General features: G+C 65.0%; 189 protein-coding genes and 5 tRNA genes (1 of these 194 cut by a window edge). 89 read left to right on the top strand and 105 right to left on the bottom strand.

Annotated elements, in window-relative coordinates:
• The 4 genes from lepB to AQZ49_RS00965 form a co-directional block, all read left to right on the top strand.
• Positions 1-325: the 3' portion of a signal peptidase I gene (lepB, locus tag AQZ49_RS00980; protein ID WP_067612524.1), read on the top strand. It extends 545 nt beyond the left edge of the window; the window shows 325 of its 870 coding nt (coding positions 546-870); its start codon lies beyond the left edge, outside the window; its stop codon occupies positions 323-325.
• Positions 280-999 carry a ribonuclease III gene (gene rnc / locus AQZ49_RS00975; protein WP_231738641.1) on the top strand — a complete coding sequence of 240 codons (720 nt, stop codon included), beginning with the start codon at positions 280-282 and terminating at the stop codon, positions 997-999. The genes lepB and rnc overlap by 46 nt, the downstream gene beginning before the upstream one ends.
• A gap of 8 nt (positions 1,000-1,007) precedes the next feature.
• Positions 1,008-1,955: a GTPase Era gene (era, locus tag AQZ49_RS00970; protein WP_067611502.1), complete on the top strand. Its 948-nt coding sequence runs from the start codon at positions 1,008-1,010 to the stop codon at positions 1,953-1,955.
• A gap of 225 nt (positions 1,956-2,180) precedes the next feature.
• Positions 2,181-3,713: a glycosyltransferase family 39 protein gene (locus AQZ49_RS00965; RefSeq protein ID WP_231738567.1), complete on the top strand. Its 1,533-nt coding sequence runs from the start codon at positions 2,181-2,183 to the stop codon at positions 3,711-3,713.
• A gap of 79 nt (positions 3,714-3,792) precedes the next feature.
• Here the strand turns inward: AQZ49_RS00965 and ahpF are convergent, their stop codons facing one another.
• Both ahpF and ahpC read right to left on the bottom strand, forming a co-directional pair.
• The gene (gene ahpF / locus AQZ49_RS00960; protein WP_067611500.1) at positions 3,793-5,349 is read right to left on the bottom strand and encodes an alkyl hydroperoxide reductase subunit F; all 1,557 of its coding nucleotides are present in this window, start codon (positions 5,347-5,349) and stop codon (positions 3,793-3,795) included.
• A 203-nt stretch (positions 5,350-5,552) separates the two neighbouring features.
• On the bottom strand, positions 5,553-6,116 hold the full coding sequence (gene ahpC, locus AQZ49_RS00955) for an alkyl hydroperoxide reductase subunit C (protein ID WP_067611497.1): 564 nt from the start codon (positions 6,114-6,116) through the stop codon (positions 5,553-5,555).
• 327 nt (positions 6,117-6,443) lie between these two features.
• Here ahpC and AQZ49_RS00950 point away from each other — a divergent pair, with 327 nt between their 5' ends.
• The 6 genes from AQZ49_RS00950 (at position 6,444) to AQZ49_RS00920 (ending at position 15,463) form a co-directional block, all read left to right on the top strand.
• On the top strand, positions 6,444-7,571 hold the full coding sequence (locus tag AQZ49_RS00950) for an HlyD family secretion protein (protein ID WP_067611495.1): 1,128 nt from the start codon (positions 6,444-6,446) through the stop codon (positions 7,569-7,571).
• Complete coding sequence (locus AQZ49_RS00945; protein ID WP_067611493.1) at positions 7,568-9,130, top strand: MDR family MFS transporter; 1,563 nt, start codon at positions 7,568-7,570, stop codon at positions 9,128-9,130. Before AQZ49_RS00950 ends, AQZ49_RS00945 begins: the two co-directional genes overlap by 4 nt.
• Positions 9,130-10,578 carry an efflux transporter outer membrane subunit gene (locus AQZ49_RS00940; RefSeq protein ID WP_082701243.1) on the top strand — a complete coding sequence of 483 codons (1,449 nt, stop codon included), beginning with the start codon at positions 9,130-9,132 and terminating at the stop codon, positions 10,576-10,578. Before AQZ49_RS00945 ends, AQZ49_RS00940 begins: the two co-directional genes overlap by 1 nt.
• Before the next feature lie 273 nt (positions 10,579-10,851).
• Positions 10,852-11,580: a TetR/AcrR family transcriptional regulator gene (locus AQZ49_RS00930; protein ID WP_082701242.1), complete on the top strand. Its 729-nt coding sequence runs from the start codon at positions 10,852-10,854 to the stop codon at positions 11,578-11,580.
• A 159-nt stretch (positions 11,581-11,739) separates the two neighbouring features.
• On the top strand, positions 11,740-13,947 hold the full coding sequence (locus tag AQZ49_RS00925) for an RNA degradosome polyphosphate kinase (protein WP_082701241.1): 2,208 nt from the start codon (positions 11,740-11,742) through the stop codon (positions 13,945-13,947).
• A 40-nt stretch (positions 13,948-13,987) separates the two neighbouring features.
• Complete coding sequence (locus tag AQZ49_RS00920; RefSeq protein WP_067611491.1) at positions 13,988-15,463, top strand: Ppx/GppA family phosphatase; 1,476 nt, start codon at positions 13,988-13,990, stop codon at positions 15,461-15,463.
• Here AQZ49_RS00920 and AQZ49_RS00915 read toward each other — a convergent pair.
• On the bottom strand, positions 15,460-16,743 hold the full coding sequence (locus AQZ49_RS00915) for a dipeptidase (RefSeq protein WP_067612506.1): 1,284 nt from the start codon (positions 16,741-16,743) through the stop codon (positions 15,460-15,462). The genes AQZ49_RS00920 and AQZ49_RS00915 overlap by 4 nt on opposite strands.
• Before the next feature lie 169 nt (positions 16,744-16,912).
• Between AQZ49_RS00915 and AQZ49_RS00910 the strand changes: the two genes are divergently transcribed.
• Both AQZ49_RS00910 and AQZ49_RS00905 read left to right on the top strand, forming a co-directional pair.
• Complete coding sequence (locus tag AQZ49_RS00910; protein ID WP_369819048.1) at positions 16,913-17,224, top strand: PilZ domain-containing protein; 312 nt, start codon at positions 16,913-16,915, stop codon at positions 17,222-17,224.
• 40 nt (positions 17,225-17,264) lie between these two features.
• Positions 17,265-18,896 carry an NAD(P)/FAD-dependent oxidoreductase gene (locus tag AQZ49_RS00905; protein ID WP_067611488.1) on the top strand — a complete coding sequence of 544 codons (1,632 nt, stop codon included), beginning with the start codon at positions 17,265-17,267 and terminating at the stop codon, positions 18,894-18,896.
• A gap of 246 nt (positions 18,897-19,142) precedes the next feature.
• Here AQZ49_RS00905 and AQZ49_RS00900 read toward each other — a convergent pair whose 3' ends face one another.
• Both AQZ49_RS00900 and AQZ49_RS21650 read right to left on the bottom strand, forming a co-directional pair.
• On the bottom strand, positions 19,143-20,393 hold the full coding sequence (locus AQZ49_RS00900; RefSeq protein ID WP_231738563.1) for an HD-GYP domain-containing protein: 1,251 nt from the start codon (positions 20,391-20,393) through the stop codon (positions 19,143-19,145).
• 105 nt (positions 20,394-20,498) lie between these two features.
• Positions 20,499-21,230, bottom strand: a complete 732-nt coding sequence (locus AQZ49_RS21650) for an IclR family transcriptional regulator (RefSeq protein ID WP_231738561.1) — start codon at positions 21,228-21,230, stop codon at positions 20,499-20,501.
• 115 nt (positions 21,231-21,345) lie between these two features.
• Between AQZ49_RS21650 and AQZ49_RS00890 the strand changes: the two genes are divergently transcribed.
• From AQZ49_RS00890 to AQZ49_RS00865, 6 genes are read left to right on the top strand one after another with little or no spacing between them, the layout of a single operon-like run.
• Positions 21,346-22,263, top strand: a complete 918-nt coding sequence (locus tag AQZ49_RS00890; RefSeq protein WP_067611479.1) for an SDR family NAD(P)-dependent oxidoreductase — start codon at positions 21,346-21,348, stop codon at positions 22,261-22,263.
• Positions 22,264-22,276: 13 nt separating this feature from the next.
• Complete coding sequence (locus AQZ49_RS00885; RefSeq protein ID WP_067611475.1) at positions 22,277-23,452, top strand: acyl-CoA dehydrogenase family protein; 1,176 nt, start codon at positions 22,277-22,279, stop codon at positions 23,450-23,452.
• Between the two features lies 1 nt (position 23,453).
• Positions 23,454-24,653 (top strand): CoA transferase, encoded by a 1,200-nt coding sequence (locus AQZ49_RS00880; protein WP_067611472.1) that lies wholly within the window; start codon positions 23,454-23,456, stop codon positions 24,651-24,653.
• Positions 24,650-25,882: an acetyl-CoA C-acetyltransferase gene (locus AQZ49_RS00875; protein WP_067611469.1), complete on the top strand. Its 1,233-nt coding sequence runs from the start codon at positions 24,650-24,652 to the stop codon at positions 25,880-25,882. Before AQZ49_RS00880 ends, AQZ49_RS00875 begins: the two co-directional genes overlap by 4 nt.
• A complete protein-coding gene (locus AQZ49_RS00870) occupies positions 25,879-27,465 on the top strand; it encodes an acyl-CoA dehydrogenase family protein (protein WP_067611466.1) in 1,587 nt (528 codons plus the stop codon). The genes AQZ49_RS00875 and AQZ49_RS00870 overlap by 4 nt, the downstream gene beginning before the upstream one ends.
• Complete coding sequence (locus tag AQZ49_RS00865) at positions 27,465-28,352, top strand: HTD2 family dehydratase (RefSeq protein WP_067611464.1); 888 nt, start codon at positions 27,465-27,467, stop codon at positions 28,350-28,352. The genes AQZ49_RS00870 and AQZ49_RS00865 overlap by 1 nt, the downstream gene beginning before the upstream one ends.
• On the opposite strand, the gene AQZ49_RS00860 is transcribed toward AQZ49_RS00865, so the two are convergent.
• On the bottom strand, positions 28,313-29,224 hold the full coding sequence (locus AQZ49_RS00860; RefSeq protein ID WP_067611462.1) for a LysR family transcriptional regulator: 912 nt from the start codon (positions 29,222-29,224) through the stop codon (positions 28,313-28,315). The genes AQZ49_RS00865 and AQZ49_RS00860 overlap by 40 nt on opposite strands.
• Positions 29,225-29,403: 179 nt before the next feature.
• Here AQZ49_RS00860 and AQZ49_RS00855 point away from each other — a divergent pair, with 179 nt between their 5' ends.
• Together AQZ49_RS00855 and AQZ49_RS00850 are read left to right on the top strand one after the other, a co-directional pair.
• Positions 29,404-29,742, top strand: a complete 339-nt coding sequence (locus AQZ49_RS00855) for a hypothetical protein (protein ID WP_067611459.1) — start codon at positions 29,404-29,406, stop codon at positions 29,740-29,742.
• Between the two features lie 119 nt (positions 29,743-29,861).
• Complete coding sequence (locus tag AQZ49_RS00850; protein WP_067611456.1) at positions 29,862-30,266, top strand: PilZ domain-containing protein; 405 nt, start codon at positions 29,862-29,864, stop codon at positions 30,264-30,266.
• A gap of 9 nt (positions 30,267-30,275) precedes the next feature.
• Here the strand turns inward: AQZ49_RS00850 and AQZ49_RS00845 are convergent, their stop codons facing one another.
• The 9 genes from AQZ49_RS00845 to AQZ49_RS00805 form a co-directional block, all read right to left on the bottom strand.
• On the bottom strand, positions 30,276-31,571 hold the full coding sequence (locus AQZ49_RS00845; protein WP_231738559.1) for a spinster family MFS transporter: 1,296 nt from the start codon (positions 31,569-31,571) through the stop codon (positions 30,276-30,278).
• A 139-nt stretch (positions 31,572-31,710) separates the two neighbouring features.
• The gene (locus AQZ49_RS00840; RefSeq protein ID WP_067611450.1) at positions 31,711-32,178 is read right to left on the bottom strand and encodes a sarcosine oxidase subunit gamma family protein; all 468 of its coding nucleotides are present in this window, start codon (positions 32,176-32,178) and stop codon (positions 31,711-31,713) included.
• A 1-nt stretch (position 32,179) separates the two neighbouring features.
• The gene (locus AQZ49_RS00835; protein ID WP_067611447.1) at positions 32,180-35,026 is read right to left on the bottom strand and encodes a 2Fe-2S iron-sulfur cluster-binding protein; all 2,847 of its coding nucleotides are present in this window, start codon (positions 35,024-35,026) and stop codon (positions 32,180-32,182) included.
• A complete protein-coding gene (locus AQZ49_RS00830; RefSeq protein WP_067611444.1) occupies positions 35,026-35,265 on the bottom strand; it encodes a sarcosine oxidase subunit delta in 240 nt (79 codons plus the stop codon). Before AQZ49_RS00830 ends, AQZ49_RS00835 begins: the two co-directional genes overlap by 1 nt.
• Before the next feature lie 5 nt (positions 35,266-35,270).
• The gene (locus AQZ49_RS00825; RefSeq protein ID WP_067611442.1) at positions 35,271-36,533 is read right to left on the bottom strand and encodes a sarcosine oxidase subunit beta family protein; all 1,263 of its coding nucleotides are present in this window, start codon (positions 36,531-36,533) and stop codon (positions 35,271-35,273) included.
• A 1-nt stretch (position 36,534) separates the two neighbouring features.
• A complete protein-coding gene (locus AQZ49_RS00820) occupies positions 36,535-37,671 on the bottom strand; it encodes an NAD(P)/FAD-dependent oxidoreductase (protein ID WP_067611439.1) in 1,137 nt (378 codons plus the stop codon).
• Positions 37,668-39,215 (bottom strand): FAD-dependent oxidoreductase, encoded by a 1,548-nt coding sequence (locus AQZ49_RS00815; RefSeq protein WP_067611437.1) that lies wholly within the window; start codon positions 39,213-39,215, stop codon positions 37,668-37,670. The genes AQZ49_RS00820 and AQZ49_RS00815 overlap by 4 nt, the downstream gene beginning before the upstream one ends.
• Positions 39,212-40,471 (bottom strand): cystathionine gamma-synthase family protein, encoded by a 1,260-nt coding sequence (locus AQZ49_RS00810; RefSeq protein ID WP_067611436.1) that lies wholly within the window; start codon positions 40,469-40,471, stop codon positions 39,212-39,214. The genes AQZ49_RS00815 and AQZ49_RS00810 overlap by 4 nt, the downstream gene beginning before the upstream one ends.
• On the bottom strand, positions 40,461-41,690 hold the full coding sequence (locus tag AQZ49_RS00805; protein ID WP_082701238.1) for an aromatic ring-hydroxylating oxygenase subunit alpha: 1,230 nt from the start codon (positions 41,688-41,690) through the stop codon (positions 40,461-40,463). The genes AQZ49_RS00810 and AQZ49_RS00805 overlap by 11 nt, the downstream gene beginning before the upstream one ends.
• Before the next feature lie 199 nt (positions 41,691-41,889).
• Here AQZ49_RS00805 and AQZ49_RS00800 point away from each other — a divergent pair, with 199 nt between their 5' ends.
• Entirely contained in the window at positions 41,890-42,903 is a 1,014-nt protein-coding gene (locus AQZ49_RS00800) for a LysR family transcriptional regulator (protein WP_231738551.1), read from the top strand.
• 4 nt (positions 42,904-42,907) lie between these two features.
• Here AQZ49_RS00800 and AQZ49_RS22030 read toward each other — a convergent pair whose 3' ends face one another.
• The 5 genes from AQZ49_RS22030 to AQZ49_RS00775 form a co-directional block, all read right to left on the bottom strand.
• Positions 42,908-43,618: a hypothetical protein gene (locus AQZ49_RS22030; protein ID WP_156428056.1), complete on the bottom strand. Its 711-nt coding sequence runs from the start codon at positions 43,616-43,618 to the stop codon at positions 42,908-42,910.
• Positions 43,619-43,723: 105 nt separating this feature from the next.
• Entirely contained in the window at positions 43,724-44,230 is a 507-nt protein-coding gene (locus AQZ49_RS00790) for a tetratricopeptide repeat protein (RefSeq protein ID WP_231738550.1), read from the bottom strand.
• Between the two features lie 77 nt (positions 44,231-44,307).
• Positions 44,308-45,489 carry an RsmB/NOP family class I SAM-dependent RNA methyltransferase gene (locus AQZ49_RS00785; protein ID WP_067611428.1) on the bottom strand — a complete coding sequence of 394 codons (1,182 nt, stop codon included), beginning with the start codon at positions 45,487-45,489 and terminating at the stop codon, positions 44,308-44,310.
• A gap of 9 nt (positions 45,490-45,498) precedes the next feature.
• Positions 45,499-46,956 (bottom strand): IMP dehydrogenase, encoded by a 1,458-nt coding sequence (gene guaB, locus AQZ49_RS00780; protein ID WP_067612498.1) that lies wholly within the window; start codon positions 46,954-46,956, stop codon positions 45,499-45,501.
• A 136-nt stretch (positions 46,957-47,092) separates the two neighbouring features.
• On the bottom strand, positions 47,093-48,685 hold the full coding sequence (locus AQZ49_RS00775; RefSeq protein ID WP_231738548.1) for a M28 family metallopeptidase: 1,593 nt from the start codon (positions 48,683-48,685) through the stop codon (positions 47,093-47,095).
• 267 nt (positions 48,686-48,952) lie between these two features.
• On the opposite strand from AQZ49_RS00775, the gene AQZ49_RS00770 reads away from it, so the two are divergent.
• Positions 48,953-50,056 (top strand): hypothetical protein, encoded by a 1,104-nt coding sequence (locus tag AQZ49_RS00770; protein ID WP_067611426.1) that lies wholly within the window; start codon positions 48,953-48,955, stop codon positions 50,054-50,056.
• Positions 50,057-50,099: 43 nt separating this feature from the next.
• Here AQZ49_RS00770 and AQZ49_RS00765 read toward each other — a convergent pair whose 3' ends face one another.
• Entirely contained in the window at positions 50,100-50,807 is a 708-nt protein-coding gene (locus AQZ49_RS00765) for a response regulator transcription factor (RefSeq protein ID WP_197410867.1), read from the bottom strand.
• 254 nt (positions 50,808-51,061) lie between these two features.
• On the opposite strand from AQZ49_RS00765, the gene AQZ49_RS00760 reads away from it, so the two are divergent.
• On the top strand, positions 51,062-51,595 hold the full coding sequence (locus AQZ49_RS00760) for a hypothetical protein (RefSeq protein WP_231738547.1): 534 nt from the start codon (positions 51,062-51,064) through the stop codon (positions 51,593-51,595).
• A gap of 116 nt (positions 51,596-51,711) precedes the next feature.
• On the opposite strand, the gene AQZ49_RS00755 is transcribed toward AQZ49_RS00760, so the two are convergent.
• From AQZ49_RS00755 to sdhC, 4 genes are all read right to left on the bottom strand, one after another.
• Positions 51,712-52,017, bottom strand: a complete 306-nt coding sequence (locus AQZ49_RS00755; protein ID WP_067612490.1) for an alkylphosphonate utilization protein — start codon at positions 52,015-52,017, stop codon at positions 51,712-51,714.
• Between the two features lie 139 nt (positions 52,018-52,156).
• Entirely contained in the window at positions 52,157-53,962 is a 1,806-nt protein-coding gene (gene sdhA / locus AQZ49_RS00750) for a succinate dehydrogenase flavoprotein subunit (protein ID WP_067611419.1), read from the bottom strand.
• A gap of 3 nt (positions 53,963-53,965) precedes the next feature.
• Positions 53,966-54,349 carry a succinate dehydrogenase, hydrophobic membrane anchor protein gene (gene sdhD, locus AQZ49_RS00745; RefSeq protein ID WP_067611416.1) on the bottom strand — a complete coding sequence of 128 codons (384 nt, stop codon included), beginning with the start codon at positions 54,347-54,349 and terminating at the stop codon, positions 53,966-53,968.
• A gap of 21 nt (positions 54,350-54,370) precedes the next feature.
• Positions 54,371-54,799, bottom strand: coding sequence for a succinate dehydrogenase, cytochrome b556 subunit (sdhC, locus tag AQZ49_RS00740; protein ID WP_067611413.1), 429 nt, complete (start codon positions 54,797-54,799; stop codon positions 54,371-54,373).
• Positions 54,800-54,974: 175 nt separating this feature from the next.
• Between sdhC and AQZ49_RS00735 the strand changes: the two genes are divergently transcribed.
• Positions 54,975-55,694 carry an SDR family NAD(P)-dependent oxidoreductase gene (locus AQZ49_RS00735; protein ID WP_067611411.1) on the top strand — a complete coding sequence of 240 codons (720 nt, stop codon included), beginning with the start codon at positions 54,975-54,977 and terminating at the stop codon, positions 55,692-55,694.
• On the top strand, positions 55,684-56,679 hold the full coding sequence (locus AQZ49_RS00730; protein WP_197410866.1) for a 50S ribosomal protein L11 methyltransferase: 996 nt from the start codon (positions 55,684-55,686) through the stop codon (positions 56,677-56,679). Before AQZ49_RS00735 ends, AQZ49_RS00730 begins: the two co-directional genes overlap by 11 nt.
• Before the next feature lie 37 nt (positions 56,680-56,716).
• On the opposite strand, the gene AQZ49_RS00725 is transcribed toward AQZ49_RS00730, so the two are convergent.
• From AQZ49_RS00725 to recN, 5 genes are read right to left on the bottom strand one after another with little or no spacing between them, the layout of a single operon-like run.
• Positions 56,717-57,208: a CinA family protein gene (locus tag AQZ49_RS00725; RefSeq protein ID WP_197410865.1), complete on the bottom strand. Its 492-nt coding sequence runs from the start codon at positions 57,206-57,208 to the stop codon at positions 56,717-56,719.
• Positions 57,205-57,834, bottom strand: coding sequence for a LysE family translocator (locus tag AQZ49_RS00720; protein WP_067611407.1), 630 nt, complete (start codon positions 57,832-57,834; stop codon positions 57,205-57,207). The genes AQZ49_RS00725 and AQZ49_RS00720 overlap by 4 nt, the downstream gene beginning before the upstream one ends.
• 7 nt (positions 57,835-57,841) lie before the next feature.
• Entirely contained in the window at positions 57,842-59,890 is a 2,049-nt protein-coding gene (gene ligA / locus AQZ49_RS00715; RefSeq protein ID WP_067611405.1) for an NAD-dependent DNA ligase LigA, read from the bottom strand.
• Positions 59,887-60,576 carry a GNAT family N-acetyltransferase gene (locus AQZ49_RS00710; protein WP_231738545.1) on the bottom strand — a complete coding sequence of 230 codons (690 nt, stop codon included), beginning with the start codon at positions 60,574-60,576 and terminating at the stop codon, positions 59,887-59,889. The genes ligA and AQZ49_RS00710 overlap by 4 nt, the downstream gene beginning before the upstream one ends.
• 3 nt (positions 60,577-60,579) lie before the next feature.
• Entirely contained in the window at positions 60,580-62,244 is a 1,665-nt protein-coding gene (recN, locus tag AQZ49_RS00705) for a DNA repair protein RecN (protein WP_067611403.1), read from the bottom strand.
• A gap of 213 nt (positions 62,245-62,457) precedes the next feature.
• Here recN and AQZ49_RS00700 point away from each other — a divergent pair, with 213 nt between their 5' ends.
• Positions 62,458-63,321 carry a UDP-2,3-diacylglucosamine diphosphatase gene (locus tag AQZ49_RS00700; RefSeq protein WP_067611396.1) on the top strand — a complete coding sequence of 288 codons (864 nt, stop codon included), beginning with the start codon at positions 62,458-62,460 and terminating at the stop codon, positions 63,319-63,321.
• A complete protein-coding gene (locus tag AQZ49_RS00695; RefSeq protein WP_067611394.1) occupies positions 63,318-64,388 on the top strand; it encodes a glycosyltransferase family 4 protein in 1,071 nt (356 codons plus the stop codon). Before AQZ49_RS00700 ends, AQZ49_RS00695 begins: the two co-directional genes overlap by 4 nt.
• Positions 64,389-64,442: 54 nt before the next feature.
• On the opposite strand, the gene AQZ49_RS00690 is transcribed toward AQZ49_RS00695, so the two are convergent.
• From AQZ49_RS00690 to plsY, 7 genes are all read right to left on the bottom strand, one after another.
• Entirely contained in the window at positions 64,443-65,249 is an 807-nt protein-coding gene (locus AQZ49_RS00690) for an outer membrane protein assembly factor BamD (RefSeq protein WP_067612479.1), read from the bottom strand.
• Between the two features lie 64 nt (positions 65,250-65,313).
• Positions 65,314-65,766 carry an RrF2 family transcriptional regulator gene (locus AQZ49_RS00685; RefSeq protein WP_067611390.1) on the bottom strand — a complete coding sequence of 151 codons (453 nt, stop codon included), beginning with the start codon at positions 65,764-65,766 and terminating at the stop codon, positions 65,314-65,316.
• Positions 65,767-65,825: 59 nt separating this feature from the next.
• Positions 65,826-67,127, bottom strand: coding sequence for a sugar MFS transporter (locus tag AQZ49_RS00680; protein WP_067611387.1), 1,302 nt, complete (start codon positions 67,125-67,127; stop codon positions 65,826-65,828).
• Between the two features lie 117 nt (positions 67,128-67,244).
• Positions 67,245-68,702 carry a helicase HerA domain-containing protein gene (locus AQZ49_RS00675; RefSeq protein ID WP_067611385.1) on the bottom strand — a complete coding sequence of 486 codons (1,458 nt, stop codon included), beginning with the start codon at positions 68,700-68,702 and terminating at the stop codon, positions 67,245-67,247.
• A 63-nt stretch (positions 68,703-68,765) separates the two neighbouring features.
• A complete protein-coding gene (gene topA, locus AQZ49_RS00670; protein WP_067611382.1) occupies positions 68,766-71,378 on the bottom strand; it encodes a type I DNA topoisomerase in 2,613 nt (870 codons plus the stop codon).
• Between the two features lie 72 nt (positions 71,379-71,450).
• Positions 71,451-72,560, bottom strand: coding sequence for a DNA-processing protein DprA (dprA, locus tag AQZ49_RS00665; RefSeq protein WP_067611379.1), 1,110 nt, complete (start codon positions 72,558-72,560; stop codon positions 71,451-71,453).
• Positions 72,557-73,156: a glycerol-3-phosphate 1-O-acyltransferase PlsY gene (gene plsY / locus AQZ49_RS00660; protein WP_067611376.1), complete on the bottom strand. Its 600-nt coding sequence runs from the start codon at positions 73,154-73,156 to the stop codon at positions 72,557-72,559. The genes dprA and plsY overlap by 4 nt, the downstream gene beginning before the upstream one ends.
• A gap of 237 nt (positions 73,157-73,393) precedes the next feature.
• Between plsY and murI the strand changes: the two genes are divergently transcribed.
• The 4 genes from murI to AQZ49_RS00640 all read left to right on the top strand — a co-directional run bounded on the left by murI (position 73,394) and on the right by AQZ49_RS00640 (position 79,708).
• Positions 73,394-74,194, top strand: coding sequence for a glutamate racemase (murI, locus tag AQZ49_RS00655; protein ID WP_067611373.1), 801 nt, complete (start codon positions 73,394-73,396; stop codon positions 74,192-74,194).
• Between the two features lie 166 nt (positions 74,195-74,360).
• Positions 74,361-75,581 (top strand): 5-aminolevulinate synthase, encoded by a 1,221-nt coding sequence (gene hemA, locus AQZ49_RS00650; protein WP_067611370.1) that lies wholly within the window; start codon positions 74,361-74,363, stop codon positions 75,579-75,581.
• A 281-nt stretch (positions 75,582-75,862) separates the two neighbouring features.
• Entirely contained in the window at positions 75,863-78,937 is a 3,075-nt protein-coding gene (locus AQZ49_RS00645; protein WP_067612475.1) for a TonB-dependent receptor domain-containing protein, read from the top strand.
• Positions 78,938-79,015: 78 nt separating this feature from the next.
• Positions 79,016-79,708, top strand: a complete 693-nt coding sequence (locus AQZ49_RS00640; protein ID WP_067611367.1) for a nitroreductase — start codon at positions 79,016-79,018, stop codon at positions 79,706-79,708.
• Between the two features lie 60 nt (positions 79,709-79,768).
• Here the strand turns inward: AQZ49_RS00640 and katG are convergent, their stop codons facing one another.
• From katG to AQZ49_RS00615, 5 genes are all read right to left on the bottom strand, one after another.
• Entirely contained in the window at positions 79,769-82,003 is a 2,235-nt protein-coding gene (katG, locus tag AQZ49_RS00635) for a catalase/peroxidase HPI (RefSeq protein ID WP_067611363.1), read from the bottom strand.
• 284 nt (positions 82,004-82,287) lie between these two features.
• A complete protein-coding gene (locus tag AQZ49_RS00630) occupies positions 82,288-83,499 on the bottom strand; it encodes a type III PLP-dependent enzyme (protein ID WP_067611360.1) in 1,212 nt (403 codons plus the stop codon).
• A 158-nt stretch (positions 83,500-83,657) separates the two neighbouring features.
• Positions 83,658-84,878, bottom strand: coding sequence for a serine hydrolase domain-containing protein (locus tag AQZ49_RS00625; protein ID WP_067611356.1), 1,221 nt, complete (start codon positions 84,876-84,878; stop codon positions 83,658-83,660).
• 57 nt (positions 84,879-84,935) lie between these two features.
• The gene (locus tag AQZ49_RS00620) at positions 84,936-86,111 is read right to left on the bottom strand and encodes a carboxynorspermidine decarboxylase (protein ID WP_067611353.1); all 1,176 of its coding nucleotides are present in this window, start codon (positions 86,109-86,111) and stop codon (positions 84,936-84,938) included.
• 16 nt (positions 86,112-86,127) lie between these two features.
• Positions 86,128-87,333 carry a saccharopine dehydrogenase family protein gene (locus AQZ49_RS00615; protein ID WP_067611349.1) on the bottom strand — a complete coding sequence of 402 codons (1,206 nt, stop codon included), beginning with the start codon at positions 87,331-87,333 and terminating at the stop codon, positions 86,128-86,130.
• An 81-nt stretch (positions 87,334-87,414) separates the two neighbouring features.
• On the opposite strand from AQZ49_RS00615, the gene AQZ49_RS00610 reads away from it, so the two are divergent.
• From AQZ49_RS00610 to AQZ49_RS00595, 4 genes are all read left to right on the top strand, one after another.
• Positions 87,415-88,416, top strand: a complete 1,002-nt coding sequence (locus tag AQZ49_RS00610; protein ID WP_067611346.1) for a threonine ammonia-lyase — start codon at positions 87,415-87,417, stop codon at positions 88,414-88,416.
• Between the two features lie 80 nt (positions 88,417-88,496).
• Positions 88,497-89,747 (top strand): BtaA family protein, encoded by a 1,251-nt coding sequence (locus AQZ49_RS00605; RefSeq protein ID WP_067611345.1) that lies wholly within the window; start codon positions 88,497-88,499, stop codon positions 89,745-89,747.
• Entirely contained in the window at positions 89,744-90,379 is a 636-nt protein-coding gene (locus AQZ49_RS00600; protein WP_067611342.1) for a class I SAM-dependent methyltransferase, read from the top strand. The genes AQZ49_RS00605 and AQZ49_RS00600 overlap by 4 nt, the downstream gene beginning before the upstream one ends.
• 54 nt (positions 90,380-90,433) lie before the next feature.
• A complete protein-coding gene (locus AQZ49_RS00595; RefSeq protein ID WP_067611339.1) occupies positions 90,434-90,868 on the top strand; it encodes an MAPEG family protein in 435 nt (144 codons plus the stop codon).
• Here AQZ49_RS00595 and AQZ49_RS00590 read toward each other — a convergent pair.
• The 6 genes from AQZ49_RS00590 to AQZ49_RS00565 form a co-directional block, all read right to left on the bottom strand.
• Positions 90,853-92,070, bottom strand: coding sequence for a class I SAM-dependent RNA methyltransferase (locus AQZ49_RS00590; protein WP_067611337.1), 1,218 nt, complete (start codon positions 92,068-92,070; stop codon positions 90,853-90,855). The two genes, AQZ49_RS00595 and AQZ49_RS00590, sit on opposite strands and share 16 nt — an antisense overlap.
• The gene (locus AQZ49_RS00585; RefSeq protein WP_067611334.1) at positions 92,067-93,482 is read right to left on the bottom strand and encodes a bifunctional ADP-dependent NAD(P)H-hydrate dehydratase/NAD(P)H-hydrate epimerase; all 1,416 of its coding nucleotides are present in this window, start codon (positions 93,480-93,482) and stop codon (positions 92,067-92,069) included. The genes AQZ49_RS00590 and AQZ49_RS00585 overlap by 4 nt, the downstream gene beginning before the upstream one ends.
• 38 nt (positions 93,483-93,520) lie before the next feature.
• Positions 93,521-95,377: a dihydroxy-acid dehydratase gene (gene ilvD, locus AQZ49_RS00580; protein WP_067611332.1), complete on the bottom strand. Its 1,857-nt coding sequence runs from the start codon at positions 95,375-95,377 to the stop codon at positions 93,521-93,523.
• A 93-nt stretch (positions 95,378-95,470) separates the two neighbouring features.
• A complete protein-coding gene (locus tag AQZ49_RS00575; protein WP_067611330.1) occupies positions 95,471-96,199 on the bottom strand; it encodes an N-formylglutamate amidohydrolase in 729 nt (242 codons plus the stop codon).
• Positions 96,196-97,047, bottom strand: coding sequence for a 4-(cytidine 5'-diphospho)-2-C-methyl-D-erythritol kinase (locus AQZ49_RS00570; protein ID WP_082701271.1), 852 nt, complete (start codon positions 97,045-97,047; stop codon positions 96,196-96,198). The genes AQZ49_RS00575 and AQZ49_RS00570 overlap by 4 nt, the downstream gene beginning before the upstream one ends.
• Before the next feature lie 82 nt (positions 97,048-97,129).
• Positions 97,130-98,776 carry an electron transfer flavoprotein-ubiquinone oxidoreductase gene (locus AQZ49_RS00565; protein ID WP_067611327.1) on the bottom strand — a complete coding sequence of 549 codons (1,647 nt, stop codon included), beginning with the start codon at positions 98,774-98,776 and terminating at the stop codon, positions 97,130-97,132.
• A 109-nt stretch (positions 98,777-98,885) separates the two neighbouring features.
• Between AQZ49_RS00565 and AQZ49_RS00560 the strand changes: the two genes are divergently transcribed.
• The 5 genes from AQZ49_RS00560 (at position 98,886) to AQZ49_RS00540 (ending at position 103,648) form a co-directional block, all read left to right on the top strand.
• On the top strand, positions 98,886-99,659 hold the full coding sequence (locus AQZ49_RS00560; protein WP_067611321.1) for a uracil-DNA glycosylase family protein: 774 nt from the start codon (positions 98,886-98,888) through the stop codon (positions 99,657-99,659).
• Between the two features lie 110 nt (positions 99,660-99,769).
• Positions 99,770-101,521, top strand: a complete 1,752-nt coding sequence (locus AQZ49_RS00555) for a lytic transglycosylase domain-containing protein (protein WP_082701235.1) — start codon at positions 99,770-99,772, stop codon at positions 101,519-101,521.
• Positions 101,511-102,038: a molybdenum cofactor biosynthesis protein B gene (moaB, locus tag AQZ49_RS00550; protein WP_067611314.1), complete on the top strand. Its 528-nt coding sequence runs from the start codon at positions 101,511-101,513 to the stop codon at positions 102,036-102,038. Before AQZ49_RS00555 ends, moaB begins: the two co-directional genes overlap by 11 nt.
• A gap of 167 nt (positions 102,039-102,205) precedes the next feature.
• Entirely contained in the window at positions 102,206-102,529 is a 324-nt protein-coding gene (locus AQZ49_RS00545) for a ribonuclease E inhibitor RraB (RefSeq protein ID WP_067611311.1), read from the top strand.
• 48 nt (positions 102,530-102,577) lie between these two features.
• Positions 102,578-103,648 carry a PA0069 family radical SAM protein gene (locus AQZ49_RS00540; protein ID WP_067611308.1) on the top strand — a complete coding sequence of 357 codons (1,071 nt, stop codon included), beginning with the start codon at positions 102,578-102,580 and terminating at the stop codon, positions 103,646-103,648.
• 96 nt (positions 103,649-103,744) lie between these two features.
• Here the strand turns inward: AQZ49_RS00540 and AQZ49_RS00535 are convergent, their stop codons facing one another.
• The 10 genes from AQZ49_RS00535 to radA form a co-directional block, all read right to left on the bottom strand.
• Positions 103,745-105,346, bottom strand: coding sequence for a long-chain fatty acid--CoA ligase (locus tag AQZ49_RS00535; protein ID WP_197410887.1), 1,602 nt, complete (start codon positions 105,344-105,346; stop codon positions 103,745-103,747).
• A 23-nt stretch (positions 105,347-105,369) separates the two neighbouring features.
• A complete protein-coding gene (gene dnaE, locus AQZ49_RS00530; protein ID WP_067612470.1) occupies positions 105,370-108,957 on the bottom strand; it encodes a DNA polymerase III subunit alpha in 3,588 nt (1,195 codons plus the stop codon).
• 93 nt (positions 108,958-109,050) lie between these two features.
• Positions 109,051-111,372, bottom strand: a complete 2,322-nt coding sequence (locus tag AQZ49_RS00525; protein ID WP_082701234.1) for a ribonuclease R family protein — start codon at positions 111,370-111,372, stop codon at positions 109,051-109,053.
• A gap of 137 nt (positions 111,373-111,509) precedes the next feature.
• Positions 111,510-112,802: a M28 family peptidase gene (locus AQZ49_RS00520; protein WP_067611306.1), complete on the bottom strand. Its 1,293-nt coding sequence runs from the start codon at positions 112,800-112,802 to the stop codon at positions 111,510-111,512.
• A 51-nt stretch (positions 112,803-112,853) separates the two neighbouring features.
• Complete coding sequence (locus AQZ49_RS00515) at positions 112,854-114,407, bottom strand: aminoacyl--tRNA ligase-related protein (RefSeq protein WP_067611305.1); 1,554 nt, start codon at positions 114,405-114,407, stop codon at positions 112,854-112,856.
• A 48-nt stretch (positions 114,408-114,455) separates the two neighbouring features.
• Complete coding sequence (gene phaR, locus AQZ49_RS00510; protein ID WP_067611303.1) at positions 114,456-115,013, bottom strand: polyhydroxyalkanoate synthesis repressor PhaR; 558 nt, start codon at positions 115,011-115,013, stop codon at positions 114,456-114,458.
• Between the two features lie 85 nt (positions 115,014-115,098).
• Positions 115,099-116,196, bottom strand: a complete 1,098-nt coding sequence (locus AQZ49_RS00505; RefSeq protein ID WP_067611300.1) for an alanine racemase — start codon at positions 116,194-116,196, stop codon at positions 115,099-115,101.
• Complete coding sequence (locus AQZ49_RS00500; protein WP_197410864.1) at positions 116,159-116,593, bottom strand: iron-sulfur cluster assembly scaffold protein; 435 nt, start codon at positions 116,591-116,593, stop codon at positions 116,159-116,161. Before AQZ49_RS00500 ends, AQZ49_RS00505 begins: the two co-directional genes overlap by 38 nt.
• A complete protein-coding gene (locus AQZ49_RS00495; RefSeq protein ID WP_067611297.1) occupies positions 116,590-117,222 on the bottom strand; it encodes a CvpA family protein in 633 nt (210 codons plus the stop codon). Before AQZ49_RS00495 ends, AQZ49_RS00500 begins: the two co-directional genes overlap by 4 nt.
• Before the next feature lie 9 nt (positions 117,223-117,231).
• Positions 117,232-118,596 carry a DNA repair protein RadA gene (gene radA / locus AQZ49_RS00490; RefSeq protein WP_067611295.1) on the bottom strand — a complete coding sequence of 455 codons (1,365 nt, stop codon included), beginning with the start codon at positions 118,594-118,596 and terminating at the stop codon, positions 117,232-117,234.
• A gap of 691 nt (positions 118,597-119,287) precedes the next feature.
• Between radA and AQZ49_RS00485 the strand changes: the two genes are divergently transcribed.
• The 5 genes from AQZ49_RS00485 (at position 119,288) to phnX (ending at position 129,444) form a co-directional block, all read left to right on the top strand.
• Positions 119,288-122,020, top strand: a complete 2,733-nt coding sequence (locus AQZ49_RS00485; protein ID WP_067611293.1) for a TonB-dependent receptor — start codon at positions 119,288-119,290, stop codon at positions 122,018-122,020.
• Between the two features lie 129 nt (positions 122,021-122,149).
• Positions 122,150-124,201, top strand: a complete 2,052-nt coding sequence (locus tag AQZ49_RS00480) for a tetratricopeptide repeat-containing sulfotransferase family protein (RefSeq protein ID WP_067611290.1) — start codon at positions 122,150-122,152, stop codon at positions 124,199-124,201.
• 494 nt (positions 124,202-124,695) lie between these two features.
• Positions 124,696-127,407: a TonB-dependent receptor gene (locus AQZ49_RS00475; protein ID WP_067611287.1), complete on the top strand. Its 2,712-nt coding sequence runs from the start codon at positions 124,696-124,698 to the stop codon at positions 127,405-127,407.
• 94 nt (positions 127,408-127,501) lie between these two features.
• Positions 127,502-128,629, top strand: a complete 1,128-nt coding sequence (locus tag AQZ49_RS00470) for a TIGR03364 family FAD-dependent oxidoreductase (RefSeq protein ID WP_067611284.1) — start codon at positions 127,502-127,504, stop codon at positions 128,627-128,629.
• Positions 128,626-129,444 (top strand): phosphonoacetaldehyde hydrolase, encoded by an 819-nt coding sequence (phnX, locus tag AQZ49_RS00465; RefSeq protein WP_067611281.1) that lies wholly within the window; start codon positions 128,626-128,628, stop codon positions 129,442-129,444. Before AQZ49_RS00470 ends, phnX begins: the two co-directional genes overlap by 4 nt.
• On the opposite strand, the gene msrA is transcribed toward phnX, so the two are convergent.
• The 5 genes from msrA to efp form a co-directional block, all read right to left on the bottom strand.
• A complete protein-coding gene (gene msrA / locus AQZ49_RS00460; RefSeq protein WP_067611277.1) occupies positions 129,445-130,098 on the bottom strand; it encodes a peptide-methionine (S)-S-oxide reductase MsrA in 654 nt (217 codons plus the stop codon).
• A complete protein-coding gene (gene msrB / locus AQZ49_RS00455) occupies positions 130,098-130,580 on the bottom strand; it encodes a peptide-methionine (R)-S-oxide reductase MsrB (protein ID WP_067611274.1) in 483 nt (160 codons plus the stop codon). The genes msrA and msrB overlap by 1 nt, the downstream gene beginning before the upstream one ends.
• A gap of 106 nt (positions 130,581-130,686) precedes the next feature.
• Positions 130,687-130,770 (bottom strand) — tRNA-Leu (locus AQZ49_RS00450).
• 38 nt (positions 130,771-130,808) lie between these two features.
• Positions 130,809-131,633: an inositol monophosphatase family protein gene (locus AQZ49_RS00445; RefSeq protein ID WP_067611271.1), complete on the bottom strand. Its 825-nt coding sequence runs from the start codon at positions 131,631-131,633 to the stop codon at positions 130,809-130,811.
• A 4-nt stretch (positions 131,634-131,637) separates the two neighbouring features.
• A complete protein-coding gene (efp, locus tag AQZ49_RS00440; protein WP_067611268.1) occupies positions 131,638-132,201 on the bottom strand; it encodes an elongation factor P in 564 nt (187 codons plus the stop codon).
• Between the two features lie 128 nt (positions 132,202-132,329).
• On the opposite strand from efp, the gene AQZ49_RS00435 reads away from it, so the two are divergent.
• On the top strand, positions 132,330-132,719 hold the full coding sequence (locus AQZ49_RS00435) for a hypothetical protein (protein WP_067612459.1): 390 nt from the start codon (positions 132,330-132,332) through the stop codon (positions 132,717-132,719).
• Positions 132,720-132,724: 5 nt separating this feature from the next.
• Here AQZ49_RS00435 and thiE read toward each other — a convergent pair whose 3' ends face one another.
• Positions 132,725-133,378 (bottom strand): thiamine phosphate synthase, encoded by a 654-nt coding sequence (thiE, locus tag AQZ49_RS00430; RefSeq protein WP_067611265.1) that lies wholly within the window; start codon positions 133,376-133,378, stop codon positions 132,725-132,727.
• A 120-nt stretch (positions 133,379-133,498) separates the two neighbouring features.
• Complete coding sequence (locus tag AQZ49_RS00425; RefSeq protein ID WP_067611261.1) at positions 133,499-134,407, bottom strand: fructose bisphosphate aldolase; 909 nt, start codon at positions 134,405-134,407, stop codon at positions 133,499-133,501.
• Positions 134,408-134,669: 262 nt separating this feature from the next.
• Between AQZ49_RS00425 and AQZ49_RS00420 the strand changes: the two genes are divergently transcribed.
• On the top strand, positions 134,670-135,227 hold the full coding sequence (locus AQZ49_RS00420; RefSeq protein WP_067612454.1) for a TlpA family protein disulfide reductase: 558 nt from the start codon (positions 134,670-134,672) through the stop codon (positions 135,225-135,227).
• Here the strand turns inward: AQZ49_RS00420 and pgk are convergent.
• The 3 genes from pgk to tkt form a co-directional block, all read right to left on the bottom strand.
• A complete protein-coding gene (pgk, locus tag AQZ49_RS00415) occupies positions 135,217-136,413 on the bottom strand; it encodes a phosphoglycerate kinase (protein ID WP_067612451.1) in 1,197 nt (398 codons plus the stop codon). The genes AQZ49_RS00420 and pgk overlap by 11 nt on opposite strands.
• Positions 136,414-136,630: 217 nt before the next feature.
• Entirely contained in the window at positions 136,631-137,638 is a 1,008-nt protein-coding gene (gene gap / locus AQZ49_RS00410; protein WP_067611258.1) for a type I glyceraldehyde-3-phosphate dehydrogenase, read from the bottom strand.
• A gap of 75 nt (positions 137,639-137,713) precedes the next feature.
• Positions 137,714-139,684 (bottom strand): transketolase, encoded by a 1,971-nt coding sequence (gene tkt, locus AQZ49_RS00405; RefSeq protein ID WP_067611255.1) that lies wholly within the window; start codon positions 139,682-139,684, stop codon positions 137,714-137,716.
• Between the two features lie 273 nt (positions 139,685-139,957).
• Between tkt and AQZ49_RS00400 the strand changes: the two genes are divergently transcribed.
• From AQZ49_RS00400 to AQZ49_RS00385, 4 genes are all read left to right on the top strand, one after another.
• Positions 139,958-140,158 (top strand): hypothetical protein, encoded by a 201-nt coding sequence (locus tag AQZ49_RS00400; RefSeq protein WP_067611252.1) that lies wholly within the window; start codon positions 139,958-139,960, stop codon positions 140,156-140,158.
• A complete protein-coding gene (locus AQZ49_RS00395; protein WP_067611249.1) occupies positions 140,155-140,523 on the top strand; it encodes a cell division protein ZapA in 369 nt (122 codons plus the stop codon). The genes AQZ49_RS00400 and AQZ49_RS00395 overlap by 4 nt, the downstream gene beginning before the upstream one ends.
• Before the next feature lie 207 nt (positions 140,524-140,730).
• Entirely contained in the window at positions 140,731-141,336 is a 606-nt protein-coding gene (locus AQZ49_RS00390) for a 5-formyltetrahydrofolate cyclo-ligase (protein ID WP_067611246.1), read from the top strand.
• A complete protein-coding gene (locus AQZ49_RS00385) occupies positions 141,333-141,566 on the top strand; it encodes a DUF2842 domain-containing protein (protein WP_231738534.1) in 234 nt (77 codons plus the stop codon). The genes AQZ49_RS00390 and AQZ49_RS00385 overlap by 4 nt, the downstream gene beginning before the upstream one ends.
• A gap of 30 nt (positions 141,567-141,596) precedes the next feature.
• Here AQZ49_RS00385 and AQZ49_RS00380 read toward each other — a convergent pair.
• A tRNA-Asp gene (locus tag AQZ49_RS00380) sits at positions 141,597-141,673 on the bottom strand.
• 31 nt (positions 141,674-141,704) lie between these two features.
• A tRNA-Asp gene (locus AQZ49_RS00375) sits at positions 141,705-141,781 on the bottom strand.
• A 175-nt stretch (positions 141,782-141,956) separates the two neighbouring features.
• Here AQZ49_RS00375 and AQZ49_RS00370 point away from each other — a divergent pair.
• Complete coding sequence (locus AQZ49_RS00370) at positions 141,957-142,451, top strand: hypothetical protein (RefSeq protein ID WP_067612448.1); 495 nt, start codon at positions 141,957-141,959, stop codon at positions 142,449-142,451.
• A 369-nt stretch (positions 142,452-142,820) separates the two neighbouring features.
• On the opposite strand, the gene AQZ49_RS00365 is transcribed toward AQZ49_RS00370, so the two are convergent.
• From AQZ49_RS00365 to thyA, 4 genes are all read right to left on the bottom strand, one after another.
• The gene (locus AQZ49_RS00365) at positions 142,821-144,074 is read right to left on the bottom strand and encodes a dihydrolipoamide acetyltransferase family protein (RefSeq protein WP_067611243.1); all 1,254 of its coding nucleotides are present in this window, start codon (positions 144,072-144,074) and stop codon (positions 142,821-142,823) included.
• 28 nt (positions 144,075-144,102) lie between these two features.
• Entirely contained in the window at positions 144,103-145,107 is a 1,005-nt protein-coding gene (locus tag AQZ49_RS00360) for an alpha-ketoacid dehydrogenase subunit beta (protein ID WP_067612446.1), read from the bottom strand.
• Between the two features lie 29 nt (positions 145,108-145,136).
• Entirely contained in the window at positions 145,137-146,429 is a 1,293-nt protein-coding gene (locus AQZ49_RS00355; RefSeq protein ID WP_067611239.1) for a 3-methyl-2-oxobutanoate dehydrogenase (2-methylpropanoyl-transferring) subunit alpha, read from the bottom strand.
• A gap of 105 nt (positions 146,430-146,534) precedes the next feature.
• Positions 146,535-147,464: a thymidylate synthase gene (gene thyA / locus AQZ49_RS00350; protein WP_067611235.1), complete on the bottom strand. Its 930-nt coding sequence runs from the start codon at positions 147,462-147,464 to the stop codon at positions 146,535-146,537.
• 191 nt (positions 147,465-147,655) lie between these two features.
• Here thyA and AQZ49_RS00345 point away from each other — a divergent pair.
• Positions 147,656-147,732 (top strand) — tRNA-Pro (locus AQZ49_RS00345).
• A gap of 8 nt (positions 147,733-147,740) precedes the next feature.
• Here the strand turns inward: AQZ49_RS00345 and mug are convergent.
• Both mug and AQZ49_RS00335 read right to left on the bottom strand, forming a co-directional pair.
• Positions 147,741-148,310, bottom strand: a complete 570-nt coding sequence (mug, locus tag AQZ49_RS00340) for a G/U mismatch-specific DNA glycosylase (protein ID WP_231738532.1) — start codon at positions 148,308-148,310, stop codon at positions 147,741-147,743.
• A complete protein-coding gene (locus AQZ49_RS00335; protein WP_231738530.1) occupies positions 148,307-148,906 on the bottom strand; it encodes a TetR/AcrR family transcriptional regulator in 600 nt (199 codons plus the stop codon). The genes mug and AQZ49_RS00335 overlap by 4 nt, the downstream gene beginning before the upstream one ends.
• A gap of 188 nt (positions 148,907-149,094) precedes the next feature.
• On the opposite strand from AQZ49_RS00335, the gene AQZ49_RS00330 reads away from it, so the two are divergent.
• Genes AQZ49_RS00330 through AQZ49_RS00315 form a run of 4 tightly spaced genes read left to right on the top strand, consistent with a single transcriptional unit; the run spans position 149,095 to position 154,101 of the window.
• A complete protein-coding gene (locus AQZ49_RS00330) occupies positions 149,095-150,180 on the top strand; it encodes an HlyD family secretion protein (RefSeq protein ID WP_156428101.1) in 1,086 nt (361 codons plus the stop codon).
• Positions 150,177-151,670 (top strand): DHA2 family efflux MFS transporter permease subunit, encoded by a 1,494-nt coding sequence (locus AQZ49_RS00325; RefSeq protein ID WP_067611229.1) that lies wholly within the window; start codon positions 150,177-150,179, stop codon positions 151,668-151,670. Before AQZ49_RS00330 ends, AQZ49_RS00325 begins: the two co-directional genes overlap by 4 nt.
• A gap of 14 nt (positions 151,671-151,684) precedes the next feature.
• A complete protein-coding gene (locus AQZ49_RS00320; RefSeq protein ID WP_067612441.1) occupies positions 151,685-153,118 on the top strand; it encodes an efflux transporter outer membrane subunit in 1,434 nt (477 codons plus the stop codon).
• A 41-nt stretch (positions 153,119-153,159) separates the two neighbouring features.
• Positions 153,160-154,101, top strand: coding sequence for an aldo/keto reductase (locus AQZ49_RS00315; protein WP_067611224.1), 942 nt, complete (start codon positions 153,160-153,162; stop codon positions 154,099-154,101).
• A gap of 3 nt (positions 154,102-154,104) precedes the next feature.
• On the opposite strand, the gene AQZ49_RS00310 is transcribed toward AQZ49_RS00315, so the two are convergent.
• Positions 154,105-155,007, bottom strand: coding sequence for a LysR family transcriptional regulator (locus AQZ49_RS00310; RefSeq protein ID WP_067611220.1), 903 nt, complete (start codon positions 155,005-155,007; stop codon positions 154,105-154,107).
• Between the two features lie 252 nt (positions 155,008-155,259).
• Between AQZ49_RS00310 and AQZ49_RS00305 the strand changes: the two genes are divergently transcribed.
• The 5 genes from AQZ49_RS00305 to AQZ49_RS00285 are packed head-to-tail and all read left to right on the top strand — an operon-like array spanning position 155,260 to position 160,329.
• Positions 155,260-155,664: a hypothetical protein gene (locus AQZ49_RS00305; protein ID WP_067611217.1), complete on the top strand. Its 405-nt coding sequence runs from the start codon at positions 155,260-155,262 to the stop codon at positions 155,662-155,664.
• Positions 155,664-156,140 (top strand): MarR family winged helix-turn-helix transcriptional regulator, encoded by a 477-nt coding sequence (locus AQZ49_RS00300; protein ID WP_067611215.1) that lies wholly within the window; start codon positions 155,664-155,666, stop codon positions 156,138-156,140. The genes AQZ49_RS00305 and AQZ49_RS00300 overlap by 1 nt, the downstream gene beginning before the upstream one ends.
• Complete coding sequence (locus AQZ49_RS00295; protein ID WP_067611211.1) at positions 156,141-157,574, top strand: efflux transporter outer membrane subunit; 1,434 nt, start codon at positions 156,141-156,143, stop codon at positions 157,572-157,574.
• Positions 157,571-158,791 carry an HlyD/EmrA/EmrK family protein gene (locus AQZ49_RS00290; protein WP_082701233.1) on the top strand — a complete coding sequence of 407 codons (1,221 nt, stop codon included), beginning with the start codon at positions 157,571-157,573 and terminating at the stop codon, positions 158,789-158,791. Before AQZ49_RS00295 ends, AQZ49_RS00290 begins: the two co-directional genes overlap by 4 nt.
• Entirely contained in the window at positions 158,788-160,329 is a 1,542-nt protein-coding gene (locus AQZ49_RS00285; RefSeq protein WP_067611209.1) for a DHA2 family efflux MFS transporter permease subunit, read from the top strand. The genes AQZ49_RS00290 and AQZ49_RS00285 overlap by 4 nt, the downstream gene beginning before the upstream one ends.
• Positions 160,330-160,389: 60 nt before the next feature.
• On the opposite strand, the gene AQZ49_RS00280 is transcribed toward AQZ49_RS00285, so the two are convergent.
• The 3 genes from AQZ49_RS00280 to AQZ49_RS00270 all read right to left on the bottom strand — a co-directional run bounded on the left by AQZ49_RS00280 (position 160,390) and on the right by AQZ49_RS00270 (position 163,304).
• Complete coding sequence (locus tag AQZ49_RS00280; RefSeq protein ID WP_082701232.1) at positions 160,390-162,543, bottom strand: malate synthase G; 2,154 nt, start codon at positions 162,541-162,543, stop codon at positions 160,390-160,392.
• 4 nt (positions 162,544-162,547) lie between these two features.
• Positions 162,548-162,976, bottom strand: coding sequence for a GlcG/HbpS family heme-binding protein (locus AQZ49_RS00275; protein WP_067611206.1), 429 nt, complete (start codon positions 162,974-162,976; stop codon positions 162,548-162,550).
• A gap of 64 nt (positions 162,977-163,040) precedes the next feature.
• Positions 163,041-163,304: a hypothetical protein gene (locus AQZ49_RS00270; RefSeq protein ID WP_231738528.1), complete on the bottom strand. Its 264-nt coding sequence runs from the start codon at positions 163,302-163,304 to the stop codon at positions 163,041-163,043.
• Positions 163,305-163,423: 119 nt separating this feature from the next.
• Here AQZ49_RS00270 and AQZ49_RS00265 point away from each other — a divergent pair, with 119 nt between their 5' ends.
• Entirely contained in the window at positions 163,424-164,317 is an 894-nt protein-coding gene (locus AQZ49_RS00265) for a LysR family transcriptional regulator (protein WP_067611200.1), read from the top strand.
• A gap of 3 nt (positions 164,318-164,320) precedes the next feature.
• Here AQZ49_RS00265 and AQZ49_RS00260 read toward each other — a convergent pair whose 3' ends face one another.
• Together AQZ49_RS00260 and AQZ49_RS00255 are read right to left on the bottom strand one after the other, a co-directional pair.
• Positions 164,321-166,693: a putative bifunctional diguanylate cyclase/phosphodiesterase gene (locus AQZ49_RS00260; protein ID WP_067611197.1), complete on the bottom strand. Its 2,373-nt coding sequence runs from the start codon at positions 166,691-166,693 to the stop codon at positions 164,321-164,323.
• A 1-nt stretch (position 166,694) separates the two neighbouring features.
• Positions 166,695-167,315, bottom strand: coding sequence for a carboxypeptidase regulatory-like domain-containing protein (locus AQZ49_RS00255; RefSeq protein WP_067611195.1), 621 nt, complete (start codon positions 167,313-167,315; stop codon positions 166,695-166,697).
• Between the two features lie 167 nt (positions 167,316-167,482).
• Here AQZ49_RS00255 and AQZ49_RS00250 point away from each other — a divergent pair, with 167 nt between their 5' ends.
• Together AQZ49_RS00250 and AQZ49_RS00245 are read left to right on the top strand one after the other, a co-directional pair.
• Entirely contained in the window at positions 167,483-168,400 is a 918-nt protein-coding gene (locus tag AQZ49_RS00250) for a DUF3034 family protein (protein WP_231738526.1), read from the top strand.
• 11 nt (positions 168,401-168,411) lie between these two features.
• Entirely contained in the window at positions 168,412-168,954 is a 543-nt protein-coding gene (locus AQZ49_RS00245) for a group I truncated hemoglobin (RefSeq protein ID WP_082701267.1), read from the top strand.
• On the opposite strand, the gene AQZ49_RS00240 is transcribed toward AQZ49_RS00245, so the two are convergent.
• Positions 168,944-169,378 (bottom strand): DUF3429 domain-containing protein, encoded by a 435-nt coding sequence (locus AQZ49_RS00240; RefSeq protein WP_067611193.1) that lies wholly within the window; start codon positions 169,376-169,378, stop codon positions 168,944-168,946. The two genes, AQZ49_RS00245 and AQZ49_RS00240, sit on opposite strands and share 11 nt — an antisense overlap.
• Before the next feature lie 51 nt (positions 169,379-169,429).
• Positions 169,430-171,487: an ATP-dependent DNA helicase RecG gene (gene recG, locus AQZ49_RS00235; protein ID WP_067611190.1), complete on the bottom strand. Its 2,058-nt coding sequence runs from the start codon at positions 171,485-171,487 to the stop codon at positions 169,430-169,432.
• Between the two features lie 134 nt (positions 171,488-171,621).
• Here recG and AQZ49_RS00230 point away from each other — a divergent pair, with 134 nt between their 5' ends.
• Genes AQZ49_RS00230 through mfd form a run of 3 tightly spaced genes read left to right on the top strand, consistent with a single transcriptional unit; the run spans position 171,622 to position 175,811 of the window.
• A complete protein-coding gene (locus AQZ49_RS00230) occupies positions 171,622-171,993 on the top strand; it encodes a baeRF12 domain-containing protein (RefSeq protein WP_067611187.1) in 372 nt (123 codons plus the stop codon).
• 42 nt (positions 171,994-172,035) lie between these two features.
• A complete protein-coding gene (locus tag AQZ49_RS00225; protein WP_067611185.1) occupies positions 172,036-172,302 on the top strand; it encodes an FAD assembly factor SdhE in 267 nt (88 codons plus the stop codon).
• Between the two features lie 20 nt (positions 172,303-172,322).
• Positions 172,323-175,811, top strand: coding sequence for a transcription-repair coupling factor (gene mfd / locus AQZ49_RS00220; protein ID WP_067611182.1), 3,489 nt, complete (start codon positions 172,323-172,325; stop codon positions 175,809-175,811).
• 1,427 nt (positions 175,812-177,238) lie between these two features.
• Here mfd and AQZ49_RS00205 read toward each other — a convergent pair.
• On the bottom strand, positions 177,239-178,564 hold the full coding sequence (locus tag AQZ49_RS00205) for a bifunctional diguanylate cyclase/phosphodiesterase (RefSeq protein WP_231738524.1): 1,326 nt from the start codon (positions 178,562-178,564) through the stop codon (positions 177,239-177,241).
• Positions 178,565-178,668: 104 nt separating this feature from the next.
• Here AQZ49_RS00205 and AQZ49_RS00200 point away from each other — a divergent pair, with 104 nt between their 5' ends.
• From AQZ49_RS00200 to AQZ49_RS00175, 6 genes are all read left to right on the top strand, one after another.
• A complete protein-coding gene (locus AQZ49_RS00200) occupies positions 178,669-179,451 on the top strand; it encodes an NAD kinase (RefSeq protein WP_067611173.1) in 783 nt (260 codons plus the stop codon).
• A gap of 87 nt (positions 179,452-179,538) precedes the next feature.
• Positions 179,539-179,613, top strand: a tRNA-Asn gene (locus AQZ49_RS00195).
• Positions 179,614-180,084: 471 nt separating this feature from the next.
• A complete protein-coding gene (locus AQZ49_RS00190; protein ID WP_082701230.1) occupies positions 180,085-181,368 on the top strand; it encodes an efflux RND transporter periplasmic adaptor subunit in 1,284 nt (427 codons plus the stop codon).
• Positions 181,365-184,538, top strand: a complete 3,174-nt coding sequence (locus AQZ49_RS00185; protein ID WP_067611170.1) for an efflux RND transporter permease subunit — start codon at positions 181,365-181,367, stop codon at positions 184,536-184,538. Before AQZ49_RS00190 ends, AQZ49_RS00185 begins: the two co-directional genes overlap by 4 nt.
• A complete protein-coding gene (locus AQZ49_RS00180) occupies positions 184,535-187,864 on the top strand; it encodes an efflux RND transporter permease subunit (RefSeq protein WP_067611167.1) in 3,330 nt (1,109 codons plus the stop codon). The genes AQZ49_RS00185 and AQZ49_RS00180 overlap by 4 nt, the downstream gene beginning before the upstream one ends.
• A gap of 11 nt (positions 187,865-187,875) precedes the next feature.
• Complete coding sequence (locus tag AQZ49_RS00175; RefSeq protein WP_197410862.1) at positions 187,876-189,339, top strand: efflux transporter outer membrane subunit; 1,464 nt, start codon at positions 187,876-187,878, stop codon at positions 189,337-189,339.
• A gap of 38 nt (positions 189,340-189,377) precedes the next feature.
• Here the strand turns inward: AQZ49_RS00175 and secA are convergent, their stop codons facing one another.
• Both secA and AQZ49_RS00165 read right to left on the bottom strand, forming a co-directional pair.
• Positions 189,378-192,122 (bottom strand): preprotein translocase subunit SecA, encoded by a 2,745-nt coding sequence (secA, locus tag AQZ49_RS00170; RefSeq protein ID WP_067611161.1) that lies wholly within the window; start codon positions 192,120-192,122, stop codon positions 189,378-189,380.
• A 110-nt stretch (positions 192,123-192,232) separates the two neighbouring features.
• Complete coding sequence (locus AQZ49_RS00165) at positions 192,233-192,493, bottom strand: hypothetical protein (protein WP_067611159.1); 261 nt, start codon at positions 192,491-192,493, stop codon at positions 192,233-192,235.
• Positions 192,494-192,623: 130 nt separating this feature from the next.
• On the opposite strand from AQZ49_RS00165, the gene argJ reads away from it, so the two are divergent.
• From argJ to AQZ49_RS00150, 3 genes are read left to right on the top strand one after another with little or no spacing between them, the layout of a single operon-like run.
• On the top strand, positions 192,624-193,850 hold the full coding sequence (gene argJ / locus AQZ49_RS00160; protein ID WP_067611156.1) for a bifunctional glutamate N-acetyltransferase/amino-acid acetyltransferase ArgJ: 1,227 nt from the start codon (positions 192,624-192,626) through the stop codon (positions 193,848-193,850).
• Positions 193,847-194,464 (top strand): glutathione S-transferase family protein, encoded by a 618-nt coding sequence (locus tag AQZ49_RS00155; protein WP_067611153.1) that lies wholly within the window; start codon positions 193,847-193,849, stop codon positions 194,462-194,464. Before argJ ends, AQZ49_RS00155 begins: the two co-directional genes overlap by 4 nt.
• A gap of 7 nt (positions 194,465-194,471) precedes the next feature.
• A complete protein-coding gene (locus AQZ49_RS00150) occupies positions 194,472-195,275 on the top strand; it encodes an inositol monophosphatase family protein (protein WP_067611152.1) in 804 nt (267 codons plus the stop codon).
• A gap of 28 nt (positions 195,276-195,303) precedes the next feature.
• Here the strand turns inward: AQZ49_RS00150 and trxA are convergent, their stop codons facing one another.
• From trxA to ahcY, 8 genes are all read right to left on the bottom strand, one after another.
• The gene (trxA, locus tag AQZ49_RS00145; RefSeq protein ID WP_067611149.1) at positions 195,304-195,624 is read right to left on the bottom strand and encodes a thioredoxin; all 321 of its coding nucleotides are present in this window, start codon (positions 195,622-195,624) and stop codon (positions 195,304-195,306) included.
• Positions 195,625-195,692: 68 nt separating this feature from the next.
• Positions 195,693-199,169 carry a double-strand break repair helicase AddA gene (gene addA, locus AQZ49_RS00140; protein WP_067612427.1) on the bottom strand — a complete coding sequence of 1,159 codons (3,477 nt, stop codon included), beginning with the start codon at positions 199,167-199,169 and terminating at the stop codon, positions 195,693-195,695.
• Positions 199,166-202,162 carry a double-strand break repair protein AddB gene (addB, locus tag AQZ49_RS00135; RefSeq protein ID WP_067611146.1) on the bottom strand — a complete coding sequence of 999 codons (2,997 nt, stop codon included), beginning with the start codon at positions 202,160-202,162 and terminating at the stop codon, positions 199,166-199,168. The genes addA and addB overlap by 4 nt, the downstream gene beginning before the upstream one ends.
• A 4-nt stretch (positions 202,163-202,166) precedes the next feature.
• Entirely contained in the window at positions 202,167-202,916 is a 750-nt protein-coding gene (locus AQZ49_RS00130) for a nucleotidyltransferase family protein (protein ID WP_067611143.1), read from the bottom strand.
• Positions 202,913-203,929, bottom strand: coding sequence for an aminoglycoside phosphotransferase family protein (locus AQZ49_RS00125; RefSeq protein WP_067611140.1), 1,017 nt, complete (start codon positions 203,927-203,929; stop codon positions 202,913-202,915). The genes AQZ49_RS00130 and AQZ49_RS00125 overlap by 4 nt, the downstream gene beginning before the upstream one ends.
• Entirely contained in the window at positions 203,920-204,372 is a 453-nt protein-coding gene (gene tsaE, locus AQZ49_RS00120) for a tRNA (adenosine(37)-N6)-threonylcarbamoyltransferase complex ATPase subunit type 1 TsaE (RefSeq protein WP_067611137.1), read from the bottom strand. Before tsaE ends, AQZ49_RS00125 begins: the two co-directional genes overlap by 10 nt.
• Positions 204,369-206,726: a sensor histidine kinase gene (locus AQZ49_RS00115; RefSeq protein ID WP_067611134.1), complete on the bottom strand. Its 2,358-nt coding sequence runs from the start codon at positions 206,724-206,726 to the stop codon at positions 204,369-204,371. The genes tsaE and AQZ49_RS00115 overlap by 4 nt, the downstream gene beginning before the upstream one ends.
• 86 nt (positions 206,727-206,812) lie before the next feature.
• Positions 206,813-208,213 (bottom strand): adenosylhomocysteinase, encoded by a 1,401-nt coding sequence (gene ahcY, locus AQZ49_RS00110; RefSeq protein ID WP_067611131.1) that lies wholly within the window; start codon positions 208,211-208,213, stop codon positions 206,813-206,815.
• 214 nt (positions 208,214-208,427) lie between these two features.
• Here ahcY and AQZ49_RS00105 point away from each other — a divergent pair, with 214 nt between their 5' ends.
• A complete protein-coding gene (locus AQZ49_RS00105; RefSeq protein ID WP_067611128.1) occupies positions 208,428-208,907 on the top strand; it encodes a peroxiredoxin in 480 nt (159 codons plus the stop codon).
• A 128-nt stretch (positions 208,908-209,035) separates the two neighbouring features.
• Here AQZ49_RS00105 and folE read toward each other — a convergent pair whose 3' ends face one another.
• Both folE and AQZ49_RS00095 read right to left on the bottom strand, forming a co-directional pair.
• Positions 209,036-209,656, bottom strand: a complete 621-nt coding sequence (folE, locus tag AQZ49_RS00100) for a GTP cyclohydrolase I FolE (protein WP_067611125.1) — start codon at positions 209,654-209,656, stop codon at positions 209,036-209,038.
• Positions 209,657-209,771: 115 nt separating this feature from the next.
• Positions 209,772-210,083: an FtsB family cell division protein gene (locus tag AQZ49_RS00095; RefSeq protein WP_067611122.1), complete on the bottom strand. Its 312-nt coding sequence runs from the start codon at positions 210,081-210,083 to the stop codon at positions 209,772-209,774.
• Positions 210,084-210,706: 623 nt separating this feature from the next.
• Here AQZ49_RS00095 and AQZ49_RS00090 point away from each other — a divergent pair.
• Entirely contained in the window at positions 210,707-211,543 is an 837-nt protein-coding gene (locus AQZ49_RS00090) for an NADPH-dependent oxidoreductase (protein ID WP_067611120.1), read from the top strand.
• 6 nt (positions 211,544-211,549) lie between these two features.
• On the opposite strand, the gene AQZ49_RS00085 is transcribed toward AQZ49_RS00090, so the two are convergent.
• Complete coding sequence (locus AQZ49_RS00085; RefSeq protein WP_067611117.1) at positions 211,550-212,488, bottom strand: P1 family peptidase; 939 nt, start codon at positions 212,486-212,488, stop codon at positions 211,550-211,552.
• A 139-nt stretch (positions 212,489-212,627) separates the two neighbouring features.
• On the opposite strand from AQZ49_RS00085, the gene AQZ49_RS00080 reads away from it, so the two are divergent.
• Positions 212,628-213,539 (top strand): LysR substrate-binding domain-containing protein, encoded by a 912-nt coding sequence (locus AQZ49_RS00080; RefSeq protein ID WP_067611114.1) that lies wholly within the window; start codon positions 212,628-212,630, stop codon positions 213,537-213,539.
• A gap of 144 nt (positions 213,540-213,683) precedes the next feature.
• Positions 213,684-214,268, top strand: coding sequence for an outer membrane protein (locus AQZ49_RS00075; RefSeq protein ID WP_082701229.1), 585 nt, complete (start codon positions 213,684-213,686; stop codon positions 214,266-214,268).
• Between the two features lie 62 nt (positions 214,269-214,330).
• Here AQZ49_RS00075 and AQZ49_RS00070 read toward each other — a convergent pair whose 3' ends face one another.
• From AQZ49_RS00070 to AQZ49_RS22905, 3 genes are all read right to left on the bottom strand, one after another.
• Positions 214,331-215,854 carry a hypothetical protein gene (locus AQZ49_RS00070; protein WP_156428055.1) on the bottom strand — a complete coding sequence of 508 codons (1,524 nt, stop codon included), beginning with the start codon at positions 215,852-215,854 and terminating at the stop codon, positions 214,331-214,333.
• Positions 215,851-216,321: a GtrA family protein gene (locus tag AQZ49_RS00065; RefSeq protein ID WP_231738522.1), complete on the bottom strand. Its 471-nt coding sequence runs from the start codon at positions 216,319-216,321 to the stop codon at positions 215,851-215,853. Before AQZ49_RS00065 ends, AQZ49_RS00070 begins: the two co-directional genes overlap by 4 nt.
• Before the next feature lie 76 nt (positions 216,322-216,397).
• Complete coding sequence (locus AQZ49_RS22905) at positions 216,398-216,520, bottom strand: hypothetical protein (protein WP_255355381.1); 123 nt, start codon at positions 216,518-216,520, stop codon at positions 216,398-216,400.
• Positions 216,521-216,553: 33 nt separating this feature from the next.
• Here AQZ49_RS22905 and AQZ49_RS00060 point away from each other — a divergent pair, with 33 nt between their 5' ends.
• Entirely contained in the window at positions 216,554-217,645 is a 1,092-nt protein-coding gene (locus AQZ49_RS00060) for a nucleoside hydrolase (RefSeq protein WP_067611105.1), read from the top strand.
• A gap of 141 nt (positions 217,646-217,786) precedes the next feature.
• On the opposite strand, the gene AQZ49_RS00055 is transcribed toward AQZ49_RS00060, so the two are convergent.
• Positions 217,787-220,162, bottom strand: a complete 2,376-nt coding sequence (locus tag AQZ49_RS00055) for a TonB-dependent receptor (RefSeq protein ID WP_067611101.1) — start codon at positions 220,160-220,162, stop codon at positions 217,787-217,789.
• A 287-nt stretch (positions 220,163-220,449) separates the two neighbouring features.
• Between AQZ49_RS00055 and AQZ49_RS00050 the strand changes: the two genes are divergently transcribed.
• The 3 genes from AQZ49_RS00050 to AQZ49_RS00040 all read left to right on the top strand — a co-directional run bounded on the left by AQZ49_RS00050 (position 220,450) and on the right by AQZ49_RS00040 (position 223,479).
• Positions 220,450-221,784 (top strand): alpha/beta hydrolase family protein, encoded by a 1,335-nt coding sequence (locus tag AQZ49_RS00050; RefSeq protein ID WP_197410861.1) that lies wholly within the window; start codon positions 220,450-220,452, stop codon positions 221,782-221,784.
• Positions 221,785-221,872: 88 nt separating this feature from the next.
• Positions 221,873-222,067, top strand: coding sequence for a hypothetical protein (locus tag AQZ49_RS00045; protein ID WP_067611095.1), 195 nt, complete (start codon positions 221,873-221,875; stop codon positions 222,065-222,067).
• Between the two features lie 80 nt (positions 222,068-222,147).
• Positions 222,148-223,479 (top strand): metallophosphoesterase, encoded by a 1,332-nt coding sequence (locus tag AQZ49_RS00040; RefSeq protein WP_067611090.1) that lies wholly within the window; start codon positions 222,148-222,150, stop codon positions 223,477-223,479.
• A 39-nt stretch (positions 223,480-223,518) separates the two neighbouring features.
• Here AQZ49_RS00040 and AQZ49_RS00035 read toward each other — a convergent pair whose 3' ends face one another.
• Positions 223,519-225,648, bottom strand: coding sequence for a TonB-dependent receptor plug domain-containing protein (locus AQZ49_RS00035; protein WP_067611087.1), 2,130 nt, complete (start codon positions 225,646-225,648; stop codon positions 223,519-223,521).
• Between the two features lie 85 nt (positions 225,649-225,733).
• Here AQZ49_RS00035 and AQZ49_RS00030 point away from each other — a divergent pair, with 85 nt between their 5' ends.
• Together AQZ49_RS00030 and AQZ49_RS00025 are read left to right on the top strand one after the other, a co-directional pair.
• Positions 225,734-226,258 (top strand): hypothetical protein, encoded by a 525-nt coding sequence (locus AQZ49_RS00030; protein ID WP_067611084.1) that lies wholly within the window; start codon positions 225,734-225,736, stop codon positions 226,256-226,258.
• A gap of 38 nt (positions 226,259-226,296) precedes the next feature.
• The gene (locus tag AQZ49_RS00025; protein ID WP_156428053.1) at positions 226,297-227,244 is read left to right on the top strand and encodes a cytochrome-c peroxidase; all 948 of its coding nucleotides are present in this window, start codon (positions 226,297-226,299) and stop codon (positions 227,242-227,244) included.
• 4 nt (positions 227,245-227,248) lie between these two features.
• On the opposite strand, the gene AQZ49_RS00020 is transcribed toward AQZ49_RS00025, so the two are convergent.
• On the bottom strand, positions 227,249-227,971 hold the full coding sequence (locus AQZ49_RS00020) for an outer membrane protein (protein ID WP_067611078.1): 723 nt from the start codon (positions 227,969-227,971) through the stop codon (positions 227,249-227,251).
• Between the two features lie 189 nt (positions 227,972-228,160).
• Positions 228,161-228,838, bottom strand: coding sequence for a hypothetical protein (locus AQZ49_RS22025; RefSeq protein WP_156428052.1), 678 nt, complete (start codon positions 228,836-228,838; stop codon positions 228,161-228,163).
• A 65-nt stretch (positions 228,839-228,903) separates the two neighbouring features.
• Here AQZ49_RS22025 and AQZ49_RS00015 point away from each other — a divergent pair, with 65 nt between their 5' ends.
• Together AQZ49_RS00015 and AQZ49_RS21645 are read left to right on the top strand one after the other, a co-directional pair.
• Positions 228,904-229,611 carry a transposase gene (locus AQZ49_RS00015; protein WP_067611076.1) on the top strand — a complete coding sequence of 236 codons (708 nt, stop codon included), beginning with the start codon at positions 228,904-228,906 and terminating at the stop codon, positions 229,609-229,611.
• 254 nt (positions 229,612-229,865) lie between these two features.
• Positions 229,866-230,630, top strand: coding sequence for a methyltransferase domain-containing protein (locus AQZ49_RS21645; protein WP_197410860.1), 765 nt, complete (start codon positions 229,866-229,868; stop codon positions 230,628-230,630).
• The last annotated feature ends 56 nt before the right edge of the window (positions 230,631-230,686 follow it).

The raw sequence follows: 230,686 nt of genomic DNA, 5'->3' as shown, positions 1-230,686 counted from the left end.
AAGTTGCCACTATCCGATGTACAAGGAAACGCTGCCCGAGGGCAAAAGCTACAACGTGCTCGACCTCGGCTACCGCCCGCAGGACGACACCCCGGCGGTGACGATCCCGGCGGATCGCATGTTCCTGATGGGCGACAACCGCGACAATTCGATGGACAGCCGCTTCCCCGCGATGGAAGGCGGCGGGATCGGGCTGGTGCCGCAGGAAAATCTGGTCGGCCGGGCGACCATCGTGATGTGGTCGACCGATGGCGGGGCCAACTGGTTCCTGCCGTGGACCTGGTTCACCGCGGCCCGCTGGAACCGTATCGGGGGCACGTTCTGAGCGCCGATCTCGACCCGGCCGCCCTGGCCTTTCTGGCGGCGCTGACCGGCGCCGCACCTGCCCGTCACGACCTTTGGCACGATGCCCTGACCCACGGATCGATGGGCGAGGCGCGCGATTACCAGCGGCTGGAATTTCTCGGCGATCGTGTGCTCGGGCTGGCGATAGCCGAACTGTTGTTCGGCGAAGCAGGCGCCAGCGAAGGCAAACTGTCGCAACGGCTCAACGTGCTGGTCAGCCGCGAGACTTGCGCCGAAGTCGCGCGCACATTGGGCGTGCCTGCGCATATCCGGTTGGGCAAGCAGGCGCGCGACGACGGCGGGGCCGACAGCGACAACATCCTGGGCGATGTGATGGAGGCGCTGATCGGCGCGCTGTTCCTCGAACGCGGGTTTGTCGCGGCGCGCGATTTCGTGCGCAAGGCATGGGCCCCTGTGGTGGCCACCGGCGCCGGGCAGCGCAAGCATCCCAAGGCGGCCTTGCAGGAGTGGGCGGCGGGCAACCGCCGCAAACCCCCGGTCTATACCCTGGTGGCCCGCGAAGGCCCCGATCATGCAGCCACGTTCACCGTTTCAGTCGCGGTCAAGGGCGTTGGCGAAGCGACCGCGCGCGGATCGAGCAAGCAGGACGCCGAAACCGCCGCCGCGCGCGAATTCATGCAGAATTTTGGATAGAACAGATCATGTCGCAAACCCCACCTCCTCCCGCCGAAACGCCTGCCGTGTCGCCATCAGCCCCGCCCCGGCACTGCGGCCTTGTTGCGGTGATCGGCGCGCCCAACGCGGGCAAATCGACGCTGGTCAACGCGCTTGTCGGGCAAAAAGTCGCCATCGTGTCGAACAAGGCGCAGACCACGCGCGCGCGGCTGATGGGCATTGCGATCGAAGGCGCAGCGCAGATCATGCTGGTCGACACTCCTGGCCTGTTCGAACCGCGCCGTCGGCTCGACCGGGCAATGGTGCACGCCGCATGGGAAGGCGCGCAGGCCGCCGATGCCATCGTGCTGGTGGTCGATGCGCGAAAAAAGCGCCGCGACTATCTCGAACCGATCCTGGCTTCGCTCGCCACCCGGCCAGAACGGCGCATCCTGGTGCTGAACAAAGTCGATTCCACGCCCAAGGAACCCTTGCTGGTTGCCGCGCAGGAATTGAGCGCGGCAGGCGGGTTCGATGAAGTGTTCTTTGTCTCCGCGCTCACAGGCGACGGTGTGGCGGAGCTCAAGACCCGGCTGGCGCAGGCAATGCCCGCCGGGCCCTGGCACTATCCCGAAGACCAGGTGTCCGATGCATCCGAACGCCTGCTCGCCACCGAGATCACCCGCGAACAGCTCTATCGCCAGTTGCATGACGAATTGCCCTATGACAGCGCGGTGCGCCCCGAAAGCTATCAGACGCGCAAGGACGGTTCGATCGAGATCCATCAGCAGATCGTGATTGCGCGCGACAGCCAGCGGCCGATCGTGCTGGGCAAAGGCGGCGCGCGGCTCAAGGCGATCGGCGAAGCGGCGCGCCACGAGCTGGCCAGTTTGCTGGGAACACGCGTCCATTTGTTCCTTCACGTCAAGGTTGAGGAAAACTGGGCCGAGAGTCGTGAACTTTATGACGAGATCGGACTTGACTGGGTGCAGTGAAAGGCCTTGACAGCAATTGACCGGGCTGGCTCACACCGAATGTCAGGAAATCCGCGGGGGGCGCGGTGATGGCAATCGGTCGTTCATGTGCGGGCAATACAAGTCGCGGATATGAGCGACCGATACAATTCGTGACCGGTTGAAATTTGAAACGTGCGGCAATTTTCGCAAGGGAACGATCCAGCCGGGGCGTTGTGGGCCGGTGGATCTGGAGCAAGCTCTAAAATGCAGGAACTGGCGGGCGCGACATTTGTACCGGCGGCAACGGGGCTGCCGGCGCGCGTGCGTATCGGTTCTTTCGCAATTTCCGGCGCCTGGCTGACGCTGTTCCAATATGCGGCCATCACGCTGGCGTTCCGGCTGTTGCTGTTCGGCAATCCGCTCGTCCATGTCGATGAAGAATTTTACCTGCTGACCGCCGACCGGTGGGCGCAGGGCGCACTGCCGTTTGTCGATATCTGGGACCGCAAGCCGGTCGGCCTGTTCCTGCTCTATCGCCTGTTCCTGTCGATACCGGGCGACCCGGTGCAGGTTTACCAGTTGATCGGCGTGCTGGCCACGGCCACCACCGCGCTGCTGGTGCAGCGCATGGCACGCGAAATTGCCCGGCCGTCGTCGGCGTGGCTGGCAGGCGTCGTCTATATCTTTGCGATGCCCGCGTTCTCCTGTTCGTTCGGACAGGCGCCGGTGTTCTACAACCTGTTGATGGCCTATGCCGCGCTGCTGCTGGTCGAAGTGTGGAAACGGCCCGAGGCACCGCATCTGATAACCCGTGGCATCGGGATCATGGCGCTGGTCGGGCTGGCGCTGCAGATCAAGTATTCGGTGCTGTTTGAAGGCGTGGCGTTCGGCCTGATGTTGCTGGCGCGCGGGTGGGCCGATGTCTGGCCGTGGCGGCGGCTGGGTCTGGCCGGGCTGATCTGGGCGGGTGTTGCGCTGGCGCCGACTGTCATCGCCTATGCCGCCTATGCGGCAATCGGCCACGGGCAGGATTTCCTCCAGGCCAATTTCATCTCGATCCTGCAACGCCTGCCCGATGGCGATGCCTCGTGGTTTCGTCTGTTCACCCAGATGGTCGCGCTGACGCCGTTCTGGCTGGCCGTGCTGGTGGCCCCGCGCATGATGGCGATGCCGCGCCCGCGCCATCCGGTGGTGCCCGCCGTGTTGCGCACCTGGGCCGTGGCGGCGGTGATCGGGTATCTGGTGTTCGGCACCTGGTATGATCATTATGTCGCGCCGATGCTGACCCCGCTGGCAGTGCTGTCAGCGCCGGTGCTGGCGCGCGCGATCCCCGCCGAACGCTGGTTTGGCCGCCTGCTGCTGGTGGCGAGCGCGGTCGGCGGGCTGGCGGTGATGGGCATCCAGTTCAAGAACCACGGCACCACCGCGCAGTTCGAAGCGATGACGCGGCTAATCCGCAGCGAAATGCACGGCGGCTGTTTCTATCAGTTCGATGGCGAACCGGGCCTCTATCGCAGCGTCAACGCCTGCATTCCAACCCGCTATGCCTTTTCGACCCATCTCAACACCTGGACCGAGGCCCCGGCGATCGGCGTTGATACCGGGCGCGAAGTGGCGCGGATCATGATGTCGCACCCCGATGTGGTGCTGGTGGGCGAATGGAAGGCGGTCTATCTGCCCAATCATGTCACCCGTGCGGTGGTCGCCGACTTTCTGGCGCACGATTATGAACGCTACAGCGGGTTCGTGCTCGGCACGCACCATTTCGGGCTCTACCGGCTGAAACACCCGCGCTGAACCGCCCTTACCAGACGAATGCGGCCCCCAAGCGGCGATATGTCGATGGGGGCCGAACACTCTTGCCAGTTTGTTGCGATCAGTGGCGGATCAGATAGTCGAACGCCGACAGCGCCGCCTTGCTGCCTTCACCCATCGCGATCACGATCTGCTTGTAGGGGACGGTGGTCACATCGCCCGCGGCAAACACGCCGTGAAGGCTTGTTTCACCACGCGCATCGATTTCGATCTCGCCCCGGTTGCTCAGCGCGATCGAGCCCTTGAGCCATTCGGTGTTGGGCACCAGCCCGATCTGCACAAAGATCCCTTCGAGATGGATCGTGTGATCGTCCCCGGTGGTGCGATCGCGATAGACCAGCCCGGTCACCTTGTGGCCATCGCCAAGCACTTCGGTGCTGAGCGCCGACACCAGGATGGTGACATTGGGCAGGCTTCGCAGCTTGTCCTGCAGCACTGCATCGGCACGCAGCACACCGTCGTATTCGATCAGCGTGACATGGGCGACGATCCCGGCCAGATCGATGGCAGCCTCGACCCCCGAATTGCCGCCGCCAATCACCGCGACCCGCTTGCCCTTGTACAGTGGACCATCGCAATGCGGGCAATAGGCCACGCCCTTGTTGCGGTATTCGTCTTCACCGGGCACGCCCATCTGCCGCCAGCGCGCGCCGGTTGACAGGATCACGGTCTTGGCGCGCACGCTCGCGCCGTTTTCCAGTTCGATGGTTGCCAATCCGTCACCATTGGCGGGTTTGAGCGCGACCGCCTTTTGCAGGTTCATCACGTCGACATCGTAATCCTTGACGTGCTGTTCCAGATGCGCGGCCAGCTTTGGCCCTTCGGTGTGCGACACCGAGATGAAATTTTCGATGCCCATCGTGTCCAGCACTTGTCCGCCAAAGCGTTCGGCCACCACGCCGGTGCGGATGCCCTTGCGCGCGGCATAGATCGCTGCCGCCGCGCCGGCGGGGCCGCCACCGACCACCAGCACGTCGAACGGGTCCTTCGCGGCGATCTTTTCCGCCGCGCGGGCGATCGAGCCGGTGTCGAGCTTCGCAACGATCTGGGCCAGATCCATGCGGCCCTGGCCGAACGGTTCGCCGTTGAGGAACACCGTCGGCACGGCCATGATCTTGCGCCGTTCGACTTCATCCTGGAACAGCGCACCGTCGATCGCGACATGGCTGACATTGGGATTGAACGCCGACAGGATGTTGAGCGCCTGCACCACGTCGGGGCAGTTCTGGCAGGTCAGCGAAAAGAACGTTTCAAAATGCAGCGGGCCATCGAGAGCACGCGCCTGATCGAGCAGGTCGGCGTCTTCCTTGGGCGGATGACCGCCGACATGGAGCAGTGCCAGGATCAGCGAGGTGAATTCGTGGCCCAGCGGCAGCCCGGCAAACACCACGCGGGCCGGACCGGCATCGGCGCGGATGGCAAAGCTGGGGCGACGGGCATCGGTGCCGTCAAGGCGGGCAGAGACTTTGTCGGACAGCGCGGCGATCTCTTCGACCAGCGCACGCGTATCGGCCGACTTGGCATCGTCTCCAAGGCTGGCGACCAGTTCGATCGGCCGCCGCAGATTGACGAGCAGACCCTTGAGTTGGGTAGTAGTGGCAGCGTCGAGAATGGACATGGCGATCACTCTTGGTTGTGGGGTGTGGGCATGGAAAAGCCCCCGCCGATGCACAAGGCACACGGCGAATATCGGTATTCACGGATCATTTGGGAAGACGGTGTCGGGTGATGCCCCAAAAGGAAGGGGCACCACCCGACTGAACCGGCGCGTCCGCGCAAAGGGGCGGCGTGGACGCTGCCGGCAACAGCAATCAGGACAAATCAGATCTTGCCGACGAGATCGATCGACGGAGCAAGCGTTTCATCGCCTTCTTCCCACTTGGCCGGGCAAACCTGGCCGGGGTGTTCGCGCCAGTACTTCGCGGCCTTGATCTTGCGCACGAGTTCTTCGGCATTGCGGCCCACGCCTTCGGGGGTGATTTCGACAAGCTGCACCGTGCCGTCGGGATCGACCACGAACGTGCCACGGTCGGCCAGACCGACGCCTTCGCGAAGGATGTTGAAGTTGTTCGACAGCGTGTGGTTCTGGTCACCGACCAGGTAATAGTTGATCTTGCCGATCGCCGGGCTGCTGTCGTGCCAGGCCTTGTGGCTGAAATGGGTGTCGGTCGAAACACCGTAGACTTCGACGCCCAGCGTCTGCAGTTCGGCATACTTGTCGGCCAGGTCTTCCAGTTCGGTCGGGCAGACAAAGGTGAAATCGGCCGGGTAGAAGAAGAACACCGCCCATTTGCCGGCAACGTCCGCTTCGGTCAGGTCGACAAACTTGCCCTGATGATAGGCGGTGTTCGCGAACGGTTTGATCTTGGATCCAACGATCGACATGTTTGACAGGTCCCTTGAATGCGCCCCCTGTGGGGCATGGTGGAGTAATTCCGACACCAGAGGTAGGCGCTTGCATCGCGCATTTCCAATGATCAATTCTGGGCAGATAGATTGACGTTCTCGATCAATCGACACCTGCTTGAGCGGTGTTTGCGCAAAAACGCCGTTCATACGTCCGGGATGGCACTTTCCCCATCGAGTTTGTGCGGTTTTTGCAAGCGTTGGTGAGTAAGTTGCACTTGAAAGCCAGCGCGACACGTCCCAATTGGCAAAAAAGAACGAATTCGTTCCATTAATTTTCCGCACCCAATCGCTTCAGGATCCCCCATGAGCACCGAGCCCGAAACTTTGCCGACAACGGAAAATTCCACCAGACGGCGCCTGCTGGGCCGTGTTGCGATCGTTGCTGCGGTGATCGGTGGGGCGATCGGCGTCTATGCCTATGTGGGGTACCTCAACCACGGGCAATATGTGCAATCGACCGATGACGCCTACGTCAAGGCGGATTCCATCACGGTCAGTTCCAAGCTGTCAGGCTATGTGCGCGCGGTCAAAGTGGCCGACAACCAGCCGGTCAAGGCGGGCGATCTGCTGGTCGAAGTCGATCCCACCGACTATCGCATCAAGCTCAGCCAGGCCAGCGCGCAGGAAAACCTTGCTCGCGCCGGTGAAGCGCTGAACCGCGCCGGGATTGTCGAGGCCGAAGCCGGTGTGGCGCAGGCCAAGGCCGCGCTGACGACCGCCGCGCGCGATCTTGCCTATTACAACGGCGAAGTCGCGCGCTATCGCCCGCTCGTCGCGTCCGGATCGGAACCGAAGCAGACGCTCGACCAGATGGCCAGCAGCCGCGACAAGGCCGCCGCCACGGTCGCCGCGCAACAGGCCTCGCTCGCCGCCGCCAATGGCAAGCTCGAAGCGGCGAAGGCCCAACTGGGCCAGGCCGGGGCACAGATCGAGGCCGCCCGCGCCCAGGCGGATTCCGCGCGCACTGATCTTGCCACCACACGGCTGATCGCGCCGGTGCCGGGAACTGTGGCATCCTCGTCTGTACGGGTGGGCCAGTTCGTCCAGCCCGGCCAGCGCCTGCTGTCGATCGTTCCGGTCCAGGCGATCTATGTCGAGGCCAATTTCAAGGAAACCCAGATCGGCCTGATGCGCCCCGGACAGCCCGCGACGATCGAGGTTGACGCCTTGCCCGGCGTGTCGTTCCACGGTCGTGTCGAAAGCGTGACCCCCGGCACCGGCGCGACCTTTTCGCTGATCCCGCCGCAGAACGCGACGGGCAACTTCACCAAGATCGTGCAGCGGGTGCCGGTGCGCATCCGCATCGATGCCGGCCCCGAAGCACGCCGCGTGCTGGTGCCCGGCCTGTCGCTGACGGTCGATGTGGATACTGTCGGCGCGCGCGGCGCGATCCACCAGATCCGCCGCGAGGAAACGCGGACCGCCCGATGAGTGCGGCCCGGCCCCCTGCCCCGCAAGGCGCGCAAAATGCCGATATCACCGCGTGGCTGGCGGTGGTGGCGGGCGCGATCGGCGCGCTGATGGCGACGCTCGACATTTCGATCGTCAATTCCTCGTTGCCGACCATCCAGGGCGAAATCGGTGCATCGTCGACCGAGGGCACCTGGATCGCGACATCCTATCTGGTGTCGGAAATCGTCATCATCCCGTTGACTGCGTGGCTTGAACGGGTGTTCGGGCTGCGGCGGTTCCTGTTGATCATGGCGTCGCTGTTCATGGGCTTTTCGATGGCCTGTGGGTTTTCATCGAACCTGACCGAGATGATCATCGGCCGGGTTGGCCAGGGTTTCACCGGCGGCGCGATGATCCCTACCGGGATGACCATCATTGCCACCCGCCTGCCCCGCCACCAGCAACCGATCGGCACCGCGTTGTTTGGCTCGACCCTGATCATGGGCCCGGTGTTCGGGCCGCTGCTCGGTGGCTGGCTGACCGAGAACTATAGCTGGCACTATGCCTTTTTCATCAACCTGCCGATCTGCGCAGTGCTGATGACGTTCCTGGTGGTCGGGCTGAAGCATCAGTCGATGAAACTCGATGAGCTGAAAGAGGCCGACTGGCTGGGCATCGTGGGCATGGCCGCGGGCCTTGGCGGGCTGACCGTGGTGCTCGAAGAGGGCAACCGGGAACAGTGGTTTGATTCCACGCTGATCTGGCGCCTGACCGGGGTGACCATCGTGGGCTTTGTGCTGATCGGGCTGGGACAGATCTATGCCAAGCGCCCGGTGGTCAAACTGGCGCTGTTGCGCAACCGGGCATTTGCGGCTGTGTTCGTGCTGGGTTTGCTGATCGGCGCGGTGCTCTATGGCACATCCTATGTCATCCCGCAGTTTCTGGCCGCCATTGCAGGGTACAATGCCCAGCAATCGGGCGGCGTGGTGTTCCTGTCAGGGATACCCGCGGCGATGATGATGCCGCTGTTTCCGTTGCTGGTGACGCGGATCGACCTGCGAGTGGCGGTCATGGGCGGCATGCTGCTGATGGCGGCCTGTTGCTGGTTCGATTCCGATCTGACCATCCAGTCGACCGGGTCGGCGTTTGTGGCTTCGCAACTGATGCGTGGCCTCGGCCAGGTGTTCGCGATGCTGTTTCTCAACCAGGCAGCGATCGCCAGCGTCAAGCAGAACGAGGCGGGCGATGCCTCGGGCCTGTTCAACGCCGCGCGCAACCTTGGCGGATCGATCGCGCTGGCGCTACTGGCAACCTTGCAGGAACGTCGCGAGGATTTTCATCACTGGACGCTGTTTAGCGCAATTCCGGCCAATGGCACCGATGTCCAGGCCTGGGTTGCCAGTCAGACGCAGGGCGTGGGCAACGATGCCACGCTCGGCGCGTTGCAATCGATCAACGGCATTGTCGAACAACAGGCGATGGTGATGGGTTTCAACGATCAATTCGTCGCGCTGGCGGTTTCCATCACTGTCGTGATCCCGCTTGTCCTGCTCCTGCGCCCGCTGCCCAAGGGCCACCACAAAATGGCGATGCACTGATGCCCGCGTTCCCGATCCCGACCCGCCCACGCCTGCTGGTTTTCCCGCTGGCAACTGCCCTGCTGGCCGGTTGTGCCGCCGTGGGGCCCAATTGGCACGGCGCACCGGCGGCCGCGCCCGATGCCGCCGCGCGCGGGCATTTTGTGCGCGCCGACGAAGCGGTAACCCCTGCCCCGCCGGTGGCACAATGGTGGCAGGCGCTGGGCGACCCGGTGCTCGATGATCTGGAACGGCGCGCGCTGGCCGGATCGCCCGACCTGGCCGCCGCACGGGCCCGCATCGACAGCGCACGTGCAGCCCTGTCGGTGGCCAAGGCCGCCCAATTGCCCACCGTCGGCGTCAGCGCGGTGGCCGGTGATGTCTCGCTGCCCGGCGCGCTGCTGTCGCGCAACGGCCGGTTATCCGAACAGGTTTACGGCGACGATTTCCAGGCCTCGTGGGAAGTCGACTTGTTCGGCGCCAACCGCCGCCGCACCGAATCCGCGCGCGACCGGGCGGCAGCCGCCGATGCCTCGGCCGCCGATGTCGCGGTGTCGCTGTCGGCCGAAGTGGCGCGTGTCTATGTCGAACTGCGCGCCGAACAGGCCAGCGCGGCGGTGCTCGACCGGCAGGTGGCCTGCGATGAAGACGTGTTGCGCCACGCGCGCGACCGCTTTGCCGGGGGCACCGTGGCCGATCAGTCGGTCGACAGCGCGCGTTCGACGCTGGCCCAGAGCAAGAGCGATCTGTCGGATTCGCGCGCACGGATTGCCGCCGATGCCGACCAGTTGGCCGTGCTGATCGGGCAGGAACCGGGTGCGCTCGATTCGCTGATCGCGACACCCGCCCCTGTGCCGAACGTGCCCGCCACGGTTGCGGTGGGCGACCCTGCGCGCCTGTTACGCCACCGGCCCGATATTCGCGCTGCCGAAAACCAGTTGGCGGCGGCCAATGCCGATCTTGGCGCGCGCATCGCCGACCGCCTTCCCACGATCAGCTTTACCGGCATCCTCGGTCTGGGCGGCACCAGTGTGGGTGATGCATTCAGCCCCTCGACGCTGATCGGGCTGATCGCGCCGCAGATCAAATGGAACGCATTCGACGGCGGGCGCGGCGCTGCACAAGTGCGCGCGGCACGCGGCGCGCTGGCCGAGGCGGACGCCACTTATCGGTCCAAGGTGTTGTCGGCGCTCGACGATGCCGAAGGCGCACTGACGCGGTTTGGCGCCGCACGCCGGGCCTATGGCCATGCGGTCGAGCAACGCGAAGCGGCCGAGCATCTCGCCGGGCTGCAGGCGGGCCGCGCTGCGGGAGGCACGCTGGCACGCGCCGATGTGCTGACGGCGGACCGTCAGGCGTTGCGCGCACAACTGGGCACCGTGTCGGCACAGGCGCAATTGACCACCGATTTCATCGCGGTTGAAAAGGCGCTGGGCCTTGGCTGGGACAACGCGCAACCGCAGAAATGAGCCGTTTGCGTTCCATTTATTGGACTTGACCATGTCAAATTTTCAGGCAGACTTTGTTCCCATAAAGCCAACAAGGCATGAAGGTGGGACGGATGAGCTGGGTATCGACAATGGGTCGCCGCTTTTTGCAGGCGTATTCCGAAGGGCTGGTGATGACTTGCCCGTTGCATCGCGCAGGCGACACCGACACGGCGCAGGGCGCGATGCCGGCAGCAATCGACCGGTCGCAGGATAATGTCCGTGCGACCCTCCGCCCCGAATTCGCCGCGTCCTATGAAGGACAGGCCTTCAGTTCCGTTCGCCACTGACAATTTCGCGACGGTTCCAGACGCGGGCGCCGATCAGGCGGGTATCGAAGACCACGCGCTTGACGCAGTAGCCGCGCGGCGCGGGCGGCCCTCGATTGCCGAGGCAGAGGCGCTGTCCGGGCGCATTCTCGACGCCAGTTGGGACATCCTGCTTTCCGGCGGGTTTGAAAACTTTACCTTCGACCGCGTGGCGCGTCATGCCCATATCGGCAAGGCGACGATCTATTCGCGGTTTCCCGGCAAAGCAGACCTGATGCGCGCGCTGCTGTTGCGGCGGATCGAACAGCGCACCGCCCAGATCAGGCAGGAAGGGTCCGACCTGCCGACCGCGACGGCCTTCCTGCTGCGTGCGACCAACACCATGAAAATGCTGTTTTCGCCCGATGGCGTGCTCACCGAACGGCTGATCGACTGGCTCGATCAGGAAAGCGGCGAAGGCCTGACGATGCGTGCCGAGGCCTATCGCAATGCCATTGAATCGATCGCCCAGGCGCTTGTCCGTGGTCCCGACGCCGCCGATCACCGGGTGCCCGATGTCGAATTGGCGGCACGTCTGTGGCTTGAAGGCTTGCTGGGCCACGCCCGCCTCGCCTATACCGAAGGGGCCTCATCGCCTGCGGAAATCGAGCGTTGGGCGACGAACTATACACGGTTCTTCTTTGCCGGCCTGCGCGCCATGCAGCCGGGGGCATGACGACCGGCCGCGATGAATAACCGTAGCCCTGAATAACCGAGCCCTGAATAACCGTGGCCGTGAATAACTGTGACAATGCACCCGACCGGCTTGCCATCACCGAGCCGACGCGTGCAAAGACGCCAGGCACCGACGCAAAGGAGTCATGAAAACGCAATCATGGTGGAATCCAGCCACGCAGCTTCGCATCTGGCCAAGTCGAAATCGGCGCCGACAGGCGATTCGGATATCGCCCATGATTCGTCCGCCCTGCCCGCCGACCGATTTTTCAACCGCGAACTGAGCTGGTTGCAATTCAACCGGCGCGTGCTCGCCGAGGCGAAAAATCCCAATTACCCTTTGCTCGAACGCCTGCGGTTCCTGTCGATTTCGGGCAGCAATCTCGACGAATTCATGATGGTGCGCGTCGCCGGGCTGGCCGCGCAAGTGCGCCGCCAGATCGATGAAGTGTCGATCGACGGGCTGTCTGCCGGCCAGCAATTGCAGGCAATTCATGCCGCGATCAGCGAACTGGTCGGCGCGCAATACGACATCTTCACCGATCTGGTCGCCGCGCTGGACCGGCAGGGCATCAGGTTGATCACCAACCGGCGGCTGGAAAAGTCCGAAGCGGATTTCCTGAGCGAATATTTCCTGGCCCGCGTGCAACCCGCGCTGACCCCGCAGGCGATCGATCCCGCGCACCCGTTCCCGTTCATCGCCAACCAGGGCAGCGGTATCCTGTTTTCGCTGGTGCGGGTGGCCGATGGCGCCCCGGTCAACGAAATGGTGCTGATCCCCCCGGCCCTGCCGCGCTATGTGCGCCTGCCCGGTCAACCGGCGACGTGGATCGGCATCGAAGAGCTGATCCGGCGCAAGGCAGCGCGCCTATTTCCCGGCTTCCGCATCCTCAGCAGCGGCATTTTCCGGGTCCTGCGCGACAGCGACATGGAAATCGAGGAAGATGCCGAAGATCTGGTACGCTATTTCCGCACCGCGATCCAGCGCCGCCGGCGCGGGCGGGTCATCCTGCTGACCATCGAGGACAGGTTCGATCCCGCAGCCGAGGCCATGTTGCGTGACAAGTTGCGGCTGGGCCCCGATCAGGTGATCAAGGCGCGCGGGCCGCTGTCGATGGTCGGCCTGTCGGCGCTGGTCGACGAAGAACGCCCCGATCTGAAATTCGAACCCTACAGCCCGCGCTATCCCGAGCGCGTTCTCGAACATGATGGCGACTGCTTCGCGGCGATCCGCGAAAAGGATATCGTCATCCAGCATCCGTTCGAAAGCTTTGACGTGGTGGTTGATTTTCTCCACCAGGCCGCCGCCGATCCCGATGTCGTGGCGATCAAACAGACGCTCTATCGCGCGGGCAAGCAATCGGCGGTGATCGCCGCGCTGATCGCAGCGGCCGAAGCGGGCAAATCGGTGACCGCCGTGGTCGAACTGAAAGCGCGCTTCGACGAGGAACAGAACCTGCACTGGGCCAGCCAGCTCGAAAATGCCGGGGTCCAGGTGATCTATGGCTTTGTCGACTGGAAGACCCACGCCAAAGTGTCGATGGTGGTGCGCCGCGAAGGCGATGGCTATCGCACCTACTGCCACTTTGGTACCGGCAACTATCATCCGTTGACAGCGCGGGTCTACACCGACCTGTCGTTCTTTACCGCCGATCCACGCTTTTGCCGCGATGCCGGGCTGCTGTTCAATTTCATCACCGGCTATATCGAGCCCAAGGGCACCGAAATGCTGGCGATCTCGCCCGGTGGCGTGCGCGCCAAGCTGTATGAATGCATCGACCGCGAAACCGCCTATGCGCGGGCGGGCAAACCGGCGGCGATCTGGGCCAAGCTGAACGCGTTGACCGATCCCGACCTGATCGACCGGCTCTATCTGGCCAGTCGCGCGGGCGTGCAGATTGCGCTGGTGGTGCGCGGCATCTGCTGCCTGAAACCGGGGATTGCCGGACTGTCGGATACCATCACGGTCAAATCGGTGATCGGGCGGTTTCTCGAACACAGCCGTATCTGGGCGTTCGGCAACGGGGCGGCGCTGCCCAATCGGCGCGCGCGCGTGTTCATTTCCTCGGCCGACGGGATGAGCCGCAACCTCGATCGCCGGGTCGAGGTCCTGGTGCCGATCCGCAACAGCACGGTGCATGACCAGGTGCTCGATCAGGTCATGCTGGCCAACCTGCTCGACACCGAACAAAGCTGGCAACTGGACGGCACCGGGCAGTACCATCGCGTAGAGCCGGGAATACAGCCCTTCAACGTGCATCGCTATTTCATGACCAACCCGTCGTTGTCGGGCCGTGGCGCGGCCTTGACCAAAGGCCGCAAAGTGCCAAAGCTGGCCTTGCGTCGCGGCGGCGCGGCAACGGCCTGAGCACACCTGAGCACACCTGAGCACTAGGGCGGACACAAACATGACCACGTCTGACCGCCGCACGGCACGCGGGCCCATGCGCGCCATTGTCGATATCGGTTCAAACACCGTGCGGCTTGTCATCTACGGCGGGCCATTGCGCGCACCCGCCGTGCTGCACAACGAAAAAGTCACCGCCCGGCTGGGCAAGGGCGTGGCTGAAAACGGCCTGCTGGGCACGCGCGCCACCACCAGCGTGCTGGCCGCGCTGGCGCGCTATCGCGTGCTGTTGCAATTGAAGGGCGTCGAACGCGTCGATGTCGTGGCGACGGCGGCGGTGCGTGATGCCATCAACGGCGGCGCCTTTCTCGAACGCGTGGCGGCGATGGGGTTTTCCCCGCGCCTGTTGAGCGGCGAACAGGAAGCGGTGACCAGCGCGCACGGCGTGCTGGGCGCGTTCCCCGGCGCCAGCGGCGTGGTCGGCGATCTGGGCGGCGGCAGCCTGGAACTGGTCGATATCGATGGCGACACCTGTCGCCATGGCGTATCGATGCCGCTGGGCACGTTGCGGCTGGGGCGGTTGCGCGCCGCTGGTGACCGCGCCTTTGGTCAGCAAGTGGCCAAGGCGCTGAAAAAGGCCGACTGGGCCGCCGAACCGGGCAGCACACTCTATCTGGTGGGCGGATCGCTGCGCGCGTTTGCGCGGTTTGCCATGGCCCGGCTGGAATGGCCGATCGACGATCCGCACGGATTTGTGCTCGACCCTGCCGATGGCTTGCGCATCGCGCGCGCGCTGGCGCGGCGCAAACCCGAAACCTTGCGTCCCCTGCCGGGCATTTCCACCGCGCGGATGAACAGCCTGCCCGACACGGCGGCCTTGCTGGCCGTACTGATCCGGCGGCTGCAACCGGGAAAACTGGTGTTTTCGGCTTGGGGCCTGCGCGAAGGCCTGCTCTATGAGGACATGCCTGCCGGCATTCGCGGGCAGGACCCGCTGGTGGCCGGCATGTCGGCATTTGTCCAGGAACACGGCATTCCGGCGCAGATCGGCGCGATGGTGGCAGGATGGACCGTGGCCGCCGCGCCGCCTTCGGGGGTTGAACGGCGCGAGCGATTGCGCCTGGCCGCGACGATGCTGTGCCTCGCCTCGGCAGTGGTGGAGCCCAACTTGCGCGGCGATATCGCGCGCGACTGGGCCTTGCGCAAACGCTGGATCGGCGCAACGACCACCGAACGGGTGATGCTGGCGGTGGCAATGCTGGGCCATGCCGGGCGGCTCGATGTGCCCCCCGCGCTGGCCGCGCTGATCACGCCCGCCGCGCTGCGCGAAGCGCAGACCTGGGGCCTGGCGACACGGCTATGCCGCCGGTTCAGCACGTGCGCGCCGCAAAGCCTGACCGACAGCCAGTTGACCGTCGAAGGCACGCGCCTGGTGCTGAGCGTGCAGCCTGCGCTGGCCGCGCTGGTCAACGAAGGCGTCGAGCGTGATTTGCGCGCACTCGCCACACACCTGGGGCTCAAGGCCGAAGTGCGTTAACCGACTTTGTCGCCCGGCGCCGCTGCCTCACGCGCGGCCTCGGCTTGCGCGGCGGCCAGCACGCGCAGCACATTGCCCGACCAGATCTTGGCAATATCCTCGCGCGTATAGCCCGCCTTGAGCAGCGCTTGGGTAATCTTGGGCAGACTGGCCACATCTTCCAGCCCGACCACGCCGCCACCGCCATCCCAATCGGCGCCGATGCCGACATGATCGACCCCGGCAACCTTGATTGCGTGCAGCAAGTTGGCCATCACGTCGTCGAATGTCGGGGCATCGATCAGCGGATAGCGCGCCTCGATCGCGTGCCGCTCGGCGATGAAGGCGGCGTGTTCGTCGGCCGACAGCGCGCGGCTTTCGGGATATTTCGCCTCCAGCGCCTTGAACGCCGCGGCGGCCGCAGGATCGCGCTTTTCGGCTTTTACATAGACGGTGTTGATCTGAATCACGCCGCCTTGTGCCGACAGCAATTGCAGATGGGCATCGTCGATGTTGCGCGGATGATCAAACACCGCCCGGCACCCCGAATGAGTCAGGATGACCGGCGCCTTCGACAGCGTCAGCGCATCGTCGAGCGCCTTGTCCGAACTGTGCGACAGATCGGGCACCACGCCGATCCGGTTCATTTCGGCCAGCAACGCCTTGCCCGCCGGGCTCAGCCCGCCCCATTTTTCGGTATCGGTGGCGCTGTCGGCGAACTGGTTGTTGCGGAAATGTGCAAAGCCCGAAATCCGCACACCCAGCCGATAGAACGTGTCGATCAGCGTGACGTCATCGCCCAGCGGCCAGGCGTTTTCGATCGACAGATAGACAACGATGCGGCCCGATGCCGCGATCGGCGCCGCATCCGCCGCCTTGTCGGCCAGGGCAAACACCTGCGGGTGGGCGGCGACCATTTCGCGGATCTTGACGCCACGCATGATCGCCGCATCGCGTGCGGCCCGCGTCGCCTCGGGCGTCAACGGGCCCTGCGGCGTATAGATCGCCCAGAACCCGCCATCGAGATGCCCCTCTTTCATGCGCGGCACATCGACCGTGCTGAAATCGCGTTTGGCATCATGGCGATCCATGATCGACCAACCGGGAATTTCCAGAAGCATCGGCGTGTCGAGATGGGTGTCGAGCGTCAGCAGCGACCGATGCACGCGCAAGGCCTCGGGCGAAACCTGGGCAACGGCCGGCGCATGCGGTTTGACCGGACGCGCGACCAACGGGGCGGCGCCAAGCGCGCAAACCAGCGCAAAACCGGAACAGGCGGCAATTCGGATCGATCGGATCATCGTCATTCCCTTGACCCGGACCGCGCACCGATCCGGCCTATCATCACCCGACTATGCCGTTGCGATCGGCCCGGCGCAAATCCCAAACAGCGAACACTTCCTAACGCGACTTTAAGGAATGGATCTTATTGCTTGAAAAGATAGGTATTGAGTCGTTTCGACAGGCACCATGATGATCGCGACCGAGCAATCCTCCACGCGCCCCCTCGTCCCGCGGCGTTCAGAGCGCCGGGGTATCAGCGCGAAAGTGCAATACCGCCGCTCGACGGTGCGTATGGCAGGGGTGACGCTTGACTTGTCGTGCCATGGCGTGCGGCTGGCCGCGATGGAACGCCTTCGCATCGGTGAAACGCTGTGGATCACGTTGCCCGGCCTGCCGCCCCGTCGCGCCACGGTCAAATGGGTCGATCGCTTCGAAATCGGCTGCGAATTCGACGAAGCGCTGCATCCCGCCGTGCTCGATCGCATCATCACCGGTTAGGGCAGTTTCGCTCGCGCCCCGGCTTGTGTAGAGGGGCGCGATGTTGCGCCTTACCGAACTCAAACTGCCGCTCGACCATAACGCCGACGATCTCGAAGCCGCGATCTGCGATCGGCTCGACGTGCCACGCGCAGATCTGGTGCGCTATACGATTGCCAAGCGCGGCAACGATGCGCGCCGCAAATCGGCGATTCAACTGGTCTATGCGGTCGATGTCGCATTGCGCGACGAATCCGGGGTGCTGGAACGCCAGGCCGGGGCCCGCGATCTGCGCCCCAGCCCCGACACCACCTATCGCTTTCCGGTCATGGCCTCGCCGGGCTGGTCGGGGCCGCGCCCGGTGGTGATCGGCGCGGGGCCATGCGGGCTGATGGCGGCGCTGGTGCTGGCGCAGATGGGGCTGCGGCCGATCATCATCGAACGCGGCAAAGCCGTACGCGAACGCACCAAGGACACCTGGGCGCTGTGGCGCCGGTCGGTGCTGACCCCTGAATCCAATGTGCAATTCGGCGAAGGCGGCGCGGGAACGTTTTCCGACGGCAAACTCTACAGCCGGATCAAGGACCCGCGCCATCTCGGGCGCAAAGTGCTGGTCGAATTCGTCAAGGCCGGGGCGCCCGCCGATATCCTGACCGAGGCGCATCCCCATATTGGCACGTTCCGGCTGGTGACGATGGTGATGAGCATTCGCGAAACGATCGAGGCGCTGGGCGGCGAATACCGCTTTGGCACGCGGGTCGATGATTTCGAGATCGAAGCTAACGTGCAAGGGGCGCGGCAGATCACCGCGCTGCATTTGTCCGACGGCACCGTGCTGCGTGCCAGCCACGTGATCGTCGCGGTGGGGCATTCGGCGCGCGACACGTTCCAGGTGCTGCACGATCGCGGCGTGCATGCCGAGGCCAAGCCGTTTGCGATCGGCGTGCGTATCGAACATCCCCAGGGCTGGATCGACCGCGCACGCTATGGCAGCTTTGCCGGCAATCCGATCCTGGGCCCGGCGGCCTATGCGGCCTCGCATCAGGCGCGCAACGGGCGCACCGTCTACAGTTTCTGCATGTGCCCGGGCGGCCGCGTGGTGGCCGCCACCAGCGAGGAAGGGCGCGTCGTCACCAATGGCATGAGCCAGTATTCGCGCGCCGAATTCAATGCCAATTCGGGCCTGGTGGTCGATATCGACCCGACCCGCGACTATCCCGGCGGGCCGCTGGCGGGCATCGCGTTTCAGCGCCACTGGGAAAGCCTGGCGTTCACCGCAGGGGGCAGCGATTACAAGGCGCCGGGCCAGAAAGTCGGCGATCTGCTGGCCGGCCGCGCCTCTTCGGGTGAATTCGGTACGGTCGTGCCCTCGTATCAGCCCGGTGTGCGACTGACCGATCTGGCACAGTGCCTGCCGCCTTATGTGATCGAGGCCATCCGCGAGGCTCTGCCGGTGTTCGGCCGCCAGATCCCCGGCTATGACCACCCCGACGTGATCATGACCGGGGTGGAAACGCGCACGTCCTCACCAGTGCGGTTCCGACGCGGGGCCGATCTGCAGAGCATCAACACCAAAGGCCTGTACCCGGCGGGTGAAGGTGCAGGCTATGCCGGGGGCATCCTGTCGGCGGCAGTTGATGGCATCAGAGCTGCCGAAGCGCTGGCGCAAGATGTGTTGAGCGCATACGAATAAGGGAGCCAATCCGGCTTGCCCCAAAGGGCAAGCGCCTTTCGGCTTCGCCAGATATTTTGTGCCAAATCAAATAATTGGACCGGTCGATCAACACCATCGCGGTGGCCATTGCATTTTTTGCACTGCACTGGACAGCTTTTCGCACTTGCACAACAGGCGTGTGCAACCCATCTTGATCCTGCCTTTCAGGCATCCTCTCCCAAAACTTTCAAAGCCGATCGGGCAACCGGTCGGCTTTTTTTCGCCTCATGCCCGGTTCGCCGCGCGCAACGCCCCTGCCATCAACTCTTCCCGCAACCTGTCGAGCGGTGGCAGGCGCAATTCGGCCGCATCGGCAATGCCTGCGATGGCGTCTTCGCCATAACACTGGCCCAGTGCGAGGGTGGCTTGGCGGCAGGGCACCATCGCGCCCCCGGCCACGTCGATGCTGGCGAATATGCGCACGGTCGGCAGCGCGACATCGGCTTCATCCTGATCGACCACCATCGCCAGTCGGCCCGAGCGCAGGCGCACAAATGACCCGATCGGATAGACCCCGACCGCCTCGACCAATCGCGCGGCAATCATTGCATCAAACAGGTGAGGCTGCGCGGCGATCACACCGAGCGCACGTGCGGGATCGAGCGCGGGGGTGTCGGGCGTGCCGGTGACCAGTTGATCATAGCTGTCGCACACCGCGGCCATGCGTCCGAACAGACCGATCGTGGCGCCTGACAGACCGTTTGGATAGCCACTGCCGTCGAGCCGTTCGTGATGGTGCAGGCATCCAGTCTGAACGTCGGGCGGGATATCGCCCGCCGCGCGCATCAGCGTCTGGCCAAACAGCACGTGCCCTTTGGCCACGGCCGGCGGCAGATCGCGATAGTCGGCTACGCCCACTTCTGCCGACAGTTGCGCCAGCGCAATATCCATCATCATCCCGACCATCCCCGCCGCGCGTGTCGCCGCCGGGGCCAGGCCCAGGCGCTGGGCCAGTGCAACCATCAAGGCCGCCACCGCCAGTGCATGGCGATAGAGGTGCACCTGGTCGCTTTGGCACTGCAACAGGCCGTTGAAGGCATAGATGTTGCGCTGGATCGACAGATAGATCTCGTCGACCACGGGCGCGACATCGCTTGCGGCGACCAGTTTGCCCAACCGCGCTTCCAAAAACAGCCGATTGACCGCCTTGCCCGCCTGTCGCGCCAGCCGTTCGGCGCGCAACATTTCCTGCGACAGATCCACTGCGCGGCGCCCCGCCATCGCCGCCCCGGCAATCGCGCGCGACAGCTTTGGCGATCCGGCGACGGGGGTCCGGTCGTTGGCCGCCATTTCGACATCACGCCCCTGCGTGGGGTCGATCAGCACCCATTCGACCGCGCTGTCGCGCAAGGCGCGCAGGCGTGCCGGATCGTCGAGCACAAACCGCGCCTTCCAGAACGGATGGCGAAACCAGTTGCCCTCCAGCCGGTGAATATACATCCCCAGCTCCACCTGATCGGTGCGAATACGTCTCACTTGTGCCACCAACCCTGTCTCGGATCGGCAGATTGGCATGGGGCCATTCAACAGCACGGTTGCGGCACCCTCCGCAAAGTCCCCTAACCGGCACGAGGCACGAATTCAGCTTTCGTGGAATGCGCTCTCGGTGGTCAGCGCGAGCAGCGCCTCACCCAGCGCCTCGATCTCGCGCTCGCTGCGCGATCCTGCAAAAACCGAGGCGGACAGGCACAGCCGGGGACTGCGCGTGCCGGGCACGACCAGTCCGATCGACACCACGCCGGGGTGGGCATAGCCATCGTCGATGCCGAACCCGGTCTGGCGTGTGCGCGCGACTTGTTCCGCCCACGCAGCAAAGGCCAATGGCCTGCGCCAGCGCAAGGCGCCAAACCGCCGGTGCAGTTCGTCCGGGTCGGGCGCTTCGGTGGCGATCACCGCGCGTCCGACCGACCCGGCGCCAACCGGCTGGCGCTGACCGATCGCCATATGAATGCGCGTGGTCGCCTCGCTTTCGCCCAGCGCCACCAGCGTCAGCCGGTCGGACCCGATCTGTTGCCACAGCCCGCACGCCGTGTCGTGACCTTGCGCAAAGCGCGTGAGCAATGGCTGTGCCTGCGCGATACGCTGCGCCATGCGCGCGCCGCTCAACAAGTCGGCGCCCTGCCAGGCCGGGGTCAGCCGATAGCGCCGCGCATCGCCGGCGCGTTCGAGCGCCCCTTCGCCGACCAGCGTGCGCAGCAGGTTGAGCGCGCTCGACGGGCTGAGCCCGGTGTCGCGACACACTTGTGTCAAAGTCAGCGCACCCTCGCTCGCCAACAGGCGCAAAATGGCAAACGCCTGCGAGACGGAACGCACCGGGCCGGTCATCGCGCCGCTATATTTTTCACAAGTGTGAAAATCAATTCCTGATGTTGAATAGATGTCCTGGCATCGATACCCCGGCCCGGCAAGACGAAAGGACCAGAGTCGCATGCCGGGCATTCTCGAAGGCAAAGTCGTGGCCATTACCGGCGCCGGGCGCGGGATCGGCCGCGAAGTGGCGCTGCTGTGCGCGCGCGAGGGCGCGGCGGTGGTGGTCAACGATCCGGGCGTGGCGCAGGCGGGCGATGGCGGCGACACCGGCCCTGCCGATGCGACGGTTGCCGATATCCGCGCCGCCGGGGGCCGCGCCTGGGCCAATCTGGCCAGCGTTGCCGATCCGCTGGGCGCGGCCAGCATCATCGAGGATGCGGTGCAGCGGTTTGGCCGGATCGATGCGGTGGTCAACAACGCCGGGATCTTGCGCGACACGATCTGGCACAAGATGAGCCATGCCGACTGGCAGGCGGTGATTGATGTCAACCTGACCGGGCCGTTCAACGTGTCAAAGGCGGCAACACCCTATTTTCGCGAACAAGGCTCTGGCAGCTTCATCCATTTCACCTCGACCAGCGGGCTGATCGGCAATGTCGGTCAGGCCAATTATTCCGCCGCCAAGCTGGGTCTGGTCGCGCTGTCGCAGTCGATCGCGCTCGACATGGCGCGCTTTGGCGTGCGTTCGAACTGCATTGCGCCGTTTGCGTGGAGCCGGATGACTGCGTCGATCCCCGCCGAAACCCCCGAACAGAAATTGCGCGTCGAGCGCATACAGTCGATGAGCGCGGACAAGATCGCGCCGCTGGTGGCCTTCCTCGCCTCCGACCGCGCGGCCGAGGTCAACAACCAGATCTTTGCCGTGCGCCGCAACGAAATCGTGCTGTTCAACAAACCGCGCCCGGTGCGGTCGATGACCAAAGTCGAAGGGTGGACCGCGCAGGCCATCGCCGATGAACTGGTACCCGCGTTCCGCCCCAATTTTGCCCGTGCCGATGAAGTTTCGGCGCATGTCTTCCCCTATGACCCGATCTGAGGGCCCCGCGACCATGAGCACCAACCCCGGCATGGACCCTGATGTCTTTGCGCAGTTTCACCAACAGCTCGAACGCTATGTGCGCGAACGACTGGTGCCCGCCGAGGCCGAGGTGATCGCCAACGACGGCATTCCCGACGCGCTGAAGGCCGAAATGGTCGACATGGGCCTGTTTGGCCTGACCATGCCCGAAGAATACGGCGGCGCGGGGATGAACGTGCAGCAATATATCGAAACGATCCACACACTGTCCTACGCCATGCCGGCCTATCGTTCGATCATCTCGATCAACATCGGCATGGTCTGTTCGGCGATCAAAAATTCCGGCACGCCCGAACAGAAGGCGCAGTGGCTGCCGCGCCTGGCCGCCGGCGAAGTCGCCGCGTTCGGCCTGACCGAGCCGGGTTCGGGATCGGATTCGGCCGGGTTGCAGACCAGCGCGGTGCGCAGCGGCAATGGCTATGTGATCAACGGCACCAAGCGGTACATCACCAACGCGCCTTATGCCAAACTCGGCCTGATCATGGCGCGCACGTCGAAGGAAAACCTGCCCAAAAATGCCCATGTCTCGGCCTTTCTGGTGCCGCTCGACACCCCCGGCGTATCGCGCGGCAAATCCGACCGGAAGATGGGCCAGCCCGGCAGCCATATCGGCGACCTGATCTTCGACAATGTATTCGTGCCAGGCGACGCCCTGCTCGGCGGCGAGGAAGGCAAAGGCTTTGCCACCGCGATGCAGAGCCTCGACAACGGGCGGCTGTCGGTCGGCGCGGCCAGCACCGGCTATGCCCGGCGCATTCTCGACACCGCCACCCGCTATGCCACCGAGCGCAAGGCGTTTGGCGAACCGATCGCCAATTTCCAGTTGATCCAGGCCATGCTGGCCGACAGCTATGCCGAAATCTATGCCGCGCAATGCATGATGCGCGACGCCATTGCCAAAGCCGACAGTGGCGCGAAAATCCTGAAGGAAGCCGCCGCGTTCAAGATGTTCGCCAGCGAAATGTGCGGCCGCGTGGCCGACCGTTGCGTGCAAATCCACGGCGGTGCAGGCTATCTGTCGGAATATGAGGCCGAACGGTTTTTCCGCGATGTGCGGATCTATCGCATTTACGAAGGCACTACGCAGATCATGCAACTGGTCATCGCCAAGCAGATGTTGCGCGATTTCGCCGCGGGCGCGGCCTGACATGTATCCGCTGCTCAACGGGCTGTCGGTGATCGAGGCGTCGTCGTTCGTCGCCTCGCCCACCTGCGGGCTCTATCTGGCGCAAATGGGCGCCGAGGTGATCCGCGTCGACCAGATCGGCGGCGGGCCCGATTATCACCGCTGGCCGGTCACCGCCGACAATGCCTCGCTCTATTGGGAAAACCTCAATCGCGCCAAACGGTCGGTCGCGCTCGATCTGGCCCACCCCGAAGGACGCGAACTGTTGCAGGCGCTGGTGCGCGCGACCGGGCAATTCGTCACCAATTTCCCGGCCAAGGGCTTTCTGGCGCATGATGCGCTGGCGCAAGGGTGCCCAGGCCTGATCACCGTTCGCGTGATGGGCTGGGCCGATGGCAGCCCGGCGCTCGACTATACCGTCAACAACGCGGTCGGCTATCCACTGCTGACCGGCGCGGGCCCCGATCCGGTCAACCATGTGCTGCCCGCGTGGGATTTGCTGACCGGGGCCTATGCCGCGTTTGCGCTATTGGCCGCGCTGCGCCGCCGCGATGCCACCGGCCAGGGCGGTGAAGTGCGCCTGCCGCTGTCTGACGTGGCGATCGGCACGGTGGCCAATCTGGGCAGTCTGGCCGAAGTGGTCACCACCGGCGCCGACCGGCCACGGCTGGGCAACACGGTGTTCGGGCTGTTCGGGCGCGATTTCGTCACTGCCGATGGCGTGCGCACGATGATCGTGGTGGTGACCCACCGGCAATGGGCCAATCTGGTTACAGCGCTCGGGCTGGGCGACGCGATCGCGCAGATCGAGCATGCGCGCGGTGTGGCCTTCGCCGCCGATGACGGGCTGCGCTATACCCACCGCGATGCGCTGTTTCCGCTGTTCGAGGCAGCGATCGGCACGTGCCGCCATGCCGACCTGGCCGCCGCGTTCGATGCGGGCGGGATCGTCCATTCGGCCTATCGCACAATGCACGAGGCCGCCGCCGATCCCGCGCTGGTGGCCGACAATCCGATTTTCGGGACCGCCGCCAACCCCAGCGGCGCGGTCTATCCCGCCGCCGGCGCCTTTGCCACGTTGCCCGACACCCCGCGCGAACCGCCGCGCCCGGCCCCGCGCAATGGCGAACACAGCGAACAAGTGCTGGCCGAACGGCTTGGGCTACCTTCGGGCGAAGTGGCCCGCTTGATTGACTCTGGAATTGTAGGAACCGCGACATGACCAAACTGCGCCGTGCTGCCATCGTCTCTCCGCTGCGCACCGCCGTCGGCAAATTCGGCGGCGCGCTTGCCCCGCTGACCGCAGGCGATCTGGGCGCGGTGATCCTCAAGGCGCTGATCGCGCGCAGCGGGATCGATCCCGCGCGGGTCGATGACGTGGTGTTTGCGCAAGGCTATGGCAGCGGCGAAGCCCCAGCCATCGGGCATTGGTCATGGCTGGCGGCGGGATTGCCGCTGGAGGTGCCGGGCTATCAGGTCGACCGGCGCTGCGGGTCCGGGCTGCAGGCGGTGATCAACGCGGCGATGATGGTGCAAACCGGCGCCGCCGACGTGGTGGTCGCAGGCGGCGTCGAATCGATGTCGAACGTCGAACATTATACCACCGACATCCGCAAGGGCGTGCGCGCGGGCAATCTGGTGCTGCACGACCGGCTGACTCGCGGGCGGCTGATGTCGCAACCGGTCGAACGCTTCGGGGTGATTTCGGGCATGATCGAAACCGCCGAAAACCTCGCGCGCGACTATGGCATTTCACGCGAAGAGGCCGATGCCTATGCCGTGCAAAGCCACCAGCGCGCCACCGCCGCCTGGGCCAAGGGGCTGTTTGCCGACGAACTCGTGCCCGTGCCGGTGCCGCAGAAAAAGGGCGATCCGGTGGTGTTCGATCACGATGAAGGCTATCGCCCCGATGCCACCGTGGAATCGCTGGGCAAGCTGCGCGCGATCGAGGCCAGGACCATTCCCGGCGCGGTGGTCACCGCCGGCAATGCCAGCCAGCAGAACGATGCCGCCGCCGCCTGCCTGATCGTCGCCGAAGACGCGCTGGATGAACTCGGCCTCGAACCGATCGCCTGGTTCCATTCGTGGGCGGCAGCGGGCTGCGACCCGGCGCGCATGGGCATCGGCCCGGTTCCGGCGGTCGAGCGCCTGTTTGCGCGCAGCGGCTTGAGCTGGGACCAGATCGATCTGGTCGAACTGAACGAAGCGTTCGCTCCGCAAGTGCTGGCCGTGCTGAAAGGCTGGGGCTGGAGCAAGGATGACAGCCGCAAGGCGCTGCTCAATGTCAACGGCTCGGGGATTTCGCTGGGCCATCCGATCGGCGCCACCGGTGGCCGCATTCTTGCCAACCTGACGCGCGAACTGGTGCGCCGCGATGGGCGCTATGGCCTGGAAACGATGTGCATCGGCGGCGGCCAGGGGATTGCCGCCGTGTTCGAGCGCGCCCGATGACCGCCAGCGCGCTCGCAGCCGCGCGCGCCTATCTGGCCGAGGCACGGGCAGCACTGGCCGACCGGCTGACTCACCGCAGCCTCGATCAGGAACAGCGCGTCGCGCACGGGTTCGCCTGGATCGCCACCAGCGTTGCCGCGCTGGAGGCACTGGCCGACTGGCATGCGCGCAACGGCGATGCCAATCCGGTCGACGCGCTGGTGGTCCGGCTGGCCTTTGCCGAAACGCTGGCGCAACTGGTCGGCGGATTGCCGATGGGGCAGAACGAGATCGTGCGGCCCGCCGATTTCGGGCTGGGCCATGCCGCACGCCGTCTGGCCGATGCGGTTGCGACGCTGATCGAGGCCGATCTGGCCCCCGAGCGCGCGGCGCTGGCCGCCCTGCTGGCCGAAGGGCGCTGGCCGAGCGAGCAGTTCGACGATGGCGAACTCGATACCATCCGCGACCAGTTCCGCCGCTTTACCGATGCGCAGATCATTCCTCATGCGCATGGCTGGCACCTGGCCAACGCGCTGATCCCCGATGAAACGGTGGCGGCAATGGCCGATCTGGGCACGTTCGGGGTGTGCATCCCTGAACAATATGGCGGCCTGGGGCTCGACAAGCTGGTGATGTGCGTGATCACCGAGGAACTGTCGCGCGGCTGGATCGGCGCGGGATCGCTGGGCACAAGGTCGGAAATAGCGGGCGAACTGATCGTGCTGGGCGGCACCGAGGCGCAAAAGGCGCAGTGGTTGCCGCGCATCGCCAGCGGCGAAGTGCTGCCCACCGCCGTGTTCACCGAGCCCGACACCGGATCGGACCTGGGTTCGCTACAGACGCGCGCGCGGCTGATCGATGGCCAATGGGTGATCGATGGCGCCAAGACCTGGATCACCCATGCCAGCCGATCGGATCTGATGACGCTGCTGGCGCGCACGCTGCCCGATGAAAAGGGCTATGCCGGGCTGTCGATGCTGCTGGTGCCCAAATCGCGCGGCACCCACGACGATGCCTTTCCCCTGCCCGGCCTGACCGGCAGCGAGATCGAAGTGCTGGGCTATCGCGGGATGCGCGAATATGCGCTGCAATTCGATGGCGTGACCGCGCCGGCCGACGCCTTGCTGGGTGGCGAACAGGGCCAGGGGTTCAAGCAATTGATGCGCACATTTGAAGGCGCGCGCATCCAGACCGCGGCGCGCGCCGTCGGCGTGGCGCGCCGGGCGCTCGAACTCGGGCTCGCCTATGCCACCACGCGCAAGCAATTTGGCCAGGCGATCGTGCACTTTCCGCGTGTGGCCGACAAACTGGTGATGAGCCTGGTCGATTGGGTCATGGCGCGCGAACTGACATATGCCGCCGCGCGTGCCAAAGTGACCGGCAAGAGGTGTGACATCGAGGCCGGTATGGCCAAACTGCACGCCGCGCGCACCGCGTGGAGCAATGCCGATGCCGCGCTGCAGATCCATGGTGGCAATGGCTATGCGCTGGAATACGAGATCAGCCGCGTCTTGTGCGATGCGCGTATCCTCAACATTTTCGAAGGCGCGGCGGAAATTCAGGCGCAGGTGATCGCGCGCGGTTTGCTGGCGGCACGCAACTGATGGGGGAATGGGACGCCTGGATCGGCCGCAGCGAAACCCGCACCGACCGGTTGGACAGCGGGCTGGTCGCGCGCTGGTGCGCCACGTTCGACCGCGATGCACCGCGCGACGGCACCGCACCGCAAGGGCTGCACTGGTGCCTGGGTCTGCCCGACGCGCCGACCGCCACGCTGGGCCCCGATGGTCACCCACGCCGCGACGAAACGGCGCCGGGTTTCCTGCCCCCGATAGCGCTGCCGCGGCGGATGTGGGCGGCCAGCGCACTCGACTTCCACGCGCCGCTGCGGGTGGATGCTCCGATCACGCGCACCACGCATATTGCCGCGATCACCGCCAAACAGGGTGGCAGCGGCACGCTGGTGTTTGTCGAACTGACGCATGAAACCCGGTGCGACCAGGCGCTGGCGGTGTCCGAAACGCAGACTGTGGTCTATCGCGAGGCCGCACCCGTCGATGCCGCGCCAGCACCGCCTCTGCCGGGCCCCGACCGGTTCGATGCCGCTGCATGGACTTTGGCACGGACAATCGCGCCGTCGCCGCCTTTGCTGTTCCGCTATTCGGCGCTGACTTTCAACAGCCATCGCATTCACTATGATCTGCCTTATGCGACCGGGCAGGAAGGCTATCGCGGGCTGGTCGTGCATGGTCCGCTGACCGCCAGCCTGCTGCTCGATCTGGCGCGGCGCTATCTGGGCGACAACCGCCTGACCGCGTTCCGGTTTCGCGGCACTTCGCCTGCGGTCGCGGACGAGCCGCTGCATCTGGCCTTGCGCGCGCACGACGCCGGGCTGAGGCTGGGCGCCTATGCCGAGGATGGGCGCCAGATCATGGAGGCAACGGCATCGTTTCAGGGCCAGTCGTCGGATTTCCCCAGTTCGACAAACTGATCGCGCAGCCACGCCGCCGCCGGGCCGGGCGGGCAATCGCGGCGCCAGATCGCCGACAGGCCATAACGCCCGCCGCTGTGATCGGGCAGGTTCAACCGGACCAGCGCGCCCGAGGCCAGATCACCCGCCACCATCGGCAGCGGCATATTGCCCCAGCCAACCCCTTCGCGCAGCAGCGCGTGTTTGGCCGACAGGTCGGCCAAACGCCAGGTCTTGCGGCTGATCACCGCGAAATCGCGCCCTTCGGTCAGGCGCGAACGGTCTGACAGCACCAGTTGGATATGATCGCGCGCCGCGCCAGGCGGGATTGTCGCCATCTGCCCCAGCGGGTGACCGGGCGACGCCACCGGCACCATCAGCGTGGACCCGGCCGCCTCCGAATTGAGCATTTCCGCCTCGAGCGCGAGCGGCCCCGAAATGCCGATGCTGGCGGTGCCGTCGCTCACCAGCGCGGTGATCGCCCCCAGCGCCTCGACATGCAGGCGCAATTGCACGGTAGGAAACACGTGCGCAAAGGCGCGCAGGACCTGGCCCAGCCGTTCAGACGACACCATCACATCGACCGCCAGATCAACTTCGGCCTCCAGCCCGTCGAGCAGGCCTTTGACCCGCGCGCGCAAACCATCGACCCCCGCCGCGATCGCGCGGGTTTCGGTCAGCAGGGCGCGCCCGGCCACGGTCAATTGCGGTTTGCGCGTGCCTTCGCGTTCAAACAACACAAGGCCGAGCTGCGCCTCCAGATTGGCAATGCCATAGCTGATCACCGACACCGCGCGCCCCAGCCTTCGACCGGCGGCTGCGAAACTGCCGGTATCGACAATCGCCAGGAAAATCCGCAACTGGTCGAATGTCGGCGTCCCCGGATTGTTCATGCACGCGGCCCTTTTCACCAAGCGTCGATGGTCCCCGGTGCACACCCTATCGCGCAATCGGCCCGACAGCTATTCAGGAAAATGAAACAATGGCCATGATCTTATAGGGATGTTGTCCGAGTGCCATTCGGCGCATTGGACATATCCGTCGTCCCAGCCAAAGTTGCCGAGTCAAACCCATGCGATCCCAGCACCAGTCCGCACTTGCCCCCGTCCCCGCGCTTTCGACCGGCGAATGGCGCGCGGTGCAAAACGCGTTGCGCGCGGTGCATGGCAGTTCGTGCAACGGTGGTGAACATCCTGGCCCGTTGCAGCGCGGTCTTGCGCGCATCGGCCGGATCATGCCCGTGCTGCGCCCTCGCCCAGCGCACGCAGTTGCTCCCGAACACGAACCCTTGCGCGATTTCCTGTGCGAAAGCGCGCGCCACGGCCCGGCGGTTGATGATCTGGCCCAGGCGCTGAAGCGGCAGGGCTATTCCCAGGCGCAGATCGCGGCGCTGACCCTGATCGCCGGCTGATCGAAAAATTGCCCGTCGGTAAACGGAGTGTTTACCGACGGACCATAGAATCCCCGTGAAGACCAGGTGACGGCCAGGCGGGGCCGGCCACGGGCGCAATGGTCACGGGAAAACCTGCAATGTCGTTCATGGACCGGGAGCAACTTTCCGGGGCAGCGCTGCGTGAAGAACGCCGGGCACGGCTGGTGCGTGGCACTTTGCGCCTGCCAAGCGGAACAGTCATCGCGGCGCTGGTGCGCAATTTGTCCGATCGCGGACTGGGCATGACCACCAAGAGCAGGCCACCGGCGCGCGGCGATGCGGTGGTGGTGACGTTGCCCGGCTCACCCGATCTCGATGGCGTTGTCCGCTGGGTGCGCGAACACGATTTTGGCGTCGAACTGGGCGGTTCGGTCGATACCGATCAGCTTGCCACGGCAATCCGCACCGAAATCGCGCGGATGAAAGACGCCGGCGAATGGCAGGTCAGCTCGCTCCACCGCGTCCACACGCCACCGGCGGCCAAGCCGCGCCGACCGGTCTGATTCTGCCTGTCAGAACTGCGCGGTGCGCACCCGCGCGACTTCCTCATCAATCTTCTTGGTTGCCGCCCAGAAATGGTATGCCGCCCAGAATCCGGTCGGCGCCAGCAGCAACAGCGCAAACCGCAGCGATTGCGCGTCCGCCCCGTGTGGCCCGGCCACATAGTCCGATACCAGCCCGACAAACTGCGGCGCGATCACCAGATTGGCGATGTTCGCCATCAGCAGCGTCACCGCCGCCGTCATCGCACGCAATTGCGGTGGCACGACATTGTTGAGCAGGCCATAGGACGGCCCGATATAGAAATACATCGCCGGCACGAGAATCCACAGGCAGGCTTTGGCCACCGCCAGATCGTGCGTGTAGAAGATGAAAAACGACGGCACGGTAACGCCCGCGACAACCAGCGCCATCAGCCACAACACGCGTTTGGGATCAGCCATCCAGCGCGTGGCCATCAGCAGGCCGGTGCCGATCGTCGCCGCGCTGCCCGCGATCAGGTGCATTGGCCCGAGAATCTGCCCCGCTTCGCCCGCGCTCATGTGATAGGCGCGTTGCAGATACGTCGGGGTCCACCACATCAGGCCCCAGCCCCACAGCGCGACCACCGCGCCGCCCATCATCAGGTGGATCGTCGCGCGCTGTGATATGATCGTTTTCAGCGCCTTGAACACCGGCACTTTGACCCGCGCCTTGGCAATCGCGGCGCGCGCCGCCTCGGCATCGATGCCGTCCATGGCGCCGCGCACAGGCTCGCGGATGGTCGTGAAGATCAGGATGCCCATCACCAGCCCCGGCACGCCCATCGCATAGAACGCCGCGCGCCAGCCATAGGCATCGGCCACCCGCCCTGCCACGTCGGCACCGATCCACGCGCCCAGCGAGGCGCCCAGCGCCCACCCGGTCAACGCAAACGTGCGCTGATGCGGCCGAAACCAGTCGGCCAGCATCGATGTCGACGGCGGAGTCCCGCCGCTTTCGCCAACGCCCACGCCGATCCGCGCAAAGATCATCTGGGTGAACGAACGCGACAGGCCGGTGAACACCGTCAGCGCTGACCAGATCACCAGCGCGGCGGACAGAATGTTGCGACGATTGTAGCGATCGGCCAGCGCCGAAATGGGGATGCCGGCGCTGACATAGAACAGCGCCAGCGACGTTCCGGTCAGCAAGGCCACCGCGCTGTCGGTCAGGTGCAGATCCTGCTTGATCGATTCCATCACCGTGCTGATGACATAGCGGTCGGCGATGTTGATCGCATAGACCAGCGACAGCACCAGCAGCACATACCATTGGCGCGCGGTCATTTCCCCGATCCCCGACCCGGCAAACCAACCACCCGATGCCGCGGGACCCTTGTCGTGCGCCATTCCTGATTTTCCCCGAAAGCCCGGCGTTACCCAGCCGGATCTTTTTGTACCAAACGCTTTGCCGGTCAGCCTACCATCACGCCACCGCTTTCGCACCCATCGCGCGCCAGGCCGAGAGACAATGGTCGGCATAGCTGGCGGGCACAAACACGTCGCACTGCGTTGCCGCGCGCACATGCACCACACAGCGCGCATGGCTCAATGGTGTCACCGCAACCGTACCCGGACCAAACCCCGCATCTTCGGCATCGATCAGACCGCTTTGCATGATCAGATCGCGCCACCCCACGCCCGACAATTGCACATGCACCCACCCGCCTGCAACCGCGCTGACCACACCGGTCCCATTCAACGCCGCAGCAAGGCCAGCCCGGTCAAAATTCGTGCCAACCAGCCACCAGCGGCGCGGTCCGATACGCAGCACCGCGCCTTCGGCCTGCCCTGGTCCAGGCAGTGCCACACCCAGTGCGCTGGCCACAGTGGCGGCATCATCGGCATTCCACAGATCGAGCGCGAGCAGTTCCCCCACCGGGCCGACAGTCATTTCAGTCACGATAGCGCGCCCCTTGTGCATCGTAGAACAGCGGTGGACCCACCCGCACCGGCACCGTGCTGCGCCGGGTGGGAGACCAGGCGAGCATGATCTGACCATGGCGCGTTGCGCCATCGGTCAACAGGCCCAGCGCAATCGCGCCGTCCTGCGCCACGCGCGGGGCCGCGGTGGTTACATGGCCCAGCGGCGGCTCGCCCTCGCGCATGACCAGCATCGCGCCTTCGGCAATCGGGGTGTGATCAACCGAGGTCAGCCCGACCAGATGGCGGCGCCCGACCGGTCCGACCAGCGCGGGACGTTGCAGCGCCTGCCACCCGACATAGCCGCCCGTCTTGCGCAACACACCGCCCAGCCCGAGATCGGCGGGCGTTACACGCCCGTCGGCTTCGGCGCCGATCACCACGTGGCCCTTTTCAACGCGCAGATGGTCCATCGCATCCAGGCCATAGACCCCGCCGCCAAGCCCCCGCGCCGCGCCCACCAGCGCATCGAACACGGCGCGCGCCAGATGACCCGGCACATGCACTTCGAACGCGCGCTCGCCGCTATAGCTGGCGGCCAGCACCCGCACCGGCACCCCGGCAATCACCGCGTCGCCCAGCCCCATGTGCGCCGGGGCCTCCGCGCCGGTCAGCCCCGACAGCACCGCCGCTGCCTGCGGCCCGGCCAGGGCCAGCCCGGCCCAGTGTTCGCCCACATCGACCACCGCCGCACGCGGGTGGCCCAGCAGCACATCGGCAACATATGTCAGGTGCCGCGCCATGCGTGCCGCACCGCCGGTCGAACTGGTGATCAGCCAGCGGTCTTCGGCCAATCGCCACAGCGTGCCGTCATCCATCACCATGCCATCTTCGCGCAGCATGACGGTATAGCGCCCACGCCCGATCGCCAGTTTGGCCACCGGCGTCGCGCAGACGGCGGCCACCAGATCGACCGCATCGGGCCCGGCAATCTCGAACTTGGCCAGGCTCGACACATCGACCACGCCCACGCTGGCGCGCACCATGCGCGCCTCGCGCAAGCTGGCCTGCGCGACCGTTTCGTCCGGCGCAAGATAGGCGCGCGGACGCATCCACGCCCCCGCCGGAACCCACAAGGCGCCCAGCGCATCGTGCGCCGCCGCCAGGGGCAGGCGCCGGATCGGCGCGGCGTGATCGCCCTTCATCGGCCCGGCAAAAGCGCCCATCGTCACCGGGGTATAAGGCGGGCGAAACGTCGTCAGCCCGGCATCGGGCAGCGGAACCCCGCGCAGATCGGCAATCTGGGCCAGCGCGACCATCGCCCCGGTCTTGCCCTGATCGGTGCCCATGCCCAGCGTGGTATAGCGCTTGGTGTGTTCGACCGAGACATAGCCCTCGCGCTGCGCCAGCGCGAGATCGAGCGTGGTCACATCGTTCTGGAAATCGACAAAGGCCTTGCCCGGCGCCTCGTCATGCCACAGCGGCCCCGGCGCGGGCGGCGATCCCGGCCCCAGGGGATCGACCACGCGTGCCAGCGTCAGGATCGCCGACAGGTCGTGTTCGCCTGCCGCCGCGCCGATGCTGACATGGCGTTGGCGCCCCGCACCGGGCAGAAACCCGCCGCGTGCGGCGTCATATTCAAGCGCGCCGCCGGCCTGGCGATGAAGATGCAGCACCGGACTGGCGCCCCCCGACATGGCCAGACAGTCGGCCAGCAGGCGACGCTTGGCCCCATCGATCAGCGCATCAACCCCGGCCAGCCCAATGCCCCGGCGGATCGCGCGCAACGGGCGCGCGCCGGCATGCACGACAAACCGCGCCCGTGCCGCCTCGACCAGGGGGCCGCTGGCCTGCGTCCGGCTGTCGAGAATGGCGACGATCTCCACCCCCAGATCAGCGAGCGCAAAGGCCGTGCGATAGGCTTCGTCATGGCTGGTGGCGATCACCGCGCGGCGCCCCGGCGCAACCCCATGGCGCAGCGCCAGCGCACGGGCGGCGCCGGCCATCATGACGCCGGGCAGATCGTTGTTGGCAAATACCAGCGGACGCTCGATCGTGCCCGTCGCCAGCACGACTTCGCCCGCACGCACGCGCCACAACACTTGCGCATCGCCCTCGGCAGGCTGACCCGGTTCGACCCGGCGTTCGACCGCTGTCAGGAAATTGTCGTCCCAATAGCCGCTGACCGTGGTGCGCAGCAGCACCCGGCCACCGCCCGCGCGAATGCGATCGGCCACGTTTGCGGCCCATACCACGCCCGGTTCGCCATCGATTGTCACCCGTTCGCGCAACAGGCTGCCGCCCGGCGCGGCATCCTGTTCGATCAGGATCACCCGCTTGCCCGCATCGACCGCCGTCAGCGCAGCGGCCAGCCCGGCCGGGCCCGCGCCGACCACCAGCACATCGCAAAATGCGCTGCGATGGCCATAGTGATCGGGATCGGGCGCCTGTGGTGGCTTGCCCAGCCCGGCGGCGCGACGGATGAACCGTTCATAGAGCATCCAGCGCGACGGCGGGCCGAAGAAAGTCTTGTAATAGAACCCGGCGGGGATCAGCGCGGCGGCCAGCGAATTGACCGCGCCCACGTCAAACGCCAGCGAGGGCCAGGCGTTCTGGCTGCGCGCGACGAGGCCGGGATAGAGGAACACATCGGTCGCGCGCGCATTGGGCTCTGCCCGCGCGCCTTCGCCCACGGTCACCAGCGCCGACGGTTCCTCGACGCCCGCGCCCATGATCCCGCGCGGCCGGTGCAGCTTGAAACTGCGCGCGACCAGCCTGACGCCATTGGCGATCAGCGCGGCGGCAAGGGTGTCGCCGGGTTGCCCGGCATAGGCCTTGCCGTCGAAGGTGAAGGGTATCGATCCTGCAGCATCGCGCATCACAGCGGCTCCACGCTGTGGATCGCGTGGCTGATGCGGTCGCGCGTCAGGCGCAGCCACTGGCCGCACGTGTGGCTCCATATCTCGTGTTCCTGCCCACGCGGGTTGGCGCGCGCATAGAGCGTGGCAATCGCCAGTTCGGGCGCATCGTTCAGCCGCACCACGCTGTCGAGCGTGCGCTCATAGGCGAATTCTTCCTGATTGCGGGGGCCGCAATGCGGGCATGGGATCAACAGCATGGGGATCAGCGACTTTGCGGCATGGGGCCAGAGCCCACTTCATCAATCGTACGACCGTCGGCAAACCGGTTCAGATAGAACGGTGCGGCCAAGGGATGGCTTTGCCCGGTGGCCAGCAGATGGGCATAGACACTGCCCGAACCGGGCGTGGCCTTGAACCCGCCATAACACCAGCCGCCGTTGAGATAGAGCCCGTCGAGCGGCAGTTCGTCGATGATCGGCGATCCGTCAAAGCTCATGTCGGTCACCCCGGCCCAACTGCGCACCATGCGCAGGCGCGACAGCGCGGGCGCCAGCGCGATCGACTGGGCAATCGAATCCTCCAGCCGGATCGGCGCGCCGCGCTGGGCATAGCTGGGGAAGAAATCGGGATCGCCGCCGCCGACCATGCCGCCCTTGTCGCTCTGGCTGAAATAGCAGTGCAGCGTCTGCGACATCACCACGGTGTCGATCATCGGCTTGACCGGTTCGGTCACCCACGCCTGCAAGGTGTGGCTTTCGATCGGCAGTTTGATGCCCGCAAGGCCCGCGACATGCCCGCTGTTGCCCGCCACGCAGATGCCGGTGCGCCCGGCGGCGATATCGCCGCGCGTCGTGCGCACGCCGGTCACGCGGTTGCCTTCGCGCAGAAACCCGGTCACTTCGCAATTCTCGATGATATCGACGCCCAGACTGTCGGCGGCGCGGGCAAAGCCCCAGGCCACCGCATCGTGCCGCGCCGTGCCGCCCCGCCGCTGGATCAGCCCGCCCTCGATCGGCCAGCGCGCGTCGGGGCTCATGTCGAGCAAGGGCACCAGCCGCGCCACTTCGTCGCGCCCGATCAGATCGGCATCGAGCCCGTTGGCAATCATCGCATCGCCGCGTTCGGCCAGCCGCGCCATATCGGCATCGCTATGGCCCAGAAACAGCGCGCCACGCGGGCTGAACATCACGTTGTAGTTCAGTTCGTCCGACAGGCCGTGCCACAGCTTCAGCGAATATTCGAACAGGCTCTGCAACGGTGCCTGGCGATAGTTCGAGCGCACGATGGTGGTGTTGCGCCCGGTGTTGCCCCCGCCGATATAGCCTTTTTCGACCACCGCGACGCGGCGGATGCCGTGCACTTTGGCCAGATAATAGGCCGTCGACAGCCCGTGCCCGCCGCCGCCGATGATGATTACATCATAGGGCCCGCGCGGTTCCGCCGCGCGCCAGGCACGGCCCCAGTGGCGATGCCCGGTGATCGCCCCGCGCAACAGCGCCAGGGCATTGTAGCGTCCCGCGCCCATGTTACGCCGCCGCCAGCGGCAGCCAGCCCGCCGTTTCGCGCCAATCGGGGGCAAGACCGGCAAACCGCGCCAGCGACAGCTTGGCAATATCGGTAAAGCTGCAGGTGCCATCGACCACCAGATCGCGCACCGCGTGCCCCGTGGCCGGGGACAGGCCGAACCCGACGCCCGACATCGTGGCGATCACCAGATTGTCCAGCCGATCGAGAATGGGCCGCCCGTCGGGGGTGCTTTCGACAATCCCGGCCCACGACCGGATGACATTGAGATGGGCCGCGCGCGGGAACATTTCTGCCACCCGCCGCGCCAGACTGCGCGACAATGGCGTGGTCGGCCGTGCGCGCGGGCCTTCGGGTTGCGTATCGATCCATTCGTGCGGGCCGCCGCCAAAGGCCAGATTGCCGCGCATCGTCTGGCGACCATAAAGCCCGTTGCCATCGACCCCGCCCAGCCGCATCAACGGCGCAGGCTCGGTCACGATCATTTCGGCACGTCCCGCCATCAGCGGCACTTCGATACCCAGCGGCGCCAGCAGCCCGGCAATCTGCGGCCCGGCCGCGACCACCAGCGCGCCGCAGGTAAACCGCCCGCGCGGCGTGGTGACCGCGCTGACCTGCCCGCCGACCGTTTCGATGCCGATCACCGGGCAATGCTGGATCACCCGTCCGCCCAGATCCTGCAACGCCCAGGCATAGGCCTGCACCGTGCGTTGCGGATTGGCGTGGCCGCCAAAACGCAAGTGAATTCCGCCCAGGCAATTGTCGCCCGCGATCGGCACCATCGCGCGTGCGGTGTCGCCGTCGATCTTGTCGGCGGGCCAGCCCATCGCGGTGCACATGTCGGCGATATAGTTGTAATGGTCGAATTCGCGCTGGTTGACCGAGATGATCACGCGTTCGCGCTGATGCTCGGTGGGATAGCCCAGCAAGTCATCCATCATCGGCCACAGCCGCTGTTCTTCGGCGAACAGCGGGCTCTGGTAATGGCTGGCACCGCCGCCGTTGCGGCTTGACGCTTCAGCCCCGACCACGCCTTTGTCGAGCACCAGCACGCTGCGCCCGTCGCGCGCCAGCCACCATGCCGAAGACAGCCCGGTGACCCCCGCACCGATCACGATGACGTCGTAATGTTCGCTCACAGGTGCATGTTCCCGCCCAGTTCCGCCATGTGCCGCGCCTCTTCAGGCGTGCCGATATCGCGATAGGGGATCCATTGCGTATCGATCCCGAACCACACGTCCCAGCCTTCGTCCATCGCCGCCGCGTGGTCGCGATCGGCCATCACCGCCAGGGGTAGCGGCCGCACCGGCACGCGCCAGTTGCCGCGCGGTGCCGACTTGGGCGGCAGATTGGCGGCCATTGCCAGCAGCAGGGAAACCTGTTCGCGGCAACGGCGCCCCTGGCACACCCCCATGCCCGCCCGCGTCAGGCGCTTGACCTGCTCGGCATCGGGCGGACCGTCTTCGAGCAAAGTGCCCAGCGAACGTGCGCACAACCGTTCGGGCCGCGGCAGATAGCCCGGCGGCTGCACGCCGATCAGATCGGCCCGGCTTACCTCTTCGCACTGGCAAACCATCGTGGTGTCGGGGCTGGTTGCCACCAGCGCGCGCAACCAGTCGGCGCGATAGGCCATGCGGTCGAACGGCTGATCGAGCGGGGCAACCTCGCCCACCTGCCCCAGCGCCTGCGCCATCACCGCGCGCGCCTGCGCCTCGGCCAGTGCGCGCGATCCGATCAGGCCGGTGGCTGCGCCGACCAGCCATACGCCGGGCAGCACTTCGCCCGCGCCGACCGGCGTCACCGCGCCGCCACGCTGCGGGTCGGTGATCACCGCGCTTCCCCCGACTTCGGCCAGTTCGATCGCCGGAACCGCATCGATCGCCAGGATCACGGTGTCGCAGGCGATCGTGCTTTCGGCGCCATCGGGCGAGGCCACGACCACGCGTTCGACCCCATCGATGCCGCCTTCGGCGCGCAACAGGCGATGCCCGGTCAACACCGCGATGTCGGGGTGATGCGCCGCATCGCCCTGCACGGTGGCCCGCACTTCGATCACGGCGGCCACGGCAATGCCGCGCGATCGCGCCAGCGCAGCGGTTTCCAGCGCCAGATCGCCCGATCCCAGGATCACCACGCGCGTGCCGGCAAAGGCATCATAGCGCGCCACCAGCGTGTGAAACGCCAGCGCGCCCATCACCCCGGGCTGATCCCATCCGGCAAAGTGCAGGGCACAGTCGCGCGCACCGGTGGCCAGCACCAGCGTGCGATACCCGGCCGTCCACGAACGTTGCCCGTCGGCCAGGCCCAGCATCGCCTCGGGCAAAGCTGCCGATCCGTCACGGTTGCGCCACAGGCCCCATGCCGTCACGCCCAGCCGCACATCGATCCCGGCCTCGAACGCTTCGGCAATCAGCGGTTCGGTTTCGACCAGCGTTTCGATCAGGCGTTCGGGCGCCTGCAACGCAGCGGTGGCACGTCCGCCAAACCACAGCGGCACATCGCTGCCCGCCAGCGCCGCGGCCACCGGATGTTCGTCGATCAACAGCACTTGCCGCCCGGCCCTGGCCGCTTCGAGTGCGGCGGTCAGCCCGGCGGGGCCGGCGCCGACGACGATCACATCATGCGCTTCGTCGGGCGCGGCAATCTTGCCGTCAATCGCGTGGGAATCGTGCTTGCGCGTCATACTTGCTCCAGCGCCCGGGCGAAGTCGGCGATCAGGTCGTCGGGATGTTCGATCCCCACCGACAGCCGGATCGTGCCTTCGGTAATCCCGCCGGCGGCGCGCGCTTCGGCGGGAACGTTGTAATGCGTGGTGGTCGCCGAATGACAGGCGAGCGTTTCCGACCCGCCCAGACTGACCGCCAGCTTGACCAGCCGCAGTGCATCGAGCAGGCGAAACGCTTCGGCCTCGCCACCGTGGAGGTGGAACGAGAACGTCGATCCGGCGCCGTGACACTGGCGATCGAACACCGCGCGCTGCACACTGCCCTCGGGCAGAAAGCCCAGGAATGTCACGCCTGCGACTTTGGGATGATCGCGCAGGAATGTCGCCACCAGCACCGCATTGGCCATCGCGCATTCGGACCGCACCGCCACGCTTTCCAGACTGCGCAGCACCAGCCAGCAGGTGAACGGATCGCAATGGCTACCCAGCGTCGTGCGCAATTGCAGCAACGGCTCGATCACTTCGGCGCGCCCGCTTACCCCACCAGCCAGCAGATCGCTGTGCCCGCCGCAATATTTGGTGAGCGAGGTCATCGACAGATCGACCCCCAGCGCAATCGGGCGCTGCGCAAACGGCGCCAGAAAGGTGTTGTCGCACACCACCAGCGGGCGGCGCCCGGTGCGCGCGCCAATCTCGTCGGCGATCGCCACCACCAGCGCGATATCGGTGATCGCTGCAGTGGGATTGGCCGGGGTCTCGATCACGATCAGCGCGAGCGGGCCCTGTGCCAGCGCCAGATCGGCCTGCGCGCGGATATGATCGCCATCGCACCCGTCGAGGATATGCACCGGATGCACGCCAAATTGCGGCATGAACTGGTTGTACAGCCCGTCGGTGCCGCCATAAATCGGCCGGCTGTGCAGCACGCTGTCGCCGGGGCGCACATATTGCAGCGCGATCGCGCTTTGCGCCGCCATGCCCGAGGCAAACACCGCCGCGCGTTCAGCCCCGTCGATCGCCGCCAGCCGGGTTTCGAGCATCGCCAGATTGGGATGCGACAGGCGCGAATAGATATAGGCCGGTTGCCCCGCCATCGGCCCGCTGCCGCGAAAATAGGCCTCGTGAATGTCGCGCGCCTGGGCCGCGCTTTCATAGACAAAGGTAGAGGTCAGATAGACCGGCGGCTTGGCCGCGCCGCTGGCGCTGGCCGGGTCATAGCCGCTGGTGATCGCCAGAGTTTCGGGCCTGAATTGCACCCCGGCGTCATGCGGCATCCACAAGACCCTTCGCAAGCTGTTCATCAAGGTATTCTTCGGCGCGCGCGCAATACCAGTCGACAAACCGCAGCACCAGCACTTCGGCCTCTTCGGAATAGGGCCCCGGCGTATAGCCCGGACTGTCGACCCCGGCCTGGTTGTTTTCGGCCAGATCACGGTCCTGCAGATTGGTGGTGTGCCAAGGTTCGGCAATCGTCGTGCTGTCGTAATCGACCCCGTCGACCGCATCCTTGTGCACCAGCCACTTGGCGGTCACCAGCGTTTCGCGCGGCCCGGTCGGCATCGCACTGAAACAGAACACCAGTTCGCCGGTCGCGTGGGCAAACTGGTGCGGTTCGAGCGCCCAGCGCAGCGATCCGATGTCGCCGTCACCCGTCTTGCACATCAGCTTTTTCGACGCGGGCGTGCCATCGACGGTCATCGAGATCATGCCGGGGTTGAGCGGAAAGCGCGTCGCCTGCCACCAGTCTTCGCCCACCGGGCCGCTGGGCAGGCCGATTTCGGCCATGCGTGCCTCGAACTTGGCGGCATGATCGGCGCCGCCAAAGTCGAAATAGGCCTTCATGTCGGCGGGAAAGGTCTTGGCCAGTTCGGGGTGCGAACCCTGGCAATGATAGCATTCGCGCCCGTTTTCGAGCACCAGCTTCCAGTTGGCCTTTTCAACCAGCGTTTCCTGGTGCGCGATCTTGGCATTTTCCAGATCGTGCGGGCCAAGCACTTTTTCCATCTCGGCACGAAACTGTCCGAACGCCGGGGGGTTGTCGGCCAGGCAGATATAGATCACGCCCGCCACCACTTCGCAGTGCACCGGGCGCAAGCCGTGGTCACTGGTGTCGAAATCATCGGGCATGCGCGCCGCGCTCATCAGGCTGCCGTCGAGATTGTACGTCCAGCGGTGATAGGGGCACACGATGCGGGGGGACCGGCCCAGCCCTTCCTTGCACAGGACAGCGCCGCGATGGCGGCACGAATTGTGGAACGCGCGGATCTGGCCATCCCGGCCGCGCACGATCAGCACTGGCCACGGCCCGATCAGAATCGAGCTGTAGCTGCCGGGGGTGGGCAATTCGCAGGTAAACCCGGCCAGCAGCCAGCTACGCCCATAGGCAGCGTGAAGATCGAATTCGAACATCGCCGGATCATTGTACAGCGCCTGCGGCAGGCTGTGGCCGGGCCGGCGGCTGGCAAACGCCGCTTTGATCTGGGCAAGATCCACCTGAGGTATCCCCTTTGGGTTGTGGCAAGACGATTGATCGAAAACGCTGGTGCCGGACAGTTGCCCGCCCGGATTGCTTGCGCAGCAGATGACACGCGCCTGCCCCCCGCAGCGAATCCCAATATGTCATGGCTCCATTCGATTTTTCGTGAGGGGAAATATCGCGAACCTGGAGGATAGTCGCTATTCACAAAGGCAATTGACCTGGATCAATGACAGGCGCACCGCACGCATTGGCCGCACGGGAGGCGATACAATCGCAAGCAATCATCAGATCAACCGCCGCTGGCTGCCGCTGAACGCGTTGCGCGCGTTTGAGGCGGTCGGGCGCCATTTGAGCTTTACCGCCGGGGCGCAGGCGCTGACCGTGTCGCAATCGGCGATGAGCCGCCACGTGTCCAGCCTGGAAGACCTGATCGGCAAGCCGCTGTTCGAACGCTCGGCCAGCGGGCTGCGGCTGACACCGGCGGGCGAAGTGCTGTTGCCGGTGGTGGCCAAATGCCTCGACCGGCTGGAAGAAACCATCAACACGGTGCGCAACCGCGATAGCGAAAGCCGCCCGCTGCGGCTGCATATCCCGCCTTCGCTGCTCTATCAGACAGCGCTGCCGTTGCTCCACGGGTTCCGCCAGGAACATCCCGAAGTGCGCATCGATGTCACCACCTCGAACGTGACGGGCACGCCGCAAGGCAATGTCGACATGGCAATCGTGTTCGACCGGCCCAATGTCGATGACCGCGTGACCGACCTGTTGTGGATGGTGCGGGTCGCGCCGCTGTGTTCGCCCGCGACCTGGGCGGTGCATCAGGGCAAGACCCTCGAAGCGTTTCTGGCCGATGCCGAACTGTTGCACGTCAAACTCGACAACGAACCGCGCGGGCTGTTGTGGAGCACCTATGCCGACCAGCAGCGGCTTGCCATCGATACCGGCGGCGGGCTGGCGTTCGACACCGCGTTTTCGGCGGTGCGCTATGCGATGGCGGCAACCGGCGTCGTGCTGGCCGATATCGACATGTTTGCCGACGAGATCGCCGCGGGCAATCTGGTCATGCCGTTTTCGTGCGTTGGCGCCGATGGCTATGCCTATTATCTGAAGACCCACGCCGAAGACCTGTCGGACCCGACGATCTTTCTGTTGCGCGACTGGATCATCCGCCATTTTGCCAAAGGCAACAGCGGCACGGACGCGCTGCGGATCGCGCCGGGCGGGTGAAACCCTAGACCAGCAACGACATGAGGTTCTGCTGGCTTTGGGTATAGGCCCCGGCCAGCGCACTCATGATGGCCTGTTGCTGGGTGCTGGTGGTGCCGGTGGACGTCGACGATGTGGACGACGTGTCCGCCTTCGCGCTTGCGGCACTGCTGCTCGCGGTTTCGTTGGGACTGGCCAGTTCGTTCAGCAAACTGCTGAACCCGCCCGAACTGCTGGCGGCCGAGGTCTGCCCGGTGGTCGTGCCGAGCAGACTGGCCGCATCGGCAGACGAAGCACTGCCGGCGGTCTGCCCGGTCACATCGCTGAGCAGGCTGGAGGCGCTGGTGCTGCTGCTGGCGGCGGATGTCTGCCCGTCGATCGCGGCGATCAGGCCGCCTGCGGTGGCCGCGCTGCCGCTGTCCAGCGCCGCAGACAACAGGCCGGCGGCGCTGCTTGCCGACGTGCTTGTCCCGGTGCTGTCGGTGCTGTTGGCCAGGCTGAGCAGCGTCGACAATGTGCTGGCCGTGCCTGTCGCCGACGACGATCCGGTTCCCAGCAACGTGCCCAGCGACGAACTGGTGGAATTGTCCTCGACCAGATTGATTACCGCGCTCGCCAACGGGGCCACGCCCGACGATGTGCCGGTGCTGCCGGCGGAGGTAGACCCCGCGCTTTGCGACTGATAGTAATCGGTCAGTGCCGAAATTGCGCCGGTTGCGCCTGAAATCGTGCTCATTGCCAAATGTCCAAGAGGCCTGACTGGGCAATTGGACCATGGCACACGCGGGCTTGGCACCCCGTCAACGCGGGCTACGCACCAATACCTATCAGTTGGGCCCCATCAATTGGACTGGGCAACCGGCTGCGGCTTGACCGCCTCGGCCGACACCACTTTGGCGGTGGGGCCCTTGGCAATCGCCTCGGTCAGGACGCGGGTTTCCGCGCAGCCCTTGCCGCACAGCCCTTCCAGCCGGACCAGATTGGCGCGCGCCTTGTCGAGCGCGCCCTTTTCGGCCATCGCGCTGCCTTCGCCCGCAATCGCGGTCACATCGTTGGGATCGCGTTCGAGCGCGACGCGGTAATAGTGGATCGCTTTGCCCTGCAGCCCGGCCTTGCGCGCGGCGTCGCCCAGCGCAACCAGCGTCCCGGCATAGCCCGGATCGACCGTCAGCGCGGATTCAAACGCATCGGTTGCCGCCTCGACATCCCCATGCGCCAGTTCGGCCCGCCCGCTGTCCAGCAATTCGGCAGCGCGCGGATCGACCGGATCGAGCATCCGCGCCTGCCCCATGCTGCCGGTCACTGCCAATGCGAGCGAAAGGGCAAAGGCAGCGGGGAAATAGCGCATCAGCAACTCCTGTACCGGGGAACCCGCCAACGAACCCTTATTCCTGGCTTGCCCGGCTTGCATAAGACCATCGATTATCATGACCAAACCAGGTTTGCGAAGAAAAACCCGTCGGTCCCGTCATGCCCCGGGGTGAAACGCCAGCCCCGACCCCGCGCACGGCCGATCGGCGAAGCCACGGGCGCCGCATGCCAGTCGCGCTTGCGCGCCAGAAAGGCCTCGACCCCGGCGGCCCCTTCGGCATCGAGCAGCGAACAGGTGATGAAAGTGATCCGCCCGCCGGGCCGCACCAGCGAGGCGGCCAAATCGAGCACATGGGCCTGCGTGGCGGCATAGCGCGCCACCGCCGCCGGGCTCAGACGCCAGCGCGCCTCGGGATTGCGTCGCCAGGTTCCGGTGCCCGAACAGGGCGCATCGACCAGCACCGCATCGACCATACCGACCAGATCGCGCAAGGCATCGCGCTCGCGCCCGCCATCGAGCAGGCGGCATTCGACATGTGCACCTGCCCGCTGCGCACGGTCGGGCAGGCGTGACAGGCGCGCACGATCGATATCGCACGCGATCAGCCGCCCGGTTCCCGCCATCGCGGCCGCCAGCGCCAGCGTCTTGCCGCCGCCACCCGCGCACAGATCGACCACCACTTCTCCCGGTTGCGCGGCCAGCGCCGCGCAGGCCAACTGGCTGCCCGCATCCTGCACTTCGAACAGCCCATCGGCAAAGGCGGGCCAGGTTTCGACCGCCGTGCCTGCGGGCAGCCGCAGGCTGTCGGGCGCGGGGCCCGGTTCGGCGGGCACCGGCAGACGCGCAGCCAGATCATCGCGCGTGATGCGCAGGCGATTGGCGCGGATATCGAGCGGCGCGCGCTGCAACAGCGCCGCCTGTTCGTCGGCATCAAGCCCGCTGGCGCCCAATGCATCGCTCAGCCAGCGCGGGGCGACACCGCCCTCGGCAGGGCTGTCATCGGGCGCAACCGGTGCCGGGCCATAGCGCGATCCGTCGAACCGCGCGGCCAGCGCCGGATCGCCCTGCGCCAGGCGCAGCATCGCGGCCCGGCCCGAAACGGGGATATCGCCGCACACACGGATCGCGTCCCAAACCAGATCGCGGACCGCGCGACGGTCTTTCGATCCGACGAAGCGGCGCGCGCGAAACCAGTCGGCGGCAATGCGATCGGCCGAGGCGCCCTGCCCCCGCGCCGCCGCGATCACCGCATCGAGCACGTCGATCGCCGCCTGGACACGCGCCGCCGGGTTCACGCGCGTGGATCAGCGCGTGGGATAGTTGGGCGCCTCGCGCGTGATCGTCACGTCGTGGACGTGGCTTTCGCGCAAGCCCGCATTGGTGATCCGCACGAATTGCGCGCGTTCTTTCAGATCGGCGATCGTCGCGCTGCCGGTATAGCCCATCGCCGCCTTGATCCCGCCGACCAACTGATGGATGACATCCTTGGCCGGGCCCTTGAACGGCACCTGCCCCTCGATGCCTTCGGGAACCAGCTTCATCTGGTCCTTGATATCCTGCTGGAAATAGCGGTCGGCCGATCCGCGCGCCATCGCCCCCACCGAGCCCATGCCGCGATAGGATTTATAGGCACGGCCCTGATAGAGGAAGGTTTCGCCCGGCGCTTCCTCGGTGCCCGCCAACAGCGATCCGATCATGATCGTGCTCGCGCCCGCCGCCAGCGCCTTGGCCGCATCGCCCGATGTGCGCAGGCCGCCATCGGCAATCACCGGAACGCCCGATTTTTCGGCTTCTTCGGCGCATTCCATCACGGCGGTCAATTGCGGCACACCGACGCCTGCGACAATGCGCGTGGTGCAGATCGATCCCGGCCCGATCCCCACTTTCACGCCATCGGCCCCGGCATCGATCAGCGCGCGGGTGGCTTCGGCAGTGGCAACATTGCCCGCGATCACCTGCACGTCGTTCGACAGCTTTTTCGCCAGTTCGACCGCGCGCGCGACATCGGCATTGTGGCCATGCGCGGTGTCGATCACGATCACGTCGCATTCGGCCTCGATCAGCGCGCGGGTGCGTTCCAGCCCCTTTTCGCCCACCGTGGTTGCCGCCGCCACGCGCAGGCGCCCGGCGGCATCCTTGGTCGCGTTGGGGTAATTGACCGCCTTTTCGATATCCTTGACCGTGATCAGCCCGATGCAGCGGTATTGCTCGTCAACCACCAGCAGCTTTTCGATCCGGCGCTGGTGCAGCAGGCGGCGCGCCTCGTCGCCATTGGTGCCCAGCCGCACGGTCGCCAGATTCTCCTGGGTCATCAGTTCGCGCACCGGCTGCAGCGGGTTGTCGGCAAAGCGCACATCGCGGTTGGTCAGGATGCCGACCAGCCGGCCCGAACTTTCCACCACCGGAATGCCGCTGATGCGGTGATGGCGCATCAGGCTCTGCGCCTCGCCCAGCGTGGCATCGGGGGCGATCGTGATCGGATTGACCACCATGCCGCTTTCAAACCGCTTTACCGCGCGCACGGCGGCGGATTGTTCCTCGACCGTCAGATTGCGGTGCAGCACGCCGATTCCGCCAAGCTGAGCCATGACAATCGCCATGTCGGCCTCGGTCACGGTGTCCATCGCCGAAGATAGCACCGGAATATTGAGCGGGATCGACCGGGTCAGCCGGGTGCGGGTATCGGCCTGGCTGGGCAGCAGGTCGGACGCCCCCGGGCGCAACAGCACATCGTCATAGGTAAGGCCAAGGGGGATATCGATCACGGCTGCCACTTTCTGTCCGGGGGGAATCGTGGCGGCCCATGTAATCAAGCCGGGCGCATTACGCTACCCGTCATTTTGCTTTCGGTTCACGCGTCCCATCGTTGGGCCGGGAGGAATATCGACACGGCCGATATCAGCGCACCGGGCCATCCTGACGCGGCACGGGCGGACCGGCAAAGCGGTGCACATCGGCAAAATAGCGCGCCAGTTCCACCTGCAAGGCGACATCTTCGACCATACCGCCATATTCCACGTGCGATGCCACATCGGTCGGGCGGTGATACCGCTCGTCCATGAATTTTTCCAGCCGCGCCGGGTCCGAATAGGCGCTCGACACCATCACGGCGGGGACATCGTGCTGAATGAACGCCCAGCCGTCCTGGCGGCGGACAAAGGCATTGGCGGCGGTGCCCGCGACCTGGCGCCGGTGCATCGCCCTGAGCACGACCGCGATACTGTCGTCGAGATCGGTCATCCCCGCGCCGATCACACTGACCGGCAGCCCAGGCCCGACCAGCCCGGTCGAATCGACATTGAGCACCGCCATGATCGAATCGAGCGGCAAAGGCGGGTTTTCGGCAAACGCCTGCGCGCCCAGCAGGCCCAGTTCCTCGCCCGTGGTGGCCAGGAAATAGATATCGCGATCGAGCGGGCGACCGCTCGACAGCGCGCGCGCGGCCTCGGTGATCACGGCCAGGCCGCTGGCATTGTCGACCGCGCCGTTGCAGATCAGGTGTTCGGCAGGCGGATCGGCACAACGCCCGAAATGGTCCCAATGCGCCACCAGCAGCACCGCGCCCAGATCGTGCCGCCGACCCGGCAGCTTGCCGATCAGGTTGTGGGTGTGGATGCGCGTTTCAGTGGTCGTCGCCTCCAGCGTCCCGGTCAGGCCGATCGGACGCGGAGCAAAGCCCGCCGCGTCGCTCGCCTGACGCAACGATGCCAGTTTGCCCACTCCGGCTGCTTCGAACAAGGTTTCGGCGACAGCGGGAGAGACATAGGCCTGCAGATCACCACCCAGTTTCTGCCCGACCAGCGCATAACCGGGCCGCCGCCGCCGCGCCGCAACATCGTCGAGCGTGCGGGTACCGTCGAGCACGGTGATCACCGCCGCCGCCCCGGCATCGAGCAGGCGCCCGGCCCGATCGTCGCCCGGCAGGCCCTGGACGCCGGTCTGGCTGTCGAAAATCACCGCGATCCGCCCGGCCAGTTCGATGCGCGCGGCCTCGGGCACGGTATCGCGCCCGACTAGCACCAGCGGCGCATCCTCGATCAGGCTGCGCAACCCCGAGGTGATTACGAACACGCCATCGGCCTCGATCGCGACATGATGCCGCCCATGCTGAAACGCCGCGCGGCTGCCCTGCGGCGTGCGTTCGACCACTTCGACCGGTGCGAACCAGGCATTGCCGGGATCGTTGGTGCCGCTGACCATGCCGATGTCGAACCATTGCCGCGCAAGATAGCGCAAGGTCATGGTTTCACCGTCAGTGCCCGGTTCACGCCCGGCAAATTCGTCGCTGGCCAGCGTTTCGATATGATGGCGCAGGGCCGTCTCGATCGCATTGTCGCGCGGCGCGGACACTGCCGCCGGTGCGGGCCGTGCGGCCTGCACCGGGCCCGGCCCGCCCCCCGCCAGGATCAGCGTGGCGACCAGCGCAAATGCCGGGCGCACCCACGACCCGATGGCCGCGCGCGCTTGTGCCCCCATTTGCCCAAAAACCATTGCCCGGTCCCGTCGCCCGACCGCAACCGTTTTGCGTCGTGTATCCTGCCTGACAAATGGCACGGACTGACGCAAGCTTCCTTTTGGCTTCAGCCGCCGATCAGGACCAAACGGTTGCTGCCGGGTTAACGCCGCACATCGCAATTTGCCAACGGTTACGCGGTTTCTAACGCCCGCCAACGGAATGAACCGGCTGGCCCTTTACCACAACCCTTAACCACGCGTGGGCCAACCAGCGAACGTGGAGAAACTTGCTGGAGTTGAGCGATGACACGCAATGTAAGGCGGCACCTGCGCGGGCGTACGCTGGCCGCGCTGATGGTGTGGGGTGCGTTGGCACCCGGCCTCGCCAATGCCCGGCCGAACGACGATCCCGGCGCGCAGAGCATCGCCCGGATCGACAGTCGCCCGGGGCTGATGGCGGCAAGCTGGACCGTGCAGGACAATGGGCAACTGGCCGCCGTGGGTGCGGGCAATGGCGAACCCGGCGTTTTTGCCGGCATGCAGTGCGATCCGTTCGATCCGGCATCGCATCGCCTGATCTTTGGCGCCGCGCACACGCCGCGCAATGCCGAGCTTGTCGCGCTGTTCCGCAACCCCGGTGCCAAACTGATGATCAGCACCCATGCGCCGACGCTGTCGGCGCAATTCGACATCTATCCCGAAGATCGCGGCCACAGCACGTTTCACGGCCAGGCCGAGTTTGCCGCCGCCTATCTGAGCGAAAAACAGTTCGACGTGCTCAATACCGCGCAAAGCTTTGTCATCCGCGCCGGAACGCACAGTTACAGCTTTACCGGAGCGGGATCGACGCGCGCGATCGGTGCCATGACGTGCCGTGCGGTGCCACATCACGTGGCCACCCGCCTGATCGAAAGCCGCCGCGATGACGCCGCCGCGCAGGAACTGAAACCCTGGCGACTGGCATTCCATGCGGGTCTTTCGGCCTATGTCAAAGGCCGCGCCGAAGCCTATACCAGCACCACCAATCACCCCGCCAATGCCGCCGCCAGCTTTCGCATCGGCGTTTCGTGCGCCGACCGTCAACTCTATGCGCATCTCGACGTGGGGATAAACCCTGCCGCGACCGACGATGCGACGCTGACCCGTACCAATGCCTTTATCCGCGACTTTGAACGCCACGGCAAACTGGTCGAAATCTATCGCGCGGGGCAGCGTCTGGCGGCATTCATGGTCGACAGCGACGATGCACCGGGCCGGGGCCATGTGCTGTCGGCCCACGATCTGGCCAGCCTGATGGAAGCCGATGCGCTGGCGGTAGTCGGCGACAACAAGGTGATCGAATTTTCAACCGCCAACGCCGCCGCCAGCCTGAACGGTCTGGCCAAATTCTGCGGCAAGACCGGTTAATCACACCATTGCGGACCCCGCCTGTGCAGCGGGGTCCGCCAGGTCATGCCGCCAGATTGGCGGCGCACCAGATCTTCACCGCCTGTGCGGGCGACCGCGCGCCAAGCTTGCCCATCAATTTCATGCGGTGGATTTCCACGGTGCGCGGGCTAAGCCCCAGCACGCGGGCCATGCCCTTGTTGCTTTCGCCCTCGACCAGCAATTCCAGCACCTGACGTTCGCGCGGCGAAAGATGCGCGATCATCTTGCCGCACGTGGCGACTTTGGCGAGGAACGACCGCTTCTGTTCGCCTTCGTGATAGGCTGCGGCGATCGCATCGGCCAGCGTCGCGTCGTTGACATCGAGCGGCAGGTAATTGACGGCGCGCGCGCGCATCGCGGCGACCACCCCGGCAATCGTCGGTTTGTCGCAAAAGGCGATGATCGGCAGCCCGGTACCGACCGCATCGAGTTCGCTGATCATGCCGATCAAACCGCCCGAATGATTGGCGTCGTCGATCAGCACGATCCCGTCGCTCGGTGCAAATTCGGCGAATTCGCGTGTGCCGGTATAGATTTCGGCATGGAACCCCAGACCGAACAGGCGGCGGGCGATATTGGCCCGCAGGCCGACATCCTGCTCGATCAGATGGACCACGATGACATTCGCGCTGGTGCGCAGACAATCGAACGCGGTCGCGCCCGACAAGACCCCGGTATCGCCCCCGCTGTCAGCATGATCGGTGCCTTCGCGCCGTCCGAAGCGCAGCATGTCCGCGCCATTTGCCAACCCCCAATTCATAACCCGTTCCTTTCGACAACTGTCTGTGGAAGCTGGATTGTTACGCATCGTGGTTAATTACCGAGGGATTCGACCTAGCGCCGGAAACTGAGGAATATTACTGAGCGTATAATCCCTTAGCCTCGGTTGCACGGGCCAGCCAGGCGGGTTTCGCGTGTTTTGAGTCAGACACTTACAGCACGTTTTCTATCGGACGATTGGCGCCAGCCATGGTATGTTGCGCCATGCCGTTGCAAATCCACCCTTTCGCCCAGGCCCTTGTCGGCACGATCCTCGTCTTAGCCGGACCAGGCCAGCTATCGGCCCAGACTGCGGCAGCGCCACAGACCGTAACGGCGGGCGATATTGCGGCCAAGCCGGCCGACGATCTCAACTTGCGCAAGGACAAGGACAAAGTGGCCCCGGTGCTCGAGGCGGCGCAGGCCCATCCTTACACTATTCCGGGCAAGGGCCTGTGCAGCAGCCTGAACCTGGCGGTGGCCGATCTGAATGCCGTGCTGGGGCCGGACATCGATGAACGCACATTGCCCAGTGCCGAGCAAAAGCGCGACCGTGCCGTTGGCGGCACCGCGCGATCGGTCGTTGGCAGCCTGATCCCGTTCGATGGCGTCATTCGCGAGATCAGCGGCGCCAACGCCGCCGAGGCACACCGCGCGCTCTATCTTTATGCCGGCAGTGTCCGCCGCGCCTATCTCAAAGGCTATGCCAAAGCGCGCGGCTGCCGCATCCGGCCCTATGTCGCGCCCGCCAAAAACTGAGCGAGCGAATTGATTAGAGCATCGTGCAAAAAAGTGGGTACCGGTTTTTTGCAATAAACGATGCGAAAACAAAGACTCCTAAAGCATGATGCGTCTCAGATTAAACGCATTGTGCTTTAGGTCCGCTTTTTCACAAATTCGGCACGCAGCACCAGACCCTTGATCCCGTCGAAACGGCAGTCGATTTCCTGCGAGTCACCGGTCAGTCGGATCGATTTGATCAGCGTGCCGCGCTTGAGCGTCTGTCCGGCGCCCTTGACCTCAAGATCCTTGATCAGCGTGACCTGGTCGCCATCGGTCAGCAGGTTGCCCACCGCATCGCGCACGTCCACACGATCGGCCGCCGCGTTGCGCGCGGCCAAATCGGATGCTGCCATCCATTCGCCGGTTTCTTCGTCATAGACATAATCGTCGTCGGCCATGAACCACTCCAACCCCGCGCCAACAACCGGGCGCCCCCATCCAATGGCCAACCGCATCGGCGCTTTACGCGCCCGCGACAAGCAAAAAGGGCCGGGGTGTCACCACCCCGGCCCCGGAATGCATCACCTGAACCGCCGATCAGTACACGCGCGCCTTTGGCTTGATGTACGTCGCGTCGTCGGTCAGCGTATATTCGTGCACCGGGCGATAATCGATGCGGATCTCGCCGCCCTGCCCGCCCCAGCCGTTGAACCAGGTTGCGGTGTGCTTCATCCAGTTGGCGTCGTCGCGGGTGGGGAAATCCTCGTGCGCGTGGGCGCCGCGGCTTTCCTTGCGGTTGAACGCGCTGTGCATGGTCACAGCGGCCTGGCTGATCAGGTTGTCGAGTTCCAGCGTTTCGATCAGGTCCGAGTTCCAGATCAGCGAACGATCGGACACGCCGATATCCTGCATCCGCTCATACGTCGCGGCAAGTTTGACTTTGCCTTCGGCCATCAGCTCGTCGGTGCGGAACACGGCGGCGTGCTGGCTCATCGTACGCTGCATTTCGGTGCGGATCTGCGCGGTGGGCGAACCGCCCTTGGCGTTGCGGAAATGGTCGAGCCGGGTCAGCGCGAGATCGGCGCTGTCCTGGGGCAGCGCTGCGTGGTTGGAACCGGGCTTGATCAGTTCCTTCAGGCGCAGGCCGGTGGCGCGGCCAAACACCACCAGATCGATCAGCGAGTTGGAGCCCAGACGGTTGGCGCCGTGCACCGACACGCAGGCCGCCTCACCCACGGCGAACAGACCCGGCACAATCGTTTCCGGGTTGCCGTCGGCACCAATGGTGACGACTTCGCCGTGATAATTGGTCGGGATGCCGCCCATGTTGTAATGCACCGTCGGCACCACCGGCAAAGGCTGGCGCGTCAGATCGACCCCGGCAAAGATCTTGCCGCTTTCGGTGATGCCCGGCAGACGCTCGGCCAGCACTTTGGGATCGATATGGTCGAGGTGCAGATAAATGTGGTCCTTGTGCGGACCCACGCCGCGCCCTTCGCGGATTTCCAGCGCCATCGATCGCGACACGACATCGCGGCTGGCCAGATCCTTGGCCGAAGGGGCATAGCGTTCCATGAACCGCTCGCCTTCGGAATTGGTCAGATAGCCGCCTTCGCCGCGCGCGCCTTCGGTAATCAGCACGCCCGCGCCATAGATGCCGGTGGGATGGAACTGCACGAATTCCATGTCCTGCAGCGGCAGCCCGGCGCGCAGCACCATGCCGCCGCCGTCGCCGGTGCAGGTATGCGCCGATGTCGCGGTGAAATAGCTGCGGCCATAGCCGCCGGTGGCCAGCACCACCGAATGCGAACGGAAGCGATGGATCGAACCATCATCCATGCACAGCGCGACCACGCCCCGGCACACGCCGTTTTCCATGATCAGGTCGATGGCGAAATATTCGATGAAGAAGTCCGCGTCGTATTTCAGCGATTGCTGATAGAGCGCGTGCAACATGGCATGGCCGGTACGGTCGGCGGCGGCACACGTGCGCTGCACCGGCGGGCCTTCGCCCATGTTCTGCATATGGCCGCCAAACGGGCGTTGATAGATCGTGCCGTCGGCGTTGCGGCTGAACGGAACGCCGGCGTGTTCCAACTCGTAGACCGCCGCAGGTGCTTCGCGCACCATATATTCGATCGCGTCCTGGTCGCCCAGCCAGTCCGACCCCTTGACGGTGTCGTACATGTGCCATTGCCAGTGATCGGGGGTGTTGTTGCACAGCGATGCGGCAATCCCGCCCTGTGCGGCGACAGTGTGCGACCGGGTCGGGAACACTTTGGTGATGCAGGCGGTGCGCAATCCGGCCTGGGCCGCGCCCATCGTCGCGCGCAGGCCCGAACCGCCGGCCCCCACCACCACCACGTCATACGTATGGTCAATGATCTTGTATGCGGCAGTCATGGCTCAAGCGCCTCCCAGGGCAATGCGGATGACCGAAATCACACCGAACGCGGCACCCGCGAAGGGCACGAAATTGACGAAGACCCAGGCAAGCAGCTTGCCCGGCGCTTCGTGCACATAGTCTTCCAGCATCACCTGCACGCCGAGGCGTGCGTGATAGAACGTGTTGATGAAAGTCAGGATCAGCGCGGTGGCGGCGACCGGCTGGGCCGCCCAGCCATGGACCGACGCAAAGTCATAGCTCGGCAAAAGCAGCAGGCTGATCAGCAGATACGGCAGCAGGATCAGATTGCCGACCGCCGTCAGACGCGACGCAAGCCAGTGATGCGTACCCTGATGACTGGAACCCAGCCCCCGGACACGGCCGATGGAAGTACCATTACCCATAAAAACCTCTTGTCCGCAGGATCAGTGTGACGTCAGCACGAAGGCCCAGAACAGGGCCGTGGCGAGCACGGAGAACACCAGCGTCAGCACCGACCAGCGCGCGTTGGCATGCAATTCATATCCGGCCCCGATATCCAGCACGAAATGGCGCAGGCCGGTGGCCAGATGCTGAAAGAAGGCCCAGGTCAGGCCGATCAGCACCAGCTTGCCCAAGATCGCGGTCCACGACGACAGCCACGGACCGGTGCCAGTCCAGACATATTGGGTGAACGTCAGATAGCTCTGTTCGCCGCCCGCGATGGCACCGACCCACCACAGCAGCAGGCCCAGCCCGGCAAAGGCCAGCCCGTTGCCGGTAACCCGGTGCAGGATCGAGACCAGCATGGCGGGGCCCCAGCGCCAGATCTGAAGATGCGGCGAAATGGGCCGGTTGCTGCGTGCCTGCGCCATGAAAACTCCTCAAAAGCCGAACGGTTGTCGCGGCCAAACCCATTCAGCCGGGACATCAAGCGCGATTCGTATTAGTCGAAATGCCGCATCGCGCAACCTGTGCTGCAGTGTAACATGCATAGGTATGACAGGCTGCACGGTTGCGGGTGGTCAGCGGCGGGACTAAGGCGCCGGGATGAACGAGACAATCCCCATTGTGCTGGTGACCGGATCGACACGCGGGATCGGTGCGGCGATCGCCACGGCCTTGCGCCAACGCGGTGCCATGGTGATCGGCCATGGACGCACGGCCGGGCCCGACACGATCGGCGCCGATCTGGGCGACCCCGGCGCGGCGCACGCCTTGTGGGACGCCGCACTGGCCCAGGCGGGCGGGCGGATCGACGTGCTGATCAACAACGCCGGGCTGTTTGCCGACAATCCGATCACTGCGTCCGACTTTGCCTGGCTTGACGCATGGGAAGAAAGCTTGCGCATCAACCTGACAGCAGCGGCGCAATTGTCGCGGCTGGCGGTGCGCCACTGGCAGGCGGGCGCACGCGGCGGGCGGATCGTCCATATCGCCAGCCGCGCGGCGCATCGTGGCGACAGCCCCGACCATTGGCACTATGCCGCAGCCAAGGGCGGCATGGTTGCGCTGCACAAGACACTGGCGCGCAGCTATGCCCATCAGGGCATTTTGAGCTATGCCGTCTCGCCCGGCTTTGTCGCCACCGACATGGCGGCAGACTATCTGGCCGCCAACGATCCCGCCGCGCTGGCCGCGCAGATCCCGCTGGGCCGCGTGGCCAGTCCCGAAGAAATTGCGCGTATCGCCGCGTTCTGCGCGCTCGACGCCCCGGCCAGCATGACCGGCGCGGTGATCGACGCCAATGGAGCAAGCCATGTCCGATAATGCAGACCCAGTCGAATCCGGGTCGGAAGAGGCCTGGAAGGTAACCTTCCTGGCCCCGCGCGAAACCATCCAGGCCGCGCTGCTGGCGCATGAAGACGCCTACGACTGGGACCCGGAGATCATTCTGGCCGGCAGCGAAATTGCCCCCGATCGCCCCGACGACTGGCAATTGGAGGCATGGCTGTCGCACAAGCCCGCGCGGCGCGATCTGGCGGCAATGCGCGCGCTGTTTGGCGATCAGGCGCCCAAACCGGTGATCGAGCATCTACCGCCGACCGACTGGGTGACGCTCAGCCAGTCGGGCATCGAGCCGATCCGCGAAGGGCCGTTCCATGTCCACACCCCCGACCATGCGCCGCTGGGCCAGCCGGGCATTCGCGATTTCGAAATTCCCGCCAGCCAGGCGTTCGGCACCGGCCAGCATGCCACCACGGCAGGGTGCCTGGCCATGCTGGCAACGATGAAGCGATGCGGCGTGGTGGTGCGCAATCTGGCCGATATCGGCACCGGCACCGGGCTGCTGACGTTTGCCGCACTGCATCTGTGGCCGCGCGCGCGCGCGATCGCCAGCGATATCGATGCGGTGTGCGGCCCGGTGGTCGCGCGCAATGCCGATGCCAATGGCGTGCGGCTGGGCGATGGCCCGGGCCGCATGGCGATGGTCATCGCCGCCGGCATGGACCACCCGCTGCTGTCGGCGAGTGCGCCCTATGACTTGCTGATCGCCAATATCCTGGCCGGGCCACTGGTCGAACTGGCCCCGGCCTTTGCCACCGCCGTCGCGCCGGGTGGCAGCGTGCTGCTGTCGGGCCTGCTGACCACGCAAGAACCCGCCGTGCGCGCCGCCTATGCGCGGGCCGGTCTACGACTGGCCGCGCGGATGACGCGCGGCGACTGGTCCGTGCTGTGGCTGCGCCGCCGCCGGTTCGGCGTCGTGCACGCAACCCGCGTCGGCACCCTGCCCGACTGGTCCAAACGCTGGTAAAGCGCAAATCCTCCCCGGCACGGGGAGGATTTGCACATCAGGCCAGGGTGTCTGCCAGCAACAGTAGCGCCGCGCGCGCAAAGGCCTGCATGTTGGCCAGCCGGTCTTCGCTGCCGGTTTCGACGGTGATCGCGGCGGTAAAACCGTCCGGCCCGGCCAGGCCAATCGCGCTGGTGCCCGATGCCACGCCCAGCGGATGCTTGCCCGGCCCGGCGGCGCCGGTTTCGGCCAAACCCCAGTCGGCGCCGTAGCGCGCGCGGATCAGGTCAGCCTGGGCCAGGGCATAGGCTTGTGTGGCCGACGTCAGCCCACGCAAGCTGCCCGGTTCGTGCCCTAGCACGATCCGGCGTCCTTTCAGTGTATAGATGATCCCGCCGCCCCGATAGAACGCCGAAGCACCGGGCATGGCCAGCAATCCCGCCGAAATCAGTCCGCCGGTGGCACCATCGACCACCGCCACGCTCTGCCCCCGCGCGATCAGCGACGCCCCGGCGCGCGCGCCGATCTGCGCCAGATCGATCAGGCTCACGCCCGCGTTCCGGCGATCGCCAGCCCGAACACCACAAACACGCCGCCGGTCACCCGGTTGAACAGCCGCCGCCGCGCCGGGCTGCGCAACCACCCCGCCAGCCCGCGCCCACCCAGCGCATACGTGAAATACCACGAGAATTCGATCACGCCGAACGTGGCGATCATCACCGCGAACTGGCCGATCTGCGGCCGCGTGGGATCGAGAAACAGCGGCAGGAACGCGGCGGCAAACACCAGCGCCTTGGGATTGCTGATGCTGACCGAAAAGGCATTGCGAAACAGCCGCCAGCGCGAAGGCCCCGGCCCGGCCACCACCGCATCGCCATCATCGTGGTCCGCCACCGGAGCAATCCACGCCTTGTACCCCAGCCAGATCAGATAGGCCGCGCCCGCCAGTTTCAGCACCGCAAAGGCTGCCGGGATCGCCACCAACAGCGCGGTCAGCCCCGCCGCCGAAGCCGCCAAGAGGCAGACCACGGCCGAAAAACAGCCCAGCATCGCCCAGATCGTCGGCGCCAGGCCATGTTCGATGCTGCGCGTCATGACGTGGAGCATGTTGGGGCCGGGCGATGCCGAAATGAAGAAGACGGTGGCCGCAAACAGCCACCAGGTATGCCATGCCATGATCGTCCTATCCTGCGTTGCGCACGATGTCGGCCCATTGTGCCTCATCGATCACGGGAATGCCAAGTGTTGCGGCCTGTTTCAGCTTTGACCCCGCGCCGGGCCCTGCCACCACCAGATCGGTCCTGGCCGAAACCGACCCGGCCGACCGCGCGCCCAGCGCTTCGGCCTGCGCCTTGGCTTCGTCGCGGCTCATCGTTTCCAGCTTGCCGGTGAACACCACGGTCTTGCCGGCGACTTCGCTGGCGCGGGTTTCCACCACATAGGGCGGCGGGCTGACTTCGTTCAGCAAATCGTCCCATACCGCGCAATTGTGCGCTTCGTGAAAAAACTCGCCCAGCGCCTCGACCACCACCGGGCCAACCCCGTCGATCGCCAGCAGTTCGGCCCGCGCCGCTTCGTCGCCGTCATGCGCGCGGGTCGCCAGATCGCGCACGGTCGGCAACGTGGCAAACCGCTTCATCAGGTCGCGTGCAGTCACTTGCCCGACGTGGCGGATGCCCAGCGCAAACAGCAGCCGCGCGGCATCGGGCGACCGGCGCGCCTCGATCGCGGTCAGCAGGTTTTCGACCGATTTTTCCTTCCACCCCTCGCGGCCCAGAATATCGGCCCGCCGCGCCTTCAGGCGAAAGATGTCGGCCGGGCTTTCCAGCCAGCCCAGCGCAAAGAATTCGGCGATGGTCTTTTCGCCCAGTCCTTCGATATCGAGCGCGGCCCGGCTGACGAAATGGCGCAAGCGTTCGGTACGCTGCGCCGGGCAGATCAGGCCGCCGGTGCACCGCACGTCGACCTCGCCCTCTTCGGCCACCGCTTCCGATCCGCATTCGGGGCAATGGTCGGGAAATGCGAAAGGCGCGCCGGGTGCTTCGCGGGTCAGGTTCTCGACCACCTGGGGAATCACATCGCCCGCGCGTTGCAACACCACCCGGTCGCCCACCCGCACGCCCAGCCGCGCGATCTCGTCGCGGTTGTGCAGCGTCACGTTGGTCACCGTCACCCCGCCCACCAGCACCGGCGCCAGGCGCCCGACCGGGGTCAGCTTGCCGGTGCGACCGACCTGGATATCGATCGCCTCGACCACGGTTTCGGCGCGCTCTGCGGGAAACTTGTGCGCCATGCCCCAGCGCGGCGCCTTGGCGACGAAGCCCAGCCGATCCTGCCAGTCGAGCCGATCGACTTTGTAGACCACACCGTCGATATCATAGCCAAGGCTCGGTCGCCGTGCCTGGATATCGCGGTAATGCGCGATCATCGCCTCGGTCGTGGCACAGCACACCAGTAGCGGCGACACCGGCACACCCCAGCCGGCAATCGCCTGCATCACCGCAAACTGCGTGTCGGCGGGCAAGCCGCTGTGCGCGCCCCAGCCATGCGCCAGAAAGCGCAACGGGCGGCTGGCGGTCACGCTGGCATCCTTTTGCCGCAGCGACCCGGCGGCGGCATTGCGCGGATTGGCAAACAGCTTGTCACCGGCCGCCTCTTGCGCCGCGTTGAGCGCGGCAAAGTCGGCGCGGCTCATATAGACCTCGCCGCGAATCTCGAACACGTCGGGCACCTCGCCCGCCAGTATTTGCGGGATATCGGCGATATAGGCGACGTTGGCGGTGACATCTTCGCCCACCTGGCCATCGCCGCGCGTGGCGGCGCGCACCAGCCGGCCCTGCTCGTACCGCAGCGAGCATGACAGGCCATCGATCTTGTCTTCGGCGGTCATCACCAGCTCTGCCTCAGGCGGCAAAGCCAGAAACCGCCGCACGCGCGCGACGAATTCGGCCACTTCCTCGTCGGTAAAGGCGTTGTCGAGGCTCATCATACGCACATCGTGGCGCACTTTGGACAAGGGCGTTGCCGAAATGTCGTGGCCGACCTTGCGGCTGGGGCTGTCGGCCCGGATCAGATGCGGGAACGCCGCCTCGATCTCGGCATTGCGCCGCACTAGCGCGTCGTATTCGGCATCGCTGAGTTCGGGCGCGTCGAGCGTGTGGTAAAGGTGATCGTGATGCGCGATCTGTTTGGCCAGACGCATCAGTTCGTTGGCAGCTTCCGCCTCTGTCATCGGGCCTTTCCCAGAATGGTAACCACGCGCTGTCCGCGCATTTCGAAACCCAGCGACCGGTATAGCGCAATCGCCCCGGCGTTGTCGGCATAGGAATGCAGGAACGAGGCCTGCCCGCGCGCGCGATGCCCGGCCATGACATGGCGGATCAACCGCCCGGCCAGCCCCTGCCCGCGCCACGCCGGATCGGTGCACACCCCACTGACTTCGACCACACCCGCCGCCGGCCGCATCCGTTCACCCGCCATCGCGATCAGGCGCCCCCCGCGTCGCACACCGTAAAACGGGCCATAGCGCCAGGTCGACGGCCCCCATGGACCGGGCCGTGTAGCCAGCGCCAGCTCGGTCATGGCGGGCACATCGGCCTGCCCCAGTGCGACGAATTCATCATCGGCCCCGGCATCGACAGGCCCGGTTGCCAGCATTTGCGCCAGATGCGCCACCTTGCTCACCACTGTGCCCGGCGGCGCAGTGATGGCGTGGCCTTCGACCAGCCAAAGTTCATCGTCGGCATTGGCCAGCAATCCGGCCAGCGCGGCCTCTTGCCCCGGCGCGGCGGCGGCAAACGGGCCATAGCCGGGATCGATCCGCCACGCCGACGGACCACCCAGCGCCAGCGCCGCCTGCGGCCCGGTCAGCGCCGCCCAGACCGGGCGGTCCAGCGCATCATCCCATTGATCACGCACCGGTCAGGCCTGTTCGAGCAAGCGGTCGGCCTGCGCACGCGCTTCGGGGGTGATTTCCGCGCCCGACAACATGCGCGCAATCTCTTCCTGGCGTCCCGCCGTGTCGAGCAGCATGACCGAGGTGCGCGTCACCGTGCCTTCGCTCGATTTGGCGATCAGGTAATGCATCGCGCCGCGCGCCGCGACTTGCGGACTGTGCGTTACCGCCAGCAATTGCCCGCCGTGCGCCAGCCGTGCCAGCCGCTCGCCGATCGCGCTGGCCACCGCGCCGCCAACCCCGCGATCGATCTCGTCGAAAATCACCGTTGCGGCGCCGCCCTGTTCAGCCAGTGCCACCTTGAGCGCCAGGATAAACCGCGACAGTTCGCCGCCCGAGGCGATCTTGCCCAGCGGCGCAAACGGCGCGCCGGGGTTGGTCGCGATCAGGAATTCGACCGCATCGACCCCCTGCGGGCCCCAGCGATCTTCGGGCAGGCGCACCACCGCGGTGCGAAACCGCGCGGAATCAAGTTTCAGCGGGGCCAGTTCGGCCGCCACGGCAACGTCGAGCCGCCGCGCCGCTTCGGCCCGGACCACCGACAGCGCCTCGGCCTTGGCCTGAAAATCGAGCCCGGCTTCCTGCTCGATGCGTTCGAGCGCGGCCAGTTGCGCATCGCCGCTTTCGATCGCTTCAAGCTGCGCGCGCATCTCGGCCAGCTTGTGCGGCAAATCGTCGGCGGTGCAACCATGCTTGCGCGCGGCCGCGCGCAGTTCGAACAATCGCGTCTCGATCCGGTCAAGCAAGTTCGGATCATGCGCCAGCGCATCGATCGCGGCGGCAATACGGTCTTCGGCCTCTCCCGCCTCGATCACCGCGCGGTCGAGCGAGGCCAGCGCTTCGCCCAGCAGCGGGTGTTCGGCGGCAATCCGGTCGAGCCGCCGCGCCGCGCTGCGCAGCACCGCCAGCGCCGAATCCGACCCTTCCCAAAGGTTCTGCAGCGCGGCCAGATCGCCCGACAGGCGCTCGCCCTTTTGCATCGCCGCGCGCTGTTCGGCCAGTTCAGCCTCTTCACCCACCAGCGGGGCCAGCGCGGCCAGTTCGGCCAGCCAGCCGCTCAGCAGGTCTTCATCGTTGCGCGCGGCGGCAACCCGCGCGCGCGCCTCGGCCAGATCGCGCCCGGCACGGCTCCAGCGTTGCCACGCCTCGGTCACCGCGCCGACATCGGCATGGGCATAGCGATCGAGCAGGGCGCGATGGCCGCGTGCGTTGACCAGACCGCGATCGTCATGCTGCCCGTGCAATTCGACCAGCGAACGCGACAGATCGCGCAACAGCGCAACCCCGACCGGCTGATCGTTGATAAACGCGCGGCTGCCGCCATCGGCACGCAGGCGGCGCTTGATGATCAAGGGCTCGCCCGGTTCGACATCGATTTCAGCCCCGGACAACAGTGCGCGAATGGTCTCGGGCAGCGAATCGAATTCGAATGTCGCGGTCACGCTGGCCTGATCGGTGCCCGCACGCACCAGCCCGGTATCGGCACGATCGCCCAGCACCAGCCCCAGCGAATCAAGCAGGATCGACTTGCCCGCCCCGGTTTCACCGGTCAGCACGCCCAGCCCGGCGTGAAACGCCAGATCAAGCGCCTCGATCAGCACAACATTACGGATAGCTAGCGCGGTGAGCATCGTCGGGTTCCATATCGCGGGCAGGCCCCGGCGTCACCAACTCTTGGGGGCCACAGCGGGCCCGTCCGCGTATTTCAACCATGTGACACAGTGCCATGTGAACGAAACGTGATTGTGACAATGATTCGATGCAACCCCGACAAACCACACAAAGGGACGCCGATGGCACAGCGCGCGCTTCAGAAGGGCTCCAGGCACAGTCTTCCTTCGGCCATGGACCTTGCGACTTCGATCCCGGCCTGGCTTGATCTGCCCGAGCCACGCGGCTTTCGCCCCAAGCGCAAAGTGCGCACGGTGTGGATTTCCGATCTTCATCTTGGCACGCGCGGTTGCAATGCCGCGATGCTGCTCGACTTTCTTGCCTCGATCGAATGCGAAACGCTGTATCTGGTGGGCGATATCGTCGATGGCTGGCGCCTGTCGCGCGGCTGGTACTGGCCCGATGCGCACAATGAAGTGGTGCGCCGCATTCTCAAGATGGCGCATCGCGGCACCCGCGTGGTGCTGATCGCGGGCAACCATGACGAAATGCTGCGGCCCTATGCCGGGATGAGCTTTGGCGGGGTCGAACTGGCGCTCGACGCGATCCACGAAACCGCCGATGGCCGCCGCCTGCTGGTCACCCACGGCGACGGGTTTGACGGGGTGGTGCTCTATGCCCGCTGGCTGGCGTTTCTGGGCGATCAGGCCTACGAAATTTTGCTCAAGACCAATCGCTGGGTCAACATGGTGCGCCGCCAGTTCCGCCTGCCGTACTGGTCGTTGTCGTCGTACATGAAAAAGCGCGTCAAGAACGCGGTGCAGTTCATCTGCGACTTCGAGGAAGCGGTGGCGCATGCCGCGCGCGACATGGGCGTCGATGGCGTGGTCTGCGGCCATATCCATTGCGCCGAAATCCGCCAGATCGGCGATGTGACGTATTACAACGACGGCGACTGGGTCGAAAGCTGCACCGCGCTGATCGAAGATGCCGTCGGCGCGATCAGCATTGTCGACTGGGCCGCCGAAACCGCACGGGCCGCGGCAGCCAATGCCGCCGCCTCCGACAAGACCGCACGCGCCAAGGCCCCGGCATGAGGCTGGCGATCTGCACCGATGCGTGGCACCCGCAAGTCAACGGCGTGGTGCGCACGCTGTCGACCACGGTCGACCGGCTGACCCGGCGCGGGCACGAAGTCGAACTGGTGACTCCGTCGCAGTTTTTCACGTTTGCCCTGCCCGGTTACAGCGAGATCCGGCTGGCCATGGCGCCCCGGTTCGGCACGCGCCGCACGTTGCGCGCGTTTCAGCCCGATATCGTCCACATCGCGACCGAAGGCCCGATCGGATGGAGCGCGCGCGGCTGGTGCAAGGACAACGGTGTGCCGTTCACCAGCGCCTTTCACACCCGTTTTCCCGACTATGCCGCCGTGCGCACCGGGCTGTCCCCGTCGCATTTCTGGCCGCTGATGCGCCGTTTCCACAACGCCAGCGAGGCAGTGCTGGTATCGACCCCGACCCTGGCGGCGGAACTGGCCGAACACGGCATGGCCCACACCCGGCTGTGGTCGCGCGGGATCGACAACACGCTGTTTCACCCCGGCCATGCCGCACATCCCGCATTGCGCGACCTGCCCCGCCCGATCATGATCAATGTCGGGCGCGTCGCGGTGGAAAAGAACCTGGCCGCGTTTCTCGATGCGCCGGTGCCGGGCACCAAAGTGGTGGTGGGCGACGGACCCGATCTAGCCACTTTGCGCGCGCGCTATCCCGAGGTGGTGTTCACTGGCGCGCTGTCGGGCGAGACACTGGCCAGCACCTATGGCGCGGCGGATGTGTTCGTGTTTCCCAGCCGCACCGACACGTTCGGGCTGGTGATGATCGAGGCGCTGGCCTGCGGCGTGCCAGTGGCAGCCTATCCGGTGCCGGGGCCCATCGATATCATCGGGCCGCACGGGCGCGGGGCGCACGACGCGCTGCCGATGACGGTGGGCGCGCTCGATCATGATCTGTCGCTGGCGATTGCGCGCGCCTTGCGCTGCGACCGGCTGGGTGCGGCGGTCTATGGCGCCAGCTATTCCTGGGACAACGCCACCGACCAGTTCATCGGCGCGATCAGCGAAGCCTTTGCACGGCGCAAGGCCCGGCAATTGGAACCAGCGTAAAACGAAACACGCGCGCGGATCGCCAACCACGGCCGATCCGCGCCGCGCTGTCGTTTAGATCGCCTTGGTGCCCGGCGCCTTGGCGTTCATCAGCTTATAGGCGCGCTGATACCATTCGCTGCCCGGATAGTTGGCACCAAGCACGGCCGCCGACTTTTGCGCTTCGGCCGGGATGCCCAGCGCGAGATAGCTTTCAACCAGACGATACAGCGCCTCGGGCACATGGCTGGTGGTTTGATACTTGTCGATCACGGTGCGGAAACGGATCGTCCCGGCCAGCCACTTGCCGCTGTGTTCATAGAACCGGCCAACTTCCATTTCCTTGCCCGCAAGGTGGTCGTTGACAAGGTCGATCTTCAGCTTGGCATCGGTGGCATACGTCGTGCTGGGATAGCGACGGATCACTTCGGTCAGCGCATCGAGCGCCTGGCGCGTGTCCTTCTGGTCACGGCGCACATCGCTGATCTGTTCATAATAGCACAAGGCGACCAGGTAATAGGCGTACGGCGCATCCTTGTTGCCGGGGTGTACCGACAAAAAGCGCTGCGCCGCCTGGACCGATTTGGCATAGTCGCGCGCCACGTAATAGCTGAACGCGCTCATCAACTGGGCGCGGCGAGCCCACGGCGAATAGGGATGCTGGCGCTCGACTTCGTCAAACAGCGCGGCGGCCTGCTTGGCTTCGCCCTGATCGAGCCGTTGACGCGCGGCAATATACAGCGTGTCGACATCGCGCGCCACATAAGCGACGTCCTTGTTCGGCTTGTTGCCGCCCCCGCAACCGGCAAGGCCGATCGACAAAGCGGAGAGGGCAAGGATCGGAAGGCGCAAGCGAGAGCGGCCAAGGGCTTTAAGCGTCATGGCGCCCGTATAACCAGCGACCCCGCTGTCGCCAAGCGCGTTCTCGATCCTGCGACCATTTCGATCAGGGGTGCGCAGCGCCTTCGGCCAGCGCAAACGGAGGCTCTACCTCGATATGATCGGCAAGCGTCAGCCGATCGAGGATGGCGGCGGATTCATCGCGCAATTTCAGCATCAACCCGCGCAACCGGCATTCCGCTTCGGGCAGGCAATTGGCACATGTCTCATAGGCATTGCGCGCCGCGCAGGGCACCAGTGCCAGGCTGCCGCGCGACAGGCGGATGATATCGCCATAACGGATGTCCACTGGCGGCAATGCCAGTTCGTACCCGCCGTCGCGCCCGCGTTGCGAAACCACCACCCCTTCGCGCGCCATTTCCGAAAGGATCACGGTCAGAAACTTGCGCGGGATGTTCTGCGCCTCGGCAATGGCATCGAGCCGCACCGGGCCCTGCCCGAACCGGTCGGCAAGGTGTTGCAAGGCACGGATGGTATAACGCGTTTTTTGCGAAAGCATCGCGGGACTGTGGCCAGAGCGCGTGCGTATGTCAACGCAGGCGCGCCCTGTCGCAGCATTTACACCGTCTGGCGCGTGGCCGGATGCGTCCGCGCAAACCAGCCGAACCCGGCTATCACCGCATAGCACAGCGCCGGCAACAGCAGCGCCAGTTCCAGGCTGCCGGTCAGGTCGGCCAGGCCCCCGGTCAAAGGCGGGATCACCGCACCACCGACAATCGCCACACAGATTACCCCCGACCCATCCGCCGCGCGTTCGTCAAGGCCATCGCAGGCCAGCGTGAAAATGGTCGGGAACATGATCGAATTGAACAGGCCGATCGCCAGCAGGCTGCCCGCCGCCAGATGCCCGGTGGTCAGTGTGGTGATCGCGATCAACGCCAGCGCGCCGATCGCGTTGAACACCAGCACTTTGGCCGGATCGACCAGCCGCATCACTGCCGATCCCATAAACCGGCCAACCAGCGCGCCAAACCAGTAAAGCGGAATAAGCGCGCCCGCCGCCAGTTCGTCGAGCCCCAGCACATGCGGCTGGCGCATGTAGTTGACGATCAGCGAGCCGATCGAGACTTCGGCGCCGACATAGAGAAAGATGCACAGCGCGCCGAATCCGAATCGCGGGCGCAACAGCAGGTCAAAGCTCTTGAGCACCGAACTGTGGTCGTGGTGTTCGCCGTGCAGGCGGTTGCGGTTGGCAAACACCACCGCGGCCACCACCGCCAGCGCCAGTGCAATGCCCAGATAGGAATGAACCACCGCCTGCGTCGCCGCCACGCGATAGGCATCGAGCGCGGCACCCGACAGGTCGCTGGCCTTTTCCTTGGCCAGCTTGCCCAGCATCAGGATCGATCCGGCGATAGGAAAGATCGTCGTGCCCAGCGAATTGAACGCCTGTGCAAACGTCAGCCGGCTGCCCGCAGTGCGCGCGGGACCGAGCAGCGAGATCAGCGGGTTGGCAACGACCTGCACGATCGTCACCCCGCTTGCCAGCACGAACAGCGCGGCCAGAAACAACCCGAAAGTCGCGCTGGCCGAGGCCGGGATGAACAGGATGCACCCGGCCATCATCGTCAACAGCCCGATCGCCGCGCCCCGCATATAGCCGACCCGCTTGACAATCGCCGCACCGGGAATGCCGATGATCGCATAGGCGGCAAAGAACGCCGTCTGCACCAGCATCGCCTGTGTATAATTGAGCGTGAACAGCTCTTTCAGCTTGGGAATGATCACGTCGTTGAGCGAGGTGATCCCGCCAAAGATGAAGAACAGCGCGATCACGAACACCCGCAACTCGGGCGCATCGATATGCCCGCCGTCGTGGTCGGGCGATGCAGTGCTGGTTGCAGCGGGGGCAAGTGCCATCGGGTTCCTCTCGAATTATGGTCGGTCTTTGCCGGTCCTGCCCCTGCATGCGGAAGCGTTCACACATTGTCCAATTGCATACGTATCGTCCGAATGCATACGTATCGACAGGATAGTTCAGACCGGCTGGGTCAGCACCCCGAGCGCCGGAATACCCACCGACCGCCGCCCGCCATAATCGGTGCGCACCACGATCAACCCCTGCCGTTCAAGATGTTCGAGCAGTCGGCGGATGCGCCCCGCCGAGCGCGTGCCATAGACCGTGGCCAGCCGATCGTCATCGGGACAGACCGCGCCCTCGCTGGCCGCCACTGCCAGCACCAGGAACGGTGCCAGCAGATCGTCGGGCACATCGCGCGCCAGCCCCACCACCTGGCGCCATTCGGGCGCCGCGTCATCGGGTATCCCCGCCACCGCCATCGCAAAACGGCGGCGGAAAGCGGGCAGATCGATGGTGCCCGGCGCGATCCGCGCCATCCGGCAGCGCACCGTGAAATCCTGATAGAGCTGCGCCGGGGCCTGAAACGTGCAATCGGGCTCTGCGGCCATTTCGGCCAGGATTGCGGCGATTGCGGCGGCATCTTCCTCGGCCGCGAACAGGCTGGGTTCAACCGGCGGATCGACTTGTTCGGACAGCGGCTGGCTGTCGGATATCTGTTCGATCAGCGTGGCGGCGGCAATCGGAGCAGGCTCTTCGAACATCAGGCGCGGCGCCGGTTCGATGGTTTCGGTCAGCACCAGATCGTCCATCGCCCCGCCCGCCATGTCGGGCAACGGCATCAGACCCTGGATCACGTTGCGCGCGCGGGTTTCAACATCGGCAATGCGCACCGACACCGGGCGGCGCGCAATGGCCGGGCCCAGCCCGAGGAAGTGCCCGCGTTCAAGATCGCGGATGGTTTCGGCCTGGCGCCGCTCCATACCGAGCAGATCGGCCGCGCGCGCCATGTCGATATCGAGGAACGTGCGCCCCATCAGGAAATTCGACGCCTCGGCGGCGACGTTCTTGGCCAGCTTGGCCAGCCGCTGCGTGGCGATCACCCCGGCCAGACCCCGCTTGCGCCCCCGGCACATCAGATTGGTCATCGCGCCCAGCGACAGGCGGCGCACTTCATCGCTGACATCGCCCGCAGCGGCGGGGGCGAACATCTGCGCTTCGTCCACCACCACCAGCGCGGGATACCATTCGTCGCGCGGCGCATCGAACAGCGTGTTGAGAAACACCGCCGCACAGCGCATCTGCGCCTCCAGATCGAGCCCGTCGAGCGCCAGCACGACCGAGGCGCGATGGGTGCGGATGCGCGCGGCCAGGCGCACGATTTCGGCCGGATCATAGGCCGCGCCATCGACGACGACATGGCCATAACGATCGGACAGCGTGACAAAATCGCCTTCGGGATCGATCACCACCTGCTGCACCAGACAGGCGCTCTGTTCGAGCAACCGCCGCAACAGGTGCGACTTGCCGGACCCGGAATTGCCCTGCACCAGCAGGCGGGTCGCCAGAAGTTCCTCGATATCGATCCGCACCGGGGCGCCGGACCGGTCGGCCCCGATGACAATGGCTGCGCTCACAACCAGCAGGCTTTAGCCGCCGGGGACGAGGCGACAAGCCCCCTGCCCCCGGCTATCCACGACCTATTCTGCAGCGGCTGTCTTTTTGGCGGCGGGCTTCTTCGCCTTGGCCGGGGCGGCCTTTTTGGTTGCCGTTTTCTTGGCGCCATCCTTGGGCGCCGCCTTCTTGGCCGGGGCCTTTTTGGCGGGCGCTTTCTTGCGTCCCTTGGCCGGAGCGGCGGCGGCCCGCGCGTCGATCAGCGCAATCGCCTCTTCCAGCGTCAGCGCCTCGGTCGGCTTGTCCTTGGGCAACGTGGCATTGGTGGTGCCATCGGTGACATAGGCGCCATAGCGGCCTGCCAGCAGGCGGATTTCGCCACCCGATACCGGATGCGGGCCAAACACTTTCAAGGGTTCGGCAGCCTGGCGTCCACCGCGTGCGCCGGCCCCGGCGGCAGCCTCGGCCAGCTTGACCACCGCCGCGTTCATCCCGGTTTCGAACACTTCGGCGGTCGAGCGCAACCGGCCATATTTGCCATCGTGCGCCAGATAGGGCCCATAGCGACCGATCGACGCAGTGATCGGCTTGCCCGTTTCGGGATGCACGCCGATTTCGCGCGGCAACGACAACAGTTTCAGCGCCCAGTCGAGATCGAGTTCGGGAATGTCCTTGGGGATCGAGGCGCGCTTGGCCTCCTTGCCATCGCCCAGTTGAACATAAGGACCGAACCGCCCGGTGCGGCGCACCACTTCCAGACCCGATACCGGATCGGTGCCCAGCACCGCGTCGTCGGCGGCGCCACCGTCGCCACTGTCGGCACCTTGCGCAAATTTGCGGGTAAACTTGCATTCGGGATAGTTCGAGCACGCCACGAATGCACCATAACGCCCGCCGCGCAGCGACAGGCGGCCCGCTCCGCATTTGGGGCACAGGCGCGGGTCAGACCCGTCGGGACGCGGCGGAAACAGATAATCGGCCAGGAAAGTATCAAGCTCGGCGGTCACCTCGCTGGGCTTGCGTTCCATCACCTCATCGGATTTCGGTTTGAAATCGCGCCAGAACTTGGCCAGCAGGTCTTTCCACGCGCCGCGCCCGCCGGACACGTCGTCAAGCTCTTCCTCCATCCCGGCGGTGAATTCATAGGCGACATAGCGGTCGAAAAAGCGTTCGAGAAACGCGGTCAGCAACCGGCCAGATTCTTCGGCAAAGAACCGGTTCTTTTCGACCCGCACATAGTTGCGATCCTTGATCACCTGGATCGTCGCGGCATACGTCGAAGGGCGCCCGATGCCCAGTTCTTCCAGCCGCTTGACCAGCGACGCCTCGGAATAGCGCGGCGGCGGCTGGGTGAAATGCTGGGTCGCCTCGACCCCGCGCTTGACCGGCTGATCACCGGTGCGCATCGCCGGCAGCAGGCCGCTTTCATCGTCTTCGGCATCGGCCTTCTGGTCGCGACCTTCTTCATAGACCGCCAGAAACCCGGCAAAGCGCACGACTTGCCCGGTGGCGCGCAGTTCGTGTTTGCCGGTGCCTTCGCGCAAGGTGACGGTGGTGCGTTCGATATTGGCGCTGGCCATCTGGCTGGCCAGCGCGCGCTTCCAAATCAGATCATAGAGCCGCGCCTCGTCGCCCGAACCATGGGTGTTGCGGGTAAACTCGGTCGGCCGGATCGCCTCGTGGGCTTCCTGCGCGTTTTTCGCCTTGGTTTCGTAATGGCGCGGCTTTTCTGGCAGGTAATGCCCGTCATAACGGTCGGAAATCACTTTGCGCGCGGCGGAAATGGCCGATGAGTCCATCTGTACGCCATCGGTCCGCATATAGGTGATCGCGCCCGCCTCATACAGCGTCTGCGCCACGCGCATCGTGTGGCTGGTCGAAAAGCCCAGCTTGCGCGCGGCTTCCTGTTGCAGCGTCGAGGTAGTGAACGGCGGTTGCGGATGGCGCCGGGTCGGGCGGGTGTCGACATCTTCCACGCGGAAGGTCGCTGCCTCCACCGTGGCCTTGGCGCGCTGGGCGATGCCTTCATCGCCAAGCGACAGGCGATCGAGCTTTTCGCCGTCGAATTTGACCAGCCGGGCGGTGAACGGGGTGCCCCCCTGTTCGAGCGTGGCCGCCACCGACCAATATTCCTGCGACCGGAACGCCTCGATCTCGCGCTCGCGCTCGACAATCAGGCGCAGGGCGACCGATTGCACCCGGCCCGCCGATTTGGCGCCGGGCAGCTTGCGCCACAACACCGGCGACAGCGTAAAGCCGAACAGATAGTCGAGCGCGCGCCGCGCCAGATAGGCATCGATCAGATCCTGATCGAGCGCGCGCGGCGCGGCCATCGCCGCCAGCACGGTCGCCTTGGTAATCGCATTGAAGGTGACCCGCTGCACATCCTTGGGCAGCGCGCGCCGCTTCGACAGCAATTCGCGCACGTGCCACGAAATGGCCTCTCCCTCGCGATCAGGGTCGGTCGCCAGGATCAGACGATCGGCGCCCTTGGCCGCATCGGTGATCGCCTTTACGCGCGCGGCCTTGTCGCCATAGAGTTCCCAATCCATGGCAAAGTCTTCGTCGGGCCGCACCGAGCCGTCCTTGACCGGCAGATCGCGGACATGGCCGTACGAGGCCAGCACCTTGAAGCCGGGGCCCAGATACTTTTCGATGGTTTTGGCCTTGGCCGGGGATTCTACGATGACCAATTGCATGAACTTACGGACTGCCTTCTCGTGTACGTACGCGCGATGGTGGGCAATGGCGCCCCGATGCGTCAAGCCTTTCTACACCAGACTGACCCTGCCCCCGGCATGGCGCACCAGCCGGCCGGCCAGTTCCAGATCGAGCAGGGCATCAAGCACCGTGCCGGGCGCAGCGCCGCTCTGCCGGATCACTTCATCGACACTGACCGGCGCCATGCCGAGCAGGCCCGCGATCGCGTCGACCCTCGCGCCACCGGGTTCAAGGTCGGTGGCCGCGCGGTCATAGCCGGCAAAGCCGCCATCGCGGAACGTCGAGCGCGCCGTGCCCTCAAACGTCTGCACCAGTTCGGCAATGTCGTCGGCGCTCTGCACCAGGATGGCGCCTTCGCGGATCAACTGGTTGCACCCGTGCGCGCGGGCATCGAGCGGCGATCCGGGCACCGCCATCACTTCGCGCCCGCATTCGGCGGCCAGCCGCGCGGTGATCAGCGATCCCGATTTGAGCGCCGCCTCGACCACCACGGTGCCCGCCGCCAGCCCGGCAATGATACGGTTGCGCGATGGGAAATGGCGCGCCTGTGGCTCTGTACCGGGGGGCATTTCGGCCACCAGCAGGCCTTGTTCGGCAATCTGGTCCTGCAACTGGGCGTGTTCGGGCGGGTAGACCACGTCGATCCCGCCCGCGATCACCGCAATCGTGCCGCCATCGCCATGCGTCGCCCCCAGCGCGCCGCGATGCGCCGCCGCGTCGATCCCGCGCGCCAGCCCCGAAATCACCGCAAACCCGCGTCCCGCCAGCCCGTGGGCAAAATCGCGGGCCAGCCGCACCGCGCCTGCCGAGGCATTGCGCGCGCCGACAATCGCCACACCGGGCTGATCGAACAAGGCCGGATTGCCGCGCACCGTGATCACCGGCGGCGGGGTTTCGACGGTCAGCAAGGTCAACGGATAATCGGCATCGTCGTGGAACAGATAGCGCGCGCCGGCGGCCAGTTCCGCCTCGATCCGCTCGGCCGGGGCCAGCCGATAGGCCGCCCCGCCCCGCGCCGCCAGATCGGGCAGCGCGGGCAAGGCCGCGCGCGCCGAACCGAACCGCCGCAGCAGCTGGTAATAGGTAACCGGCCCGACATTGGGCGAGCGCAACAGCCGGATGCGGGCAAACCGTTCGGCGGCGTCGGGGCCCTGGGTCATGTGCCCTTGCCGACGCGCGGCTCGGTTCCGGCGCGCAGCCGGGCGATATTGGCCTTGTGCAACCACAGCACCAGCGCGGCCAGCGGCGCCAGCACTTGCGCATAGGCCAGATCGCCCAGCGCCAGCGCGGCAATCGGCGCCGCCACCGCTGCGCTCATGCCCGACAGCGACGATATCCGCGAAAAATACAGCATGCCCAGCCACACCACCGCATAAGTCAGCCCGATCGGCCAGGCGAGCGCGAGCGACACGCCCATCAGCGTCGCCACACCCTTGCCACCATGAAAACGCAGCCACGCCGGATAGCAATGCCCGATCACCGCGCCCGCCGCAGCCGCGGTTTCCGATCCTGGCCATAGTGCACGGGCCAGCAGCACCGCGCCCGCGCCCTTGGCCAGATCGAGCAGCAGGGTCGCCGCCGCCAGCCCCTTGCGCCCGGTGCGCAGCACATTGGTCGCGCCGATATTGCCCGATCCCACCGCGCGCAGATCGCCCGCCCCGCCAAGCCGCGCCAGAATCAGGCCGAACGGCACCGATCCTAACAGATAGCCAAGGGCCGCAGCATAGAGCGCCAGGCGCAAGGGTTCGCCGATCATGCAAGAAACCTTTCAGAACATGCGGGGCGGACCACTAGATGTTTTTGACGCAAGTCGCCATAGCATGATCGATCATGGCCGGACCGTTCGCCTTTCGCCCCGAAAACCACTCCCCTCTGGGAAGGGGTTGGGGTGGGGTATTTGAAGCCCGCACGGCCGCGCATGCCGCGGCCGTGATACACCCTCACCCAACCCTGCCCCTGAGGGGGAGGGCAAAATGGCGATTGCACGATATTGATGCCCATTGATCCCGCAGCCCCGATCCTGATGTTCGATTCCGGCGTAGGCGGTCTGTCGGTGCTGGCCGCGCTGCGCCGCGTGCTGCCGCAGGCGCCGGTGATCTATGTCGCCGACAACGCCGGGCTGCCTTATGGCCAGAAGACCGAGGCTGAAGTGGCCGCGCGCGTGTCGGGGCTACTTGGGCGGATGACCGAGCGGCTACGCCCGCGCCTGGTGTGCATCGCCTGCAACACCGCCTCGACAATTGCGCTGGCGGCGGTGCGCGATGTGCTCGAAGTGCCGATCGTCGGCACCGTGCCCGCGATCAAGCCCGCCGCCGCACTGACTCAAACCGGGGTGATCGGCCTGCTCGGCACCGAGGCGACCATCCGCCAGGGCTATGTCGACCGGCTGGAAGCCGAATTCGCCGCAGACAAGGTATTGCTGCGCCATGGCGCACCCGATCTGGTGACAGCCGCCGAAGCGCAATTGCGCGGACACCCGGTCGATCAGGCGGCGATCGACCGCGCGGTGGCCGCGTTGCGCGCCATGCCGCACGGCGATCGCATCGATACGGTGGTGCTGGCCTGCACCCATTTTCCGTTGATTGCAGAGGCACTGGGGGCCGCGTTTGGGCCCGGCGTAAGGCTGATCGATGGTGCCGACGGGATCGCACGGCGCATCGCCTGGCTGACGCGCGACCAGCACTTTGAACGGCGCGCGCCCGATCTGGCGCTGTTTACCCGCGACGAGGCGGGCCTTGGCGAACTTTCTTCTGCGCTCGCTGCATCCGGTCTGGGCCGGTCCGACGTATTTTGACCCATGTCACAACGGGCAGAGCGTTCATCGACTATACCTTAAATCAGGTTGGCATTTGCCCCCGAACACAGGTAGAGCGATGGCAAATCCGGCACGATGGGTAAAAAATCGGGCAACACAGACCGCCGGGGGCTGGCAAGGCCTCCCGAAGCAAAAGGAGCGGCGGGTGAATTACGAGCAGGTTTTCGATTCCGCGATTGATCGGCTGCATTCCGAGGGACGCTACCGGGTCTTCATCGATATCCTGCGCAACAAGGGCGCGTTTCCCAACGCGCGCTGCTTTGCCGGCCACAACGGGCCAAAGCCGATCACCGTGTGGTGCTCTAACGACTATCTGGCGATGGGCCAGCATCCCAAAGTGATCGCCGCGATGGAAGAGGCGCTGCACGATGTCGGCGCCGGATCGGGCGGCACCCGCAATATCGGCGGCAACACTCATTACCACATCGATCTGGAACACGAACTGGCCGACCTGCATGGTAAGGAAGGCGCGCTGCTGTTCACTTCGGGCTATGTCTCCAACGATGCCACGCTGTCGACGCTGGCGCGCATCCTGCCCGGTTGCGTGATCTTTTCCGACGAATTGAACCACGCTTCGATGATCGCGGGCATCCGCAATTCGGGCGCGGAAAAGCGCGTGTTCCGCCACAACGATGTCGAACACCTCGAACAACTGCTCGCCGAAACCGATCCCGACCTGCCCAAACTGATCGCGTTTGAAAGCGTCTATTCGATGGATGCCGACATCGCACCGATCCACGCCATCTGCGACCTTGCCGAAAAATACAATGCGCTGACTTATATCGACGAAGTGCATGCCGTGGGCATGTATGGCGCGCGCGGCGGCGGCATTTCCGAACGCGACGAGGCCGCACACCGCATCGACATCATCGAGGGCACGCTGGGCAAGGCGTTCGGCGTGATGGGCGGCTATATCGCCGCCGATCGCCGCATCATCGACGTGATCCGGTCTTATGCCCCGGGGTTCATCTTCACCACCTCGCTGTCACCGGTGCTGGTGGCGGGCGTGCTGGCCGCCGTGCGGCACCTGAAGGCATCGAGCGTGGAGCGCGACGGGCAGGCCGCCGCCGCCGCCATGCTGAAGACACTGTTCGCCGAGGCCGGTCTGCCGGTGATGCCATCGACCACCCATATCGTGCCGCTGATGGTCGGCGATCCGGTGCGCGCCAAAAAGGTCAGCGACATCCTGCTGGCCGAATATGGCGTCTATGTGCAACCAATCAATTTCCCCACCGTCCCGCGCGGCACCGAACGCCTGCGCTTCACCCCCGGCCCGCAGCACACCCCCGCAATGATGGCCGAACTGACCGCCGCGCTGGTCGAAATCTGGCAAAGGCTCGAACTGGAACGCCGCAAGGCCGCCTGACAACAATTTCCGGTACAGAACCCGCGCGCCGAATCACACTGATTTGGCGCGCTTTTTCTTGGTGTTGGTGAACGCAGCCTTTACCACGCACTTTCTGTTGCAGATCTGTCACAGGCCGTTGGCTCAATCGTCGGACCGCAAACGATGGTGAACGGCACAAGCACAGGAAAAACGGCGATTCGCCTGACCTATTGGGCAAACCCGTTTCATATTTAACTATTGCGCACTGCCCAAAAGGCATGTTTGTGTTGGGAATCTCAAAAAAAGGGGGGTCCTTTTTGATGCATACCAAGACAGCAGCGCGCAGGAATCTGTGCCTCGGCTCGACCGCACTTGCCATCACACTGGCGATCGTCTCGCCCGCGTTGGCGGACACTGCGTCCGATGCCGCCGCCAATATCAAGAAGCCCTGCGAACTCGACCCGACCGCACCTTGCGCGGATACCATCATCGTCACCGGTACACGCGTTTCGCAAAAGGTGTCTGACCAGCCGGTGCAGACGATCACTGGCCAGGTGATCAACGACATGGGCTATACCAATATCGGCCAAGCGCTGACTTCGCTGCCGGTATTCGGCGTACCGGGCAACAGCCCGGTCGGCGCCCAAGGCTCGTTTGGCGCGGGCCAGACCTTTATCAATCTCTACAACCTCGGCTCGCAGCGCACGCTGACGCTGGTCAATGGCAACCGCTTTGTCGGCGCAGCCACGTCTTCGCTGTTTGGCGCCTCGGTCGGCACCCCGGTAGATCTGGGCACAATCGCGCCCGGCCTGGTTCAATCCATCGATATCGTGTCGGTTGGCGGCGCGCCGATTTACGGTGCCGACGCGATTGCCGGTACTGTCAACGTGATCCTGAAGCACGATTATCAGGGCATCGAACTGACCAGCTCTGACGGGATTTCCGAAAAAGGCGACGGGCACGACTATAATTTCTCGCTGCTCGCGGGCAAGAATTTCGCCGGCGGGCGCGGCAATATCACGCTGAACGTCTATTACGATCACCAGGATGGCCTGACCACCGCCCAGCGCGATGTGACCGGCGCCAATGCCAATTTCTACGATCTGCCGCTCAATAATTCGCCGTACCAGAACATCGCCTACACTGGAGGCCTGCGTTACAACGGGTTCCCCAACACCGGCATCCCGCTCGCGGCCGACAGCATTCCCTTTTACTTCGGCCCGACCGGCGCCGGCGTAACCAACGCGGCCGGCCAGACGCTCTATTTCAACAACCAGGGCAAACTCGTTCCCTTTGTCAACGGCACGCCGACCGGCACCGGCTATACCGAGGGCGGCGGCAGCGGCTTTCCGATCGGAAATTTCGGCAACCTGCTGACCAACAGCAACCGCATCCAGGGCACGTTGCTCGGGCATTTTGACGTCAGCGATCATCTGCGGGTGCATGGTGAATTGTGGTGGGGCCGCAACACCGCCACCAATGTCGAGGCCCAACCTTATTACAGCACCGACTTGTTCGGCCCGGCGGGCACGGTCAACGGCAACCTTGCGCTCAGCACTGCCAACCCATTCCTGAGTGCGGCCGATCGCGCCACGCTGCAGGCCGCGATCGGCACGCCCGGTCAGGATGGAACGTTCTATCTGGCGCGTGCGAATACCGACCTTGCCACGGGGGCTTTCACCTCGACGTCGTATCTGTTCCGCTCTGTTGGCGGCATCGATGGCGATTTCATGCTCGGCACCCATTCGCTGCGATGGGATGTGACGCTGAACTATGGTCAGTCGACCACGACGACCAGACAAACCCAGTTGGTCACGCAAAATTTCTACAACGCGATTGGCGAAACGGTCAACGGCGGTGTCGCGTCGGGTACCATGCCTTGCGCCGCCGGCTATACCAGCGCCGCCATCGCCACGTTGAGCAGCACGTGCGCCCCGCTCGACATCTTCGGGTTAAACAATGCGAGCCAGGCCGCGATCGATTACGTGACGGCCATCGCCACAACCCACCAGATCGACACGCAGTTTGACTTTGTTGCCGACCTCAAGGGCGATCTGGTTCACCTGCCCGCAGGCGACGTAAAATTTGCCGTGGGTGTGGAAGCGCGGCGCGAAAGCCAGAATTTCGATCCAGGCGCGTTCTTCCGCGGGCAATTGCAATCAGACGGCACCTATACGCAATATGGCAATTCGATCCCGATTACCCCGGTGACCGGATCGTACCACACGCATGAAGCGTTTGGCGAATTGACCGTGCCGTTGATCGGCGCCGACCAGCACATCCCGTTGGTGCACGAACTGACGTTCCATGGCGCTGGGCGTTATACCGACAACAGCCTGAACGGCGGCTTCTTCTCCTACACCGCTGGCGGTAACTATGCTCCCGTGGCCGGGATCACGTTCCGGGGCAACTATACCCGGTCGTTCCGCGAACCTGCAGTCACCGAAGCGTTTGCCCCAACCGGTTCGGTGTTTGAAGGCGCAGTCAGCACGACCGACCCGTGCGACAAGACCAACGTGACAAGCGGCCCCAACCCGGCGACCCGCGCGGCAAATTGCGCCGCCGCCGGGATCAACACCGCCACGTTCATTTCGAACATCGATCACCTCACGATCGAGGGCAGTTCGGGCGGCAACACCCATTTGAACAACGAACTTTCGAAGAGCTGGACCTTTGGCGTTCAGGCCAATCCCGGATTCATCAGGGGGCTCAAGCTCACGGCCGACTATGTCAGCATCACGATCACCAATGAAATCACCGAACCTGGTATCGCCGCTGAATTGCAAGGCTGCTACGATTCGAGCAACTATCCCAACAATCCCTATTGCAGCACATTTACCCGTGATGCGTCGGGCCAGATCAGCAACTTCACTGACAATTTCACCAATATCGGCGTTGAAGCATTCCGCGCGTTGCAGATGGGTCTCGATTACAGCCTGCCGCTTTCGCGCGTCGGTCTGCCTGCATCCGCCGGGGCATTCAACATTTCCGCGACATATCTGCACACCTATCGTCACTACACCAAGCTGGGAACGCAGGATCAGCAGCTTGTACTGGGTGATCGCGGCGATCCTGTCGACGCGATCAACGGCAACTTCCACTGGATGACCAAGACGTTCGACTGGTTGTGGACGGTGGTTTATTATGGCCCGACCGAGGTCGATCCCAATGCCGGAGCCAATACCTATGAATATCCGCGCATCAGCCCGTACTGGATGGTCAACACTTCTGTTGGCCTGCGGGTGAACGAACACTTTGACCTGCGTCTGCAAGTGAACAACGTGTTCAATCTGGGTGTGACATATGCGGGCACCGTGCCCGAATTCAGCACGAACCGCGAATTCGATGCGATCATGGGGCGCTATTTCCGCATGACCGCTCGGGTGCGTTTCTAAGCCTGTCAAAAGAGCTCTTGCCCAACCTCTGAATCCGTTTAATCGTTCGATTGAAGAACGATTTTTGGGAGATCGGAGTTGGCGCAAGGGCCTTTTTTTGACGAAGTGGTACTTGGCCGCCGCAGCATTCGCGGGTTTCTCGACAAACCTGTGCCGCGTGCGTTGATCGAAGAGGTGCTGGCGCTGGCGATGCGTGCGCCGTCGTCGCTCAACACACAGCCGTGGAATTTCAGCGTGGTCACCGGCGAGCCGCTGGCGCGCATCCGCGCCGGCAACACCGAACGCATGTTGGCCGGGGTTCCGGAATCGCGCGAATTCCGGAAATTCGAAGTCTATGAAGGCGCCCACCGCGAACGCCAGGTGGAGATCGCCAAGCAACTGTTCGCCGCGATGGACATCGCCCGCGACGACAAGGTGAAGCGGCAGGACTGGGTCTTGCGCGGGTTTCGCCAGTTCGATGCACCGGTATCGGTGGTGGTAACCTATGATCGCGCGCTGCTGGGCGGCGATATCGCTCCGTTCGATTGCGGGGCGGTTACCACCGCGCTGGTCAATGCGGCCTGGTCGCGCGGGCTGGGTTGCGTGATCAACAGCCAGGGCATCATGCAAAGCCCGGTGGTGCGCGAACACGCCCGGATCCCCGATGATCAGGTGATCATGATCTGCGTCGCGATGGGCTGGCCCGACGACACCTTCCCCGCCAACGCAGTCGTCTCGCGCCGCAAATCGGTGGCAGAGGCCACGCGGTTCGTCGGTTTTGACGCGGACTGACGCACAATCACACGAGCCGTGTCGACGGGGCCCGCGCCTGGCGGGCCCCGTCGATGGCGATCAGGAGCGGTCGGCGTCCATCACTTTGGCCCAGGCCTTGGCGAAATCGTGCACGAACTGTTCGCGCGCATCGTCGGAGGCATAAGCTTCGGCCACGGCGCGCAATTCCGAATTCGACCCGAAAATCAGGTCGACCGGGGTGGCCGTCCACTTCAGCTTGCCGCTTGCGCGGTCGTGCCCTTCATAGACCAGACCGTCGCCCGGTGCCTTGTTCCACACATTGCCCATGTCGAGCAGGTTGACGAAGAAGTCGTTCGTCAGCGTGCCCGGATGGCTGGTGAATTCACCGGCATGCGATCCGCCGGCATTGGCATCGAGCACGCGCAACCCGCCGACCAGCGCGGTCATTTCCGGCACGGTCAGCCCCAGCATGCTGGCCTTGTCGATCAGCGCCTGGGTTGGGGTCTGCCAGCTATCCGCACTGTAATAGTTGCGGAAACCATCGGCCTTGGGTTCGAGCACGGCAAACGAGGCAACATCGGTCTGGTCCTGCGTCGCATCGACGCGGCCCGGCTTGAACGGCAGCACCAGGTCAACCCCAGCCCTGGCCGCGGCCTGTTCGACCGCGGCATTGCCTGCCAGTACGATCAGGTCGGCCAGGCTAACCACTTTGCCACCGGTGGCATGCGCGTTGTAATCGGCGCGCAGTTTTTCCAGCGCGGCCAGCACTTTGGCCAGTTCCGCCGGATCGTTGGCGGCCCAGTCCTTTTCGGGCGCCAGACGAATGCGCGAACCATTGATGCCGCCGCGCAAGTCGGTGCCACGATACGTCGAGGCCGCCGCCCACGCTGCGCGGACCAGTTGCGGGCCAGTCAGCCCCGATGCCAGCACTTTGGCCTTCAGCGTCACGACATCGGCCGCCTCGATCAGCGGATGGTGTTCGACCGGCAGCGGGTCCTGCCACGAAAAGGTCTGCGCGGGCACTTCGGTGCCGATGTAATGCCATTTCGGCCCCATGTCGCGGTGGGTCAGCTTGAACCAGGCGCGGGCAAAGGCGTCGGCAAACTGGTCGGGGTGGTCCTTGAACCGCAGCGCAATCGCGCGGAACGCGGGATCTTCCTTCATCGCGATGTCGGTGGTGAACATCATCGGTGCGTGGCGCTTGTCGGCATCGGTCGCGTCGGGCACGATCTGTACCTCGGCGGCGTTCTTCGGCTCCCACTGCGTGGCGCCCGCCGGGCTCTTGACCTTGACCCAGTCGAACATGAACAAGTTGTCGAGATACTGCGTGCTCCACGCGATCGGATTGGCCGACCATGCGCCTTCGAGACCGCTGGTCACCGCATCGGCGCCCGCGCCACTGCCGCATGTGTTCTTCCAGCCCAACCCTTGCGCTTCGATCGGTGCACCGCCCGGTGCAGCGCCCAGGCACGAGGCTGGGTGCGCGCCGTGTGCCTTGCCAAAGGTGTGGCCCCCGGCGATCAGCGCGACGATTTCCTCGTCATTCATCGCCATCCGGCCAAATGCCTGGCGAATGTCATGCGCGGCGGCCAGTGGATCGGGATTACCATTGGGACCTTCGGGATTGACGTAGATCAGCCCCATCTGCACCGCCGCGAGCGAACCCTTGAGATTGCGTTTGGCATCGAAGCGGTTGGCATCGGACCCCATCCACTGCTTTTCGGTGCCCCAGAACACCACGTCGGGCTGCCATGAATCCGCGCGACCGCCGCCAAAGCCCAGTGTCTTGAAACCCATCTGTTCCAGCGCGACGTTGCCCGTCAGCACCATCAGATCGCCCCACGACAGCTTGCGACCATACTTCTGCTTGATCGGCCACAACAGGCGCCGTGCCTTGTCCAGATTGGCGTTGTCGGGCCAGGAATTGAGCGGTTCAAACCGCTGTTCGCCGCCGCCGCCGCCGCCACGTCCGTCGATCGTGCGATAGGTGCCGGTGCTGTGCCAGGCCATGCGGATAAAGAACGGGCCATAGTTGCCATAATCGGCCGGCCACCAGGCCTGCGGCGTGGTCAGCGTTTTGGCGATGTCGGCCTTTACCGCGTTGAGATCAAGCGAAAGGAACGCCTTGGCATAGTCAAAATCGGCACCATAAGGGTTGGCACCCCGGTTTTCGTTCTGGCGCAGCGGGCTCAGATCGAGCCGGTCGGGCCACCAGTCGCTGTTGGTGGTCGGCTTGTCGGGTGCGGGCGCGGTCATCGCGGGGTCGGCGGCCTGGGCGGCCACCGGACTTGCCAGCATCAGCGCCAGAGCAAGCGTGGAAAGCGAGCTTCGCATGGTCTATCCTCTTGCGATGTCCGGGCGCAAGGCATCGGCACGCAAACGCCACCGCACCGGTGAACGCCGCGTCGTGCTGCGCCGGACTTTGTGTTGATCGTCACCGGTATCGGAAAATGGGCCCTCCCCGGCGCAGCAGACGATGGGGCAGCGTGTCTGATTGGTGAAACGCATTTGTCCGGTCACGCTGATCGGTTTGGCCGATCAATCCTGGCGCCGCGCACAAGCAAAAAGGCCCCGCCGGTCGGGCGGGGCCTTGTTGATGGCAACGTTGATTGATCAGCTCACCGCAGCGAAACCACGTTGTCGCTGACGCGCGGATCGCGGTGGGTGCCGCGATACTGGCTGGCCATCGGTTCGTCGGTCACGACATGGACCTGCGCATCGCCAAACCCGTTGAACGCAGTCTTCATCGCCGCGCCATAGGCGCCCAGCATGCCGATTTCGATATAGTCGCCCACGCCGATATCGGCAGGCAGCTCGAACGGCCCGGCCATATGGTCCATATCGTCGCAGGTCGGCCCGTAGAAGCTGAACGGCACGAGTTCCGCCTGGCTTTCCGCAGCGCGCAACACCCGCACCGGAAAGCGCCAGCCGACATGCGCGGCGTCGAACAGCGCGCCATAGGCCCCGTCGTTGATATACAATTCGTTGTCGCGGCGCCGTTCGACGCGCACGATGATCGAATTGTATTCCGCCGACAGCGCCCGGCCCGGTTCGCACCACAGTTCCGCCGAATATGACACCGGCAGCGATTCATAGGTGCGGTCGATCAGCGCGAAGAAATCTTCGAGCGGGGGCGGTTCCATGCCCGGATAGATCGAAGGAAAACCGCCGCCGACATCGATGATATCGACCGTGACCGACGCATCCACAATCGCCGCACGCACCTTTTCCAGGGCCTGCACATAGGCAAACGGCGTCATCGCCTGGCTGCCGACGTGGAAGCAGATGCCCAGGCAATCGGCCAACTGGCGCGTGGCCTGCAACAGCTCGCGCGCATCGGCCAGTTCGCAGCCGAATTTCGACGCCAGGCTCAGCTCGGAATATTCCGAAGACACGCGCAGCCGCACGCACAGCGTCAGGTCGGTCGGTTCGACGCCGCCATTGGCCTCGGTCGTGGCACGCCGGATCTTTTCCAGTTCCTCGATGGTGTCGAGGCTGAAGGTGCGCACGCCGTGGTCGCGATAGGCTTCGACAATCGCGGTCGGCGCCTTGACCGGGTGCATGAAGCACAGCGTGGCCTCGGGCAACAGACCGCGCACCAGCCGCGTTTCGGCAATCGAGGCGACATCATAATGGGTGACGCCCGCGCCCCACAGAACCTTGATCAGGTCGGGCGACGGGTTGGCCTTTACCGCATAGAGCGTCTTGCCCGGAAACTTCTCGACAAAGAAGCGGGCAGCGCGCGCAGCGGCATGCGGGCGATTGAGAATGGCAGGTTCGTCCGGCGCGGTTGCGCGGGCTACGGCCAAAGCATCGAGATAATGGTGCAACTCAAGGGACCCCCAACGACATTGTTGAACAAAGCTGCCTTGCGGTTTGGAAGTCCCCATGGGGCAGCGAGCGGCGTAAATAGCCCCTCCCCCCCCCAATTCAAGGGAAAAATTCGGACAATCTCAAATCTGTCAAAAATCTGAAATATATCTGTCGCTCATGCCCGCAAGGCACGGCCCAGTGCCTGCCACATCGGGATCGAAATTGGATCGTTGCCCGCGTTTCCCGCCACCGGATGCGATCCGAACCGCGCGATCACCAGATCGGCCTCCGGCGCAATCCACAGCGCCTGGCCATGGATGCCGCGCGCCGAAAACCCGCCATCGGGGCCATGGCTGTGCCACCACTGGCTGCCATAGCTCCACCCCGGCAGCGACGGATAGTGCGGCGTGTCAAACTGATCGGGCCGCCCGCCCCGGCGGATCGCGGCGATCGCCGCCGCCGGAACCAGCCCCTGCCCGCCGGTGCGGAGCATTTCGCCAAACCGCGCCAGATCCTCCAGCCGCAGGCACAGCCCACCACCGGCAAACGGCGTACCGATCGAATCGACCATCACATCGGCATCGTGCAGGCCCAGCGGTTGCCAGAACCGTTCGGACAAGTTGGTGGCAAAGGCCTGGCCGGTCACGCGCGTGACGATCCAGTTGAGCACGTCGGTGTTGCAGGTACGATAGGTGAACGCCTGTCCGTGATCGCCATTGGCGGCGACGCCGGCCAGAAACGACCACATATCACGCGGGCCGTCATAATCGGCCGATGGCGGCACAAAGCCGACCGCCGCGCTATACGCACCGATGCCGGATTTGGGATCCGTGTATTCCTCGCTGAAAGCGACTGCCGTGGTCATGTCCATGACCTGCCCGACGGTGGCATTGCCGAACCCGCTGGCAGCCAGTTCGGGCACATAGGCCGATACCGGCGCGCCAGGATCGAGCCGCCCTTCGGCGACCAAACTGGCGGCGATCGTGCCAACAAAGCTCTTGGTCACCGAAAAGGCGATATGGCGTGTTTCCGGCCCGGTTACGCCATACCAGCGTTCGAGGATCACCTGCCCCTTGTGCACCACCAGCAGGCCATCGGCATACGTGCCCAACAGTCCCTGTTCGAGCGTCATCGGCGTGTCGCTGCCCAGCGGGGTGAACGTCAGCCCGGACAGCGATTCGTCGATCGCGCGCGGCAGCGGCGCCGCGTTGCCGCCCGCCACGCGCACCGTGGGCAGCATTTCGCGAAAGTGCGAAAAGGCCCAGCGCGTCTTGGGAAAGCGCCAGTGATCGGCATTGCGCCACAGCACTTGGCGTTCAGGCGGCGGCGGGAACCCCTGCATCCAGCCCATGGCCACGGGATCGCTGGCTATCGCGTCGGGTACGGCGTCGGTCATCGGTGCTCTCCGGGTGCAGATCGTGTTTTTCGCACACAGTCTGCCCCGTCCGCCCGCTCAGGACAACCGGTCGCGGAAATCCTCATAGGCAAAGCTGCGGATGCATTCGAGCGCGTCGGTCTCGCTGTCCCACAACCAGATCGACGGCAGCGGCACGCCGTTGAAGGTGGTGGTCTTGACCATCGAATAGTGCGCCTGATCGAGAAACGCGAAGCGCGTGCCCGGCGCGCCCCCATCGGGCAGGCGATAGTCGCCGATCACGTCGCCCGCCAGACACGACGGCCCGCCCAGCCGCACGGGATCGCTGTCATCCTCCCGCTCGCTCAGCATGGCCGGGCGATAGGGCGCCTCGATCACGTCGGGCATATGGCATGTCGCGGAAATGTCGGTGATCGCCACCGGCATGCCGTTGTGCTGCACATCGAGCACGGTGCCGACCAGAATCCCGGCGTCGAGCGCCACCGCCTCGCCGGGTTCGAGATAGATATCGCAACCGGTCTCGGCCCTGGTCGCCTGGAGGAACTCGACCAGCTCGTCGCGTTGGTAATCGGCGCGGGTGATATGGTGGCCGCCCCCGAAATTGAGCCATTGCAAGCGGCTGAAAAAGGGCGCCAGCCGGGGCCGTAGCGCAGCCCAGGTGCGTTTGAGCGGTTCCAGATCCTGTTCGCACAGCGAATGGAAATGGATGCCGTCGACGCCCGCCAGATGCTCTTCACGCAACTGGTCGATCGGAAAGCCCAGCCGCGAATGCGGGGCGCAAGGGTCATAGCGCGGGACTTCGCCTGTCGCATGCAGCGGATTGATGCGCAGGCCCACATCGAACCGGTCACCACGCGCGCGCGCCTCCGCCAGCACATCGGCAAACCGCGCGATCTGCCCCGGCGAATTAAAGATCACATGATCCGACACGCGGCAGATTTCCGGCAGGTCCTCGGCCTTGTACCCTGCGCAATAGGTCGCGATCTCGCCGCTGTAATGCTCGGCGGCCAGCCTCGCCTCCCACAGGCCTGATGTGCAGACCCCGTCGAGATGCTGCCCGATCAGCGGGGCGACGCGCCACATGCTGAACGCCTTGAGCGCGGCGAGCAGCCTGATCCCGGCGCGGTCGCGCACATCCGCGAGCACGCCGAGATTGCGCCGCAACGCCGCCGCATCGACCACGAACGCCGGGCTGTCGACCCGGGCCAGATCAAACCGGGCAAAGGCGCCGGGATCGCCCGCGCGCGTTTCCATCAGCAACGACCTTTCATCAGAACGCCAATGGCGCGTCGAGTTCCTTGACCTGCCACGGCAGGCCATGGGCATTGAGCATGTCCATGAACGGATCGGGGTCCATCTGTTCCATGTTGAACACGCCCGCGCCGCCCCACACGCCTTGCACCAGCAGCGCCGCGCCGATCATCGCGGGCACCCCGGTGGTATAGCTGATCGCCTGGTTGCCGGTTTCGGCATAGGCGTCTTCGTGGTCGCAGATGTTGTAAATGTAATAGGTCTTCTCGACCCCGTCCTTGGTGCCGGTGGCGATATCGCCGATATTGGTCTTGCCCTTGGTGGTGGCGCCCAGCGAAGCGGGTTCGGGCAGCACGGCCTTGAGGAACTGCAGGGGGATCACTTCCTTGCCCTCGTAGATCACCGGATCGATCCGCGTCATGCCGACATTCTGCAGCACGGTCAGGTGGGTGATATAGGCATCGCCAAACGTCATCCAGAACCGCGCGCGTTCCATTTCGGGGATGAACCGCGCCAGGCTTTCCAGCTCTTCATGGTACATCATATACATCGTCTTGGGGCCGACCGCCTCGAAGTCGAAGCTCTGCCTAGTGCTCAGCGGCGGGGTTTCGACCCACTGGCCACCTTCCCAATGGCGCGCGGGCGCGGTCACTTCGCGGATGTTGATTTCGGGATTGAAATTGGTGGCAAAGGCCTGACCATGGTCGCCGCCGTTGCAATCGAGAATGTCGAGCGTGCGGATGGTGTCGAGCTTGTGCTTCTTCAGCCACATCGCGAACACGCTGGTCACGCCGGGGTCGAACCCCGATCCGAGCAGCGCGGTCAGCCCGGCGGCGGCAAACTTTTCCTGATAGGCCCACTGCCAGCTATATTCGAACTTGGCCACGTCGCGCGGTTCGTAATTGGCGGTGTCCATATAGTTGACCCCGGCGGCAAGGCAGGCGTCCATGATCGCCAGATCCTGATAGGGCAGCGCCAGATTGACGACGAGCGCGGGCCTGATCGCATTGAGCAGCGCGGTGGTCGCGGCAACATCGTCGGCATCGATGGCATAAGTCGCCACATCGACCCCGGTACGCTGCTTGACCGAGGCTGCAATCGCCTCGCACTTTGAAACGGTGCGACTGGCCAGCGCGATCTCGCTGAAAATGCCGGGATTCATCGCCATCTTGTGAACAGCAACCGATCCGACGCCGCCAGCGCCGATGACAAGAACCTTGGCCATGGGGGGTGTTCTCCCGTAGAGCGAGTGGGCCCGCGCGCATGGTGCGCGACAGGCAATGGATCGCGCATTTAGGGCAACACGATGACAAACCCAAGTCCCCAATCACCACTGTCAGAATTGCGCGCACCAACGCGCGACGGCGTGTTGCGCGCGGCGGCAAAAATGGCCCGATTGCTGCCGCCGACGCCGCTGCTGCCGCTGACCCTGCCCGATGGTGCCATGGTGTGGGCCAAGGTGGAAAGTCTGCAACCGGTCGGCGCGTTCAAGATCCGGGGCGCCTGGCACCGCCTGACCGACATGACCGCCGATGAACGCGCGCGCGGCATTGTCGCGGTGTCGAGCGGCAACCACGCTCAAGGGGTTGCCTGGGCCGCCGCGCGGCTGGGTATCGCAGCGCGGATCGTCATGCCCGCCGATGCGCCCGAAGTGAAACTGGCGGCCACCCGCGCACTGGGCGCCGATATTGTGCTGTATGACCGGCGCGGCGGGGAATCGCGCGATGCCGTTGCCGCCGCGCTGATCGCGCAATCAGGCGCAGTGCTGGTCCACGCCTTTGGCGATCCGTGGGTGATCGAGGGCCAGGGAAGCGCCGGGATCGAACTGGCCGCGCAAATGGTGGCGCAGGCGGGCGGCGCACCAACGCGGATCGTCTGCCCGTGCGGCGGCGGCGGGCTGAGCGCGGGGCTGGTGCTGGCCTGCCCCGACGCCACGGTGGTGCCGGTCGAACCCGCCGGGTGGGACGATCTGACCCGCAGCCTGGCCCATGGCGCGATCGAGCCGGTGGCCGGCGATGCCCCGCCCACCGCATGCGACGCGCTGCAGACCCCGGCGACCTATCCGATCAATTTCGCGGTGTTACACGCGGCAGGCGTGCGCGGCGTATCCGTCACCGAGGCCGAAGTGCGCGCGGCGCAGCGCTGGGCGTTCGACCGGTTGCATCTGGTGATCGAACCGGGCGGCGCAGCGGGCCTGGCCGCGCTGATCGCGGGCAAAGTGCCCGCCGACGGGCGCACAGCGGTGATCCTGTCGGGCGGCAATGTCGATCGTGCAGCCTATGCCCGCGTGCTCGCCGGAGACAAATAGCGCTCAACACACTTGCCACAAATCCGCAACAGGACCGTCGTAAACCCTCGCCATCTGATTTGGTAATAGGGTTATCCAACATGGTCATGGGTCTGAAACGTCGCCGCGCAGACCGCGCTGCACAGGCAAAGCCGCCGATCGTCAAAGCGGTCGTGCGCAAGGGCGCCGGTGTCGGTGGCAGAGTGCTCGACCACGCCTTTGCGTTCGCTTTTCGCGGGCTGGTCTATGCGCAGATCTGGGAAGACCCGGCGATCGACATGGAGGCGCTGGCCATCCGCCCCGACAGCCGCATGGTCGCCATCGCCAGCGGCGGGTGCAACGTGCTGTCCTATCTGGTTGCCGATCCAGCGGCGATCACCGCGGTCGATCTCAACACTGCGCATGTCGCGCTGGGCAAGCTGAAGATCGCATCGGCCCGTCATTTGCCCGACTATGCGCATTTCCGGCGCTTTTTTGCCGAGGCCGACCGGCCATCGAACCTGGCGGCATATCACGCCTATGTTGCGCCCTATCTCGACGAGCCGACCCGGCGCTATTGGGAAGGCCGCGACCTGACCTTGCGCCGCCGCATCGGCGGGTTTCGCAAGGGCATCTACAAGCGCGGCCTGCTGGGCGGGTTCATCGGCATGGCGCATCTGCTGGCGCGGCTCTATCGCATCGATCTCAAACAGATCCTGTCAGCCCCGACGCGCGAGGCGCAGCGCGCCGTGTTCGAGGCGCAACTGGCGCCGCTGTTCGACAAGAAATTCGTGCGCTGGCTGACCGACCAGCCCGCCGCGCTGTTCGGCCTGGGCATCCCGCCCGCGCAGTTCGACGCGCTGGCGGGCGATCAGCCGATGGCCCAGGTGCTGCGGCGGCGGCTGGAAAAGCTGGCCTGCGATTTCGCAGTGGAAGACAACTATTTCGCCTGGCAGGCCTTTTCGCGCGGGTATGGCCGTGATGCCGATGCGCCGCTGCCGCCCTATCTGCAAAAGGACAATTGGGACAAAGTGCGCGCGCGGGTCGATCGGGTCGACGTGCGCCATGCCAATCTGACCGAATGGCTGGCCGAACAGGCCGATGCCTCGCTCGATCGCTATGTCCTGCTCGATGCGCAAGACTGGATGAGCGACGCGCAGCTCAATGCATTGTGGGCGCAGATCACCCGCACTGCGCGGCCCGGCGCGCGCGTGCTGTTCCGCACCGCCGCCGAGCCCAGCCTGTTGCCCGGACGCGTGGAAGACACCGTGCTGGCGCGCTGGACTTATCATACCGAGGCTTCGGCCGATTACACCCGCCGCGACCGTTCGTCGATTTATGGCGGGGTGCATCTCTATGAGTTGCAGGCATGACCACCGCCGCGCATGGCGTGTTGATGGACCGGGTCTATCGGCGCCAGAAACATATCTATGACATCACGCGCAAATATTACCTGTTCGGGCGCGACCGGCTGATTGCCGGGATGAATGCCACACCCGGACAGCGCGTGATCGAACTGGGCTGCGGCACCGGGCGCAATCTGGCGCGGATCGGCGCGGTCTGGCCGCAGGTACAGCTCCACGGCCTCGACATCTCGCGCGAGATGCTGGGGCTGGCGGGCGAAAAGCTGGGCCCGCGCGCAGTGCTGGCGGTGGGCGATGCCACTGGTTTCGATGCGGCGGCGCTGTTCGGCACGGCGACATTCGATCATGTCGTGCTGTCCTATGCCTTGTCGATGATCCCCGACTGGCAGGGCACGATCGCGCAGGCCGTGCGCCTGCTGGCGCCGGGCGGGTGCCTGCACATCGTCGATTTCGGCGATTTCGGCGGGCTGCCCCGCCCCTTGTCGGCACTGCTGCGCGGCTGGCTGCGGCTGTTCCATGTCACCCCGCGCGATGCATTGGGCACGGTGGCCGCGCGCATTGCGCTGCAACAGGGGCTGGACCATACACGCTGCAACGGCCCCTTGCGCTATTACCGGATGATCGTGCTGACGCGCGTTTGACATCGCCGCCCCGCCCGGCGCAGACTTCGCGCCGGGGAATGACAGGGGGATGGGATGCGGGACGCGATTCTTGCACCGGCGGCCGTGCTGGTGGTGTGGACGCTGATCATGCTGGGATGGCTCGCGGCGGCGCGGATACCCGCTATCGGCGGCAGCCGAGTGCTGAAACAAGCGCGCGTTGGCATGCGCGGGCAGGATCTGGAAACCATCCTGCCGCCGCGCGCCAACTGGCCGGGGCACAATTACACGCATCTGACCGAACAGCCGACGCTGTTCTATGCCACCGTGCTGATTCTGGCGCTGGTCGGCGCGGGGCACGTCGATGTTGCACTGGCCTGGGGCTATGTCGGCATCCGCATCGTGCATTCGCTGTGGCAAGTGCTGGTCAACCGCATTGCCGTGCGGTTCGCGCTGTTCGCCATTTCGACCGGGCTGTTGCTCGCGCTGGCCATCCGTGCCGCGCTGATCTGCCTTTATGGCGCGTCCTGATCGCGCACGAACAGACTGGCGAGTTCGACATGCGTTGACCAGCGGAACTGGCCGACCGCGCGCAGACCGGCCAGACGATAGCCCCCGGCGATCAGCGTGGCCGCATCGCGCGCCCAGCTTGCCGAATTGCAACTGATATAGACCACGCGCGGTACGAGCGATGCTGCGATATAACCCACTTGTTCGCGCGCACCGGCACGCGGCGGGTCGAGCAGCACACCGGCAAAGCGGTTGAGCTCTTCGCCCTGCAGCGGGTTGCGAAACAGATCGCGGTGCAGCGCATGGACCGGGCGGCCATGCATCCGCGCCGCCGCCTGACACGCCAGATGCGCATCGCGCGCCGCCTCTACCGCCAGCACTTTGGTGCCCGCACTGGCCAGCGCAAAGGCAAACGTGCCCAGCCCCGAAAACAGATCGGCCACGGTCGCCGCACCGTCCAGCCATTCGCGCGCCGCATCCGCCAGCGCCGCCTCGCCATCGGCGGTCGCCTGCAGAAACGCGCCCGGCGGCAGGCCGACCGGAGTACCGCCCAGTGTGATGGTAACCGGTTCGGGTTCCCACACCGTATCGGCGCCATAGCCGCCATCGATGGTCAGCCGTGCCAAACCCTGATCGCGCGCGAAATCGAGCAGCGCCTCGGTCTGCGCCAGACCTTCGGCAACATAGCCCGACAGGCCGAGCGCCACGCCCTGATCGGCCAGGGTAAGATCGATATCGACCGCCAGCTTGCGATCGGCGCGCGCCGCCAGCAGCGTGCGCAACGGCGCCACCAGCGCAAACAGCGCGGGCGCCAGCACATCGCATTGCTTCAGATCGACCAGCTTGTGCGAGCCCTGTTCGCGAAAGCCCAGCACCACGCGTCGCCCGATCGCCTGCGCGTGCAAGGTCGCGCGGCGGCGGGTGTGCGGCGGCGACACATGCGCCGGCGGCATGTCGCCGGGTTCGATACCCTGCCCGCGCGCCGCGCCAGCCACGCGGTCGGCCACGAACGCCGTCAACGCGCGATCCGACAGATGCTGCAACTGGCACGATCCGCAGGCGGGAAAATGGCGGCACGCGGGTTCGACATGATCGGGCCCATGAGTCAGCGACCCATCCGCCTCGATCACGTCGCCCGGTGCGGCCAGCGGCACGTGGCGGCCATCGGCGGTGGCGCCATCACCCTTTGCGGCGACGCGCACGATCAATCCTGATATGTTCACAGCGCGGCCCGTACAGCCTGTTGCACGCAAAGGGCAAGGTCTGCCGCTGCAAAAGCCGGACCGGCATGGCGCGCCGCCTCGCCATGCAGCCACACCCCCTGGCACGCCGCCCGCAAGGGATCACGCGTGACGGCCAGGCGACCGGCGATGATCCCGGCCAGCACATCGCCGGTGCCCGCGACCGACAGCCACGAACTCGCCCGCGGCGCCACGATCACCTGCCCGTCGGGCGTGGCGATCACCGTGTCGGGCCCTTTGGCCACCACCACTGCATCCGCCGCCACCGCCAGCCGTATCGCGCGATCGCGCTTTGGCCCCGCACCCGGCAACCCGAACGCGCGTTCCAGCGTCGCCAGCTCGCCCGCGTGCGGGGTCAGCACGATGCCGGTGCCTTTGCCCTGCCCCGGTCGCAGCAGCATCAGACCATCGGCATCGACAACGGTCGGCCTGCCGGCCGCCAACGCCATGGCCAGCCGTTCGCGCGCCACACCGTCGCGCCCAAGCCCCGGCCCGACCAGCACCGCCGCAATCCGCGCATCGGCCAGCGCCGCAGCGGGATCTTCGCGCACCACCACCACATCGGCAGGCACCGCGCCCGGATCGCCTTGCGTGATCAGCCGCAGATAGCCCGCCCCGGCATGGCGCGCCGCCAAAGTGGCCAGCATGGCCGCACCGGGCATCGCCCCGCCGACAATCGCCAGCAACCCGCGCGTATATTTGTAGGCATCGGCCGCAGGCATCGCGAGCTGGGCCCGGGGCAGCACAATCGCCGCACCCGGAACCGCCGAAACGCCGATATCGACCAGCCGCAGCGCACCCATCAGCGGGGCCGCGGGCATCGCAAAATGCGCGTGTTTCCACGCGCCGAGCGCCACCGTCAGATCAAACGTCGGCAATCCGGGATTGAGCACCGCGCCGCTGTCGCTGTCCACCCCGCTGGGCACGTCGATCGCGACGCGATGATGGTGCCGGTCGGCCAGCCCCGACAACAGCGCAAATGCATCGGCATCGAGCGCACGCGTCAACCCGCTGCCGAACAGGCAATCGACCAGCACATCGCCATGCGGCAGGACAGCGGGCACGCCATCGATCACCGTGCCGCCAAACGCCGCACGCGCCGCGATGGCCGCCGCGGTGCGCGGCGGACCCGGCGCGATCACCCGCACCGGCACGCCGCGTTCGGCCAGATGCCGCGCGATCACATAGCCATCGCCGCCATTGTTGCCCGGGCCGCATAGCACGGTCACCCGGCGCCCGGCGGCCAGGCGATGCACCCAGGCCCCGGCGCCGTGCCCGGCGATCTCCATCAGGCTGTCGACCGATGCACCGGCATCGATCAGCGCGGTTTCGGCCGCGCGCATCTGCGCAACGGTCAGGACTTGTTGCAACGCCACGGTTGGGGATTTGCGCATCGGCAAACCATCCGGCGCTTTGCTGCGCCGGTCAAGCGTTACCGGGCACGCAACTGGCTGACATCGCGCACCGCACCGCGCGCGGCGCTGGTGGTCATCGCGGCATAGGCCTGCAACGCCACCGAAACCTGGCGCGGGCGCGGTTTGACCGGGGTCCAGGCCGCAGCGCCCTTCGCCGCCATCGCGGCGCGGCGTTCGGCCAGCACGGCATCGCTGACCTCCAGCCGGATCGCGCGAGTGTGGATGTCGATGGTGATCACATCGCCGTTTTCGACCAGCCCGATCGTGCCGCCTTCTGCCGCTTCGGGCGAGACATGGCCGATCGACAGGCCCGACGTGCCGCCCGAAAAGCGTCCATCGGTGATCAGCGCGCAGGCTTTGCCCAGCCCTTTCGACTTGATGTAGCTGGTGGGGTACAGCATTTCCTGCATGCCCGGCCCGCCGCGCGGCCCTTCATAGCGGATCACCACGACATCGCCCGCCTTTACCTGCCCGGTCAGGATGCCCGTCACGGCGGCGTCCTGGCTTTCGAACACCACGGCCGGGCCGGTGAACGTCAGGATGCTGTCATCCACCCCGGCGGTCTTGACGATGCACCCGTCGAGCGCGACGTTGCCGGTCAATACGGCCAGCCCGCCATCCTTTGAAAAGGCATGCTCGACACTGCGGATCACGCCGTGTTCGCGGTCCAGATCGAGTTCGGCCCAGCGGCGGTTCTGGCTGAATGCCACCTGGGTCGGCACGCCGCCGGGGGCGGCTCGGAAGAATTCGCGCACTGCCTCGGAATTGGTGCGGCCGATATCCCATTGCGCCAGCGCGTCGCCGAGTGTGCGGCTGTGCACGGTGGGCAGATCGGTCCGGATCAGCCCGCCGCGTTCCAGTTCGCCCAGGATCGCCATGATCCCGCCTGCGCGGTGGACATCTTCCATATGTACGTCGGCCTTGGCCGGGGCGACTTTGGACAGGCAAGGCACGCGGCGCGACAGGCGGTCGATATCGGCCATGGTGAACGGCACTTCGGCTTCATGCGCGGCGGCGAGCAGATGGAGCACGGTGTTGGTCGACCCGCCCATCGCGATATCGAGGCTCATCGCGTTTTCGAACGCGGCAAACCCGGCAATCGTGCGCGGCAACGCGTCGGCATCGTCCTGTTCGTACCAGCGCCGTGCCAGATCGACGACCACCCGCCCGGCTTCGCGGAACAGCCGTTCGCGATCGGCATGCGTGGCCAGTACCGAACCATTGCCCGGCAGGCTGAGACCCAGAGCTTCGGTCAGGCAATTCATCGAATTGGCGGTGAACATGCCGCTGCATGAACCGCACGTCGGGCAGGCCGAGCGCTCGATCGTCTGCACTTCCTCGTCGGTATAGCTGTCATCGGCGGCGGCGACCATCGCGTCGATCAGGTCGAGCGCGGTTTCCTTGCCGCGCAGCACGACTTTGCCCGCCTCCATCGGCCCGCCCGACACGAACACCACCGGGATGTTGATGCGCAGCGCCGCCATCAGCATGCCCGGCGTAATCTTGTCGCAATTGGAAATGCACACCATCGCATCGGCACAATGCGCATTGACCATATATTCGACGCTGTCGGCGATCAGATCGCGGCTGGGCAGCGAATAGAGCATGCCGTCGTGACCCATGGCGATGCCGTCATCGACCGCGATGGTGTTGAATTCCTTGGCAACCCCGCCCGCAGCCTCGATTTCGCGCGCGACCAGTTGGCCCAGATCCTTCAGGTGGACGTGCCCCGGCACGAATTGCGTGAACGAGTTGACCACCGCAATGATCGGCTTGCCGAAATCGCTGTCCTTCATGCCCGTGGCCCGCCATAGACCGCGAGCCCCGGCCATATTGCGTCCGTGGGTGGTGGTGCGCGAGCGATAGGGGGGCATTACGAGCGACTCCGGTCTTGTTTTCACGAATTTGGAATGATCGCGCTCCCTAGCCGAGCCGCGCGGCTAGGTCGAAAGTAATATTTGCGACGATCAGGCGGCGCTGGCCACCACATGGCGGGTCAGCCGTTCGAGCCGGTCGGCCCATTCGCGCTGTCCCGTGGCGTGGCCGACCAGATCCTGGCGCAGTTCGACCCCGACATACAATTGCCCGCGCGCTTCGGCATGGCGATCCATCGTGGCATTGAGCAGTTCGCCCGAATAGGGCTGCTGATCGCCGACCACCAGCCCCGGTTCGCGCGCCAGCCAGTCGAGCGCCAGCGCCGCGCCGCGCCGGTCGCGGTTGTACAGCACACCGATATGCCAGGGCCGTGCCTCTTCGGGGCGGCTGGCGAGGCGGGGCGTAAAACTGTGCAGCGACAGGATCAGCGCCGGGCGCATGCGATCGATCACATCGGCGAAGGCCGCGTGATAGGGCCGGTAAAACCGTGCCAGCCGCGCCTCGTGCCCGGCATGGTCGAGCGCGTTGCCGGGAATGGCATGCCCGTCGCTGGCGATCGGTGCCACCGCAGGCCCATGTTCATCGCGGTTGAAATCGCACACCAGTCGGCTGACATTGCCCAGAAACGCGGCATAACCGGGCCGCTGGACCAGCAATTCGGCAATCGCCGCCACGCCGATGTCGATAGCGATGTGTTCGTTCAGCAGCGCCGGATCGATGCCGAGATCGATATCGTCGGGTACGCGCGCAGAAGCATGGTCGGATTCGATCAGGATGCCCCCCGGCGCGGTATCGCCGATCAGCCGGAATGCCTCGCTCATCGCAATGTCCCCGCCAGATGCCACCAGCCTTCAGGCACCTTGGCGGCATCGCGTTGCTCGACCGTATCATAGAGCGCAAAGCACGTCGCGCCCGACCCCGACATGCGCACCAGCCACGCGCCAGAGCGGTGCAACCAGTCAAGCACGTCGGCAATCTGCGGCACCAGCGCGATCGCGCCCGGTTCCAGATCGTTGCGCCCTTCGCGCGCGATCGTGCGCAAATCGCCACTGGGCAAAGGCCCGCGATCGATGCCGTCCCAGCCGCGAAACACCGGCCCGGTGGGCAGCGGCACGCGCGGATTGACCAGCAGCACCGGCGTTCTGGCCAGATCGTTGGCCACCGCGTGAAGGTGGGTGCCGGTGCCATGGCCCAGCATGGCCCGGCTGTGCACACACGCGGGCACATCGGCGCCCAGCGCGGCGGCCAGTGCCTGCCAGCCATCGGGAAGACCATGCAACCGCTCAACCAGACGGAACACCGCGCCCGCATCGGCCGACCCCCCGCCCAGCCCGGCCGCGACCGGCAGCCGCTTGTCCAGACTGACCGCCCAGCCCGGCCCATGTGGCAGGCGCGACAGCGCCTGTGCCACGATGTTGTCGCCATCGGCGAGTATCGTGCCAAATTCGCCGGTAAGCGTCAGGCTGTCCCCATCGGCAGGTGCGATCCTCAGTTCATCACCCGCATCGACAAACGCAAACACCGTTTCCAGATCATGAAAGCCATCGGCCCGCCGCGCGCGCACGTGCAACGCCAGATTGATCTTGGCATAGGCAATCTCGGTATCCTCCCCGGGACGGGGAGGGGGACCGCCCGCTGGGTGGTGGAGGGGGCTATCCTCTAGGCGCATCATTCGATCCAAATCGCTTGGGGCCAGGCCCCTCCACCAGCTTCGCTGGTCCCCCTCCCCGTGTTCGGGGAGGATATGATCGTCACATGTTAGGATAGTTGGGCCCACCGCCGCCTTCGGGGGTGACCCAGGTGATGTTCTGGGTCTTGTCCTTGATGTCGCAGGTCTTGCAGTGGACGCAGTTCTGCGCGTTGATCTGCAGGCGCGGATCGCCCTCTTCCAGCCCGACGAATTCATAGACCCCGGCCGGGCAGAACCGCGCCTCGGGCCCGGCATAGAGCTTCAGGTTGATCTGCACCGGCACATCGGGATCGGCCAGCACCAGATGGCACGGCTGGTCTTCCTCGTGGTTGGTATAGGAATAGGCGACATTGGTCAGCCGGTCGAAACTGATCACGCCATCGGCCTTGGGATAGGCGATCGGACGATAAAGATCGGCACGCATCGTCGCCTCGGCATCGGTGTGATGCCGCAGCGGCTTGAACGGATTGACCCGCAGCACGCGCGCCCACATGTCGGCGCCCGCCAGCACGGTGCCCAGCGCGCCGCCGAACTTGGCCACCAGTGGTTGCGCGTTCTGCACCAGCTTCAGTTCCTTGGCGATCCAGCTTTCACGCACCGCCGCGTCATAATCGGTCAATGCGTCGTGTTCACGCCCCGCCGCGATCGCCGCCGCAATCGCCTCGGCGGCCAGCATGCCCGACTTCATCGCGGTATGGCTGCCCTTGATGCGCGGCACGTTGACGAAGCCGGCCGAACACCCGATCAGCGCCCCGCCAGGAAAGGCCAGTTGCGGCACCGATTGCCAGCCGCCTTCGTTGATCGCGCGCGCGCCATAAGACACGCGGCGCCCGCCTTCGAGAATGGCGCGAATGTCCGGGTGCTGTTTCCAGCGCTGGAATTCTTCATAGGGATAGACGTAAGGGTTGGCATAATCGAGTGCGGTCACAAACCCCAGCGCGACCTGGTTGTTGGCCTGATGGTACAGGAACCCGCCACCCCACGAATCCGATTCCGACAGCGGCCAGCCCTGCGTGTGCAGCACGCGGCCCGGCACGTGTTTGGCCGGATCGATGTCCCACAGTTCCTTGATGCCGATGCCATAGACTTGCGGCTGGCAATCGCGTTCAAGGTCATAGTGCGCCTTCAACTGCTTGGTCAGGCTACCGCGCGCGCCTTCGGCGAACAGCGTGTATTTGGCGTGCAGTTCCATGCCCGGCTGGTAATCGGATTTTTTCGAACCATCCTTGGCAATGCCCATGTCGCCGGTGGCCACGCCGCGCACCGCGCCCGCTTCATCATAGAGCACTTCGGCGGCGGCAAAGCCGGGGAAAATCTCGACGCCCAGTTCGCCCGCCTGCTCGGCCAGCCAGCGGCACAAGTTGCCCAGCGACCCGGTATATGTGCCATGGTTCGACATGAACGGCGGCATCGGCCAATGCGGAATGGCATATTTGCCGGTGCGGGTCAGCACCCAGTGCCAGTTGTCGGTCACGGGGGTTTCGGCCAGCGAACAGCCCATCGTGCGCCATTCGGGCAGCAATTCATCAAGCGCGCGCGGATCGACCACCGCGCCCGACAGGATATGCGCGCCGATTTCCGACCCTTTTTCAAGCACGCAAACGCTGAGATCGGGATTGACCTGTTTCAGCCGGATCGCCGCCCCCAGCCCCGCCGGTCCGCCACCGACGATGACAACGTCATAGGGCATTGATTCGCGATCGCTCATTCCGTGCGCTCCGTTACCATGCACGCGCCCGCCCCCGGCAGGGTTAATCGCGTGATTGATCTGCTGCTTTGCCTTGAAAGCTGTCTCGTCCAAGGTCAATAGCACTTTCATGGTTCCATCCAATTCGCCAGATGCCGCGCTGTCCGGCCCGGCCCTGACCCAGGCGGTCGAGGCCGCGCTGGCGTGGTGGCGCGACGCGGGTGTCGATGGCGACTGGATCGACACCCCGCAGGACTGGCTGGCCAAAGTGCAGCCGGGCGCCGCGCAAAAAACCGGCAAACCCAAACTGCCCGAGCCCGAACCGGTCAGGGCGCTGGCCGGTGGTCCAGACCAATGGCCTGCAGACCTGGGCAATTTTGCCGACTGGTGGCTGACGCATGAAGAACTCGCACCCGCAGGCGCGCGCCGCGTCGCGCCGGCCGGGCCGCAAGACCCGCCGCTGATGGTGGTGGTGCCGATGCCCGAGGCGGACGATCGCGAAACGTTGCTGTCGGGCCCGGCCGGGCGCCTGCTCGACGGGTTTCTGGGCGCGGCGGGCCTGTCGCGCGCGCACGTCTATTGCGCCGCCGCATTGCCGGCGCGAATCACCGCACCCGATTGGGCCGCGCTGGCCGCCGGCGGGCTGGGCGACGTGTTGTTGCACCATATCGGCCTGGTGCGGCCCGCGCGGCTGATCCTGTTCGGACAGACCGGCATTTCAACGCTCTTGGGCAACGCCTTGCCGAATAGTCCAACGAATTTACAATTGATCAACCATGGTGGGGCATCAGAGGCGATGCCGGAGGTTCCGGCTATGGGCGCCTATGATCTCGAAGCGATCGTGGCACGACCAACGCTGAAGGCCGGATTGTGGAGCCGCTGGCTCGACTGGGTTCCGGCGTAAACGAATTGGGGATCCGAATTGCCAGTGCAGATCTTTGGCCTGACGGAAACGGGGCCTGGCCCAGCGTGACACGCTGCACGCCGAATTTTGCGCAAGGCTGGCGCGCCGCAATGCTGGGTCTGGCCGTGCTGGCCGGGCTGACGCAGGCGCCGCTGGCGCATGCCAATTCCGCGGCCGCCGATTATTTCCGAGGTCGTGCCGATCGCACCGCCGTGCCCACGTTGCTGACGCAGGACGATCGCGATTATTACCGCCAGGTGTTCGCCGCGCTGGCACGGCAGGACTGGACCGCGACCAAGGCGCTGCTCGATCAACGGCCCGATGGCCCGCTGCACCCGGTGGCCCGCGCGCAATATTTCCTTGCGCCCGGATCGCCGCATGTCGATCTGCAAGCGCTGACCGATCTGATCGCGCAGGCACCCGATCTGCCATGGTCCGACGCACTGGCGCGGCTGGCGATCAAGCGCGGCGCAACCGCGCTGCCCGCCGCGCTGCCCGATGCGCAGCAACTGTTTGCCCAGCCCGCGATGGCGCGCCGTGCCAAACCGCACAGCGTGGCCGACGGCACCATGCCCGACACGATTGCCACCGCGATCTGGGCGCGGATCAAGGCCGACGACCCGACCGGCGCGCGCGTGTTGCTCGACGGGATCGATGCCACGCTGTCGAGCGATGCCCGCGCCGAATGGCGGCAGAAAATCGGCTGGGCATTCTATATCAACAACGACGATGCCACCGCGCGCACCATCGCGCTGTCGGCGTTTGACGGTGGCAGCGGCCCCTGGGTGGCAGAGGCGATGTGGACCGCCGGACTGGCCGCATGGCGGCTCAACGATTTTCCGGGTGCTGCCGACAGTTTTGCCCGCGCCGCCGGGATGACGCAGAACGCCGAACTGGCGGCGGCGGCCAATTACTGGGCCTCGCGCGCATGGTTGCGCGCGCGCCAGCCCGAACGCGTCGGGCCTGCGCTGCGCGCCGCCGCGGCCGCGCGTGACACGCTCTATGGGATGCTCGCCGCCGAAGCGCTCGGCCTGCGCGAAGGCGCGGCCAGTGCGGCGCCCGATTTCTCGACCGAGGACTGGCAGAAACTGCGTGGCCTCGCCAATGTGCGACTGGCGGTGCAGCTTGCCGAAATCGGCGCCGATGGTCTGGCCGACCAGGTGCTGCGCCATCAGGCGCGGATCGGCGATCCAACGCTCTATGCCCCGCTGTCGCGACTGGCGCGCGATCTGGGCCTGCCCGCCACGCAATTGTGGATGGCCAGCAACGCCCCGGCAGGCGCGCATGCCGATGAAGCGGCACGCTTCCCCGCCCCCAAATGGGTGCCAGCCAATGGCTGGAAGGTCGATCCGGCGCTGTTGTTTGCGCATGCCTTGCAAGAATCGAGTTTCCGCACCGAAGTGACCAGCCCGGCGGGCGCGCGCGGGTTGATGCAGATCCGCCCCGGTACCGCACGCCTGCTCACGCGCGTCGACCCCTCGATGGAAGGGCGCGACAACCAGCTTGAACTGCCCGATGTGAACCTGGCGTTCGGGCAGACGTATCTGACCGTGTTGCGCGACAAACCGGCCACACAGGGTCTGTTGCCCAAAGTGATTGCCGCCTACAACGCCGGGCCGGTGCCCATCGATCGGTGGAACACCCAGATCCGCGACCATGGCGACCCGCTGTTGTGGATGGAATCGATCCCTTATTGGGAAACGCGCGGCTATGTCGTGTCGGTGATGCGCAATTACTGGATGTACGAGCGCCAGGCCGGCGGCCAGTCGGACAGCCGGCTGGGGCTGGTGCAACTGATGTGGCCGAAATTCCCGGGGCTCAACGGCGCGGGCAGTGTCAGGATGGCCTCGAATGGCTATTGATACGGCGCGCACGTTCAAGCCGATCCATATCGCGCTGCTGACGGTATCGGATACGCGCGGACCAGAAGACGACACTTCGGGCGATATCCTGGCCGAACGCATCCGCACCAAGGGCCACGCGCTCGTCACGCGCGCGATCGAAAAGGACGATGCCGACCGCATCGCCTCGCGCCTCAACAACTGGATCGATGATCGCGGGATCGACGCGGTGGTGATCACCGGCGGCACCGGGCTGACCGGTCGCGATGTCACCCCCGAAGCGCTCGACCGAGTCAAGACGCGCGACATTCCCGGCTTTGGCGAACTGTTCCGGTGGATCAGCTATCAGACCATCGGCACCTCGACCATCCAGTCGCGCGCCTGCGCGGTGGTGGCACGCGGCACATATATTTTCGCGCTGCCCGGATCGAACGGCGCGGTGAAGGATGGCTGGGACGGCATTCTCGACGAACAGCTCGACAGCCGCAACCGGCCCTGCAATTTTGTCGAGCTGATGCCGCGCCTGCTTGAGCAATAAGGCCCTAAAATTAGAGCAGATTGCCGCCTTTTCCTTGCAGCCGCGTCGGGGGCATGCGACAGCGGGCGAAATCGGCGTGGCCCATGCATGCGGCGCGACCGTCCTGAAAATGCCAATTTCCGGCGTTACATGTGTAGCGCCCTGCCCTCAAACAATCGAGACACGCCATGGCCCTGCTTGATGAAAATGCCAAGTTCCTCAAGGAATTTGCCGAAGAAGGTCTCGACCTGACGCAGATCCGTGCGGTTGAATTCGCGCACGTGTTTGCCGAACCGGCCGATGCCGACGCCTTTGCCGAAGCCGCCGTCAGCGAAGACGCCAGCGTCGACATTCTGGAACCCGAAGACGAAGGCGATCCGTGGGAAGTCGCGGTGACCTACGAACTGGTGCCCACTGCCGAGGCGATCACCGCGATCGAGGAAAAGCTGGAAACGCTGGCCGAAAAGCACAATGGCGAATCCGATGGCTGGGGCATTTACGACGACGAATAATCGCAGGTGAGGCTGGCGGCGCGGGAATGTTCCTGATATGTTCCAGCCATGGAACCGATCAAGGGCAGAGGCGCCGTCACCAACCGGACCAGCGGGCGCTTTGCCCTGCCCGCACGCGAAGCGGATGGCGACTGGCTTGATGCAGCGGCATTGATCGACGGTGAGGCGCCAAAACGGCGCACCACCGTCACCGCGATCACCGCGCGCACGATCCTGTCGCGCAACACCTCGCCCGATATCCCGTTCGACCGCTCGATCAATGCCTATGGCGGATGCGAGCATGGTTGCATCTATTGCTTTGCGCGGCCGACGCATGCCTGGCATGACCTGTCTCCGGGGCTCGATTTTGAAACCCGGCTGTTTGCCAAACCCGATGCCGCGCGCCTGCTGCGCCGCGAACTGGGCGCCAAACGCTATCGCCCGGCGCCGATCGCGATGGGCACCAACACCGATCCCTATCAGCCGATCGAGCGTGACTATCGCCTGACGCGGCAGATTCTCGAAGTCTGTGCAGAACTGCGCCATCCCGTCACCATCACCACCAAGTCGGCGCGCATTCTCGACGATATCGACCTGATTGCGGCGATGGCGCGCGAAAACCTGATCGCGGTGGCAATTTCGGTCACCACGCTCGATGCACGAATATCGGCCACGCTCGAACCCAGGGCCTCGACACCCGAAAACCGGTTGGCGGCGATCGCGCGACTGGCCGAGGCAGGGGTGTTCGTCGGGGTGAACGTGTCGCCGATCATCCCCGCCATCACCGACCAGTATATCGAAACGATCCTGACCCGCGCGGGCGCCGCCGGGGCCCGCACGGCAAGCTGGATCGCGATCCGCCTGCCCCACGAAGTCGCACCGCTGTTCCGCGAATGGCTGGGCGCGCATTTCCCCGACCGCGCCGACAAAGTCATGACGATCATCCAGTCGATGCGCGAAGGCCGCGACAACGATCCGGCGTTTTTCACCCGGATGAAGCCGCAAGGCACCTGGGCCGACCTGATCCGCGCGCGTTTTCGCATCGCCCGCCAACGCGCCGGCATCCCGCAAGACCGCGCCGAACTCGATTGCAGCCGGTTTCGCCCGCCAGAGCCAGATGGACAATTGGCGCTGTTCTGACGTGAAAAATTATCCTTACACCCGTCGTCACTGGACTCTACTCGTCATTTCGGACTTGATCCGGAATGACGAAGCTCTTTTGAAGGACGACTGGTATTATGCGCGCCAGCGGTATTCGCGAAAACGGTCGCGCAGATCCTTCTTGCTGATCTTGCCGGTGCCGGTGTGGGGCAATTCGTCGACGAACGCGACTTCGTCGGGCACCCACCATTTGGCGACATGCTGCCCCAGATAGCTGCGCAGTTCGGTTTCGCACACCGCGAATTCGGGCTTGCGCACCACCACCAGCAACGGGCGTTCGTCCCATTTGGGGTGGTGGATGCCGATCGCGGCGGCTTCGGCCACGCCGGGATGGCCGACAGCGGCGTTTTCCAGCTCGACCGAGCTGATCCATTCGCCACCCGACTTGATCACATCCTTGGTGCGGTCGGTCAGTTGCAGCGTGCCGTCGGGATGGATCACCGCAACATCGCCGGTATCGAACCAGCCCTCGGCATCGATCGCGTCGACCTCTGCCTTGAAATAGCGTTTGACGACCCAGGGCCCGCGCACTTGCAGCGCGCCCGATGTCACCCCGTCGCGCGGCAGCACCAGGGCGGGATCGCCCAGATCGACGCAGCGCAATTCCACCCCGAACGGCGGGCGCCCCTGCATCGCCTTGACCGTAACCTGCTCTTCGAACGACAGCTCGTCCCAGTTGGAGGTTTCGGCGCCGGTCGTGCCGATCGGTGATGTTTCGGTCATGCCCCAGGCATGGGCGACACGGATGCCTTCGCGCATGAACCGTGCGACCATCGATCGCGGCATCGCCGATCCGCCGCACACCACTTGTTTCAGGCTGGGCGGAATCGGCTTTCCGCTCTGTTCCAGATGCTGCAACATGCCCAGCCACACGGTCGGCACGCCCGCCGCCGCCGAAACCTTTTCGCGTTCGAACATATCACACAGCACGACCGGGTCGTTGACCGCCGAAAACACGAATTTCGCGCCCGCCGCCGCCCCGGCCCAGGGCAGACCCCAACTGGCGGCGTGGAACATCGGCACGATCGGCATCAGCACGGTGCGCGTGTCGAGCGAAAACACCGGCACGGTCAGCCCGCACATCGCGTGAAGCATGGTCGAACGGTGTTCGTACAGCACTCCCTTGGGATTGCCGGTGGTGCCGCTGGTATAGCATAGCATGCACGGATCGCGCTCGTCGCCCTGCGCCCATTCGGTCTGGCCATCGTGTGCGGCGATCCAGTCCTCGAAATGCGGCGCGGGTTCGTCGCTGTCGAAACAGATGTAATGTTCGATGGTTGGCCAGCGGTGTTTCATGCGCTCGACAATCGGCGCCCATTGCCGATCGAACAGCAGCACGCGGTCTTCGGCGTGGTTGACGATATAGTCGAGCTGATCGTCAAACAGACGCGGATTGATCGTGTGCAGGATGCCGCCCACGCCCACCGCGCCATACCAACTGACCAGATGGCGGTGATGGTTCATCGCCAGCGTGGCGATGCGGTCGGCGGGGCGGATGCCCAGCGCGCGCAAAGCCTGGGTCATGCGCAACGCATCGTGGCGCACCCCGGCCCAGGTGGTGCGCGTTTCGCTGCCATCGGCCCAGCGCGATACGATTTCGCGCGTGCCATATTCGCGGCCCGCATGGTCGATCAGGGCGGTTACCCGCATCGTCCAGTCCTGCATCCCGCCCAGCATCATCACGCTCCATCGCTGTGTTCTTATTCGACGAGCCGCAGATGCCGATCCGGGCGCGCCGTCAGCGCCACATTGGCAAGTCCCTCGATCGGAATCAACCGATCGATTACTTCGCTGTCGAGACGGAAATCTTGGCCCAGGATCGCCCACGGCTCACGCCCGCGCCCGGTGCGCAGATGCACGCGCACTTCGCCCCTGGCATCGCTGGCGCGCGGCAACAACATGGCCAGATCGGCCACCGCCTCGACCCGCGAAACCTCGCATTCCAGCACCATCCGCGCCGCGCTGGTGACCGAGGCCAACGGCCGCGCGCCCCGCACCGTCACGCGCGGCGGCTCGTCCGCACTGGGCCGATCAAGTTCGACCGTCAGCAGCACGCAGGCGCCTTCGCGCGCCCATTGCACGAATGGATCGACCAGGCTTTCTTCAAAGCATGAGGCGGAAAACAGCCCGCTCGCGTCGGAAAAATCGGCCATGACAAAGTCCTTGCCGCGCTTGGTCTTGCGCTTTTGCACGCCCTCGACCATCGCCGCCATCACCGCCGAAGTGCGCCCGGTGGCGGTGCCGCCCGATGCGATCAGCCCCGAATACGTGCGCGCGCCGTTGGCGCTGGCAATTGCGCGATATTCCTCGACCGGGTGCGCGGCGAAATAGAACCCGAAATTCTCGCGCTCCGCCGCCATCTGTTCGGTGCGGGTCCACGGCTTTGTCTCGGTCAAGCGGATCGCCTGCGTGGCGTGATCGTCGCCGCCGAACAGCCCGCCCTGCCCCGATGTGCGCGCACGCGCAGCCTCGTCGGCCACCGCCATCAGCAGGTCGGCATTGGCGATCAGCTTGGCACGGTTGGCATCGAGGCCATCGAGCGCGCCGCCTGCCGCCAGCGCTTCGAGCTGGCGCCGGTTCATCGCCCCTGCGGGCACGCGGCGGAACAGATCATCGAGCGAGGTAAACCGCCCATTGGCCTCGCGCTCGGCCACGATCGCATCCATCGCCTTTTCGCCGACATTGCGCAGCCCCGCCAGCGCGTAGCGCACGGCATAGGATTCTTCGGTGCGTTCGACCGAAAACTCGGCCTCCGAATGGTTGATGTCGGGCCCGGCCAGCGCCACGCCATTGCGGCGCATATCGTCGACAAACACGTTCAGCTTTTCCGACTGATGCATGTCGAAACACATCGAGGCGGCATAGAATTCGTGCGGATAATGCGTTTTCAGCCAGGCCGTCTGATAGGCAAGCAATGCATAGGCCGCCGCGTGGCTCTTGTTGAAGCCATAGCCGGCGAACTTGTCGATCAAGTCGAACAGTTCGTTGGCCTTGGCCGCGTCGATCTGGGACACTTCCTTGCAGCCCGCGACAAAGCGCGTGCGCTGCTGGTCCATTTCGGCCTGGATCTTCTTGCCCATCGCGCGGCGCAGCAAGTCGGCATCGCCCAGCGAATAGCCGGCCAGGATCTGCGCGGCCTGCATCACCTGTTCCTGATAGACGAAAATGCCGTACGTTTCGGACAGGATGCCGGCCAGCTTGTCGTGCGGATATTCGATCGATTCCAGACCGTTCTTGCGCCGGCCGAACAGCGGAATGTTGTCCATCGGGCCGGGGCGATAGAGCGAGACGAGCGCGATGATGTCGCCAAAACTGGTCGGTTTGACCGCCGCCAGCGTGCGCCGCATGCCTTCGGATTCCAACTGGAACACGCCGACCGTGTCGCCCGATTGCAGCAGGCGGTAGACATCGGCATCATCCCACGCCAGCGCCGACAGATCGATGGTGATCCCGCGCCGCGCCAGCAGGTCGATCGCCTTGCGCAGCACCGACAGCGTCTTCAGTCCGAGAAAGTCGAACTTGACCAGACCCGCATCCTCGACATGCTTCATGTCGAACTGGGTGACCGGCATGTCCGATCGCGGATCGCGATAGAGCGGCACCAGTTGCGCCAAGGGCCGGTCGCCGATCACCACGCCGGCGGCATGGGTCGAACTGTTGCGCGGCAACCCTTCGAGCTGCATCGCCAGATCGATCAGGCGGCGCACTTCGGGATCGCGGTCATATTCGCGTTTCAGCTCGACCACGCCGTTCAGCGCGCGCGGCAGCGGCCAGGGGTCGGTCGGATGGTTGGGCACCATCTTGCACAGCCGATCGACCTGGCCATAGCTCATCTGCAGGATGCGCCCGGTGTCGCGCAGCACCGCGCGCGCCTTCAGCTTGCCGAAGGTGATGATCTGCGCCACGTGATCGTCGCCATATTTGGCCTGGACATAGCGGATCACTTCGCCGCGCCGGGTTTCGCAGAAATCGATGTCGAAGTCGGGCATAGACACGCGTTCGGGGTTCAAAAACCGTTCGAACAGCAACCCCAGCCGGATCGGATCGAGATCGGTAATGGTCAGCGCCCAGGCCACCAGCGACCCTGCGCCCGACCCGCGCCCCGGCCCGACCGGAATGCCCTGATCCTTGGCCCATTTGATAAAGTCGGCCACGATCAGGAAGTAACCGCCGAACCCCATGCGGTTGATGATGCCGACTTCGAATTCCAGCCGGTCGCGATATTCGCAGACTTCGTCCCAGATCCCCGCCGCATCGAGCGCCGGATAGTCGCCGGGCGCTGGCTGTGCATCGGGACCAAGCGTCAGCAGCCGCCCCAGATCCTCGTGCGTTTCGGCGGGATAATAGGGCTCCATCCGTCGCACCAGCCCGGTGCGGCTGTCAGCGGCGCACATCCGTGCCTCGCCCTCCTGGTCGCCGGCCAGGCTGGGCAGGATCGGCTTGCGTCGGGGCGGCATCACCGCGCAGCGCTGCGCCACCACCAGTGTGTTGGCCAGCGCCTCGGGAATGTCCTTGAACAGCTCTTCCATGAACGGCGCGGGCTTGATCCACCATTCCTTGGACGAACGCGGGCGGTCGGTGCTGTCGACATGGGTGGAACTGGCAATGCACAGCATCGCATCGTGCGCCGGGTAGAACGTGCGTTCGACAAACCGCGCGGGGTTGGTCGCCACCAGCGGCCAGTCGCGCGCATAGGCCAGATCGATCACCGCCGGTTCGGCGCGGTCTTCCACCGGATCATTCTGGCGGCACAGTTCGACATAGAACCGGTCGGGAAACAACGCCGCGATGCTGTAGGCATAGGCCTCTGCCGCCGCCTGCTGCCCCTCGGACAGCAACCGCGTCAGCGCGCCTTCGCCGCCCGCCGACAGACAGATCAGCCCGTCGGTATGCCCGGCCAGATCGGCGATCTGCACATGCGCGGCAAATTCCAGCGGCCGGTCGAGGTGCGCGCGGCTGACCAGATGGCACAAATTGTCATAGCCGGTGGCATCCTGCGCATAGAGCGCCAGCCAGTCGATCGTCGGCGCCTGCTGCCCCGGCGTGGCCGCCCCACCGCGTTCGGGCCGCGCCACCCCGAGCATCGTTCCGATCACCGGTTGCACGCCCAGATCCTTGCATGCCTTGGCAAACGCGACCGAGCCATAGAGCCCGTTGCGGTCGGTGATCGCCACCGCCGGAAATCCGCGCTCCGCCGCCGTTTTGGCGATCATCTTGGGGTCCACCGCGCCGTCGAGCATGGTGTAGGACGAAAAGACGCGAAGCGGGACAAACGGGGCGTGGGGCATGGCCATCGATATAAGCCGGCACCGTCCGAAACAGAAATACGCAGGCCAAGGTTAGCCACAAGTTATCCTCCCGGCACGGGGAGGATCAGGCGATCAGCGCTTGCGGCCCTGATGGCGGATATTGCCGGGGCGTCCGCGCTTGCCGACCAGATGGTGCCCCGGTCGCTTGCCATCGCGCCCCTCGCGCTGGGCCAGATGGGTGCCCCGCCGTTCGATCCCGCTGGCGCCTTCATGCAAGTCAACCGGTTCGAATTTCAGCGCGCCGGTCAACGGGTTGGCTTCGGCCAGGCGCAGTTTCAGGATCATGCCGATGGCAAATTCGGTGCCGGTCTGTTCGCCGATCAGGCGCTGGCCGCGCTCGTCATAGGCAAAGCGTTCGGCACCCAGTGTCGATACCGGCACCAGCCCATCGCCGCCCAGTCCGATAATCGTGGCAAACAGGCCGAATTTCTGCACGCCGGTCAACCGCGTGTCGAACACTTCGCCCACCCGCACCGACAGCCAGGCGGCGACATAGCGGTCGATCGTTTCGCGTTCGGCCTCCATCGCGCGGCGTTCGGTACGGCTGATCGCCTCGCTGATCTGCGCCAGATCGGCGCGATCGCGATCGGCCAGTCCAGAGCTGGCCGGAACGCCGCTGTCGGACGCCGGGCGCGGCTGTTCCAGACCATAGCCATCGACCAGCGCGCGGTGAACCAGCAGATCGGAATAGCGCCGGATCGGGCTGGTGAAATGGGCATAGCTGCCCAGGCTCAGCCCGAAGTGCCCGGCGTTGCGCGGGCCGTAATAGGCCTGCGTCTGGCTGCGCAACACCGCCTCCATGACCAGCAGCTTTTCCGCTTCGTCGGTGACGTCTTTCAGGATGCGGTTGAACAGCGAAGGCGTGACCACCTGCCCCAGCGCCAGTTTGCGCCCGAATGTCGCCAGATAGTCCTTGAGCGCGATCAGCTTGTCACGGCTCGGCGCTTCGTGGATGCGATAGACCACTGGCGCCACTTTCGCCTCCAGCGCCTTGGCTGCGGCAACATTGGCGGCAATCATGAAATCCTCGACCACGCGATGCGCATCGAGCCGTTCGCGCACCGCGATTTCGGCGATCCGTCCCGCCGCATCGAGCATCACCCGGCGTTCGGGCAATTCGAGTTCGAGCGGGTCGCGATCGGCGCGGGCCTTGGCCAGCAGGCGATAGGCGCCCCACAGGTTTTCCAGCACCGGCCCCGCCGATCCGCCATCGATCCGCGCCTGTGCGTCCTCATAGGCGATCACTTCGGCAATCTGCACCCGCGCGCGGGTAAACCGCCAGCCAGTGACCCGGCCTTGCGCATCGATCGTCATGTGGCAGGCCATCGCCGCACGCGGCGCATCGGCCTTCAACGAGCAGACATCGGCGCTGAGCACTTCAGGCAGCATCGGCACGACGCGATCGGGGAAATAGACCGAATTGCCGCGTTTGCGCGCTTCGCGGTCGATCGCACTGCCGGGGCGCACGTAAAAGCTGACATCGGCGATGGCCACCACCGCGCGATAGCCGCCCTCGCCATCGGGTTCGGCCCAGATCGCATCGTCGTGATCGCGCGCATCGCTCGGGTCGATCGCCACGATCGGCAGATGGGTCAGATCCTCGCGCGCATCATGGCTCAGCGGCAGACGCGCAGCAGCCTGCGCCTGTTCGATCGCTTCCTCGGGAAAGGCGAACGGAATGCCGTGCTTGTGGATGGCGATCAGGCTGAACGCGCGTGGCGCCAGCGGATCGCCCAGCACGGCGGTGACTTTCACCCCGGCGCGCGGTGATCGCCCGTTGGGCTCGGCCAGCACCAGTTGTCCGGCCTCTGCCCCGCCCGCATCGGCCACCGGCACCGCATTGCGCACGCGCTTGTCGACCGGCGCCAGCCAGCCTTTGCCCGCGCCATCGAATTCCAGCACGCCCAGCATCTGGTCGGCCGAGGCCGGCAGTTTCTTGATCGGATAGGCGGTCCAGCCCGCATCGGTCTCTTCATTGCGCGCCAGCACGCGGTCGCCCACGCGCAAGGCCGCGCCTTCGCTGCCTTTGGCCCGGCCGCCTTTGGCGCGCTGTTCGATCACGCGCAGGCGCGGCGGGGCGATCGGTTCGTCGGGGGCCCAGTTGTCGGGCACCGCGATCGGATCGCCATCATCGATTTCAATCACGCGCAACACGGTCACACGCGGCACCCCGCCCATGCGATGAAACGCGGTGCGGTTGCCATCGATCAGGCCTTCTTCGGCCATGTCTTTCAACAACGCCTTCAGCGCGATCTTTTCAGTGCCTTTCAGGCCGAACGCCTTGGCAATTTCGCGCTTTCCAGCAGGTTCCTCGCTGGTCGCGATAAAATCGAGCACTTGCTGGCGCGAAGGCATGCCCTGGGGCGGTTTGGCGGGGTGTGGCGTGCGGATCATTGCCCTCGCAATGCTCGCGTTACAACGGCTTTGCAACCGGTTGGTCGCAATCTGTTGCCCTATCATGCCCCTATCGGCAATCGGGTCGTCAAGCGAACGACGCGCTGCTCCGCCTTGCTCCAGGTATCATGGCACGATCACGGGCCGGCAAACCCGCCCCCAGGCAGGGCCGAGGCGATCGGGCTGGCGCTGCCGTCGGCAGCTATTGCGCTGACGCCAAAAAACCAGTCGTCGGCGCGCATGCCGTCCAGCCGCGCGGTGGTGGCACTGGTGGTCAGCACTTTTTCATCCCAGCCTGGGGCGTCGGTGCGGCGGCGCCACACGGCATAAGCCGTTGCACCGGGGACGGGTTTCCACGTGAGCGCGGTGAATGTCTGCACCGCGCCTTTGGTATCGGCGGCCGGGGGGATCGGCGCGGCAGCCAGCGCGGCCAGCGCGCGGACGTTGAGCCGGGTCACGTTGGCCAGATAGGCGAAATCCATCTTGTCGATCGTGTCGCCATAGGCATGGCCGTCGGCGTTGCGCACGTCCTGATGCTGCCCATCATAGTTTTCGACCGCGACGGTAAAGCGCACTGCGGGATAGCCGGCTTCTTCGAACGGCAGATGGTCGCCGCCGCGCCCCATGCGGTCGGCGCGCCAGACCTGCCGCACCGCGAACGCCGGATCGGCCAGGCTCGCGATGAAACGCGACAGATTGCGCGACGGGCTGTCGTTTTCGCCGCCGTACAACCGTTGCGCTTTGGTCAATCGGGCATCGGCATCGGCGCGCGGTCCTTCGGAAAACACGCGGATATGGGTCCCATCGACGGTGCCGTCGGACCCGCGCGAATTGCCGACGATGTCGTTGTTGAGCACCGCCTTCACCGTCCAGTGCCGGGCGCGGGCATAGTCGGCCAGCAATTTGCCCCCGTACAGCCCCTGCTCTTCGCCCGAGACAACGGCATAGACGATGGTGCCGGCAAATTGGCGGTGGCACAGCACGTGCGCCGCCTCCAGCACCAGCGCCGTGCCCGATCCATCGTCGTTGGCACCCGGCGCGTCGCCGGTGGCGTCCATCGGGTCGCTGCGGCGGCTGTCGAGATGGCCTTCGACAATCACCACTTCGTCAGGGCGTTCTGTCCCGCGCTGGATGGCGACAACATCGACCAGCCGGACAGGGTGCGGTATCCGCTCGCCGCTGACCATGGTTTCGGGTTTGACAATCTGCACCGCATCGCCGCAGTCCGCCTGAAACTGCGCCTCGGCCCAGATCCGTGCAGCGCCAATCCCGCGTTTGGGATCATCGGGCGATGACAGCGTGTGACGCGTACCGAATGCCACAAGCTGTTCCACGCGTGCCTTCATGCGCGCAGCCGACACATCATCGGCCGGGGCAGCGATGGCGGGGCCGGCCAGCAGCACGGCGGCGAGACAAAGCGCTGTTTTCATGCCCCCAGACTAGCGCCCCGCCAGATCACGGCAAGCCGCCAGTTTGGACAATCAATAGGCGCGCGCAACCAGGATCGTTTCGACCGCCGGCTCGCCGGTGAACGGGCACGTGCCCTCGGGCTTGGGCGCATTCAGCGGCGTGTTGCGGATGGTCAGTTTCAGTGCCTTCAACTGTTCGACCACTTTGTCGAGCGCGGGCCCGGTCGGGCGCGACCAGCCCAGTTCGACCCAGCCCGGTGCCAGCGCCGACTGTTCGCGCTCGTCGGCGAAATAGGCGGTCAGCCCGGCCAGATCGGTGATCCCGCGTTCGATCCGCGCATCGCGCCACTGGGTCGCCTGCGCATGCAGCGCCTCGCCATAGGCGACGATCTGCGCCGTCGCATCGGCCAGGAACGCATCGCGCGCCAGCCCCTGAAAATCGACTTTGCCATCCTCGCGCCACAGCCGGTCGCGGCGCACCACCGAAACCTGGCCGTTTTCGGCATCGCGTCCGCCGATTTCGAGCACCAGCGGCACGCCTTTCTTGACCCAGGCCCAGCGCTTGGCGGTGGCCTTGCCCGGCCGCTTGTCGAGCAGCACGCGCACGCGCTCGCCATAGACGGTCTGCGCGGCCAATGCGGCACGGATGCCTTCGCAATAGGCCAGCAGTGCCGCATCGCCATCGTTGTCGCGCAGCATCGGCAGGATCACCACCTGATGCGGGGCGACTTGCGGCGGCGTGCGCAATCCGTCGTCATCGCCATGGGTCATGATCACCCCGCCGATCAGCCGCGTCGACACGCCCCAACTGGTGGTGTGGCACAGCGCCTGCTGGCCCTGCTTGTCCTGATAGCGGATGCCCGCCGCGGTCGAGAACGTGGTGCCCAGATAGTGCGAGGTGCCGGCCTGCAGCGCCTTGCCGTCCTGCATCATTGCCTCGATCGAAAATGTCTCGACCGCGCCGGGAAAGCGTTCATTTTCGGGCTTTGGCCCGGCCACCACCGGCAAGGCCAGCACGTCTTCGGCAAAGCTGCGGTACATTTCCAGCGCGCGCAGCGTTTCAGTCATCGCGTCGGCCTCGTCGGCGTGCGCGGTGTGGCCTTCCTGCCAGAGGAATTCGCTGGTGCGCAGGAACATCCGCGTGCGCATTTCCCAGCGCACCACATTGGCCCACTGGTTGGTCAGCATCGGCAGATCGCGCCACGACTGGATCCAGCGCGCCATTGCCGCGCCGATCACCGTTTCCGAGGTGGGCCGCACGACCAGCGGCTCTTCCAGTTTGGCCTCCGGATCGGGGATCAGCCCGCCTTCGCCATCCCCGATCAGACGATGATGCGTGACCACCGCCATTTCCTTGGCAAACCCGTCGACGTGCTCGGCCTCTTTGGCAAAGAACGACAGCGGAATGAACAGCGGGAAATAGCAGTTGTCGACGCCTGCATCCTTGATGCGTTCGTCCATCAGTTTCTGGATGCGTTCCCAGATGCCATAGCCCCACGGCTTGATCACCATACATCCGCGCACGCCGGATTCTTCGGCGAGTTCGGCTTCGGCGATCACCGCCTGGTACCACTGGGCAAAATCTTCGGCGCGCGTCACCGGCAGCGCATGTTTGATGCTGGTCATGCGCCCCCGGTTAGGGGCGCATGCAGATTCGGGCAAGCGTCCGGCGCGCTACTTCACCAGCTTGTCGAGCTTCTTCTGCATTTCCTCGACCTGGCTGCGCAGCGTGGACAACTCGTCGGTGTCGGCCGGTGCGGCCTTTTCGGTGCTGGCGGCTGCGGCCGCGCCCGGCACGAACGCGGTTGCGGCAGCCTTGAAAATTTCCATGTTGCGCTGGGCAATCTGCGCCAGCGGGTTGGCACCGATGCTGTCTTCGATCGCCTTGCGCAGCTTGACCTGGTTTTCGCGGAAATGTTCCATCGACGCTTCGAGATAGCCGGGCAACAGCGCCTGCATCGAATTGCCGTACATCGAAATCAACTGGCGCAGGAAGTTGGTCGGCAGCATCTGGCTGCCACCGGCTTCTTCATCCATGATGATCTGGGTGAGGATGGTGTGGGTAAGATCGGCCCCGGTCTTGGCATCGATCACCTGAAACTCGACGTTGTCCTTGACCATCTGGGCCAGGTGATCGAGCGTGATATAGCTGCTGGTGCGGGTATTGTACAAACGCCGATTGGCGTACTTCTTGATGATGACCGTTTCGCCGTCTTTCGCCGCATTCGCCATCGAGTCACGCCCCCGAATTTATGGTTACGGACCAGGTTAGCAGGCGCAGTATGGGCAATGCAACAAGACTTGTGTGCACATTGGATTATACCCCGTTTCTTGCGAAACGCCGGTGCAGCAGAGTGAGCAGTTCATACTGCGACAGGCCGCTTTGTGCGGCGGCGCCGGGCAAGTCGTAATCGAGCGTCAGCCAGTCGCCTTCGCGCAGATCGGGCGCAGCAGACACATCGATCGCGGTCAGATCCATCGACACCCGGCCGACCACCGGCAAGTGCGCCGGCCCGTGGCGAAAACCGCCCCGGTTCGACCAGCACCGCAGATACCCATCGGCATAGCCAAGCGCCACCACCGCCAGCCGCATCGCGCGCTGGGCGACGAATGTCGCGTTGTACCCTACCGCATCGCCCGCTGCGAGGTCGCGCAGTTGCAGCACCGCCGCTTCGGGCCAGGCCACCCGCCGCACCAATCCGGCCAGTTCGCGCCGCACCACCCCGCCATAAAGCGCAATGCCGGGCCGCGTCAGATCGGCATGATAATCTGCGCCCAGCGCGATCCCGGCGCTGTTGGCCAGGCTGTACCGACGCGCGCTGATCGCCGCACGCACCGTGGCAAAGCGTCCCAGTTGCTGCGCATTTTGCGGTACGTCCTCGTCCGCGCTGGCGAGATGGCTGAGGCACAGATCGATATCGAGCTCACCAAGCAGCGGATCGCCCAGTTCGGCCATGGCCAGGCCCAGACGGCTGATCCCGGTATCGACCATGACATGGCACGGCCCGCCCCCGCCCGCCAGCCAGCGCCGCGCCTGCGCCAGCGAATTGAGCACCGGGCGCACCCCGGTGGCCTGCGCAAAGGCCACATCGGCGTCGGTCAGCGGCCCGTGCAGCACGGCAATCGCCGCAGCCGGGACATGCGCAATCACATCGGGCACTTCGCGCCAGTGCGCCACAAACCAGTCGCGACAGCCCGCCGCCGCCAGCACCGGTACGACCTGCCCCGCGCCCAGCCCATAGGCATCGGCCTTGACCGCCGCCCCGGCCCGCGCCGCGCCGCTCAACGTGTCGAGCGCACGCCAGTTGGCGGCAAGCGCATCGCCATCTAGCCGCAAGCGCAGCGGCGATGCGGGCAGAGGGGGCAATGCCGTCACGTCAGGCGGCCGGATCGCCCAGCGCGACAAGCGCCGCATCCCACGCCAGCACGATCGCGCCATGGCGCGAGGGATAGTCCCGCGCGGCGGCAATCACGTCGAGCCCCGGCCATTCGGGCAGATCGCTCTCGCCCGCCAGCCATGCCGTCAGCGCCGCGCGTATGCCAGCGATCTGGGCCCGGCCCTGCCCCATGGCATGACCGGCAAAGGCATTGGCCGCGGCCTGGCCAATCGCGCAGGCCTGTGCCCGGATGCCGATCGCGGCGATGCGGCGCGCATCATCGAGCGCCAGCCCGATCGTCAGGGTGGAGCCGCACGTGCGCGAGCGCGCCGAACCCTGCAATGGTAGCGCATCATTCCAGGGCCAGGCCGACAACCCCGTCGCCGCCGCCAGAATGGCGGGCGTATAGAGCGTGGCCCCGCGCGCTGCGGTCATTCGTCGATGGCTTTGATCGGATGGTGGCGATGCGCCCTGTGCGTCGACGTCGGGTGCGTCGGGGTCGGGCTGGGCGTATCGTTTGCCACCGCATCGATGGCGGCATCTTCGGCATGGCTGCGCGCGGAATTGACCGCATCGCTGCGCCGCTGGGCAACCAGCGACATCAATTCATCGCTGGCCGCGTTGAGAAAGGGATAAGTCCGCCCGTCCTTGATCCAGTCCGGGCGCCCCTTTGGCCCCCACACCACGTCATAGGCAAACACCAGCAGCGAAAAGGCCAGGACCATGATCACAAAGCCCTTGATCGCGCCAAAGCCGAACCCCAGCACGCGATCGATCGGCCCCAGCGTAGAGGCCCGGCTGGCATTGCCAAGCTGACGCGCCAGCAGCTTTGTGCCGAAATAGGGCACCGCCAGTAGCAGGCCAAACGCCAGCACGCCCGCGCCGGTTTCGCTGTGCACCCAGGTCATCAAAAAGCCGGTGAGCGCGGCATGCCCGTAATGCACCGCCAACAACGCGACACACCAGGCCGCGAGCGACAGCACTTCTTCGACAAACCCGCGAAAAAAGCCGGATATCGCGCACAGCCCGACGATCAGGAAAACGATATAGTCAAAGCCGGTCATGGGGCCGACCTAATCTGCGCCAATTATGCGGTCAACGAGATTTGGCAGCAGCGTCAGCCCGGTGTGGCGTGCGCCGCCCTCGGCATCGACCCCGGAAGGGCCGAACGTGCGCGCAAAGCCCAGCTTGGCCGCTTCGCGACAGCGGATCGCGGCATGGGCAACCGGGCGCACTTCGCCCGCCAGCGACACTTCGCCGAACCACACTGCCTCGGCCGGCAAGGGCCGGTCGGACAGCGCCGATACCAGCGCGGCGGCCACCGCCAGATCGGCGGCGGGATCGGTCAGGCGATAGCCCCCCGCGACATTGAGATAGACTTCCGCTGACGAGAAATTGAGCCCACAGCGCGCTTCGAGCACGGCCAGCAGCATCGCCAGCCGGCCGCTGTCCCACCCCACCACCGCGCGCCGCGGCGTGGCGCCACTGGCCAGCCGCACCGTCAGCGCCTGAATCTCGACCAGCACCGGGCGCGTGCCTTCGAGCGCGGGAAACACCGCGCTGCCCGGCACCGGATCGCTGCGCCCCGACAGGAACAGCAGCGAAGGATTGCCAACTTCCTCCAGCCCTGCCCCAGCCATCGCGAACACGCCGATTTCATCAATCGCGCCAAACCGGTTTTTCAGCGCGCGCAGAATGCGATATTGATGGCTGCGCTCGCCTTCGAAACTCATCACCACATCGACCATGTGTTCAAGCACGCGCGGCCCCGCGATCGTGCCATCCTTGGTCACATGGCCGACCAGCACGACCGCCGCGCCGCTGTCCTTGGCATAGCGGATCAGTTCGAAGGCGCAGGCGCGCACCTGGCTGACGGTGCCGGGCGCGCCCTCGATCTGATCGGAATGCATGGTCTGGATCGAATCGATCACCACCAGCGCGGGCGGCTCCATCGCTGCCAGCGTGGTCAGGATATCGCGCACCGATGTGGCCGAGGCGAGCAGCAGCGGCGCCGTCCCCAGTCCCAACCGGCCGGCGCGCAGCCGCACCTGGTCCGAGGCTTCTTCTCCGCTGATATAAACCGCGCGCGCGCCAGCCTGCGCCATGTTGGCCGCCGCCTGCAGCAACAGCGTCGATTTGCCGATACCGGGATCGCCCCCCATCAGCACCGCCGACCCGGCGACCAGCCCGCCGCCCAGCGCACGATCGAACTCGGCCAGACCGGTGCGGCGACGCGGCGGCAATTCAACCGGATGGTCGAGCGGCACGAACTGCACCTTGCGCCCCCCGCCCGACAGATCATGCCGCGCCGAAAACACCGTTTCCGGCGCCTCTTCGGTCAGCGTGTTCCATTCGGCACAATCGGGGCATTGCCCCTGCCAGCGGTTGGAGACGCTGCCACAGGCCTGGCAGACATAGCGGCGTTTGGGTTTGGCCATGCATGGTGCCTAAACCGAACATTTGGAGAACACAACCCGTCACACAAGCGCCGCATCAGGCGCGGGACAATGGCAGACCACAAACTTTTCCGGGGCGTGTGATGTTTATGACACGCATGCCGAACGGACGATAAGCACGCAAGGGCAACGAGTCGGGGCAATTGTTACGAACTTGTCGCGCCTGCGAAGAATGTCTGTTTCCCCAAGATGAATTGATCTGAATCAATTTTCCGCAACGCTGCCGCGCAACTCTAAAGAAAATCACGATTTCATCAAACATTGTACAGTAAAAATTCGCATTCATAAACATATATTTCAGTGTAATTTGTAAACTCCTTTATAAAATTAACATTTTAAAAGTCAAAATCCAGATTTTATGCACATTTTGTCAAGTGATAATTCTATTTTTCGGATTAATTGTCCATTGAATTGCCACATCGATTTACCGACGATCACGCAGGTCATGACCCCCTCATAAATTCTCATAATGCCTTGTGGGACGATCAACCACCCGGCATAACTCACTGTAGGGAAAGGCGGCGAACCATCGACTGCCTGCCCATCCGGCCGGAGACGGTGCGGGGGTTTGCCGGGGGGAGACAGGCAATTGCGCGCAGCCGCGCTTTGCAAAGCACCCCGAAATACCCCCGCCCCCGCCAACGGACCTAACGGCAACGCCCAGGGGGGTAGTATGAAAACCGGTATGCAGATGCTCAAATTCGGCCTGTTTGCAGGATCGGCGCTGTTTGCGCTGTCCGGCACGGCCCACGCCGACCAGGCGGCCGACGCAACCACTGCGGCGACCAGCTCGGGCGAAATCATCGTTACCGCACAGCGTCGCGACCAGTCGCTGCAGGACGTGCCGATGACCCTTCAGGCGCTCAGCAGCGATTCGCTGAGCAAACTGAACGTCACCACGTTCAACGACCTGTTGAAGTACACCCCCAACGTCACGTTCGGGAACAACGGCCCGGGCCAGGGCGCCATCTTCATGCGCGGGCTGTCGTCGGGCTTTGCCGGTGAACAGTCGGCCGGCACGATCGGCGGGTTCCCCAACGTCGCGCTCTATCTCGACGATCAGTCGATGCAGTTCCCGGCGCACAACGCCGATATCTACGTTGCCGATATCGAACGCGTCGAAGTGCTCGAAGGTCCGCAGGGCACGCTGTTTGGCGGTGGCGCCGAAGCGGGTGCAGTTCGCTACATCACCGCGAAACCCAAACTCGACAAGTTCGAAGGCAAGATCGAAGGCAGCTTTGGCGGCACATCGGGCGGGGCAGCCAACGCGGCGTTCAACGCGATGTTGAACGTGCCGATCATCCAGGACAAAGTCGCGGTCCGCGCGGTTATCTACGATGACCACCACGGCGGCTATATCAACAATGTCTATTCGACCTTCACGCGCGCCAACACCGACCTTGGCAACTATTACCTGGGCACGCCCAAGAACACCAATGGCATTGGTTACCAGACTGTTCCGCAGTCGCAGCAGTCGAACAACGGTCAGTACAACAACGCCGATCAGGTGAAGAACAATGCCAACCCGGCCGATTATGTCGGCGGACGCATTGAACTGGCCGCGAATATCGCGCCGGATTGGAACCTGCTGGTCACCGAGTCGTACCAGAGCCTTGACACGTCGGGTTCGTTCTCGACGCAGTCGTACAGCTATGACTATCAACCCATTCCTTCGATGTCGTCGACGTTGTTCGAACCGCAGTACAGTAAGGACAATTACTGGAACACGGCGTGGACAATCGACGGCAAGCTCGGCGATTTCAAGGTGTTGTATACCGGCGCCTATATGGTCCGCCACATTTCGCAACAGGGTGACTATACCAACTATGCCCGTGCACCTTATGGCGTCTATTATCAGTGCACCGGCGGCAAGTCCTACTGGAACCATGGCGCCACACCGTATTGCTATGCGCCGAACGCCTACTGGACCGACAATCTGCGCACGACGCACCAAAGCCACGAACTGCGCCTGACGACACCCGAAGGCAAACGTATCCGGGCCATCGTTGGTGCCTATTATGAATCGTTCAAGATTCAGGACATCAACGATTGGGATTACAAGACGATCCCGGCCTGCACCACGGCGGCCATTACGGCCAACCAGGCCTGTTCCGCCTCTGTCGGCCCATTGCCGGGAGCGACCGCCAACCAGGGTGGCCTGCGTCAGCCTGCCACGGCGTTCGGTGAAGACACCCAACGCGGCTACAAGCAGTATGCGCTGTTTGGCTCGGTCGATTTCGACATCCTGCCGACCGTCACCTTGACGGGCGGCACTCGCTATTATGATTACAAGGAATACGAAACCGGGTCGGTTTACGAAACGGCGGGGTATTACTGCAATCAGCAGCCTGCGACCACGAACTGCGCCGTCGTCAATCCAGGCAGCGCAAATCTCAATGCGGACAACCTGAACGCCAGCTTCAAGGGCTTCAAGAGCCGTGGGGTGATCACCTGGAAGCCGCAGCCGCACACAATGGCATACGCCTTGTTCAGCCAGGGCTTCCGCCCTGGTCTGTTCAACCGTGGCCCGACCGAGCGCGTGCAGGATCCGGTTGATCCCTATCTGCCGTCCGGTGCCAAGAACTATCAGTTGGCAGTCCCGGCGGCCGTCAAGCCCGACACTTTGACCAACTGGGAAGTTGGCTTCAAGACCGACTTGCTCGACCGCAAGGTGCAGTTCAACTTGTCTGCATACTATATGGTCTGGCAAAACGTCCAAACCGGCTTCTTCAACCCGGCGGGTGGTTTCGGCAACACCGCGTTTGGCGTGACCGGCCCCAACTACCATATCAAGGGTGTTGAGGCGCAAATCGTGGCGCGGCCGATAACCGGGCTGTCCCTCCAGGGTTCGGCGACCTACAACGACAGCAAGCAGTCGACTTCGCCGTGCTTCATCTCGAATATTGCGACGTCATCAAGCTATGGCCAATGCATCAGCGGTGTTTATCTGGGTGGATCGGCGCATTCGGTCAGCAGCCCATTCGGAAACATCGGCGATACAACGCCGTTCAGCCCGCATGTGCAGGCAAATGCGCGTGCGCGGTATGACTGGGCCGGGAAAGCCGACTTCAACTGGTTTGTTTCGGGCGGTGTTTCCTACACCGGTTCGCAGTACAACCAGCCGGCGACTTATCCGAACGGCAACGTAGCCGACAATGCGTCGACATTCCTCAGCGCCAACGGGATCATCGTCCCCGGTACGACATTGCTGCGGTATGAAATGCCCGGTTATGCCACGTTCGATTCATCGGTCGGATTCACGCATGACAACATCACCGTCACCATTTTCGGTGAAAACCTGGGCAATGCCCATTCCAGCACGTTCACGTCTTCGGCCGAATATATCAAAACCCAAGTGCCGTTGCGTCCGCGTATCTATGGCGTGAAGATCAGCAGCAAGTTCTGATCCCGACGCCTACAACGGAATGGTTGAAACAGATTGGGCGGCACCTGACGGGTGTCGCCCTTTCTGTTGAGAGGATCGGCCACACGTTGGCTTTGACAACGAGCCGATGATTGCCGAGAGAAGTGCACGATGGCCACGCAGCAGATAGAGTCTTCCGCCCCGCAACCAGTTTCGCCACTGGAAGGCGAAGTCGTGCGCCTGCAGGCTCTGCTCGATCAGGGCCATTATCAGGACGCGCTCGATGCGGTCACACCACTCCTCGCCACCTGGCCCGAAAATCGCGACCTCTTGCTGATCGCGGCCATGGCCCAGCGCCATCTGAAGCATACGGTCGAGGCGCTGGCGCTGTTGACCAGGCTCGACGCGGTCAAGCCGAATTTTCCGCCAGCGCTGCAAGAGCGTGGGCTATGTTACGTTGCGCTTCGCGACGCTACGCAGGCGATTGACACGCTGCGGCTGGCGGTTGCCATCAATCCGGCATTGCCGATGGCGTGGCGGATGCTTGACGGCTTGTGCCGGATGATCGGGAATACCGAAGGTGCCGACATCGCGATGCGCCAATGCGCCCATCTTGCCAGCCTGCCCCCACCGATTGTCCGCGCAAAATCACTATTTTATAACGGCGAGGTCAAGTTTGCCGAACGTTTGATCCGGGACTTCCTGCTGACTTATGGCGACCATCCCGAAGCGATGCGTTTGCTTGCACAGATCGGTTTCATCGACAACGTGCTGGACGACGTCGAATTGCTGTACACCGGCGTGCTTGCCATGGTGCCCGACCATCACGAAGCGCGCGCCGAATATGTTCAGACGCTGATCGCGCGTCACAAGTTTGCCGCGGCAAGCGAAGCCTTGCAACCCCTGCTTGTGCTCGATCCCGCCAGTCACCCCCACCGCACCCAATTGGCGACCATTGCGGTCGGACTAGGCGAACATCAGCTAGCGATCACACAGTATCGCGCGATGCTGGCGGAGATCGAAGACGACGACTTCAATGCAAACTTGCGCCGCGCAGATCTCTACCTCTGGCTAGGCCACGCACTCAAGACTGTCGGCGACCTGCCCGAAGCGATTGCCGCGTATCGCGCCGCAACCGATGCCCGACCGGACTTTGGTGACGCCTGGTGGAGTCTGGCCAACCTCAAGATCTATCGCTTTGACGATCGCGAACTCGACACGATCAGGCGGTGCGAGGCCGATCCGGCCACCGTCCCGATCGACCGCATCCATCTGGCCTTCGCCTTGGGCAAGGCCTTGGAGGATCGACGGGAATACGAACACTCATGGGCTGCCTATGCGCGAGGCAATGCCGAAAAGCGCATCGAGAGCAAATACCGGCCCGAGGTATACGAAAAGAACACGTCGGAACAAAAGCGCATCTGCACGCCCGCGTTGTTTGCCGCGCGCTCGGGTTGGGGCGTTGAAGCGCGTGATCCGATCTTCGTGCTCGGCCTGCCGCGTTCGGGATCGACCCTGATCGAACAGATCCTGGCCTCGCACAGTCTGGTCGAAGGCACGCAGGAATTGCCTGAAATCGTACACATCGTGCACGAATTGCAGGGCCGCGAAATGGATTTTGAAGAGCCTCGCTATCCCCAGTCGCTGATCGATCTCGATGCCGAAGCGGTCCGCAAATATGGCGAGCAATTCATGCGTGACACGCGCGCCTATCGGATCATGGGTCGTCCGTTCTTCATCGACAAGATGCCCAACAATTTCCGCCATATCGGGCTGATTCATCTGATCCTGCCCAACGCCACAATCATCGATGCGCGCCGCAATCCGATGGACTGCTGCTTTTCCAACCTAAAGCAACTGTTCGCACAAGGGCAGGAATTCACTTATTCGATCGAGGATATCGCGCGTTATTATCGCACTTATCTCGATCTGATGCGGCACTGGGACACCGTGCTGCCCGGGCGCGTGCTGCGGCTGATCAACGAAGACCTGATCGACGATCCGGAAGGCCAGATCCGGCGGCTGCTCGATCATTGCGGGCTGCCGTTCGAGGACGCTTGCCTCAATTTCCACCAGACCCGCCGCAGTGTGCGCACCCCCAGTTCCGAACAAGTGCGGCGCCCGATCAGCCGGGCCGGGGTCGATCAGTGGAAACCCTATGCGCAATGGCTCGACCCGCTGGCCGATGCGCTGGGCGATGCACTGGAAACCTGGCGCGACTGATCTGGCAGGGTTGCGGTGCACAATGCTTCGCGATCCGATTCGATTCCGGCTCCCCTTCGGCTAGGCAGAGGCAGGCCACCTGCCTCGTGTGCGACAGATGCATTTGTGCAACATAGCCACACCAACCCCCTACGCCCGTTCGGGACACATGACAGCGACAGACCAAACGGCTTGCCTCGACACGGCGAAGGCATATTTTTAACGCCTTTTTATCAGTGTCTTAAGAACTAATATCAGTTTTTCTTATCGGGAAATCCCGATCCAGAATTTGTGACAGCAATAAGTCCGAATTCAATTCCTCCACATTGGAGTGTCACATTCCCGGCTCATAGCCGGGCTCAGGGACCGGCCTCGACACAGGGGACGGACCAACCGCTCGGGTATCACGGTGGCACGGTTCTTGTGCACTTGCGCTTTCGCCGCTGGGCGAAAGCCAGGCGCAGGCGGCAGTCGTTGACCTGGCGGGCGTGAAAATCACTCCCAGGGGGGTCACAATGACGACCGATAGCCGTATGCTGAAATCCGCGTTGTTCGCCGGTTGCGCACTGATTGCGATGTCCGGCACCGCCCGCGCCGAAGATGCGCCTGCCGCACCTGCGGCTAGCGAAGCGCCCACCGCCGGCGAAATCGTCGTGACCGCGACCCGCCGCAACGAGTCCATTCAAAACGTGCCGATGACGCTGCAGGCGCTCAGCGGCGACGCGCTGAGCAAACTCAACGTCACCACTTTCAGCGATCTGCTGAAGTATACACCCAACGTGACCTTCAGCAGCAATGGCCCAGGCCAAGGCGCGATCTACATGCGCGGCCTGTCGGCGGGCTTTGCCGGCAACCAGTCGTCGGGCACGATTGCCCCGTTCCCCAACGTGGCGCTCTATCTTGACGACCAGTCGATGCAGTTCCCGGCGCGCAACGCCGACGTTTACATGGCCGACATGGAACGCGTCGAAGTGCTCGAAGGGCCGCAGGGCACACTGTTCGGCGGCGGCGCCGAAGCTGGCGCGGTGCGGTATATCACCAACAAGCCCGAATTGAACAAGCTGGACGGCCATCTCGAAGGCAGCTTTGGCGGCACCGCCGGTGGCGCGCCCAACGCAGCCTTCAATGCCACGATCAACCTGCCGATCATCAGCGACACGCTGGCGATCCGCGCGACAGTCTATGACGATCACCACGGCGGTTACATCAACAACGTCTATTCGACGTTCACGCGCCAGGCGACCGATCCGGGCGCCGTCAGCTATGGCTATACCCCCAGCGCAACCAACCAGGCCAACAACGGGCAGTACAACAACGCCAGCCAGGTCAAGAACAACTACAACCCGGTCGACTATGTCGGCGGCCGCATTGCGCTGAAATGGCAGGCGACCCCTGACTGGGACTTGCTGGTCAGCGAATCCTATCAGTCGGTCGATGCCGAAGGCACATTTGCGCAATTGCCGAACGGGACTGATTACCAGACGCTCGGTGCGTTGCAGACCACGACGTTTTCGCCTTCGTGGAACAAGGACGATTACTGGAACACCGCCTGGACTGTGAATGGCAAGATCGGCGACTGGAAACTGGTCTACACCGGCGCCTACATGACGCGGCACATCAACGAACAGCAGGACTATACCAACTATTCGCGCACCGCCGGCGGGATGTACTATCAGTGCACCGGCTCGGCCACCGGGTTCGGTTCGGGCTCGACATATTGCTATTCACCGGTTGCCAACTGGAACGACCAGATCCGCAACACGCATCACAGCGAAGAAGTCCGTCTGTCCAGCCCGGACAGCAAGCCGATCCGCGTGATCGCAGGCGCATATTACGAACAGTTCCGGATCTACGACGTGATGCGTTTCAACTATGAAACCATCCCCACCTGCACTGCCAACGGTCAGGCCGACTGCCTTGGTCGCGTGCAGACTTATCCAGGCGCAACCGCCAACCAGCCGGGGCTTGAACCGGCGGGTACGGCATTCGGTGAAGACACCCAGCGCGGCTATCGCCAGTTTGCCTTCTTCGGTAACGTGGACTGGGACATCCTGCCCACGCTGACACTGAGCGGTGGCACCCGCTATTATAACTACAAGGAATACGAGCTTGGCTCGCAGTACCAGACCGGCACCGAATGCTATGGCGTAACGGTCTGCACACTGACCGGCAACCCGGCGGCAGACCTTGGCAGCGGCAACGTCAATATCAACGCGCTTGGCGACAACGTTACGTACCACGGGTTCAAGAGCAAGGCCGAGCTGGCCTATCATCCCGCGCGCGGGCAGTTGTTCTATGCCCTGTTCAGCCAGGGCTTCCGCCCCGGCGGGTTCAACCGCGCGCCCAAGGATGTACTGTCGGCAACGCCTTATGGTTCGGCAAACGGCGGTGCGGCGGGCAACTGGCAGTTCCTGCGTCCGGTCAACTATGCGCCCGACTCGCTGACCAACTGGGAAATCGGCAGCAAGACCGATCTGCTCGATCACAAGCTGACGCTTAACCTGTCAGCCTATTACATGGTCTGGTCGAACGTCCAGCTAGCATTCTTCAACCCGCCCGCGGGCCTTGGCAACACCACCTTCTTCACCAACGGCCCCAGCTATCACATCAAAGGCGCCGAAGTGCAGTTTGTGGCGCGCCCGACCACGCAGTTTTCGGTACAGGGTTCGGCGACCTACAACGACAGCAAGCAAGACAATTCGCCCTGCTTCGTGTCGAACATTTCCACCTCGCCGACCTATGGCCAGTGCATCAGCCAGTTCTATTCCAAAAACGCGACCACCCCGTCTGCCGAACCGGCGCTGTTTGGTCAGCCTGGCGGTACCACGCCGTTCAGCCCGCATTTCCAGGGCAACATTCGTGGCCGCTATGAATGGCAGGGCAAGGGCGACATGAACTGGTTCGCCACCACTGGCGTGACCTACACCGGCGCAATGAACAACCAACCCGCCAACTACCCCTCGGGCTCAGTCGCCAGCGCCTATGCGGTTCCCACCGCCAGCGGCGTGTTGCAGCCCACGACAACAACGCTGCTCTATCGCATGTCGGGCTATGAGCTGGTCGATGCCTCGATTGGTTTCAGCCGTGATAACTGGACGGTCACGATCTATGGCGAAAACCTGACCAACACCCACGCTTCGACGTTCACCACCTCCGCCCAGTTCATCAAGGCCGAGGTGCCGGTGCGTCCGCTGATCTACGGAGTGAAGCTGGCCACCAAGTTCTAAGGTTCCGAACGACTGCAAGACGCAACGGGGCGGCATCGACAACGGTGTCGCCCCATGCTGTTGTTTGGCACTCCTTCAAGACAGGTACCATTGCATGGCCAAACAATACGATCTGGCGATCATCGGCGGCGGCGTGCTCGGGCTGGCGCATGCGATTACGGCCGCGCGGCGGGGCATGCGCGTCGTGCTGATCGAACGCGAACGGCGTGCCAATGGCGCCTCGATCCGCAATTTCGGATTTATCACCGTGACCGGGCAGGAACGCGGTGCGTCATGGGAACTTGCCCGGCGCACCCGTGATGTGTGGGCGCAGATCGCGCCCGAGGCGCATATTCCCATCGAACAGCGCGGGTTGTACCTCTCGGCGCGCTCGCCCGAAGCCATCGCGGTGATCGAGGCCTTTCTGGCCACCGAAATGGGTGAAGGCTGCCGACTGCTGTCGGCCAAGGAATTTCGCACGGCAACCGGCGGGTTTGGCGGCGCCGACTTGCACGGCGCACTGTTCAGCCCGCACGAAATCCGCGTTGAATCGCGCCACGCCATCCCGCTGCTGACGCGCTGGGCGCAGGAAACACTGGGTATCGACGTGCTGACCGAAACGGTCGCCTTTTCCAGCCTGCCGCCCCGGCTCGATACGTCACGCGGGGTGGTCGAGGCGGCACAGGTGGTGGTCTGCCCAGGCGACGATTTTTCCACGCTGTGGCGCGACCGGATTGCCGCCTATGGTCTTCGCCGCTGCCGCCTGTCGATGCTGCGGCTGGCCGATCCCGGCCTGCGGCTGCCTGGCGCGTTGATGAGCGACCTGTCGCTTACCCGCTATGCCGGGTATGCCGCGCTGCCCGAGGCCGCCGCGCTGAAAGCCAAACTGTTGGCCGAACAGCCGCGCCACTATGACAACGGGGTGCATCTGATCGTCGCACAGGGCGGCGATGGCACGCTGATCGTCGGCGACAGCCATCACTATGACGATCTGCCGGGACCGTTCGCCCCGGCCAGCGCCGAAGACGACATCCTAGACGAATATGCCCGCGCGTTCGGCCAGGCCGCACCACCGGTGCTCGAACGCTGGGTCGGCACATATGCCAGCGCCAGCGACCGCACCTTTCTGGTCGACACCCCGGCGGGCAACGTGCGGCTGGTGATCGTCACCGGCGGTACCGGCGCATCGACATCGTTCGGCATTGCCGAACAGGTCCTGAACACTCTGATGGGAGACGCATGATGTCCTTTCCGGTGAAAGCGGTGATTTTCGATTGGGCCGGGACGATGGTCGATTTCGGCTGCACGGCACCGGTCGATGCGCTGTGCACGGTGTTTGCCGCCCAGGGCGTGCCGATCAGCGAAGCAGAAGCGCGCGCCGACATGGGCAAGGCCAAATATGACCATGTGACCGCGCTGCTGCAAGAACCCGCCATCGTCGCGCGCTGGACCGCGCATTTCGGCAAGGCCCCCGGCCTGGATGATATCGACCGCGTCTATGCGCTGGTCGAACCCGCGATGGTCGAAGCCGCCGCCCGCGCCGCCGCGCTGATCCCCGGTGCCGCGCAAGCTTATGCCGATTTGCAGGCGCTGGGCGTGCGGATCGGGTCAGGCACCGGCTATACCCCCGAAATGATGGCGGCGATCCGCACCCGCGCCGCCGATCAGGGTTATGACCCCGCCGTGGTGATCTGTGCGGGCGACACGCCGAGCGGACGCCCCGCGCCCCACATGACCTGGGCCGCGCTCATCGCGCTGAATGTCTGGCCCGCCTCGGCGGCGGTCAAAGTCGACGATGCGCCGGTGGGCATTGCCGAAGGGCGCCATGCCGGATGCTGGACCATCGGCATTGCCGCCTCGGGCAATGCGGTGGGGCTGAACGCGGCGGACTTTGCCGCGCTCGATCCCGATGATCGCGCACGGCGGGTTGCCGCCGCCGGTGCCGAACTGCGCGCCGAAGGGGCCGATTTCGTGATCGACGACGTGTCGCACCTGCTGCCGGTGATCCACCGCATTGCCGCCGCGATCACCGCCGGGCAAAAGCCCGGCGGCGCTTGATTATCCCACGTAGAACTGCGGGAACTTCGCCCGCAGACGCTCGACCCGCGCGACATCCCACCGCCGGATATAGGGATGATCGGGGTGGCGCTGCATGAAATGCTGGTGGTATTCTTCCGCAGGATAGAATCCGCCGGTTTCGATTTTGGTGGCGATCGGCTTGGCGAACGCGTGTGACTGGTTCAGCACCGCGATATAGCGCTGCGCCAGTTCGCGCTGCTGCGGGTTCTGTGGCCAGATTGCCGAGCGGTAGCTGCGCCCCTGATCTGGGTATTGGCCGTTCACTTCGGTCGGATCATGCGCCACGGCGAAATAGATTTCGAGCAACCGGCCATAGCTGATCACCGAAGGGTCATAGGTGATGCGCACCGTTTCGGCGTGGTTGGTCGTTTCGGTCGACACGGTTTCGTAATTGGCCTGCGCTGCGGTGCCACCGGCATAGCCGGCGACCACCGATTTCACGCCTTTGACATGTTCGAACACGCCTTCCATACCCCAGAAACACCCGCCCGACAGCTCGGCAACCTCTTTTCCAGCGGGTTTGGCGGCTTGCGCGGGCGGTTCGGGAAATGGCTGGTGACCGGCCTGCGCGGTGGCGGGGCCGTTGCAGGCGGCGAGCAGGGCCAGGCCTGCGGTCATGACAACAAGGCGCATCAGGCAGCTCCCGGATGAAAGATCAATGCGACGCCGTTCATGCAGTAGCGCTTGCCGGTCGGGCGTGGCCCGTCGGCGAACACGTGGCCCAGATGGCCCTGGCATCGCACGCAATGCACTTCTGTGCGCGGATAGCCGATCTCGAAATCGGTGTGCGTGGCAACGGCGCCGCGCAAGGGCTCCCAGAAACTGGGCCAACCGGTGCCGCTGTCGTATTTCGTGGCCGAATCGAACGCCGGCAGATCACACCCGGCGCAGGCAAAGCGCCCGTGGCGATGTTCATTGAGCAACGGGCTGGTAAACGGCCGTTCGGTTCCGGCGCGGCGCAGCACGTAGTAAGCCTCGGGGCTGAGTTTCTGGCGCCATTGCGCATCGGTCATGGTGAACCCGTTGGCGCGTGCGATCGCGGCCAGGCCGCTGCCCACACTCGCGACGGTACCAGCCATCAGCCAACCGACCAGAGAGCGTCGATCCATCGACATACCTTCATCCTCGTTTCAAAGCAGGCGAAGCACGTGCTTCGTCACAGACTTATTCGCAGGAGGACGGCATCCGGTTTCACCGGATAAAAATATACATGTCTTAAAGTGGTGCCCCTGGCCCGACTCGAACGGGCACGGATCTCTCCATCCGATTTTGAGTCGGACGCGTCTACCATTCCACCACAGGGGCACTCTGGAAACGTCCGCTAGCGGACGTTTCCCGATCGATCAACTGGCCTTGTTCGCTCCGGCCAGCAATTTCAACAATTTTGCGTGGAGACCATCGTTGGCGGCCAGCACGGATTCGGCGCAGATCGCATTCGAACGCCCGCGAAAGTCCGACACGAACCCGCCCGCTTCGCGCACCAGCAGGCACCCGGCGGCCGAATCCCAGATCGCCAGGTCGGTTTCCCAAAACCCGTCGAAGCGCCCCGCGGCAACCCACGCCAGATCGAGCGCAGCGGCGCCGTTGCGGCGGATGCCCGCCACACGCGGGCCCAGTTCCTGATAGATGCGCATCCATTGCTGCGCATCGCCCCGGTTGGAAAAGGGAATGCCGGTGCCGATCAGCGCCTCGTCAAGGTGGCGCCGTGCCGAAACGCGCAGGCGCCGGTCGTGCAACCAGGCACCGCGCGACTTTTCCGCCCAGAAGCTTTCATCGGTGATCGGCTGATAGACGATGCCCGCGATCACTTCGCCCCAGCCCGACCCGTCGAGCAGCGGTTCCTGCACCGCGATCGAGATCGCGAAATGCGGGATGCCGTGGAGGAAATTGGTTGTCCCGTCGAGCGGATCGACGATCCAACGCGGCTTGGTCGGGTCGCCCTCGATCGTGCCGCCTTCTTCCATCACAAAGCCCCAGTCGGGACGTGCCTGCAACAGTTCGTCGTAGATCGTGCGTTCGGCGTGCTGATCGGCTTTCGACACGAAATCGCCCGGCCCCTTGCGGCTGACCTGAAGATGTTCGACTTCGCCAAAATCGCGGCGCAGACGCGTGCCGGCCTTGCGGGCGGCGCGCTCCATGACGCGAATCAGACCGGAAATGGCAGCCATCCGATCAGCCCACTTTGCCGACGTAGGTGCGTTCGTAGACATCGACCACGATCCGCGTGCCGCTGCCGATATGCGGCGGCACCATCACGCGCACGCCGTTGTCGAGAATCGCCGGCTTATAGCTCGACGAAGCGGTCTGGCCTTTGACCACCGCATCGGCTTCGACGATGGTTGCTTCAACCTGGTCGGGCAATTGCACCGAAATCGGGCGCTCGTCGTACATTTCAAGCAGCACGGTCATGCCGTCCTGCAAAAATGCCGCCGCATCGCCAAGCAGATCGGACGGCAGCGTGATCTGGTCGTAGGTTTCGACATCCATGAACACCAGGTCTTCGCCCTCGGCAAACAGGAACTGGAAATCCTTGGTGTCGAGCCGCACGCGTTCGACCGTGTCTGCCGAACGGAACCGCACGTTGGTCTTGCGACCGTCGATCAGGTTCTTCATTTCGACCTGCATAAACGCACCGCCCTTGCCGGGCTGGGTATGCTGGGTCTTGGCAACCTTCCAGATGCCTTTTTCATATTCCAGGATATTGCCCGGACGGATGTCCACGCCGCTGATCTTCATGATGGAAAGAGCCTTGCCAGAGTTTGCGTGCCGGAAATTGTGCCGCCACGCGAAAGAAAGTGATTGGGGCCCTTAGCCGCTGGCGCCGATTGCTTCAAGTCACACGCGTGTGGTAGCGCGGCGGCGTGATGAAACGAACGCTAGTCCTGCTCGCCCTGTTGATCTCTGGCGCAAATCCCGCGCAGGCCGTGCCTGGCGGCAATCTGCGCACGCTGTTGAAGGGCTATTGGGTGTGCGAAACCCAGGGCGATGCGACCGAGCCGCCAAAGCGGCAACTGCAGGACAGTTTCCGGGTTATCCCTGATTCGAGCTATCGCACCACCACCGGCATGGTCGGCACGTATCTGCTGCTCGGCACAGACCTGACAATGACTGGCGGCCCTTTCAAGGGCCGCACCTACAAACTGGTCGGCCAGGGCATCCTGCACGTGCTCGACAGCGCGGGCAAACGCACCACCGAACGCTGCGTGCGGCAGGCCAGCGCCAGTTCGCTGGACGACGGGCCTGACGACACCTGAACCGGTCAGGCCCCGTCGGCCTGCGCGCGGAACTGGCTGCCGGTGGCGATCGCGCGTGCGAAATCGGACACCGCCTGCGCTTCGTCGCCACTCCACACCGCGCCGCTCACGGCCAGGAAATCGGCGCCCGCAGCCACCAGCGGCACGCAATTGGCAGGCGTGATCCCGCCGATCGCGACCACCGGTACCTCGAACAAATTGGCCCACCAGTGCAGCAGGTCGAGATCCGCGACATGCTCGGTGACTTTGGTGGTGGTGGGAAAGAACGCGCCGAACGCGACATAGTCGGCGCCCGCCTCGCCCGCTTCCATGGCCAGGTGGCGGCTGGCATGGCAGGTTACGCCGATCTGCGCCTGACGCCCCAGCCTTTGCCGCGCATCGGCCACATCGCCATCGTCCTGCCCCAGATGCACGCCATCGGCGCCGAGCCGTTTGGCCAGGCTGATCGAATCGTTGACGATGAAGGCAACGTCGTGGGCGGCGCAGATCTCCTGCAACGGCGCGGCCAGCGCGGCGGCGGCATGTTCGTCGATGTCCTTGACGCGAAACTGGAACGCCGCAACGGGCCCCGCCGCGACGGCGCGGGCCAGTCGATCAGGAAACGAGCCCGAAACGTCGAGCGGCGAAATCAGGTAAAGCTGACAGGCAGGTACGGTCATGCGCCCTGCGCTAGAACAAACCGGGCGGTTTGCAAATCCTCCCCGGTGCGGAAACGATGAAACGCCCCTTCCCCGCTTTGCGGGGCAAGGGGCGTGCCTTTGGCCATCCTCAGCGCAATGTCACACCGCGGCCTGCAGTGTCTTGACGGTCGATGCGGTATAGATTTCCTCGATCGCCTCACCCAGTTCGGCATCGAATTCGGCGTCGGTCATCGTCGCGCGCAACCCTTCGAGCAGCGCCCGGCTGAAACTGGCAATGATGCCGGGGTTTTCCGCCAGTTGGACGCAAGCCTCGCTGCGCGAATAGCCGCCCGACAGCGCCACCACGCGCAACACACCGGGATGCGATACCAGCGGCGCAAACGTGCCGGGCACTTTGGGCAGCGACAATTTCAGCATGACTTTCACGCCCGCCGGCAACGCATCGAGCGCGACCAGAATTTCCTTGAGCAGCAATTCGTCGCATTGCGCGCGGGTGTCGCTCTTGATGTTCACTTCGGGCTCGATGATCGGCATCAACCCGGCGGCAGTGACTTCGGCGGCGAGTGCGAACTGCTGTTTGACCACGGCGGCAATCCCGGCGGGGTTCGCCGCATTGATCACCGAGCGTTCCTTGGTACCATAGACGCCAAGGCTTTTGGCGCGCGCCAGCAGATCGGCCAGGCCGGGAATCGGCTTGAGCAGTTGCACGCCGTCGGCTTCGGGTTCGAGGCCCTTGTCGATCTTGATGAAGGGCACCACGCCGCGCGCGTTGAGCACCGCGGGCACTGGCTGACCGTCGATCAGGCCATCCATGGTGCGTTCGAACAGGATCGCGCCGAGCACTTTTTCGCCGGTGAACACCGGCGAGGTGATGATCCGCGCGCGCATCGCGTGGATCAGCGCATACATGCCGGCTTCGTCGGACCAGGCCCCTTCCTCGATCCCGTACCCCTTCAACGCCTTGGGCGTCGATCCGCCCGACTGATCGAGCGCAGCGATAAAGCCCTTGCCGGTGGCGACTTTGCGAGTCTGTTCAGCGTGATCCATGGCGAATTGTCTGTTCTTTCCCTCAATGCCGCGCGCGATCCGGACGTGAATTCCCCCCGGCGTTGCAAAGTGCCCCGCACACGACGCATGATTCCCAAGCGATGCATACCTATGCGCGGCCAGCCTTAGCCGCTTGCCGGTTGCAGCGCAACATGCGGTTTCACCCCTTTTCGGCGAATTTTCGACCCACCGTGCGCCCGCTTGACGGTTGGACAAAAATCGGGCGTGATCAAGGCCCGTTGTTGCAGATCAAAGGGTCATGATGCGCCCAGTCGCCCTTGCCGTCCGTCTGGTCATCATGGCGCTGCTCTGCGCGCCCGCCATGGTGCAGGCCGCCGACCCCAAAATCGGCCAGATCGCCCCCAATGCGCAGTTCACCACAGTGAAAGGCGAAAAATTCGACCTGGCCGCGTTGCGCGGGAAAGTCGTGGTGATCAATTTCTGGGCGACCTGGTGCGGCCCGTGCCGCCAGGAACTGCCGCTGCTCGATGCCTATTATCGCGCGCAGAAAGATCATGGCCTGATCGTGCTGGCCGCCACCACCGAAAACTCGGTGCCCGATTATCAGATGCAAAAACTGTTCGCCGTCTTGTCGATCACCCCGCTGCACCGGTTGAAAGGGCCCTATGGCCCGATCCACGATTCGGTGCCCACCAATTTCGTGATCGATCGCGCGGGCGTCGTGCGCTTTGCGCAGGCCGGTGCCTTCACGCTCGACGAACTCAACGAGGTGCTGGTGCCGCTGTTGAAAGAGCCGGTGCCGGACGGGGTGACGACCGCATCGATCGCCGCCCCGACCTTGCACCGCCTCAGCCGTTGAGCGCGGCGACACCGGGCAACTGCTTGCCCTCCATCCATTCGAGGAAGGCACCGCCCGCCGTCGAGACATAGGAAAAGTCGCCCGCCACACCGGCGTGGTTGAGCGCGGCCACGGTATCGCCACCGCCGGCCACCGAAACCAATGCGCCTTCCTTGCTGAGTGCCGCCGCCGATCGCGCCAGTGCCACCGTGGCAGTGTCGAACGGGGCAATCTCGAACGCACCGAGCGGCCCGTTCCACACCAGCGTGCGGCAGGTCTTGAGCACGTCGGCCAGCGCCTCGGTCGCTTGCGGACCGACATCGAGGATCATTTCGTCGGCCGCCACTTCGTGCACGTTGGTGACACGCAGCGAAGGCGGATTGGCCGCGAATTCCTTGGCCACCAGCGCATCATAAGGCAGATGCACGGTGCAACCGGCCTGATCGGCGGCAACCAGGATTGCCTCGGCAGTGTCTTTCAGATCGTGTTCGCACAGCGATTTGCCAACATCGATGCCGCGCGCGGCCAGAAAGGTGTTGGCCATGCCGCCACCGATGATCAGGTGATCGACTTTGGTCACCAGATGGGTCAGCACGTCGAGCTTGGTCGACACTTTGGCGCCGCCGACGACCGCCGCCACCGGATGTTCGGGATTGCCCAGCGCCTTTTCCAGCGCCTCAAGCTCGGCCTGCATCGCGCGCCCGGCATAGGCGGGCAGCACATGCGCCAACCCTTCGGTCGAGGCATGGGCGCGGTGCGCGGCCGAAAAGGCATCGTTGACATAAATGTCGCCCAGCCGCGCGATCGCCGCAACCAGCGCGGGATCGTTCTTTTCCTCGCCTTTGTGAAAGCGCGTGTTTTCCAGCACGGTGATCGAACCGGGGGTGAGCGCGGCCACCGCCGCCTCGGCCTCTGCCCCGGCGCAATCGGTGATAAAGCCGACCGGGCGGCCCAGCACCGCCTGCAACGCGGGCACGATATGGATCAGCGAATTGGCATCGCTGCGTTCGCCCTTGGGGCGACCGAAATGCGCCAGCACCAGCACCCGCGCGCCCTTGTCGGCCAGTTCGGCCAGCGTCGCCACGGTGGCGCGCAACCGGGTGTCGTCGGTAACCTGCCCATCGGCCATCGGCACGTTGAGATCTTCGCGCACCAGCACGGCCTTTCCGGCCACATCGGTGATGTCATCCAGCGTCTTGAAGGTCATCATCGGGTCCTTGGGTGGTCCTCCCCGGCACGGGAAGGGGGACCATGCGCAGCATGGTGGAGGGGATTGGCCTCATGGTGCCGATCACCCCGGGTCGTGCCCTGGGCGAGCCCCTCCACCGCGCTGCCCCCGCTGGGGGCAGTTTATCCTGAGCGGCTGCGCAAGCCGCAGCCGAAGGGCGCGGTCCCCCTCCCCGGTACGGGGAGGATAACAGGGTTCAGATCAGGCTGCCGATCACACCGGCGGTATCGACCATGCGGTTCGAGAAACCCCATTCGTTGTCATACCACGACAGCACGCGCACCAGCTTGCCATCGAGTACCGAGGTTTCCAGGCTGTCGACCGTCGACGAGGCTGGATCGTGGTTGAAATCGATCGAGACCAGCGGTTCGTCGGTATAGGCCAACACGCCCTTCAGCGGGCCTTCGGCCGCAGCCTTGAGCAGCGCGTTGACTTCGTCCTTGGTTGTGTCGCGCTTGGGCACGAACGTCAGATCGACGACGGAGACGTTGGGGGTCGGCACGCGGATCGCCGACCCGTCGAGCTTGCCCTTCAGTTCGGGCAGCACTTCGCCCACCGCGCGCGCGGCGCCGGTGGTGGTGGGGATCATGCTCATCGCGGCGGCACGCGCACGGCGCGGGTCGGAATGGATCTGGTCGAGGATCTTCTGATCGTTGGTATAGCTGTGGATCGTGGTCATCAGCCCACGTTCGATGCCGATCGCATCGTTCAGCACTTTGGCAAACGGCGCCAGGCAATTGGTGGTGCACGACGCGTTCGACACGATCAGATGGTCGGCGGTCAGCTTGTCATGATTGACACCATAGACCACGGTCAGATCGACATTCTTGGCCGGCGCCGAGATCAGCACGCGCTTGGCGCCCGCGTCGAGATGCTTTTGCGCGCTGTCACGGTCGGTGAAGAAACCGGTGCATTCCAGCGCGATGTCGATGCCGTCGGCAGCGTGCGGCAACTTGGCCGGATCGCGCTCCGCGGTCACCTTGATGCGCTTGCCGTCGATGATCAGGTCGTTGCCGTCCACGTCTACCGTGCCCGGATAGGCACCGTGGACGCTGTCGCGCTTGAACAGGCGGGCATTGGCGACCGGGCTGGCCAGATCGTTGATCGCCACCAGTTCCAGCCCGCAATCGGGACGTTCGAGAATGGCGCGTGCCACATTGCGGCCGATGCGTCCGAAACCATTGATTGCGACTTTGGTCGCCATGTTCAAATCTCCTGTAGACTCAAGCGTACGGGTAGTCGCGGAATCTGGCACAAGACCCGACCCCGCCCTTTGACATCACGCAATCCGGGCAAGAATTTGCGGAACGATCGCCTCGGCAGTCAGGCCGAAGTGTGCGTAGAGTATATCCGCCGGGGCCGATGCACCAAAGCTGTCGATGCCGATGGTCAGGCCGTCGCAGACGTATTTCTGCCATCCGGTGGTCACCCCGGCCTCGATCGACACCTTCAGCGCGTCGGCGGGCAGCACATCGGCGCGATAGGCGGCGTCCTGCGCGTCGAACAGTTCCCAGCTTGGCATCGACACCACATCGGCACCGATTCCCTGCGTTTCGAGCGCCTGCGCGGTCTTGATCGCAATCTCGACTTCGGACCCGGTGGCGATCAGCACGACTTTGCGCGCGGCGGTTGCCGCAATCAGCCGATAGGCGCCCTTTGCGCTTTGATTTCCGGTATTTGCTTCACGAAGCTGCGGCAGGTTCTGACGCGACAGGATCAGCGCAGACGGCGTTTTCGGGCTGGCCAGCGCGATCTGCCAGCATTCCGCCGTCTCGATGATATCGGCCGGGCGGAACACGTTGAGATTGGGGATCAGCCGCAAGCTCATGACATGTTCGATCGGCTGATGGGTCGGGCCATCTTCGCCCAGTCCGATCGAATCGTGCGTCAGCACATAGACCACCCGCGCGTGTTGCAGCGCCGACATGCGGATGGCGTTGCGGCAATAGTCCGAAAACACCAGGAACGTGCCGCCATAGGGGATCACCCCGCCGTGCAGCGCGGCGCCGTTCATCGCGGCGGCCATGCCGAATTCGCGGATGCCGTAATGCACGTGGCGCCCGCCATAGGCCTGCTGCCCGAACGTGGGCGTGGCCTTTACTTTGGTGAACACCGATCCGGTCAGATCGGCAGAACCGCCGAACAGTTCGGGGGCCAGCGGCGCCAGCACGTCGAGCGCCAGTTCCGACGCCTTGCGCGTGGCGACTTTGCGCGGGGTGGCCAGCCATGCGGCAAAGGCCGCTTCGGCATCGGCCAGCGGCGGCAATTCGCCCGCCATGCGGCGGTCGAATTCGGCACGCTGCGGATTGCCGGCATTGCGCGTTTCCCAGGCGGCATGGGCGTCGCGGCCCCGCGCGCCGGTGGCGCGCCAGGCGGTCAGGATATCGGCGGGAATTTCGAACGGCGCGGCGGTCCAGCCCAGATGCGCGCGCGTCGCGGCCACTTCATCGGCGCCGAGCGGGCTGCCGTGGACATTGTGCCCGCCTTCCTTGTTGGGTGCGCCCTTGCCGATCAGCGTGCGGCAGGCGACCAGCGACGGTCGCGGATCGGCGGCGGCTTCGGCCAGCGCGCGGGCGATATCGGCAAAATCATGCCCGTCGCACGAGGCAACGTGCCAGCCGCTGGCGCGATAGCGCGCGGGGATATCCTCGCTGGTCGACAGGCTGGCATCGCCATCGATGGTGATGCGGTTGTCGTCCCACAACACGTTCAGGCGCCCAAGACCCAGCGTTCCGGCCAGGCCGACCGCTTCGTGGTTGATGCCTTCCATCAGGCAGCCGTCGCCCGCGATCACCCAGGTGCGGTGATCGACCAGATCGGTGCCGAACACGGCATTGAGATGGCGTTCAGCCATCGCCATGCCCACCCCCATCGCCAGCCCCTGCCCCAGCGGGCCGGTGGTGCATTCGATGGCCGGGATCAGGAAATTTTCCGGGTGCCCGGCGCAGACACTGCCCAACTGGCGAAAATTGCGGATGTCGTCGATCGTCGGCGAGTCATAGCCCGACAGATAGAGCAGCGCATAGACCAGCATCGAGCCATGGCCCGCCGACAGCACAAAGCGATCGCGATCGGCCCAGCGCGGGGCATCGGGGTCAAACTTCAGAAACTGCGTCCACAGCACGGTGGCAACATCGGCCATTCCCATCGGCATGCCGGGGTGGCCGCTGTTGGCTGCCTGCACGGCGTCCATGGCGAGCGCGCGGATGGCATTGGCCATCGGTGCCAGCGCATTCGTGTCGTGGGTCATCGCGGGTTGATCAACCTTTCTGTGTGCGCGGGCCGCCGTGGCGCACCCCCTTGATTCGACTCGGGTCTCTTGGGACAGGGCGCCACCCCCGTCAAGGCCGCGACCGAACCGATCGGCACAGCAACGCGGGCGCCCCCGCGGGCCATCCAGCGCATTCCTATGCATTGGCGGAAATGCGTGATTCGAGTCAACCCTCATAACCGCGCGCCCGATCATTTCGGGCGATCGTCGGGCCGCGCTTGCACGCATTGGACGATGTGCTAGCGAAGGCGTATGACCACCCCAAGTCTGGAACACGAACTCGACCGGATTGCGCTGGCGCTCGACCGGCTTGAACGCGCAGCCACCGCCCGCGAACTCGAAATTGCCGAAATGTCCGCGCTAAAGGCGCGCCATCGGCGACTGAAGGACACTGTCAGCAACGAATTGCAGCAGCTTGACCTGCTGCTCGCCAACTTGCCGCAAAAGCCGTGAGCGCGAACGAGCACCGCAACCTGACGCTGAGCATCGGCGGGCGCAACCATGTCGTTTCGGCGGCGCCAGGCGACGAGGCGCACTTGCTGGCGCTGGCAGCAATGATCGACACGCGCATCCGCAAGCTGGGGATGGCGCACGGCCAGACCGAAGCGCGCATGCTGCTGATCGCCGCGCTGACGCTGGCCGATGAAGTGCACGCGTTGCAAAACCAGCGGCCCGCGCCACCTCCGCCACCGCCACCGCCCCCACCTGCCCCTGCGCCCGAACCGATCGCGCCTGCAATCGTTGCACGGGTGGCCGATCTGGCGGCACGGGTGGAAAAGCTGGCCGCACGCCTTGAGCAATCGGGTGAAGGCGCCTAGATAGGGAATGACGGGTTCTGCCCGGCACGAGCCGCATGAACATCCCTGAGGCTATAAGCAATCCTTGGGGGCTATCCCTGACCGGGACCCTGGTCCCGGACACATGGTTCCCACCTGACGTTACGCGTCAGAGGATATTCCGAGCAAACGACCCATGGTGGGCCCGTCACCCATCCCATATTGCAGGCAGAACAGGGGACGCGCCCGGTGCGTGAAGGCGAAGACTCGCGATTGTCAAAGCTGGCCTTGCGCAAGCACTTGCGCGCGTTGCGCAATGCCCATGCCGACACGCTCGATCCCCGTATCCGCGCCCTGATCCTGATGCGCCCCCCGGCAGCGCTGCACGCGCTGGTGCCCGCAGGCGCCAGCATCGGGATCTATCTGGCAGGCGGTGGCGAAGCACCCGCCATCGGCTATGCCCGCCATTTCCATGAAGCAGGACACACCATCGCGCTGCCGTGGTTTGCCGCACGCGACAGCGCGATGCAGTTTCGCCGCTGGGAATCGCCGCATCTTGACGAATTGCTCGAACCCGGCCCCTTTGGCGTGGCGCAACCGCTGGCGACGGCCCCGGCGATCACCCCCGACGTGCTGTTCGTGCCGCTGGTCGGATTTACCGCAGATGGCGGGCGGCTGGGCCAGGGTGGCGGGCATTATGATCGCTGGCTGGCGGCACACCCGCAAGTACCCGCAATCGGGCTGGCGTGGGATTGCCAACTGGTCGATGATTTGCCCCGAGAGGCGCATGACCGGGCTTTGTCGGCGGTGGTTACCCCGACCCGGCTCTATGGACCGTTTGGAGATCACCCATGATGCTTGAACCCGACAGCCCACGGCTGCAGCCGACCTGGCGCAAGCCGGTCGGGATCATCGGCCTGGTGGTGGTGCTGGCGCTCTATGCCGGGCTGGTCGCGCATCTGGCCGAAGCGATCGGGCAATGGCCGGTGCTGGCGCAATCGCTGGCCTATGTCGTGCTCGGCACGATCTGGCTCTTGCCGCTGCGCCGTTTCCTCATCTGGATGGAAACCGGCCGCTGGGGCTGACCACCGCGGCTGACCGGCCTTGATCGATCATGGCGCGAGTGACGGGACTTGAACCCGCGACCTCCGGCGTGACAGGCCGGCACTCTAACCAACTGAGCTACACCCGCGTGCCCATGATCTGATCTCCCAAGCAGCGAATGGCGCGAGTGACGGGACTTGAACCCGCGACCTCCGGCGTGACAGGCCGGCACTCTAACCAACTGAGCTACACCCGCGTTCCCGCTTGGGAGCCGCGCCTCTATGGCACGAGATTGGCACTGTCAACAAACCGGCACAAAGTTTTTTTGGGAGAGCGTCTACGACCCTGCCGTTAACCCAATGTTTGCCATGTTCAGGCATCCAGACCGCCGAAACGCCGATCAACGCGGATCGCGCCGGGGGGCAAATCGGGTGCTGCGCAGAACTTTGCAGATGATGGCCGGATCGGTGGCAACACTGCCCGCGATGGCGATGGCCGCCACCACGCCGACGCTGTGGCATGCCCCCGACACCCCGCCGCGCGCCAGCCATGTGCATCTGGCCGGAGACGTGTTTGTCGAACGCTTCGAGCCCGCACCGGGCGGACGCACCGCGCGCATCCTCGAACGCGCCAGCGAGCTTCATTCGGGCGACCGGCTGGTATTTGTGGTGAGCTGGAGCGGCGGCGAGCCCGGCGGTTTTTTCGTGACCAACCCGGTGCCGCGCAGCGTCGCCTGGCAACCCGCCGCAAGCGATTCGCCCGAACAAGTCTCGGTCGATGGCGGGCACACCTGGGGCACGCTCGACGACCTGCTGGTGCATGATGCCAATGGTTTTCGCCGCGCCCTGCCCGAAGATGTTACCCACGTCCGCTGGCGTGCCGGCAGCGGCGCAGGCCAGGTCGCGTTTCGCGGGGTGGTGCGGTAAAACGGCGACCCTTGTCTGGAAACCGCACTCCAATCCGCATCGCCGTCGTCGCCTCAGCCTCGGTCTCCAAGGCGATTACAGATCTGGATTCGATGGACAATCGGTGATAGCGCCACGCTAATTCATTGATATTATGAAAATATAAATCGCCCAGACCCAGTCAAAGCCCGTTCATCCTGAGCCTGTCGAAGGATGCGCGCCAACCTGTGCTCCGGGCGCGGGTAGCATGTGTTTGGGGCGACCGCCGCGCGCACCCTTCGACAGGCTCAGGGCGAACGGATATTGTTGATATTATTTATTTAAATTACTGACGATCAACATCTGCGGGTTCAGTGGGAATCGAACCCGGCCCCCGATGACCGCTTGGACCTACCCCACCAGCAACAGCGTCGGCGTTTCGATCAGGCGGCGCAAGGCCTGGACGAAGCTGGCGGCGTCCCAGCCATCGACCACGCGGTGGTCGCAACTGATCGACAGGTTCATCAGCTTGCGTTTGGCGATACGTTCGCCGCCTGTGCCGTCGGGGACAAACATCGGGCGTTCGATGATGCGGTTGGGGCCGATAATGGCGACTTCGGGCCGGTTGATCACCGGGGTGGTGGCGACCCCGCCCAGCGGGCCCAGGCTGGTCACCGTCAGCGTCGATCCCGCCATTTCGCTGGCCGCAATCGTGCCGCCGCGTGCCGCGTCGGCCAGCCGCGTGATCGCGCCCGCCAGTTGCCACAAGTTCAGCCCTTGCGCATCGCGGATCACCGGCACCATCAGCCCGCCCGGCGTTTGCGTCGCCAGCCCCAGATGCACCGCACCATGGCGCGTGACCACACCCGCTTCATCATCATAACGCGCGTTGATCATCGGGAACTGCGGCACCGTGCGGCAGATCGCGGTGATCAGGAACGGCAGCAGGGTCAGCTTGCCGCGCCCGGCATGTGCGCCGTTGAGCTCGGCACGCACGCGCTCAAGCTCGGTCACGTCGATTTCCTCGACATAGGTGAAATGCGGGATGTGGCGTTTGGCGGCGGCCATGTTTTCGGCGATGCGGCGGCGCAGGCCGATCACCCGGATCGCTTCATCGGCGCGTGCGGCGCCCGCCGGGGCATAGCCGCCCGCGCCGTTGTAGGTGATGAACTGATCGAGGTCGGCATGGCGCACGCGCCCTTCGGCGCCGGGCTGAACCCGCGCCAGATCGATGCCGAGATCCTTGGCCCGCGCGCGCACCGCCGGGCTGGCCAGCACGCGCACATGGTCGGTTTTGGCAGGTTCGGCAACGACCGGTTCGGCTTTGACAGGTTCGGTCTTCACCGGTTCGACCTTTGCGGGTTCCGGTGCGGGCTCGGGCGCGGTTGCCGGTGGCGGAGCGGGCGGGGCCTGTACCACGTCGTCCTCGGTCTCGATCACCACCAGTGCCGATCCGATGGCGATGCGGTCGCCCACTTCACCCGCCACTTCGACCACGCGGCCCGCGACTGGACTTTCCATTTCGACCGTGGCCTTGTCGGTCATGACATCGGCCAGCCGCCCGTCTTCGGCAATCATGTCGCCCACGGCAATGTGCCAGGCAACGATTTCAGCTTCGGCAATGCCTTCACCGATGTCGGGAAGGCGAAAGGTATAACGGCTCATCTCGCGTCGCTTTCGTGCAACAAGGGGGTCACGCGGCAATCAGGCGGGCATAGGCTTCGCCAATCCGCACCGGGCCGGGAAAATAGGCCCATTCCAGGCTGTGGGGATAAGGCGTGTCGAACCCGGTAACCCGCTCGACCGGGGCCTCCAGCGCATAAAAACAGCGTTCCTGCACCAGCGCCGCCAGTTCGGCGCCAAACCCGCCGGTGCGCGTCGCCTCGTGCAGCACCATGCACCGGCCGGTCTTGGTCACCGAGGCCTCGATGGTTTCGATGTCGAGCGGCACCAGCGTGCGCAGATCGATCACTTCGGCATCGATTCCCAGCCGTTCGGCCACTTCGCGCGCAACATGGACCATCGTGCCATAGGCCAGCACGGTCACCGCCTCGCCCGCGCGCACAATGCGCGCCTTGCCCAGCGGCACGCGATAATGACCTTCGGGTACAAAGCTGTCGGGATGGCGTGCCCAGGGGATCGCCGGTTCGCTGTAATGGCCATTGAACGGCCCGTTGTAGAGCCGCTTGGGTTCGAAAAAGATCACCGGATCGTTGTCTTCGATCGAGGCAATCAACAGCCCCTTGGCATCATGGGGCGTGCTCGGCACCACGGTTTTCAGCCCGGCCACATGGGTGAACATCGCCTCGGGGCTTTGGCTGTGGGTCTGGCCACCAAAAATGCCCCCGCCAAACGGCGTTCGCACGGTCATCGGCGCGATGAATTCCCCCGCCGAACGATAGCGCAGCCGCGCCGCTTCGGACACGAGTTGGTCAAGGCCGGGATAGATATAGTCGGCAAACTGGATTTCGGGCACCGGGCGCAAGCCATAGGCCCCCATCCCCACCGCCACGCCGATGATACCGCATTCGGAAATCGGCGTATCGAACACGCGGGTCTTGCCATATTTGGCCTGCAAGCCGGCGGTGGCGCGGAACACCCCGCCGAAATAGCCGACATCTTCGCCCATCACGACTACCATCGGATCGCGCGCCATCATCACGTCGAGCGCGTCGTTGATCGCCTCGATCATCGTCATTGCCTTGCCGGGCACGGTCTGCTCGCTCATCACGCGTTCCCCAGATCAGCGTCGTCGCTCCAGTCGGGAAATTTCACCCGCCGTTCGTGCAACGCCTGCTCGTTCTGTTCGGCCAGGTGCCAGGGCAATGTTTCGAACACGTCTTCAAACATCGTGCGGAACGGGTGGTGCAACCCGTGGCCCAGCACGCCATTGGCCTCTGCCGCGCGCACGGCGCTGCGCACTTGCGCGTCGACTTCGGCATCCATCGCCGCCTGACGGTCGGCATCCCACACCCCCAGCGCGATCAGATGGCGCATCAGCCGGTCGATCGGATCGCCCAGCGGCCATTCGCTGCCTTCGGCGGCGGAACGGTACTGGCCCGGATCGTCAGAGGTCGAATGCCCCTCGCCGCGATACGTGAAATGTTCGATCAGCGTCGGCCCGGCATTGGCGCGCGCGCGATCGGCAGCCCAGCGCACCGCGGCATAGACCGCCAGCGGATCGTTACCATCGACGCGCAGCCCGGCAATGCCATAGCCGATCGCGCGCGCGGCAAACGTGGTGCGTTCGGCCCCGGCAAAGCCCGAAAAGCTGGAAATCGCCCACTGGTTGTTGACCAGGTTGAACACCACCGGCGCATTGTAGACCGCCGCAAAAGTCATCGCGGAATGGAAATCGCCCTCTGCGCTCGATCCTTCGCCGACGAATGTGCTGGCAATTCGGCTGTCTTCGCGGATCGCGCTGGCCATCGCCCAGCCCACCGCCTGCGGCAATTGCGTGGCCAGATTGCCCGAGATCGAAAACACCGACTGCGCGCGCGCCGAATACATGATCGGCAATTGCCGCCCCTTCAGCTTGTCGGCACGGTTGGAAAAGATCTGGTTGACCATCTCTTCCAGCGGATAGCCGCGCGCGATGAACAGCCCCTGCTGGCGATAGCTGGGGAACACCATGTCATCATCGGCCAGGGCCAGCGCGGTGGCGACGGCGGTCGCCTCTTCGCCGGTGGATTTCATATAGAAGCTGGTCTTGCCCTGCCGCTGCGCGCGCACCATCCGCGCATCGAACGCGCGGGTCAGCGCCATCAGCCGCAACATGCGGATCAGCGTGGCGGCATCGAGCCCGGGATTCCACATCCCGTGCGCCTGGTCATCCTCGCCCAGGACTCGAATCAGATCGAGGCACAGGGGATGGGTCTGCGCGGCGTCGCACACCTCGTCAGGGCGCGGCTGGGCGCCTGCCGCGGGGATCGCCAGATGGGTGTGATCGACCGGATCGCCGGGGCGATAGCGCGGCTCGGGCACGTGCAGCGACAGCTTCGGAAGATTGACCCTGGTCATCCGGTTCCTGCTCCAGAACCACCGCTGCGCAGACTCGGCAAGCGACGGATTGTTTTATACAGGCGTAATTATATTACGTGTCCGCGCAACGGTCAATCGCCAGACTCACACCGCGACCGGCGCTGCCAAGTGGCCTTGCGGGTGATAATCGTGCACCGAAAAATCATCGATGGCATAGTCGAAGATGCTGTCAGGCCGTCGCGCCAGCGTCAACCGCGGAGACCCGTGCGGAGTGCGCGCAAGCTGCGCCTCGACCAGATCGCCATGGTTGACATAGAGGTGCGTATCGCCCCCCATCCACACCAGTTCGCCCGGTTCCAGATCGCATTGCTGCGCCAGCAGGCGGATGAACAGCGCCGCTCCCCACAGATTGAACGGCAGCCCCAGTGCCACGTCGCAACTGCGCTGATAGAGCAACCCCGACAGCCGCCCGTCGGCAATGTGGAACTGATAGGTCTTGTGGCACGGCGGCAGCGCCATGGTGTCCAGTTCGGCCACGTTCCAGCCTTCGACAATGTGGCGCCGGCTGCCCGGATTGGTGCGCAGCGCGTGGACCAGATCGGCCACCTGGTTCACGCCGCGCGCGCGCTGGCGGAACAGCCCGTCACCCACCGGTTCATAGACCGGCCAGTCGACCCATTGCTTGCCATAGACCGGACCCAGATCGCCCCAGCGCGCGGCAAAGGCGGCGTCATCGACGATCGCGCGCGAAAAGGCGGCGCGGTCGATCATGTCGCCCGTCTCGCGCCGGTATCGCGCCAGCGGCCAGTCGGTCCAGATTTCCACGCCCTGCGCACACAGTGCACGGATGTTGGTATCGCCGGTCAGGAACCACAGGAATTCGCGTGTCGCGGTTTTCCAGTACACCCGCTTGGTGGTCAGCAACGGCATCTGCCCGTCCGACAGATCGAACCGCAATTGCGCGCCGAACACCGATCGCGTGCCCACACCCGTGCGATCGACCCGCTCGTCCCCCTGCGTCCAGATCCGGTGCATCAGGTCGAGATACTGTTGTTCGTAATGGGGTGCGGGCATAGCCAACCCTAACCTGCCTGCCGCCACCAACCCAAGCACAATTTCCGCGCTTTGCTGTGGAACCTGCAAAGCCGCCGCAGACTTTTTGCACCGCACGCCATTTTCCCCGCTTGCCACACGCCAGACCGCTGCCTATAGGGCGCGCCTGCCTCGCATCCGGGTGGCCTTTGCCACACGGTTTGCCGATCGGTCGGGGAGTAGCTCAGCCTGGTAGAGCACTGTCTTCGGGAGGCAGGGGCCGGAGGTTCGAATCCTCTCTCCCCGACCAATTTCGCGTTACCCGGCTGACCAAGCATGGATTGGCGGCTGTCGGCGCGGGCCAATGGTTTTTTCCCAAGTGTCGGATTTGCGGAGCGCATGGTAGGTCTCGACCAGGCGGTCGAGCGTAAACGCGCGGTTTCGTCCGCTCGGGTTGGGCAGCAGCCACACCGCCGCACCCGCCAGGCGCGCCGATTGCGGGCCCCATTGCGGATTGCGCAGGCCGGATAGTGCCGACCACGCGCCTTTGCCTAAGAATGCGACGGTGCGCGGCGCATGATCGGCAATCTTGCGCTCCAGGTCGCGCGATGCGGCGTGAAATTCGGCCAAGGCGACCTGATCGGCACGTGCGGACGCCCGCGCGACCACAGTGGTCAGCCCGCAGCCATGGCGCAACAGAAGGCGGTCGTGTTCAGGCGAAAGGCAGTCCGGCGTAAATCGGGCCAGATGGATGACCTGCCAGAACCGGTTGCCCCTGCCCGCAAAATGGTGGCCGGTCGCCGCCGACAGCAATCCAGGATTGATCCCGCAAAACAGCACCGACAATCCATCGGCGATCACATCGGGCAGCACCCCGGGCGCGCTCACCGGCAAATCACCGCCACCGCCTTTTGCGCGATGCCCCACAGCGTTTCACGCGCGAAACCGGCCCGCGCACGCAGCGCGATCGTCTGCATCGTGCCGCAGGCGAGGATCGCCAGCGCAGCGGGGTCGACATCGCCGGTCAATTCGCCTGCGTCGCGCGCCTGCGCAATGCGGTCGACGAACAGGCGGTCGAGCGCGCCGAAGCCGGTCGCGACGATTTCGCGGATTTCGGGATCATCGACCGACTCGGTGATTGCGGTACCCACCACGAAACATCCGCGCGCGCCCTCTTCCTCGGAAAAGTACACCGTCAGCGCCGCGTCATATGTGCGCAGCAACGCCTCGCCGAGCGTTCCCCCCGCCAGCGTCTTGGCCATCGTGGCAAGCTTGAACCCCCAATAGGCACGCAAGGCCTTGAGATAGAGATCGCGCTTGTCGCCGAACGCGGCACGCAGGCTTGGCCGGTTCATCCCGGTGGCATGGGCGATGTCATCGAGCGAAGTGCCCGAATACCCGCTCTTCCAGAACGCATCCATCGCGCGCTGCAACGCCACATCGGGATCATAGGCCCGTGGCCGTCCGCGTGTCCTGGTGTCCACGCCAATTTCTTTTTGTTCCATCTCGCACAAAATCCTTGACGGCCACCCTTTGTAGTTATATTTGTACATCATCGAACAAAATTCAAGAGGCTTGTGAAACCAAATTCCAAATGCCTGTTTCCAAACGGAAACCGGCAGGCGGAGAGGCTGTGCCGTGTCACGCGCTGCACCTCGAACCAAAGGATGCGATGATGCCGACGTCAAACCACGATACGATCGATAGCCCGTCCATCGCGGCCGCCGCTCCCGGTTGGCGCCAACGTCTGCGGGTGCCACTGCTGATCGCTGTTCCGGCGCTGGTGCTGCTTGGCGGAGCCACCGCGTACCTCGCCGATGCGAACGCGGTGTCCACCGACGATGCCTTTGTCGAGGCCGCCAAGACCACGCTCAACGCGCGGGTCGCGGGCCAGGTGGTCGAAATCGCGGTGCGCGACAACCAGGTCGTCCACAAGGGCCAGTTGCTGTTCCGCATCGATCCGCAACCGTACCAGATCGCGGTCGAACAGGCCGAGGCCCGGCTTGCCGCCGCCCGGCTGCAGGTGCGCGGGTTGAAGGCGACGTATCGCCAGCAACTGGCCGACCTTCAGGCGACACGCGATTCCGCCGACTATGAGGGCAAGGAATTCGACCGCAAAAAGAACCTGCTGGCCGCCGATGTGACCTCGCGTTCGGCCTATGACATGTCCGAAACCGCGCTCAAGGTTGCGCAGCGGCATATCACCGCGTCGGAAAATCAGGTGGCCAACAGCCTGGCCGCGCTTGACGGCAATCCGGCAATCGCACTCGACCGCCACCCGACCGTGCGCGATGCGCAGGCGCAGCTCGATCAGGCGCGGCTGAACCTGTCGTATACCCGGATCGTCGCGCCCGATGACGGCGTGGTCGCCAAAGTCGACGATCTGCAACCGGGCGATTTCGTCAGCGCGGGCAGTGCGGTGTTTTCGCTGCTGTCGTCGCGGCACATCTGGATCGAGGCGAACTTTCGCGAAACCGGATTGACCCACATGCGTGCAGGCCAGCCCGCGACGATCGCCGTCGATACCTATCCGGGGCATGTATTCCGCGCCCACGTCACCAGCATGAGCCCCGGCACCGGTTCGCAATTTTCGGTACTGCCCCCCGAAAACGCCACCGGCAACTGGATCAAGGTGGTCCAGCGTCTGCCGGTGCGCATCGAACTCGATGCCGCCGATCCGGCGCGCCCGCTCTATAGCGGGATCAGCGTCACCGCGCGGGTCGACACGCGGCGCCATGCGCCGGGGGCAGGACAATGAACGCACCGGCCCCCTCGGCAGCCGAACGCCGTTGGCTCGTCACCGCGGCATTGCTCGCGACCTACCTTCAGGCGGTGATGATTTCGCTGCCCAACGCGGTCGTGCTGCGCGTCGAAGGCGCGATGGCGATGGCCGACGACGAGATCGGCTGGGTGTTTTCGGCCTATATCGCGGCCAGCGCGGTGGTCATGCCGATGACCGGCTGGCTGGCCGGGCGGTTTGGCCGCAAGCGGGTGATGCAGACATCGCTGCTGCTGTTCGGTTTGGGCCTGGCCCTGGCGACACAGGCCGCGACGATGCCGCAATTCATTGCCGCGCGGATTGTCGAGGGCGCCGCCAGCGGGCCCATTGCGCCGCTGTCGGTGGCCATCCTGCTGGGCGTTACACCGCCGGAACGCCACGCCCGGATCAGTCTGATCGCGACCGTCACCGTGCTGCTGGGCATCCTCAGCGGTCCGGCGCTGGGCGGCTGGATCAGCGAAGATCGCGACTGGCGCATCGGGTTCTATTGCGCTGTCCCCCTGACCGCACTGGTCATCGCCCTGTTTGCGGCCACCCTGCGCGAGGCAAAGCCCGCGCAGGCCCCGGCCTTCGACTTGTTCGGGCTGGCGAGTGTGTCGCTCGGCATGATCGGGCTGCAGATGCTGCTCGACCGGGGCGAACGGGTCGAATGGTTCGCCTCGACCGAAAGCTGCCTCGAAGCGGGCGCCAGCGCGCTGGGGTTCGGGCTCTATGCAGTGCACGTGCTGACCAGCGAACGCCATTTCATCGACAAACGCCTGTTCCAGGACCGCAATTTCGTGCTCGCCACGGTGATGTTCTTTGCGTTCGGCTTTGTCCTGTTGCCGACCCTGGCGCTGACCAGCCCGATGCTGGAGGAACTGCTCGGCTATCCCGACGACACCACCGGGGTGATGACCATTCCGCGCGGGCTGGCGCTGATCGGCGGGCTTTTGCTGGGCGGGCGCCTGGCCCGGGCGATCGACATCCGCCTGCTGGTGCTCGGCGGGATCGCGCTGACCGCTTATGGCAACGCGCGCATGCTGGGCTATTCGCCGCTCATGGACTGGCAACCGGTGGTTGTCGCCGGCGCCATCCAGGGCGCCGGGCTGGGCATCGTGATGGCCGCCCTGGCGCGTGCCGCCTTCTCCACGCTGGCCCCGCAACTGCGCGCCGAAGGCACCGCGCTGTTCAATCTGGCACGGCTCTATGGCAGCACGCTCGGCATCGCGGTGGTGCAGATCTATTTGTACGACAACACACAGATGGTGCACCTGGCGCTCGCCGCCAACCTCACCGGGCACCAGGTGCCGACCCGGCTCGGCGGGCTGTTTGCCGGCGCCGGCCTTGCCACCCTCAACGACATGATCACCGGCCAGGCCGCGCTGATCGGGGTAATCGACCAGTTCAAACTGCTGATGTTCGCCATTCTGGCGGTCAGTCCCCTGGCCCTGCTGCTGCGCGTTCCGCGTCAGCCCGCACAATCGTGAAGGCGTTGTTTGCCATGACCCATGCTCTGCTTCGTTCGTTCCGGGCCGCACTGATCACCGCGATCGCGCTGCCCGCCCTGTCGGCCTGCACCACAGGACCCGATTTTCAGCGCCCAGCGCCGATCGCATCGGCCCATTATGATACCCAGGCCGAAGCCGCGCTGGCACCGCGCCTGCGCCTTGGCGATCGCGCCGACGGCGACTGGTGGGCCCGCTTCAGGTCGGCCAGGCTCGATGCGGTGATGCGCCGGGCGATCGCGGGCAACCAGGATCTGGTGGCGGCCGATGCAACCATAGCGCAGGCCGACGAAGCAATTGCCGCCGCGCGCGGCAGCCTGCGCCCGCAAGCGAGCTTCGGCGCCAGCGGCGGCCGGGCCCGCTCGGTCAACGGCAATGTCGTCGAAACGTCCAATTTCTATGCCGTCGGTCCGACCGTCGGGTTTGATTTCGACGTGTTCGGCGGCAACAGGCGCCGCGTCGAACAGCAGGCCGCGCGCGCCGCCGTGCAGACCCACCGTTACGATGCCGCCTATCTGACGATGACCGGCGATGTCGCCAGCCAGGCGCTGACGCTGGCATCGGCGCGGGCGCAGATCGATGCGGTCCAGGCGCTGCTGGCCGATGATCGCCGCAACCTCGCGCTGGTGCGCGCCGGTCACCGGTTGGGTGGTGCAACCCAGGTCGACGTGTCGCTGGCCGAAACACAACTGGCGCAGGACGAAACGCTGTTGCCCCCGCTGGCGCAGCAACGCGATGTCGCGCGCCACGCGCTGTCGATGCTGGCGGGCAAGGGTCCGGCCGACTGGGTGCCGCCCGATTTCGACCTGACCGACTTTGCCCTGCCCGACACTCTGCCGGTCAGCCTGCCGTCGGATCTGGCGCACGCGCGGCCCGATATTCTGGCCGCAGAGGCCGAACTGCATGCCGCCAGTGCGGGCGTCGGCGTGGCCACTGCGGATCTCTATCCGCACCTGCAACTGTCGGCTTCGCTGGCTCAGGCGGGACCGGGGATCGGCACGTTGTGGAGCCTGGCGGGCGGATTGACCGGCCCGATCTTTTCGGGCGGCACGCTCACCGCCAATCGCCGCGCCGCCATTGACGGCTATGACGCGACACTGGCCGGATACCGGCAGACCGTGATCCGCGCGCTGGGCCAGGTCGCCGACGTGCTGCAGGCGATCAACCACGATGGCGATGAAACCGTCGCGCAGGACCGTGCCCTGCAATCGGCCCAGGCGAACTTGCGACTGAACGAGGTGGCCTACCGCGCGGGCGAGATCGATCTGCTGCACGTGGTCGAAGCCCAGCGCGCCTGGCACCGCGCGCTGCTGGGCCAGATCCAGGCCCGCACCGCGCAATATCTCGACACCGTGCAACTGGCGGTGGCGCTTGGCGGCAATGCCGACGGTGCCTTTGCCCACCGGCTCGCCAGCCGCAATGCCCCATGACGACCCCCGGACCCTCAATCCCCCCCCAAAGGAGACCCCGAATGACCCTGCATGACCCTCTTCGTGAAACCACCCTGCCGCTGGCCGATGGCGCGGCTGCGATGCCCGCCACCGGTTTCGGCACCCTGATCCGTGACCCGGCGGCGGCGCGCCGCGCGATCATCGCCGCGCTGGAAACCGGATTTCGCCACCTCGATTGCGCCGAGCTTTACGGCAACGAAGATATTGTCGGCGCCGCGCTGCAAGAGGCGATTGCCGCCGGGACCGTCCGGCGCGAGGATGTGTTCGTGACCACCAAGCTGTGGAACACCAACCACCGCCCCGACCGCGTCGGTCCCGCGCTGGAGGCCAGCTTGCAGCGTCTGCAATGCGACTGGATCGATTGCTATCTGATCCACACCCCGTTCGCGTTTCCGCCGGGCGATGATCATCATCCGCGCGATGCGCAAGGGCGCCCGGTCTATGATACCACGGTCACGCTCGCCGAAACCTGGCGCGCGATGGAACTGCTGGTCGATCAGGGCAAATGCCGCACGATCGGACTGTCCGACATCCGCCTCGACACGCTGAAAGAGATTGTCGCGATTGCCCGCATCAAGCCGGCGGTCGTGCAAGTCGAGGCGCACCCCTATCTGCCCGAATGGGACTTGCTCGACTATTGCCGGGAACAGGGCATTGTCCTGCTGGCATTCGCCCCGCTCGGCCACGGCATGGCGCCGCGCCTGACCGACGATCCGGTAATCACCACGATTGCGCAGGCCACCGGGCAGACCCCGGCGCAAGTCGCGCTGGCCTGGGCGGTGCAACGCGGCACCGCCATGCTGACGACCTCGACCAACCCCGATCACATCAGTGAAAACTTCGGCTTTGCCGCGCTTCCCGACAAGGCGATGCGGGCGATGCGCGACGATATCGCCACCACCGTGCGGTTCAATGCGGTGGTGGAAACCGGGGTGCCGGGATTTGTCCCCCGCCCACAGTAACTGTCAGGGCCTTTCATGCGGCGCGATCAGACGCTCGAGTTCATCGAGCGTCTGTCGCAGGATCGGCGAATTCCAGCCTTTGACGCTGGCCAGATAGATGTCGTTGAAGGCCCCCGGCTCGCCCAGCGGCACATAGACGACATCGTCGCCGCGCATGCGGCGCACCGTGGCGGGAACCACGCAGACCCCTGCCTCGGCCGCAACCAGCCCGAGCGCGGCCTGGACATCGCCCAGCGCGGTTTCGCGCAAAGGCGTGAAATTGGCCCGCTCCATCAGCCGCACGACCGGATCGGCACGCCGACCCGCTGCGCTGTCGTGATACCGGATCAGCGTTTCGCCCGCCAGATCGGCCAGTCGCAAGGGTGTTGCGTTGTCACGCGCCAGCGGATGGCCGACCGGCAGCGCGACAACGAACGTGTCACGGCGGATCAACACTTGTTCGATGGTATCGTCCTGCGCCAGTTCACGGCTTAGCCCGACATCGATTTCACCGTTGCGGATGCCCAGCATCTGGTCGGTCGACGACATCACCTTCAGATCGATGTCGAGGTGCGGGTTCAACTCGCGCAAGTGTTTGATGACCGGCGGCAAATGGCTGTAGAGCGCATAGACCTCGAACCCGATCCGCAGGATCTGCCGCCCGCCGCGACCAAACCGGATGGTGTCGTGTTTCAGCCGGTCGATCCGCGTGATAATCTCCTGCGCGCGCTCGCGGTAGAACTCGCCTGAACTGGTCAGCCGCATCGGACGCGAATCCCGGTCGATCAGGCGTACGCCCAATTCATCTTCCAGATTGCTGATCTGCCGACTGAATGGCGGCTGCGCGATATTCACCTCTTCGGCCGCGCGGGTAAAGTTCATGGTCCGGCTCAAGGCCAGGAAATAGCGCAACTGCCGAAGTTCCATGTGCCGCCATACCGCAAAAGTTGGGTAACCAAGGGCGATGATCTTGGACCTTTGCACCGTGCAAATCTAGATCGGTTTCAGCAGCAAGAGAGACGGCGCCGCCCCCCCTGAACGGCCCCGCCCCTGCTCCGGTCCGTACCCACCTCCCCCTGCCCCCCCGTGGGTACGGACCGGCCCTTTTTTATTCGAGCCTGTCGCGGCGCGCCTGTTCGGGCGCACGGCGGTGGCTTTGCGCCGAAAGGACATCCCCGCATGAGCCTGCCCCTGACCCATGCCGATCTGGTCGACCACACCGGGCTGATCGCCTCGATCGGTGCGTTGTTGCCCACGCCGGCGTTTTCGCGCACCGAACAAGTCGTGCTCGATATCGCCTGGTCCGACGCACACCGCGCCAAGGCCGCTTCGGGACGCATCGGCCGCGTGCTGGCCTTCCTGTTCGGTAGCGAGGCGCCGTTGCCGCTCGGCAGCGAAAAACTCGAAGCTTTGCGCCAATATGGCATGCTGTTGCGTCGACGCGGCAGCCACGCAGTGCCCGCCGCAGCAACCTCTGCGCTGATCACCGCCGGCTATACCAGCGAACAGATTGCCGCGCTGCATATGACATTCGACGCGTTCAGCGGCGGGCTGGTTGCCGCCGATCGCAAGGGCGGCCGGTGATGGCACGCGACGAACAGCGCGCGACGCGGCGTATCGCCCATCTGGCGCCGCTGATGCGCCGGGTCGGGCGCGCGCTGCAAGCCCGGGTTTCCGCGCATTTCGGCATAGCTGACATCAGTTTTTCGCAGTGGAACGCGCTCAATTGCCTCGATCAGATGGGCACCCCGACAATCCGCGCGCTGGCAGTCGATCTTGCCGTGACGCTGGATACCGCAAAGCGCCTTGCCACCGGGCTTGAGGCGCGCGGACTGGTCGTTCGCGATGGCACCTGGCGCAACCCCAACGGCCTGCACCTGACCCCCAGCGGCCACGCCGCGCTGCGCATGGCGGCGCCCGAAATCGACGTGCGGCTGGCCGACGTGCTGGCCAGCCTCAACGACCGCGAAATCGACATCCTGATCACTCTGCTTGGGCGGCTGGCGTACTGCTTCGATCGCTGCGCCAGGCACGACACCTGCACCCGCTTGGAGGCTTGAATGAAACGCCTGGCCCTGATCCCCTCGCTGCTTGCGGTCGCCCTGGCGGGCTGTGCGCAAATCCCCCATATTCAACCCCAGGTCACCGCGATTGCACCCGCAACGCTCGGTCTGGCGCAGGCCGAGGCGCCCATCGCCGAACGCTGGTGGGATGCCTTTGGCGACCCGCAACTGGACCGCCTGATCGATGCCGGGCTGGCCGACAATCCCAGCCTTGAGGCCGCGCTCGCCCGCTTGCGCGTCGCCCAGGCGACTGTCAGCAGCGAACACGCCGGGCTGTTGCCGCAAGTGGGGATCGACGCCGGGGTAACCCATGAACGCTTTCCCGACCACTATCTGATCCCGCCACCGTTTGCCGGGACCAACCAGAACATCGCCACGACGCAGGCCGGGCTCAGTTGGGATCTCGACCTGTTCGGGCGCCAGCGGGCGCGGGTCAGCGCGGCGAAGGCCGCCGTCGATGCGGCAGGCTTTGATGCGGCAGCGGCGCGCCTGGCGATTTCGACCGCGATTGCGCAGGCCTATATCGGGCTTGCCCGCACCGATCAGCAGATCGTGGTGGCGCGCGGTTTTGTCGCCACCCGCGAACAGTCACTGGCCTATATCCGCGCACGCAAATCGAGCAACCTGGCCAGCGATTTCGACATGCGCACCGCCGAAACGCTGCTGGCGCAGGCGCGGCAGGCCGAGGTGCGTGCGCAGCAACAACATGATGTGCTGATCCACGCGCTGGCCGCGCTGGTCGGCAAGGGCGCCGATTTCTATGGCACGATCACCCCGCCGACGCTGGCGCTGGGCACGACGCCGGTGGTGCCCGACGTGCTGCCCGCCGATCTGATCGGGCGCCGCCCCGACTTGCTGGCGGGGCAGGCGCGGATCAGCGAAGCCGAGGCCGGACGCAAAGTGGCGCGCGCGGATTTTCTGCCGAACGTCAATCTGCAGGCATTCACCGGGCTGGCCGCGATCGGCTTTGGCCAGTTTCTGACATCGGGCGCCACGACCTATGGCGGCGGCGCGGCCATCCACGTGCCGATCTTTGAAGGCGGGCGACTGACCGCCAACTACAAGGCCGCAACGGGCGAACTCGACATCGCGGTGGCCGATTACAACACGTCGGTGCTCGGCGCGGTGCGCGAAACCGCCGACGCGCTGACACTGGTCCGCTCGGCCGATGCCGATCTGGCGCAGCAAAACCTGGTCGTTGCCGGATTGCGCGACACGGTGCGGCTGGATCAGGTGCGGATATCGTCTGGCCTGGGGTCGCGTCTCGATGCGATCGACAGCGGATTTCGCCTGCTTGAGGCCGAACAGGCGCTGATCGACCTGCAGGCCGACGCGCTGGCCAAGCGCATCCAATTGATCGCCGCGCTCGGCGGCGGCTTTGATCCCCATCACCCGCTCGTTTCAACCACCAAGGTGGAGTCCCGCTCATGAACACGCACACCACAATCGATCCGGCCGAAAAGCTGGATAGCGCAACGCTCGCCAGGACGCTCGGCACGGTGGAACCGGCAATCCGGGGCAACCCGCGCGCGCGCAAACGCGGCCTGCTGCTGCTGGGGGCCGCGCTGGTACTGGGCGGGCTGGGCTATGGTGCCACGCAATTGATGGCCGCCCCGACCGAAGAAACCGACGATGCCTATGTCGGCGGCGATATCGTGTCGATCACCAGCCGCGTCGATGGCACGGTGGTCGCGCTGCACGCCGACAACACGCAACATGTCGATCGCGGGCAACCGCTGATCGAGCTTGACCCGGCGACCGAGGTCGCCGCGTTGCAGGCCGCCGAAGCCCACCTGGGCGAAGCGGTGCGCGCCTATCGCTCGCAACGCGCCACGGTCGACCAGGCCGCTGCCGAAATCGCCCAGGCCAAAGTCGATCTGGGCAAAGCACAGGCCGACGTCAGCCGCCGCCAGTCGGCCTATGCCCAGGGCGCCGTGTCAGGCGAAGAACTGAGCCACGCCGGTGACACGGTGGCGGCAACCCGCGCCAGCCTGACGCTGGCAACCGCCCGCAAGGCCCAGGCGCAAAGCGCGGTCGAAGGCACCAGCGTCTATGACAATCCCGCCGTGCTGGCGGCGATTGCCGCCGTCCGGCTGGCTGCGATCAACCTGGCCTATACCGATCTCAAGGCGCCGATGGCGGGCGTGGTGGCACAGCGCACCGTGCAACTGGGCCAGCGCGTTGCGCCGGGCACGCCGTTGATGGCGGTGGTGCCGCTCGACAGCCTGTGGATCGACGCCAATTTCCGCGAAACCCAGCTCGCCGATCTGCGCGTCGGGCAACCAGTGGCGATCAAGGCCGATATCTATGGCCGCGCGATCACCTTCCACGGCAAAGTGCTGGGTCTGGGCGCGGGTTCGGGCAATGCCTTTGCGCTGTTGCCGCCGCAGAATGCCTCGGGCAACTGGATCAAGATCGTCCAGCGGGTGCCGGTACGGATCGCGCTCGATCCCGCCGAACTGCGCAAGACGCCGCTGCGGATCGGCCTGTCGGTCGATGTCACGGTCGACACCACCAACCGTTCGGGCGCATTTGTCGGGGCGAGCAAGGCACCTGCGGGCGGGGTGCAGGCCAGCGTCGATGGCGGCCCCGCCACCGAAGCGCGCATTCGCGACATCATCGCCCGGAACATCGGATCGGTGCGGTGAGCGCGCCCGCCGCCCCTGCGCTGCCCCCGCTGAGCGGGGCGGCCCTGCGCGTTGCGTCGATCGCGCTGGCGCTTGGCACATTCATGCAAGTGCTCGACGGCACGATCGCCAATGTCGCGCTGCCGACAGTGGCAGGCAACCTTGGCGTGTCGACCGATGATGGCACCTGGGTAATCACCTCGTTCGCGGTTGCCAATGGCGTGACCGTGCCGCTGACCGGCTGGCTGATGGCGCGGTTCGGCGTGGTGCGCACGTTCGTCGCCTCGGTATTCCTGTTCACGCTGGCCTCGCTGATGTGTGGCCTGGCATGGAACCTCAATGTCCTGATCGCGTTTCGCATCCTGCAAGGCGCGGTATCGGGGCCGATGATCCCGGGCAGCCAGGCGCTGCTCATTTCGATCTTTCCCGCGCACAAGCGCGGCACCGCGCTGGGCATCTGGGCGATCACCACGCTGTCGGCGCCGGTGCTCGGCCCGGTGCTGGGCGGGTATATTTCCGATAATTACTACTGGGGCTGGATTTTCCTGATCAATGTGCCGGTGGGGATCATCGCGGGCCTCGTCACCTTGCGCCACCTTGCCGCGCGCGAAACCCCGACGCAAAAACTGCCGATCGATACCGTCGGGCTGGGCCTGCTGGTGTTCTGGGTGTTCAGCCTGCAGACGTTCCTCGATCTGGGCAAGGATCGCGACTGGTTTGCCAATCCGATGATCACGGTGCTGGCGCTGTGCGCGGTGGTCGGCTTCATCGCCTGGGTGATCTGGGAACTGACCGATGCCAACCCGGCGGTCGACTTGTCCAATTTCAAAAGCCGCAATTTCACCTTTGGCACGATCGCGCTGTGTCTGGGCTATGCCCTGCTGTTTGCCAACAATCTGCTGCTGCCGCTGTGGCTGCAGGAATATCTTGGCTACAACGCCACCTGGGCGGGCCTGGTGGCTGCACCCGCAGGCGTGGTCGCCGTCGTGCTGACCCCGCTGGCCGGGCGCATCAAGTTCGATCCCCGGATCACCGCGACACTGTCGTTTGCCGCGTTCGGCGGGTCCTATCTGTTGCGGTCGCTCTACCCCCCCGATGCCAGCTTTTTCGTACTGGCGGTGCCGATGCTGTTGCAGGGGCTGGCGATGTGCTTCTTCTTCGTGCCACTGCTGACCATCTCGCTCGACGGCATTCCCGCCGAACGCCTGCCCTCGGCCAGCGGCATCTCGAACTTTGCCCGCATCACCGCCGGCAGCTTTGCCGCATCGCTGATCACCACATTCTGGGACCGGCGCGAGGCACTGCACCAGGAACGCCTGACCGAAGTCACCACGGCGGCCGCGCCCGCCTATCATGGCGCGATCGCGCAGTTGCAGGCCCAGGGCATGAACCCCCTGCAGTCTGCCGCGTCGATCTATCGCCAGGTGATCGGCCAGTCCTACCTGCTGTCGTCGCTCGAACTGTTCTGGCTGTGCGGGTGGATGTCGGTGCTCACCATCGCGCTGGTCTGGTTTGCCCGCCGCCCGGCCCCCAGCGACCATGTCGTCGCGATGGATTGACCGCGCGCCGCCTTGTCAATGGATGAAAAAGCCGGCCTCGCAGCGGGCTTTTTCATGCCATCACGCCCCGGCTTTGACGAGCGCGCGGAACTTGTGCAGCAGCGGCTCGGTATAGCCGTTGGGCTGCACCACGCCTTCAAAGATCAGCGCGCGCGCGGCCTGGAACGCCAGGCTGGTATCGGCATGGCCTGCCATCGGGCGATAGAGCGGATCGGCGGCGTTCTGCGCATCGACCTTCACGGCCATGCGCGCCAGTGCGGCATCGACATCATCGGCGGTGCACACCCCGTGCAACAGCCAGTTGGCGATATGCTGCGACGAAATGCGCAAGGTCGCCCGGTCTTCCATCAGGCCGATATCGTGAATATCGGGCACTTTGGAACAGCCGATGCCCTGATCGACCCAGCGCACGACATAGCCCAGAATGCCTTGCGCATTGTTGTCGAGTTCGTCGCGGATATCCTGCGCCGACCAGTTCTGCCCACTGGCAAGCGGGATGGTCAGCAAGGCCTCGAGCGCCGGCACCGCTTCGCTGGCCAGCGTGCGCTGCACCGCGAAGACATCGACCGCGTGATAGTGCGTGGCATGCAGGGTGGCCGCTGTCGGGCTGGGCACCCAGGCGGTGTTGGCGCCCGACCGCGGATGGCCGATCTTTTGCGCCAGCATGTCGGCCATGCGATCGGGCGCGGCCCACATGCCCTTGCCGATCTGCGCCACGCCCGACAGGCCGCAGCGCAGCCCGATCCGCACGTTGCGGTCTTCGTAGGCCTTGATCCACGCGCTGTCCTTCATCGCCGCCTTGCGCACCATCGGGCCGGCCACCATCGAGGTGTGCATTTCATCACCGGTGCGATCGAGGAAACCGGTGTTGATGAACACCAGCCGCGCGCTGACCGCCTTGATACACGCCGCCAGATTGGCCGATGTGCGGCGTTCCTCGTCCATCAGCCCGATTTTCAGCGTGTGCCGGTCGAGCCCCAGCAGATCCTCGACCGCATCGAACAGCGTGTCGGCAAAGGCGGCTTCGGCGGGCCCGTGCATCTTGGGCTTGACGATATAGATCGATCCCGCCTGCCCGTCGCGCGACCGGCTGTTGCGCAAGGGACCGGTGCCGCGAATATCGTGCACCCCGATCAGGCCGGTGATGATCGCATCGAGAATGCCCTCGGGCGCTTCGCTGCCATCGGGCAGCAGCACGGCGGGCGTCGTCATCAGATGGCCGACATTGCGCGCAAACAGCAGCGACCGGCCATGCAGCGCCAGGCTTTGCCCGCCCGGTGCGCTATAGTGCCGATCGGGATTGAGCCGCCGGGTCAGCACCCGGCCCCCTTTTTCAAAGGTATCGGTCAGATCGCCGCGCATCAGCCCCAGCCAGTTGGCATAGGCCGCCACTTTGTCCTCGGCATCGACCGCCGCAACTGAATCCTCGAAATCGACGATGGTCGACAGCGCCGCCTCCAGCACGATATCGGCCACGCCCGCCTTGTCCCCGGCGCCGATCGCCGACGTGCGATCGATCACCAGTTCGATGTGCAAGCCATTGTGGCGCAGCAGGATCGCCTCGGGATGCGCCGCCTCGCCGCGCCAGCCGACCAGCGCGGCGGGATCGGCCAGCGCAGGCACCAGCCGATCGTCAACAATCGCATAGCCCGCAACATCGCCATGGCTACCACTGGCCAGCGGCACCGCGTCGTCGAGAAACGCCCGCCCCCGCGCGATCACTTGCGCCCCGCGCGCCGCGTCATAGCCCGGCCCCTGCGCCGCACCGGGCAGCGCATCGGTGCCATAGAATGCATCGTACAGACTGCCCCAGCGCGCGTTGGCGGCATTGAGCACAAACCGCGCGTTGAGCACCGGCACGACCAGTTGCGGGCCGGCCAGCGTGGCGATTTCGGCATCGACATGGCGCGAGGTGATTGCGAACGGCGCCGGTTCCTCAACCAGATAGCCGATGTCGCGCAGGAACGCGGTATAGGCCGCCTGATCGATCGGCGCGCCCTTGTTGGCGCGATGCCAGCCATCGATCTGCGCCTGGATGGTATCGCGGACCGTCAGCAGGCGCGCATTTTCGGGTGCCAGGCGGGCAAAGATCGCCGCCGCCCCGGCCCAGAACGCATCCGCGTCGATCCCGGTGCCGGGCAAGGCCCGATCCTCGACAAAGCGGACCAGCAGGTCGGCAACGTTCAGCCCGTGCTTTTCAACATATTGCGTCATGATATCAGCCCTCGATTGCCAGACCGGCCGCCGTGATCCCGGCCACCGCACAGATTTCGTCATTGTCGGACGTGTCGCCCGACACCCCCACCGCGCCGATCGCGGCCCCATCGGCGTCAAACACGATCACTCCGCCTGCCACCGGCACCAGCCCGTGCGCGGCCATGGGCGCCACCGCGCCGATGAAATGCGGGCGCTCGACCGCCATTTCGCCCAGCTTGCGCGAGGATACTCCCATCAGGATCGCCCCGCTGGCCTTGCCCTGAGCGACGGCGGGGCGGATCGCGGGCGAGGCGTCGCTGCGTTGCAGCGCGATCAGGCTGCCACCGGTATCGACCACCGCCACGGTCAGCGGTTTGAGGCCGAGCGCGCGGCCTTTGGCCAGTGTTGCGGCGATGATAGCATTGGCCTGCGCCAGGGTCAGGACGGACATGATGGAATGGCTCCTCGGGAAGATGACAGGGCGGTCGGCTACGGCCCGCCATGGGCCCAGTCGATCAGTTCGATGGTGTGCACCACCGGGGCAAGCGTATCCCGGGCCGATCAGGACTGCGCAGCCGACGTTGCCAGCCGCCACGTCGGCAAAGCCCGGCAACAAGGCGCGCGGGGTTTCCGGCGCGGGTGATTGCCAGATCGGCCACCCACGTCAGCACCATCTGTGGCCGCTGGCGATAGGAAGTCAAACCGTCGGGCACGATCGCGCGCAACGCGGCGTCAATTGCGGCGCGCCGCGCGACGATCGCATGATCCACGTCGGGCATGGCAAGCATCGGTTAGGCCCCTTGCGCGCGCCGTGTGGCGCAATGGCACGAGGTTAGACAAACCGCCGTCACGCGGGTAGACGGAAAAAATAAAATTCACTCTTTCCCGTGGTGAACGAATGATCGACGCGACCGATTACGAACTGTTTGCCCGGATCGCCGAACTCGGCAGCATTTCGGCGGCGGCAAACACGCTGGGGCTGTCGGTGCCGATGGCATCGAAACGGCTGGCCAGGCTGGAGGCGCGACTGGGCACGCGGCTGATCAACCGGTCGACCCGGCGGATCGTGCTGACCACCACCGGCGCGCAGTTCCGCGATGATGTGGTGGCCATTCTCGATGCGATCCAGCAGGCCGAGGAACGCCTGGCCGGAACGATGCAGCGCCTGTCGGGTCCGGTGCGGATTTCGGCGCCCACCTCGTTTGGCCGGCTGCATGTCGCGCCCTATCTTAAACCGTTCCTCGACGCGCATCCCGGTGTCGATCTGGAGCTCACTCTGACCGACGCGTTTGTCGATCTGTTGCAGGACGGGGTCGATCTGGCGGTGCGCATTGCGGGCCCACCCCCGGCTGCGCTGCAGGCCAATGTGCTTGCCCCCAACCGGCGCATCCTGTGCGCGGCGCCCGCCTATCTGCACGCGCACGGCACGCCCGAAACGCTGAAAGATCTGCACCAGCACAAGACGCTGGCGGCACAGGGCCAGTCACCCTGGCGGTTGAGCGGGCCCGACGGCAATCTGGCGTTTGACGTCAAACCAGTGGTGCGCACCAATTCGAGCGAAGTGGTGCGCGAGATGGCGCTGGCGGGAATGGGCGTGGCGTTGCGATCGTTGTGGGATGTCAACGCCGATCTGGCGGCGGGGCGATTGGTGCGTGTGCTCGACGCGTGGCAGGGCATGGCGGGGATCGACATTATGGCGGTCCATTTGCGCCGCCCCGAACTGCCGCGCCGGGTAACCGCGTTCATCGACCATCTGCGCCGGTTGTATCACCCGGCCCCGCCCTGGGAGTGAATCTCAGGCGACTGCGCTGATCCCCGCCGGGTCGTCATAGCGGGCCAGGACTGCCGCAACCTCGGTACCGGGCACCGGTCTGCTGATCAGATAGCCCTGAATCATCGAACACCCTTCGATGATCAGCGCGTCGTACTGCGTTTCGGTTTCCACACCTTCGGCCAGCGTTTCCATGCCCAGTGCATCGGCCAGCGCGGCAATCGCGCGCACCACCGCGCGCGCACTGCTGTCGGTTCCCACATCGCGGACAAAGCTCTGGTCGATCTTGACTTTGTCGAACGGAAACGCGCGCAGATAGCTGAGCGAGGAATAGCCCGTGCCGAAATCATCGAGCGCAATGCGCACCCCCAACGCGCGCAACTGGCGCAAAGTGTTGAGCGTGGTGTCGAAATTGGTAATGAACACGCCCTCGGTGATTTCCAGTTCCAGCCGGTGCGGCGCCAGACCCGATTGGGCCAGTGCGCTGACCACGCACGACACCAGCCCCGGCACGCGAAAATGGCTGGGCGAGATATTCACCGCCACCGCCACGGTTGCGGGCCAGGTGGCGGCCTGACGACAGGCGTCGCGGATCACCCATTCGCTGATCGGGATGATCAGGCCCGACTGTTCGGCAACCGGGATGAATTCGGCAGGGCTGATCCGGCCGCGCTGCGGATGGTCCCAGCGCAACAGCGCCTCGAACCCTTTGATCGCGTGAAGCGCCGGACAGAACAGCGGCTGGAAATTCAGCTCGAACTCGCCGTTGCGCACCGCGTGGCGCAGTGCAATCTCCAGCTTGCGTCGGCTGCTGGCGACTTCATCAAGCGTCGCTTCAAAGAAATGGTAGGTCCCCTTGCCGTCTGCCCTGGCGCGATCGAGCGCCAGTTCGGCATGTTTGAGCATCGTCGCGCTGTCATGCGCGTCGTCGGGACAGACCGCGACACCGAAACTGGCGGACACCGGCACGATCTGCCCGGCCAGATCCACGTCGACCGTCAGCTTGCGCGCCAGTTCGTCGACCAGCGCGGCCAGATCGCGCGCCGAGCCGATATCGTCGAGCACCACGCCGAATTCATCGTTGCCGAACCGCGCGACCCCGGCCCCCGGCATGGCGCCCTGCAACAGCGCGGCAAATTGCAACAGCAGGGCATCGCCCGCCGCATGGCCCATGGTGTCGTTGATCAGCCTGAAATCGTCGATATCGAGCAGCGCCACCAGAATGCGGCTGTCATCGGCCCGCCGCGCCACCGCGCGATCGAGCTTTTCCTGGAAAAACCGCCGGTTGGGCAGGCCGGTCAACCCATCGTGCAGCCAGGCATGGGTGATCTTCTGCTCACGCTCTTCGATCGCGTCGACCATCGCGTTGAAACTGCGCGCCAGCGATGCCAGTTCGTCGCGCCCGCGCGGTTCGACGCGTACCATTTCGCCGCGCGCCATCGCCGCCGTGGCGACGGCCAGACGACCCAGCGGCAACAGGATGCCGCGCGCCAGCCGCGAGCCAAGAAACACCCCCATCGCCACCGCGATCATGCCGATGCTGGCCAGCGCCACGCGCAACGAGTGATAGGCACGGGTCGCGCTGGCCAATTGATAGCGCAGCACCAGCCGGGGATGCAGCGCGCTGTCGAGACTGGGCAGCGCCGACACACGCACCAGTTCATCCCCGCCCGGTCCGTCGTGGTGGGCGATGGTGCCGGGCTCGAACCCCGCCAGCGTGGGATCGAGCCCGGCCAGATCGGTCACCCCGGCATCGATCGGCAGGCCCGACAATCCGGTCAGCGCGGCCAGATCGCGCGGCCCGAGCGGGCGCGCCAGCACCAGCCAGCCGGCCAGATCGGGCATTTCAATGCGGGCAGCCACGCCCAGCGCCAGATGATTGCCGACGTTGATCAACCCACCGTTGCGGCCTGCGTTGAGCGCGCCGAGCAACGCCGGACCCTTGACTGGCGGGGTGCCGGGACTGGCCGTCACCATCCCGTCGAGCCCGACCACCAACGCGGCACCGGCATGGGTGCGATCGGCCAGACTGGTCAGCGCCGATTGCAATGTCTTGCGGTCGCTGAGCGCAAACGCTTCGCGAAATCCGAAATCACGCGAAACGACTTCGGCTTCAGACCGCATCTGGTCCTGCCTGGCCGCCAGATTGCGATCGAGCACGCCCGCACTGGCGGCCAGATCGCGTTCGGCCACAGAAAAGGCATAGAGCCGCAGGCCATAGTCGGCGACCCCGACTGTCAACACCATGATTGCGATCAGCAGGGCGGCGATGTGCAGCGACACGCGCACTTCAAGCTTGCCGCGCCAGCCTTGTCCCCGCAACCGGGCCGACCGCAACCATCGCGGCGCATGGCGGATCAGGCGGCGCCAACCGCTGCGCGACGGCGCGCCCGTCACCTCAGCGAGTCCCGATCGTCAGGCGGTTGGGCCGCCCTTCGACCAGCCGGACACTGCCATGCCATTCACCATCGCGACCCGTGCCCTGGGGGTGCCACACAGTAACGGCATACGTGCCTTCCGGCAGATTGCCGATCTGCGCCACGCCATCCAGATCGCTGCGCGCGGCATAGGGCGTGTCGGTGACGCGCAGATAGCCTTTCATATGGTCGTGGATGTGGCAGCCCAGTGCGACCGTGCCCGCCACTGCAAACTGGTGCGCGCGCGTCTGGTCGCTGCCATACAAATCGATCTGGAACCGCGCCGCGCGCGAAAAGCTGTAGATGCTGTGACGTACCGTATCGAGGTTGGGAAACGCCACCGTGGCATCGCGCGGCACGATCAGCGTGCCGGGCACAAAAGCCTCGTTGCGCTGGGCCATCGCATTGCGCCAGGCAAACACCAGCGGGCGGTTGTCCCCCGCCGGGCGGGCCAGTTCGACCACCGCATCGCGCAGCGGCAATCCGCGCTGATCGAACACCTGGATGTCAAGATGGCGATGCTCGGTCGCCGAAGTTGCCGCAAGGCAGCCGATTGCCAGCAGCAGTCTGACCGGATTTGGGGAAGGGACACGCGATGTCATGGCGCAAACGCTTGCACTGCACCTTTGAAAAACACGTAAACTTTCGTCTATAAGGGATGCCCATAAGGGTAATTACCTTCCGTCCTGACCGGATCTGCTGGTTCAGGCCTTTTCAACCGGTTACCGATAGGGACATGTCTGGCCGTTCAACGCGGGAAACCGAACGCTTGCACCCTATCACTCTGTCGTGCCGAATCTCCGGCCTGCTGGGCCTGTTTGGCGCAGTCCTGTGCGGTGCCCCGGCGATCCTGTGCGGTGCCCCGGCGATGGCGGAAGACGCCGGCCTCTTCGATGGCGGCAAACTTTTGCTGACCAACGGCGTTTCGACCATCGAGGGATCGGCGGGCGGCGGCCTGGCCAGTTGGGCGGTCATTCCGGGAATGGAGACCGACCACGGTATCGGGCTGTCGGCGTTTGCCACCGACGTGCCATTGCGCGATTTCAATCTGGAAACCCATGGTTTCGCCATCGGCCTGCGCAATCGTCTGGCACTGGGCTATGCCCGTGAAAATTTCGATACATTAAGCGCGGGTGAGGCGTTGGGTCTCGGCCACGGCTATACATTTCGTCAGGATATCGTCACCGCGCGGCTGCGGCTGGTGGGCGATCTGGTCTATGGCCCGCAATGGCTGCCACAGATCACCCTCGGCACCGATTTCAAGCACAACCTCAATGGCGCGGTGGTGCGGCTGGTCGGCGCGAAACAATCGGCCGGCACAGATTTCACGCTCAGCGCGACCAAGCTGGTGCTGGGCAGCAGCGTGCTGATCAACACCACCTTTCGCCTGACCGATGCCAACCAGTTCGGCCTGCTGGGCTTTGGCGGCGATAAAAATGCCCACCGCAGCGGCCAGTTCGAGGGATCGCTGGCCTATCAGATGTCGCGCCGTCTGGCGATCGGCGGTGAATGGCGCACCCGGCCCGACAATCTGGGGTTTGCCCGCGAAACCGCATCGCATGACGTGTTTGTTGCCTGGGCCCCTGCCCGCCATGTCACGCTGACCGCCGCGTGGGTCGATATCGGCCCGGTTGCCACGTTCCGGCCCCAGCGCGGCGCCTATCTGTCGGTGCAGATCGCATGTTGAGGGGCATGACCATGCTGGGTTTGGTCCCCATCGCGCTGGCGCTCAGCAGCCCGGCCAAGGCGCAGAACGCGCCCGACGGGGTCGACTGGTTCAAGGAATTCGGGGTGGAACAGCCCAGGCCCGATCCGGTGAGCGGCGAACTGCCGGTAAAGCCCTATACCGTGACCGATGCCAATGCCGGGGCCACCCCGTTTGCGGGCAGCGACATGGCGCGCACGTTCGGTGGGCAGGACGGCATTCATCGGTTGGCACACCGCCTGGTCACGCTGATCATCACCGACCCGGCGATCAAGGACATTTTCGTCGCCACCGACACCCGGCGGCTGGAACGCACGCTTTACGAACAAGTCTGCTACATCCTCAACGCGGGCTGCACCTATACCGGGCGCGAGATGCGCGAGGCGCATCGCCAGCTCGGGCTGAAGACCCACGACATGAACGCGCTGGTCGAAGATCTGCAACGCGCGATGCACGAACGCGGCATTCCGTTTGCGGCACAAAACCGCCTGCTGGCCAAACTTGCGCCGATGAAGCGCGACATCGTCACCCGATAAGCCCGGTCGCCACGGTCAACCCGCCCAGCCCCAGCGACAATTGCCAGCGCAAGGCCATCCAGCCGCGCGGGGCGAACCCGATCGCGCGGTCAACCCACGGCGATCCGCCAATCATCATCCCCAACGCAACAAGTTCGGGCCCGGGCCAGGTCTGCCCCACCGCCCACGGATACCACAGCGCCAGGGCGATCAGGCTGGGCAATACCGCCGCGCCAAACACCCAGCGCGGCACACGCGGTGCGGCAAGCGCCAGCCCCCACCACACTCCGCCCAGAAAGCTGAAGATCAGCGCCGCATAGCCAAACGCCAGCACCAGTGCGCTCCACCGCGCCTCGCCCCCATGCACGATGGCAACCAGTGCTGCGGCTTGCGGCAAAAGCCCGGCATAGCCGAACCAGCGGGCATTGGGGGAAAGGGCATCCATCGCGCCGGTCTAGCCCACTGCCGCGCCGATCACGCCTGCCCGCAGGGGCAATCACCCGCCACGCAGCAATTGCACGCCCCAGTCCCGCTCGAACAGATAGAGCAGGGTGCGCGCGGCCTGCCCGCGCGGGCTGTCGAGCCCGCCATCGCGCTCCATCAACAGGCGCGCGTCGTCGTGCGCAAGCGGCAACAGGCGCGCGATCTGGTCGAAATCGGCAACGCGGAACGGCGTGTCGCCCGATTGGCGCGTGCCGAGCAGTTCGCCTCCGCCACGCAGGCGCAAGTCTTCTTCGGCCAGGCGAAACCCGTCCTGCGTTTCGCGCATCAGCGCCAGACGCTCGCGGCCGACTTCCGACAAGGTCTCGCCGCGCAGCAGCAGGCAGGTCGATTTGCCGCTGCCCCGGCCCACCCGCCCGCGCAACTGGTGCAATTGCGCCAGGCCAAAGCGTTCGGCCTGTTCGATCACCATCAGCGTGGCATTGGGCACATCAACGCCCACCTCGATCACCGTGGTCGCCACCAGCAGGCCCGATTGCCCGCTGGCAAAGCGTTCCATCGCCGCGTCCTTGGCCTCTGGCCGCAACTGGCCGTGGACCAGTTCGACGCCATCGCCAAAGCGCAGTTTCAGCGCCGCATGGCGTGCTTCGGCGGCGGCGATGTCCTCGGTTTCCAGTTCGCGCACCATCGGGCACACCCAATAGGCCTGCCCACCGGCGGCGAGATGGCGGCCCAGCCCGGCGACCACTTCATCGATGCGCTCGGTCGATACCACGCGCGTGTCGATCGGTTGCCGCCCGGGGGGCATTTCGTCGAGCCGCGACACGTCCATTTCACCATACTGCGCCAGTGTCAGCGTGCGCGGGATCGGGGTTGCGGTCATCGCCAGGCAATGCGCGGTGGTGCGCGCCTTTTGCGTCAGCATCAGCCGCTGGCCTACGCCAAACCGGTGCTGTTCGTCGATCACCACCAGCGCCAGGTTCTTGTAGGCCACACTGTCCTGAAAGATCGCGTGCGTGCCGATCAGGATCTGGATCGACCCGTCGAGCAGGCCCATCAAGGTCGCCTCGCGCGCGCGGCCCTTGTCGCGCCCGGTCAGCAGTGCGATCGACACGCCGCTGCCCGCCGCCATCCGCGTCAGCGTTTCGCCATGCTGGCGCGCCAGGATTTCGGTGGGGGCCAGCAAGGCCGCCTGTGCCCCGGCCTCGACCGCAATCAGCATGGCGTGGAGCGCCACCGCCGTCTTGCCCGATCCGACATCGCCCTGCAGCAGGCGCAGCATCGGCGCGCCCTGCCCCAGGTCGGCCTCGATCTCGGCAATCGCGCGGGTCTGCGCCCCGGTCAGCGAAAACGGCAGGTTCAGCCGCGCCCGCAAGCCGCCATCGCCGTGCAGCGGCACCCCGCGCCGGCTGCGGTTCGCCGCGCGCACCAGCATCAGCGCCAGACTGTTGGCCAGCAATTCGTCATAGGCCAGCCGGTCGTGCGCGGCGGCATCGGTGCCCTTGTGCACCGCCAGCATCGCCGCGCGCCACGTCGGCCAGCCCTCGCGCGCCAACAGGCCGGGCTCGATCCATTCGGGCAATGTCGGCAGATGTTCCAGGCCCTGTGCCACCAGCGCGGCGATCCGCCCCTGGGTCAGGCCTTCGGACAGGGCATAGACCGGTTCGGTCAATTGCCCGGCCAGCGCAGAACTGTCTTCGGCGATATGGTCGGGGTGGACGATCTGGCGCGTCTGGCCAAACTGGTCGAGCCTGCCCGCGATCCAGCGCCGTTCGCCCGGCGGCAGCAACTTGCGCGCGGAATACGAGGCGCGGCCGAAATAGGTCAACGCCACGATATCGCCCGCATCGTCTTCGGCCAGCACGCGATAGGGCCCGCGCCCGGCGCTCGACCGGTGTTCGCGCACGGTCAGCGCGATGACGATGTTTTCGCCCACCGCCGCCTCGTCCAGCCGCGAGACCACCCGCCGCGACACGAACCGGTCGGGCAGGTGATAGGCCAGATCGCGAATCCGCGTCAGCCCCAGCCGTTCGAGCGGGCGCGACAGGCCGGGACCCACACCTTTCAGACCGGCGGTTTCGGCAAACAGGGGATTGAGCAGGTCGGGCCGCATAGGCAACGATCCTTAACCGCCCCGCCGAACGTTTGCCACCATGCGCACCAATCAGCCGGGGATTTGATTCAGCGCATGGACGCGGGGCAAGATCCGGCGTGACATGGCGCCACCATCCGCCACAGGAGATTGCCATGCTGCTGCCCCATGGAACGCTGGTCGCACTGATCGACAGCCACGAATTGCGCCTGTTGCGCAACGCCGGAACCGAGGCCGTGCCGGTGCTGGTGCCCGCGCCGACCCCCACACTGGCAGAGCCCCGCCATGCCAGCGGCGAGCAGCGCCTGGCCGAGGCGACTCACGCCGCGGTGATTGCCGAATGGCTGCACCATCAGGCGATCACCCGCCAGATCGATCACCTGATCCTGATCGCGCCGCCGCGCGTGCTGGGCGAGGTGCGCCGCCATCTGAGCGGCGCGGTGGAAAAGATCACCGCCAGGGAACTCGCCAAGGATCTGATCGGACGTCATGAAACCGAAGTGCTGGCGGTGCTGCGGGGTATCTAGGGCATATTGCAGCCGTGCGGCGATTGGCCTAGGGCGCATGCCATGGACCCAGTCGACCGTCTTCGCCGCCTGAAATTCCGCGCGTGGCATCGTGGCACGCGTGAGGCGGACTATATGATCGGCTGTTTCTTCGACCGCCATCACGCGACGTGGAGCGCCGACGAGATCGACTTGTTCGAACGGCTGGTCGAGGAAGAGGATGTCGAGATCATGGCCTGGGCGCTGGGCACCGCGCCAGTGCCCGCGGCCTATGCCGGGCCGATGATGGATGCGATGATCCGGCTCGATTACGTGGACATTCCGCGCTAGACGCAACCGCTCGCCACACCATGCCCGATATTTCCCGGATCCTTTCGGCGACCGCGCCGCTCACGCTGTCTTCGCTTGCGCGCGGGGCGCAGCCGCTGGTGCTTGCCGATCTGGCGCGCGCCAGCAAGGGGCGCGCGGTGTTCATCGCCGCCGACGATGCGGCCATGCGCGCGGTGGTCGAAACCGCCGCATTCTTTGCCCCCGAACTGGAAGTGATCGAATTTCCGGGGTGGGATTGCCTGCCGTTCGATCGCGCCTCGCCCGCGCTGTCGGTCAGTGCGCGGCGGCTGGCGGCGCTTGCGCGGTTGCAGGTCAAGCGCAGCGCGCCGCAACTGCTGGTCACCACGGTGGCCGCCGTGCTGCAACGCGTGCTCACCCCGTTCCGCATCCGCGAATCCACCCGCGTGCTCAAACCGGGGCTGGAAATCGGCCGCGACAGCCTGATCGCGCTGTTGCAGCGGCTGGGCTATGCGCGCACCGACACAGTGGTCGATGCGGGCGAATATGCCTCTCGCGGGGGGGTGTTCGATCTCTATCCCAGCGGGCTCGACCACGGTCTGCGGCTCGATTTCTTTGGCGACGAGCTGGAAACGCTGCGGCTGTTCGATCCCAACACGCAGCGCTCGGTGATGCCGGTGGAAAGCCACCTGCTGATCCCGGCAAGCGAAGCGCTGCTCGATGAAGCCAGCATCAAGCGGTTCCGCAGCCGCTATCGCGAACTGTTCGGCGCCAATGCCACCGGCGATCCGCTCTATCAGGCGATCAGCGACGGGCGGCGGCTGGCGGGCATGGAGCACTGGCTGCCGCTGTTTGAAGACCGGCTGGTCACGCTGTTCGACCATCTGGGCCAGGATGATCTGGTGCTGTTTGACGCAGGTGCGGCCAAGGCAGCGGAAACCCGGCTGTCGGACATTGCCGATTATCACAACGCCCGCATCGATTCGGCGCGCGCGCAGGCCGGGCACTATCGGCCGCTCGATGCCGATGCGCTGTACCTTGGCAGCGACGAGTTCGAACGCGCGCTGGCCGCCTGGCCGGTGCATCGCATGTCGATCTTTGCCGAACCCGAATCCGCGCGCACGCTCGATTTCGGCTTTGCCAGCGCCCGCGATTTCGCGCCCGACCGGGCCAGCGGCGGCAATGTCTATGAAGCCGCGTCAAAGCATCTGTCGGCGCTGGCCACGCGCGGGATCAAACCGGTGCTCGCCGCCTATTCACAAGGGTCGCGTTCGCGGCTGAGCGGGCTGATCGCCGATGCCGGCAAAGTGCAGCCGGTCATGGCCGATACCTGGCAGGATGCGCTGGGCGTGGCCGCAACCGGGCGGATCGCGGCGGTGGTGCTGCCGCTCGACCACGGGTTTGCCGGGGAAACCGTCGAACTGCTGACCGAACAGGACATCCTGGGCGACCGGCTGGTGCGCAAAAAGCGCAAGCGCAAGGATGCCGACGCGTTCCTGGCCGAACTGGCCGCGCTGACGCCGGGCGATCTGGTCGTGCACATGGAGCACGGCATCGGGCGCTATGAGGGTCTGGAGCCGATCCGCGTCGGCGACAGCCCGCACGACTGCGTGCAACTGACCTACGCGGGCGGCGACAAGCTGTATATCCCGGTCGAAAACCTCGACGTGCTGTCGCGCTATGGCAGCGAGAATGAAGGCGTCGCGCTCGATCGGCTGGGCGGCGAGGCGTGGCAGCGGCGCAAGGCAAAGCTGCGCGAACGCATTCTGGAAATGGCCGGGCAACTGATGGCCACCGCCGCGCTGCGCGCGCTGCGCGAGGCCGATCCCCTGCCTGCCGATCCCGCCAGCTACGGCCCGTTTGTCGACCGCTTTCCGTGGACGGAAACCGACGACCAGGAACGCGCGATCGACGACGTGCTGGCCGACATGGCTTCGGGCAAGCCGATGGACCGGCTGGTGTGCGGCGATGTCGGCTTTGGCAAGACCGAGGTGGCCTTGCGCGCGGCGTTCGTCGCGGCGATGGCCGGGCGGCAGGTCGCGGTAGTCGCCCCCACCACGTTGCTCGCGCGCCAGCACTATGCCGGGTTTGTCGAACGGTTTTCAGGCTTTCCGATCAATATCGGCCGCCTGTCGCGGTTGGTGCCGCCCAAGGAAGCCGCCGAAACGCGCGCCGGGCTGGCCAGCGGGACGATCGATATCGTTGTCGGCACGCATGCGCTGCTGTCGAAATCGGTCGAATTCCGGCAGCTCGGGCTGGTTATCGTTGACGAGGAACAGCACTTTGGCGTGGTCCACAAGGAAAAGCTGAAAGAGCTGAAGGCCGATGTCCATGTCCTGACGCTGACCGCGACGCCGATCCCGCGCACGTTGCAGATGGCGATGTCGGGCCTGCGCGAATTGTCGACGATCCAGACCCCGCCGGTCGACCGGCTGGCTGTGCGGACCTATGTCATGCCGTGGGACGACGTGATGATGCGCGAGGCGCTGATGCGCGAACACCAGCGCGGCGGGCAAAGCTTCATCGTCGTGCCGCGCATTGCCGACATGCCCGACATGGAAGAATGGCTGCGGCTGAACGTGCCCGAAATCCGCTGTGTTTCGGCCCATGGTCAGATGAGCCCCAGCGAAGTCGAAGACCGCATGTCGGCGTTCTATGACCGCAAATACGAAGTGCTGCTGTCGACAACGATCATCGAAAGCGGGATCGACATCCCCAGCGCCAACACCATGATCCTGCACCGCGCCGACCGGTTCGGCCTGGCGCAGCTATACCAGTTGCGCGGGCGCGTCGGGCGGGGAAAGCTGCGCGCCTATGCCTATCTGACTTACCCGGAAAACCAGGCTTTGTCGGAAGTGGCCGAAAAACGCCTGAAAGTGTTGGGCGATCTGGATTCGCTGGGCGCCGGGTTCCAACTGGCCAGCCATGATCTCGACCTGCGCGGCGCGGGCAACCTGCTGGGCGACGAACAGTCGGGGCATATCAAGGAAGTCGGCTTCGAACTGTACCAGTCGATGCTGGAGGACGCGATCCTGGCGGCCAAGGCCGGCGATATCAGCCTGTTGCGCGAACGCGGCGCGCTCAATCCGCAGATCACCGTCGATGCGCCGATCATGATCGAGGAAAGCTATGTGCCCGATCTGGCCGTGCGCATGGCGCTCTATCGCCGCATGAACGATGCCGAAGGGCCCGAAGCTGTCGAGGCGCTGGCGGCGGAAATGATCGACCGGTTCGGCTCCCTGCCCCCGCCCACGCAAAACCTGCTGCGCCTGATCGAGGTGAAGCGCCAGGCGATCGTCGCCGGAGTCAGCAAGATCGACGTCGGCGCCAAGGGCGCGCTGGTCAGTTTCCACGGCGATACGTTTGCCGATCCCATGGGCCTGATCGCCTATGTCGAACGCCTGAACGGCGTCGCCAAACTGCGCCCCGACAACAAACTGGTGATCCAGCGCGCCTGGACCACCCCCGAAGCCCGCCTCAACGGCCTGGTCCAACTGACGCGCGGCCTGTCGGCGATCGTGCGCAAGGCGAAGAAGACGAAGAAGGCCTGATCGCCCCGATCAGCCTTACGGGACCGACGCCGCCCCGGACGTGTTGCGGGGTCGGGCTTGCTTTTTGCTGGGTACGTCCCAATTGACCCATGCGGCGAATTACGCCCCAAAAACAGCTATTTCGTCGTCATTCCCGCGAAGGCGGGAATCCAGTGGCTGCCTCGCGTGAAGGACGAACGATCGAATACCATCTCCACGCCTAAACTGGATTCCCGCCTTCGCGGGAATGACGAGCGGGTTGGGAATGTGCGCTCTCGCCCAATCAAAGACGCTCGAAGCCTGCATGTCATTTCCCGCTAGCAGCCATTGCCAAAAGCAATCGAACTTATCAGAATGAGCTATGACTGAGGGCGGATCACTCGGAAATGTCACCACGCGAGTTGTGATTTCGCACGCCGTTGGGCTGTGCCTCGCTGGAATAACAGACACCATGGGAACTACGGCTGGCGTCAGTCTCGGCGGTGCCGGTTTCGGACTTTGTTTTGGTGGATTGTTGTCTGCTCCTTGGATTGGCGCGCTCGGGTTGCTGATCTGGTTTAAGGGCTTGGCAATCGATGCTCACCCAATTGCCTTCGCAGCCCTCGGCCCCGTTCTGGTAGTAGGGTCGTATGTGCTTCTACTTGGGTCGGGTGGCTTTGAGCGAGAGGTGGCGACCTCGTCGATCTCATCGAGTATTGTCTACCTCGCACTCGTTTTTGCGAACCGTTTCCTGGCCGATCGAAGGCGCGCGCGGTCACGACCCAGTCGCTGAAGCTCCCTCCGATAAGCGCGAAATGGCCGGTATCCATGTTCGCTCGCAATGAGCGGCCCTTCGTCAAACCTCCAAAGTCCGGCGCGCACTGGTAGGCGGCGGGGGCCCGAGCCTGATCCGGGCCGAGCTTGCTTTTGCCGGATACACCAATGACCCGGCCCGATTGACCCACACCGCGACTGACGCCCAACGTGGGGTTGTCCACGCATGGGTAGATCATTCACTACGGCACAGTCATTGACTGAAATGCGTGAGCGATTAGAATCGTGTGTATGATTGAATGGTTGAAAGACCCTTGGTCTCTGTTCGCTGGCACATTCATTGTTGGCGTGGTGATGCAGGTACTTCTCCCGCGCCAGCGATGGTTCGCTGCTGTCTTAAGCACTGCGGCACCGATTGCTCTGCTCACATTCACAATCTGGTGGCGGATTTGGGACAAAGACGCGCTGTGGGCATTGGGCTACGTCATCGCCGTCATAATTTGCTTTGCGGCTTCGATGCCGAGCATACCGGCAGCGCAAATTGCAAGGCGACTGTATCGTAGCTAGCTTAAAGCGTTGGCTGGAAGCGCCCCAAAGTCCGCTGTTCACTGAGCGGCAGCGGGACCCCGGATCAGGTCCGGGGTGACGGGGTGGGGAAAAGTAGGCGATGCGCAAGCTTATCGCGCGCTTCCGGCTTATTCCGCCGCCAGACCTGCGAAATCCTGCGCCGAGACCGGTCCGGCGCGCAAAAAGCCCTGGAACAAGTCGCAGCCTTCTTCGGCCAGGATTGCCAGTTGCGCTTCGCTTTCGATGCCTTCGGCGACCACTTTGAGGTCCAGCGCGCGAGCCATGGCGATCATGGCAGCGACGATGGCACGGTCGCGCGGGTCGGTCGCGATGTCGCGCACAAGCGAGCGGTCGAGCTTCAGCGCGTCGAGCGGCAGCGCCTTCAGCGTGCGGAAATTGGAAAAGCCGGTGCCGAAATCATCAAGCGCGACTTGCACGCCATCGTCGGCCAGGGCCTGCAGGGCGCGCGCGCAAGCCTCGAAATCGCCGATCAGCGATTGTTCGGTGATTTCCAGTGTCAGCCGTTCGGGGACAAACCCGCTGCTGGTCAGCAAGGCGCGCACCGATCCCGCCACATCGCCCAGCGCGAAATCCTCGGCGGTGATGTTCAGCGACATGCGCAACGGCTTGGGCCAGGCGGCCGCCAGCGTCAGCGCGCGGCGGGCAATATGGTGCGACAATTGCGCCACGTGGTCGCCCCGGTCGGCGACGGCAAACAACGTTTCGGCGGCGATGCGGCCAAACCGCGGATGTTCCCAGCGCGCCAGCGCCTCGGCCCCGGCCAGCGCCCCGGTGCGGCAATCGAATTGCGGCTGGAACAGCACGGTGATCTCGTCGCGGTGCATCGCGCCCAGCAGATCGGCTTCGAGCAGGGCAATACTGCCACCCGGCACGCTGTCGCCTTCATCGCCCCACAGCACGCGCCGCCCGGGCAGGCGTTCGAGCGTGGCGGCGGCCTGCGCCAGCCGGTCGATCACCCCGTCGCCGCTGTCACCCGGCCGCACATCAAGCAGCGCGATGCGCGGCACCAGATGCAGCGCGTCGCCTTCCACCGTCAACGCGCGGCCGATCACCCTGCCCAGCACTTCAGCTAGGTATTGCCAGCGCTCACGCCCCGGCGCGTGGTGCGAGGCGAGCAGGAACTGCCCCCCGGCCAGCCGCGCGATCAACGGATCGGCGCCGATCGCGGCATCGATTTCCGCCAGCGCAAAATCGCCGATGCGGTGCGCCACGTCGACCAGCACCTGATCGCCCGCCGGTTTGCCATAGGCCAGGTTGACCGTCTGCAGGCGCGGCAGGCTGATCAGCATCACTTTGGCCGTGCCACCGGGCGCAGCGGCATCCAGCCAGTCGCGCGCCGCATCGGCGCCGACCAGACCGGTCAGAAAATCGGCAGAAGGTTGGATCGACGTGATAGTGCCCCGCATCGGCCGGGCATAGTCGATGTCTGTCACGAAATCATCATCCTATGCGCGATAGACGTTGCACCACAATGGGGCGCCCCATAAACCCGCGCAGTGGACGAAGTGGTCCGCGCCAATCACGCCCAGAGGGGACCATGCCTGATATTCTGACCCGGCTCGCGCTGGTGGCTTCGCCGACCGACCGTGCGCAAGAGGCGGCGGCCGAATTGCGCGCCACGCGCGAATGGGTCGATTACGACGATGCCGATGGCGTGGTGGCACTGGGCGGTGACGGCTTCATGCTGCAGATCCTGCACCATATGCTTGATTCGGATCGTATCCTGCCGGTCTATGGCATCAACCAGGGCACGGTCGGGTTTCTGATGAACCGGCCCAAATCATCACGCCCGCTTGAGGAACGCATCGCGCGGGCGCGGCGCATCGCGGTTTCGCCCCTGTGGATGGAGGCGACCACCACCGGCGACGACGTGATGACGTCATGGGCGATCAACGAAGTGTCGCTGCTGCGCGAAACGCGCCAGACCGCCAAGCTGGAGGTTTCGGTCAACGGCAAAGTGCGCATTCCCGAATTGAGCTGCGACGGGGTGCTGGTGGCCACGCCTGCCGGATCGACCGCCTACAACTTGTCGGCCAATGGCCCGATCCTGCCGCTGGGGTCGAACATGCTGGCGTTGACCCCGATCAGCCCGTTCCGCCCGCGCCGCTGGCGCGGCGCGATCCTGCCCGACAACGCGGAAATCCTGATCCGCGCGCGCGAATCCGACAAACGCCCGGTCTCGGTGGTCGCCGATCAGAAGGAAGTGCGCGACGTGCGCGAGGTGCGCGTGCGCGCCTGGCCCGAACACCAGCTCACTTTGCTGTTCGACAAGGGCAAGAGCCTGGACGAACGCATTTTCGCCGAACAGTTCATGGTGTAAAAAATCAGCCCGCGGGCGCGATTTGGGTGCTTGCCAAACCGGAAACGCCTGTTATTAGCGCCCACCTGCCCCGGGCAACCGGGCCGTTCCCTGATAGCTCAGCGGTAGAGCTCTCGACTGTTAATCGAGTGGTCGTAGGTTCGAATCCTACTCAGGGAGCCATTTCTTTCGGAAACATTCCGTTAGAACAGTACATTATGATCGCGTGTTGCCAACCTTCCCGAAAATGTTCGCCACGTGATGGCGATGGAAGGGCGGTTATCGCCCTGGTGTCGGGAGGACTTGCAAAATGCAAACCTTGTCCTTGGCATATCTCATCATCAGTGAAATGGGCCCCATCGCGCTCTTCCGGGCGATCATTTCGGCGTTTGTAGTGAAAGTCTAACGCAGCCCGCGATCCCTGCGCGCTGCGATCGATTGCACCCGAGGGCGAGGCTCTATCCGCCAAAAAGCAGTTTGCCTGGCAACGGTTTGCGTGCATCGCAGGCCACCATCGATTCCATGCATTCGTCTGCGTAATGACTTTCAAAAGTCTTACAATTTGGCACACGATGGAACATACAAATTACCAACGCTCATCTATAGGGTGGGCGCAAGATCGATCTGACCAAGGCGCCGGGGATACTCCGAACGATGCAAGACCATGTGGCACACAGCCAGCCCGAACACCCGACTCTGGAAGACTCGCAAGGCCACCCTGCATCACGCTCGCTGAAATGGATTATCGGCGCGATCGTGCTCATCGTGATCGTGCTGGTGGTGTGGCATATCGTGGGCCAGCCCACGAAAAAGCCGCACAACACCGCACAAGTGGTGACCGTGGGCAAAGTGACCCAGGGCGACATGCCCGTCACGCTCGATGAAATCGGCACGGTCACGCCCACCGCCACGGTCACCGTGCTGCCCAATGCCAGCGTCAGCGGCTATCTGATCAAGGTCGCCTATCAGGAAGGCCAGACCGTCACCAAAGGTCAGTTGCTCGCCGAGATCGATCCGCGCCCTTATGAAGTGCTGAAACAGCAGGCCGAGGCCGCGCTGGCCAAGGATCAGGCCACGCTTGATCAGGCGCGCTATGACTTTGGGCTCTACAGCCAGTTGAACGATCGCAAGGCCATCGCCACGCAGACGTTCGGCGATCAGAAATACACCGTGCAGCAGGCGATGGCCGCCGTGCAGCAGGACAAGGCCAATATCGCGCAATATGCGCTCGACATCCAGTACTGCTATATCCGCTCGCCCGCCGATGGACGCGCCGGACTTCGGCTGGTCGATGTCGGCAACTATGTCACCGGATCGTCGAGCACCGGCATCGTGGTGATCACCACGGTCAAGCCGATGCTGGTGCAGTTCGGCGTGGCGCAGAACGATATCGGGCGCGTCACCGCGCGTTTTTCGACCCCCGGCGTGAAACTGCCGGTCACCGCGCTCGACAGCGGATCGCATCAGCCGATCGCCACCGGCACGCTCTATGCCATCAGCAACCAGATGAACACCTCGACCGGGCAGACGCCGATGCGCGCGACGTTCCCCAACGATGATCTGTCGCTGTGGCCCAACGCGTTTGTCAACGTGCGCATGCTGGTCGATACGCTCCACAATGCCACGCTGGTGCCGACCCCCGCCATCCTGACCGGTGCGCCGGGCACGTATGTCTATGTCGCCAACGCCGACCACACGGTTTCGGTGCGCAAGATCGCGATCGGGCCCAGCGACGGCATCAACACCGTGGTGACCAGCGGGCTGCGCGCCGGTGAAACCGTGGTGACCGATGGTACCGACCGCCTGAGCGACGGAACGCAGATCCGTGTCGGCTCGAACAAGGCCGGCGGCAACGGCGCAGACAGCGCAAGCGGTGGCCACAAAGGTCAACACAAGGGCACCAAGGGCAACGCCGGGGCTGGATCGACCAACTCATGAATCTCTCACGACTGTTCATCCAGCGACCGGTGGCGACATCGCTGCTGATGATCGCGCTGATCATGCTTGGCCTGGTCGCGGAACAGCTGTTGCCGGTATCATCGCTGCCCGACGTCGATTATCCGACGATCCAGGTGCAGACGTTCTATCCCGGCGCCAGCCCGCAAGTGATGGAAAACACCGTCACCGCGCCACTGGAAGTGCAGCTCGGACAGATTCCCGGCCTGACTCAGATGACTTCGGCCAGCTCGGCCGGGTCGTCGATCATCACGCTGCAATTCGACCTGTCGCTCAATCTCGATATCGCCGAACAGAACGTGCAGGAGGCGATCAACGCCGCCAACAGCCTGTTGCCAAGCGGCCTGCCCGCCCCGCCGACATATGCCAAGGTCAACCCTGCCGATCAGCCGATCCTGACCCTGGCGGTCACCTCGGACACGCTGTCGCTGACCCAGTTGCAGGACATCGCCAACAACCGGCTCGCTTCGAAAATCGCCGAAGTGCCCGGTGTCGGGCTGGTCGCGCCCGCAGGCGGCAATGTGCCCGCCGTCCGCGTTGCGGCCGATCCGCACAAGCTGGCCGCCTATGGCCTGAACATCGATGACTTGCGCTCATTGCTGAGCAACGTCACCACCAGCGCGCCAAAGGGCAATCTTGACGGGCCCAAGCTCGATTACACGATCAATTCCAACGACCAGATTTCCGATCCGCAGGACTATCTGAACACCATTGTCGGCTATTCGAACGGTTCGCCGGTCTATATGCGCGATGTCGCCAGCGTGCAGCAGGCCGCGCAGGATGTCGAACAGGGCGCCTGGTTCGGCAAGAAAGCGGCGATCGTGCTCAACGTGCAGCGCCAGCCCGGCGCCAACGTGATCAAGACGGTCGACCAGATCAAGCGCCAGTTGCCCACCCTGCTGGCCAGTCTGCCGCCATCGATGCATGTCGATGTGGTGAACGATTCGACCGGCGTGATCCGCGCCTCGGTGTCGGACGCGTTCTTCGAACTGGGACTGGCGGTGCTGCTGGTCGTGCTGGTGATCTTTGTGTTCCTGCGCAACATTCCGGCCACGCTGATCCCCAGCATATCGGTGCCGGTGTCGTTGATCGGCACGCTCGCGGTGATGTACGAGCTGGGCTATTCCATCGACAACCTGTCGCTGATGGCGCTGATCATCGCCACCGGGTTCGTCGTCGACGATTCGATCGTGATGATCGAAAACATCGTGCGCTATATCGAAGAGGGCAAGAACGCGTTCCAGGCCGCGATGATCGGCGCCGGGCAGATCGGCTTTACGATCATGTCGCTGACCATCTCGCTGATCGCGGTGCTGATCCCGCTGCTGTTCATGGGCGGCGTGATCGGGCGGCTGTTCAGCGAATTCGCGATGACGCTGGCGGTGACGATCGTGCTGTCGGCGGTGGTTTCGCTGACACTCGTGCCGATGTTGTGCGCACGCATGCTGCGCGCGCATTCCGACCGTCAGCTCAGCCGGTTCGAACGCATCAGCGAGGGCCTGTTCGACAAGACTCTGGCCGGCTATCGCCGCGCGCTGACGTTCGTCATGCGCCACCAGACGGCAACGCTGATCGTTACGCTGCTGACCGTGGTGGTCACGCTGGCGCTCTATATCATCATTCCCAAGGGCCTGTTCCCGGTGCAGGACGTCGGCGTGTTGCAGGGCATCACGGTGGCCGACAACACGGTGTCGTACCAGGCCATGGCCGAACGCCAGTCGGCGGTCGCCAATGTCATACTCAAAGATCCCGATGTGGTCAGCCTGACCTCGTATGTCGGCATCGACGGCACCAACAAGACGCTCAACAACGGGCGTTTCCTGGTCAATCTGAAACCGGTCGATGAACGGTCGGAAACTGCCCAGGCGATCGGCCGGCGCATTCAGGAGGCCACTGCCGAAGTGCCCGGCATCAAGACCTATATGCGCCCGCAGCAGGATCTGACGCTCGACACGACAATCTCGCCCAACCAGTATCAGATGGTGCTGCGCGGCCCCAACCAGGCCGATCTGCAGAAAGTGGTGCCGCCGCTGGTCAATCGAATCAAGCAGATCAGCGCGATCAGCAATGTCGCCAGCGATCTCGACCAGGACGGGTTGACCATCAACGTCCAGGTCAACCGCGAAGCGGCGGCACGCTTTGGCATCACGCCTGCGACGATCGACAACGCACTCTATGATGCGCTGGGCCAGCGGATCGTCACCACGATCTTCAACCAGTCGACGCAATATCGCGTGATCCTGGTGGCCCAGCGCGATCAGTTGTCGACGGTGCAATCGCTCGGCACGATCTATCTGCCGTCGCAGACCGCCTCGTCGGGCGAAGTGCCGCTGTCAGCAATTGCCGATATCAAGGTCGGCACGGCGCCGCTGGTGGCCAGCCACCTCGCCCAGTTCCCCGCCGTGACGATCTCGTTCAACATTGCCAAGGGCGGTTCGCTGTCGGCGGCGGTCGATCAGGTTAACGCGGCCGTGGCGGCGGCGCATCTGCCCAGTTCCATCCAGCCTTCGTTCCAGGGCGCAGCGGCGGCCTATACCGATGCGTTGTCGAGCGAGGTGTTCCTGCTGATCGCGGCGCTGGTCGCGGTCTATATCGTGCTGGGTGTGCTCTATGAAAGCTATATCCACCCGCTGACCATCCTGTCGACTTTGCCCTCGGCGGGGATCGGCGCCCTGCTGGCGCTGATGATCGCGGGCAAGGATCTCGACGTGATCGGCATCATCGGCATCGTGCTGCTGATCGGGATCGTGAAGAAAAACGCGATCATGATCGTCGACTTTGCGCTGGAGGCTGAACGCGATCAGGGCATGACGGCGGCGGAGGCGATTTTCGAGGCATCGATGTTGCGTTTCCGCCCGATCCTGATGACCACGCTGGCGGCCATGCTGGGCGCCTTGCCGATGTTGCTGGGCACCGGCACGGGTTCGGAACTGCGGCGACCGCTGGGTATTGCGATCATCGGCGGCCTGTTGCTCAGCCAGGTGCTGACACTGTTCACCGCACCAGTGGTCTATCTGGCGTTTGACCGGCTGAAAGAACGCGTGAACCGCTGGCGCGGTGGCAAATCCGGCCATGACACGCCGGACCATGGCGGACCCGGCGGTGCCGGGCCCGACCAGGGGAGTGCTGCGCAGCCGGTTGGCGCGCCATGAACCTGTCGGCGCTGTTCATCCGTCGCCCGGTGGCGACGGCCCTGCTGGGCGTGGCCATTCTGCTCCAGGGCATTCTGGCCTATATGTCGCTGCCGGTTTCGCCGCTGCCCAATCTGACGTTTCCGGTTGTCGTGGTGTCGGCCTCGATGGCGGGCGCCTCGCCCGACATCATGGCCGGTACCGTGGCCGAACCGCTGGAAAAGCGGCTGGCAGTGATTTCGGGCGTGTCGCAGCTTACCTCGACCAGTTATTCGGGTGCGACCACCGTGGTTGCGCTGTTTGACGCCAGCCGCGACATCAACGCCGCCGAGCGCGACGTGCAGGCCGCGATCCAGGCCGCGCGTGCCGACTTGCCGAGCACGCTGCGCAGCAACCCGACGATCCGCACGTTCAACCCGTCGGACGCCCCGGTGATGATCCTGGCGCTGACCTCGGACACGCTGACCCAGACCCAGCTCTATGACAGTGCCAGCACCGTCATGCAGCAGCAGTTGTCGCAAGTCAGCGGGGTCGGCCAGATCACGCTGGGCGGCGCGGCGCTGCCATCGGTACGCATCGAACTCGAACCCGACAAGCTCAACGCCTATGGCATCGGGCTGGAAGATCTGCGCGCCGCGGTGTCTGCCGCCAACGCCAACAGCGCCAAGGGCAGCATCGACCAGAACGGCCAGCGGTTCGAAATCGTGTCGAACGATCAGGCCAAGCATGCCAGCGACTATGTCAATCTGGTGGTCGCCTATCGCAACGGGTCGCCGGTCTATCTCCATGACTTGGCGCAAGTGGTCGATTCGAGCGAAAACATCCGCAACCTGGGGCTGTACAACGGCAAGCCGGCGGTGATCGTGATCGTCAACCCGATCCCGGGCGCCAATGTCGTGCACACCAACGACCAGATCAAGGCGATCCTGCCCAAGGTCGAGGCCAGCCTGCCGCCGGGCACGCACATCGGCCTGGTCAACGACCGCTCGCAATCGATCCGCGCCGCCGTCGGCGATACCGAGCGCACGCTGGTCATCGCGGTCGTGCTGGTGATCGGCGTGGTGTTCGTGTTCCTGCAGTCGGGCCGCGCGATGCTGGTTCCGGCGGTGGCGCTGCCGCTGTCGATTGTCGGCACGTTCGGCGGCATGTATCTGATGCATTACAACATCGACAACCTGTCGATGATGGCGCTGACCATCGGCACCGGCTTTGTCGTCGATGACGCGGTGGTGGTGCTGGAAAATATCGTCCGCCATCTCGACGATGGCATGTCGCCGATGGAGGCGGCGCTGCGCGGCAGTGCGGAAGTCAGCTTTACCGTCGTGTCGATGAGCCTGTCGCTGATCGCGGTGTTCATCCCGATCCTGCTGATGCCCGGCGTGGTCGGTCTGCTGTTCCACGAATTCGCGGTTACGCTGTCGATCGCGATTCTGCTGTCGATGGTCATTTCGCTGACCATCACGCCGTGCATGTGCGCCTATCTGCTGAGTCCGCACGATCCGAACCGCAAACAGGCGCGCTGGATCGCGGCCACCGAAAACGGCTTTCAACGCTTCAAGAATGGCTATCGCCACACCCTGGCATCTGTGCTGGGGCATTCGCGGCTGGCCGTGCTGACACTGCTGGCGTTGATCGTGCTCAACGGCGTGCTGTTCAAATTCCTGCCCGCGACATTCTTCCCCGAGCAGGACAATGGCCTGTTGCTCGGCCAGATCATCGCCGACCAGAACATCTCGTTCCCGGCGATGGCCGAAAAACTGCGCGAAATGCAAAGGATCGTGCAGAGCGATCCGGCAGTGGCCGCAGTGGCCGGCGCGGCCGGGTCCGGCTCGGGCGGGCGGGCGGGCAACACCGCCAATGTCTACGTCTCGCTCAAGCCGCTGGCCGAACGCAAAGTCAGCGCGGCGGTTGTCGCCGAACGCCTGAAGCCAAAGCTGGACAAGATTTCCGGGGCCAAGCTGTTCATGCAGGCGCAGCAGGACCTCCACCTGGGCGGGCGCCAGTCGGCAGCGGAATACCAGTATACCCTGAGCGGCGACGATCCGCAGGCGATCTACAAGCTGATCCCGCGCCTGCTCGACGAATTGCGCAAACATCCCGAAGCGATCACCGACGTCAACACCGACATGCAACAGAACGGGTTGCAGACTTTCGTCAACTACAACCGGCAGACCGCCTCGCGGTTCGGGTTCACCCCGATCCAGCTCGATTCGGTGATTTATGACGCGTTTGGCCAACGGACCGTTTCGACCGTCTACAACCCCAACAACCAGTATTTCGTGGTGATGGAAATCGCCCCGCAATACACCCAGTATCCCAGCGAGCTGAACCGCATCTTTGCCAGCACGGCGGCAGGCGTGGCCAGCGGCACGGCGCAGACGCAGATGCCCGGCGGCACCGTTTCGGGCACGTCAGCATACCGCGCGGTGGCGGCGCAGTCGGCGTCAACCGGGGCCAGCTCGCTCAATTCCAACGCCCAGGCCAATGCGCTGACCAACGCCATCTCGAACAGCCGGGGCGGCACCTCGACCGGCAGCGCCGACAGCACCGCGGCCGAAACGATGGTGCCGCTGACGGCGATGTCCCAATGGACCAATGGCAACACGCCGATCCAGGTCAACCACCAGAGCGGCCTGGTCGCGGCGACGATCTCGTTCAACCTGCCCCCCGGCGGGTCGATGGGCGTCGCCCAGGACACCATCAAGAAGGCGATGGCCGATATCGGCACGCCGCCGTCGATCATTGGCGGGGCGCAAGGTTCGGCACAACTGTTCCAGCAATCGCTGATGACGATCCCGCTGCTGATCCTGGGCGCGCTGTTTGCGATCTATATCGTGCTGGGCATCCTTTATGAAAACACCATCCACCCGCTGACCATCCTGTCCACCCTGCCTTCGGCCGGGGTCGGCGCGGTGTTGGCGCTGATGGTGTTCGGCGTGCCGTTCTCGATGATCGCGCTGATCGGCATATTCCTGCTGATCGGGATCGTGAAAAAGAACGCGATCATGATGATCGATGTGGCCATCAATCGCCAGAAGAACGAAGGTGTCGATGCCAAGCACGCCATTTTCGAAGCCGCAGTGCTGCGTCTGCGGCCGATCATGATGACCTCTGCCGCGGCAGTGCTGGGCGCCGTGCCACTGGCGATCGGCTTTGGCCAGGGTGCCTCGCTGCGTCAACCGCTGGGCGTGACGGTGATGGGCGGCCTGCTGATCAGCCAGTTCTTCACGCTTTACACCACCCCGGTAATCTATGTTTATCTCGACCGTCTGGGCGCAAGGGTGCGCCGCGCGACCGCCCGGTTTTCCTGGCGGACCCAGTCGGCAAATCCGGATGTCAGCTCATGACAGGACATACAATGCGCCGCCTCACCCTGATGCTCACCCTTGGTACCGCGCTGGCCGGGTGCACTGTCGGGCCCAATTATCACCGCCCTGCCCCCGCCGAAGCGCCGGCGCCGCAATTTCACGAAGTGGCCGGCTGGATGCAGGCGACACCTGCCGACAGCCTGCCCAAGGGCGACTGGTGGACCGCGCTGGGCGACCCGCTGATCGATCAGCTTGAACCCCAGGTGCGCGTCGCCAACCAGACCGTGCGCGCCGACTATGCCAATTATCAGCAGGCACTGGCGATTGTCGGCGAAGCCAACGCGACGCTGTTCCCCACGCTGGGCGCCACGGCCTCGGCCACCCGCGCACGCACATCGGCCAGCACCGCCAAGGGTCCGGTGGCTTCGGTCGGCAACCAGTTTTCGGTGGAGGGCAACGCCAGTTGGTCGCCTGATATCTGGGGCAAAGTGCGCCGGCAGATCGAATCCGATGTCGCCAGCGCGCAATCGAGCGAAGCGACGCTGGCCAATGCCACATTGTCGGCGCAAGTGACGCTGGCCACCACGGTGATCAACCTGCGCGTGGCCGATGCCAATATCGACCTGCTCAAGCAGACCGTCGCGGCCTATGACGACTATCTCAAGGTCGTCGCCAGTTCGGTGCAGACCGGATACAAGCTCTATAGCCCGCTCGACGAGGCCAATGCCCGCACCCAGCTCCAGACCGCGCAATCGAACCTGCTCAACGCCGGGATCGCGCGCGCGCAATATGTACACGCCATCGCGGTGCTGGTGGGCAAGAACCCCGAAGACATCGACATTCCGCACAGCACCAGCCTGCCCAGCCTGCCCGCCGTACCGGTTGGCGTGCCCTCGGCGCTGTTGCAGCGGCGCCCCGACATTGCCGCCGCCGAACGCACGATGGCGGCGCAAAACGCGCTGATCGGCGTGGCGGTTGCGGCGTATTATCCCGACATTTCGTTGACCGGCGCCATCGGCTCGGGCGCCTCGGCGGTCAGCCAGTTGTTCAAGGCTGCCACCTCGATCTGGTCGGTCGGCGCCAGCGCGTCGGAAACGCTGATCGATTTCGGCGCGCGCAAATCGGCGGTGGCGCAGGCCCGTGCCGCCTATGACGCGGCGGTCGCCAATTATCGCGGCACTGTGCTCAGCGCGTTCCAGGGCGTTGAAGACAATCTGGTCAGCCTGCGCGTGCTGTCCGATCAGGCCGGTGTGCTCGACAAGGCCATCGGCAGCGCCGCGCATGCCAGCGACGTGGCGCATAGCGAATACCAGATCGGCACAGTCGACTATACTGCCGTCGCCGATGCCGCGCTGACCGAAATCGCCACCCGGCAGACCGCGCTCAGCGTGCAGCAGAGCCGTCTGGTCGCCTCGGTTTCGCTGATCGGCAATCTGGGCGGCGGCTGGTCTGCCGACCAGTTGCACAATGCCCGCCACTTGTCCCCGGCCAAGGCGCCTGGCGGACCCAACTGATTACGGCGCGCCCCGGATCGCTCCGGGGCGCTGTTGGATCACACCGTTGCGCCGTGGCAATGCTTGTATTTCTGGCCCGAACCGCACGGGCATGCGGCATTCCGGCTGATGTCCTGCCCTTCCCATGGATTGCCCGCGATCGGCGCCTGCGCCGGGCCCTGCGCACCGATCAGGCCGAGCGATGACGCGGCGCTCGGAATCGGGCGCACATCGTCTTCGCCGGTCAACGGGTCGAGATGGCTGAACAGCGTGCCCGGCGCGGTCAGGAAATCGGGCAAGTCAGGCAAAGTCATCGTTTCGGGCCCGGTCAGGCGGAATTCGGCGGTCATCAGGATACGCGTGACATCCTCGCGGATCGCTTCGAGCATGCTTTCGAACAGGCTGAACGCTTCCTGCTTGTATTCATTGATCGGGGTTTTCTGCGCATAGGCGCGCAGGAACACCACCTGGCGCAGCGCATCGAGCGTGGCGAGATGTTCCTTCCAGTGGTGATCGAGCCGTTCGAGCAGGATCGCCTTTTCCAGATTGGCCCAGGCCGCAGGTTCAAACCCGGCGATGCGCGCGTCCATCGCCGCATCGGCCAGCGCGCAGATACGTTCGTCGATGACCGAAGGTTCCAGATGATCTTCCTGCAACCAGTCGTCCATCGGGATGGCAATGCCCAGCACATCGGCGGTGCGCGTCTTCAGCCCTTCGGCATTCCATTGTTCGGGGTACGATCCCGGCGGGCAGGCATCGCCGACCAGCGCGTTGATGGTGTCGCGGCGCATGTCGATCACCACATCGCCCACCGCATCGGCGTCCATGATGTCGGCGCGCTGTTCATAGATGACCTTGCGCTGGTCGTTCATCACGTCGTCGTATTCGACCACTTGCTTGCGGATGTCGTAATTGCGCGCCTCAACCTTTTTCTGCGCAATCTCGATCGCCTTTGACAGATAGCGCGAACCGATCGCCTCGCCATCGGCCAGGTTGGCGTTCATCATCCGCGAAAACATCGTGTCGGGGCCAAAGATGCGCAGCAAGTCGTCTTCGAGGCAGAGATAGAACTTCGACAGCCCCGGATCGCCCTGGCGGCCCGAACGCCCGCGCAACTGGTTGTCGATACGGCGGCTTTCGTGGCGTTCGGTGCCGATCACGCACAGCCCCCCGGCGGCCAGCACCAGGTCACGGTTGGCCGAGACTTCGGCCTCGATCTTGGCAATCGCGGCGTCGCGTTCGGGGCCTTCGGGCATCCCCGACAGTTCATCCTCGATTCGAAATTCGACATTGCCGCCCAGTTTGATGTCGGTGCCGCGACCGGCCATGTTGGTGGCGATGGTCACCGCGCCACGGCTGCCCGCCTGCGCGACGATGTGCGCTTCCTGTTCGTGGAACCGCGCGTTGAGCACCGCGTGCTTGACGCCTTCGGCGGTCAGGAATTCGGACAGCAGCTCGCTCTTTTCGATCGACACGGTGCCCACCAGCACCGGCTGGCCGATCTCGTTCTTTTCGCGGATCAGGCGGGCGATCGCGGCGAACTTGTCCTTGGTGTTCTTGTAGAATTCGTCTTCTTCGTCGATGCGCTGCACCGGCACGTTGGTCGGGATGGTGACCACACTCATCTTGTAGATGTCGAAGAATTCGGGCGCTTCGGTCGCGGCGGTGCCGGTCATCCCCGAAAGTTTGGGATACATGCGGAAATAGTTCTGGAACGTGATCGACGCCATCGTCTGGTTTTCGGGCTCGATCTTCACGCCTTCCTTGGCCTCGACCGCCTGGTGCAGACCGTTCGACCAGCGGCGGCCATCCATCATGCGCCCGGTGAATTCGTCGATGATGACGATCTTGCCGTCCTTGACGATATAGTCGATGTCGCGCTTGAACATGACATTGGCCTTGAGCGCCTGGTCCAGGTGATGGACGACCATCGTGTTGGCCACGTCATAGAGGTTCGACCCTTCCAGCAGCCCGGCCGTTTCCAGCTCTCGTTCGGCCCATTCGACGCCGTCTTCGGTCAGCGTGACGGTCTTCTGCTTTTCGTCGGCTTCGTAATAGACCGGGTCGATCCGCTTCACGACGATATCGACCGAGACATAGAGGTCGCTCTTGTCCTCGGTCGGGCCCGAAATGATCAGCGGGGTGCGCGCTTCGTCGATCAGGATCGAATCGACTTCGTCGACGATCGCGTAATTGAACGGGCGGTGCACCATCAGCCCACGCTCGTGCTTCATGTTGTCGCGCAGATAGTCAAAGCCGAGCTCGTTGTTGGTGGCATAGGTGATGTCGGAATTGTACGCGGTGCGGCGTTCTTCCTCGTTGAGGTTGGGCACGATCACCCCCACCGTCAGCCCGAGGAAACGATAGATTTGCCCCATCCATTCGGCATCGCGCCGCGCCAGATAGTCGTTGACGGTGACGACATGGACGCCCTTGCCCTCGATCGCGTTGAGATACGTCGCCAGCGTCGCCACCAGCGTCTTGCCCTCGCCCGTGCGCATTTCGGCGATTTCGCCGCGATGAAGCACGATCCCGCCGATCATCTGCACATCGAAATGACGCATGCCGAGCACGCGCCGCGACGCTTCGCGGCACGTCGCGAAAGCCTCTGGCAAAATGTCGTCGAGCGATTGACCGCCCGCCAACGCGTCGCGGAATTTCTGTGTCTGCGCGGTCAGTTCGGCATCCGACAAAGCCTGCATCGCCGGTTCAAAGGCGTTGATTTTGCGCACGACCTTGTCGAGCGATTTGACATAGCGTTCGTTGGACGAGCCGAACAGCGACTTGGCGATCTTGCCGAACATAAACGATGGTTCCCCGCAAAACTGTGATTGGCGAAACAGGCGCGCGAAGGGCCGCGCGGCGCTGAAAACTGCGATCTGAAAAAGGGGCGCGCAGATGCGCGCCCGGCGCGCTATTCGTGCGGCCGGTCGGCGATAGTCACGCCGCAAGACCGGGCAAACCCGGCATCATCGGGCGCCTGTGGCCGCGACATGTCGATGCGCACCGCCGCGCGCGCCATCCGCGCCCGCACCGGGCAGGCGATACTGGCCGGGGCCATTTCGGCCACCGCAAGATCAGCGCGCCCGACCACTTCGGCAGGCGACGCCGCATGGGCGACATCGGCCAGCGAAAGGCCCGACAACATGGCAAGAAGAACCAGCAGGAAACGCATTGCCGTCGCAGATAGTACCAATTTGCTTAATGGTCCATGGCCAAAGCGCCTCGCCCCGCCCTCGTTGCAAGACCCGGCCCATGAAAAAACCGTCTCCCGCATGAAACCGCAATCGTCTAGGGCACATGCCATGTCAGACGCCATCTCTCCGCTCGCCCAGCCCTTTCCCGACATGCCGCCGATCGCGGGGGTGCGCCTGCACACCGTGCGTGCGGGGTACAAGGATTGGGGGCGCACCGATCTGACGTATGTGGAACTCGATGAAGGCACCTCGGTGGCGGGCGTGTTCACGCGCAACATCTGCTGTTCGTCAGAGGTTGAACTCGGGCGGCAGAATGTCGGCCAGGGCCACGCCCGGGCGCTGGTGGTCAATGCGGGGAATTCCAACGCCTTTACCGGCTATCGCGGGCGTGAGGCGGTCGAGGCGATCATGGACCAGGTCGCCGCGCATCTGGGCGCGCCGCGCGATCAGGTGTTCGTGTCGTCCACCGGAGTAATCGGCGTGCCGCTGCCCAAGGACAAGGCACGCGCCGGGATCACCGCCGCGCTCGCCGCACCACTGGCCACCTGGGAACAGGCCGCGCGCACGATCAGCACGACCGACACGTTTGCCAAGGGCGCCACCGCGACCGCGCTGGTCGGCGGGATCAAAGTGACGCTGTCGGCGATCATCAAGGGATCGGGGATGATCGCGCCCGATATGGCAACGATGCTCGGCTATGTGTTCACCGATGCCGATGTCAGCCCGGCGTTCCTGCAATCAGCGCTGTCGGCGGCCAACACGCGCACCTTTTCGTGCATCACGGTCGACAGCGACACCTCGACCAGCGACACCGTGCTGGCCTTCGCCACCGGCAAAGCGGGCAACCCGCGCATCGAGGACGAACATTCACCCGGCGCCGATGCCTTTACCGCCGCGCTCGAAGCGGTGTGCCGTGAACTTTCCCATCTGGTGGTGCGCGATGGCGAAGGTGCGCAGAAATTCATCGCGGTCAGCGTCAGCGGCGCGGTCAGCGATAACAGCGCGCGCACCATCGCACTGTCGATCGCCAATTCGCCCCTGGTGAAAACCGCCATCGCGGGAGAAGATGCCAATTGGGGCCGCGTGGTGATGGCGGTGGGCAAGGCCGGCGAACCAGCCGATCGTGATCGCCTGTCGATCGGTTTTGGCGGCACCTGGGCCGCGCGCGAGGGCCAGCCACTGGCCGACTATGACGAAGCACCGGTGGCCGCGCATCTGAAGGGCCGCGAGATTTCGATCGAGGTTGATATCGGGCTGGGCCAGGGCCGCGCGACGGTGTGGACGTGCGATCTGACGCACGGCTATATCGCCATCAACGCGGATTACCGGTCATGATCACGATCTGGGGCCGCCTCAATTCGCACAACGTCAAGAAAGTCGCCTGGGCGGCGATCGAAATGGGCGTGGCGCACCGCCGCATCGATATGGGCGGCGCGTTCGGCTTTTCGGACAATTTCCGGTCGAAAAATCCCAACCTGCTGGTGCCGATGATCGAGGATGACAGCGTGCCCGGCGGGTTTGCGCTGTGGGAATCCAACACGATCCTGCGCTATCTGGCCGATGCCCATGCCCCTGACTGGCGGCATGGCGACATATGCGCGCGGGCCCAGGCGGAAAAGTGGATGGACTGGCACTTCGATTTTGCCGATCTCCAGCGCGGGGCGTTTCTCGGGTTGATCCGCCAGGGCAAGACCGCCGCCGATGCCGATGTCGTTGAATCGCGGGCGGCGACCGTCCGGCTTGCCCGCATCCTCGATGCGGAACTGGCGCAACGCCCGTTCCTGTCGGGCGACCGCTTTGGCCTCGCCGATATTCCCATGGGCGTCTATGCACACACGTTCTTTGCATTGCCGCTGGACCGCCCTTCGCTGCCAAACCTCGAAGACTGGTATGCGGGCCTGACCGAACGACCGGGCTATGCCAGCACGGTGATGATCCCCCTGACCTGAGGCCGCGATGACCCGAACGCTCGACACTGAAATCGCCGCGCTGATGGCGCGCGTCGCGCAGACCGCGATCCTGCCGCGATATCAGCACCTGACCGCCGGGCAGATCGCCAACAAGGCGGTCGATGATGTGGTGACCGTGGCCGACACCGATGCCGAAGCCCTGTTGAGCGAGGCGCTGGCCCGGCTGATGCCCGAGGCGGCGATTGTCGGCGAGGAAGCGGCGAGTGCCGATCCCGCCGTGCTCGACCGGTTGGGCGACAGCCTGTGCTGGATCATCGATCCGATCGACGGCACCAACAATTTTGCCGCCGGGCGCCCGCCGTTCGGCATCCTGATTGCGTTGGCCGAACATGGCGAAATGGTGGCGGGCTGGATCTATGACGTGCTGAGCGGACGGCTGTGCAGCGCGCATCGCGGCGCCGGGGCCTGGGTCGATGGCGAGCGCGTGACCGCGCGCAGCACGGGCCAGGAGCCCCCGGTGGCAGCCATTTCGCTGGTGTTTGCCGATCCCGACCGGCGCGCGGTGCTGAAAGAGCGCGTCGCGCCGCATTACACGCTGGTCGATATCCCGCGCTGCGCGGCGGAACAGTATCCGCGCATCGTGCTGGGCATCAACGACGTATCGATTTTCGAACGCACGCTGGCGTGGGATCACGCGGCCGGCGTGCTGTTCGTCAACGAGGCAGGCGGGCGCGCCGCGCGCCCAGACGGCAGCGCCTATCGCGTCGACCGCCACCTGCAACCTGGCCTGATCGCCGCCGCCAGCCCTGCCCTGTTTGACCAGATGGCAGAACGGCTGGCGGGGATGTAAATCCTCCCCGTTGTCAGGGAGGATCAGGTCAGAGTGCGCTTTCCAGCCAGCCCTTGAGCTGGCTCTTGGGCGCGGCGCCCAGCTTTTGCGCGACGGCCTTGCCATCCTTGAACAGCACCAGCAGCGGGATCGACTGCACGCCGATATCGCCGGGCACTTTGGTGTTTTCCATGATGTCCATTTTGACGATTTCGACCCGGTCGGCCAGTTCCTCGGCAATTTCCTCAAGCGCGGGGGCAATCATCTTGCACGGGCCGCACCAGTCGGCCCAGAAATCGACCAGCACGGGCTTGCCTGCGCCGAGCACGTCTTCGGCAAAGCTGGCGTCGGTTACGGCTTTGGTGGGCATGATCAAAAACTCCGAAAGAAAGTTGTACCCAATCTAGGCACGCGGGCGGCGCTTGCAACCGGCAGTGCTCAAAAGGTTTCCTCTGCATCGCCAAGGCCCAGCTTTTGCATGGGGAGCATGGCCTCGGGCAAGGCATAGAGGCGCGGGATCGCAGTATAGAGCAACGCCGCCTCGACCCGCCGTCCTGGATGAATCACCCGCAGCGCCGCGACATAGGCCGCCATCTGCCGCAGATAGGCCCCCGGAATGTCGGCGATCGCCGCGGGCGGGCGGCGATCGGTCTTGAAATCGACAATCCGCACCGCATCGGCGCTGATCAGCAGGCGATCGATCGTGCCGCTGATCAGGCGCGGGCCGACCAGCGCGGCAATCGGCACTTCGGCCAGCGAACCAGGCCCGAACACCGCCGACCATTCGGGCGCATCGAGCACCGCGAGCGCCGCGCGCACCAGCGCATCGCGATCATCGCCGCTCCAGTCGCCCGCCATGCGCGCCAGCCACTGCGTCGCGGTATCCGCGCGCGCCGCCAACGGCACATCGGGCAGGCGTTCGAGCAAGCGGTGCAGCAACGTGCCGCGCCGCATGGCCTGGCGCGCGCCAGGGCCGGGCCGGGTCGGCGGGGCGGGCGCCGCATCCTCGCCCAGTGCGCTGGGCGCCAAGGGACGTGGCGGGCGCGGTTCGGGGCCGACCGGCACCAGCAGATCATCGGGCAGGACAATCGCCGGCGCGCGCGCGGCTGCCGCATCGACCGGCGGCACCGCAGCCGCCACGCCGAATGTGCGACACCGCTGCCAGATCGGATCGGCCTGCTCGGTTGCGCCCGGCACCTGGCTCAGCGCGCCAAACCAGCTCTCTTCGGGCACTTCACCCTTGTCGCGCGGGCCCAGCGCGCCAGTGATGAACAATGCCTCTTCGGCGCGGGTCATCGCGACATAGAGCAGGCGCCAGTGTTCCTCGCGGTCGGCCTTTTGGGCGGCCAGTTCCGCCTCGCGCACGCGGGCAGGCTTTTCATCCTTGCGTAGCGGCGGCAGCGGCACCGATCGCCCGGCGCCGTCGTCGAGCGTCACCGGCGAGGCCAGCGCCTTGCCCGGATCGGCGGTGGCATCGGCCAGGATCACGATCGGCGCCTGCAACCCCTTTGACCCGTGCACGGTCATCACCCGCACCAGATCGCTTTGCCCGCCCGCCTCGCGCTTGACATCGCCATCGCCTGCGGCAAACCAGTGGATGAACCCGGCCAGCCCCGGCACATGGCTGGAGGCATGGGCCATCGCCGCATTGACCAGTTCGTCGATCGGATCACCCGCCTCTTCGCCCAGCCGCGCCAGCAGCGCCTTGCGCCCCTGCCACGGCCCGACCAGAATCCAGTTGAGCAGCGCAGCGGGAGAGACGAAATCGGCGCGCGCCAGCAGATCGCGCAAACGTGCCATCGTCGCATGCGTCACCGGACCCTCGGTTTCGCGCAAATGATCCCACAGCCGCATCCCGGCGCGGCGATAACCATGCGCCAGCAGGTCTTCCTGGCTCCACCCGAGCAACGGCGAGACCAGCAGCCCGGCCAGATTGAGATCATCGCCCGGCTGCACGCAGAATTGCAGCGCGGCGATCAGATCCTTGACCGCCAGCGGCGCGCCCAGCCGCAACCGGTCAACCCCCGCCACCGGCACGCCTTCGGCATGCAGCCGCGCAACGATCAGCGCGGCCAGCGCACCGCGTTTGCGCACCAGCACCATCACATCGCCCGGCGTCGCCCGCCGCACACGGCCCTTGCCAAGTCCATAGCCCTGATCCAGCCATTGCCGTACCTGCCGCGCGATCCGCCCGGCCAGTTCGCGATCAGGGCCCGACAGCCAGGTCTCTTCCCCGCCGGGATCGGGCAGATCGTCCTCGTCCGCCTCCACCGCCAGCCCGACCGGCTGCCACAGGCAGACCTGCCCAGCGATGGCATGACCAACATGGGGTTCGGGCGGCGCAGGCAGGCCGAACCGATCGCTCCCTATCGTGGCCATCGCGGCATCGACAAAGCTCAGGATCGGCTGCGCGCTGCGGAACGAACGTCCCAGCCCGAGATCGAGCAGATCGAGCGCGGGATCGTTGGCAGCCTGCGCCAGCGCATCAAGTTCGCGCGCGACACGCCGCCGCGCGGCCTCGAATTCTCTGGGACTGGTGCCCTGAAACCCGAAAATCGCCTGTTTGTAATCGCCCACCACAAACAGCGTGCGCGGCGCCGGGCGTTCGCGCGCCTGCCCCTCGCCAGACCGGAAATCGCCGGTCACCCCGTCGAGCACGATATCCCATTGCCGCGCATTGGTATCCTGCGCCTCGTCGACCAGCACGTGATCAAACCGGCGGTCGAGCTTGAAGCGAATCCAGTCCGCAGGCGCGCGTTCGGTCAGCAGCGCTGCCGCCGCGCGGATCTGGTCGTCGAAATCGATGAACCCCTCGCGCGTCTTGGCCTCGTCCCACGCCAGCGCGAACCGCCGCCCGATCGCCAGTGCGGGCTCGGCCAGATCGACCAGCGCCAGCGCGCGGCCCAGTTCGGCAGCCTCGTGCAGCGCCTCGCTGACCGTGGCGGCATGGTCGGTATACGTCGGGTCGATCTTTTCGAGGTTCTTGCGATACTTCGCCTCGCCCTCGGCATTGAACAGCGCACGGGTCAGCGCGGCAACCGTGGTCGCGCGCACAGGCGCATCCGCCGCCAGCCAAGCCGCGATCGGCGCGATCATGCCATCGGCGGTCTTGGTGCCCCATTCGCGCAAGGCATCGACACAGCGCCCCAACGCCGCCACCGGAAACCGCGCATCGGCAAAACAGTCCGCCAGCAGGCCGTGGTCGGCATCGGCCGGCAGCCCGATCAGGCGGTTGATGCGCGGGCGCAACGGCGATTGCCAGGCGCCGGGCCCGGTCCACACCTCGGTCGCGGCGGCACAACGCAGCAGAAACCGGGTCAGATCGCCCTCGCCCATGCGCACGCTCAGCGCGCCAAGCGCATCGATGAACGCGCTGTCGCCACTGTCCTGCGCGCGCACCAGCAGATCGACCAGCACATCGCGCACCAGCAAATCGCGGTCGCGGTCTTCCATCGCGCGCGATCCGGGGCGCAGGCCGGCTTCCTCGGGAAAGGCCGACAGCAGCCATTGTGCAAAGGCGTGGATGGTGCCGATGCGCAGGCCGCCACCGGGGCAATCGAGCACGGCGGCAAACCGGCTGCGCGCGCGCGCCAGCGTGGCCGGGTCGAACGGGGCGCCGATCGCCTGCAAATGGGTGGCCAGAATGGTGTCTTCCATCCGCACCCAGTCGGCCAATTTTTCGCCGATGCGCGTGGCCATTTCCGCTGCGCCCGCCTTGGTGAAAGTCAGGCACAGGATCTGGTCGGGCTCCACCCCCGGTTCGAGCAGCAGACGCAGCACCCGCGATGTCAGCACCTGGGTCTTGCCAGTGCCCGCCGAGGCCGACAGCCACACCGAACGATCGGGCGCGACGGCAGCCATCTGGTTGTTTTCCAGACGGTGCACCTGCTGGGCCAGGCTGGCCACCGCGCTCATGCCGCGCCCCCGCGCCCAAGCCATTCGTCCAGCCGCATCACCTGATCATAATCCGAATAGCCCGCCAGATCGGGATTGAGCCGCGCGGTGAACGGTTCGCTGCCCAAAATCCACCGGTCGAGCGCATCGTCGAGATAGGCGCGCGTGATGTCGAGAAATTCGGCACGCGGCACGCCGCTGCGCTTGCGCCCTTCGCGGATCGGCTCGTCGCGCCAGCCAAACCCCGATCCGTCGCGTCGGCGCGACAATGACCAGTATTCGAACCGGTCGGGCTGGCCCGATACCCCTTCGACGCCGCCCGCCGCCGCGATCAACCCGATCACGCCGAGTTGCAGCGCAAACCCGCGTTCAACCATCGCCCCGCTGGGGGGCGATCCGGTCTTGTAATCGACAATCGCCAGCGTGCCGTCGGGCAGGCGGTCGATGCGGTCGGCGCGCGCCTTGATGGTCACCCCGCGCACCGCCAGATCGCCCCAGCGTTCGAACGCCACGACCTGGCGGCCCTCGCCCGCCAGCGCCAGTTGCTCGCTTTCGATCCATTCCAGCGCGGCGATCAGGCGCGGTTGCCACAGCGCGCGCATCAGCGGGTGCGCGCTCATCGCGTGAAGCGCGTGCTGCGCGATCGGCACGAGTTCGCCCACCGGCGCGCCCGCCTTGTGCCACTCCTCCAGAATGGCATGCACCGCGGTGCCGCGCCACGCCGGGCTGGGATCGGCATCGAGCGGATCGAGCGAGGCCAGCCGCAGGATGGCATTGGCATAGAACTGATAGGGATCGCCGCGCAGCCGGTCGAGCGCGGTGGCCGCGATGTCGACCCGGCGCTGGGCGGCGCTGGGCATCGGTTGCGGGCGCGGCGCAGGATCAACCCTGGGCGCATGGTCGAGCGCGCGCGCCCAATCGACCGCATCGTGTTCCAGCCGGGTCAGATCGCCCAGCATCGCGCGGATGCGCAGCAGAAAGCGCGAGGGCACGGTTGGCCCGCCGGTGTCGCGCGCGGCATGGCTCAGCACCACTTCGGGCGCGCCGAGCGCGGCGGCGAAATCGTGCGCCGACAGCCCGATGCGGAAATCGGCGCCGGGTATCCCCAGCGCGCGCAGCACGGCGGGCGCCAGGATCGGATCGGACGCGGGCGTGGCGGGCCAGCTTCCTTCGACCAGGCCGCCGCAGATCACCAGATCGGCACGGCTCATCCGCGCCTCCAGCAGGCCATAGATGGCGAGGCGCGGATGCCCACCATAGGCCGGACGCACCGCCACCTGATCGAGCGCATCGCGCAACAGCGCGGGCAATTCGCCCGGATCGACCGCCGTATCGCCCAGATCGGGATCGCCCGCCGCCACGCTCCAGTCCTCGATGCATTGCGCCAGCGCGCGCCCGTCCGCCTCTGCCCACAGGCCATCGCCGCACAGCGCCTGCGCCACGTCGACCAGCCCGGCCAGCGCATCGCCGAGCGGGCGCGCTGCATCGCTGTCGAGCAGTGGTGCCAGGATCGGCGCAAGATCATCCCACCACGCAATCAATGCCGGATCGGGCCGCCGCGCCGCCAAAACCCGGTCGCGCAGTGCGGCCAGGCCAGGCCCCGGACGTGGCCCGCGCAAGGCCAGATCGAGCCCGCGCACGCGTTCGAGCCAGCCAGCCCGTTCCTCGCCGCTGTGCACCAGCGGGTGCCCCAGCAGGCCGATCAGTGGCACCGGCGCCGCGCGTTCGGCCCAGGTTTCGGCCAGCAACAGCAGCACCCGGCCGGCCGCGGTCTGCGACAAGGGACGCCCCGCGCTGTCGTCGGCGGCGATGTTCCAGCGTTGCAGATGCGCCACCACGCGTTCGGCCAGGCCCCGGTCGGGGGTGATCACCGCCACGCGCCGTTCCGGCACCGCCAGCGCGCGGCGCGCCAGTACCGCGATGGCCAGCGCCTCTTCGCCGGGGTTGGCGCTTTCCATCAGCCGCACGCCCGCCAGGCGGCGATCGTCGGCGGGCAGATCGGCCCACACCGCGCTGGCCACCGGCGGCAGGAACAGGTTGGAGATCGCGCGGCTGCGTGCCGGTGACGCGGCGGCCAGCCCGGCGCGGTGCCACGGCATGACTTCGCCGCGCGCGATGCCCATGCGGTTGAGCAGCAGTTTGAGATGGTATTGCGGATGGGTAACGATGTCGCCCCAGCCAAACACCGGATTGGCGTCGGCGGCATCGGCAGCGGGCGCGCCCGCCTGCCCCAGCGCATCCCACACGTCATCGCCCAGCGCCAGATCGAGATCGGGCAGGATCACCGCGCCTTCGGGCAATTGCGACACCACCCGCAACAGGCGCGCCACCGCCGGTGCCGCCGACGTGACCCCGGCGGCCACCACCGCCCCGGCCGGCGGTGCGGCGTGCCAGCGGTCGGCCACCGCGCGCAACAACCGGCTGCGCCGTTCGGGCGCATCGCAGGCGCCGCGCCGGTCAAGCTCGGCGCGCCAGCGCATGACCACGCGCGCAAACAGCCGCGTGCTGGCAATCCAGTGCTGCGCCAGATCGCCGACCAGCCCGATCACCGACGGATCGAGCAAATGCTCGACGCTGCGATCTTCGATCAGCAGGCGGTCGATCGTTTCGCCAAGACTGCGCGCCAGCCGCAGCAACGCCGCCTGCCCCGGCACCACCGTGCCCGGCTCTGCCGCCAGTTCCTCGCGCAGCAGCCGCGCCAGCACCAGCAGGCGGACGGTGGGATCGATCGCCGGGGGGGTGTCGACGCTCAATGGATCGAACAGCGCGCCCAGCGTCTCGTCCAGATCGAGATCGCCCACCACGACCATGCGCGGCAGCAACAGCGCGCCGCCACTGGCGCGCACGAACGCCTCGGTCACGATGCGTACCGCGCGGCGGCTGGGTAACAGCAGCGTCAGCCGGGCGAGGCCAAACCCGTCTTGGCGATAGCGCGGGATCAGCCCGGCGACCAGCGCATCGGCAAAGCCCCGGTGTGCCGCGATCGCATAGACCGTGGGCGCGTCATCGACCACCCGATCAGGCGCCGGTCAGGGCCGCTTCGGTCGGTCCGATCATTGCCGGGGTGCCGACTTCGAACCACAGCCCGGTGTGCGACAGCCCGTAAAGCCGCCCTTCGGCAATCGCGCGATCCCACAGCACGCCGGTCGAAAACGCGCCTGCGGGTGCATCGCGCAACAGCCGCTGCGACACGATCTGGATGCCGGTGTAGATGAACGGCGCCACGCGCCCAGGCTTGCGCCGCGAAATCCGGCCCAGCGGATCGAGGTGAAAATCGCCCAGGCCCGCGAAATTGTGCGCCTGGGCATGGCTGACCACCAGCAACAGCGCATCCATGCGGTCTTCATCCCAGGCATCGCTCAGCGCGGAAAACGCGTTGCGCGGCCCATCCAGCCAGATCGCATCGGTGTTAAGGCAGAAAAACGTGTCCGCCGCGATCAGCGGCAGCGCGCGCACCATGCCTCCGCCGGTTTCGAGCAAGCCGTCGGTCTCGTCGGAAATGGCGATCTGCGGCGCCTTGCGGCCGTGCAGGTGCGCGATCAGTTGATCGGGCAGGTAATGCACATTGACCACCGCGCGCGCCACGCCCGCCTCGACCAGCTTGTCCAGGCCATAATCGATCAGCGGCTTGCCCGCGACGCGCACCAGCGGCTTGGGCCGGGACGCGGTCAACGGACGCATGCGCTTGCCGATGCCGGCGGCGAGCAGCATGGCCACATCGCTGACCAGCGGGCCACCCGACAGGGGGTGCGTTGCAGGCGTGCTCATGACGTGAACGGTCCCCCCAGGACACCGGCCGGATCGCGCAATTCGGCGGGAATGTTGGCATCGAACCACGCCGCCACCGGACCCAGCGCGGGATGGGCCAGATCGCGTTCAAGCTGCGACCAGACCCGCGCGATCAGGTCGAGATAGCGCGGTTTGCCATCGCGTTTCCATAGCCGCACGAAAATGCCGATGATCTTGGCGTTGCGCTGCGCACCCAGCCGCGCATAGTCGGCCAGGAACGTTTCGGCATCGAACGCCCCGCCCGACGTTGCGGCAGCCCCCTGACAATAGTGATCGAACATCGCGCTTTCGAGTTCCGGCGAGACGTCGCGCCGCGCATCCTGCAACAGCGAAACCAGATCATAGGCCGGATGCCCGACCAGCGCATCCTGAAAGTCAAGCAACCCCTGCCGTCCCAGATCGCCCAGCAGCATGATGTTTTCGGCGTGATAGTCGCGCAGCACCGTCACCCCTGGGCGCTGGCGCGGCAACAGCGGGGCCAGCACCTCTTCCCACGCGGCGGTCCAGCCGCGCCCGTCGATATAGAGCCCGCGCGCCGGGCAGTACCAGTCGGTAAACAGCCGCACTTCACGCACATATTCGCCCAGCGAATAGTCGGTGAAGGGCCCCGGCGGCAGCCGATGCAGCGCCAGCAGCGCGTCGATCGCGGCGCGATAGACCGCCATTTCGTCATCGGGCCAGGCATCGACATATTCGCGCATGCGCACGTCGCCGAAATCTTCCATCAGCACAAAGCCCGCTTCGGCATCGTCGGCCAGGATGATCGGCGCGCGCATGCGGTTGCCATCCAGCCACAGGGCTGCGCGAAGGAACGGCGCGGGATTTTCGCGCGGCGGCGGCGCGTGCATCAGCATGGCACCGCTGCCGTCGGCCTTGCGCACACGGAAATAGCGGCGGAACGAGGCATCGCCGGGCAGCGGATCGATGGCCGCATCGGCCCAGCCGGCGCGCTTCAGAAAAGCGGCGGCGTCTTCGGGAATGGTCAGGTCCATAGCCCGCGTTCTTGCCAAAGCCGCCCCGGCTCGACAATGGCCCGCCGCCCGTTTTCCCACGTTTCCATGCGGATCGTCAGGCAACCCGGCTCATGCACGAAACCGCCCGCCCGATCGGGCCATTCAGCTAGCAGCGCAGCGCCCTGGCGATAGTCATCAAGCCCGATCTCGTCGGCCTCGGCCGGCGAGGACAGGCGGTAGAAATCGGCGTGCACCACCGGCAGACGCACACCCGGTGGATCGTAGATCTCGATGATCGCGAATGTCGGCGACGGCACTTCGCCGCGGTGGCCCAGCGCGGCCAGGATCGCGCGCGCCAGCGTGGTCTTGCCCGCGCCCAGCCCGCCATGGAACGCCACCACATCGCCCGGCGCCAAGGCCGCCGCAATCTGTGCGGCCAAGGCTCCGGTGGCGGCCACATCGGGCAGATCGATGATGGTCATGGCAGCACGATCACTGCGCTGGTGCCCTGCCCCGGCTCTGACATCAACTCGATCGTGCCCTGATGTGCCTCGATCAACTGACGCACCAGCGGCAGGCCGAGCCCCGCTCGGCGTTCGATATTGCGGCCATCGGCCCCGATGGTCAGCCCTTCGAGCGCGCGGGCAAGCTGCGCCGGTTCCATCCCGCGTCCATTGTCGGACACCACCACTTGCACCTTGCGATCCGGGCGCCGCGCACAATCGACCAGAATGCGCCCGCCCGGCGGGGTCGCGGCAATCGCGTTGTCGATCAAATGGCCGAACGCACGGCGCAACCGCCGCGCATCGCCGGTGACCGACCCGATCGCATCGCTGCCGCGCAGATCGAGCGACAACTGCCCTTGCCCGATCTGGTCGGCGCGTTCCTGCACCACCTCGGTCAACAACGGGAACAGCGCCACCGCATCGCGCGCGACCGGCAAAGTGCCCGCTTCGCCCTGTGACAGGTCGAGCACCGTTTCAATCTGTTCGCTCAACCGCTCGACCGAGGTCAGGATCGCAGTGACATATTCGTGCGCCTGTTCGGGCAGATCGCCCGCCAGCCCGCCGTCGAGCATTTCGGCAAAGCCCCGGATCGACGTCAGGGGCGTGCGGAATTCGTAGCTCATGTTGGCGATAAAGCGGGTCTTGACCGCATCGGCCTCCACCAGCGCGGCGTTGCGTTCGCGCAGCATCGTCTCGGCCTTTTGCGAATCGGTGATGTCGAGCACCGTCAGCAGGCCATTGCCATCGGGCAAAGGCACCCCGCCAAAGGCCAGATGGCGCCCGTCGGCCAGCGCCAGCCGCCCGGTCTGCTGCCGCCGTTCGAGCGTGGCCGCCTCGATCACCTGGCCGATCGTGGCGACTTGTGCGGGTCGGCGCAGTTTTCCGGCGATATGCGACAGGATGACATCGGCGCGCGGATGTTTGGCCAACATGTCTTCATCCAGGCCCCAGTCGGCGGCAAAGCGCCGGTTCCACAGTTGCAGCTTGCTGTCGGGGCCGAACACTGCCAGCGATTCGAACAAGTTGTCGAATGTCGCGGTGCGGGTGCGCAACAGCGTGTCGCGCGTGGCCGACAGTTGCAACTGTTCGGTGCGATCCTCGAATATCATCAACAGCCCGCCATCGGGCATCGGCTGGGCCACCACGCGCAGATGCGTGCCGTCGGACAAGTGCCAGGGTTCCTCGCGCGCTTCGCGGCTGAGGAACCAGCCCTGGCGTTCGCGGCGCCATTCGGGGAAATCGCGCACTTCGGGCAGGCGCCCACCATCGCGCATGCGATCGAGCACGCGGTCGAACGGCGGCGTATCGGCCACCCATGCCGGGGGAATTGCAAACAGGCGCAGGAACGGCTGGTTGACGAACACCAGATTGCCGCGATCATCGAACTGCGCGATCGCCGCCGACATCGTGTCGAGCATCTGCCGCTGCGCCGCGCGGAACCGGCGGAACTGGCGCGTAAGTTCCTCCATGTCCTCGATATCGACGGCATAGCCGGCCACGCCGTCTTCGCCCAAAGGCAAGTCGATCACCCGCAGCGAGCGGCGTTGCCCGCCGATCGTCGCCGACACCACGCGTTCGATCGGGGCCCGGCGGTCTTGCGCGGCACGGGCCACTTCGCGCGGCCCCGTGCCATCGACCGGTTCGACCAGTTCGGCCCCGGCGGCCACCACATCGGCGCCGCTGCGCCCGCCCACCGCGCGCACATAGGCGGTGTTGACCAGCCGCAGTGCCAGATCGGGGCCACGGAACCACATCGGCAAAGGCGCCGCCTCGATCAATCCCGACAGCCCGGCGAAATCAGCGCGGGCCCCGGCGGTTTCGGCACGCAGCGCGCGCAATTCCTCTTCGCTTTCGGAAAAATCGAAAAACCATACCAGCGCGGCGCCGGCCGGTGAAATCTGCGGATCGGCCAGATATCCACGCACGGCCAGGGCCTTGCCGGTGCCGCGCGGGGTCAGGGTCAGGCGAAACGGCGCGGCGGTTTTCTGCGTGCGGCGCACCGCATCGCTGAGCAGCGACAACTGGTATTCATCGAACCCGCGTTCAGACCCATCGGCGCTGGCATCGAGTTCGGACAGATGGCCGGGCATCGCGGCAAAGCCGAACCACCCCGCCAGCCGCACCGGGCCTTCGATGCGGCCATCGGCGCGCACCACCATCGGTAGCGCCGGGGAATCCTCGACCATGCGTCCCAGCCGCCGCGCCAGCCGCAGGCTGGCATCGGCGCGCCGTTGCCGCGCGCGCGCCGCCAGCACGGCCCAGGCCGCCGCCACTGTCCACGCGGCTAGCAGCAGTCCGATCACGACCCATGCGGCTTGGTTCAAAAGCATCCGCACTTGGCTAGAAGTGAAGCCCGCGAATTACAACGAAGAACCCCGTTCGGGCCGAAATTGGGCACCGAACGGGGTCAAATCGGTCAATAGCGGTAGTGATCGGCCTTGAACGGGCCCTGCGGCTTGACGCCGATATAGCTGGCCTGACGCTCGGTCAGCGTGGTCAGCTTCACACCCAGCTTTTCCAGATGCAGCGCCGCGACCTTTTCGTCGAGGTGCTTGGGCAGAACATAGACATCGTTCTTGTACTGGTCGTTGCGGGTGTAGAGTTCGATCTGCGCCAGCGTCTGGTTGGTAAAGCTGGCCGACATCACAAAGCTGGGGTGCCCGGTCGCGCAGCCCAGATTGACCAGGCGGCCCTTGGCCAGAATGATGATCTGCTTGCCATCGGGAAATTCGACCAGATCTGTGCCCGGCTTGACCTCTTTCCAGATATAGTTCGACAGCGCCGAAATCTGGATTTCGCTGTCGAAATGCCCGATGTTGCACACGATGCTCATCGGTTTCATCGCCTTCATGTGGTCGGCGGTGATCACGTCTTCGTTGCCGGTGGCGGTCACGAAGATGTCGGCGCGCTTCACCGCTTCTTCCATCGTGACGACTTCATAGCCTTCCATCGCCGCCTGCAGCGCGCAGATCGGATCGATTTCGGTGACCATCACGCGCGCGCCACCGTTGCGCAGGCTGGCAGCCGAACCTTTGCCGACATCGCCGAACCCGGCCACGCAGGCGACTTTGCCGGCCAGCATCACGTCGGTGGCGCGGCGGATGGCATCGACCAGCGATTCCTTGCACCCATAGAGGTTGTCGAATTTCGACTTGGTCACCGAATCGTTCACATTGATCGCGGGGAACGGCAGCTTGCCGTCCTTGGCGATGTGATAGAGGCGATGCACCCCGGTGGTGGTTTCTTCCGACACGCCCTTGATGTGCGCCACGCTCATCGTCAGATAGCCGGGCTTGGCCTTCACAAAGGCCTTGAGCGCACGCTGGAATTCGATTTCCTCGGCATTCGACGGTTCGGGCAGGGTGTCGCCCGCCTCGATCCGTGCGCCCCACAGCGCAAACATCGTGGCATCGCCACCGTCGTCGAGGATCAGGTTGGCGGTGCGGCCCGAACCATCGTCCCAGTCGAAGATGCGACCGACATAGTCCCAGTAATCAGCCAGGCTTTCACCCTTGATCGCGAACACCGGAATGCCCGCTGCGGCGATGGCTGCGGCGGCGTGGTCCTGCGTCGAATAGATGTTGCAGGTGGCCCAGCGCACTTCGGCGCCCAGTGCAACCAGCGTTTCGATCAGCACGGCGGTCTGGATCGTCATGTGCAGCGATCCGGTGATGCGTGCGCCCTTCAACGGCTGCGACGCGCCGAATTCTTCGCGCAGGGCCATCAGCCCCGGCATTTCGGTTTCCGCAATGGCGATTTCGGCACGGCCATAATCGGCAAGGCCGATATCGGCGATCACGTAGTCCTGCTGGCTCACGAGGCGGCACTCCCTGGAATAAAGATGGTCAAAACACGGGTTGGTTGATCCGCGCCTTAGCGGCATCGAACGATAATATAAAGATGTCTTTATATCACCCATCCGTGGTCGTGCGGTTGCGCTGTCACACACCGGGCCTATATCCCGTCACGGAGCAGGATCGCCACAGCGGCGAACCCGCCACACGCCTTTGCAAAAACGAAAGGAATTGGGGATGACAATCGCGGTTGGAGACAAGCTGCCCGACGTCAAAGTGGTCAAGGCCACCGCCGACGGTATCGAAGCGGTGCAGACCACCGACTATTTCGCGGGCAAGAAAGTGGTGCTGTTTTCGGTGCCCGGCGCGTTCACCCCGACCTGTTCGGCCAAGCATCTGCCCGGTTTTGTGGACAAGGCCGAGGCGTTCAAGGCCGCCGGTGTCGATGAAATCGCCTGCACCGCGGTCAATGATCCGTTCGTGATGAAGGCCTGGGGCGCCGCCAGCGGTTCGCCCGACGTCACGATGCTGGCTGACGGCAACGGCGATCTGGCCAAGGCGCTCGATCTCGTGCTCGATGGCACCGGCTTTGGCCTGGGCCTGCGCGGTCAGCGCTTTGCCGCGGTGATCAACGACGGCGTGGTCGAACAGCTCCATGTCGAAGCGCCCGGCGATTTCAAAGTCAGCGCGGCGGAATACGTCCTCGAACACCTGTGAAAATGTTCCGGGAAGGCCCTGTTCCGACAGGGCTTTCCCGGGCCTTTAAGTGTCTGACCCGAACCTGGCGGTTCGAGAAGTCGGCACCGGCCCGCTCCCCCTCTCGCGAGCTTCGAGCCAGACTGCCATCAATACCCCATCAGGCTCAGCACTTCCTTGCGGCTGCGGTTGTCTTCCAGAAACACCCCGATCAGCCGGCTGGTGATCATCCCCACGCCCGGCGTGCGCACGCCCCGCCCGGTCATGCAGCCATGCTGCGCCTCGATCACCACCGCCACGCCGTGCGGTTTCAGGTTGTCCCAGATACATTGCGCGACTTCGCTGGTCAGCCGTTCCTGAATCTGCAGGCGCCGTGAATACCCGTTGAGCACGCGCGCCAGCTTGGAAATGCCGACCACTTTGTCGCGCGGCAGATAGGCGATCGACGCCTTGCCGACGATCGGCGCCATGTGGTGTTCGCAATGCGACTGGAACGGGATGTCCTTCAACAGCACCAGTTCGTGATAGCCGCCGACTTCCTCGAATTGGCGGCCGAGGTGGATCGCCGGGTCTTCGCCATAGCCCTGGCAATATTCCTTCCACGCCCGCGCCACCCGTTTGGGCGTGTCCAGCAGGCCTTCACGCGCCGGATCATCCCCGGCCCAGCGGATCAGCGTGCGGATCGCGTCCTGCACATGGTCGGGCACCGGCAGCTTGCCCAGCCGTTCGTCGTCATCATCGTCAATGTCGTGCACGGCTGCATGGCTCATGATCGCGGGGTATCCTTCCTCGGCCTGTCACCGCCCAGCGGCGCGGCGATGCCTGTTGCGTGCCCGAGGTAAGCGCACCATCCGCCGTTCGCAATGCCCGGCAGGTACGCCCGGTTCACTTGCGCGGCAAAATCACTTCGTCGGGATGCGCGACATTCAGATCGCGGCGCAGCAATTCGCCCACCAGATCGGGATCGGCATGGCGCGGATCGAGCAATTCGACCCGGTTGTGCAGGCGGTCGCGCTGTGCGGTCAGTTGCGCAATCTCGCGCTGGTTGCGTTCCAGCGCATGGGCATTTTCGGTCCACGCCAGCACGCCGCTGGGGCCGGCCAGCGCAATCGCCCCCAGCACCAGCAGCACGATCAGCGCCAGGGTCTGGGTCAGGCTTTCGCGCGGAAGCCGAAGATTTTGCTGATGTTTGCGCATTGTCTGTACCGAATCACACTCCGCGTGAGGATTCAACAGGGAATCAACGCCCTATGCCGTCACCTCCGGCCTTGCCACGATGAACCGTGTGACATCTGCGATGAAATACGCATGATCCCTTAGCGCGCCCGCATGGCGCCCTTTTGCCCCCTGGCGCGGCCTGCCGCAGATTTGCGCCGGGTTGTCCAAAAGCGAGATCGGTTGGGGCAGATTTGTGCTTCCCTTCGCGGCATGAGGGCGCCACACACTGCACCATGGTAAACGAGGGACACTTGGGTTCATCTTCCTGGCTGGGCAGATTGAAGGCCAGATTGCTTTGCTTGCGGGGGCAGCACGAACCCTTGCGCAATCGCGTGCGCAAGGACGGCCTGTATTACACCGGAAAATGCCTGGCGTGCGGCAAACCGATCCGCAAACGCAACGGTCGTCCGTGGAAGCCGTACAAGCCCTGAGTTGCCAAGCCCTGAGTTGCCAAGCCCTGAGTTGAATTATGCGGGCCAGCACCAAGGCGTGCTTGACCCCATTCAAGCAATATCAATTTGCCAGCGGCGCGGCGATCCGGGAAACCGGTCGGTGACACGGATGGCGCATGATGCGCCGCCCCGCACAAGGACAGGCCAACCATGGCACTTGATGACCCCCGGACTTCCCCAGACGCCGAAGCGCTGACGCTGCGCTATGGCGCCGAGCATCCCGCCGAGATCTTTTCGAACCCGACGATTGCCGGGCTGCTGGCGCATCGCTCGGTGCGCGCCTATCTGCCCGATCCGCTGGCGCCCGGCACGCTGGCCACGCTGATCGCGGCGGCGCAGTCGGCGCCGTCATCATCGAACCTGCAATTGTGGAGCGTGGTCGCGGTCGAGGATGCGGCCAAGCGCGCGCGACTGGCCGAGCTTGCCGGGGGCCAGCGGCATATCGCGCAGGCACCGGTCATCCTGCTGTTCGTCGCAGATCTCGCCCGCGCCCGGCTGATCGCGCGCGATGCCGGCGCCCCGGATGAAGGGTTCGACTATCTCGAAAGCTTTACCGTAGCGACGATCGATGCCGCGCTTGCCGCGCAGAACGCAGTGGTCGCGGCGGAATCGCTCGGGCTGGGCACGGTCTATATCGGCGCAATGCGCAACCAGCCCGAAGCGGTCGCCGAACTGGCCGGATTGCCGCAGGGCGCGGTGGTGGTGTTCGGGCTGGTTGTCGGCCACCCCGATCCGGCGCATCCAGCGGCGGTCAAACCGCGCCTGCCGCAATCGGTAGTGCTGCATCACGAAACGTATGCGCTGGACGCGCAGCGCGAACCGATCGCCCGCTATGACGAAACCGCCCGCGCGTTCCAGACCACGCATGGCCAGCAACCGGTGGGCTGGCGCGCCCTGATCATCACGCGCGGGCGCAATGCCGCCGCGCTCAATGGCCGCGACCGGCTGAAAGCGGCTTTGCGCGCGCTGGGCTTTGCGTTGAAATAGGCACGCTCAGGCGGCGGTCTGCACGGCGCGGACGATTGCCCGTGCCACCACATCGGCCGCCGCCGCGCCAATCCGCGCCAGCCACCATGCCCGCGCGCCCTCCAGCGTGGCAAGATCGATCGCGCCGCTGGCCAGGGAAAACACCACATCGCCATCATAGGGCGTGTGGACCGGACGGATTGCCCGGGCGAGCCCGTCGTGCGCCATCATGGCCACGCGTTTGGCCTCTGCCTTGTCGAGCCGCGCGTTGCAGGCGACCACCGCCAGCGTGGTGTTGGCGCCGGGCTGCAGCCGCCCCGCCTGCGCCAGGCGGCTGTAATCGGGAAACGGATCGCTTTCGCCTGCGCGCCAGCCGCCTTCGGGACTGACCGCCCCGACCGGGTTGGCGACGACCAGCGCGCCCACCACCAGCCCATGTTCGAGCGCGATCGAGGCGCTGCCCGCCCCGCCCGGCTGCATCCCCGCCATCGCGCCACGCCCGGCCCCGACCCGGCCCTGTGCAAACCATGCGCCATCCGCACTGGCCAGCGCCGCCCGCGCCGCCGCACGGCCCAGCTCGTGATAGGGTGGCGCGGTGCCCCAGGCCTTGTCGCCAGCGTTGTTCAGATCGAACAGGATCGCGCCCGGCACGATCGGCACCGGCGGCCCACCCGGCACCATGCCCAGCCCGATGCCCGCCGCCGCCAGTTCGATCAGCGCGCCATCGGCGGCGGCCAGCCCATAGACCGACCCGCCCGCCAGCGTGATCGCATGGATGCCCGGCACCAGGTTTTCGGGCGCCATCACCTCGATCTCGCGCAAGCCCGGCCCGCCGCCGCGCACATCGGCAGCGGCCGGCCACAGACCGTCGCACACCAGCACAGTGGCGCCACTGGCGTGATGGTCGGATGTGGCGTGGCCGACGCGCAGGCCGGGCACATCGGTGATCAGATCGTGACGTGTCATCGCCCCTGCCTATCAGACCCGCACCATGCCAGCCAGACGCGGCAGGCAATGGCGCGTTGCAAGAAAAGACCGGCCCTGCCAAGGAAACCTGGCGTCCTCCCCCCTTGCGGACGCGCCTTTCCCCCATGGTGAATGCCCTATGAACCTCAACGATTTCATCCATTTTGCCGCCGTCGCCCAGCATGGCGGGTTTACCGCTGCTGCACGCGCCACCGGAGTCGAAAAGTCCCGATTGAGCCGCAGCGTGGCCCGCCTCGAAGAAACCATCGGCGCACGGCTGATCCATCGATCGACCCGCAGCGTGTCGTTGACCGACGCCGGACAGCGCTTTCACCAGGGTTGCCAGACCGTGCTCAACAGCGCCCGCGCGGCGTTCGACAGCGTGGCCGAATTGCAACGCGAACCTGCCGGAATTGTCCGCCTGGGCTGCAGCGTGCTGGCCGCGCAGAACTTCCTCGCCCCGATCCTGCCACGCTATCTGGCCGACCATCCCAAAGTGACGGTGATCGTCGAACACGGCGATGTGTGGATCAACCCGCTGGACCACGATCTGGATATCGCGCTGACCACGCGGGTCGAGGATCTGCCTGAATCCAGCCTGGTCGCCCGCGAAATCGGCCGGGTTCGCCGCATTCTGGTGGCCGGGCGCGCGCTGACCGATCAATGCGCCGGGCTGACCCACCCCGACGATCTGGCCAATGTGCCGTTGATTGCGCGCAACGATGCGGTGTTCGATGGCGAGGTGCGCTGGCAACTGGGTAACGCCGATGATGCGCAATCGGTGCGCGTGACCGGTTCACCCAGACTGGTGACCAACGATCTGAGCGTGCAACTGGCGGCGGTGTCGGCGGGCATCGGCATTGCGCTGGTGCCCGAAATGATCGTTGCCCCGGCAATTGCCGAGGGCAGCTTGCGCCATGTCCTGCCCGACTGGTCGACCGGCGAATTCAGGCTCCACCTGGTCTATCCACTGCCGCGCGGGATGCTGCCTTCGGTGCGCAGTTTCATCGATTTCCTGACCGCGAACCTGTGGCCAAATGGCCGCAGGTGATCGGCAAACCGGTTTCAATTGACATCATACGAGCAACAATCCGTCACAAAACTGACATCTTATTGGCGGCCGATCGTGCCCCCATCTCTCGTTCTGTCCCGGCCATCCCCCCCCAACCGGCCGGGCACAATGAGGACCAAAATCATGAAAACTCTTGCTTTGGCTGCGGTTGCGGCCGCGTCGCTTGTTGCCTCGGCTGCCCATGCAGACACGTTTTCCGGCCCGTCGATCGGTGTCCAGGGCGGCTGGGAAGAAAACAGCGTCGACAACACCAAGACCGCGACTGGCCCGACGGCGCTCGACGCCAAGGGCGACACCGGGACGCTCGGCATCTTTGCGGGTTATGACTACAAACTGACCCCCAAAGTGGTGGTCGGCGCGCAGGCCGAACTGAACTTCCCGATCACCGCGCACTTTGGCGACGGCGTGACCACCATCGATCCCAAGCGTTCGATCGACCTGTCGCTGCGCACCGGTTATCTGGTTGACGCCAAGACGCTGGCCTATGTCCGCGCCGGTTACAGCAATGTGCGTGAAAGCACCGCGATCCCGTCGCTGGCGACCTATGTTTCGGGCAGCCAGAACGGCTGGCTGCTGGGTGCGGGCGTTGAACGGGCGGTTACCGACCATGTCACCGGCCGTATCGAATACCGCTACACCGACCTGAGCGAAGGCCAGGGCAAATGGGACCGTCATCAGGTGCTGGCGGGCGTTGCCTACCACTTCTGACGCACTGATCATCAGGTAACGAAAAAGGCCCGGTCGCTCCCCTCACGCGGCCGGGCCTTTGTTCATCGGGCGCAGGCGCCTGATTTTGCGCGTTCGAACAGGATCAGCGAATTGTCGGACGGTACCCCGCGCCATTCCATCGCCGCAGGAAAGCGGCTGGCCACGGCATAGCCCGATCGGCAGACCTGCCCGGCCAGGTCCTGCTTGACCGGCAACGGCACCCACACCACCGAGGCCAGCACCGCATCGGGCCGTTCGGCCAGCATCGCGTGCCATTCGGCGGCGGTGGGCAGGCCGTGCCAGCGTTCATCCTTGTTCCACCGCACGAATTGCGGATGGGCGGCGCCCTCGTGATAGTTGGCGTAGACATTGCGCGGCAGCCAGCCCTGCGTTTCAAAGCTCTGCCCGCCAAAGGCATCGATCCGCGCGCCGGGGTGGCCCTGACGCCAGGCCATGACCGCCGCAGCCGCCGGCTGACCGGCGGAATAGGCACCGGCAATATCGCGCAGGCCGGAATGCAGCGTCTCCACCGCCTGACCGATTTCGAGCAGCGCCAGCGCGGCGATCAACAGGCGCCGCGTCGGCAGATCGACCGGGTTGCGCCATTGCGTCCACAGCACGAACACCACCGCCATGAACAGCACGCCGCCGTGCCAACTGCTGGCCAGCACCACGCCCGAAAACACGATCAGCACGACCGGGATGGCCAGCATCAACAGCCGATCGCGCCCCGCCAGCACCAACCGCGCCACCAGACCCAGAAATCCCAGCGACAGCACCATGCCGAGCACCACGTTGAGCCCGCCGGCGCGCACTTCGCTCCAGGGCGTGGCGCGGTCGAACAGCGCGTTGGCGACAAACACCGCCGCGATCGCCACCGGATTTTGCTTGAGCGGCGCGACTTGCGCCATGAACCCGTTGTCGGCCGGTTGCCAGGCGGTGCCCATCGCCAGCAGGCCGAGCCCGCCTGCCAGTGCGAGCGCGGCCAGCGCACGACCGTCGCGCCACTTGCGCGCGATCACCAGTTGCACCAGCAGATCGAGCCCAAGCAGTCCGGCGAACACGAAGCTATAGGCATTGATATTGGCGATCACCCCGACCACCAGCGCATAGGCCACAGGCCGCCGCACCCGATCGGCAAACAGGATCGCCGCCACCGGAATCAGCAGCAGATCGAGGCAATAGCCACGTGCGACGACGCTATATTGAAACCCGAAATACCACGTGGCCAGCAGGCCGATCCGCAGCGGCAGCGCAAATGGCGCGCGCCACAGCACGATCGCCGCCGCCACAATGGCAAACCCCGCCGACAGCACCCAGATCGCCGACAACGGCAGGCCCGCGCGGATTACCAGCCACAACAGCGCGTGCCACAGCCCCGGCGTGCCTTCATAGCGTGCATATGTCCCGATCAGCGTGACCAGGCTGTTGTCGCGCGCCAGCAGCCAGGCCTGAATCTCGTCAAACCACGGTTCGTGATGCAGGCCGACCCAGATCACCCAGGCGGCATAGCATCCCAGCGCCAGCCCCTGCGCCGCCAGCACCTGCCGCCGCCCCATGACATGCCCCATCACTGGTCCGGTCAACCCAGCCGCGCCTTGCCGAACACCAGCAAGTGGCGCCAGGCCGAGGTGGTGACAAAGCTGACCGCAACCGCCACCAGCTTGGCCAGCCGGGGGTTGAATGCCAAAGCCGCCGCGCCGCCCACGATGGTTGTCGTCAGCACCAACCCGAACAGCGCCGAGGCGGCAAACATTGCCTGCTGACGCCGACGTGCCGGGCCGCGCGTTGCCACGCAATCGGCAAACATGATCCGGCTGGTCACCAGCCATTGCACCGCCACGCCGACCATGAAGCCGCTCGCCGCGGCCGGTGCGGGCGCCACGCCCAGTTGCAGCAGGATCAGAAAGCTGCCCGCATCAGCGCCCAGCGCCACCACGCTGGAGCTGAAATAGCGCGCAAAAGTGCCGGTCATCAAAGACCGCACAAAACCCGGCATCGCCTCGTGCAAGGGCCGCATCCCGGTTGTTAATCCGCTCGAAAACCCGGTCATGTCGGCTCCCACCAAGCGCCTTTCCCGCACGCGGCCCACACCGCGCGCTGCGATCACCATGAACGAGATGCGCTAATCACGGGTTAATGCCTATGCGCCGGGCAAGCGTTTCGATGCCTTTGCCCGGCGCAAAAACGGTAAACGCGGTGAACGACGACACCCCAGCAAGGCGGTTGCCAAGCGCGAAGCGCGCGATCAAGGATCGCACATCGATCCCGGTCTGGAGTACCCCATGCGCTTGCCCTCGCTTGCCCTGTTGTTCATGCTGATCGCGCTGCCGCTGACCGCCCACGGCGCCGAGCGGCGCAAGGTGATCATCGACGACGACGGGTTTTCGATGATGCATGTGATGCTGTTGAAATCCCCCGATGTCGACGTGCTGGGCCTGACCTCGGTATCGGGTGACTTGTGGGCCAGCCGTGCCGCCGCGCAGGAATTGCGCGGGCTGGAACTGCTGGGCCGCAGCGATGTGCCGGTGGCCCAGGGCGCGACGTATCCGCTGGTCAACAGCGAGGCGCTGACCGACCGGTGGGAAGCGCTTTATGGCAAACTGGTGTGGCGCGGGGTGTGGATGCGCCACTGGGTCGAACCGACGCTGCAACCCGCACCGGTCTATCGCGGGCCGTTCGATCCGGTGACCGATCTGCCCTATGGCAACCCGACGACCCATGTGATCGGCGAAAGCGCGGCGCAGTTCATGGTGCGCATGGTGCATCGCTATCCCGGCGAGATCACCATCATCGCCTGCGGGCCGTTGACGAATCTGGCGCTGGCGCAAAAGCTCGATCCCGAATTTGCCCATCTGGCCAAAGGGCTGGTCTATATGGGCGGCAGCCTGAACCCGCATCAGGTGCTGCAAGACCCCGCATCGGCCGACTTTGCGCGCGAATTCGTCAATTCGCCGCGCCGCGAATTCAATGTCCGTTTCGATCCAGAGGCCGCCAGCCAGGTTTCGCGCAGCCCCTGGCGCGCGATCACGATGGTGCCCGCCGATCCGTCAACCGCCACGCAGATGTCCCCCGCACTGATCGCCCGGCTCGAAGCCGCCGCGCCCGCGCGGTTCAAGCCCTGGGTCCACCAGTTGCCGGTCTATTGGCCGCTGTGGGATGAAATCGCCAGCGCGGTCTGGCTCGACCCGTCGCTGGTGACCGAACACGACCGGCTCTATATCGATGCCAACACCCAGTTCGGCCCCGGCTATGGCGACACGCTGAGCTGGAGCGAGCATTACCAGCCCGGCCTTGGCGAACAGAGCGCCGATGTGGTGCGCAGCATCGACCCCGAACGGCTCTATGCACTGATGGTCAAGTCACTGGAACGCTGACACAAAAAAGCCCTCCCCCGGAAGGGGGAGGGTTTGGGTGGGGGTGTACCGCGTCGATTTGTCGCGCGACCAATCGGCGCCCGGACACCCCTCCCCAACCCCTCCCCTGAGGGGAGGGGCCAGGGACAAAGCGTCACCCGATCAGAACGACTTGCGGATCGATCCGCCCCAGATGCGCGGATCGTTGATCATGCCGGTCAGGTTGTTGAAGTCGATCGCGCTGATCGCGCGGATCTGGTTGAGCACATTGCGCCCGAAGAACGCGAATTCCCAGCCATTGGGCGTGCGATAGCCCACCTTCAGCCCGCCTTCGGTCAGCGAACGTCCGGTGAATTCCGCAGCGGTATAGAGGAAATAGTTGATCGAGCTGCGATAGGCCCAGTCGGTGTTGAAGAACGCCGAACCGCCGTTGGCCAGCGGCAATTCGTAATGCGCGTTGATGTTGGCGACATAACGCGGCGCCTGCGGCAGCGGATTGCCGTCGATCACCGCCAGGCCGGCCGAATTGATCGGATCGGTCACCGTGCAGCCATCACCGCAATAGGGAATGCCAAGCCCCGGCGCGCGCATCAGCGTGTAGTTGTAGCTGCCGCTGCCCGACAACGTCAGGCCCCGGAACGGACGCACGTCGACTTCCGCCTCGGCCCCGCTGCCATAGACGCGCGGCACGGTCACCAGCGTTGCCGAATTGCCGACCCCGCCAACTTCGGTCAGCGTCATGTCGTTGGTGCGGCTCCAGTACCCGTCGACCGAAAAGTTCAGCTTGCCCGCAAACAGCGTGCCCTTGAACCCGGCTTCGGTCGACAGTGTGGTCTGCTTGCCGGCGGTGTTCTGGATCGACCCGAACGTCACGCGGTCCTGAATGGCCGGCCCGAGGTAACCCGTGGCCACGCGCGTATAGAAATTGATCTTTGGCGTGATCGCATACGTCGCGCTGGCATCCCAAGTGGTATAGCCGCCGCTGATCGAGGCGGTCTGCGGCGCCAGCACATAGCCCGGCGTGCCATAGGGCGTAACGATCGTGCCATAGTTTTGATATTCCGAACTCAGACCCGCCGAATAGCCCCACACCGTATCGCGCTTGCGATCGTGCGAATAGCGCAGGCCCGCGCGCAGTGTCAGCTTGCCGACTTTGTATTCGCCCGAGGCATAGACGCCCAAGTTGGTGTTGCGATCGTTATGCTCGATATCCTGATCGAGATCCTGATAGCGATTGGTATAGCCGACAGTGTATGTGTTGGCTGCGGCATTGAAACTGCCGGAAAGCGGGGGCTGATAATCGAATTCGCTGTAAGTCAGCTTTTGCGTGAAGGCATAGAGCCCGCCCTGCAACCGCAGCCCGCCGAACTCATCCGACACGAAGCGCACTTCCTGACTGAATTCATCGGGTCGGGTCACACCGCCAGTATTGTCGGCAAAGCCTCCGACACCTAGGCCGGTCGCTGTCCCGCTTGCCGCGTAGGACGAACCGCCATCGATATCGCCGGTGCTTTCGACCCGCGCATGTTCAAACGCGGTGATCGAATAGAGCGTGCCCAGCCCCTCGAAATGCTTGTCGAGGCGCAGGTTGGTGCCCCATTGCGACATCGACTGGCTTTCAAACCCGTCGACGCTGACTTGCGAAGGGTTGAAACCGGCGACAAAATTGTTGCTGCCCTGCTGGAAGATCCCGGCACGGAACACGCGCGGCGTACCGTCGAGCCCACGCAAGTGGATATTCCACAGCGCATGGAAGCTGTCGTCGGGCGAGACATAGGAAATCTGGGCCCGGCCCGCGATATCGGTATAGCCTTCCAGCTTGGCCGGGGCGACATTGCCCGGCGCGCCGTAATTGGTGTTGGTCACCCAGTTTTCGCGGTGCTGCTCGATGCCCGAAAAGCGCGACGAGAACCCGCCGCCAAGCGGAATGTTGAGCGCCTCTTCACCGTTGATGGTGTTGTAGGTGCCCCATTCGAGCGAGCCATAGCCGCCAAACGTATCGGTCGGCTTGGCCGAATCGAGCTTGACCACGCCCGCCGGGGTGTTGCGGCCAAACAGCGTGCCCTGCGGCCCGCGCAGCACTTCGACATCGGCGAGGTCGAACACCGGAAAGCTCTTGAGCATCGGGCTTTCGAGGCTGACCCCGTCATAGACCACCGACACCGGCTGCGCCGCGTTGGGATCGTAATCGGTGTTGCCAAGGCCACGGATGTAAAAGCGCGGATACGTCCGGCCGAACGAGCTTTCGATCTGCAGGCTGGGCGTGCGCGACGACAGGAAACGGATGTCGAGCCCGCTCGAATTGAGCGTGTCGAGCTTGTCGCCCGAAATCGTCGTCACCGCCAGCGGCACATCGCGCGCCTTTTCGGTCTGACGGGTGGCCGTCACGACGATTTCGGCGGGCGCCGCATCGGGCGCCTTGGCGTCGGGCGTATTGGCGTCCGCATGGGCCTGAACGGGCAGCGCTGCGGCGAGCGCAATGAAAACGAGACCGCAGGCCGTCGAACCGGCCAGCGAAGACTTTGCTGAATTACGCATGGATCCCCCTCATGATGGAAACCTCCCATCATAGTGCCATGCATCCCGTGCTTTCGCGGCGATGCACTGGTTTCGGCTGTAACCCAAATTCATAAATCTGCAACGCAAAATGCCCGGACCGATTGCGCAATCTGACGTATGGTGTTCGCCGGCATGGCTTTTTTGCGGCCATGCGTTCGCAAGTGCAGTATGCGCGCAAGCCTCTTGTGCCCGGCGCCGCAGGGCGCCACCATGCAGGCCGCGCCGCCCCTGATCGCGGATGCCCCCTTTGCGCAAGGACCACGGCCGTGCCTCACCAGACCGCCCCTCTCCAGCCCCGGCCAACCGCGCTTTTCCGCGCCGCGCTGGTCGTGGCGATGCTCCTCGCGCCGTGGAATGCCCAGGCCCGGGCGCCCAGCGTGCCCGATATCGACGCGCCCGAACTGGCCGCGCCCGGCCCCGATGCGGCCGGCATGACGCAGCGCATCATCGATGTGCACGACCGGCTCGATCCGCTCGCCTCGCTGATCGCGGGCCATGAAGTCCATGCCGATCGCGTGCTCCATCTGCGCATCTGGTACCCCGCGCATGCCCTGCCAGGTGCCATGCCGGTCACCTATCACGCCACGCTGACTGGCGAGCCGGGGCATCCCGATGCGGCGTTCACGGTGCCTGGCATCGCCTATGCCGATGCGCCGCCCGCCGGCACGCATTATCCGGTGGTGGTGTTGAGCCATGGCTACAACAACGACCCGGTGATGCTGAGCTGGCTGGGCGAAAACCTGGCCACCAAGGGCTATGTGGTGGTCGCGCCCGAACATCGCGACCCGCCGATCTGGGACCGCGCCAAGGCCCCTGCGGCGCTGTTGACGCGGCCACTCGATATCATCGATTGCCTGACCATCCTGCGTGGCGGCATGCTGGGCAAACTGGTCGATACCGATCGCATCGCGCTGGTCGGCTATTCGTTCGGTGGGTATGGCGTGCTGGCGGTGGCCGGTGGGCGACTTGATCCGGCCAGCCCGATCGTCGCGCTGTTGCCGCACGATCTGGTGGCGGCCTATGCCGGCGACGGCGCGCGCGCGGCCAGCCTGACCAGCACGGGCATACGCGCGGTGGTGGCCATTTCACCAGCCGGAGGCGCTCCATGGTCGGTGTGGGGAGCCGCCGGCGCCGGGCTTGGCGCGGTGCACGCGCCGCTGCTGGTGCTCGTCGGCAGCGCCGACCGCACTGTCGGCTATGAACAGGGGCCCGCTGCGATCTGGGCCCAGGCGGTCCATGCCGATCGGCACTTGCTGGTGTTTTCGGGCGCGGGCCACGATATCGGCACCAACCCACCCCCGCCTGAAATGCACGGATCGCTGTGGGATCTCGACTGGTTTGCCGACCCGGTCTGGCGCAAGGATCGCATCAACGCGATTGCCACGCATTTCATCACCGCCTTTCTCGACAGCAAGCTGAAAGGCGACACCACGCGCGAGGCCTATCTGCACGTGCCCGCCGAAGTGTCAGACCACGCGGGTTGGCAAGGTGATGCGCCGGGCTATGCCGCGATGAGCCAGGGCGGCACCAACCCCACGTGGAAGGGGTTCTGGCGCGGCCATCAGGACGGGCTGATCCTGCGCCATCATGATGCCCAGTGACCATGACGCCTGGTGAAGCGGTCTGGACGCCGCGCGGCAAATGCGCCAAGGGGCGCCGCAGATTGACCCCCTCGGGACCGGGAACACGATGACCATCAAACTGACACTGACCGAAGACGAAGCCGAAATCCTGCTCGACGCGCTCGAGGCCGATATGGAAGGCTATCTGGAATCGGCCAAGGAAGCGCGCGGCAACAACAACCGCGCCGATGTAAAAACCTTTGGCGAAGCGGCCGAGCGTATCCAGGCGCTGATCAACAAGATCCGCCCGCTGCTCGACTGACCCCGGCGGCGCGGGTCTTTTTTCTGTCGCAAAGGCCTGATACGGCGCATGTTTCATCCCTGACAGGACGGAATGGAACGATGCGCGGATTGTGTTCGATGCTGGAGGTCGCGGCGGCGGCGATGCTGGTGACCGCGGCGGCAACGACGGCCGTTCCGGCGCAGGCCGCGCCAGGCCAGGCTTGGGTGGAAATGGCTCCGGGCGGCGGCAGCGTGGTCCGTGCGCTGACCGATGCCGAGGCCTGCCCCGTGCTGCATGTCGATGGCCGCGCCGTGCCGATGGCCGAACGCGCCGCCCCCGCCACGCTGCCGGTGCGCACCAACAAGGCCGAAGTAACCACCCCGGCGGCGTTTCCCACCCGCATTTGCGAAACGCGCGTGCCGCGCGGCGCACGGCATGCCAGTCTGGGCGGGCAGGCGCTGCCCCTGCCCCGGCCGCAGATCGATCGTATCGTGCTGATCGGCGATACCGGTTGCCGCCTGAAAAGTGGCGACAACGCATGGCAGGGCTGCAACGATCCCGCGCAATGGCCGTTTGCCGCAATCGCCGCGCGCGCCGCCACGCTGCACCCCGATCTGGTGCTGCACGTGGGCGATTATCTCTATCGCGAAAACCCCTGCCCCGCCGACCATGCCGACTGCGCCAACACGGCCTGGGGCTATGGCGAGGCGGGCTGGCGCGCCGATTTCCTGACACCGGCCGCTCCCTTGCTGGCGGCGGCGCCGTGGGTGATGGATCGCGGCAATCACGAGGAATGTTCGCGCGCGGGCCAGGGCTGGTGGCGCCTGCTCGATCCGCACCCGCTGGTGACGGGTGCCGATTGCCTCGACCCCGCCAACGATGCGGCGGGCAACGACACCGATCCCTATGCCGTCAGCCTGGGTGGATCGGCACAACTGGTGGTTGCCGATCTGATGCAATTGGCCAGCGGCAAGGCGAAAGACCCCGCCGTTGCCGCCCGCTTTGCGCATGACATGGCGATCATCGAACGCCTGTCGCACGATGCGACCGACACCTTTGCCACCGCGCATTACCCGATCAACGCGGTGCTGTGGGACAAGCACGATCACGACACCGTGACCATCGGCAGCAAACCGATCGAGGCATTCGACCCGCCGACGCTGCACCATGTCCGGGCGATGCTGGCAGGCCACATCCACCTGTTTCAGGTGGCGCAGTTCACCGACCGCCCCGCACAGGTGATCACCGGCTTTTCGGGTACGATGGAGGACGCCGCACTCGGCCCGGCCGATCTGGCCCAGACCACCGGCAAGAGCGGCGCAACACCCCTGTCCGCGCTGACCACCATCCCCGGCCGGTTCGGCTATGCCCTGCTCGAACGCCAACCCCACGGCTGGCGCCTGACCGCCTATGCCGCCGACGGAACGACAATGGCGCAGTTCACGCTGTAACCCCGCCGCCGGTCCGGGCCCGGACCGGCGGCCTGGGCCTCAATAGCTGACCTTGACGCTGGCGTAGAAACTGCGGCCCGGTTCGGGATAGCCCGACACAAGCTGATAGTTCTGGTCGAACAGGTTGCGCACGCCAATGGCGGCCTGAATGCCCCTGGCAAACAGATATTCGGCGCGCAGCGCGGCGTTTACATGCGATCCGGTGCGGAAATAGACGATCGGCGCCACGTCGGTCACCGTCCAGCGGCTGGATTCGATATCGGTGCTCGGCAGGATGTGCAGGCGTTTGACCGGGGCCCAGTCGGCATAGACAAAAGCCTTGTCATTCGGCACCCCGGTCGGATCGCCGGTGGGTGCGGCGGCCAGATCGTTCACCGTGCTGGTCGGCGCCGCGATGTGCTGGTGGATATAGGTGTAGTTGCCACCCACCGACAGGCTCGGCGCCAGGTGCGCTTCCAGTGAAATTTCGGCGCCATAGTAATTGCCGTTGCCCGCGTTGACCGATTGCGTGAGCACGGTTGGCGCGCAAGGGCCCGGCGTGGTGCTGGCGGTGCAGCCATAGGCCAGTTCCGGTTGCGAAACGATCACGTCATTCAGGTGGGAATAGAACGCCGCGCCTTCCACTTTGACCACGCCCAGCCGATGGCTGCCACCGATCTCGTAGTTGGTGGCGCGTTCGGGCCGGAGGTACGGATTGGGGATGGCGCTGTCGAATTTCTGGCTGAACCGTTCGAACAAAGTGGGAAAGCGCGCGCGTGACGAGATGCTGGCGTGCAGCGAGGTTTCGTCATCGGGTTGCCAGGTGATCTGGCCCTGCCCGCTCCACGCACCGACATCGCTCAGCGGCCAGCCGTACAGCACGCTTGGCGTGCTCGACGGCTTGCCCAGCGGCGCGCCATAGGCCTCTGCCTCCATCAGGTGGCGCAAATCATAGCCGACGCCCGCCAGCAGGGTCAGCCGCGACGTCAGGTGCAGTTCGTTCTCCGCGGCCAGGCTGACGGTGGATTCGCGATCGGTCAGGCGCGGCTCGGTAAACGCGCCGGGAAAGCTGGTCTGCTGTTCCTGATGCTGGTCCAGCCGGTAATGCGCCGACACGCTGAGCCGTTCGACCGACGATGGCCTGAGCGCCAGTTCGGCCGAACCGCCATAGGCCGAATCCCAATAAGGACTGTTGAAGGCATAAGGCCGGGTCTGCGTCGTCTCGGCAATCGAATCGAACGAACGTAACAGGTTATAGAATGTGTTGCGATAGATCCGGGTCTTGAGCGTGGCGATCGGATCGATCTGCGTGGTCGACAGGAAATAGACGCTGTCCATGTTCCACGCGGGCCAGGTCCAGAACTTTTGCGAAGCCAGCGTGTCGGTCACGCTCAGCGGCGCCAGTTTCGAACCTTCCTGCCGGGTGTAGTTGATCGAATATTCATCGGTGGCATTAGGGGTGAACCCGGCCTTCACATTGACGCGCCAATCCTCGCTTTGCGAAAACTGGCGCTGGCCCGCCGCCTGCGTCGCGGTGGGCACGAAACCCCCGGCCAGATCCCAGTGGTCGGTGTAATTGCGCCCGGCGCTGACTTGCGCATACCAGGTGTCGTGGCGCGTACCGATCCGGCCCGACAGATTGTAGCCGCCATATTCGACATTGCGCCCCAGATCGAGCGTGCCGGTCATGTCCGCCTCCAGCGCGCGGGTCGGCTTTGACGTTACCAGATTGATCGCGCCGCCCATCCCGTCGGGGCCGTTGAGCACCGAGGCATAGCCCTTGGCGACCTGGATTTCGGCGATGTCGTTGGTGAGGAAACGCCCGAAATCGAGCCGGTTGTCGGCCGGCAGATAGACCTGGATGCCATCGATCAGCAGTGGCACCTCGAACCGGTTGAAACCGCGCACAAAGATCAGCCGTTCGTTGCGCGTGCCGCCGGTGCTGCCCGAGGCCGCCCCGGCGACCAGATTCAGCGCATCGTCGAGCGTGGTGCGATCAAACGTATAGATCGTATCGGCGTTGAGCGTGGACGTGCCCACGGTCAGCGGCGAAGGTGCCTGCGCGGTCACCACGATCTCGCCCAGACCGAACGCGCCGACCGCCGGCGCAGGGCCCGGCTGTTGCTGGGCAAGCGCCGTGACCGGCAAGGCGGCGGACAGCAACAAGGCATGGACAATTGCAACGCGCATGAGAAAACCCCCTGAGGAAAGTGTTGTTGTTTGGTTGGCGCTCCTATATTTCGCAAAACATAGCTAGGCAAGGTAACGAAAAATCATGCGTTTGACGCTCGTTCTGGGGCTGTCCGCCCTGCTGGCTGCCACGGCAGCCGCTCCCGCATACGCGCAGGACGGCGCGCCCGCCTGCACCGCCCCGGTCGCGCCCGAGGGCATTCTGGCGCCATGGTCCACGCCCGGCCAGATTGTCGCGGCCACCAATGGCGCGCAGGTCAACGCGGCCACCCTCGCGATTGGCCAGGCCGCGCGCATCTCTTTGGCGCCGACGCCGGATGTGCATTATGTGATTCAGCCGGAAAAACCCGGCGGCAGTGTCAGCCACGGCGGTCTGGTCGCGTTTACCGCGCCGGCCGACGGCGCGTACCGCATCGCGCTGGGGTCTCCGGCGTGGATCGATGTGATCGGCGATGGACGGCCTGCACTCTCCACCGCGCATGGCCATGGACCGGCCTGTAGCGGCATCCGCAAGATGGTCGATTTCAGCCTGACCAAGGGATCGTATGTCCTGCAGATTTCGGCCAATGGCGATCCGCAGACGGCGGTTCTGATCGTGCGCCTGCCCTGATTGCGATGCCGCCGCGCCGTGCCGTTCGGGCGCTCGCCATGGCGGGCCTTGCGCTGGTGGGCGCGGCGCCTGCGGGATGGATCGGGCCCCTGCCAAAGGGCATCGCCCCGCCAGCGGTGCCCGCCGACAACCCGATGTCTGCCGCGCGGATCGAACTGGGGCGGCGGCTGTTCTATGATGCGGATCTGTCGCGCGACGGCACGGTGGCCTGTGCCACCTGCCACGAACAGAAACACGCCTTTGCCGATGGCAACATCACCCACCCCGGCGTGACCGGAGAACCCGGCCGCCGCAATGTGCCAGGCCTGGCCAATGTCGCCTGGTTCAGCCCGCTTACTTATGCCGATCCGCGCGAGACCACGCTCGAAGCGCAAGTCGCGGTGCCGGTGGCCGGAACGCACCCGGTCGAAATGGGGATGTCCGGGCACGAAGGCGATATTGCCGCGCGGCTGGACAAGGACGCCTGTTATCGCGCGATGTTTGCGCAGGCCTTTCCGGGCGGCCACGGGCAGATCGATTTTGTGCAGGTGCGGCTGGCCATCGCCAGTTTCGAACGCACCATGACATCGTATGGCAGCGCCTGGGATCGCACGCAGATGTCACCCCAGGCCGCCCGGGGCGCACGGCGGTTTGCCCGCGATTGCGCTGCCTGCCATCAGGGACCCCGGTTTACCGATCTGGCCTTTCACCGTATCGGCCCGGCCGATCCTGCGGCGCCGGATCAGGGGCTGGCGGAAATCACCCGACAGCCCGCCGATGCGGGCAAGTTCCGCACGCCGTCGCTGCGCAATGTCACGCTGACCGGGCCGTGGTGGCATGACGGATCGGCCAGGTCGCTGGATGCAGCGGTCACCCGCCACGGCAAGGCCTATGCGCCCGCCGAGATGGCGGCGCTGCTGGCCTTTCTCGACGCGCTGACCGACCGCGAATTCACACAGCGCCCCGCGCTCGGCCTGCCGCGCATGGCCTGTGGCAAGCCGTTGTAGGCCTTCAGAAGCGCAAACCCACGCTCACCAGCACTTGCTGCTGCGTGGCGTGCAGGTCGAAATGGCTGAAATCGGGCGTGGTGTCGACATAGTTGAACTGGCCGCTGGCATAATGCGAATAGTCGTATTCCACCCTCATGAACGTCGGGCCGAACAGCCTTTGCTCGATGCCGCCGCCCACGCGATAGCCGCTGGCCGATACCCCCTGATAGAGCAGGTTCGATCCCGTGCCCGAATAGGCCACATAGGCGCCATTGGTGCCGGTTACGCCGAACAGGGTGTTGGTGAACCCGCCCTTGGCAAAGATCTGCGTCTTGTGGTTCAATGCATAGCCCCAGCGCGTGCCGATATAAAAGTCGCGCCCCGCATTGACTTGCGAGGTGTTGAACGTGCCCGCCACCAGGTTCTGGGTGTTGGTCCAGCGGACGGTGTTGCCATAAAGGCCCACTTCGAACCCGAGGGTGGTGTTGTCGTCCAGCGGAAAGTCATATCCCACCGCGCCGCCGACCTTCACGCCGCTGCGGCTGGTGCCCACATCGGCGGTCGGATCGATATCCTTGAGCGATGTCATATCGAGGTGGTTCCAGCCAACCGTCGCCTCGACATGCCCGCCGCTGAACACCTGCGACCGGGTCAGCGAAATATCCTGACCCTCGTCCTGCGCAAAAGCCGGGCCTGCGAAGACAGGCGCGAAACCGACAGCAAGAAGCACGCATAGGTTTTTCATCGGTCGTCTCCGTTCATGGGAAGCCCCCCATGCCCGTGCAAACGCCGCAGCCTTCATCCGCCTTTCCGACAGCACGCCAAAACTATCATTTGGGACAATGTGTTACAGACATCGACGATCGTAACCGACCCGCCACATGCCGGAATTACCGCGCGGCAGGAATGGTCGGCGCCCGCAGAAACGAAATAGTTATACCAACCCCGGCTTTCCCCGCACTTTTTTCCAAGATGCTATTTCTTTCTTTAGGGAAGGATCGTCGGCCAATTCCTCAAGTGTATTTTTTGCGACCGGCATTTTTGATCTCCGCAAGGCGCTCAGCAGAAGCAAACGGCTGTCGCCATTAGATTTGTCCTTGGCCAGCGCGGCAAGTTGCGAAATCACATCATCCGTTGCCACCGCCGACAAGGCTGCTGCAAGGCCACTCTTCGCCCCGAGCCTGATTCCATTCACTTCACCCATCGGAGCTTTAAGATATTCGGCAACCAGCAACGGCCATGCATCTCTGGCGTCCGAAACCGCTAAAGCACGAGCGATCCCCTCTTTCGTTCGGTCGGAATATGATTTGGTCAAATGTTTAAGTAAAATCGGTATAGCGTCTGGATATGGCCTGGATGTGTTCACCAAGTCCCACACTGATTTCACATCACAGCCGATCGTTTGCAGATCAGCCAAAATCGGCTCCTCTTCCGCTCTAAGCTGTGCAGACCATTCCAACCGACGGCGCGCCCTTTGTTCGTTAATCGCACGCAGGCGAGATTTTTCGTCATCGGTCAGTCTCTGTCGACCAAATTCAGCGGCCGTCATTTTCACGAGTTCCTCCGTCGTGAATGGTGCACGGGCCAGTTTCTTAGACACTTTTTCTTTCATTACAAAAAATCCGGAGAGACTATATCTAATTGCCGAAAATCGATTATTTCTGCATGGATAGGCGCATGGCGCGTTTGGCAAGAATTGTGATCCCCCATGTGGCTCACCATGTAACACAGCGCGGAAACCGACGCCGGCCGGTTTTCTTTTCGGACGATGACCGACTTGCCTATCTTTCGCTGCTCGCAGACTATGCGCGATCGACATATACGCGGTGCCTGGCGTGGTGCTTGATGGACAATCATGTTCATCTGATCCTGATTCCCCACCACCCTGACAGTTTGCGGGCGATGCTCGGAGAGGCCCATCGGCGCTATACGCGGGCGATCAATTTTCGCGAAGGTTGGCGCGGTCATCTGTTTCAGGCTCGTTTTGCCAGTTACCCGATGGACGACGCGCATCTTATGATCGCCATCCGCTATGTCGAGCAAAACCCCGTTGCCGCCGGGTTGGTAGATGATGCTGCCGACTGGCGTTGGTCAAGCGCGCGCAGCCATATCGCCAACCAACGCGCGAGCGATGACCCGTTGACCGATGTGGCGGCGCTGTCTCGGCACGTTCCCAATTGGCGCGCGATGTTGCGCCATGGCCTCGAGGCGGGCGAATTGACGGCGGCGAGACAGGACGTTGCGCAGACGATTGAATCGCAACTCAACACAGGACGCCCCTTGGCAGCACCCGAATGGATTGCCAATCACGAAGCCCGGATGGGCCGCATCATGAGCCCGCAACGACCCGGCCCCAAGCCAAAAGCGTCCGCTAGTCTTGCATAATAGGTATACTGTCCCCGGAACTCCCCCCTGTCCCCGGAACTCCCGGAACTCTTCGGGGAATTAGGGCAAAAAATCGCCTTCAAATGGGGGCATTCGGAAGGCGCGGTTCGGCTTGGCGGAATCCGTCGTTCGTTGATCAGCTATAATAGCTGTCCCCGGAACTCCAAATTCACCCCCCGCAGCGCGACCTGCACAAGATGGACTTCCAATATGGAAAGACCTATCATCAGGACGCTTCATATCTGGATTGTGCAATGTTCAGCAACGTCAGCAATTTTCGTGATCGTTATCAGCATGCGCATAACAAAATAAATTGGCATATTCCCGACCCGATCAAGCGCGGGAGATTTTTGGACGTTGGCTGTGGAACAGGAAACGGTGTCGCCGCTGCCGCTGCGCATGGTGCTTCTCTGGCCGTTGGCATTGACCGTAGTTTTGGAGAATTCGGTCACGAATTCAATGTTGATGAATTTCCTGATCTTTGCGATGCCGTCGGATCGAATACCGATTCTGCACTTTTACTTGAAGGAAATATTTTCGATCTGAAAATGCCATTTCCAGGGTTCGACTATGCCATGATGCTCGATAGCGCAGAGCATGTCCCGGATTTGGAGAGGATCATAAAATGGACATCTGATTCCTTACGCCCTGGTGGATACTTGCTACTGGATACTTGCCCGCTTTTTTACAGCCCCGTGGGATCACACCTGTGGCACTGGTTTCCGGAAGCAAGCGATCCTTGGGCACACCTGAAACCCGGGTTCGAACAGCGATGCCATGACGCAGGCATAGATGCGTGGAACATGGATCGCTACAGAGAGTTGAACAAAGTCACACACCAGCAGATTGTCGATATGTTTGTAGGCACCGGATTCGAAATTATCGAAGAGCACCGTTCAAAGACGAACCCGGAACGCGAAGCTTTATTTCAGCGTTTTGGTTCGGATATTGATCTATCCACCATTCAAAAAGAATGGCTTTTTGAAGACTGGATTCTTTTGGTTGGCCGAAAAATCTGACAACGGTGGGAGTTCCGGGGGCCAGAGTCCCCGGGGGGAGTTCCGGGGACAGGGGT

Source organism: Novosphingobium sp. FSW06-99 (assembly GCF_001519065.1).
GTDB lineage: Bacteria > Pseudomonadota > Alphaproteobacteria > Sphingomonadales > Sphingomonadaceae > Novosphingobium.
The sequence above is the reverse complement of the archived record's forward strand: the minus strand, read 5'-3'. Positions and strand labels throughout refer to the sequence as shown.

What these genes read in the sequence shown, in the direction of transcription:
- AQZ49_RS00485 (WP_067611293.1), top strand. Translation starts at nt 119,288, where the DNA reads ATGAAAACCGGTATGCAGATGCTCAAATTCGGCCTGTTTGCAGGATCG.
- AQZ49_RS00445 (WP_067611271.1), bottom strand. Translation starts at nt 131,633, where the DNA reads ATGGCTGCCATTTCCGGTCTGATTCGCGTCATGGAGCGCGCCGCCCGC.
- AQZ49_RS00185 (WP_067611170.1), top strand. Translation starts at nt 181,365, where the DNA reads ATGAATCTCTCACGACTGTTCATCCAGCGACCGGTGGCGACATCGCTG.
- AQZ49_RS00225 (WP_067611185.1), top strand. Translation starts at nt 172,036, where the DNA reads ATGGACCCAGTCGACCGTCTTCGCCGCCTGAAATTCCGCGCGTGGCAT.
- addA (WP_067612427.1), bottom strand. Translation starts at nt 199,169, where the DNA reads ATGAGCGCGGTGGCCAGCCTGGCCCAGCAGGTGCACCGTCTGGAAAAC.
- AQZ49_RS00945 (WP_067611493.1), top strand. Translation starts at nt 7,568, where the DNA reads ATGAGTGCGGCCCGGCCCCCTGCCCCGCAAGGCGCGCAAAATGCCGAT.
- AQZ49_RS00685 (WP_067611390.1), bottom strand. Translation starts at nt 65,766, where the DNA reads ATGCTTTCGCAAAAAACGCGTTATACCATCCGTGCCTTGCAACACCTT.
- tsaE (WP_067611137.1), bottom strand. Translation starts at nt 204,372, where the DNA reads ATGACCATCATCGATCTGCCCGATGTGGCCGCCACCGGAGCCTTGGCC.
- AQZ49_RS00765 (WP_197410867.1), bottom strand. Translation starts at nt 50,807, where the DNA reads ATGCTGCGCTTCGGACGGCGCGAAGGCACCGATCATGCTGACAGCGGG.
- AQZ49_RS00755 (WP_067612490.1), bottom strand. Translation starts at nt 52,017, where the DNA reads ATGGCCGACGACGATTATGTCTATGACGAAGAAACCGGCGAATGGATG.
- ahpF (WP_067611500.1), bottom strand. Translation starts at nt 5,349, where the DNA reads ATGTCCATTCTCGACGCTGCCACTACTACCCAACTCAAGGGTCTGCTC.
- AQZ49_RS00925 (WP_082701241.1), top strand. Translation starts at nt 11,740, where the DNA reads ATGGTGGAATCCAGCCACGCAGCTTCGCATCTGGCCAAGTCGAAATCG.
- AQZ49_RS00585 (WP_067611334.1), bottom strand. Translation starts at nt 93,482, where the DNA reads ATGCGCAAATCCCCAACCGTGGCGTTGCAACAAGTCCTGACCGTTGCG.
- argJ (WP_067611156.1), top strand. Translation starts at nt 192,624, where the DNA reads ATGTCAGACGCCATCTCTCCGCTCGCCCAGCCCTTTCCCGACATGCCG.
- AQZ49_RS00810 (WP_067611436.1), bottom strand. Translation starts at nt 40,471, where the DNA reads ATGCCGCATGACGCCGGGGTGCAATTCAGGCCCGAAACTCTGGCGATC.
- AQZ49_RS00230 (WP_067611187.1), top strand. Translation starts at nt 171,622, where the DNA reads ATGCTGCTGCCCCATGGAACGCTGGTCGCACTGATCGACAGCCACGAA.
- AQZ49_RS00240 (WP_067611193.1), bottom strand. Translation starts at nt 169,378, where the DNA reads ATGGATGCCCTTTCCCCCAATGCCCGCTGGTTCGGCTATGCCGGGCTT.
- AQZ49_RS21645 (WP_197410860.1), top strand. Translation starts at nt 229,866, where the DNA reads ATGTTCAGCAACGTCAGCAATTTTCGTGATCGTTATCAGCATGCGCAT.
- AQZ49_RS00920 (WP_067611491.1), top strand. Translation starts at nt 13,988, where the DNA reads ATGACCACGTCTGACCGCCGCACGGCACGCGGGCCCATGCGCGCCATT.
- AQZ49_RS00055 (WP_067611101.1), bottom strand. Translation starts at nt 220,162, where the DNA reads ATGCGTAATTCAGCAAAGTCTTCGCTGGCCGGTTCGACGGCCTGCGGT.
- sdhD (WP_067611416.1), bottom strand. Translation starts at nt 54,349, where the DNA reads ATGGGTAATGGTACTTCCATCGGCCGTGTCCGGGGGCTGGGTTCCAGT.
- AQZ49_RS00080 (WP_067611114.1), top strand. Translation starts at nt 212,628, where the DNA reads ATGAACCTCAACGATTTCATCCATTTTGCCGCCGTCGCCCAGCATGGC.
- AQZ49_RS00030 (WP_067611084.1), top strand. Translation starts at nt 225,734, where the DNA reads ATGCGTTTGACGCTCGTTCTGGGGCTGTCCGCCCTGCTGGCTGCCACG.
- tkt (WP_067611255.1), bottom strand. Translation starts at nt 139,684, where the DNA reads ATGACCCACGACACGAATGCGCTGGCACCGATGGCCAATGCCATCCGC.
- gap (WP_067611258.1), bottom strand. Translation starts at nt 137,638, where the DNA reads ATGGCGACCAAAGTCGCAATCAATGGTTTCGGACGCATCGGCCGCAAT.
- AQZ49_RS00125 (WP_067611140.1), bottom strand. Translation starts at nt 203,929, where the DNA reads ATGGACCTGACCATTCCCGAAGACGCCGCCGCTTTTCTGAAGCGCGCC.
- AQZ49_RS00470 (WP_067611284.1), top strand. Translation starts at nt 127,502, where the DNA reads ATGGCCAAACAATACGATCTGGCGATCATCGGCGGCGGCGTGCTCGGG.
- AQZ49_RS00085 (WP_067611117.1), bottom strand. Translation starts at nt 212,488, where the DNA reads ATGACACGTCACGATCTGATCACCGATGTGCCCGGCCTGCGCGTCGGC.
- AQZ49_RS00180 (WP_067611167.1), top strand. Translation starts at nt 184,535, where the DNA reads ATGAACCTGTCGGCGCTGTTCATCCGTCGCCCGGTGGCGACGGCCCTG.
- AQZ49_RS00315 (WP_067611224.1), top strand. Translation starts at nt 153,160, where the DNA reads ATGACCCTGCATGACCCTCTTCGTGAAACCACCCTGCCGCTGGCCGAT.
- AQZ49_RS00105 (WP_067611128.1), top strand. Translation starts at nt 208,428, where the DNA reads ATGACAATCGCGGTTGGAGACAAGCTGCCCGACGTCAAAGTGGTCAAG.
- AQZ49_RS00015 (WP_067611076.1), top strand. Translation starts at nt 228,904, where the DNA reads ATGGCGCGTTTGGCAAGAATTGTGATCCCCCATGTGGCTCACCATGTA.
- dnaE (WP_067612470.1), bottom strand. Translation starts at nt 108,957, where the DNA reads ATGCCCCACGCCCCGTTTGTCCCGCTTCGCGTCTTTTCGTCCTACACC.
- trxA (WP_067611149.1), bottom strand. Translation starts at nt 195,624, where the DNA reads ATGCCCACCAAAGCCGTAACCGACGCCAGCTTTGCCGAAGACGTGCTC.
- AQZ49_RS00360 (WP_067612446.1), bottom strand. Translation starts at nt 145,107, where the DNA reads ATGACGATGATCGAGGCGATCAACGACGCGCTCGACGTGATGATGGCG.
- AQZ49_RS00505 (WP_067611300.1), bottom strand. Translation starts at nt 116,196, where the DNA reads ATGCGGCGCTTGTCGCGCTGGGCGATCCGGCCGCCTGACGTGACGGCA.
- AQZ49_RS00435 (WP_067612459.1), top strand. Translation starts at nt 132,330, where the DNA reads ATGAAACGAACGCTAGTCCTGCTCGCCCTGTTGATCTCTGGCGCAAAT.
- AQZ49_RS00520 (WP_067611306.1), bottom strand. Translation starts at nt 112,802, where the DNA reads ATGAAAACAGCGCTTTGTCTCGCCGCCGTGCTGCTGGCCGGCCCCGCC.
- AQZ49_RS00365 (WP_067611243.1), bottom strand. Translation starts at nt 144,074, where the DNA reads ATGAGCCGTTATACCTTTCGCCTTCCCGACATCGGTGAAGGCATTGCC.
- AQZ49_RS00115 (WP_067611134.1), bottom strand. Translation starts at nt 206,726, where the DNA reads ATGCTTTTGAACCAAGCCGCATGGGTCGTGATCGGACTGCTGCTAGCC.
- AQZ49_RS00480 (WP_067611290.1), top strand. Translation starts at nt 122,150, where the DNA reads ATGGCCACGCAGCAGATAGAGTCTTCCGCCCCGCAACCAGTTTCGCCA.
- radA (WP_067611295.1), bottom strand. Translation starts at nt 118,596, where the DNA reads ATGGCCAAACCCAAACGCCGCTATGTCTGCCAGGCCTGTGGCAGCGTC.
- AQZ49_RS00875 (WP_067611469.1), top strand. Translation starts at nt 24,650, where the DNA reads ATGACCAAACTGCGCCGTGCTGCCATCGTCTCTCCGCTGCGCACCGCC.
- katG (WP_067611363.1), bottom strand. Translation starts at nt 82,003, where the DNA reads ATGCGAAGCTCGCTTTCCACGCTTGCTCTGGCGCTGATGCTGGCAAGT.
- AQZ49_RS00605 (WP_067611345.1), top strand. Translation starts at nt 88,497, where the DNA reads ATGGTCATGGGTCTGAAACGTCGCCGCGCAGACCGCGCTGCACAGGCA.
- AQZ49_RS22025 (WP_156428052.1), bottom strand. Translation starts at nt 228,838, where the DNA reads ATGAAAGAAAAAGTGTCTAAGAAACTGGCCCGTGCACCATTCACGACG.
- ilvD (WP_067611332.1), bottom strand. Translation starts at nt 95,377, where the DNA reads ATGCCCCCCTATCGCTCGCGCACCACCACCCACGGACGCAATATGGCC.
- AQZ49_RS00310 (WP_067611220.1), bottom strand. Translation starts at nt 155,007, where the DNA reads ATGGAACTTCGGCAGTTGCGCTATTTCCTGGCCTTGAGCCGGACCATG.
- AQZ49_RS00475 (WP_067611287.1), top strand. Translation starts at nt 124,696, where the DNA reads ATGACGACCGATAGCCGTATGCTGAAATCCGCGTTGTTCGCCGGTTGC.
- AQZ49_RS00885 (WP_067611475.1), top strand. Translation starts at nt 22,277, where the DNA reads ATGAGCACCAACCCCGGCATGGACCCTGATGTCTTTGCGCAGTTTCAC.
- msrB (WP_067611274.1), bottom strand. Translation starts at nt 130,580, where the DNA reads ATGTCGATGGATCGACGCTCTCTGGTCGGTTGGCTGATGGCTGGTACC.
- AQZ49_RS00150 (WP_067611152.1), top strand. Translation starts at nt 194,472, where the DNA reads ATGACCCGAACGCTCGACACTGAAATCGCCGCGCTGATGGCGCGCGTC.
- AQZ49_RS00385 (WP_231738534.1), top strand. Translation starts at nt 141,333, where the DNA reads ATGATGCTTGAACCCGACAGCCCACGGCTGCAGCCGACCTGGCGCAAG.
- secA (WP_067611161.1), bottom strand. Translation starts at nt 192,122, where the DNA reads ATGTTCGGCAAGATCGCCAAGTCGCTGTTCGGCTCGTCCAACGAACGC.
- AQZ49_RS00300 (WP_067611215.1), top strand. Translation starts at nt 155,664, where the DNA reads ATGGCACGCGACGAACAGCGCGCGACGCGGCGTATCGCCCATCTGGCG.
- AQZ49_RS00910 (WP_369819048.1), top strand. Translation starts at nt 16,913, where the DNA reads ATGATGATCGCGACCGAGCAATCCTCCACGCGCCCCCTCGTCCCGCGG.
- AQZ49_RS00965 (WP_231738567.1), top strand. Translation starts at nt 2,181, where the DNA reads ATGCAGGAACTGGCGGGCGCGACATTTGTACCGGCGGCAACGGGGCTG.
- AQZ49_RS00790 (WP_231738550.1), bottom strand. Translation starts at nt 44,230, where the DNA reads ATGCGCTATTTCCCCGCTGCCTTTGCCCTTTCGCTCGCATTGGCAGTG.
- AQZ49_RS00075 (WP_082701229.1), top strand. Translation starts at nt 213,684, where the DNA reads ATGAAAACTCTTGCTTTGGCTGCGGTTGCGGCCGCGTCGCTTGTTGCC.
- AQZ49_RS00890 (WP_067611479.1), top strand. Translation starts at nt 21,346, where the DNA reads ATGCCGGGCATTCTCGAAGGCAAAGTCGTGGCCATTACCGGCGCCGGG.
- AQZ49_RS00065 (WP_231738522.1), bottom strand. Translation starts at nt 216,321, where the DNA reads ATGACCGGGTTTTCGAGCGGATTAACAACCGGGATGCGGCCCTTGCAC.
- AQZ49_RS00535 (WP_197410887.1), bottom strand. Translation starts at nt 105,346, where the DNA reads ATGCTGGGCGGGATGCAGGACTGGACGATGCGGGTAACCGCCCTGATC.
- AQZ49_RS00720 (WP_067611407.1), bottom strand. Translation starts at nt 57,834, where the DNA reads ATGGCATGGCATACCTGGTGGCTGTTTGCGGCCACCGTCTTCTTCATT.
- recN (WP_067611403.1), bottom strand. Translation starts at nt 62,244, where the DNA reads ATGCTCACCGCGCTAGCTATCCGTAATGTTGTGCTGATCGAGGCGCTT.
- AQZ49_RS00865 (WP_067611464.1), top strand. Translation starts at nt 27,465, where the DNA reads ATGGGGGAATGGGACGCCTGGATCGGCCGCAGCGAAACCCGCACCGAC.
- AQZ49_RS00270 (WP_231738528.1), bottom strand. Translation starts at nt 163,304, where the DNA reads ATGCCCGACGTGGATCATGCGATCGTCGCGCGGCGCGCCGCAATTGAC.
- AQZ49_RS00045 (WP_067611095.1), top strand. Translation starts at nt 221,873, where the DNA reads ATGACCATCAAACTGACACTGACCGAAGACGAAGCCGAAATCCTGCTC.
- AQZ49_RS00275 (WP_067611206.1), bottom strand. Translation starts at nt 162,976, where the DNA reads ATGTCCGTCCTGACCCTGGCGCAGGCCAATGCTATCATCGCCGCAACA.
- AQZ49_RS00540 (WP_067611308.1), top strand. Translation starts at nt 102,578, where the DNA reads ATGGAACCGATCAAGGGCAGAGGCGCCGTCACCAACCGGACCAGCGGG.
- AQZ49_RS00850 (WP_067611456.1), top strand. Translation starts at nt 29,862, where the DNA reads ATGTCGTTCATGGACCGGGAGCAACTTTCCGGGGCAGCGCTGCGTGAA.
- phnX (WP_067611281.1), top strand. Translation starts at nt 128,626, where the DNA reads ATGATGTCCTTTCCGGTGAAAGCGGTGATTTTCGATTGGGCCGGGACG.
- msrA (WP_067611277.1), bottom strand. Translation starts at nt 130,098, where the DNA reads ATGCGCCTTGTTGTCATGACCGCAGGCCTGGCCCTGCTCGCCGCCTGC.
- topA (WP_067611382.1), bottom strand. Translation starts at nt 71,378, where the DNA reads ATGCAATTGGTCATCGTAGAATCCCCGGCCAAGGCCAAAACCATCGAA.
- AQZ49_RS00735 (WP_067611411.1), top strand. Translation starts at nt 54,975, where the DNA reads ATGAACGAGACAATCCCCATTGTGCTGGTGACCGGATCGACACGCGGG.
- AQZ49_RS00095 (WP_067611122.1), bottom strand. Translation starts at nt 210,083, where the DNA reads ATGCGCAAACATCAGCAAAATCTTCGGCTTCCGCGCGAAAGCCTGACC.
- AQZ49_RS00880 (WP_067611472.1), top strand. Translation starts at nt 23,454, where the DNA reads ATGTATCCGCTGCTCAACGGGCTGTCGGTGATCGAGGCGTCGTCGTTC.
- AQZ49_RS00025 (WP_156428053.1), top strand. Translation starts at nt 226,297, where the DNA reads ATGGCGGGCCTTGCGCTGGTGGGCGCGGCGCCTGCGGGATGGATCGGG.
- AQZ49_RS00020 (WP_067611078.1), bottom strand. Translation starts at nt 227,971, where the DNA reads ATGAAAAACCTATGCGTGCTTCTTGCTGTCGGTTTCGCGCCTGTCTTC.
- AQZ49_RS00600 (WP_067611342.1), top strand. Translation starts at nt 89,744, where the DNA reads ATGACCACCGCCGCGCATGGCGTGTTGATGGACCGGGTCTATCGGCGC.
- AQZ49_RS00420 (WP_067612454.1), top strand. Translation starts at nt 134,670, where the DNA reads ATGCGCCCAGTCGCCCTTGCCGTCCGTCTGGTCATCATGGCGCTGCTC.
- AQZ49_RS00175 (WP_197410862.1), top strand. Translation starts at nt 187,876, where the DNA reads ATGCGCCGCCTCACCCTGATGCTCACCCTTGGTACCGCGCTGGCCGGG.
- dprA (WP_067611379.1), bottom strand. Translation starts at nt 72,560, where the DNA reads ATGACCCAGGGCCCCGACGCCGCCGAACGGTTTGCCCGCATCCGGCTG.
- AQZ49_RS00090 (WP_067611120.1), top strand. Translation starts at nt 210,707, where the DNA reads ATGGCACTTGATGACCCCCGGACTTCCCCAGACGCCGAAGCGCTGACG.
- AQZ49_RS00560 (WP_067611321.1), top strand. Translation starts at nt 98,886, where the DNA reads ATGGTTCCATCCAATTCGCCAGATGCCGCGCTGTCCGGCCCGGCCCTG.
- thiE (WP_067611265.1), bottom strand. Translation starts at nt 133,378, where the DNA reads ATGACCGTACCTGCCTGTCAGCTTTACCTGATTTCGCCGCTCGACGTT.
- AQZ49_RS00525 (WP_082701234.1), bottom strand. Translation starts at nt 111,372, where the DNA reads ATGATCCGCACGCCACACCCCGCCAAACCGCCCCAGGGCATGCCTTCG.
- AQZ49_RS00165 (WP_067611159.1), bottom strand. Translation starts at nt 192,493, where the DNA reads ATGCGTTTCCTGCTGGTTCTTCTTGCCATGTTGTCGGGCCTTTCGCTG.
- AQZ49_RS00855 (WP_067611459.1), top strand. Translation starts at nt 29,404, where the DNA reads ATGCGATCCCAGCACCAGTCCGCACTTGCCCCCGTCCCCGCGCTTTCG.
- AQZ49_RS00860 (WP_067611462.1), bottom strand. Translation starts at nt 29,224, where the DNA reads ATGAACAATCCGGGGACGCCGACATTCGACCAGTTGCGGATTTTCCTG.
- AQZ49_RS00915 (WP_067612506.1), bottom strand. Translation starts at nt 16,743, where the DNA reads ATGATCCGATCGATCCGAATTGCCGCCTGTTCCGGTTTTGCGCTGGTT.
- AQZ49_RS00515 (WP_067611305.1), bottom strand. Translation starts at nt 114,407, where the DNA reads ATGACCAGCATCAAACATGCGCTGCCGGTGACGCGCGCCGAAGATTTT.
- AQZ49_RS00940 (WP_082701243.1), top strand. Translation starts at nt 9,130, where the DNA reads ATGCCCGCGTTCCCGATCCCGACCCGCCCACGCCTGCTGGTTTTCCCG.
- AQZ49_RS00825 (WP_067611442.1), bottom strand. Translation starts at nt 36,533, where the DNA reads ATGGGCGCGGGACGCTACAATGCCCTGGCGCTGTTGCGCGGGGCGATC.
- AQZ49_RS00625 (WP_067611356.1), bottom strand. Translation starts at nt 84,878, where the DNA reads ATGACCGACGCCGTACCCGACGCGATAGCCAGCGATCCCGTGGCCATG.
- AQZ49_RS00835 (WP_067611447.1), bottom strand. Translation starts at nt 35,026, where the DNA reads ATGCGCGATGCTGCAGGATCGATACCCTTCACCTTCGACGGCAAGGCC.
- AQZ49_RS00130 (WP_067611143.1), bottom strand. Translation starts at nt 202,916, where the DNA reads ATGAGCACGCCTGCAACGCACCCCCTGTCGGGTGGCCCGCTGGTCAGC.
- murI (WP_067611373.1), top strand. Translation starts at nt 73,394, where the DNA reads ATGCCCATTGATCCCGCAGCCCCGATCCTGATGTTCGATTCCGGCGTA.
- AQZ49_RS00500 (WP_197410864.1), bottom strand. Translation starts at nt 116,593, where the DNA reads ATGACCGCAGCGCGCGGGGCCACGCTCTATACGCCCGCCATTCTGGCG.
- AQZ49_RS00245 (WP_082701267.1), top strand. Translation starts at nt 168,412, where the DNA reads ATGCTGGGTTTGGTCCCCATCGCGCTGGCGCTCAGCAGCCCGGCCAAG.
- AQZ49_RS00870 (WP_067611466.1), top strand. Translation starts at nt 25,879, where the DNA reads ATGACCGCCAGCGCGCTCGCAGCCGCGCGCGCCTATCTGGCCGAGGCA.
- AQZ49_RS00620 (WP_067611353.1), bottom strand. Translation starts at nt 86,111, where the DNA reads ATGGAAACGCGCGCGGGCGATCCCGGCGCCTTTGCCCGGTTTGATCTG.
- mfd (WP_067611182.1), top strand. Translation starts at nt 172,323, where the DNA reads ATGCCCGATATTTCCCGGATCCTTTCGGCGACCGCGCCGCTCACGCTG.
- ligA (WP_067611405.1), bottom strand. Translation starts at nt 59,890, where the DNA reads ATGACAGAGGCGGAAGCTGCCAACGAACTGATGCGTCTGGCCAAACAG.
- AQZ49_RS00320 (WP_067612441.1), top strand. Translation starts at nt 151,685, where the DNA reads ATGACCCATGCTCTGCTTCGTTCGTTCCGGGCCGCACTGATCACCGCG.
- AQZ49_RS00615 (WP_067611349.1), bottom strand. Translation starts at nt 87,333, where the DNA reads ATGGCCAAGGTTCTTGTCATCGGCGCTGGCGGCGTCGGATCGGTTGCT.
- AQZ49_RS00610 (WP_067611346.1), top strand. Translation starts at nt 87,415, where the DNA reads ATGACAAACCCAAGTCCCCAATCACCACTGTCAGAATTGCGCGCACCA.
- AQZ49_RS00040 (WP_067611090.1), top strand. Translation starts at nt 222,148, where the DNA reads ATGCGCGGATTGTGTTCGATGCTGGAGGTCGCGGCGGCGGCGATGCTG.
- AQZ49_RS00730 (WP_197410866.1), top strand. Translation starts at nt 55,684, where the DNA reads ATGTCCGATAATGCAGACCCAGTCGAATCCGGGTCGGAAGAGGCCTGG.
- AQZ49_RS00495 (WP_067611297.1), bottom strand. Translation starts at nt 117,222, where the DNA reads ATGACCGGCTTTGACTATATCGTTTTCCTGATCGTCGGGCTGTGCGCG.
- AQZ49_RS00330 (WP_156428101.1), top strand. Translation starts at nt 149,095, where the DNA reads ATGATGCCGACGTCAAACCACGATACGATCGATAGCCCGTCCATCGCG.
- AQZ49_RS00035 (WP_067611087.1), bottom strand. Translation starts at nt 225,648, where the DNA reads ATGCGCGTTGCAATTGTCCATGCCTTGTTGCTGTCCGCCGCCTTGCCG.
- sdhC (WP_067611413.1), bottom strand. Translation starts at nt 54,799, where the DNA reads ATGGCGCAGGCACGCAGCAACCGGCCCATTTCGCCGCATCTTCAGATC.
- folE (WP_067611125.1), bottom strand. Translation starts at nt 209,656, where the DNA reads ATGAGCCATGCAGCCGTGCACGACATTGACGATGATGACGACGAACGG.
- sdhA (WP_067611419.1), bottom strand. Translation starts at nt 53,962, where the DNA reads ATGACTGCCGCATACAAGATCATTGACCATACGTATGACGTGGTGGTG.
- AQZ49_RS00950 (WP_067611495.1), top strand. Translation starts at nt 6,444, where the DNA reads ATGAGCACCGAGCCCGAAACTTTGCCGACAACGGAAAATTCCACCAGA.
- efp (WP_067611268.1), bottom strand. Translation starts at nt 132,201, where the DNA reads ATGAAGATCAGCGGCGTGGACATCCGTCCGGGCAATATCCTGGAATAT.
- AQZ49_RS00255 (WP_067611195.1), bottom strand. Translation starts at nt 167,315, where the DNA reads ATGACATCGCGTGTCCCTTCCCCAAATCCGGTCAGACTGCTGCTGGCA.
- AQZ49_RS00680 (WP_067611387.1), bottom strand. Translation starts at nt 67,127, where the DNA reads ATGGCACTTGCCCCCGCTGCAACCAGCACTGCATCGCCCGACCACGAC.
- AQZ49_RS00355 (WP_067611239.1), bottom strand. Translation starts at nt 146,429, where the DNA reads ATGACCAGGGTCAATCTTCCGAAGCTGTCGCTGCACGTGCCCGAGCCG.
- AQZ49_RS00830 (WP_067611444.1), bottom strand. Translation starts at nt 35,265, where the DNA reads ATGCTGTTGATCCCATGCCCGCATTGCGGCCCCCGCAATCAGGAAGAA.
- AQZ49_RS00770 (WP_067611426.1), top strand. Translation starts at nt 48,953, where the DNA reads ATGACACGCAATGTAAGGCGGCACCTGCGCGGGCGTACGCTGGCCGCG.
- recG (WP_067611190.1), bottom strand. Translation starts at nt 171,487, where the DNA reads ATGCGGCCCGACCTGCTCAATCCCCTGTTTGCCGAAACCGCCGGTCTG.
- AQZ49_RS00400 (WP_067611252.1), top strand. Translation starts at nt 139,958, where the DNA reads ATGACCACCCCAAGTCTGGAACACGAACTCGACCGGATTGCGCTGGCG.
- plsY (WP_067611376.1), bottom strand. Translation starts at nt 73,156, where the DNA reads ATGATCGGCGAACCCTTGCGCCTGGCGCTCTATGCTGCGGCCCTTGGC.
- AQZ49_RS00930 (WP_082701242.1), top strand. Translation starts at nt 10,852, where the DNA reads ATGAAGGACAGGCCTTCAGTTCCGTTCGCCACTGACAATTTCGCGACG.
- AQZ49_RS00700 (WP_067611396.1), top strand. Translation starts at nt 62,458, where the DNA reads ATGGACCTTGCGACTTCGATCCCGGCCTGGCTTGATCTGCCCGAGCCA.
- pgk (WP_067612451.1), bottom strand. Translation starts at nt 136,413, where the DNA reads ATGACCTTCAAGACGCTGGATGACATCACCGATGTGGCCGGAAAGGCC.
- moaB (WP_067611314.1), top strand. Translation starts at nt 101,511, where the DNA reads ATGGCTATTGATACGGCGCGCACGTTCAAGCCGATCCATATCGCGCTG.
- AQZ49_RS22030 (WP_156428056.1), bottom strand. Translation starts at nt 43,618, where the DNA reads ATGAGCACGATTTCAGGCGCAACCGGCGCAATTTCGGCACTGACCGAT.
- AQZ49_RS00595 (WP_067611339.1), top strand. Translation starts at nt 90,434, where the DNA reads ATGCGGGACGCGATTCTTGCACCGGCGGCCGTGCTGGTGGTGTGGACG.
- AQZ49_RS00570 (WP_082701271.1), bottom strand. Translation starts at nt 97,047, where the DNA reads ATGCGCCTAGAGGATAGCCCCCTCCACCACCCAGCGGGCGGTCCCCCT.
- era (WP_067611502.1), top strand. Translation starts at nt 1,008, where the DNA reads ATGTCGCAAACCCCACCTCCTCCCGCCGAAACGCCTGCCGTGTCGCCA.
- AQZ49_RS00290 (WP_082701233.1), top strand. Translation starts at nt 157,571, where the DNA reads ATGAACACGCACACCACAATCGATCCGGCCGAAAAGCTGGATAGCGCA.
- AQZ49_RS00840 (WP_067611450.1), bottom strand. Translation starts at nt 32,178, where the DNA reads ATGACTGTCGGCCCGGTGGGGGAACTGCTCGCGCTCGATCTGTGGAAT.
- AQZ49_RS00305 (WP_067611217.1), top strand. Translation starts at nt 155,260, where the DNA reads ATGAGCCTGCCCCTGACCCATGCCGATCTGGTCGACCACACCGGGCTG.
- AQZ49_RS00760 (WP_231738547.1), top strand. Translation starts at nt 51,062, where the DNA reads ATGCCGTTGCAAATCCACCCTTTCGCCCAGGCCCTTGTCGGCACGATC.
- AQZ49_RS00775 (WP_231738548.1), bottom strand. Translation starts at nt 48,685, where the DNA reads ATGGTTTTTGGGCAAATGGGGGCACAAGCGCGCGCGGCCATCGGGTCG.
- AQZ49_RS00280 (WP_082701232.1), bottom strand. Translation starts at nt 162,543, where the DNA reads ATGACGCAATATGTTGAAAAGCACGGGCTGAACGTTGCCGACCTGCTG.
- AQZ49_RS00325 (WP_067611229.1), top strand. Translation starts at nt 150,177, where the DNA reads ATGAACGCACCGGCCCCCTCGGCAGCCGAACGCCGTTGGCTCGTCACC.
- AQZ49_RS00545 (WP_067611311.1), top strand. Translation starts at nt 102,206, where the DNA reads ATGGCCCTGCTTGATGAAAATGCCAAGTTCCTCAAGGAATTTGCCGAA.
- phaR (WP_067611303.1), bottom strand. Translation starts at nt 115,013, where the DNA reads ATGGCGAATGCGGCGAAAGACGGCGAAACGGTCATCATCAAGAAGTAC.
- AQZ49_RS00690 (WP_067612479.1), bottom strand. Translation starts at nt 65,249, where the DNA reads ATGACGCTTAAAGCCCTTGGCCGCTCTCGCTTGCGCCTTCCGATCCTT.
- AQZ49_RS00425 (WP_067611261.1), bottom strand. Translation starts at nt 134,407, where the DNA reads ATGGATCACGCTGAACAGACTCGCAAAGTCGCCACCGGCAAGGGCTTT.
- AQZ49_RS00575 (WP_067611330.1), bottom strand. Translation starts at nt 96,199, where the DNA reads ATGAGCGAGGCATTCCGGCTGATCGGCGATACCGCGCCGGGGGGCATC.
- ahpC (WP_067611497.1), bottom strand. Translation starts at nt 6,116, where the DNA reads ATGTCGATCGTTGGATCCAAGATCAAACCGTTCGCGAACACCGCCTAT.
- AQZ49_RS00265 (WP_067611200.1), top strand. Translation starts at nt 163,424, where the DNA reads ATGATCGACGCGACCGATTACGAACTGTTTGCCCGGATCGCCGAACTC.
- thyA (WP_067611235.1), bottom strand. Translation starts at nt 147,464, where the DNA reads ATGCCCGCACCCCATTACGAACAACAGTATCTCGACCTGATGCACCGG.
- AQZ49_RS00905 (WP_067611488.1), top strand. Translation starts at nt 17,265, where the DNA reads ATGTTGCGCCTTACCGAACTCAAACTGCCGCTCGACCATAACGCCGAC.
- AQZ49_RS00060 (WP_067611105.1), top strand. Translation starts at nt 216,554, where the DNA reads ATGCGCTTGCCCTCGCTTGCCCTGTTGTTCATGCTGATCGCGCTGCCG.
- AQZ49_RS00845 (WP_231738559.1), bottom strand. Translation starts at nt 31,571, where the DNA reads ATGACCGCGCGCCAATGGTATGTGCTGCTGGTGCTGTCGCTGGTCTAT.
- AQZ49_RS00295 (WP_067611211.1), top strand. Translation starts at nt 156,141, where the DNA reads ATGAAACGCCTGGCCCTGATCCCCTCGCTGCTTGCGGTCGCCCTGGCG.
- AQZ49_RS00190 (WP_082701230.1), top strand. Translation starts at nt 180,085, where the DNA reads ATGCAAGACCATGTGGCACACAGCCAGCCCGAACACCCGACTCTGGAA.
- AQZ49_RS00815 (WP_067611437.1), bottom strand. Translation starts at nt 39,215, where the DNA reads ATGACGCGCAAGCACGATTCCCACGCGATTGACGGCAAGATTGCCGCG.
- AQZ49_RS00645 (WP_067612475.1), top strand. Translation starts at nt 75,863, where the DNA reads ATGCATACCAAGACAGCAGCGCGCAGGAATCTGTGCCTCGGCTCGACC.
- AQZ49_RS00200 (WP_067611173.1), top strand. Translation starts at nt 178,669, where the DNA reads ATGCCTGATATTCTGACCCGGCTCGCGCTGGTGGCTTCGCCGACCGAC.
- AQZ49_RS00555 (WP_082701235.1), top strand. Translation starts at nt 99,770, where the DNA reads ATGCTGGGTCTGGCCGTGCTGGCCGGGCTGACGCAGGCGCCGCTGGCG.
- AQZ49_RS00695 (WP_067611394.1), top strand. Translation starts at nt 63,318, where the DNA reads ATGAGGCTGGCGATCTGCACCGATGCGTGGCACCCGCAAGTCAACGGC.
- AQZ49_RS00565 (WP_067611327.1), bottom strand. Translation starts at nt 98,776, where the DNA reads ATGAGCGATCGCGAATCAATGCCCTATGACGTTGTCATCGTCGGTGGC.
- AQZ49_RS00155 (WP_067611153.1), top strand. Translation starts at nt 193,847, where the DNA reads ATGATCACGATCTGGGGCCGCCTCAATTCGCACAACGTCAAGAAAGTC.